A 230,686-nucleotide genomic window follows, 5' to 3' on the forward strand; every position below is an offset into this window, starting at 1 on the left:
CACCGAACTCCACGATGCCTTCGTCTCCCTGGCCTGCAGCCTGATCTGCTGGAGACGTCTCAAGAAAGCCCGATCATGATCGTGTTACGAGCTCTTATGGCCGCGGGGGTCGGATCGGGCATCTCTCACTTCTCCTGACGGATTTTTCCGGTGCCCCGAAGAACGGAGGTGGTCGTGGCGGGGACGGGGCCCAGGCCCTGCCAGAGCTCGTAACACGATCATGGCCGGTGCTTCTTGAGGCGCCTCCAGCAGATCAGGCTGCAGGCCAGGGAGACGAAGGCGTCGTAGAGTTCGGTGCGGTGTTCCCGACGGACGGCCAGTCGTTTGAACCGGTGGAGCAGGGCGAAGGTCTGCTCCACCACGTACCGGAGCTTGCCCGGGCCCTTGACGGCCGGGGCGCCCTTGCGGGAGATGACCGCAGGTACACCCGACGAAAGAGGTTCAACATGCGCGAATTTTGTGGAGCATCTCCTCCTGAATTTTGGGTGGGCACAGCAACACGGCCTGGAAGGTGATCTTTTCCTGGCCCGGGAGCTCGGGTTTCCCCGCCCAGAAGTTCGCGGCGTCTTTCAGGGCGCGAAAGAGGATGTCGCGTTCTTCGGGGTTCTCGGAGAGTACGACGTGGGCGTCATCGATGGTGACGAGGAAATTCTTGGCGCTGATCCAGTGGAGATCAGTCAGGCAGTCCCGCAGCGCGTTCCAGTTCCAGCCGAAGTAGTCCGGGAGGCGCAGCGCCTCGTAGAACTGGGTGAACACTCCGTCGGAGTCGTGCATTTCCTGTCCTCGCATTCGGGCCGAGTAGATCAGCCCGGTGGGAGGCAGGGCACGCACAACGGAAAGCGTGGAGTCGGTCGGTACGACGTGGACTCCTGCCTCGTCCCGCGCCCACCAGGTGGCGTTGCTCATCTGCCGGTCTCCATCACGATGTATGTCTGATAATGGGTCGGAGTGTAGTAGGCCGATCCGTCCGACCCGGTCACGATCCTCTCGCCACCCCATTTCGGGTTGTCGACCGACTGCACTGTGCCCCATTCCGTATATCGGATCGGATTTCCCTGGCTGTCGAACTCGGGGAGTCTGTAGGCACCGTTCTTCCCACTGTTATTGAATGGTTTGGGGATGGACGGTCCCATGAGCTGAGGGCCCGCGCCCTGAGCCTCCACACCGAACTCGCGAATGTCACGGAGGACCGCCTCGGACTCCGTCGGAACCTTGGTGGGAATCCACCCGCTCAGGTTTGATGTGTCGCCCAGTGTCCGGCCCGTTTGGTAGCTCGGAGCGAGCCCCAGCGGGTCCGTCCAGGTGTGCGGGTTGTCGACGTAGGCGACGGGGTTGGGTGCGGGGGCGAGCCCGAGCGGGTCCGGGGAGGTGTAGCGGCCGGTCTCGGGGTCGTAGTGGCGGAAGTAGTTGTAGTGGAGGCCGGTTTCGGGGTCGTAGTACTGACCGGGGAAACGGAGTGGGGTGTAGGCGGTGCTGGTGCGGGTCCAGGCGGTGGTACCCCACAAGGTGGTGCGGGTGCGCCAGGCGATGTCGCCGGTCTCGTCGACGAGTTCGGTGGGGGCGCCGATGAGGTCGGTGGCGATGGCGAAGAAGCGCCGGTCGATCTCCTCCTGGCGGGCGTCCGCGGTGAGGATGCGTTCCGTCTGGGACAGAGGGGTCAAGCCGCGGTGGTCCCAGGTGAGCGCCACAGGATGAGGTGTGGCCTGCGACACCGTGGTCTGTTCGCACAGGGTGGTGCCGTCCCAGGTGAAGCGGACCTCCTCGACGACCGTCTCGCCGTCGGAAGCGAGGCGTTGCTTGGCGGCGCGGCGGCCCAAGGGGTCATAGAGGTAACGCCAGCGGGTGCCGTCGGGAGTGATGACGGAGGTGAGGCGGTCCTCGGCGTCCCACTCGTAGCGCCAGGTGTCGGGTTTGCGGGAGAGCCGGGTCTTCCGGCGCAGGATGACGCGGCCGAGGGCGTCGTGCTCGTAGCGCACACCGCCGGCGCGGGTGAGGGAGGTGCCGTGGTACGTCCGGGGGCCGGTGGCTTCGTAGCCGGGATGGGAGGCAGGCCAGGAGGCGGAGGTCTGGTTGCCGCTCGCGTCGTAGGCGTACCGTTCGCTCCAGCCGTCGGCGGTCACGGTGGTGACGCGGCCGACCCGGTCGAGGTCGAAGGTGCGGGTGCCTGACAACTGGTCGGAGACCGCGGAGAGGTGGCCGTCGGCGCGATAGGTGTAGGTGCGGCTGTTGAGAGTGCGTCCGCCGGCGGTCAGGTGCTCGGCGGACAGGCGTCCCGCCTCGTCCCAGGCCGAGGCGACGGTGAGGGAGTCGCCGAAGACACGGGACAGTTCACGGCCTGCCGCGTCGTGGGTGAAGGTGACCCGGTGGCCGCCGGTGGTCAGGTGATCGGGGCGGCCTGCCGTGTCATAGGCGTAGGTGGTGACATGGCCGGTGGGGGTGACCCGGCCCACCCGGCGGCCCACGGCGTCGTAGCGACAGGTGGTGGCGTGGCCGTTGACGAGTTCGGTCTTGAGCAGGCCGCGTCGGTCGTACTGGCGGATCAGGTCGCCGTCCGGTCCGGCTGCCTGCAGGAGGCGTCCGGCCGGGTCGTAGGCATAGGTGGTGGTTCGGCCGGCGGCATCCTTGCGAGTAATACGGCCCAACTCGTCGTGAGTGAGGGAGATGACGTCGCCGAGCGCGTCGGTCCGTGCGGTCAACTGCCCCGCCGGATCCAGGCGGTAGCCGATGGCGCGGCCGTCGAAGTCCGTCTCCGAGACCAGGCGGCCGGCCGCGTCGTACGCGTAGTTCCAGCTGAGCCCTTGTGGACCGGTGACGCGGGTGAGGCGCAGGTCGGTGTCGTGCTCGAACGCGTAGCGGGCGCCGTCCGGGTAGGTACGGGCAGCGAGGAGGTCGAAGTGGGTGTACTCGAACCGGGCCACTCCCCCGGCCGGGTCGGTGTGGGTGAGGCAGTTGCCCTCGCCGTCGTAGGTCCATGACTCGGTGGCGCCGTCCGGGGCGGTACGGCGGGCGAGTTGTCCGTCGGCGTTCCAGGCGAGGTGGGTGACTCTGCCCATCGGGTCGATGACGCGAACGGGTCTGCCGAGGGCGTCGCGTTCCAGGCGGGTGGTGCCCCCGGCCGGGTCAGTGACCTCCACCGGCAGGCCCGCGGCATCGCAGCGGACCGTGGTGGTGGCGCCGAGGGCGTCGGTGACGGAGGTGAGGCGGCCGGCGTCGTCGTAGGTGTAACGGGTGGCGTGGCCGGCCGGGTCGGTGACCGCGATCGGGTTGCCGCGCTCGTCGAACTCCTGTGTACGGCGGGCGCCGTCCGGCTCATGGAACTCCACCGGCAGCCCAAGCGGGCCGCGCACGACGTGCGATTCGGAGCCGTCCGGACGCACGACCGAAGCTGGTCTGCCCTCCGCGTCGTAGGTGTAGACGGTGGTGCGGCCCAGCGGGTCGATGCGGGTGAGCAGGTTGCCGTGGGTGTCGTAGGTGGAGCGGGTGGTGTGGCCGAGCGGGTCGGTGGTGGCGATCACCCGGCAGCGGTGGTCGATCCGGTGGCGGGTGGTGCGGCCGTCGGCGGTGGTCAGGGTGGTGGTGCGGTGGCCGGTCTCCGGGTCAGGTTCGGTGTAGGCGAGGGTGATCTGGACGTGGCCGGCCTCGCCGCCCTCGGCGATGACGCGGTCGCGGTCGTCGTAGGCGTAGTCGTAGCGGCTGTGGTTGGAGTCGATCCAGGCGGTGACCCGGCGGCGGTCGTCGTAGACGAAGGTGGTGGTGGCGCCGGAGGGCTTGGTGACGGTGGTGAGGTCGCCGTCCTGGTAGCCGTACGCCATCAGCGGCAGGCTGGTGCCGTCCTCGCCCGCGCCCGCCAGGGAAAGGGCGGTGATCCGGCCCTCGGCGGTGGTCAGCCTCACCCGGGGGCCGGCCGAGTGGACCAGGGCCAGCGGCAGGCCGTCGTCGGCGCGGTCGACGGTGACAGTGTGGCCGTTGCGTTCGGTGACGGACATCAGCCAGGCGTCGCCGTCACCGCCGGGTTCGCCGCCGGGCGGGGCGGCGAAGTGGCGGACCAGGCCGGTGTCGGGGTCGGTGAGCGTGTAGTTGCCGTCCGCGTCGCGGGCCAGCAGGGTGCGGGCGGTGCCGGACTCGGGGCGGGTGGGGATGCCGGGCACGGGGTGCGGGTAGGGGATCAGCAGGCCGTCGGCGGTGACGTGGACGACGCCGACCGGGTCGATCTGCAGGCGTTCGTCGACGGTGGAGGTCCAGGCCGGCCCCAGGAAGCGGCCGGTGGTGTTGCCGGACTCGGTGCGCCGGGTGAAGACCAGCGGCAGGATGCCGGGGATCTCCACGTCCGTCTGTGGCAGGAACATCCGGCCGGAGGCCAGGTCGACGGGGTCGGTGCCGTCGGTGGTGCGGGTGCCGTCGGGCCGGTTGTGGGTGCCGTCGGGGGCGTCGTCGACCAGTCTGCGGACCCGCGCGGCATCGGCCGCGTCCGCGGCGATGCGCACGCCCTTGACCGCGGCGCCGCCCCCGCCGGTGGCCGCGGTCAGCGCCAGATCGGGGATCAGCCGGCCGAACCCCTCGTAGGGGTCCTTCATGAAGTCGCTGATCATCTGCTTGCCGGTGCCGACCGGGTCGTTGGCGGCCAGTACCAGGCCGGAGGCCAGGCTGTTGAGGTTCGTGGCGTACTCGGCCGGGTGGGTGAGGTTGTACGGGTCGAGGAAGTTGACCGAGCGGACGAAGTTCACCAGCCCCGCCGTGCCCTTGATGAGCCCGCCGCCGACATGGTCCCCCATGATCTGAAACTCCTGCAGACCGTCGCCCACCTGCTGCGTGTACGACGGCTTCTCCGGAGCCATGTCGCGTGCCGCGCGCACCGCGCTGCGGGCGGTCTCCGCCGCGGTGTTCCGCTGCGTGCGGGCCTCGGCCAGGATCTCCTGCGCCTCCTGCATCAGCTTTCTGCCCGGGTCGTCGAACGTCGGCGCCGGACACGGCGGGAGCGTGGACGGGTCACGCTTGTCGGCGGGCTGGGCGTTGTAGCGGTCGACGGCCTTGTTGTAGGCGTCGACCCTCTTGCGGTGGGCCTCGGCGGCGTCCTCGGACGCCTTGACCCCTTCCTTCCACTTCTCGATCGCCGTCTGCGCCTGTCCCTGCGCCCAGGTCACGGTGGAGGCGAACGACTCCAGCGCGCTGGCCGCCTTCTCGCAGGCGTCCGCGCCGGTGAACCACTTGGGCGGCTGGGTGCTCACCGCCCTGCGCAGTGCCTCAGCGGCCTCGCCCTTGAGCTGTGAGGAGTCCAGGCCCTTCAGCCCCTCGCCGGCGTCGTCGAACGCTTTGTGGAAGGCGCGGAGTTTCTCGGCGGTGGCACGGATCTTCTCCGCACTGCCGTGGACCAGCTTGGTCTTGTCCTCACTCTGGCCGAGGTCCATCTCGTCGACCTCGGCGCCCATCCGGTTGGCGACCGAGCGCGACTGCTCGCGCACCCAGTCCGCACCGGACTGCCAGCCGGCCTCGTCCAGTCGGTCCGCGGTCCAGTTCCCGGCGCCCTCGACCCGGTCGCCGAGCCACTCGACACCGTCCTCGACCGCCTCCTCCACCGAGTCCGGCGTGATGTCCTTGATGAAGTCGCCGATGCCCACGCTCAGTTACCCCCGTCGCCGCCCTGACCGCCCTGCTGCTGCGCCTGCCGGGCGCGTTCCTCGGGCGACGGGCCGAACGTGTCGTCCAGCGCCCGGTTCCACTCGCCCTCGCCGACGCCCAGCCGCTCGTTGAGCCACTCCGACTGCCGGCCGCCCTGCCCCTCGGTGAGCAGCGTGCGGCCGGTGTCCTTCCAGGTCTGCTCGATCTCCTCACCGGCCCGCTCGAACGACTCGCGGCTCCAGTCCGGGTCCAGGTAGTCCGGCGTGAACACCTCGCCCCAGCCCTGCTGGGTGATCTCCTCCTCGGAGGCGTGCGGGTTGCCGCCCATCAGGGCGTTGACCCCCACCTTCAGCGACCCCGCGACGTACTGGTCGTGCTCCCACAGGGTGCCCGCCGCCAGCCCGAGGCGGTTCGCGATCTGGCCGGCGTCGTTCACCAGGGCGCGCACGCCCCACTCCCAGCGTTCGCAGAAGTCCTCGAAGTCCACCGACAGGCCGTGGTGACCGGTCTCCATCCCGGTCATCGACAGCTGGGAGAAACCTTTGCCCATGATGGAGCCGGTGGCGCCGCCCAGGTCGCCCAGCTCGTCGATGGTGGCGCCCACCCCCTGGGTGAACTTCGCCACCGACGCCTCGTCGAAGTTCAGGTCCGTCCCGTCAGTGCCCACGGCCGCGTCCCTGCTCCGTCGTGTCGGTGTCGAGGGCGGCACCGTCGGGAACGATCCCGGTGACCGGCGGGAAGAACATCGACCCGCCTTCGTCGGCGATGTCCACCGCCAGGCCGGCGGGCTCGCCCAGGCCCGGCACGATCTCGTCCACGATGCGCGCACCCAGCAGCGCCGCGTAGTCCATCGGCCGGTCACCCGGACCGTGGTGAAGGGCGAAGCGGGCCAGCGCCGTCTCGTCCGTGAAGGCGCACACCCACCGCACCCCACCCGAATGCGCGCTCCACAGCCGCCCGTCGACGGACGGGACCAGAAGCACCGACCGCCGCATCTCACCCACCAGCGCCCGCGGATCACCAAGTCCCGCCCGCCGCTCGGCGATCCGCTCGGCCAACGCCGTCCTGGGCTGCTCCACAGAACCCTCCCTCGTCACGGTGCCAAAGGTGACTGATGGCACCGTAGATCACGACGCGCGTGAAGGGGGCGGTGGTTCTCGTGAAACCCAACCGGGCCTTGGGCGGGCTCCGTTGCGTTCCGCACCGGGCGCTCGACGGCCGGTGGGACACATCTGCGTCGTCCGGCCGGGGGGAGTGGGCCGGGCGGCGGCCGAACGCTCCGGCGGGCAGGGGCGGGACGTGCTCCCCGACGATCAAAGCGGCTTCGGCCCGGAAGGCCCGCCCCGCCACCGGGCCCGTACGGTTGCGATTTTCGCATCCGGTTCCTAGGGTGAGGGCATGAAGGAGACCGTGACCGATCGTGTACGAAGCGTCATGCTCAGGGCATCGGTCAAGCAGGTGGAGTTCGCCGAGAGGGTCGGGCTGACGCCGGACAAGCTGTCCAAGTCGCTCAGCGGAGTCCGCCGGTTCACCTCCCTGGACCTGGCGCGCATCGCGGAGTTCGGCGGCACGACGGTCGACTGGCTGCTGACCGGACGCGACCCGCTGCGTCCGGCCTTCGCCGCCCGTGCAGTGCCGTCGGCGATGAGCGGGGGCGACCGTGCCACACTCAAGGACCTCGTCGAACGCTTCACCAGCGCGCACGAGGTGCTCGTCCTCCTCGGCAGGGCGCCGCAGCAGCCGGAACTGCCCTCGGTCGGCCCGCCGCACCCCACCGCTCCCACGGATCACAAGGGGTGTGTGGACGAGGGCGTGGCGCTCGCGGAAGCCGCGCTCGCCCGACTGCGCGCCGAGGGGGCGCCACCGGTGGGCAGCATGGACAGCGCGGAACTCCTCCAGGCGCTGGAGCAGACCTTCGGGGTGGACGTGGCCAAGATCGGACTGCCGGAGGGGATCGACGGCGCCGCCTGGCAGGCGGACGGCTTCCGGCTCATCATGATCGCCCGGACCCGTGTGCCCACCCGGCAGCGCTTCACCCTCGCACACGAGCTCGGACACATCCTGGCCCGGGACGCACAGGACCTCCTGACGGAGACCCACCTGACCCCCGGTCACCAGAAGGACCTCACCGAGGTCCGCGCGAACGTGTTCGCCGCCCACCTCCTCATGCCCCGGTCGGAGATCGAGGCAGCGGTGACGGCAGGCGGTCTGTCGGACGAGCACCTCACCTCCCTGGTGGTCCACTTCCAGGTGTCACCCAGCGCTCTGGCGGCGCGCCTCTCCCAGTTGGGCCTCATCGACGAGCGGACCGCCGGCAGGCTGCGCGGACTCACCACCGAGGACTGCCACTGGCTGACCGGGCAGAGCGACCTCTTCCAGGCCCGTACGGCCTGGTCGCAGACCAAGCGGCTGCCCTTCCGCCCCGCCCAGACGCTGTACGAGGCGTACCTGGACGGAGAGACCACCCTGCGGCCGTTGGCGGCCTACACGGGATGGGAGGCCGACCGGCTCCGCGAGGTGCTCGAACCCGACCCCGTTCCTCCGGAAGCCCCCTCGACCACTGCCGCGGCCGACGAGGGGGACCTGGTCTTCCAGCCATGACGCGCCACTGCTGGTTTCCCGACAACACCGTGCTGTGCAACTTCGCGGCGGTCGACCGTCTCGCCCTGCTGGAGAAGGTCCTGGACGGCCGGGGACGCTGGACCCAGGCCGTCGCGGCCGAGGCCGATCGGTCGTCGCGCCACTGGCCGAGGCTGAGCGAGGTGACCGGTGGCGGATGGCTCGGCGCGCCCATCGAGATCGACGACCCCGCCGAGATCGCGTTAGTGGACCGCACCCGGCGCGTCGTCTTCGCGGGTGCTCCGTCCCGCCCACTGCAACACCTGGGCGAGGCGGAAACCCTGGTCCTGATCGAGCACCGCAGCGAGTTCGCCCATTCCGTGTGGATCACCGACGACGGCGAGGCGGGCCACTACGCACGCCGCAAAGGGATCCCCGTGAAGGACACCGTCGGCGTCATGCGCGAAGCCGTCGTCGACGGGCTGGTCATGGCCGAGACCGGCCACGGACTCCTCACCGCCATACAGCAGGCCGGCCGGCACATCCGGGGTGTCCCCCGCAGCCCCGAGGACCTGCTGCGCTGAACAGGCGGGCAGCGGGCGCGGACCTACGGGGCGCCCACGCCGACGACTGACCAGGCCCGCCCGGGGCCGTCCTACCCGTATCGAGCGAAAGAACAGGGTTGATGACGAAGGAAGACACCGACCGCCAGGGCCGGTGCGTGGTGCTCGAGGAGATCACGGACGAGAACTGGCGTGCCGTCGCCGACGTGGCCCCCGCCGACGACCAGCGCCGGTTCGTGGCCGCCCTCGGCGCACGCTATCTGCTGCTCTCCCTGCGGGACGGAACCTGGACCTCCCTCGCGGTCCGGGCCGGTGACGAGGTCGTGGGCCACGTCATGTGGGCGTACGACGAGGAGGAGGGCGCCCACTGGATCGGCGGCATGGTCGTCGACGTCGCCGAGCAGGGCAAGGGCGTGGGCCGCGCCACGATGCGCGTCCTGATACGACGCCTCGCCACGCTGCCGTCCTGCCGCGAGATCCGGCTCTCCTACCACCCGGAGAACGCCCCCGCCGCCCGCCTGTACGCGTCGCTGGGCTTCACGCCCACCGGAGAGTTCGAGGACGAGGAGATCGTGGCCGCGCTGAGCGGCGGGCCGGCCGCCGCCTGAAGACACCATCAGGCGGGACGTTCTCGCCGGCCCGGCCCGCGGGGCCTCCTCCCACGCGCCGGCCACCGCCGGGTGACGACGAGCAGCTCACCGGTGGGGAGCGGGCCGCGCCGCGCCTGGACCGCTCCCGGCCGGCGGCTCGCCGATCCGCCCCCGCTGGGTGGGCCGCAGGCCCGGACGGACGGTGCCGCTTACCACCGCGTGCCGGGCCGGAGCGCGGGGACTGGGCCATTCGGCTGTACCGCCGCGCGCGCACCGACGGGCCGCTGTGTGGTGGACCCGGACGCGCACCGCGGCCAGGGCGTCGGCGGCCCGGGGCGCTCAGCCACGGAGAACCCACGAACGGAGTATGCCCATGCCCCTCATACGCCGATTCACAACGGTCCGCAGACGCCGTACCGCGTTCGTCGCCGCGCTGGTGACCTGCTCGACCGTACTGGCCGGCCAGGACCTCGCCGTGGCCGGCGGCACCCCCGCACCCTCGGTGCCCGTCCCGCGACTGGACTGGAGCCCCTGCGTCCGCGGCAGCGAGTTCGACTGCGCGACCGCGAAGGTGCCGCTGGATCACGGCAGACCGGGTGGCCGCACCCTCGAGCTGGCGGTCGTCAGACGGAAGGCGACCGACCCCGGCCGGCGCATCGGCACCCTCTTCTTCAACCCCGGCGGCCCCGGCGGCCCCGGAACGGTGCAGATGCCGCAGAACTACGAGAAGTTCCCGCGCGAGGTGCGGGAACGGTTCGACATCGTCAGCTGGGACCCCCGGGGAGTCGGCAGCAGCACCGCGGTGAACTGCTTCGCCAGTCCCGAGGAGGCCGCCGAATGGAACGCGGGCAGACCGGCGGGCTTCCCGGTGGGCGAGAAGGAACGGGCGGCCTTCATCGCCGCGTCCCGGGACCTGGCCCGGCGCTGTGGACAGCGCGACCCCGAGTTGCTGCGCCATGTGTCGACCACCGACACCGCCCGCGACCTCGACCTGCTCCGCCGGGCGGTGGGGGAGCCGCACCTCACCTACCAGGGGATCTCCTACGGCACGATCCTGGGCGCCACCTACGCCAACCTCTTTCCCGGCAAGGTCCGCGCCATGGTCCTCGACAGCAACATCGACCCGCAGGCCTGGACGCATCACGCGTCCGACCACGACCCCCGGCTCACGACGTTCCTGCGCATGGGCTCGGACCGCAGCGCGGCGGCGACCCTGGACCGGTTCCTCGCCCTGTGCGGGTCCACCACCACCGCCCACTGCGCCTTCTCCGCCGGCGGCCCGAAGGCGACCCGGACCAAGTTCGACCAGCTGATGCAGCGGCTCCGGAAGCAGCCCGTGGGCGCGTGGACCTACGCCGGCACCGTCGCCGACGCGGTGAAAAGCCTCTACGTCGTCCACCCCGGTTGGACGGACCTCGCCGGCCGGCTGCAGGACCTGTGGCGGGGCCGCGCCCCGGAGCCGGCCTCGTCCCCGCTCCCACCGGCGGTCCCGGACCCGACCCCGTACCTGGGCGAGGAGCAGGGCGCCGCGGTGTTCTGCGGTGACAGCCCCAACCCGCGTGACCCCGGGGCCTACCACGCCATGGAGGAGGCTGCCGCCGCTCGTGCGGGCGACGCCGGGCGCTTCTGGACCTGGGCCGCCGAAGGGTGCGCCACCTGGCCCGCAATCGCCGCCGACCGCTACCGCGGCCCGTGGGACAAGCCGACGGCCCGCCCCGTCCTGGTGGTCGGCACCGCCTACGACCCCGCCACTCCCTACTCGAACGCGCAGGCCATGGCCGAGGAACTGGCCAACGCACGCCTGCTCACCAACGACGGCTACGGGCACACCGCGTTGATCAACCCCAGCAGCTGCGTCAAGGCGCACGAGAGCCGCTACCTCGTCGACGGCACCCTCCCGCCGGTCGGAACGACGTGCCGACAGGACACGCCTCCCTTCTCCGCGGCCAAGCCGGCCGGCGGCGTCACCACCGGCGGCGGCGGAACGGCCGGCACCACCGCCTGAACCGGCCGGGGGCCCCGGCCGCTCACCGCTCCCCGCTGAACCGCTCCCCGCCGCACCGCTCGGCACCAGGCCCCGGACCCGCCTCGGTCCGGGGCCGGTGCAGTCCTGCGACGAGAAGTGCGACCAGTCGGCGTGCATCGTGGTCGGGGTCACGGTCGGCGCCGACGCGGAGGTTCCCGATGCCGTGCATCAGCCGGCCGCACACCTCCAGCACCTCGCCGTGCCCGTCCGCTGACGGCCTGTCAGGCCGTTGAGCAGGGCAGATGCGGAGGTCCGGTGGGAGTGCCGGGTTCGCAGCGGCGGGGGTGATCTCCGCCACCACCGGCGGGGGTGCTCCAGCAAGCGCGCTAAGCTGCACCTGCCCCGCGGGGGAAGTCCGGTCGAATTCCGGCGCTGACCCGCAACGGTGGGCGGAGCCCCTCCAAGGCCCCGCAAGCCCGATTACCCGCGGTGTGAAGGCTCCTGTCATTCGCCGTGGACTGCGAGAGGTGCTGCGCAGGGCGCCCGCCGCCCGGGGCCGCTCCTTCTGTTGCGTAGGGGCACGGCCTGAGGCGAAAGCGACCCGTCCGTGGCCACCACCCTCGAAACCGAACCCGCCACGCCTGCGCGCACGCCCCGTACCGGAGCCGGGACCATGTCTTCCGGACGCGTACCGCTGCCCCTTCTCCTGATCGGCCTGGGCGCCGCTCTGCCCGTGTCCCTCGTCTGCGGGGTGGGGATCGGGGCGTCGGGGATCTCCTGGGGCGAGGTGCTGCACCATCTGTGGGCCGGGTCGACGGGCGGGTCCATCACTCCCGGTCAGGTACCGGCGTACACCATCGTCTGGGAGCTGCGCTTCCCCCGGGCCGTGCTGGCCGCGATCGTAGGGGCCGGGCTGTCGGCCATCGGCGTCGCGGTGCAGGCCATGGTCCGCAACGCGCTCGCCGACCCGTACGTGCTGGGCATCTCCTCGGGCGCGGCCGTGGGCGCCAACGCCGTGCTCATCTTCGGGGCCTTCGGCGCGCTCGGCGTCTGGGCCCTGTCCACGGCGGCGTTCCTCTCCGCGCTCCTGGCCATGGTGCTGGTGTACGCGATCGCCCGTACCCCGCGCGGCCTGAGCCCGCTGCGGCTCGTCCTGACGGGCACCGCGATGTTCTACGGCTTCTCGGCCGTCACCACGTTCATGGTGTTCGCGGCCGAGCGCGGTGAGGCGGCCCGGTCCGCGATGATGTGGCTGCTCGGCAGCCTCGGCGGCGCCAACTGGGCCTCCGTGCCGATCGCCGCGGGGGCGGTGCTCGGCGGCCTCGTCCACCTCGGATGGTCGGCGCGTCGCCTGAACGCCCTGGCCATGGGCGACGAGACGGCCGCCGCGCTGGGAGTGGGCCCGGAGAGGCTGCGCAAGGAGCTGTTCCTGGTCTCCGCGGCCGTCACGGGGGCGGTGGTGGCGGTGAGCGGGGCGATCGGCTTCGTCGGACTGATGGTTCCGCACGCCGTGCGGATGCTCGTCGGCGCCGACCACCGGCGGCTGCTGGCCGTCGCGCCACTCGCCGGAGCCGTCCTGCTGATCTGGGTGGACATCCTGTCCCGCGTGGTGCTCGCGCCGGTCGAACTGCCCGTGGGCGTACTGACCGCGGCCATCGGCGTGCCGTGCTTCGTCCTGCTGATGCGTCGCCGTTCCTACACCTTCGGAGGCGTGTGATGCGGGTCGACGTCGACGCACTGACCGTCGAGGCCGACGGCGCCCGGCTGGTGGAAGAGGTCACGCTGGGGGCGGACGAGGGGCAGCTCGTCGGACTGGTCGGGCCCAACGGCAGCGGGAAGTCGACCCTGTTGCGCTGCGTCTACCGGGCGCTGCGCCCCTCGGCCGGTACGGTCCGGCTCGACGGCGAGGACCTGTACGCCATGAGTGCGCGGGAAAGCGCCCGCCGGGTGGCCGCACTGCCCCAGGAGGCGGTCACCGAATTCGACTTCACGGTCGCCGAGGTCGTGGCGATGGGACGGCTGCCGCACCAGCGGTCGGCGGCCCGGACCACCGACGAGGACCGCGGGGCGTGCGAGGCCGCGCTGGCGGGGGTCGGCGCCGCCCACCTCGCCGACCGCGGCTTCCTCACCCTCTCCGGCGGCGAACGGCAACGGGTCCTGATCGCCCGGGCGCTCGCCCAGCGACCCCGGGTGCTGGTGCTCGACGAACCCACCAACCACCTGGACATTGCCCAGCAGTTGGAGGTGCTCGCCCTGGTGCGCGGCAGCGGGCTGACGGTGCTCACCGCGCTGCACGACCTCAACCTCGCCGCACTCCACTGCGACCTGCTCCACGTCATCCACGGCGGCCGGATCGTCGCCTCCGGCGCTCCGCACGACGTGCTCACAGCCGAGCTGCTGGCCGAGGTCTTCGGCGTGCGGGCGCACCGCGTCCCGCATCCGGAGACCGGCGCCGTACAGCTGCTCTTCGACCGTCTCCTGCCCGCCCGGTCCGTCCAGTCCGATCAGCCCGCCCAGTCCGCCACCTGAGGAGTCACCGTCACCATGCCGCACCCGGCACGCCCCGCCGCACTCGCGCTCGCCACGGCCCTGCTCCTCACCGGCTGCGGTGCGCAGGTCACCTCTCAGGAAGAGGAGAAGGACGGTTCCGCGGCCCGTGACGGCCACTATCCGGTGACCGTGGAGAACTGCGGAGAGAAGAAGACCTACGACAAGGCGCCCCGGCGCGTGGTCACCAACGACGTCGGCATCACCGAGATCATGTTCGCGCTCGGGCTCGAGGGGCACATGGCGGGCTACGTGATGCCCGACGACAAGGGCGACCTCACCTCCGTTCCCTGGAAGGACGCCTACCGGAAGACCGAGTGGCTCTCGAAGGAGAGGATCAACAAGGAACTGGTCCTCGACGCCCGCGCCGACCTGGTCTTCGCCGGCTGGAACTACGGCTTCAACGAGGGAACCGGCTTCACCCCCGCCGAGCTGGAAAAGGTGGGCGTCGACTCGTATCTGCTGAGCGAGTCGTGCCGCAACGGGAGAGGGAAGGCACGGGGCGTGATGTCGCCGCTCGACGCCCTCTACACCGACCTGCGGAACCTGGGCAGGATCTTCGACGTCGAGGACCGCGCCACCGCCCTCGTCACGGAGTTCCGGAAGCAGGTGGCCGAAGCGCAGGCGAAGGCGCCGAAGGGCGCGGACCGCCCGAGGGTCTTCCTCTACGACGACGGGCGGGACAAGCCGCTGACCTCGGGTGCGTACGCGGGTCCGCACGACATCATCACCAAGGCGGGCGGCGACCACATCATGAAGGACCTCGAGGACAGCTGGACGACGGTCGGCTGGGAGACCGTCGTCGAACGCGACCCGGAGGTGATCGTGATCAACGACTACGGGGACACCGGCGCCGACCAGAAGCGGAAGTTCCTGAAGTCCTACCCGCCGCTCGCCCGGGTCTCGGCCGTCAGGAACGACCGGATCGTCGTCCTCGACTACGTGGACCTGGTGGAGAGCCCGCGCAACCCCGCGGCCGTCAGCTCACTCGCCGCGGAGCTGAGGGACTTCGACCGGGGCGGATCCGCCCGGGAAGAGGGGTGAGGCCGCATGTCACGCGACGCGAACCCCGCCCCCTGCCGGGTCGTGGTGTGCCGGGACTGCTGCTGCGGCAGCTCCAAGGTGCCCGGCGTCGACCACGCGGCGCAGACGGCGCGTCTGCGGGCGGCGGTTCCGACACGGGTCTCCGCCTGTCTGGACCTGTGCGAACAGGCCAACGTCATCGTCGTCCAGCCCTCCGCGGCGGGCCGGGCGGCCGGCGGCCGGCCCGTCTGGCTGGGGCTGGTCAACGACCCCGACGCCATCGAGGACATCATCGCCTGGGCGCACGCCGGCGGCCCCGGCGTCGCACCCCTCCCGGACATCCTCGACCTCTACACCGTCAGGCCGCCACGGCGGGGCACGGCCCCCTGAAACCGCGCTCACCGGGCCGCCGCCCCCTCCGGGCCGGCGCCGCCGCCCGACGGAAAGGAACCGCCCCGGCATGACCGGATACGCTCAGGCTCAGGCGCCCGCCGAGGCCGTCACCGCGGCCCTGCACGAGGTGGCGGCCCTCGGCGGCTTCTTCGTCCTGCCCGTCGGCGGCCCGGACGAGGGCCGGCGCCTGCTCGACCCGGCCTCCGCGCGCGGCTTCACCGACCTGTCCGCAGCCGTCACCCGGCGGTACCGCACCGGCGAACCGCGGATCGGCGTGTCCATCGCCCACCTCGGACACGCGGCCCGCCTCTGGTCCCCCGCCCTGGCGTGCGTGCTGATGCACGGGATCGTCCCGGACCTGGCGGAGCTGCGGCGTGCCGACGACGGGCCGGCCCTCCGCCTGCCCCGGCCCGCCGGCTGGCACGCCGAGCGGCTCCCCGACCCCGCTCTCGCCCTGTACGAGCAGGTGATGCGGCAGCTGCGCGCGATCGAGGCCGGACTGCACGTCAAGATCGCCCCGCGCCTGCTGGACGGCAACGCCGCCTCCGCACTCGTCGGATCGGCCCAGGTCCTGCTGTCGGCCCACCCCGAGCTGCACGAGCCGCTCACGGGCCTCACCACCCGGCTGCTGGACACCGGACGACTCGTGGGCACCGGAGTGATCACCGGACCGGGTCTCACGTTCCGCCGCCGCAGCTGCTGCCTCTACTACCGCGTGCCGAACGGTTCGAAGTGCGGCGACTGCTGCCTGGCCGGCCGGGACGGACCACCGGCACCGGCCTGACGCAGGGGCGCCCGCCGCCGGGACGACACCCCGCGCGCCACCTCCGCACACGCCTCCCGCCCGGCTCGCCCGGCCCGGCCCGCTCGTCCCGCCCCGCCCGGCCCGCTCGTCCCGCCCCGCCCGGCTCGCTTGTCCCGCCCGGCCCGGCTCGCCCCATCCAGCTCGTCCCGCCCGGATCGTTCCGCCCGGCTCGGCTCGTTCCGCCCGGCTCGTCCCGCCCGGATTGTTTCGCCCGGCTCCGCCGGCCCTCCAGCCCCGGCCGTTCGTTAGCCCGCCCGGGGTACCCGGACCACCCGGTCGCGACGGTGGCCGTGCGCCTCGTGGCCGCCGACCGCACGATGACCGTGGTGCCGACCGGCAACCGATCGGTACCGGCCGGACGCGAAGGAGGCCCCGCGGTGGGCGAGCTGTACATCGACGGCGAGTGGACGAAGGCGGCGGCCGGCGGGCGGCGGGAGGTGGTCAACCCGTACGACGCCTCCGTCGTCACGACCGTCGACGAGGCGGACGCCACCGACGTGGACCGCGCGGTGCGCGCCGCCCGGCGTGCCTTCGACGAGGGGGACTGGGCGAACACCCCCACCCGCCGGCGCGCCGACCTCCTGATGCGCGTTCACGACCTGCTGCTGCGCGACAAGGAGGAGATCGCCCGCACCGAGACCGCCGACACCGGCAAGACGCTGACCGAGTCCCGCTTCGACGTGGAGGACGTGGCGAACGCCTTCCGCTACTTCGCGGAACTCGCGGGCAAGGACGGCGGCCGTGTCGTGGACGTCGGCCCGGACGTCCTCAGCCGCGTCGTCTACCAGCCGGTCGGGGTGTGCGCGCTCATCGCCCCCTGGAACTACCCGCTGCTGCAGGCCTCGTGGAAGGTGGCGCCGGCGCTGGCCGCCGGCAACACCTTCGTCCTCAAACCCAGCGAGACCACACCGCTCACCACGATCGCCATGATCCGGCTGATCGAGGAGGCCGGCGCCCCGCCCGGCGTCGCCAACCTGGTGCTCGGCTCCGGGGCGACCGTCGGCGCGGCCCTGACCGGTCACCCCGAGGTCGACCTGGTGTCCTTCACCGGAGGCCTGGCCACCGGACGCGCCATCATGGCCGCCGCCGCCGAGGGGCCGAAGACCGTCGCCCTGGAACTGGGCGGCAAGAACCCCAACATCGTCTTCGAGGACGCCGACTTCGCCGCCGCCGTGGACTACGCGCTGGACGCCGCCTTCCTGCACGCCGGGCAGGTCTGCTCCGCCGGCTCCCGCCTGCTGGTCCAGGACTCCCTGTACGACCGGTTCGTCGACTCCCTCGCCCGGCGCGCCCGGTCGATCCGCCTGGGCAACGGCATGGAGGAGGGCACCGAGAGCGGCCCGCTCAGCTCCGCCGAACACCGCGACAAGGTCGAACGCCACATCGCCGCCGCCCGGGAGGAGGGCGCCCGGCTCGTCACCGGCGGCACCCGCCCCGACGACCCGGCGCTCAGCCGCGGCTTCTTCCTGCTGCCGACGGTCTTCGCCGACTGCGACAAGTCCATGAGCATCGTGCAGGAGGAGGTCTTCGGACCGGTCGTCACCGTCGAGCGTTTCCACACCGAGGACGAGGCGGTGGAACTGGCCAACGACACCCGCTACGGCCTGGCCGGCGGCGTGTGGACCTCCGACGCGAGCCGCGCCCAGCGCGTCGCCCAGCGGCTGCGGCACGGCACCGTGTGGATCAACGACTTCCACCCCTACGTACCGCAGGCCGAGTGGGGCGGCTTCGGCCGCTCCGGCGTCGGACGCGAGCTGGGCCCCACGGGCCTGCGCGAGTACCAGGAGGCCAAGCACATCTACCAGAACCTCGCCCCGGCGCCCTCCGGCTGGTTCAAGGGCTGACCGGCCAGGCCCGGCAGCACGACGCGGCACACCACCCGCCCCCTCCCGACGGCCACCGAAGAAAGGCACCCCATGGCCTCCACCACCCCGCACGGCGCCGAGTCCTCCTACGACTACGTCATCGTCGGCGGCGGCACCGCCGGCTGTGTGCTCGCCGCCCGTCTGAGCGAGGACCCCGACTGCCGTGTCTGCGTCATCGAGGGCGGCCCCAGCGACGTCGGCGACGAACGCATCCTGCGTCTGCGCAACTGGATCAACCTGCTCGGCACGGAGTTCGACTACGGCTACACCACCGTCGAACAGCCGCGCGGCAACTCCCACATCCTGCACTCACGGGCCCGGGTGCTCGGCGGCTGCTCCTCCCACAACACGCTGATCAGCTTCCTGCCGCTGCCGCAGGACCTCGACGACTGGGTGGCCCACGGCTGCACCGGCTGGGACCCGGCGACGATCCTCCCCTACCGCGACCGGCTGCTCACCAAGATCGTCCCGGTGGCCGAGGCCGACCGCAACCCCATCGCCGAGGACTTCGTCACCGCGGCCTCCCGCGCCACCGGCGTCCCCGTCATCGACGACTTCAACGCCGAGCCCTTCGCCGACGGCACCGGCTTCTTCTCCCTGGCCTACGAGCCGGAGGGCAACCTGCGGTCCTCCGCCTCCGTGGCCTACCTCCACCCCGTCATGGACCGCCGCCCCAACCTCACCCTCCTCCTGGAGACCTGGGCCCACCGGCTGCTCACCGACGAGTCGGGGAGGCTGACCCGGGTCGCCGTCCGCGGCGCCGACGGCGAGCCCGCCACCGTGCGCGCCGAACGCGAACTCCTGCTGTGCGCCGGCGCCATCGACACCCCGCGCCTGCTGATGCTGTCCGGCATCGGCCCGGCCGAGGACCTGCGCCGCCTGGGCATCGAGGTACAGGTCGACCTGCCCGGCGTGGGGGAGAACCTGCTGGACCACCCCGAGTCCGTGATGGTCTGGGAGACCGCCCGCCCGCTGCCGCCCAACTCCGCGATGGACTCCGACGCCGGACTGTTCCTGCGCCTCGAGAAGGGGCAGCCGCGCCCGGACCTGATGTTCCACTTCTACCAGGTGCCGTTCACCGTCAACACCGAACGTCTGGGCTACCCCGTCCCGGAGCACGGGGTGTGCATGACGCCGAACGTGCCCCGGGCCCGCTCCATCGGCCGCATGTGGCTGCGCAGTTCCGACCCGGCCGAACACCCCGCCCTGGACTTCCGGTACTTCACCGACCCCGGCGGCCACGACGAGCGCACCATCGTCGAAGGGCTCAAACTGGCCCGGGAGGTCGCCGCGACCGATCCCCTGAGCGGCTGGCTCGTCCGCGAGGTCGCGCCCGGCCCGGACGTCACCTCCGACGCCGACCTGTCGGAGTACGGGCGCCGCGCGGCCCACACCGTCTACCACCCGGCGGGCACCTGCCGCATGGGCGCGGCGGACGACCCGATGGCCGTCTGCGACCCGGAGTTGAGGCTGCGCGGCATCGAGGGCGTACGCATCGTCGACGCGTCGGTGTTCCCGACGATGCCCACCATCAACCCCATGGTGACCGTCCTGCTCGCCGCCGAACGCGCCGCCGACCTGCTCACCGGCAAACCCGGGCCCACCGGCGGGGAGACGGCACGGTGACCGGCCCGCGGGCCCGCGGACACCGGCGAGAGGTCTTCCGCCCGCCGCGCGCCGCCGCGCACGCCGCCGGCCGCCGGGAGCCGGTGCCCTCGGCCCCGTTCCCGTCCCTGCCCTCGTCCCTGTCCACGTCTCTGTCCTCGTCCTGAGCGAAGGGGGAATCCGACCGTGTCGACCGATGGAGACAAGGGCACCGGAGCCGTGCCGGAGGAGATGGCGGCAGAAGAGGTGCCGATGGGCACGGCCCGGCTCAAACCCGCGGTCTTCTTCGGGTCGGCCGCCCTCATCCTCGCGATCTCGGTCTGGGCGATCATCACCCCCACCGGCGCGGAGACGGTCATCGGAGTGGTGGTCGGCAAGATCTCCAGCTGGTTCGGCTGGTACTACTTCCTCGCCGCGAGCCTGTACCTGCTGTTCGTCGTCTTCATCGCCTTGTCCAAGTACGGCACGGTCAAGCTGGGCCCCAAGCACTCCAAGCCCGACTACGGCATCTTCACCTGGGGATCGATGCTGTTCGCGGCGGGCATCGGCATCGACCTGATGTTCTTCTCGGTCTCCGGGCCCGTCAGCCACTACCTGGCGCCGCCGCAGGGCGACCCGGAGACACTCGAGGCCGCCCGGCAGGCCGTGGTGTGGACCCTGTTCCACTACGGCATCACCGGCTGGGGCATGTACGCGCTGATGGGCATGGCGCTCGCCTACTTCTCCTTCCGGTACCGGCTGCCGCTCGCGATCCGCTCCGCGCTCTACCCGATCATCGGCCGCCGGATCCACGGGCGGATCGGCGACACCGTCGACCTGGCGGCCATCATCGGCACCGTGTTCGGCATCGGGGTGACGCTCGGCATCGGCGTGGTGCAGCTGAACTACGGGCTGAAGGTCCTCTTCGGCGTTCCGGAGGGGCTTTCCGCGCAGATCGCCCTGATCGTCGTCGCGGTGGCGATGGCCACCGCGTCCGCGGCGTCCGGCGTGGACAAGGGCATCCGACGGCTGTCGCAGCTCAACGTCCTGCTCGCCCTCCTGCTGATGCTCTACATCCTCATCGTCGGCGAACCGTTCCGGCTGCTCAACGCCGTGGTCCAGAACGTCGGGGACTACATCAGCCGTTTCCCCTCGATGACCCTGAACACCTTCGCCTACGACCAGCCCGTCGAGTGGCTGGACGCGTGGACGCTCTTCTTCTGGGCCTGGTGGATCGCCTGGGCGCCGTTCGTCGGACTCTTCCTGGCCCGCATCTCCCGCGGCCGCACCCTGCGCGAGTTCGTCGCGGCGACCCTGATCATCCCGTTCCTCTTCACCGGCGTCTTCCTGTCGATCTTCGGCAACAGCGCCCTGTTCCTGGTGCGCGACGGGAACACCGCGTTCGGCGAAACGGCCATGAACGTCCCCGAGCAGGGCTTCTACAACCTGTTGGCGGAGTATCCGGGGTTCCTGTTCAGCGCCGGACTCGCGACGTTCGTCGGACTGCTGCTGTACGTCACCTCCGCGGACTCCGGGGCCCTGGTCATGGGCAACCTCAGCGCGGAGCTGCCCACCCCGGTGACCGACGCGCCCTCGTGGCTGCGCATCTTCTGGGCGGTGGCGACGGGGCTGCTCACCCTCGCCATGCTCATCGTGGGCGGAGTGCATGCCCTCACCAACGCCACCATCATCATGGGGCTGCCCTTCTCCTTCGTCATGTTCCTGATCATGGCCGGGCTCTATCTGGCGTTGCGCACCGAGCGGATGCGGGCGGAGGCGAGGATCACCACGCTGCCCGGGAGGCTCTCCGGACGCATGACGCAGCACGGTCTGCCGGGGGCGCCGAACTGGCGGCACCGGCTGGCGCGGACGATGGCGTTCCCCGGCAGGCGGGCGGCCGTGAGATTCGTCGACCACGTGTGCCGCCCCGCCTTCCAGGAGGTCGCCCAGGAACTGCGGGAACAAGGAGCGGAGGCGGAGGTCCTGGAGGGCGTCGACGAGCAGAACGGCCTCCCCCACGTCGGCCTGCGGGTACCGATCGGCCCCGGCGACGAGTTCCTCTACGAGGTCCGGCCCGTCGAGCTGCCGACCCCCGCGTTCGCCACCCGGTCGGTCAGCACGCACGACACCTACGTACGTTTCGAGGTCCGGATCGCCGAGGGCAACCAGGACTACGACGTGATGGGGTACACCAAGGAACAGCTCATCGCCGACGGTCTCGACCAGTACGAGCGGCACCTGGAGTTCCTGCGGATGCGCCACGAGGCGGCCACCCGCTCGAGCTTCCCCAGCCACCGCCTGGACGCACCGGACGCACACCTGCCGGAGGAGTAGGCCCCGCCACCGGTCCCTGCACGGGACCGGTGGCGGGGCGGTGGCCCGGACGCCTACTCCGAGTGGACCGACCGCACCAGCTCCGCCAGCGCCTCCGCCAGCACGCCGAGCCCCGGTCCCGCCGGACCGCCCGGCTCGTCCATGTACAGGTCCCTGCGGATCTCGATCATCAGCGCGCTGACCCGCGGGTCCTTCCCGTAGTACGCGAGCGGTACGTACGTCCCCGCGAAGGGGCTGTCGATCCCCGTGCCGCCGAAGCCCGCGAACGCCTTCTCCGCGCGGGCGAGCAGCCCGGCCGGAGTGTGGAAGGAGTCCGTGCCCAGGCAGACGGGCGGGCGGGGGCCGGAGCCGTGGAGCTCGTACGGCAGGGGCTCGGTCGGGTACGAGTGCACGTCGATGACGACCGCCCGCCCCACCGCGTCCAGCCGCCCGGCGACCGCGTCGGTCATGGCCTCGGCGTACGGGTGGAAGTACCGGTCGAGGAGCGGACGTCCGTCGTGGTCGCCCGGCCGCAGCTCACCCCGGTGCGACGTCCCCGTGTACACCGCCCCCATGCCGACGGCCAGCATCTCCTCCCGCTCGTCCGGGAACCGCTCGGGATCGACGACCAGACGGGAGAGCCGGTTCACGAACCGCCAGGGCGTACCGGAGGGCGCCCGGCCGGCGGCCAGCTCCGCGATCTCCGCCGTGTGCGAGTCCGTCATGTGGTCCAACTCCCGCTCCAGGGCGGCGTCGTCGAGCGTGATCCCGCTCCGCACATCCGCCGGCACGACGCGCGAGGAGTGCGGGACGTGCAGGATCACGGGGGAGTCGGGGGAGCCGGGCAGCAGCTGGAAGGACGGTGAGGTGTCGTGCATCGCGGATGGTGCTCCCTGCGTCGGATCCGTATGGGTCGTGCGTCGGGAAGCAAGCGCGCTTCCCGCCCTTGTCCGGGGAGGGGGTCGGGGGACCGGTGCTTCCGACGGCGTCCCCCCAGCCACCGCCGGAAGCGTGAACACCTAACCATGACGAGGAAAGCGCTGTCAATTTGTCACGTGCGAAAGTGGGGTGATTTCCCCTGGGGGTGGCCCGGGAATCCGGTCGTCGGCAGACCGCCATGGCGGCTCTGGAACGGCTGCGGGACCCGGCCGCCACCTCCGTCCTCGTTCCCAAGGCCCTCCAGGCATGGGTGAATTCGCCGACACCGCCGAACGGCAGGGGCGCCGGGTGCGGTGGTGTCCGACGGGCCCGCCGACTCTCCTGCCGGTACACGCCGCCGTACGGGCCGGAGCTGAACCCGCTGCCCGGCGCTCACCGAGAGGCGGAATCGCTGCGGCATCGGTCCCCCGGCCTGCACGCCGGGGAACTTCCGGCACGTCGTCCCCACCCCGTGGACGGTGGGCGACGACAGCACCCGGCCACTGTCAGGCGGGGATGATCCGCCCGTTCTCGATCCGGAAGTTCTCGGTCGGTGAACAGCCGATCGATGGCGTGATCAGCAGGCTGACGGCAACCGGTGCGGGCTCCGTGCCGGCGGTGGAGAACTCGCACACCGCGTGGCGGCCGGTCAGCGGAAACCAGAACCAGGCATCCGCCTCGCCGACCGGAGCACGGTCCGATTCCCTCCACGCACCCTTTTTGAAGGTGAAGACCTGGAGGTGCACGGATGCCGCGAGCGGATCGGTCTGCGACCGCAGAGCGATGAGTGTGAACCTGACGTCCCTGTCCAGGACCGATGTGGCGATCTGTCGGCGCTCTGTCGCCCGAGGCTCGGTCTGCGGTTCCTTCCCCTGACCGGCCGTCGGGCGGGTCTGCAGGTCGGTCGGCAGCGGGTTCGGCGGGCCACCGGTGGTTGCGCCGGTCGTGACGGTGACGGCCGTGGCGGTGGCCAGGGCGACGCCCCAGCTCATGAGTGTGCGGAAGTTCTTGCTCACGAGGTCTCCCTGTGCGGTGAGGGGTCCGGATCGGCGACCGCTGCTCTTGCCACCGCATCCGGGCGGCGTCGATACCGCCCGACGCGGTTACTTGCCGGGGGAGGGCGGAGGTGTGGGCGTCGGCGCCCCGGACGGACTGCGACCTTCCCCGGTCCGACGAGGCTGCACGTCGAGAACTTCGAAGGTGAGGTGCCAGGTCGCCGGTGTCAGCACCCGCTGTGTCACCTGGCCGTGCGCCTCGCGGAACTCCCCGGTACCTCCGGTGATCGCGTTGACGACCGGGCCCGGTACCGGAATTCCGGCCTGCTCGCCCTGGACGGTGATCTGTCCTTCCGGCAGCACCGCGGTCGACGAGCACTGTCCCGCGTTGCGTTCGAGGTCGGTGAGGACGCAGGACCCGCCGAAGCGTCCGGCGAAGCGTTCTTCCGGTCCCTCGGTCGACACCAGGTTCCCGCTGAAGAGGAACTGGTCGCCGACGCTGCGGCCCGTCGCACCCAGATCCAGCTCTTCGCCGACCTGCAGCCGGGCCTCCACGCGGAGGGTGCGGCTTTTCGCCGAGGAGCCGTCGACAGGGTGGGGTGCCGCGGTCTCGGCCGTCTTCTGCGGAACCACGTCGGCCGCCGTGGATCCGATGAGAGCGAGCCCGGCAGAGCCGCCGAGAACCGCAACGGCGAGGAATGTGAAGGGCCGGCCGGTGAAGCTCACGGTCGCCTCCGTGTCGGTGGGAAGGAACAGAGTCAGGGCCGTCCGGGCTTTGTCCGGCGCCGATGCCGCCGGACGGCGACGCGTGGGGTCGGTTCACAGAAGGCAAGGCGCCCGAGCAGATCCGGGGGTCTCGGACGAGAACGTACGGGAAGGCCCGTGAGGTCATCAGGAGGGCCCGTCATGATCCCTCTTGTGGTGATGAATGAGCCCGAACGTATTCATGACGGACCCTCCGTCTGGCGGAAACGTTAAGGGCGGTGACGGCGCCGTGCTCGACAGAGGGCCGAGCCGGAGGCCATTGGGGTGCATTTCCGGTGACAACGGGAAGAAGGTCACCCTGTCGCCCTCGTCGCCAGGCTCGCCCCGCCGACGAACGACACGAAGGCGAGATCCGATGGCACCGGTGTTCCAGGCGATGACTTCGCCGCACTCCGGCTGCGGAGTGGACCACTGTGCCGGGGCGCGTATCGAGTCGTGATCACTCTGCGGGGCACGGACGGACCGAAGGCCATCGTCATCGGGTGGACGGCTCCGACTCCTCGCCGGCGGCGGCTCCGGGAGGCAGCCGAACGGCCCAAGGGGATGCCCGGGGTCTGCCGGGAGTTCCACACGTTCCGCGGCGACCCGTACAACGGCCTGGTCAGGGCCGTCGACGAGCTGAAGGCGGACGTGGTGGTGGGCGCCTCCGGGCAGACCGGCCGTCGGGTCGTCTGCTCGGTCTGCTCGGTCGCGGTTCACCTGGCCGCAGCGGACGATGGCAGGTGACGGTGGTGCCGTAGGCCGGTGGGCCGGACCGACCGCCGCCCCGCCGCGGTCCGGCCGCGTGCACGGCGGTCTTCCCCGACCCGGCGGCGCTGAGCCGGCGTGTTCCGCCGCCAGCCGTTGCCGTAGGCGAAGAGGTGAGGCACATGGCCGGACTCCGGGCGGGCGAGGGCATTCTGCGCCGCAAGCCCATCGAACACATCGAGGAGACGGAAGCCGGCGAGGGCCCCCGGCTGGAGCGGACGCTGGGGCTGGGGCAGCTGACCGCGATCGGCGTGGGCGGCATCATCGGCGCGGGCATCTTCACCCTCGCCGGCACGGTGGCCAACGGCACGGCGGGCCCCGCGGTGCTGGTGTCCTTCCTCATCGCGGGCGTGGCCAGCGCGGCTGCCGCCCTGTCGTACGCCGAGTTCGCGGGCCTGATCCCGAAGGCGGGCTCGGCCTACACCTACGGCTACGCGGTGCTCGGCGAGTTCGCCGGCTGGTTCATCGGCTGGGACCTGCTGCTCGAGTACACGGCGATCGTGGCGGTGGTCGCGATCGGCATCTCCGGCTACTTCAGCTTCCTGATCGAGGACATGGGCGCGCAGCTGCCCGCCTGGATGCTGGGCGCGCCCGGCACCGGCGCCGGGCACAGGGTGGACCTGTTCGCGGCGCTCCTGTGCCTGCTCATCGCCTGGCTGCTGACCCTCGGCATCCGCAACGCGGCCCGCTTCGAGACGATCGTGGTGACGCTGAAGGTGCTGGTCGTGCTGGTGGTGATCGGGGTCGGCGTCTTCCACATCAACACCGCCAACTACCACCCGTTCTTCCCCTACGGGATCAGCGGGGCGTTCACCGGTGCGGCGACCGTGTTCTTCGCGGTCTTCGGCTACGACGCGATGTCGACGGCGGCCGAGGAGTCCAAGGACGCACGGCGGCACATGCCGAAGGCGATCATCTACTCGCTGGCGATCGCGATGGTGCTGTACGCGGCGGCCTGCCTGGTGCTGACCGGCATGCAGAACTACAAGGACATCGACAAGGAGAGCGGGTTCTCGACCGCCTTCCAGTCGGTGGGGCTGGACCGGCTGGCGGACGTGATCGCGGTGGGCGCGATCATCGGCATCCTCACCGTGATGTTCACGTTCATGCTGGGTGTGACCCGGGTGTGGTTCTCCATGTCCCGGGACGGGCTGCTGCCCAAGTGGTTCGCGAAGACGCACCCCACGCGGCACGTGCCGACGCGGGTGACGTGGATCGTCGGGGTGGCGTCGGCCGCCATCGCCGGCTTCCTGCCGATCCAGGAGGCGGCCGAACTGACCAACATCGGCATCCTGCTGGCGTTCGTGGTGGTGTGCACGGCGGTGATCGTGCTCCGCTACCGGCAGCCCGACCTGCCGCGCGGCTTCCGCACCCCGTGGATGCCGTTCGTGCCGGCGCTGGGTGTGGTCTTCTCGATCTGGCTGATCACGTTCCTGCAGTGGCAGACCTGGGTGCGGTTCGTCGTGTGGTTCCTGATCGGGTGCGTGGTCTACTTCTCGTACTCGTACAAGCGCTCGGAGCTGGCCAAGCACCAGGGCGGATCCCGCAGCCCGAGGGAGAAAGACCGATGAGCGAGAAGCGCTGGGTCACCTTCGACTGTTTCGGCACCCTCGTGGACTGGCGCCACGGCATCGCCACCGGCATCGAACTGGTCGTGCCCGGCAGGGGCTGGGAGCTGCTGGACGTCTACAACCGCCACGAGCCGCAGGTGCAGCGCGAGCACCCCGCCATGCGCTACGGCGACGTCCTGACGGAGGCCCTGAAGCGCACGGCCGCCGAGGCGGGGATCGACCTGCTGGAGGACGACGCCCGCGTCCTGACGGCCGGCATCCCGTTCTGGCCGGTCTTCCCCGATACGCGGCAGGCCCTGCGCGAGCTGCGGGAGGCGGGCTGGAACCTCGCCCTGCTCACCAACTGCGACCGCGTCATCATCGGCGAGACCCAGCGCCGCCTGCCGGTCCGGTTCGACGCGGTCGTCACCGCCGAGGACTCCGGCGCCTACAAGCCGGCCCACCACCACTTCGAGCATTTCGCGAAGTCCCTCGGCGTCACCCGTGACCGCTGGGTGCACGTGGCGCAGAGCTACTTCCACGACATGGTCCCGGCCGGTGAACTCGACATCACCCGCGTGTGGATCAACCGCCTCCACACGAGCGACGACCCCTCGATCGCGCACGCCGTCCACCCCGACCTGAACGGCCTGGCCGCCACCGTCGACGAGGTCCACCGGAAACTCCACGGCTGACCTGCGGCCGCCCCCGCCCCTCCGGCCCGCCGACAGCCGCTCCCCAGCACCCCGGGCACACCGGGGCGGCGGGCATCGGCCGGATGCCGATGCCCGCCGCCGGTTCTCGCCGGTTCAGCTGTAGGGGATCACCAGTACGGACTTGTCCGTGCCCGTCTGGAGCTTCGAGGTGCCGTTGCCGATGGCGCTCCACACCTCGAGGCGTACGGTGCCGCCGTTCAGGTTGCCCGGTGTGCCCGTGGACGCCTTGAGACCGCGTGCCTGGTTGTACTCCTCCCATCCGGCGACCGGGTCGGTCGCGAAGTAGTGGTACGTCTCGGTCCGGTCGAAGCTGCCGTCACCGGTGAAGTCGTAACTGATCCGCGCCTGTTGGCCGAGGCCGACCGTGGTGCCGGCGTCCACCTGGAGCCGGAAGGCGGTCTGCGCGCCCGGGGCGAGCGTGCCGTTGACGCCGCGGACCTCGTAGACCAGGGGCTGGTACGGGGTGCCGTCGCGGTTGGCGCCGCCGGCGGAGGCGATGGTGTCGCTGCCCGCCGTGCCGCCGGTCGCCGTGGTCAGGGTGCCACCGCTGCGCAGCTGGAAGGTGTTGCCGGTCGGCGGTTCCGGCTCGGGGTCGGGGTCCGTGGACCCGCTTCCGGTGCCGGTCGCGGTGGAACGGGCCGGCACGGAGAGGGTCTTGCCGTCGGAGAAGGTCACGGTGCGCGCCGTGGCTCCGTGGTTGTGGGCCGCGTAGGTGCGGGTCGTTCCCTTGGTGAAGACGGCGGAGGTGGGGATGTCACCGGTCACGGTGGCGTCCGGGGCGCCGAGGGCGGCGAGGGTGTTGATCCAGTGGTAGGTGTGCGCCTTGGACTCGCCCTGCTCCGGGGTGTAGCCGGCGTGGCCCGCGTCCCACTTCGCCTTGGCCGCGGCCGGGTCCGCGAAGGACTCGAACTCCCAGAGGAGGTCGCGCCATTCGACGGCCGGGCCGCCGTTCTCCCGCTCCATCTCGGCGATGTTGCGCCGGATCGCGGCCTTCTCACCGCCGAGGTGCAGCGAACCGCCGGTCACGGGCAGGACGTTGATGCCGTGGATCTCCTCGGGGTTGGCGGTCCACCAGGTGGCGTAGGCGGCGCCGCTGCCCCACACCATGCCGGCCGTGTCGTGCCCGAAGGAGGAGGGGAAGACCTGTTCGTCGGCGTCGAACCAGTACTGGGCGATCGACTCCGCCTCGGTGGTCAGCAGGAAGGTGCCGAGGTCACGCAGCGAGGTGTCGCCGGTGGCGGAGCCCCACAGGACGAGGGCCGCGCTGAGGTTGGTGGACTCGGAGGAGGACTCCTGGTTGTTGCCGGCGGCGAAGCCCTGGTGCCCGGAGGCCCAGCTGTGGCCCGCGTAGACGTCGAAGCCGCGCAGGAAGGGGAAGGCGGTGTCGGTGCGGCTGGGGTTGGCGGTGTCCCGTACGAGGGTCTTAACCATGCCGCCCCAGGCGGACTCGGCGGCCCAGCCCTGGTCGTACTGGGCGACGATCGCCGCCGCGTAGACGTAGTAGCTGTAGTGGAAGTGGTGGTCGTTGAGCTCGGTGTCGCTGCCGTAGGAGGCGGGGTAGCCGGTGAGCGTCTTCCAGTCCTTGTCGTAGCTGAACTCGTTCGCGCCTCCCACCGTGAACCAGTCCTGGAGCTTGCCCTTCATCAGGCCGAGCAGCCGGTCGCGGATGCCGGTCTCGCCGATCTGGTCGGCCACCGGGACGAGCTGGGCGAGGCGGCCGAGGGCCTTGCCGGTCCAGTAGGTGTCGGTGGCGCCGGAGAAGGGGTCGGAGGCGTTCACGACCTCGTTCAGGTATCCGCGCAGTCGGGCGGCGTCCACGCCGTTCGACTTGGGCAGCGCGGGCAGCACCGCCGCGGCCTTCTGGCTCGTGGTGAAGGAGGCCGACTCGCGGACCTTCATGGTGCCGCGCGGTGAGACGTAGGTGTGGGAGGTGAGGGCGTCCGTGGTGTTCAGCCACTGGTGGCGGTAGAGGGCCTGGAGCGTGCCGCGCTCGGTGCCTTCCTTCGCCTCGGTGGTGAGCGTGTAGGTGGCCCTGACGGTGCCCCCGGTGTAGTTCCAGGTGGCCTTGGAGTCGGTGACGAAGCTGTAGGCGTACTTCTTGAACGTCGCCAGCGCGCCGGTGGAGGGCAGCACGGCGACGGAGAAGTAGTCCTTGGAACCGAGTCCCGCGGTGACGGTGGAACCGGCGACGTTCCAGTCGCTGCCGGTCGGTGCGAAGAGGGCGTAGTGGTGCCCGGCGACCGTGATGCCGAGGACGTTGCCCTGGTCGGCGAAGACGGTGGGCGCGCCGGCGGTGGTGATCTGGGCGTTGCCGCCGGAGCCCTTGGCGTACACGAACGGGGAGCCGTGGCCGATGGTGGTGCGCAGGGTGCGGGTGCCGTCGGACCAGTAGGGGGTGACGGTCCAGTCGGACCAGTCGTCGGCCTTGGTGTCGGGGGAGTTGAGGCCGGTCAGTCCGATGGTGAGGTCGCGCTTGTGGGCGTACTCGTACTGGCGGCCGTCACCGACGATCGCGGGGCTCGTCGGGTAGCCGACGTCGAGCCCGCCGGATGTGGCCTGGTAGGTGAGGGGGTGCCCGTACATGGGGGTCGAGTACGGGTTGTCGCCGTAGCGCTGGAAGGCGAGGGAGGACCACCAGTCGTTGGTGGGCACGGGCCGGTTCCGGGCGGCCGCGGTCACCTTGGGCGTGACCGGGGCGCCGGTGTTGGTGGTGGGACCCGACGTACCGGCGGGCCGGGTGTCGGAGTAACCGCCGGAGCCCACGGGGACGGTGGCGGCGGCCGCCGGCGCGGCGGCCGGGCCCAGGCCGACGACGGCGAGGGCGGAGGACAGCAGCAGTACCACTGCCGGTCTGGTGCGGGCGCGGGGGGATGGCATGGGGCACCTCACGTCTGACAAGGGGGGAGTCTGAGAGCGCTCTCAGGTGGCCGGAACGTAAAGCCTCTGTAATGCACGTGTCAATAGTTTGAACACGGCGGACAGTCGGCGCCGAGCCCGGAGTCCGTCATGTCTTCGTGTCTTGACGGCACGGGCGCCCCCTCGGGCTGCCTTCCGACAGACCTCGGAGAGCCCTTGGCGTGCACGGCCCACCGGGCGGGCCGAACCGGTCGAGTTCCTCGCGCTGGCGGGCGGGACGGAACTCGACTTCCGGCCACCGAAGATCCGATTCGCCGGGCGCCCGATGGCTCACGCGCCTGTGTTCTGGAGTGCCGTCCGCCCAACTCGGTCAGTTTTCATGTCACTTGAGCGACCGGTCATCAACAGCAGCGTGCCGCACTCCGCCCGGATCTGGAACTACTGGCTCGGTGGCCAGGACCACTACATGGTGAGGCCCGCGCGAAGACCTGGGAGGGCCGTGATCATTGCGGGGTCGCGGCGACCGAGGTCGTCAGAAGGGACCGGCACGGTTCCTGCCGAACACCCTCGGCGGCGATCACGACCAGGACGCGCCGTTTCCGCAAGCAACCGGCCGATCGCGACCGGACCGGCTCAGCCGCAGACCGAACCGACGCCGTCTCAGGCCGGGCCGCCCGGTCCGCAGGGGTGACCGCATCCAAGGAACGGCCGATGGTGGGCACACGGTGGGGCAGCCATCCCTGCGACCAGGGCAGAACCCGGTTCGGGCTGGACATCGCCTTCCCCGTCGTACGGCAGCGACGGGCCGACGTTCACCCAGGGCGCCGCTCACCTCGATGCGTACGGTTCCGGTCGCGGCGTCGGGTGGTGCCCCGCCGGGCGGCGTGGGGGCTCTCCGCGGTCCGGCGCTGCGGGGCCGGGGGCGGAGGTCGTGCCGAAAACCGTGAACAGTCGGCGGGCATCTGTCACGTAAACGCTCAAACGAGCGACATAAGGACAATCATGGCCGAAGTGCTCACGACTTCGGGACGGTGTGTCCTCCCCGGGGCGTGGGCGCGTGTCCCGGCACCGCCCGCCGGGACACCGTTCCCCTGGGGTGCGACAAGGGACACCCGTGCCCGGCCGGTCGGCTGGCCCGAGGTCACAACAACCCCAGCCGAGCCCTCTCCATGAGATCGATCACGTAGTGGACCAGTTCGACCGGTGCCGTGGTGGCCGCGAAAACCCTTCGGCCGACGGCACGCTCGAGATCGGAGCTTCCCGTGTAGATCAGCACAGGCGCATCGATGTCGTACTGCTCCAGCAAGCGCAGCATCTTGATCCCCGCCTGCTGATCCCCGTCCCGGTCGATATCGCTGATGATGATGTCGTACGACCTGCGACGAAACAGGGGCGTGGCTTCCTCGGTCGTCAGGGCGATGTCGATGTGCATACCTGCGGCATGGAAGAGTTCCACCAGGGGGGCATTGCCCTCGGGGTGGTCGTCGACCCACAGCACCCTGCCGCCTTGCAGCACGTCAGCGGCATGTTCCAACCTGCCCAGTGCGGCGCGCCTGGCGGCTGCCGTGACAGTCGTCCGGCTTTCGTCCTGGGCGCGGTCGAGCAACTCGCCGGCGAGTTCAATCTCAACGCCCAGTGCTCGTACAGCGGTCAACCGGGGCACCAGGCGCTGGATGACCGTCCCGCGCAGAGTGAAGTACACGGTGGCGGCGAAGACCACCCAGAGTACGGCGGGGATCGTGCCGATGAGCTTGATCCAAACAGCTTCAGGCATATCGGCATCATCGAAGGCGAGGGACGTGCCGCGCAGCCACTTCACGGAACGCCGTCGGTGGGCATCTCCGGCTGACAGCAACGACCGTGCACACCGGCAGATCACGATGAGCGGCCAGGATCCCGTCGCGGTGGGAGCGGTGGAGCCGAAACGAGCAGCAGGACGGGGAACCTTTCGGTGATCTTCCATCATTCATGCGACATTTCCTCGCCACCCCCGCCTGTGACAGCCCTGTGACCGGATCTGTGACCCCCGTCGCACGCGCAGGAGTCACATCCTGATGGGATGACCGGATGCGCAGACCCACCGACCTCCGCCCGGCTCTCGCCGCCGCCACCCCCTTACTGTCGGCTCTCCTCGCGACCGCTCTGCTGCTCACGGCCTGTGGGACGGAGCGCGCGGGCGCCGGGAGCACCGGCGCCGACACGGCCGCGTCGCAGGAGGGCACGCAGGCCGACGATCCGGGCAAGGACGGCGTCCGGATCACCTCGCTGACCCTCCCCTCGGCCTCCCCCTCGCCCACCCGCAGCCACTCCGTCTCCGCCGAACGGCTCACCACGGGTGCGGACGCGGACTCGGGGGTCTCCGCCGGCTACGAGGTCACCAACGAGGGCACCGAGACCCTGACCTACTCGATCGTCTTCACCTTCATGAGCGGCGACGGCGGGGCCGTGACCAACCGGACCGAGACCGTGCGCGACGTCGGCCCCGGACGGACCGTGCGGGGCACGGTCCGGGCCGGGGAGCTGCCGCCCACCGCGCCGCGGGTGACGCAGGCCGAGGTGCTCGAGGTGACCAAGGTCCCCGCGGGCGAGGCGCCGGCCGAACCGGGCGCGTGCCCCGCCTCCGGGATCCGGGTCAGTGCCGACGAGGGCGACGCGGCCATGGGGCTGCGCGTCGTGGGCCTGCACCTCGACAACTGCGGCACGCGCGCCTACACCGTCGAGGGCTACCCGCTGCTGGAACTCCTGGACGAGGCCCTCGAGCCCGTCGGCGGTGTCGAGATCCTCGACGGCAGCGGCGAGATCACCACCGGCGCCGGACCCGACGAACCGCCCCGGCCCGTCACGCTCCAGCCCGGCGAGTCGGCCACCGCCGGCCTGGTCTGGCGCAACACCACCGAGTTCGGTACGCCGGTGAACGTGCCCCACGTGCGGGTCCGGGCGAAGGAGGGCGCCGACCCGGTGACGGTGACCCCGCACCTCGACCTCGGAACCACCGGAAAGCTCGGGGTCAGACCCTGGGAAAAGGCGGAACGCTAGACGATGCCCCTCACCTCGTCGACCACGCGGGCCGGGGCGATCCCGCGCCGCCCTCGTCGCGGCCGCACACGACGAACCCCTGGGGACGCGGCCGGCTGTCGTAGGAGCGGCCCCAGGAGTCCGGGTGGCACCCGCCACCGCGCACCTGAGTGAAGGCGTGGGGTGCGGAGCGGCCGGCGCGGGCACCGGCCGCTCCGGTGGAGCGGTGCCTACGCCTTCGGTCCGATGCCCGCCGTGTCCGCACCGGCGAAGTCCTGCGGCTCCGCGGACTCCACCGCCGTGACCGCGCCCGCGGCGGCCAGAACCGGCGGCGTGAGCACCGAGGCGTAGTCGTGCTGGGTGGAGTAGGTGAGGAAGCCCAGGTGCGCCTCGTAGCGGTCCAGGACGTCGTCGATCACCTGCTGGTGGGACAGGCCCATGAGGTCGTAGCCCTCGGAGCCGGTCTGGGTGAACACCTCGACCCGGTAGTAGAAGTCCGTCTGGCGGGACATGCGTCCGCCGAACATCGGCACCGGGGCCTCGACGGCCTGCACCTGGTAGTGGAAGTCGCGGTGCTCGGGGATCGTGACCACCAGCGCGTGGCCGGAGATGCCGGTGTGCTCGTTCGGGACCGGGTCCAGCGTGGCCTGGTGGCCCTGCTTCCCGAATTCGCGGACCACGTCGGCCAGCGCCGGCTGCACGGTGCGCTCCATGAACTGGGCCACCTGCTTCTTCGAGGGGTAGGAGCGCATCCGCTCCAGCCGCTGGCGCCAGGTGCGCTCGGGCACGTGGCCGCCGTGCGCCGCCGTCGACTGCCGGCGCAGGATGCGGCCCTCGCGCTCGGCCCGTTCCATGCGCAGGGCCTTGGAGAAGGAGGCCATCACCAGCCAGGCGATGACCGTCACCGGCAGGGCGAAGATGAGCGTCGCGTACTCCATGGTGGTGACCCCGCCGGCCACCAGCATCGCGATGGTCAGCACCGCGGTGAGCACCGCCCAGAAGACGCGCAGCCACTTGGCTCCGTCCTGGGACGGTTTGGGGATCGAGGAGGAGAAGTTGGACATCACCATGGCGCCGGAGTTGGCGCTGGTGAGGTAGAACAGCAATCCGGACAGCGTGCCGAGGCCGATCAGGAAGGCGGCGCCGGGGAACATCTCCAGCAGCGCGAACCAGCCCTTCTCCGGGCTGTCCATGGACTGCTGGGCGAACTCCGTGTTCCCGTTCAGGACCTGGTGCAGGGCGCTGTTGCCGAAGATGCTCACGAGCAGGAAGTCGCAGAGCACCGGGGCGGTGATGGCGGCGATGACGAACTCGCGCAGCGTCCGGCCGCGGGAGATACGGGCCAGGAACAGGCCCACGAACGGGCCCCAGGCCAGCCAGAACGCCCAGAAGAACAGGGTCCAGCCGGACATCCACTCGGAGCCCCCCTCCTGGTAGGCGAAGGTCTGCAGGGTCCGGTCCGGCAGCGAGAAGACGAACCGGCCGATGTTCTCCACCAGCGCGTTGAGCAGGAACGCCGTCTCTCCGGTCACCAGGATGTACAGCAGCATGGCCGCCGCACTCCAGATGTTCAGCTCGGAGATCAGCCGGATCCCCTTGTCCATGCCCGAGGTGCAGGCGGCGATGGTCATGATCACGGCCACGACCACCAGCGCGATCTGCAGGGCCAGGCCCTGCGGGAGGCCGAACAGCAGGGAGAAGCCGACGTTCAGCAGCACGACGCCGATGCCCATGGAGGTGGCGACGCCGAAGACGGTGCCGACCAGGGTGACGATGTCGATGGTGTCGCCGATCCCGCCGCGGACGCGCTTGCCGAGCAGGGGGTACAGGGCGGCCCGGATGGACAGCGGCATGCCCCAGCGGTAGGCGAAGTAGCCCATGGCCATGCCGAGCAGCGAGTACATGGCCCAGCCGGCCACGCCGTAGTGGAACATGGTCCAGACCACGGCGTCCTGGGCGGCCGCGCCCGTCTGCCCCTCGCCCGTCGGCGGAGCCATGTACTGGGTGATGGGCCCCGTGACGGAGTAGAAGAGCATGTTGATGCCCACACCGGCGGCGAACAGCATGGCCACCCAGGTGAAGAGCTTGTACTGCGGCCGGGAGTGGTCGGGGCCGAGTCGGACGGAGCCCTCCTTGGACAGCGCGACCCAGAGGACGAACACGATCACCACGGTGACGGTCAGGACGTAGAACCAGCCGAGGTTCTCCGCGATCCAGGCCACCATGGCCCGCATGGTGTCGGCGGCGTGCCCGGGCGCGAACATGGCCCAGAGGGAGAAGGCGACGATGACGGCCGAGGAGATGACGAAGACGCGCCAGTTGACCTTGGGGCCGGGCTCCTCGATGAGTTCCGCGGGGGCCTTGCTGAGCTCCTGACTGGAGACGGGAGGACGGTTCTCGGTCTCCGGGCCGTGGCGCCGCCGTTCGGTGCCGCCGAGGTGGCGGCGCTCGATCGGGGCCTTCGGCGGCTCGCCTCCGGGGCGGGGCGTGGGTACGGCTTCGGGCATGCGGTCCTCCTCCTGTCGGCGACGGGTTCAGGCGGGCGCCGGCGTGGGCGGACGTCCGCGGCCTCGGTCCGAAGGGATGGGGGAGGCCGTGCGCGGCGGGCACCCTGTTCATGGGGCCCGCCTGGCCAGGTTAGTACTCCTAACGAAATGATCTCCGTGGCCCGATCCGGGTCGGCAGGGAGCGCAGATGTCGGCTGTGAGCTGGGCTTTCGCGGTGCTCAGGCAGTGCTCTGAGGCTTTGTGTCCGGTGGGTGAAATGTGCCTTATCTCACCGCGGGTCGGATTTGGTTGCCCAGGGGTGCCGCCCGCCGGCCGGTCAGGCCTGATCTGCGGCGCGCAGGGCCCGCGCCAGCCACTCCAGCTCCTCGGTCGCGTCGGGCGCCGCCTCCTGCCCGCGCACGCGGGCGACAAGCCTGCGGTAGTGCTCGGCCCCTGCCTCGATCCCGGCCTCCAGACTGCGCAGCACGGCGGCCCGGTCGGCGTCGCCGAACAGCTCGGACAGCACCTCGGCCGCCTCCGGCGCCTCGGGAGCGACCCCGCGTCCTCTGACCTCCGCGACGGTCTGCACGGCCTGCTTGGCCCACCAGATGGACGCCCCGGGGGGACGGTGCCGCCCCGGGGTGGGCGTGTTGAGCTCCAGCCATGTGCGCAACCGGGCGCGAAAGCCGGGGTCCCGCACCAGTTCGGCCAGTTCGATCCAGGCGTCGACCTGCTCGGGTGTGGGATCGTCGGGCAGTTCGACGCCGAAGGCGAGGATGCGGTCGCGCAGGCGCGGCCCGACGTCGAGACCGCCGAACACCTCCTCCTTGAACTCGTCGATGATCTGCTTGCGTTCGGCGGCGGAAAGCCGCGCCAGCCTGTTCATCAGTGCTGTCTCCTCAGCGGTGGAACCACGTGTCGCCACGGTGGACAGGACGGCCCGGCTCACCCTGAGCGAGCGGATCTGCGCGTCGAGCGCGGCCACGTGCGCGTGGGCGACCTCGGCGACCGTGGTCCGGCCGCTCAGCACCCGGCGCACGTCGTCGAGCCCGAGGCCCAGCTCCCGCAGGGTGCGGACCAGTTCGACGCGGGCCACGGACCCGGCGTCGTAGAGCCGGTAACCGCTCGCGGAGCGGGCCACGGGCGGCACCGCTCCCTCGTCCGACCAGAAGCGCAGGGTGCGTACCGGAAGCCCGGTGCGATGCGCGAGCCGGCCGATGGTGAGCAGGTCGGGGCGTTCGTCGTCCATGGGCGAGATCCTGGACCCTCCAGCCGCTGGAGACTCAAGCGCCTTTTCGTCTTCGGTCAGGCCGCGGACCGATCGGACCGGATGAGAGGGCTTCAGGAATCCGACGTCACGTCACCAGCCGGCCGAACACGCGAACCCGTTGTGACATGACTGTGACAAGTAGAGTGGCTTCCGTCACAGACGGTCCGGTGCGGTGCTGATGAGGTGACCGCATGCCTGCCGCCCCTCTCGTCCCTCAGGCCCCGCTCCCGCTCGGACGGGGGTGACGGGTGTGCTGCTGGCAGGATTAGGTCTTTCCGTGGTCTGCGCCGTCGGCGCGCTCGTCGCCGCGGTGGGGGTCGTCGCGATGGCGTTACCCGGTCGGCCCGAGCCCTGGGCGGTGCACCTGCTGCGCCGTGCGGCGGCAGCGGCCGGGTGGGCGGCCGTGGCCGTCTACTCCCTGGGGCTCTCCGGCGTTCTGCTCTCGGAGCACGGGTTCAACAACGGCGCGGACTCCATCCCGGCTCCGGCCTGCCGCGACGGCTTCGACGCGGAGACGAGACAGGGCCTCTCCCACCACCGGTCCTCGTACCTGCCGCTCCGCTTCGACTGCGTCCGCGACGACGGCACCGTCTACCCCAGTGAGCCCGGCTACGTGTGGATGAACTGGGCGACCGCGTCCCTCGCCCTGGCCGCCGTCCTGTTCGTCATCGGCGCGGGCTACGTCACCGGGCTCCGTGCCCGGAAGGGTGCGGTGGCGCCATGACGCTGCTCCCGGTCTTCGTCGGGCTCGTGGTCGGCTGGGTCGCGCTGCGCGGGCTGCTGGCGCATCCGCTGCTGCCGCTGTGGGTGCGGACCTCGGTGTTCTGGACGGTGCCGCTCGGCGCCGTCACCTGGGTCATGATCATGGTGGCGGACGACCCCTTCCTGTTCCCGGATACCGACCCCTGCCCCTGGGAACCGCTGGAGGAGGGCGTCATCGGGGGCGGGAGGGTCTCGGGAGTCTCCACTCAGTTTCCGCCGCGGGCCTACTGCCAGTGGGAGGACGGCACCGTCCACGACCTCGCGCCCGGGGCCGTGTTCGTGTTCTGGGTCCTCTTCGCCATGACGGTGGTACCGCTCGCGGCGGGACTGTGGCACGTCCTGCGGGATCCGGAGTCGTTCCTGAGCCGGGCGCCTGTCGTCGAACGGCCCGTCGTCAGGGACAGGGATGCCGTGTGACGGCTGCGCAAGTGCGTCACATCGGTCCTGGTCTAGAGTGCGGGCACTGTCGCCTACCTGGACGATTTCATGCCTCGCGCTCCTTCGGACTTCACTTCCCTGTTCGCCGATCAGTACCGCTGCAACCTCCTGGGGGGCCGACCGGCCACCGTCTCCCTGAGTCGGCCCGTGGACCTGGCACTGCCCACGGGAAAGGTCGTCGTCTGTGACCCCTTCACCGGCCTCGGTCCGTTCGCGCCCATTCCCTTCACCGCCGCAGTCCGCCCGGGCAGGTATCCGGTCACCCTGGCGGTGGCGTCCTTCGACAACGGCGGTGTGCCGACTCAAGTGGCGGCTGCTGCCCGGTTGTCCGTCACGGATGCCCCCGTGACCGGATGGGAACTCGCACTCGTCGAGGACCAGGATGTCGCGGACCTCGGGGAGCGCGAGTTCTTCGGTTACGAGACGGGCCACGGGGACGTGTGTTTCGTGGACGCCTCTGCCGTCTCCGCACTGGCTGATCACGAGGACTGGCTCCTCGAGGCTCTGGCCGCCCATGCGGCGGCGGATTTCGGTCTGCCTCCCGTGAGGGCGGTCGGACCGGCCGGAGAGGAGATCGCGGCGTTCACCACGGGCCGCGGCTACGGGTTCTACCCCACGTGGGTCGGCCGTACCGGCGACGGTGACGTCGCTTCCTTCGTCACCGACTTCCTCGTGCTCGAGAAACCCGGCGCCACCAGCGGTGGGCCCTCGTGAGTCCCTGCTGTGGCCTGTCCGAGAGATCGCGCGGACAGGCGGCCGGCAGGGGCCAGTGGGCGGACGGGACGGGCAGAGGTTCCGTGATCATGGAGTTGCGACGCCCTGTGATCACCAGGGAGAACTCTGCCTGCGCTGCCGTCATGACTGACCGAACCGCTGTGGGTCCGATCCGCCCGCTGCCGCGGGCACCGAAGGGCCGTCATCGGGGCGTTCTTCGACCTTGCCCACACGGCCGTCACCGTGCGTAGCCTGATCCGCCGAGCGTGGACCACCTGTCGCCGGGATGTGCACCTCTGACGCCGGATCTGGCCGGCCACCCGCCCGCGCGACCTCCGAGGCGCCGCCTGTGGCGGCGGATGCGCTACGGAGTTCCGGTCAGGCGCAGGCGGGTGCGGGACGGGGCCGACGGGGGCAGGGCGGCGATGATCTCGGCGAGGGAGGTCGCGGCGAGGTTGTGCCGCCAGGCTTCGTGGGCTTCGGCCATCTTCTCGGCGAGGATGCAGGGGTTCCGGCACTCCTCGGCAGACAGTGCTCCTTGCCCCTGTTGGCGGATCTCGCGGCACTCGTACGGCGAGGACGTGCCGTCGACCGCCTCGACGATCTGCAGGAGCGTGATCTCGGAAGCGGGCCGGGCCAGCCGGAACCCGCCGCGCGGTCCCGTCGTCGCGGCCAGCACACCGGCCTTGACCAGCGCCTGCAGCTGCTTGGCGAGAGAGGCCGCCGGCAGGTCGAAGTACCGGGCGAGCTGGGCCGCCGACGCGGTGGCCCCCGTCTCGAGCTGCGCCAGCGACGTGGCGCAGTGCAACAGCCATTCCGTACTCACCGGCAGCTTCATGGCCTGATGCTATCCCGGAGATTGCAGACCTTTTTAGTCCGAGATAGCGTCCGGTGACAGCGCGAAAGACACGGAGGAGAGAGCACCATGCGGAGCATGCGGATCGCCGTCGCCGGAGCGACCGGGAACATCGGGGCCCTCACCGTCGCCGCCCTGGAACAGGCCGGACACCACGTCGTGCGCATCAGCCGCTCACTCGGCGTGGACCTGACCACCGGCGACGGCCTCGACGCCGCCCTGACCGGCGTCGAGGCCGTCGTGGACACCACCAACTGCACGGCGACCGACCGGGACGAAGCGGTGACGTACTTCGGCACCACCACCCGGACGCTGCTCGCCGCCGAGGAACGGGCCGGTGTCCGCCACCACGTGCTGCTCTCGATCGCCGCCCTCGACCGCGTCGAAGGCAGCGCGCACTACGCCGGCAAGCGCGAGCAGGAGCGTCTCGTGACCGAGGGGCCGGTGCCGTGGACGATCGTCCCGGCCACCCAGTTCCACGACTTCGCCGCGATGGTGACGAGCTGGACCGAGCGGGACGGCACCGCCACCGTCGCGCCCCTGCTCATCCAGCCGATCGCACCCGCGGACGTGGCCGACGTCCTCGCCGAGATCGCCACGGGCGCACCGCAGGGGCGTTACCGCGAGGTCGCCGGTCCCGAGCCGCAGGACCTGGTGGACATGGCCCGGCGCACCAACGACGCGCGCGGCCGTACGGTCAAGCTCGTACCGACGTGGTCGGCGCTGTTCGGCCCGGCGATGGCCGGTGAGGTGCTGCTGCCCCGTGCGGGCGCCCGCATCGCGCCGACCACCTTCGACGAGTGGCTCGCACAGCAGCGATAGCGTCCCCTTCCACAGCCTCCCCCCTCCGCAGCGCCCCACGCCGCCGCTGTCCTGATGAAGCTCATGTGAGCGCTCTGGTGGCACTTGCCCGCCGATTGCTCACGCTTTCCCGCACGGCATCCGCCCCCGTCCCCGGCACCGCAGACTCGGCACCGGGCAGATCCCCCTCCACCCATACCGGGATGCCATCCCGGTATGGGTGGAGGGGAGGGTGGAAGAGGCCGTCATGGCGGGTACAGCAGGGTGCCGTACGCGGCGAAAACGGACCGCAAGCGTGAACCGGCCCACCTGCTTCTTCGCAGGGGAGCGCATCCGCTTCAGCCGTCGGCGCCCGGTCCGCTCCCCGCGCAGGGCCTTGGAGGAGGAGGCCATCACGAGCCAGGCGATGACCGCCGCCGGCAGGAGGACGGCGCGGAGGGCTGACCGGGCGCCGGGTCAACTGCCGCAGGCGCAGCCGGTGGCGACCTTGGCCTCGGCCGGGGTCCGAGCCGGGTCCGCAGCCTGTTCGTCGGGGGTGCAGCAGGCGGTGGTGCCGCAGCAGGCTTCGGGGGTGGACGCGGCGCTCTTGCCGAGGGTGTCGGCGTCGGCCTTGACGACGTAGACCTCCCACGGCTCCTTGCCGGGGCCGGTGACCCACACCTTGTCCTGCAGGGCGTAGCAGCAGGAGGTGTCGTTCTCCTCGAAGGTGGCCAGACCCGTCTCCTTGAGCCGGGTGGTGGCCGCGGTGACCTCCTCGGTGGAGGCGACCTCGACGCCGAGGTGGTCCAGACGGGTGTCCTCACCCGCCTCGCCCTCGATGAGGACCAGCTTCAGCGGGGGCTCGGCGAGGGCGAAGTTGGCGTAGCCCTCGCGGCGCTTGGCGGGCTCGGCGCCGAAGAGCTTGGAGTAGAAGGCGATCGAGGCTTCGAGGTCGGCGACGCGCAGGGCGAGCTGAACACGGGACATGGCGGTCTCCCATCCGGAACCACTCTGTTTCGACGTTTGTCGATGCAGTCGAGGTTGCCACTCGATTAGATGACTGTCAACATAGAGGCATGTCGAAACAAGCTGGTCTGCCGGTGCCCGGACAGGGCGACGCGGAGTGCTGTGCGCCGATGGTCCGCGAGCCGCTGGGCGAACAGGACGCGGCCGAGCTGTCGCGGATGTTCAAGGCGCTGTCGGATCCGATCCGGCTGCGGCTGCTGTCGTTGATCGCCTCCCACGAGGGCGGTGAGGCGTGCGTGTGTGACCTCATCGGCCCGTTCGACGTCTCCCAGCCGACCATCTCCCACCACCTGAAGGTGCTGCGGGAGGCCGGACTGGTCGGCTCCGAGCGGCGCGGCACCTGGGTGTACTACTGGGTGCTGCCCGCGGCCCTGGCGAAGCTGTCCGCCCTGCTCGAGACCCCCTCCGTGTCCGCGCAGGCCCCCGCGTGACCGGCCCGGCACCGCTGGCGAGGCGGGCGGTCGTCGAGGGGCTCGGCACGGCCGGGCTGGTCGCGGTGGTGGTCGGCTCCGGCATCCAGGCCACCGAACTCACCCGCGACGTCGGGGTGCAGCTGCTGGCCAACTCCCTGGCCACCGTCCTCGGCCTCGGTGTGCTGATCGCCCTGCTCGGCCCGGTGTCCGGGGCGCACTTCAACCCGGCGGTCACCCTCGCGGCCTGGCTCACCGGCCGCCGCACCGGCGACGCCGCCGCTCTGCGCGACCTCGCGGTGTACGTGCCCGCCCAGATCGCCGGGGCGATCGGCGGCGCGGTGCTGGCCGACGCCGTGTTCGGAGAACCGCTGGTGCACTTCTCCACCCACGACCGGTTCGCCGGTCACCTGTGGCTGGGCGAGGTCGTGGCCACCGCCGGGCTGGTCTGGCTCGTCTTCGGCCTGGCCCGCGCGGGCCGCGCGCACCTCGCACCGGTCGCGGTCGCCTCCTACATCGGGGCGGCGTACTGGTTCACCTCCTCCACCAGCTTCGCCAACCCGGCGGTGACCATCGGCCGCGCGTTCACCGACACCTTCGCCGGCATCGCCCCCACCTCCGTGGCACCCTTCCTCGCCGCCCAGCTGGTCGGCACCGCCGTCGGCCTCGGCCTGGTCACCGCCTGCTTCGGCCGCCCGGCCCCCGGGAGCGGGGACGAGGCCGTCGTCCCCCACGGCGGTCAGCAGCCCGCAGCCCCCACCCGTTCCGCCGAAGAAAGCGCCCTGACCCGATGAGCACCCCCGCCGTCCCCTCCGTGCTGTTCGTCTGCGTGCACAACGCCGGCCGCTCCCAGATGGCCGCCGCCTTCCTCACCCGCCTCGGCGGTGACCGGGTCCAGGTCCGCTCGGCCGGATCCGCCCCCGCCGACGCCGTCAACCCCGCCGTGGTGGAGGCCATGCACGAGGCCGGCATCGACATCTCGGCCGAGAGTCCCAAGGTCCTCACCGTGGCGGCGGTGCGGTCCTCGGACGTGGTGATCACCATGGGCTGCGGCGACGCCTGCCCGTACTTCCCCGGAAAGCGGTACCTGGACTGGCAGCTCGACGACCCGGCCGGCCAGGGCGTCGCGGCGGTCCGGCCGATCCGCGACGAGATCGAGCGGCGCATCCGCGGCCTGCTCGCCGAACTCGGCATCGAGGCGGCGGCGTGACCGTCCCGCACATCGCGCCGATGGGGCCGGAGCACGCCGAACAGGTCCTGACGATCTACCAGTCGGGCGTCGACGAGGGCAACGCCACCTTCGAGACCACCGCCCCGACCTGGGAGGCGTTCGACACCGCCAAGCTGCCCCGACACCGCCTGGTCGCCCTGGACGAGGGCGGCCGGGTGCTGGGCTGGGCCGCCGTGGTGCCGGTCTCCGACCGGTGCGCGTACGCCGGCGTCGTCGAGCACTCCGTCTACGTCCACCCCGACGCCCGTGGCCGCGGAGTCGGCCGGGCGCTCCTCGACGCACTGCTGTCCTCCACCGACGCCGCGGGCATCTGGACGGTGCAGTCCGGCATCTTCCCGGAGAACACCGCCAGCCTGGCCCTGCACCGGCGAGCCGGGTTCCGCATCATCGGCACCCGCGAGCGCATCGGCCGCCACCACGGCACGTGGCGCGACGTCGTCCTCGTCGAGCGCCGCAGCCCCACCGTGAACTGAGAGCGACGCCACGGAAGTTCCCGACGCGCACAGAACTGGTCGATGCGGATGGTCCGGATCTGTCTGCCCTTCGCGTTCGTCAGGCTCTCCGGTTGCAGCCCCGGGTCCTTGAAGAGCTGGTCGAGGGAGCGCCGAGCCGCCCGAACTTCTCCCAGGCGTCCAGCACGCTCTTCCTCATCGGGAGCTGGAGCTTGGGGGTTCGGTGAAGAGACCGATGTCGAAGGCGAGCTGCGGCATGGAGCGATCCTGAGCCGTGACAGCGGGGCCGGGAGCGGCTCAGGCCGGACCGCACCGGGGCGTCAGTTTCTGGAATGAGTACCGGGTGTGTGGCCGAAGGTACGGCGGAACACGTCGATGAAGGCGCTGGCGGACGACCAGCCGCACCGGTGCGCGACCGTGGTGACCGGCATGTTCCCGGCCAGCAGCACCAGTGCGCGGTGAAGGCGCAGTTGGGTGCGCCACTGCGGGAACGTCATGCCGAGGTCGTTGCGGAACAGCCGGGACAGGGTCCGGTCGCTCGCTCCGACGGCACGGCCCAGTTCGGCCAGGGTGCGGCCGTCGGCCGGGTCGGCGCGCAGGATGTCGCACAGCGTCCGCAACAGGGGATCGGTGGGGGAGGGCAGGTGGAGCGGTTCCTGTGGCGAGGCCCGGAGCCGGTCGAGCAGCACGGCGCGCAGCCGGTCCCGTTCGGGAGTGCTGCCGCCCGGGGAACGGGTGTAGGCGATGATCAGTTCGCGGAGCAGCGGATCCACGGCGAGGACGGTCGGGGTGGCGAGGTCCAGCGGGTTCTCGTCGGCGGGCAGCCCCACCAGGTGCAACTGGATCTCGCCGTGCGCCTGGTGGGCGTGGACGGTGCCGGCGGGCACCCAGATGGCGCGGGTGGCGGGGGCGACCCAGGAGCCCGCGCCCGTGGTGACGGCCAGCACCCCGCGGCCGGCGTAGACGATCTGGTGGTCGTCGTGCCGGTGGGCTTCGATCGCGGCGCCGGGAGGCAGCCGCTGGGTACGGGTCGGGGCAACCGACGTGTGGCGGATTTCCGGCATCGCCTGGCAGTTTATCGGAAGTGCGACACCCGGCCGGGAACCCACCATGACGGGGTGCGAAGGAAACCCTCGATCCTCCTGCTGTCCGCCGGGCACGCCTGCGTGGACGTCTACCAGGGATCCGTGGCGTCCCTGGTGCCGTTCTTCGCGGCCGAGCGCGCCTACGGCTACGCCGCGGTCTCGGGCCTCGTGCTCGCCGCCTCCCTGCTCTCCTCGGTGGCGCAGCCCGTGTTCGGCGCGCTGACCGACCGCCGGCCCGCGCCCTGGCTGCTGCCGGCCGGCACGCTGCTGGGCGGTCTGGGCATCGCGCTGAGCGGACTCAGCGGCTCCTACGCGTCGACCCTCGCGTTCGTGGCCGTCTCCGGGGTGGGCGTGGCCGCCTACCATCCCGAGTCCGCCCGGGTGGCCCGGATCGTGAGCGGGGGCAGCCACAGCGCGATGGGCTGGTTCTCCCTGGGCGGCAACCTCGGCTTCGCGCTCGCCCCACTCATGATCACCGCGGTCGTCGCGACCGGGGGACTGCGTCTGACGCCGTTCCTGGTCCTGCCGGCGCTCGTCGGTGCGGTGCTGTGCCTTCCCGTGCTGCGGGCGCTGGAACGGAGCACCGGCTCCGGAGACGGAACCGCGGTGGCGGCCCGGGCAGACGACGTGGCGTCGTTCGTGAAGTTGTCGCTGGCCGTGGTGTGCCGGTCGGTCGTCTTCGTCGGACTGAGCACTTTCCTCTCCCTGTACGCCACCGCACGCATGGCGGGCGGCACGGCGGCGGGCGCCGCGGCGCTGTTCGTGCTCTACCTCGGCGGCGCGGTGGGTTCCGTACTGGGCGGAGCACTGGCCCACCGCTGGGACCGGGTCACCGTCTGCCGCTGGTCCTGTCTGCTCACCGCCGGATCCGTGGCGGGCCTGCTCCTCGCGCCCGGCCCGGCCCTGTACCCGTTCGTCGCGTTGACGTCGGTGGGCCTGTACGTGCCGTTCTCCCTGCAGATCACTCTCGGACAGGACTACCTGCCCTCCCGTATTGGCACCGCCGGCGGCGTCACACTCGGCCTGACCGTCAGCGTGGGCGGCCTGGCCAGTCCGCTGATCGGCGGCCTGGCCGACGCGACCTCGCTGCGCACCGCTCTGGCCCCGCTCGTGCTGATGCCCGTCCTCGGCTGGCTGTTCTTCCGCACGCTGCCCGAGCCGGCCCCGCAGTCAGGGGACGTGGCCCCGCCGAAGGGGGTGACACCGATGCCGCGCGCTCCCGCTCCGGACCCGGTCACCGCTGACCGGCCCGCCGAGGTGAACGGCCCACCGGAACCGGTGGGCCAGGACTCCTGCCCGCTGAAGGACTGGGGCTGTGCCGCCGGTCCGAGCCGGCCCTCCTGGCGCCTGCTGTCCAGCCACCGGACGTCCGACGGTGAGGTGGAGTACTGCAAGTGCAGTTGCGATGCCGTCGTGGTGCTCCACGGGGAACAGTTGGCCGCCTTCACAAGCCCTCCGGCCGGCTGACCTTCCCGCCCCGGCGGGGCGGTGACGCGCCGTGCCCCCGGAGAACGCCGCGGGCCCGGCCGGGTCGCGATGCGAGCGGAGGGGACGAGGTGCGCACGGGCTCGGCGTCGTGGCTGCTGCGGACGAGCCGGGGGCCGGCCCGGGCCGCATCGTGACGCGGTGAGGGGCCGCTCCTCGCCCACACCGCTTCCGGCCGTTCCCACCGCGTTGCCTCCACCCCCGCGTTGCCCCTGCTCAGGCCTTGTTTCCCGGGCGGCCGCCCGGCGGGCAACAGGAAACCCGTCGACCTCCGCCGGCGGCGGGGAGACTCTGGGTCCGTCGGCAAGCGGCAGCGAAGGGGGGTCGGTTCCATGAGACGTGCACTCGTGTCCTTGTGCGTGGTCGTGGCGGTCGTCACGACCGGATGCGGCGGCGACAGCGGCGACAGCGGCGACGGCCGGACACGACAGGATCCGCGTCCGTATCCCCGGGCACTGACCTGGCGGCAGGAACTGCGTGTCGCCGACGCGCAGCAACGCCTGACCAAGCAGTGCATGAGCCGCCAGGGCTTCACCTACCGGGAGGACCGCGGACTGACGCTCCGGGAGAGCCGCCCGGTGCGCTACGTGCAGGACGACGTGGACTGGGCCCGTACGTACGGGTACGGCGGCCGGATCGAAGCGAAGAGCCTGCGCGTCCACGAACGCAACCCCAACGGAACCTACCGCCAAAACCTCTCCCCGTCCCGGCGCGTCGCCTTCGACACCGCGCTCGACGGCGGCGACAGCGCCCGCATGCTCACGGCACCGCTGCCGGGCGGCGGGGAGACGCGCAAACGCGTCGGCGGCTGCACGGAGGAGGCCGAGCGCGCACTCTACGGCGACCCGGCCGAGTGGTACCGCACCGGCAAGATCGCCACCGGCCTCAACGCCCTCTACGGCAAGGAGCTGATGAAAGACCGCCACCTGACCGCGGCGGTACGGGCCTGGTCCCGGTGCATGAAGAGGGCGGGCCGGCCCTACGAGGACCCCCAGGCGGCCCGCGAAGCCGTCCGGGTCGACACCAGCCGGCTGGGTGCGGCCCGCGCCGACGAGGCGTTCGCCGCCGAGCGGGAGACCGCCGTCGCCGACGCGACCTGTGCCCGCGAGACCTCCCTGCGCACCGTGGCCACGGCGCGGGAGACGTACTACCTGGACCGCCTGCGCGACCGGTTCGGCAAGGACATCGACACCTACCGGCGCCTCGGTCAGAGGGCCTACGACCGGGCGGTGCGCATCGTTCCGGAGCGGGGCTGACCACTCCCGCTCCTGGGCGGACATCGCCCCCGGTGAGGGCACGCCGGGCCACCGGCCCGGTGCGCCGGCACCGACGCACCACGTGGTCAGAGGAACCGTCAGAGAAAACGAGGGGAAACAGCATGCGCAAGTTCACCGTCACGGCCGCCCTCCTCGGGCTCACCGCCCTGGGCGTCGTCGTACCCGCCACCACCTCGCAGGCGGCCGGGAACACCGTCGCCGGGCCGGGCTGCGACAGCAAGTGGGGGCCGCGCAACGGCAACATGTACGCCTGGGAGAACCTGGACTGCTCGGGCGCCGAACTGATCCGCTCCGCGGGCAACAGCGACTGGTGGGTCGGCGCGCAGGACAGGGCGACGTCCGTCATGAACCGCGGCTTCACCGGTGGCCTCGACCACGTCGCGTTCTACGAGAACTCCGGCTTCGGCGGCGGCCACGCCTGCCTCGCGCCGGGTGAGCTCTACGCCGACAACCTGACCGACAACCGGTTCACCAACGGGGTCAACGCGAACGACACCATCTCCTCGCACCGGTGGGTGGCCCGCAGCGCCTGCGGGGCCTTCCTGACCTGAGCCGACCTGACCCGTCAGCGTCCGCGTGCGCGTGCGTGCGACGGGGGACGAACGTCCGGAACCGCACCGCGGTTCCGGACGTTCGTGTTTACGCCACACGGGGGAAAGGTTTGGCTGCGCTCATCACCCCGGCAGTAACCTGGCCGTCCACCGTCTCACGGCCGTACTGCATGGGGGACACCGTGGGAGATCCGCAGCACGAGCATGAAGTCGACCAGCGGAACGGGCGGGATCGGAAGGCGCTGACCACGCACTCCTTTCCCGCGCAACTGAGACGCCTCAGACAGGCACGTGGCCTGTCGCTGACCGAGCTGGCACGGCGGACGCATTACAGCAAGGGCTACCTCAGCAAGATCGAGACCGGCACGAAGCGGGCGACCGCCGACGTCGCCCGTATCTGTGACCGAGTACTGGGCGCCGAGGGGGAGTTGCTCAGGCTCGTACAGGAGAGACCACCCGCCGACAGCGGGAGCGGCGCCGAGGCCGCCGCTTCCGAGCGGCAGTCCGACGGGATGTGTCCCTACCGCGGCTTGTCGGCGTTCACCCCGCAGGAGGCGGACTGGTTCTTCGGCCGGGAGCGCGCCACGGCCGCACTGGTGGAGCGGGTCTTCGAACGGGTGGGAAGCGGCCCTCTGATGCTCGTCGCCCCCTCGGGCGCGGGCAAGTCGTCCCTGCTCAACGCCGGCCTGGTGCCCGCCCTGCGGCGCGGCGACTTCCCGATGCCGGGCGCCGACCGGTGGCCGGTGGTGACGCTCACCCCCACCTCGCGGCCCCTGGACGAGCTCCTGGAACGCACCGCGAAAACGGTGGGCGGAGACCTCGCCGTCACCGTCGAGGAGGTGCGCGAGAACCCCGACGCGGTGCTGGACGCCATACGCGTGATGGTGGGCGATCCGCCGGAGCCGTCCGGGGAACGCCGGCCCCTGCCCTGCCGGTCGGTGCTGATCGTCGACCAGTTCGAGGAGCTCTTCACCCTCTGCGCGGACGAGGACGAGCGGCGCTCCTTCGTCCGGGTGCTCTGTGCGCTGGCGGCTCCCCGGCCGGAGCGGAGCGCACACGGCCCCACCGTCGTGGTGCTGGGCGTCCGGGCCGACTTCACCGGCAACTGTCTGGACCTTCCCGAACTGGCCCCGGTCCTCACCGACGGGCTGTTCGTGCTGCCGCCCATGTCCGTGGTGGAACTGCGGGAGTCCATCACCCGGCCGACGCAACTGGCCGGCCTGACGCTCCAACCGGGCCTGGTGCCCCTGCTCCTGCGCGACGCGGGGCTGCGCGACGAGCCGGGCGGCCCGCTGCCGGGCGGCACACCGCGGGGCAGCGGGAAGGACGCCGGTTCCGGAGCCGACGTGACGCCCTCCGGCGTACTCCCCCTCGTCTCCCACGCCCTGCTGGCCACCTGGCAGCGGCGCGAGGGGGCCGCGCTGACCGTCGCCGGGTACGAGCGGGCCGGCGGGATCCAGGGCGCGATCGCGCGGACCGCCGAGAACGTCTTCGCCCGGCTGCATCCGGCCGAGCAGAAGACGATCCGCCGCGTCCTGTCCCGTCTGGTGTACGTCGCGGACGGCGGCGGGGCGACCCGCCGCCGGACGAACAGGGCAGCCCTGATGGAGCAGTTCGCCGGCGCGGACGGCGCGGCCGCCGCGCTCGACGCCTTCGTACGGGCCCGGCTCGTCACCATGGACAGCGACACGGTCGAGATCACCCATGAGGCCCTGCTGCACGCCTGGCCACGGCTGCGGGACTGGATCCACGCCGACCGCGCCGGGCTGCTGCTCCACCAGCAACTCGCGCACGCCGCCGCCGAATGGGAGCGCGAAGGCCGTGATCCGTCCGCTCTGTACCGCGGCACCCGGCTGAGCACCGTGCGCTCCTGGGCCGACGAACTGGACGGCTGGAGCCGGCTCGGCCCCGGCGAGGAGGCGTTCCTCGGAGCGAGTCTGGCCGAGCAGGAAGGCCATGAGAGGCAGGCCAGACGCCAGGTCCGGCTCCGGCAGGCGATGCTCGCCACGCTCGTCGTCCTGCTGGGGCTCGCCCTGACCGCCGGAGGCCTCGCCCACCAGCAGCGCGAGAGCGCCCTCGACCAGGAACGCGTCGCACGGTCCCAGGCCCTCGCCGTGCGGTCCGCGTCGCTCGTCGGAGGCCGCCCGGAGGCGTCGATGCTGCTGGCCGGGGAGGCCTACCGGGCCCACGCCACCGCCGAGGCGCGCGGCGCGCTGCTGAGCACGCAGTCCCAGCCCTTCACCGGCCGGTTGGGCGGGCACCGGGGGCCGGTCAACGCGGTGGTCTTCGCGCCGGACAACCGGTCCCTGGCGACGGCCAGTTCCGACGGGACGGTGACCCTGCGCCGGGTCTCGGACCGCCGCACGACCGCCACGTTCGCCGTGTCCGGACCCGTCCGCTCGATCGCCTTCAGCCCCGACGGCCGCACCCTCGCGGCGACGTCGACGCGCGGGCCCGTGACTCTCTGGGACGTCGCCGAGCGGCGGAGGAAGGCCGTGCTCGCCGACAGCACCAAGGGCGCCCGGGCGCTGTCCTTCGACCCCCGTGGGCACCGGCTCGCCGTCGCGACCGCGCAGGGGCCGATCCAGTTGTGGGACACCGCGCGCACGCCCCGCGTCACCGCCTCCCTCAGCGGGCACGAGGGAACGGTCAACGCCCTGGACCACGCCCGCGACGGCCGGACCCTGGTCTCCGCCGGGGCCGACCGGATCGTGCGGCTGTGGGACACCGGCCGGGCCCGGCCCCTCGCCGCACTCGAGGGGCACACCGACGAAGTGCTGGGCGCGGTGTTCTCCCCGGACGGCCGGAAGGTGGCCTCCGGGGGCATCGACCGGACCGTACGGCTGTGGGACGTGCGCGCCAGCCGGCTCAGGGCAACGTTGTCCGGGAGCAGCGACGACATCAACGCCGTCGCGTACACGCACGGCGGCGCCACGGTCGTCGGCGCGGTCGGCGACGGGACGACCAGGCTGTGGGACGTCCGCAGCGGCCGGCAGACCGCCGTGCTCGCCGGTCACACCGACTACGTGATGGGGGCGGCCGTGACCTCCGCCGGCACCCTGCTCGCCACGGCCGGCTTCGACCGGTCCGTGGTCCTGTGGAACCTCGGCGGCCCGGCGCTGACGGCCCGTCCGTTCACGGAGGTCTGGCAGGCCCGGTACAGCCCCGACGGGAGACTGCTGGCCACCGCCGACGCCGACCACACGGTACGTCTGTGGGAGGTGGCCGGGCGCCGGCTCCTGGCGACGCTCCGGGGACACACCGAGGCGGTCTTCTCGGTGTCCTTCGCCCCGGACGGGCGGACCCTGGCATCGGCGGGCTCCGACGGCACGATCCGGCTGTGGGACGTGGCCGCACGCGCGGCGCTGGCGACCCTGACCGGCCACACCGGGCAGGTCTACTCCCTGGCCTTCGCCCCCGACGGCCAAAGCCTCGCCTCGGCCGGCGCCGACCGCACGGTGCGCCTGTGGGACGTGACGAAGCGCGCGCCGCTGGCGACGCTGACCGGCCACCGGGACTTCGTCAACGGCGTCGCCTTCAGCCCCGACGGGCGGGTTCTGGCGAGCGCCGCCGACGACCTGACCGTACGGCTCTGGGACGTCTCCTCACGCCGCCCGCTCGGCACGCTGAACGGCCACACCGGCGCAGTGCGGAGCGTGACCTTCACCCCCGACGGGCGGACGCTGGCCAGCAGCGGCAACGACGGCACCGTACGGCTGTGGAACGTCCGTGAACGCCGTTCCGAGGCCGTCCTGACCGGTCACATCGGCTCCACCCGGGGCATCGCCTTCGCTCCCGACGGGCGGACGCTGGCCAGCAGCGGCAACGACCGCACGGTGCGGCTGTGGGACGTCGCCGGCCGGCGCCCGTGGGCGACGCTGGCGGGTCACACCGATGCGGTGTGGAGCGTGACCTTCGCTCCCGACGGACGCACGGTGGCCAGCGCCGGCACGGACGGCACCGCACGGCTGTGGGACCTCGATCCCGGGGGCCGGTTGGCGGAGATCTGCCGACTGCGCGCGGGCATCGGTGCGGACGAGCGCGCGAAGCTCCTGCCCGGCATCCCCCTCTCCGACGGGGGGCCCTGCGACGGCCGGGGGTGAGGGCGACCCGCCTGCCCGAAGGGGGTTTCCCAGGTGTTTCCCGTTGCCCGTCGGCGGGAGGCGACACCCGGACCTCGACAACCGCGAGGCACGGCCAGCAGGCTCCTGTACGACTACTTCCTTCACCACCCACAGGAAACGGGGGTCCTGGCATGGTCCGCCGGACCGGTTCCATCCGCACACTGATCGCGTTACCGGCCTTCCTCCTCTGGGCGCCGGTGACCGCCGCCACCGCCAACACCGCGGCGTCCGCGCAGCGTTCGGCCGCCGACGCGTGCGGCGTCCTCGCACCCGGCGCCTCCGCGGCGGCCGAACGCGCGATCGCCGCCGCCTGCGCCGAGGTCGCGGCCGGCACCTGGTACACGTGGGGCGGCGGGCACGGCGACCGGCCGGGCGCCACGTACGGACAGGTCGACCCGACCGACCCGGACAGCGAACACGACCCCGAACGGCTCGGCTTCGACTGCTCGGGCCTGGTCCGCCACGCGTACGCCCGGGCGGCGGGCTCCGACATCCTCAACGGTGTCGCCGGCCAGCAGTACTACACGCACCGCGCCGCCGACCGCTTCACCGCCGCCCAGGGCCTGGCCCCGCTGCTCCCGGGCGACCTGCTGGCCTGGGGCACCTCGCAGGACCTGCACCACATCGCCATCTACCTGGGCGCGGGCAAGATGGTCGAGGCCAAGGAATCCGGCACCAGGCTCATGGTCAGCGACGTCCGCCTGAACGGCGACTACTTCGGCGCCGTCCGCGTCAACACCGGGCCCGTCACCGGTCACGTCCACCAGACCTGGGGCACCGGCGTGTGGACCAAGGCCGAACCCTCCGTCAGGGCCGCCCGCGTCTACGCCTTCCCGTACTCCACCACCATCCGCGTCCAGTGCCAGAAGCACGCCGAACCGGTCACCTCCGAGGGCTACACCAACGACGTGTGGTCGTACCTGCCGGACTACAGGGCGTGGGTGACCAACATCTACATCAAGGGACCGGCGTGGCTCGACGGCGTGCCCGACTGCGGGACGACGCCACCGACACCGTGACGCGCCGGCGCCGGGGCGCGCTCTGAGACGGATGGTGCCCAGAGCACGGACGACACGAGTGTGACCGCTGCCTCGCAGGAGGTGGCGGTCTTCTCGTACCGGGGGCGACGCGTGCGCCCCTACGGAACGACCGCCGTCGACGAGGCGCGTACCAGGGCGCCGGATCCCGTCACCGTCCGGCCGACCACGATCACGGCCTGAGACATCGAGTGCGTGGGCGGGCACAGCCGTCCCGGACCCCCGAACCAGCCGTCGCGCGCTCGTGGGCCGTCCGTCCGATGGTCGGTCGAGCTGGTGGGCTCCGACGGACAAGCCCGCCATCGCCTACCGGAGCGCACTCCACCTCGCAGCCGCCTTGCTCTGGACGCGACCACGGAAAGCTGGGGTTCCCCTCGTGCCGGGCAATGTCCGGCTTAGGGCCTGGGCGTGGCGTCGACAGCCCGCACCCGGCAGTCCGAGCACCTGCCGGACCTCTTCGCGACGAACAGGTGCCGATAGATCGTCACCTGACGCCGAGGGATGCCGCAGAGGGTCGCCTCACCCGCCAAGGCGTGCTCCAGAGCCGGGTCACCCGTCTCCCGGCATGCCGTGAAGCACGTCGGGGCAAACCCGAACGTGAACCTGAGGGATCGGAGGTGGTGACCAGGACGCGACATGGCCGCTACCCTCGCACGTGGCCCGATCGACGTGAAGTGAAAGAGACAGGCCCCAGCGGGTGTGGTGAACCGGCGATGTGCTGCTTGAGCACCGCGAACTCGTTCGCCCTCTTCACGAGTCGACACTCCAGTGGGCTCGGTACCGCGCAGGCTTTTGCCGCCCACGGCCAGCCCGCGAAGTCCGTGCGCCTGGGGGCGGCGGTCGGCGATCCAGTCGCCGACCGCCCGGTCCAGCGCGTCGCCGTCGATGCGGGCCGGCAGTCGGCGGGCCGTGGTCTCCGATCCCCGGAGGACACGGTCTGGTGCCGCAGGTCGCCGGCCCGCCGTGGACACCGGGGAGGTCACCCCGGACGGGCCGTCTGGCTGCCGGGACCGCGGGCAGGGCCTTGAGCGGCCGCCCGCTCGCAGTGATGCGTGGCGCCCGCGCTCCCCTCCTCCGGGCGGGCGCCCGCCCGCGCGCTTGGCAGCGGCCTCAGGACTCCGGGTCCGGGCGCCCCCGGCGCAGGACGCCGGTGCACCAGCTGATGACCGCGGCGTTGACCGCGGCCCCCAGGACGAGCGAGGCGAAGAACATCGAGCCGTGTTCCGGCAGGACAAGGACGACGAGGCTGCCGGGGGCCGTGACGAGGAGCGGGAGGACGAGCGCCATCGCCTCGCCGGAGTCGTCGGTCGCGATCGTCACCACCGCCCACACGAGCACGGCCGCGCAGAGCACGAGGTAGGCGAGCGCGCCGAGGCCCACGCGGGCGCGCAGCCGGCGGGGGAGGGACGGGCGGGAGTTCCCGACGGTACCGGTCATGGGCGCACTCCTGGAGCGTGTCGAGCGGTCAGAGACGGGTGCCGGGCGGGTTCGGGCGGGCGAGGCGGGAGCAATGCGCTCGGACATGGGAAATCCCCCTGGAATCGTGTGTGGTGGAGCATCGGACGCGCCCGCTCACCCGGGTACGGCGTGTACGGCGGGCAAGGACCGCTGAACGCGGCGAAGGCGCTGGTGGGACGTTCTCGGGGAGGCGGTGGTCGGCCGCCTTCTCGATGTGATCGAGCCTAGGCCCGGACACCCGGCCCGGTCGTCGCCCTGCGGGACGACCTGTGGATGCAACCGCGGGCAGAGCATCTGCAACCCGGGTAAGAGACGGGAATCCGCCTTCAGCGGGAGCCGGGCCCCTCGTCCGCGGTCATAGCCTTGTCCAGCCATGAACCGAACCGACGACCGGCTTCTCCCGGTCCTGCTGATCTGCGCCCAGGCCCTGGTGTGGCCGGGGGCGGCGCTGGTGCGCGGGGCGGTCCCGTCCGCGGGCGCCCTCCTGGTGGCGGTGCTCGTCGCCGTGGTGGTGACGGCCGCGCTCGTCCTGCGTCGCAACCGTCCGGTGGTCGCCCTCCTCGTGGTCGTCGCCGCCTGCGCGCTGGGCGCCGGCCCGCTGCCCGCCGGGGCGACGGCGGTGCTCGGCACGGCCGGGGTGGGGCTGGCCCTGTTCACGGTGGCGGCCCGGCGGGACGCCTTCACCGCGGTGCTGTGCGTCCTGACACTCACCGTCTGGCAGCCGCTGTACAACGTCAGCCTGCACGGGACCAGCAGCCGCGACAGCCTCCACCTCGCCCTGACGGCGCTGCTGTACGCCGCCGCGTGCGGCGCCGGCGTCCGCGTACGACGGATCCGCCGTGCGCGCCGCGCCGCCGAGCGGTTGCGGCAGCGTACGGAGGCCGAGCGCCACCGCCTGCCGGCGGTCGAACGGCGGCGCATGGAACGGGAGTTGCACGACGTCAGTGCCCACCGTCTGACCGCCGTGGTCGTCACGGCGGGAGCCGCGCTCGGGCTGCGCGACCGCTGCCCCGAACTCGTGGAGGAGGCACTGGACTTCGCCGTCGGCACCGGTCGCGAGGTCACCCGCGCGCTCAGTGCCGTACGGGCCCCGGCGCCCTCCCGCGAGGACGGTCCCTCACCGGAGGAGCGGCTGCAGGATCTGGTCGCGGGCTTCCGGCGCCTGGACCAGCGGGTCGACTGTGAGATCGACCCGCTGCCGGACGGCGCCGTCGCGGACGCGGCGTACGGCATCGTGCGCGAGGCGCTGACCAACGTGGCGCGGCACGCCCCCGGCGCGCGGACGACGGTGCGCGTCCGGTACGGCGACACCGGCACCGACGTCGTGGTCACCAGCTCGGCGCCGCCGGCCGGTGCGGCGGCGCACGGCGCGGGACTCGGCGGTGGACGCGGCCAGGGCTTCTTGCGGTCGCGGGCCCGTGAGGCGGGCGGCATCCTCGTCACCGGCCCCACGGTGGAGGGCGGTTGGGAGGTGCGCGCGGCTCTGCCGGGCCGGACCGGAGCCCCGGTGGAACGTTCCGTCCCGCGCGATTACCGCCTGGCGCAGCTGACGGCCGCGTTCGGCCTGGTCGTCCAGCCGATGCTGCCGATGCTGGTGCTCCACCGGGAGGAGGCGCTGCAGCCCGGTGCGACGGTGCCCGCGGGCGTGTTCTTCGGGCTGCTCGCCGTGGCCCAGGCGGTCGCCCTGCTGTGGCTGCGCAGGTCGCCCCGCGCGGCCCGGGGTGCCCTGCTCGCCCTGGTCCCGCTCTGGCCGGTGGCGATGTCCGCGGGCCACTACACCGGCCCGGTGCTGCTCCCTCTCGCACTGAGCCTGCCGGCCACCTGCGCGGCGCTCGTGGCGGACGCCGCCCGGAGGGCTGCCGCCCCGTCCCGCGCCGGAGCCCGCCCCCCGCACACGGACGCGCGGATCGTCGAGCGGCTGCGCGACCGGTTCGCCGAGATCCGCCCCCCGCACGCGCGGGCAGCGGACACCGCCGGTCCGTCCGCCGTGGGCACCGGCACCCGCTCGCGCCTGACTCCGCCCGCCACCTGGCGGATGAGGCGCCCGGTCCTCCCGGTCGCCGCCGTGGCCGTGCACACGGGGGCCGCCACGGCGGCGGTCCTGGACCGGGGCACCGCACTCCCCGTCGTGGCGGTCGTCGCCGGGACGACGGCCGCGACGGCTCTGGTGGCCGGCGCGAGCCGCTGGGCCGGGACCCGGCACGGCCGGCGCGAGCGGGCCGCTCGGGGCGCCCACCAGGACCGGCTCGTCACGTGGACCGAGGAGGCCGTCCGGGACGCGTGGGCCGAGCGTCGCAGGATCGCCGCCGGACTGGAGACCACCGTCCTCTCCCGCACCGCCGACATGGTCGCGGAGGCGGAGGCGGGCCGCCTCGACGCGACCGCCGACCGCGCCCGCGAGGCCCTGGCCGCGATGCGCGCCCTGCTCGACGCGGTCCGCGACGGGCAGGCGGAGACCGCCCTGCGGCCCCAGCCCACCCTGCAGGCGCTCGACCTGCTCGCCCATCAGCTCCGCGCCACCGGACGCGACATCGAGATACGGCTGACCGACCGCGTACCGGCACGTCTTCCCACCGCCGTCGACCTGGCCGCCTACCACGCCGCCGAGACGGTTCTGGCCATCGGCGGGGACGAACCCGCCGTCGTCGAACTGGACGCGGAGGCGGATACGTTGACGCTCACCGCCACCGGAGTGCCCGACACCGCGGACACGGCCGCCGCCGAGCGGCTGGCCACTCGGGTGACCGCACTCGGCGGCACGCTGACCACCGGCCCCCGGGGCACCGTACGGATCCGGCTGCCCCTCGCGGGCGCGCCGGACATCGAGGAGGGACAACGATGAGCCTCGACGTGCTGGTCGTCGACGACCAGGGCATCGTGCGGGCGGGATTCGCCGCCGTGATCGACGCCGAGGAGGACATGACGGTCGTCGGTGAGGCCGCCGACGGCGCCGCCGCGGTACGGCTCGCCCGGGAACTGTCGCCCGACGTGGTCGTCATGGACGTCCGCATGCCCGAACTGGACGGCATCGCCGCCACCCGCATCATCACCGGCCGCGAGGATGCGCCCAAGGTCCTGGTCCTGACCACCTTCGACCTCGACGCCTACGTCTTCGACGCGCTGCGCGCCGGCGCGTCGGGCTTCCTCCTCAAGGACGTCCACCCCGCCGAACTGCTGCGGGGAATCCGGGTGGTGGCGACGGGGGAGAGCGTCCTCGCGCCGTCCGCGACCCGCCGCCTCATCGGCCACTACGCGTCAGGACGGGGCCCCGAGATCCCGGCGGGCAGCTCTCCCGGGCTGGACAGCCTGACCGCCAGCCAGCGCACCGTCCTCACCCTGGTCGCCTCCGGCCTCACCAACGGGGAGATCGCCGAGCGGCTCGGCATCACCGTCGGCACCGTGAAGTCCCACGTCAACGCGCTGCTGCGGAAGCTCGGCCTGCGGGACCGCGTCCAGGCGACGATCCTCGCCTACGATCTCGGCCTCGCCCGCCCGAATCCGCCCGGCACCCGTCTGTGACCGCTCGACCCGCTCCAGGAGTGCGCCCATGACCGGTACCGTCGGGAACTCCCACGCGTCCCTCCCGCGCCGGCTGCGCGACCGCGTGGGCCTCGGCGCGCTCGCCTCTGCGGTGACTTCCTCTTCTCCCGCGGAGAACTTGCCGAACGTGACCCCGACCGGCCCGTACAGGTTCTTCAGGGCCCAGTGTGGCCATGTGTGGCTGTGACCAGCACGGCCACACCACGCCTCCCCGTCGAGCTCGGTGAAGAGGGTCAACGGAAGAGCGCCCGGTGCCTCGAGCCGGGAGTTCGGTGAGTTCCACGGAGTGCGCGTCGGCTCGGAGACCACCTGGGCTCCGGCGGCGGCCGGCTTCGAGGTGGTGGCGACGGAGTCGTCGACCTGGAAGGCGACCCGAATGTGGCCGGCTACTCGCCGCCCGACCTCGACTTCGTCGATGAAGGCAGCGTGGTTGCCCCCGGCGCGCTTCACACTTCGGGCCAGAACTGTGTGATGTACCGCTCCACACCGTGGACGACACAGTGTCGGCTCCGGGCGGACACTGCCTCCCGCCCGGCGCACACCACTCGTACCGCCCACTTTCCCGGCCCGTCCGACAGTTCGCTCAGCTCCGACATCGGTCCGCCCGCCACCCCCCCCTGGCGCGCAGCTTGCCCGAAGAACAGATGATGCGTGCCCGGCCTGTCTCGTCCCATTCTCCGTCCGGCACCGCGGGCTCCCGGTCCCGGACCTCGACTTCCAGGGACGCGGTATGGGTATGTCCGGCGCTGCGGAAGTCAAGGCGACCCGGGTGAGCGGTGAGGAACGCGTCACCCTCGAAACCCTCGGGGAACAGCACGGGGACCTGCGTATCGTCGAAGTCTTGCAAGGCCCACCCGCCGTAGTCCACGTTCACGGGATACGCCTGGCGCCTCATCAGGCCGGCCACGTCCTCACCTCTTGTCGCTCTTCCTCGTGCGGGTCCCCCACGGCATCGTGGATCTTCGCCGTCGATGGTGCCGACTTCGCATCGCAGACGGAACTCGGCCGAGAACGGAAAGCCGGTCCGCGAGTTCGCGCGGGAGCAGGCCGGAGGTGTCAGTCGCGTTCTCGCTCACGTCCCCGTCGACCGTCCGTACGGCCTCCAGTACGCCGTTCAGCCCGACCGGCGCCTCCTCGCTGTTCGGCCCGCTGACACGTCCACAGGCATCGGCCAGGGCCTCGAACTCCGGCAACGCGGACCGGTGATCCCCCGCGAGCCGGCGGCCGAACGCCCTGCGCCTGTGGAGTGCGAGGACCGGCCTGCTCTCCGCGCCGAGCACTCGGGCGGCCGAATCGATCATCTCACCGACCACTTCGGCCGCTTGCCGGCCTTCGCCCCCGCCCACCCGTCTCCGTCAGGAACGGGCCGGGCTCGTCCGGCCAGGAGACCTACAGGCTGTCGCGGGCCAGGTGTGTGCGAGGCTGGTTGACTTCTTCTGCACGGGCGGTCGACGGCGGGCTTAGGCCAGGCGGTTCGTGCACAGGCATGCCGCTGGGGCTCACCGAAGGAAGTGGACGTGGAGCAGTTCGCTGCGGGCAAGGTTCTGCGCGGCAGGTACCGGCTGGACCGGATCCTGGGCAGAGGGGCGATGGGGCACGTCTGGCAGGGGACGGACGTGTATCTGGACCGCCCTGTCGCGGTCAAGACCGTCGCCGCGGACCTGCTCGCCCTGCCCGACTGGCGCCGCACCGCCCTGGCGCGCTTCGAGAGGGAGGCCAAGGCCGCCGCTCGTCTGGACCACGCCAACATCACCACCGTGTACGACGCGGCCGTCACCGAGGATGTCTGCTGCCTGGTGATGCAGCTCGTCGACGGGACGACCCTCGACAACGTCGTCGACGGCGCCGACGACGGACGCCTGCCCGTGTCCGCCGCGGTCTCCGTGGCCGCGCAACTGTGCTCGGGGCTGTCCGCCGCGCACGCGGCCGGCCTGGTGCACCGCGACCTCAAGCCGCAGAACGTCATGGTCCGCACCAGCGGTCTGGTGAAGATCCTCGACTTCGGCCTCGTGAAGGTGCTCTCGGACACCGATCCACAGCTCACCATGACGGGCGAGACACTCGGCAACATCGCCTACGCCTCGCCCGAACTCCTGGCCGGCGAACAGCCGCTGGACGGTCGCAGCGACCTGTACGCGGTGGGCTGCCTGCTGCACCACATGCTCACCGGCCGACCCCCCTTCCACGGTGAGGGCCCCGCCGAGCTGGCGACCCAGCACCTCACCGCGCCCCCGCCCCGGCTGGCCGGATGCGGGGTCGACGCCCCGGCCGCGCTCCAGGACCTGCTGCACGCACTGCTCGCCAAACGTCCCGAGGACCGTCCCGGCGGGGCGGCGGAGGCGTACGCCGCCCTCGCCCCGTACCTGCCGGCCCCGGATCCGGCACGCGCGACCCGCAGGATGCCGCCGGAGGACCCCCGGCGGCCGTTCCTCGTGCCCCAAGGGCCGGTCATGTCCCGACCGGCGGCCGGACCTTGATCAGTTCCTCGAGGAACGGGCTCGGCTCCCCGTGCCAGAAGACGTCCAGGCTGTCCCGGGCGCGCGTGGTCGCCACGAAGAGCAGGGACCGGGCGCGCTGCATCTCCGTCCGGTAGCGCGCCGGGTCCGTGGTCCGCCGCTGCTGGACGCTCGCATGCGGCACCAGCCCGTCGGCCACCCCGGCGATGATCATGCGCTGGTACTCGAGCCCCTTGAACCGGAACATCGTGCCGATGTGGACGCCGCTGTCGCCGCGGGGCCCGTCCGGGCCTATCTCCAGCGCCTGGATACCGTGCTGAAGCAACGTGTTCGCGGCTTCGCTCGCCATCAGGTTGGTCGGCACGGCGATGGCGATCTGCTCGTGCGGCACCTCACCCCAGGACTCGATCAGCGCGGCGATCGCCTCGCGCTCGTCCTCCCAGTCGTCCAGCCGGTGCAGGTCCGGGACGGCGCCGCTGAGCACGGACCGGTACCCGGCCAGCGTCTCGGTGCTGCCGTCGAGGTCGTCGTACATCTCGTCGCCGAGCACGTTCAGCGCGGAGCGCAGGATCTGCCGGGTGGTGCGGTAGCTCAGCGACAGCTTCGACGACCGGCCGCGGATGTTGATGCCGAGGCTGCCGAGGGTCACCTGGTTCTTGTAGATGCGCTGGTGGGTGTCACCGACCAGGAAGAGGTCGTTGCGGTCCGGAGCGGTCATCGCCCGCAGCATCTTCCAGTGCGCGGGCCGCAGGTCCTGCGCCTCGTCGACCACGATGTGCCGGTACCGGTAGCGCAGCCAGCCCCCCGAACCGTCGGCCACGTGGATGTTGTCCAGGCCGCCTGCTTCCTCCCGCCGGCGGTCGACGGCCTGGATACGCCGGGCGCGCGCCGCCTCCAACTGCGCGGCCCGCTCCGCGACCTGGTCCCACGTCTGGGCTCCGAGCCGGTCCAGGCGCTGGGTGAACCGCTCGGCGAGCTGCCAGATCTCGGCGCGCTGGGCACGGGTGACGGTGCCGCCCCGGCCGGCGCGGCGCACCCGGAAGTACTCCGCGCGGGAGGTGACGGCCTGGCCGAGGATCACCTGCGTCCACTCGTCGTTCAGGAACTCCGCGTCCCAGCCGTCCTCGCCGAGCTCGTCCAGGAGCGAGCGCCATTCACGGACCGCCTGCGCCTCGTCGATGATCCGCTTGCGGTTGCCGGGCTCCGCCTCCCGGACGGTCCGCAGCGCGAGCTGGTCGACGTGGCTGATCTCGACGCGCGACAGCAGCGCCTCGCCGCCCAGGGCGAGCAGCCGTGAACGCAGGTCCGCCGCGAGGTTCTTGTTGTACGTGGTCAGCAGGACCGGCTTGTTCCGGCCGGCCGGGAGCCGTTCGACCAGGTGCCTGACCCGGTGCAGCGCCACGATCGTCTTGCCGGTGCCGGGCCCGCCCCCCACACGGGCGGGACCGCTGTAGTCCCGCGAGACGAGCTTGGCCTGCGTGGGGTGCAGGAACACCTTCCAGCGCCCGAAGTCCTCGCCCTCCAGCGCCTCGCGCAGCGCGTCGTCGGTGGTGGTGACGATGGTGGCGGGACGTTCGGCGGCGGCCCGGAAGTCCTCGGGGTCCACGGGTTCCGGCGCCGCGACGGGGGCGGTCACCTGCTCCAGGACGTCGTCGTACTCCTTGCCGTCGTGCAGCGCCAGCAGCACCTCGCCGGTGAGCTGGGGCGCGTACTCGGCGAGTCCGAGGAGCTGGTCCTCGGTGGTCAGTGCGGCGACGACCGGGAGCAGGGACGGGGCCACACCCAGATCGGTGAGCTGCTGCTGCGACCACTTCGCGAACAGCGGCTCGGGAGCGGCCGGCCCGGCGGGCTCGGCGGTCGGTGCGGCGGTCGGTGCGGTGGGCCGCGGGGCCGGGGGAGTGAGCACTTCCGCCTGCACGACCTGCAGGTCCACGTACTCGATGCCGCCGGTGACGCGGTTGACCGAGTACGTGAGCCGGTCCAGGTGCGCGTACACGTCCTTGCGGTGCTTGACCGAGACGATCAGCCAGTCGTCGTCCGCCAGGCGCAGCAGCAGCGCGCGGTACTCGTCGTTGACGCGTGCCGAGTACAGCTTGTCGTGACCCTGCAGTTGCTTGAGACGCAGCCCCGCGGAGTCGGGGTTGGTCTTGAACTTGTGCTGGAAGTCGTAGATCGCGCCCTTGACCGGGCGGGGGAGCTTGAGGATCTCCCGGTCCGCCTTGTCGAGCAGGCGCAGCGTCACGTTCTTGCCGGTCACGTCTGTTCGTTCTCCCCGTTCTCCGTGGTGGTGCCGTCGGGCCGGTCAGGATGGTTCCGGTCGCCGGACGGCGGCGCCGGTGGTGCCGGTGGTGCGCCGTCGAGGCGGTCCGCGAGGTCGTCCGCGGTCCAGTCGGCGGCGGGCCGCACCTCCCAGCCGGCCGCGGCGAACGCGCGGTCGCGGTCGACGGCCTCCGGATCCTCGTCCTCGCCCTCCGGCGGGCGCGGGGCGAGGACCACACCGACGCGTGCGGCGGGCCAGGCCAACTCGGCCAGCCAGCCGTTCTCGTCGAGCTCGTGGCCGTCCTCGGGGACCGGGACACCGCGTGCGGCGAGGGCCTCGGCGAGCGCGAGCAGACCGGGCTCGTCCGCGTCGAGATATTCGACGACCCGGTCCCACGCCGCGTCCCGCACGGGCGCGGCGGCGCCCGCCCGGGACACCTCCGCGACGGCCGGGACCTGCGGCGACGGTACGGCGGTCCCGGCCGGCACGGACGTTCCGCCGACGGTCGCGGTCGCGGTGGTTGCGGCGAGGGTGACGCGGACACTCTCCAGGACACCGCTGCCGCCCGTGACCGCCAGGATCTCGACCGGGAACCCGTCGAGACGGCCGGTCGTGAGCTGGACGGCGTCACCGCCGCCGGTGTCCAGGAACTGCAGCAGGTTGGACCAGTACAGCCAGGCCCGCCAGCGGCGCTTGTGCGCCTCCTCCTGGGCGTGGACGCCCGGCGCGTCGTCGAGGAGGGCGATGCCGGTCCACGCGGGGGGCTTCGCCCGGCCGTCCGCGGCGAACACCAGCGGCAGCCCCGACCGGTCGGTGACCGTGAACAGATGCACCGGGCCGGGCGGCCCGGTGGGCGTCCCCCGCGCAGCGCCGCCGTGATCTGCTCGCCGAGCACGTCCGGCGGCAGCGCGACGGGGTGGGCCCCGGCGCCCCTGAAGCCCGCCAGGGCGGCCTCCGCCCGCCCCTGCCAGAGCTTCGCGTCCGGCCGGCGCAGGTACTCCATGAGCTGGACGGCCGGATTGACCCACACCGTCTCCGCGAGCTCACCGGGCAGGGCGCCCCACACCTTGGCGTAGTAGCCGCGGGCCGTGCCGCGGGCCCGATCGTCGTACGGCTCCCACACCGGGTCGGCCGGGCCCGCGCCCGTGTGACCGGTGTCCCGGACGTGGCGCTGCCACCCCGCCACGTCGCCGTAGGTGAGCTGGAAGACCCTGAGCCCTTCCGCGCGCAGCCGGGCGCGCTTGTCGGCGTCGTCGCCGACCCGGTTGTGCTCCCGGCTGGCGTGGAACTCGTAGCCGTCCAGGTAGACCGCCACGCGCGGGCCGGGCGCGTCGACCCGTTCGAAGAGGACGTCGGGGCGGGTGCCGTCGAGGACGCGCTGCTGCGACACCCGCCAGCTCAGCGTGGTGCCGTCGGCCGCGGTCAGCCGCAGGTCCAGCGCGTGGGTGCCGGCCGGAGTGATGTAGGCGTCACCGCTCGCACGGCTCTCCGGGAGTTCGGCCCACTCGCGCAGCGTGTCGATGAACAGGACTTCGAGGTCGCTCTCGGCCTGCTGGTGCATCGGGATGTGCTGGGTGGTGGCGACGGGCGAGGTGCGCCAGCGCTCGCCGTCCGCACCGAGCAGCTCGTCGAGCATCTGCCGGACCTCGTTGCGGCTGACCTTGTCGTAGTCGGCCGGCGGTACACGGCGCAGCAGGCAGCGGTGGCAGCCGTCGAGCCCCTTCCTCAGACAGTCGCAGCTCTCGATCGCCTCACGGGCCTTCAGCAGGACCTCGCGGAAGCCCTCGGAGGTCGCCAGGCGGTGCAGGTAACCGGTGCCGCCGGGCAGCCGGTCGTACACCACGAGGAACCGGCGCGGCCAGTCGCGGTCCTCGCCGTCCGGCATGGACGCGGCGGTGATGTCGATGTGGTCGGGGTCGCCGCCGTAGCGGGCCGCTATGCCCGTGAACAGCGCGGCGGTGAACGAGGCGAGCCGCTCCCCGGCCCGCGCCACGGACGCCGGCAGCAGGATGCGGACGGCCTCCGTCGTCAGCTCGTGCGCCAGCAGCAGCGGCACGTCCAGCCCGGCGCCCTGCTCCTCCCCGCTGCCGCGCAGCCGTCGGCGCGGGCACCACAACTGGTGGTGGGCGCTCGCCCGGGTGGAACGGGCGAGCGACGCCGTGAGCGCGTGCTGCGACTGGTCGACGACCGGCAGGCCGTCGGCCGTCGCACCGCCGCAACTCGCACACACGTAGAACGGGTTCAGGCGTACGTCGTCCCCGGCCAGCGGAACCGTGCTGCTGCCGTCCTGCCGGTCGACCCCCAGGTTCAGGGTGCGCACGACGGCCCTGCGGGTGAAGTCGGCGCCGAAGACCGCGGTCTCGTGCCGCCACGATCCGGCCGCCAGGTGCGCCGGGTCGATGTCGACGGTGGTGAGGACCGCGTACCGCCTCCGGTCCCGCTCGTCGCGGTCGTCCCGGACCCGGGCGTCGTCCCGCTTGTCCCGGGACAGCACCCGCCGGGGCTCCAGGACGTGGTGCACGCAGCCCGCGTCGGCGATCTCCCGGGAACCGCACCGCGGGCACGGCGAGGTGTCGTTCTTCGGATCGCCGTGCGTGCGCGCGTACCCGCAGGCCGGGCAGAGGCGCCACACCGCCCAGGCGCGTCGCTCCGGGCTGCCGATGTCCAGGGCGCGCACGACGTGCCGGTAGCCGTTGACGTAGAAGCTGTTGCCGGGCGCGAGTTCGGTCAGGGCCAGCTTGCGGGAGCGCTCGTAGTCGCGCATCTCGCTGCGGTACACCTGGTTCCGGCGGTCGTCGTCGCCCTCCGGGGCTTCGGTGTCCCCGCCGTCCCCGCCGTCCCCGTCCTCCCCGGGCGCCTCCTTCCAGTAGAGCGTGGCCTCCAGCGACGTCGTCGTGTCGGTGAGGCTGTAGTTCGGCAGCAGCCCCAGTTCGACGAGGGCGCCGTGGGCGCTGGTCTGGCTCAGCTGGCGCAGCAACTCGCCCGTGGCGCGTCGTTCCGCGAGCAACTCGCGCCGCTCCGCGCCCTGTTCACGGTCCTCGGCGAGTAGTCCGTCCACGGCGGTGTCGATGGCGGCGATACGGCGGCGCAGCTCCTCGCGGCGCGCCGTCCACTCCTCCTCGGCCTCCTGCAGGGCGCGCGCGATGCCGCCGGTGGCGTAGGCGCGCAGCTCGCCCGCGGTGTGCGCGGACACCCCCCGGTCGTCGTCCGGGCCGCCGGGCGCCTGCGGGAACAGCGCCAGGAACTCCTCCACCAGCCGCGCCCCGTGGGTGAGCGCCGCCTCCGACAGGTCCTGGCACCAGCTCTCGGTGCCGAACAGCGCCGACGACAGGCGCGGCACCGGCATGAGCGGCTCGCCGTCCGCGGTGGTCAGCTCGCCGCGCGCCGCCCGGTCCAGCAGGTGCGCCGTGTACTGGCGGCGCAGGATCTCCACGGCCGACAGGTAGCAGCCCGGCGGCACGATGTCACCGGCGATCATCTCCGTCGGGTCGTCCAGGTAGTACCGGTCGCGGGCCCGGCGCCCGCCGAAGGCGACCACCAGCGCGTTGCCGGTCCTGCGTCCGGCCCGCCCGGCCCGCTGCACGTAGTTCGCCGGGCCGCCCGGCAGCGAACCGAGCAGCACCGCCGACAGGTCGCCGATGTCGATGCCCAGTTCCAGGGTGGGCGTGCAGGACAGCACGTTGGGGTCGGTGTAGTGGCTGCCCTGCCGGAACGTGCGCTCCACGCGCTCCCGTTCGGGCCGGGTCAGCATGCCGGTGTGCTCGGCCGTGACGACCCGGTAGGTGCCGCCGGTCAGGTACAGGCGGCGGTAGTAGTCGTCCCGGTAGTCACGCTCCAGCTTCCCGCCGAAACCGCCGCTGCCCGCCCCGGTCGACGACACGCCGTGCTGCGGCGGGGTGAGCAGGCCGGTGCAGCGCCAGCGCGGGCAGGGGTGCCCGTACCAGCGGGTGCGCCGCTCGGGCACCACCACCTGCTGCCAGCCGCACTCCTCGCAGGACACGAACGCCTTGTTGACCAGGTCGTCCGTCAGGAGCCGCACCTGGATGTGGCCCGGCTGCAGCCCGTAGACGCGGGTCGTGCGGTCCTTGGCGGTGCGCACCGACAGCACGCCCTCGTCCGCGAGGACGGGCAGCAGCCTGCGCAGGTACTCGGTCGCCTGGACCGCGTCCAGGCCGAGGCAGCGCCGCGTCCAGTCCTGGTACCAGGTGCCCCGGCCGGTGATCGTGTCGAACTTCGACTTCTCCTTCGGGCCGTCGAGCAGGAACCTCGGCGGCGCCACGTACCCCTCGGGGAAGGCGGGCATCCCCTCCGGCCGCCGGCCGGAGATCAGGTACTGGTTGACCCCCGCTTCCTTGATCCAGGTCTCCAACCACCGGTGCCGCACGCCACCGCGCAACCGCACCCGCTCCAGCAGCCCCCGCACGTACGCCAGGTACCGCTCGGGCGTGGGCAGGGCGCCGTCCAGCCCCAACTGCCCCGGCAGCGTGAGGTGCAGGTCGCGGGCGAGCGCGACGATCCGGTCCGGATCGGCGACCACCACCTCCGCGGCCGTGGTCCGGGTCAGCTCCAGGGTGCGCCCGAGCCGGGAGCGCAGCCCGAACTCCATGACGGTCGCGAACGCGAGCCGTTCCCCGACGAGCTTCCAGGTCCGCGCGTCCCCGGTGCCGCGCCCCGACAGGAGCCGGTCCACCCCCGGTTCGTCGTGCAGGTCCGGCGGGACGACGGCGGCCAGCGCCTGCGGATCGTCCACGGAGTCCAGGACGTCGCCGATCAGGTCGTTGAGCGGGAGCGGCGCACCGGTGTCGTCGAGCTGGTGCGCGAGGAGCGAGCGCAGCGAGAACTTGTACGAGGCGTTGGCGACGTACCCGGCCCGGTGCGCCGCGTCCTGCGTGGAGTCGTTGAACAGCAGCGTCTTGCGCTCCTCCGGCGCCAACGCGATCTCCTGGCCGCCGGTGAACAGCTGGGTGACCGTCGCGGAGGCCAGCGCGGCGAGCGCGGTACCGAGGAACCGGATGCCGTTGTCGGTGTTGCAGGCCGGGCAGGTGTCGTCCCGGGCGGCCTGGTCGGCGGTCTTCTTGTCCAGGAGGGCCCGCGCGAACCAGGCGTCCTGCAGCCCCTCCCCGTCCCCGGCGACCGGCATGCGGTAGGTGCTCTGCGCCCCGTCCAGCACCACGACGGAGTGCGGATCGACGCCGCCCGCCTGCTGGGGCGCGGTGCCGGTGAGCGCCGCGAGGGCGTCCCGCGCCTCGGCCGGGGTCGCCGCGATGAAGTACCGCAGCCGCCGCTTGTCCCGACCGACGGCGGCCTGCCAGATCTTCGGCGGACCGGTCTCCAGCTTCTGCGGATCGGCCTCCGGGGACAGCGCCGCCCAGCCCGAACGGCCGCACACACGGCAGTAGATCGCGGGCAGATGGGCCTGGGCCGGCCGCTGCACGGTGTCCGAACCCGGCAGCGCCCGGGGCCGCCGCGAGTCCGCCGTCGGCCAGTCGTCGCTCTCGGAGGCGTCCTCGGACGCGGACGCCGCGGTGAGCGCGGAGCGCCGCGCGACGGTCCGCTCGTCCTCGTACCAGCGGAACTCCGGCCGGCCGCTCACCCCGCTCAGCACCCGCCCCACCGGACGGACCCACAGGTGCGCCTCGATGTGCAGCAGCGGACGCGGCCGGTGCGCGTCGGACTCCGGGTCCCGCGCGGACGACAGCAGCGCCACGAACCGCGACAGCGCCTCCAGCGCGAGCCGCGGTTTCTCCCGCGCGGTGCGCGCCCACGCGTACCCGAAGCGGGCCATGCGGTCCCGCAGCCCCCACTCGTCGAGCGGGTCGCCGTTCAGCAGCGCGAGCACCCCGTGGGTGAAGTCGTGCTTCTTCAGCAGCCGCCCGATCTGGAAGGCGTCCAGGCCGCGCCGCCCCAGCAGCCGCTCGGCGAGCCCGTCCAGATCGAGCCGGTCCGGGTCGGACTCCACGCCCGGCCCGCCCGAGACCTCGATGACCTCCTTGGGGCCGGGAGGCTCGGGCAGCTCGTAGTCGATGTCGCCGACGAAGTCGTCGGCGCTCAGCCGCTCCTCCCCGATCACCGCGTCCACACCGAACGGCACGCCGAACACCTGCTCGGCGACGGTGAGGATGCCGCCGGTGTCGCCCCCGCCCTCACCGAGGGTCGCCGAGGTCGCCACCGGGCAGATCGACCCGAGCGGCCGCTCCGGCTTCGAGGCGCCCACGGCGGACGCCAGCCGCCGCAGCAGCATCGCCACGTCGGTGCCCTGCGCGCCGTCGTAGGTGTGGAACTCGTCCAGCACCACGTACGCCGGGTCGGCCCCCTCCCACAGCGGCCGGTCCTCGGCCCGCTGCAGCAGCAGGTCCAGCATCTTGTAGTTGGTGATCAGCACGTCCGGCGGCGAGACGCGCATCTCCTCGCGCCGCGTCAGCACCCGCCGGAAGTCCGTGTCCGGCTTGTCGCCGATGTAGAGGCCGGCCGTCACCTGCGCCAGCTCCGGCTGCGCCAGGTAGTCGCCGATGCGGCCGGCCTGGTCGGTGGCGAGCGCGTTCATCGGGTACAGCAGCACGGCCTTCACCCCGCGCCGGCCCAGCGCCTTCTGCCGCCGGCAGTGGTCCAGCACCGGGATCAGGAACGACTCGGTCTTGCCGGACCCGGTGCCGGTCGTCACGAGCGTCGGCTCGGCCGCACCCCGGTACGTGCTCAGCCGCTGCCACGCCTTCGCCTGGTGCCGCCACGGCGTGAACGACGGCTGCCACTCCAGCGCGGACCGCCACCCGTCGTCGGCGGGGTGGAACGGCGTCCTGATCCGCAGGTACGGCCCCCGGAAGATGCCCGTCTCCGGATCCTCGAGGAACCGCTCCAGCGCGCGCCGCGTGTCCTCGTCGGCCAGGGCGTACGTCGTCGTGAGGTACTGCGTCAGACTGCCGCGGAGCTGCGCGGCGGCCAGGGTGGGCTTCACGAGGACCTTTCGGGCAGGACGGGTGCCACGACCGCGGGGTGCGCGACGCCGTGACAGCCGGGCGCCGGCACCGTGACGATCAGCCCCCAACATATCGGCCACCTCGGACAACGACACCCACCTGGTCGAATCCCGGACCCCGGCCGTGCGGCGCGGACGGGACGCGGGCGCCCGGTGGTGCCCCTGGCCGGAGGGCACCTGCCCCCGGCCGCCCTCCCCAGGCCCGCCGCCGGGCACCGGACTTGGGGAGCGCGAGGTCGGAATCACCGCGCACACGCGGTTCGCCATGCCGGGGTCAGGCGGCGAGGTACGCAGCGTGACTCCACCCACGTGTGAACGTGCGGTGGGGTTCCCCGGGATGCGGGGAAAGGTGCCGGCGGACACGAAGTCCTCACCACTCCACGGCCCGTCGAGGCGGTCACGCGCCCACATGGCCGTGGTCCCACGAGGATTGCTCGCCCGGGCCGTCCGGGCAGTGAACTCCGGCACGACCACACAGGGCCGAGGACGAACGGACACCGATTGCCGCGACAGGATCTCCGGCCCGGGCGCCGGGCCCGGGCCGGAGACCGGGCGGGTCCTACGAGGCGCTCCGCCGTTCGAAGGCCTTGACGTCGGCCAGGCGTTCTGGCTCGAACGCGTCGACGGTCCCCGCTCCCAGGCCCGGAGTGTCCCTCCAGGCCCGGAGCTTGCGGGCCACGCCCCGTACCTTTGGGTGGGTCGGCCCGAGAGCGATCTCGAAGTGCGACTCCTGGGGCGAGACGAAGTCGCCGCCCCAGGCGACGACACCGTCCAACTCGGCCAGGATGTCCCGCACCACCACCAGTTCCTGCGAGTACAGCCCTCCTCGTGCACCCAGCGGGTAGGCATGCGGCCGGATCGCTATCGCCGTGCCCGACAAGTAGTTCGACTCGTGGGGCTGACGGACCCTGCGGGACGTGGTGTGGCCCGTCACGTCCTTCTCGCGCAGCTGGTCGATCTCGTAGTGGAACCGGCGGGCGACGTGCAGCAGGAGCGTCGCGGCGTCACCGCCCGCCAGGCGTACGGACCGGCCGCTGCCCTCGATGGTGTGGGACGCGGCCTCGCCGAGGATCTTCCAGCCGTTGGCTGAGAGGCTGCCGCTCCAGGTGGTTGCCGCCTGGTCCGTCCGGACCGGGGCGGCGGCTGCCGGGGCGATCTCCAGGAGACCGAGGGCGGCGGCTCCGGCCAGGCTGCCGGCGGCGCCGAGCACACGGCGTCTGCTCAGATCGTTCATGACGTGCCCTTCTTCTTGGTACGGCGTGGGATGACGACCAGGCGCACGGCGTAGGCCAGGCAGAGGAGCGCCAAGACGGGGAGCACGACCAGGGCCGGGTTCACCCAGACCGGGACCAGGTCGTACCCCGCGTGGCACTTTTTGTACAGCGGGAACCACCGCGTGTGTTTCTCGAAGTTCGCGTCGAGGTACGCCTCGTCGTAGGTCTGCCCCGCGCTGTGGCATGCCTCCTCAGGGTCCAGAGAGGCCCCGGCGAGGGAACCGATGAGGTAGGTGACACCGGTTCCCAGCATGAGGAGCACCGCGCTCCAGGTGAACCAGGCGGGACTGCGCCGCCACGTGCCCGAGAGCAGCGGACGGCTCCAGAACCACAGTCCGACCAGGAGGGGGAGGAAAATGATGGCCATGGGCTAACTCTGCCGGTTCTTCCTGTCCTACCTGGCCGCTGCCCGCTGCGCGGCCTGCTTGCGGTAGGTGGCCAGGTTTTCCTTGTACTTGGAGGCCAGGCTGTTCTCCAGGCCGATGAGGGCGAGCTGACGGTCGGAGAACCCTTGACAGAACTGGGAGAGCTTCTCTGCATTGCCCGGCACGAGGACGTAGTCCGCTGGCAGGGCGACGCCCGCGCCCGCGATGAGCGCGAGCCGGGCCATGGCGACGGTGACGCCGGCGGGGCCGGCGAGGGCGTCCCAGCAGGACGCGCGCGCGTTGGTGGCGTTCTCCCAGCGCCGGTCGAAGTGGCTGCGGAAGCGGTTCAGGCCGCCTCCGTTGTTGTAGTGCGCCTTCATCCAGCCGACGATGTTCCCGTCGTCGGCGACGTGCTTGGCCAGCAGGTATCCGTCGATGTCCTCGATCATGTCCGTGTAGCCGAAGCTGGAGACGGTGCCGGGGACGGCCAGCTTGGCCTGGCAGAACGTGAGCGGCGAGGCGTACTCGTCCACCGAGTTCCGCCAGTTCGCCCAGAAGGTCATGATGTCCCCGCCCCAGCCGGCGACGTCGCCACCGGTGGCCTTCTGCTTGTCGGACGGGTCGGAGTTCTCCAGGAAGCCGTTGGCGGTGGCCATCAGGTGGGTGGCGTCGAGCTGGTACCCCGTGATGGTGTCGGTGAAGGATTTCTCGACCGACATGCCACGGCTGTTGCAGTACTCGACGAAGCCCTCGTCGTAGCTGTTCGCCAGCCACCACCACTGCAGGCCGTAGTACTTCTTGTGACGGATGTACTCCATCACCAGCCGGCTGGCGTTGGTGCCGACGTTGTTGGACGACTTGTACGCGAGGGCGTGGTCGTAGAGCCGCTGCACGTAGGCGATGTAACTGTCGGCGGGGCCGCCCGTGTCGTTCACCGAACCGACGCCGGGTTCGCCTTTGAGCCGCCAGACGTTCCGGTCCAGGTCGAAGGTGTCCGTGCCGTTGGTGACCTTGAACTCCTTGATCTGGTTGATCGCCCAGTTGGAGGGCAACGGGTAGCCGAGGTTCCCGGAGAAGCCCCAGGACATGCCGGAGACGAAGGAGAAGCGCGCGCTGGTCTTGGCGGTGACGTTGATGCAGACGTTGCGGGAGCCGTAGACCCCGTGGAAGTACTTCTTGCCCCTGCTGGCGAGGCCGGCCACCACGCCGTTGAAGTAGGTGACGATGCCCTGCGGGTGATTGTCGATCTCCCACTGCTGGGCGTCGTAGTCGACTGCGAAGTAGATTGTGGTGCCCCGGTTGAAGCCGTACTCACTGGCCAGGTCGTGCGCGTTGAGGGCGTGCTGGTAGCCCTGGCCGTAGGTGAAGTCGGAGAGCTGGCGCGCGTTGTCCTGGTAGATAGGGAAAACTCGCAGGTTGGCGTCGAAGATGGTCTGCAGCTCGCCGGGCTTGATCTCCTTGTCGAGCGTGGACCCCGGCGGGTCGTAGAGGTAGCGGCCGACTATGCGGTACTCGTTGTCGTACAGCCAGCGGGCGCGGGAGGCGGTGATCTCGAACCTCGTGTCCGAACCGGTCGCCGCACGGTCCGCGTTGCCCATGGACACCAGCAGCTGAGACCAGGTGTCGTACTCGCCCACGCCGTAGTTGGCGTGTTTCGCCGTGTACAGCTGGGAGAACTCCTGGAAGATCTCGACGAACTCCCGGGTTTTTGAATCGAAGGTGCTCTTGAAGGTCGTCCGGACCTCCGAGTCGTCTTGGCCGTGCAGAATCACCGGCTCGTTGAAGACGCAGGCCGCGGTGAACAGCTGTACGAAGATGCCGGAGTTACCCTCCCGCACGGGATGCTCCCGCAGGCCGGCCTGGGTGCCGGGGCCGAAGTTGCCGTTGGGGCTGAGCCCCAGTTCGTACTGGATGGCGATCACCAGGGACTTCTGCACGTCCCGGGAATAGATGCCGTCGCACGGGCCGATCGAGTAGGCGTCCCGCTGCCAGTAGCGGTTGTTGAGCCACTGCTGGATGGACCGGATCTTCTCCGTTCCGCCGGCCACGACGACGTACGCGTCCATGTTGAGGATGCACTTGAAGATCTTCGGAGTGGTGACGCCGCCGCTCGTACCAGTTCCGCCGTCGGGCAGGCCCATGTCGACGAGGAGGTTCTTGACGGCCTCCGTGGTCACGGCACCGTACTCGCCGTAGCCGTTGGCTCCCCAATAGCCCTTGCAGAACAGGCCGTGCTGGAGGATGCGGACGATGTTCGAGTTCTTGTTCCAGCCGAAGCCGATATCGCCGAGGGCCTGGAGCCTGGAGATGGTGGTCGGGCCGAAGCTGGCCACCAGAGGGCTGATACCCAACTCGTGCTGGAGCCCCATGGTCAGCGCGTACATGGTGGACCAGCCGGTGCGCCCGTCCTCGGGGCATTTGACATATCCGGCGACAGAGCCGTAGGTGGCGTTCACCCATTGCTGAGCCTCAAGAACCTTCGAGTCAGCCAATTCCATAACTCCTTCTGTTGCGAGAACCGCAGCAATGGCGGCTTGCACGAATCGAGTGGGGATGAGCAGGGGTGTGCCCATGTCGTCAATGGTTGAGCCGATCGGAAATGTGGGGGAAACCGAACTCCGCGGGCGCCGGCGCGTTGAAGAAGCGACTTCGTGCGCTGCGCGACACGAGGCGACAAGGAGCTCGGGAGGAAGGGGAGGCCGCTGACGTGACGAGAACCGACGTATTTTGTCGCTGCGAAACCCCGGGATGCCGACGGCGACGATCAGTTTCGGTCCATTCCGTGAAACGGCGGCATGGACCTGTCGTATCGGTGCTGCACGGGGTGTGACTTCTATGAGTTCGTCTGCTCGAACGCAACGATTTCCACCGTCGGGTCAGCCGGTACCGGGGCTTCGTCCTCGTCGATGAGGAGTCCCGCTTCCCGCCCCGTGTCTCCGGGCAGCACGTGGGGGAAGGAGCGCTTCATCATCACCTCGTAGCCCTGCGGTCCCGTCACGCGCACCGTGAAGGAGAAGGACATGGGCCTCTGCGACGGGTTGGGGATGTGGACGGCGGTGTAGACGCCGAGTTCGTTCGGGGTCAGCCGGATCTGGACGTCGCCGAATGTGTAGGCCTTGGTGTCCCCTTCTCTCGTCGGTGCGGCGGCAGGCGCCGTCGCCACGGCGGGAGGAAGGGCGGAAGATGTCGGGGAGGCGGCCGGCGTCTCCTCGGGCGACGAGTCTTCCGTCACGCTGGTCTCCGGGACAGAGGGCCTGGTCGCGGTGGCCGGGGCCGCCGACGCGTCGGCGGCCCCCTGTTCTCCGCTGCATCCTGAGACGGCCAGAACCGCCACCAGGGTGGTGACGGCTGCCGGAACACGTCGTGTTCGGGTTCGAACCACGGTTAGTTGCAGCTCCCGACAGTCTGGACACGGTCCACGAGGATCTTGCCGTTGGAGTCCTGCATGTAGGAGTAGACCGTCCCGCAGTAACCACGCTTCTGGTAGACCGGGCCGGCATAGGACCCGAAGGCGCCGAAGTCCTCGGCAGGGGCGTCGGAGGTGTAGTTGGATTTCAGACGCACACCCATGTACCTGGTGTAGCCGCTGTCATTGAAGAACACGGCGCAGATCGGCTTGTCGTAGTACCCACTACCGCTCGTGCCGTTGGTCCACGTGTACGTGGTGCCGTAGGTGTCGTAGCGCCAGGCTCCGGTGGAGATGGTGTAGCCGGAGCCGCACACGTTGGCAGCTGCGACGGCTGCGGGTGCGTTGGACTCGATGATCTGTCTCGTCTCGTTCGGCGCCTCCTTGTCGACCTCGACCCCCTTGATGTCGACGGTCTCCATGGGCTTGTTCGCCTTCGGGGCGGCGTGCTCGGCCGCCGATGCGGCGGGTGTGGCCGTCATGAGGCCCAGAACGGCGGTGGCGGCAATGCCGACGTGTATCGCTTTCCTCATGTGCGCTCCTTGAGCTCTTTCCAACCTGCCGGGTCGATCGGCCGGTTGGGCTGACGGACAGGTGAAGCCCCTGGTAGATGGGTTTTCGACCAAGAAATCCGTCTCCACCAGAGGCTTCGTGTGCTTGTCTACCCATCCGGCATCGACGTGTCCAGCTCTGCCCTGCGCTTCCTGTCCGCCAAGCTCCGCGAACACCGCCGGGACCTCGGTACCCGCTGGCGGCGCCTGAGCCCGGGCAGGCAGGCCCTGCTCGCCCTCGCCCACCTTCGCAACGGCCACCCGTATGCCCAGCTCGCGGCCGGGTTCGGCATCGGGACCACCACCGCCTACCGGTACATCACCGAGGCCGTGGAGCTCCTGGCTACTCTCGCCCCGACCCTCGTGGAGGCGGCCCGGACGGCATCGACGAAGGCGTTCGTGTTGCTGGATGGGACCCTGCTGCCGATCGACCGGATCGCCGCGGACCGGCCCTTCTACTCCGGAAAGCACAGGAAGCACGGGATGAACGTGCAGGTCCTGGCCGATCCGTCCGGCCGGCTGCTGTGGGCCTCGCCGGCTCTGCCCGGTGCCGTCCACGACGTCCGGGCCGCCCGTGAGCACGGCATCATCGGCGCTCTTGCGGACGCTGACGTCAAGTGCTGGGCGGACAAGGGGTACCGGGGTGCCGGGGGCACGGTCCGTGTCCCGTGCTGGGGCCGCTGGGAGACCCTTTCCACAGGGCAGAAGGCGATCAACCGGTCCCACGCGAAGATCCGCGCCCTGGTCGAGCAGGCCGTCGCCACCCTCAAGTCCTGGCGGCTCCTCCGCAGACTGCGGTGCTCGACCACCCGCATCACGAGCCTCGTTCAGGCCGTCCTCTGCCTGCATCTGGCCAGCTCAGACTGAGGATGGAAAACCCTCCTTGTGAGAGTTTTTCAGGTCGGGTGTTCGGCCCGCGTAACTACAACCCTTGATTTCGTTGACTTCCCTACGTCATGAGGATGTTCAGTAGGGAGATCATCCCTCCGGAGGTGAGGTCGCTCGACCTGTGATTCGGAAGCCTGCAAGCGCCGAAGTGTGCCTGGTCGTTCCTTTGGGGCGCGGGCGCTTCCAGGAATTGGATCTGCAATGCGAGGAAATTGAGGGAACTCCGGCTGGACGCACGCTGTGGCGGTGCCTCCTGAATTCCGATGCTCGTCCGCCCCCTCCGGCGAGTGCTTGTTTTCCGCAACCGCAAGGAATGTCCGGGTCAGGAGAACCCGGACTGCCCCACGCCTTGCGGTCGCCATGACAATAGATCGATCTCGGCGGTTGCGTGAAGGGTTAAAAGTCGCAAGGTCGAGCAGCGGAAGAGCGTCGCTGCTGAGGGTTTCTCTGAATGTCCGAATTTTCTCTTTTTGTAGTTTCATCATGCAGTTTTCTGACTTTCGCACGGATCGGGTCGGCTGCTTTTGGCCATTCGCCCGTACGGCTGCGGCGGTGTCTGCGGCGTCCACATGCCTGGTTCGGGCGCAGGAAAACCAGTCGGTCGAACGGGAGTGAGTTCGTCATTGGTGCAGTCCACGCCTGCGGCAGGGTAGCGACTTTCGGCCACGCTGCGTGATGGGGCGGTGCGCGGTAGAGGGCTGCGCGGCGTGAGCGGAGAGTGGAAACTTTCAGGTGTGACCTTCTTCACATCTGCCGGGGCTCGTTGGGTTCTCGTCCAGGGTGTGGCGGTCGTGCAGCCGCCGAAGGAGCCGTACGCGAGCGGTTGGTGTCGCGCGGGGAGGGGGGTCGACCGGTGGTTACGGGCCCGGGGGCAGGGTGGTCTGGTGATCTCCTCGGCCGAGAGTCCCAAGGTCCTCGCGCGGTCCGAACGGCGGCGGGAGTGCGGTCCGGAGCGAGGTGGCCGGGCACGTCGAGCAGATCAGGCCGGGCCACTGACATCACGCCCGTGGCTCGCGGCATTCGGTGCGTCGCTGGTTCGGTGAGGTGCCTCCGGCCGCGTGGAGCCGGTGGGCACGGGCTCGGCGGCAGGTCGGCAAGGTGATCCGCTGGGCGCCTGCCGACGGGCGCCGGGCCGGCTGCTCGACGGGGTGCTCACCGTCGCCCACACCGTCTTGCCGGGCCTGGAGCAGCGGTCGGTGACGCCCCAGTCGTCGGCCAGGGCGGTGACGAGGAGGAGGCCGCGGCCGGACTCGGCGTCGGGGTCGGCGGGCGCGGTGACGGCGGGTCGGCGTTCCGCGCGGGTGTCGGAGACCTCCAGGCGCAGCCGCCCGCCGTCCGCCTCGGTGGTCAGCCGGACATGGAAGTCCCGGCCGGGGACGCGTCCGTGGCGTACGGCGTTGGCGCACAGCTCGGCGGTGATGAGGGCCAGTGTTCCGTTGACGTCGCTGTCGTAGGGGTGGCCCCAGGAGTCCAGGCAGTGTGCGACGAACAGCCGGGCGAGGCGGGCGCCTCGCGGGGTCGAGGTGAAGGCCATGGCGAATTCGGTGGGGGCCGCGGGGCCGGAGGGCCGGTGCCGCTGTGAGGAAGGGCTGTGCATGCGGTCAGCGTGGCGGCCGGGATGGGCGCGCCACCAGGAGCGACGCTTGTACGGGAGTGCGCTGTACACGGGACGGCGGGCCGCTGTGCCTGCACGAGCGCGCCCTCCGACTCAGGACCTGGACATGGCGTCGACTGCCTGCACCCGGCAGTCCGAGCACCTTCCGGACCTCTTCGCGACGAACAGACAGCGGTAGACCGTCACCCGACGCCGAGGGATGCCGCAGAGCGTCGCCTCGTCCGCCAAGGCGTGCTGCAGAGCCGGGACATCTGTCTCCCGGCATGCCGTGAAGCACGTCGAGGCGAACCCGAACGTGAACCTGAGGGATCGGAGGTGGTGACCAAGGCGCGGCATGGCCGCCACTCTCGCACGTGGCTCGACCAGCATGAAGTCGAAGGGGCAGGCCCGGAGGGTGGTGCGAACCGGCGATGCGCTGCTTGAGCGCCGCGAACTCGTTCACTCCCTCCACGAGTCGACAGGCGCCGGTGTCCAGGTCGACGAGGACGGGCCGGTCACCGCCGGCGCGGACCTGACGCGCGTCCTCGTCCCTTACGGTGAGGCGTCAGGTGAAGCCGGCCAGGCCCCCGCCTCCGGCCGACGGTCGCCCTCACGTCGCTCACGGCGCCCGGACTCACAGCGCGCCACCCGGCGCGGGGCGAGTTCCGCGACCCACTTGCCCGGATCCCGGATGGTGGCGCGACAGCCCGCAGAAGGCAGGAGGGGCACGGCCGCGCGGGCCTGTTCGATCGTCACACACCGGACAGCTCGCGCGGGTGTCTCTGTCCCCGCCCCCACCGACCGAGAGCGATCGCAGGTCGGCCCGTTAGGGTCCGGGGCATGACGACACCCCTTGCCGGCAGTGCCTTCGACTCGCTTCGCCTCGACGCCGTGCCCGACCGGGAGGCGCTGCGCCGGGTCTACGCACTCCCCGGCGACGCGGCCGTGCGCAAGCAGATGACCGAACTCACGGAACAGACCCGGCGGTTGATCGGATGCTCATCGCTGGTCCTGGTCGCCAGCGCGGACGTTGAGGGCAACTGCGACGTCTCCCCGCGCGGCGGCCCCGCCGGGTTCGTCGCGGTCCTGGACGCACGGACGGTGGCGATACCGGACGCGACCGGCAACAAGCGCCTGGACACCCTGCAGAACGTCATCGCCACCGGGCGGGCCGGGCTGCTGTTCGTCGTCCCGGGGCGCACCACGACGCTCAGGGTGAACGGCCGGGCCTGCGTCTCCACCCGCCCGGAGCTGCTGTCGCGGCTGACCGCCGTGGGCAAGCCGCCGGCCAGTGCGCTGGTGCTGGGGATCGAGGAGGTCTACCCGCACTGCCCCAAGTCGCTCCTGCGCAGCGGGGCCTGGCAGCCGGAGCAGTGGCTGCCGGCGGACGCCCAGCCGACCTCGGCCGAGGTGACGCTGGCCCAGCTGCGGATGCCGGGGCTGACGATCGCCGACATCGAACAGGCGGAGGCGGACTCGCTGAAGTACCGGTACGAGTGACGGGCCGACCGGCGAGTGCCGGACCACCAGTCCGCCGAACCCCCAGTGTCTGCGACGGACTTCGGTGGCCCCACCGGGACGGGTTCCGTCGGCCCCACCAGGTGTTCGACCGGCGGCCCGACGAGGGCGGGCGCACAAGCTGAGAGTACCCTGCCGGTCGTGTAGCGGGTCGAGGCTCCGCTGTGGACGCGATGGAGAGCCCGGTCGTCGTCGAGGACCGGGTCTCGCAGAGTCACCATGAGGCGGCCGGTTCCTCGGTGGTGGGACGGGCGGCGGGGCCTGCGGACAGGCAGGCGGTGAGAGTTTCCTCGAAGGGGGCGAGCGGCACGGCCGGACGTCACGACGGCCGTGGTACTGCCCCTGGCGATGGCGCGCAGCTTTTCCGTCCGGTCGACGTCATCGGGACAGGGGAGGGGGGCGGTGGCCGGTCCAGCACCAGAACAGGGGGGGTGCCCAGGCTCCAGACGTCGGCGGCCGGATGTGCCGGGATGTGGGTTGTCGGCGGGGGCGGTGAGGATCGCGGTGGCGGTCTCGAGGCGGTGGTGCGGGTGAGAGCACCCGGTACGGGACGCGGCGGCCGTCGTGGGGACCGCAGGCGAGGGCGTGGTCGATGACCGCGGTGCGGCCGTCCGGCGCGACAAGTTCGATGACCACGACACGGCTACCGCACGACCGCCCACTCAGAGGGCGCCGAAGTCGGGCAGGGTGAGAGAGCCGTCCTCGGCGAGCGGAAAGCCCGGGTTGTGAGCGACCTCCCACGGATGACCGTCCGGGTCGGTGAAGACCCCCGAGTAGAAGCCGTGGAGGGACTCGACTGCCGCCTTGGTGACCCTGCCGCCGGCCCGCTCGGCCTCGGACAGGAGCGCATCGACCTCGCTCCGGGACCGCACATTGTGTGCGAGAGCGATCCCTCCGAAACCGGTCGAGGGACCCTCCTCGAATCCGCTGTCGCGGGCGAGCTTGTCACGCCCCCACAGCACCAGACCGAGACCGCCCGCCTGAAAGAAGACGGTCTCCTCGACCTCCTGGCCCCGCCAGCCCAGTGCTTCGTAGAAACGTCGGGCACGGGCCAGATCCGCAACTCCCAGGGTGACCAGACTGATGCGCTGTTCCATGGCCTCAAGCTACCTTCCGGCCTCCTGCGACACATGGTCTGCAGCACTCCGGCTGCCCACTGCTGGAAGAGGTGGGCGGTGCCGGCCACCGCGTCGTCGATCTCGTCGACGGTGACCTCGCGCACCTCCACCGTGCAGGAGACGCCGTCGATCCGGTACAGCGGCGTGGACAGCGGCTTGTAGATCACCGGCCCGTGGGTCTCGGTGAAGGCGCGTGCGGCGAACGGGCAGGAGGCGATCGTCGTGGGTGGCAGACGGAATCCGCACGCGGCTGCGACGGCGAACCCGGAGGGCCTGCGGTAGTACAGGGAACGGACGCAGGACAGGTCCGCCGTGCGCGTGGGCGTGGTCAGCGTGCCCTCGATCCCGTTCGACGTGAGGGTGGCCGCGAACGACAGGGTGGTGGGGAAGTCCCCGGAGTCGAACCGCACCACCGGGACGCCCCGGCCGTGCAGTTCGTCGATCACCAGGTCGGTCGTGGGGTCGTCCAGGTTGGTGACGACCAGAACCGGACTCGTGTCGGTCACTGGTCGGTGTCGTTCCCGCTGTCCTGGTCGCCGCCACCGCTGCCGCCGGGCCTCGACCTGTCGGAGGGGTTGCCGGTGTTGGTGGCGGGCCGGGTGCCGGTGCTGGTCCCGTGGCCGGGTCCAGCTCGACGCGTGCGTACGGCGGCGACGATGTCCCCGATCCGCCCGTCCGGGGCCGGCAACTGCCGCTGCCCGGCGGCCCCCTCCGGCATCACGTCACCGAACGGGCCGAACGGCTTCTTCGGCCGGTGCCCCAGGACCACCCGCGTCCCGGACGAGGGCCCGGCAGCGGCGATCCGCCCCGGAACCGCAGGGTGTTCCCCGGCGCCCCGTTCCTCCAGGGTGTCCGGGGGGCTGGGCCGGGACGCCCGCGGACACCCCCGTCGGTCGGCTCGTGAGGAGATTTGACTGAAACCGAAGCGTTGAAACAAAGCCGATTGACGGTTGATGGTTCATCTAAAGCTCCGTCCCACCGGAGCTCCGACCGGAAGGAACCACGACACTGTGAAGAGCCGACCGAAGAAACTGACGCTGGCTGCCATGGCGGCCGTCGCGATGAGCATCGCGCTCCCGGCAGCCCCCGCTTTAGCCACCGAGGAGATCGACTGCGGCGCCGGCACGGATGCCGTGCGGGTGACGTACCTGGAGAACGGCACGGAGCACAGCCGGTGCTGGACCGGACCCGGTGACGTCCCGCTCGAACAGGGCGGGGTCACTTCCTTCTCCTCGGGCGCCCACGAGGTGGTCGTCTTCTGGAGGACGAACCGGGGATGGGACGTCGCAGTCCTCCCGCCCCACACGCTGGCCCCCTTCACCGGCGCCGACACCCACCACGTCTACGGTTTCCACGTCAGGTAACCGCTGACGGCGGTCGGCGCGGCCCGGTCCGTCCGGGCCGGGCCGACCGTTCGCGACGCACACGGTGATGAGGGGTGCTCGCCCCCCGTTGCTCCAGGACGACCGATTCCCACCAGGCAACCGTCACCCTCGCCTTCCTGCCGATGTGGCCGTGCCATGTGACGACGACTCCTAGAAGGGGGGCCAGGAGGAGCCAGGGGGAGGGGGAGGGCTGACGCGGTTCCCGTCGCGCATCTCCGGCGGCCAACGCCGGTCGATGACGACGGCGGTCTCCTTGCAGGCGGCGCAGGCGTTGTCCCGCTCGGGCATCCAGAAGTACGGGGAGAGGGAGAGGCCGCCGTGCACCAGGCCGCACAGGGTCGCGCCGGAATCCGTGGAGGCGTAGGCCGTGTCGTAGGCGTGGGCCACGTCCTCGGGCAGCTCGGGTGAGTCCGCCCGTTCCCAACGCTCGTGCACGGGCTGGTACTGGGGTCGTGAGACCTCACGGGGATCGTGTCCCAGCTCGGTCCACGCATAGCACCAGGGGCAGAACCACCTCTCCTTCACCGGCAGGTCCCATGCCGCTCGCGGCTCGGCCACCGGTACCTGCCGCATCTCGTGTCCACACACGTCGCACGTCACGGCCGGATCCTGTCACGGCACGGCGGCGGCCCGCCGACGGGACCGCCGTGCGGCGGGGAGACCCGGAGCGGAGGAGCGACTGGGGTACGGGCGGCTCGACGCCCTCGCCGCTGGACAGGCGAGCCCTGTAGGGGAGGGGTCTGTACACGAGGACGGGCCGAGCCGGGTACGAAGCCCGGTCACGCCCGCTGTCACCCTCATCCGGGCCCGGACGTGGGGGCGTCGGGCCGCGTACTTCGGAGAGGCACCTCCTCAGGCCGGCGTGGCAGCATGCGGCCATGGTCTTTCGGCACCCCGACGGCGACTACGCGATCACTGTGATGTACTCGGTGCCCGATGACGCCTGGTATCTGGAACTGGATCTCGTGGCCGGACAACGGGCTCTCGTGACCGCAATCGTCCCCGACGAGGATCCGGCACGGGAGCCGACGGTGTGCTTCAACCCGCACGCAGGGCACGCTGACGTACCGTACGAGGTCATGCGCTGGTTCATGCACCAGGTCGATGAAGAGATCCGTACCTCTCGTGCCTGGATGCGGCTGAGACCGGAGCTCGTCGAGATCATCCACCGACTCCGTCAGGAGCACCTGGGCGTCATCGACGATGACGACTTCCCCCGGGTTCTGGCCGACGTGCGCACCACGGTCCCCGAGGAAGACCTCCCCGCCGTTCTGGAGGCCGCCTTCGGGCGGAATCCTGACGGCACCACCATGGACCACTCGCGAACGCCCCAGCCTGTAGACGGCCAAGGAGACAGGGCTAGGAGCGTGTCTCAGTAACGAGCAAGTGCCTGCTGGCCGTGAGCGATGGGATCGGTCGGGGTCGTCCTGTGGGCATCTGTGAGGCCGTGGTGGGGTGCTGCCCGGCAGGTGTTCGGCTGGTAGGGCTCGCGGCGGGGGCCGGGGTGGCCTGGCTGGTCAGCCGGCCAGCAGCCGCCATTCGGCGCGGGCTCCCTCCTTGCCGCGCAGGAGGAGCTGGTGGCCGTTCCGGCAGTTCATGACCTGTCAGAAAACGGGTTCGACGATGGCCTTGCGGCGGCTGCAGGCGGCCTTGCCGGGCTTGGTCCGCAGCTTGCGGGCCAAGCGCTCCTTGACGGCTTGGGCGTTGCATGCCTGGATGTAGGCGCCGCCGCTGTTCTTCATGATCCGCGACTCGGGGTCGGTGAGGCTGGCCTGGGCCTTCGGCTTCGGCCGCGCCTTCGCGGCGGCCCTCCCGCCGGCGTCAACGACGGCCTGCTCGCCGCTGGTGCCGACGCGCTGCTGGCGGCGGCGTTCGATGTCCTCAGCATGCCGGCGGGCCTTGTCGGCGGCCTCGGCCTCGATCTGGGCGCGTGCGGCCTGCAACCTGACGAGGCGCTTCTCGCGGCGGTCCAGCTCGGTGTCCTTGCCGCGGGTGCCGAACTGCTCATCCTCGGCGGTGTCGGTCGCCTCGGCGTCGGCCAGCAGTGCTCGGGCCTTGGTCTCCAGGGCGGCGATCTCGGCCTCGATGCGCTCTTCCTTTGGCCGAGCCTGCGACCGCTTCTTCTCGACCGGATCGGTCTCGAACAGACCATTCCCATCACACATAGCGGGAGCATCCCGCATGAATGATCACCGGACCCACGCGGGGTTGTCGCGTACTGACCCACGCTTCTAGCCTGACGGCATGTTGGACACCGGGCACTTCTGGGCTTTCCTCGCCGTGGTCGCTGTGCTGATCGCTGTTCCGGGGCCGAGCGTGGTGTTCGTGGTCGGGCGCGGGGTGGCGCTCGGGCGTCGGGCGGCGCTGGCCACGGCAGTGGGCAACAACGGCGGGGTGCTGATCCAGGCCGTGTTGGTGGCCTTCGGGCTGGGAGCCGTGGTCGCGCGGTCGATCGTGGTGTTCTCGGTGCTGAAGTTCGCAGGCGCGCTGTATCTGATCTATCTCGGCGTCCAGACGTGGCGGCATCGCGGGGAACTGGCCGTCACGGACGCGCAGCAGCGGCCACCCACGAACGTGTGGCGCATCGTCCGGCAGGGTTTCGTTGTCGGAGTGAGCAATCCGAAGGGCTTCCTGATCTTCTCGGCCGTGCTGCCCCAGTTCGTCAACCGCTCGGCAGGGCACGTGACGCTGCAACTCCTGCTCCTCGGCATCGTCTGCGCTGCTGTCGCTCTGGTTTCCGACTCGGCCTGGGGACTTCTCGCAGGGACGGCGCGTGGCTGGTTCCGCAGGTCGCCCCGCCGCCTGTCCGCGATTGGTGCGGTGTCCGGGACGGTGATGGTCGGCCTCGGCGTCCGTCTGGCTCTCACCAGGAATGACGTGTGACAACACAGCGGATACTCGAAACGTTGCGCATGTCGCTGGTTACTGAGACACGCTCCCAGCCGAAGATGAGCTCGACGTCCGTGCCCGCGCAGACGCGCAAGACGGTCACCAACGCGCTGACGTCTTCGGTCTCAGGCTGTCGGTCTCAGGCTGTCGGTGTCGGTGTCGGCGCGGCGTAGGCGTCGGCGATGGCCCGTGTATCCCAGTAGAACGGGCGGACCTCGGTGATCCGCCTGTCCTTGACCGTGATCGTCTGCAGGATCGGGAAGCTGAGTTCACGTCCGGTCGCGCGAGCGCGGGCACGGACCTGGGTGAGCACGACCGCGGTCTCACCGGTGGCGAGGAACTCCTGCTCCATCATGTCGAACGATTCCCACACCTCTCCCATCATGAGGAAGAACCGCGCCATGCCGTCGTGCCCGTGCCACGTGCCTCCGTAGGGCAGAGCGTCTGCCTGGTGCAGTGCGACGTCCTCCGCGAAGAAGGGGGCGAGCAGATCGAACGAGGCCTCGCCGGGGCCTCCCGCCGTCAGGTACTCCGCTTCAGCCGCGTACATGCCGGTGAGAACCGTCGCTGACTCTGTGGTGGAGGGCATCGTCATGGCACCAGCCTGCGCACCGCGACAGAAGGGTGCCGGCGGTGATCGGACGCCGTTGTGCGGCGGCGGTCGGCACTTCCGCGATACGCCCCACGTGCCGGTTCAGTGGAGGGCGGTCGGTGCCGCCGACGGGAAGGCGGTGACTTCGCTCCGGGGCCTCCTCCAGAGGCCGCGAGTCCGTTGTCAGCGGGCGGTGTTACTTTCCGTGACATGACCGATCACGCGCTACGGCTGCTGAGGCAGGACCGCCGCCTGGCCGAACTGGCCGCCTTCCCCTTCGACTTCGACCTCGAACGCGCCGCCCACGGCCCCGTCGAGGAGGTCCGCCTCGCCTCGGGCGGACCGCTGGAGACGGTGGCCGGGGACGACACCGGCGGCATGTACTTCGTGTGCGCGGACGGCTCGGTGCTCTACGCCGACTCGGAGGGCGCTGCGGGGATCATCGGCTCCAGTGTCGACGAGGCCCTGGAGCTCGTGATCGGCCTGCCCGGCTGGCGCGGCTGCACACGTCTGTCGCCGGACGAGGGCGAGGAGAGGATCCTGGCGTGCGTCGCGGAGACCGAGGACGAGTTCCGTGAGCACTACGGAATCGACGAGGAGCGAGCCGAGCTCCGGGCGGCGCTGGGCTTCCAGGAACGCTCCCCGGTCGAGCTGGTGGGCAGACTGCGTGCGGCACTGCTGCGCACCGAGCCGGACTTCGTCCTGATCAACGCGGATGAGGGATGCGCGTACGACCTGCTGGGCCCGGCCGGTCCACCGCTGTGGGAGCCCGTGCTCGCGGCGGGCCGCGCCGATCTCGCCCGCCTGCGGGAGGGCGACCACACGGCATGGCGTGAAGTCGCCGAGGACCCGGTCCGGCGCCGGATCACCCTGCGGGCCGCGCAGTTCGACCGCGCCGAGGGCGATCTGGAGCTGCTGCGGCATCTGCTGCGGCACGAGACACGGTCATCGATGACGGACGAACTGCGGCTCGCAGCCGTGCTGGTGGGGCTTCACGGAGACACCGGGGATCTGCCGCTGCTGCTCGAAGTCCGGGAGACGGACTTCGACACGGCGTGCGGCCTGGGCGGTATGCCGGAACCGGGCGCGAGCGCGGACGAGTTGCGACAGTGGGCGCGGGAGCTCGACGAGTCGATGTTCGGGACCGACCTGTCGGACGAGCCGGTCTCCACATGGACCGACCTGGCGCGGGACCAAGGCATGACGGACCTCGCGCGGGTGACGCTGATCCGCGAACTCGACAGCATCTTCATGGACCAGAGCAGCCTCCGCCGCCCCGATGCGCCCCGCACCCTGGCCACGGCTCCGCTCAGCGGGCTCGCCCGGGACTTCGAGGAACTCGGCGACCTTCCCCAGGCGCTCCGCGCCCAGCGCCTGTACGCCGCCCTTCAGGAGAGGGCATGGGACCGGGCCTCGGCCCGGCACACCCTGGCCCGCCTGGAGCGGGAGGCTGGCCGGCTGCCGCAGGCGGCGGACAGCCTGGCCGCCGTGCGCGACGCCCTGGCCACCCCGGGCGACGACTCACTGCGCTATTGGCAGCAGGCCAACCTCGGCCGCTACATCGCCGAGGAGCACTACCGGCTCACCCTCGCCCTGGCCGACGCGGGCCGCTCTGAGGAGGCCCGTGTCCTCCTCACTGCCGCCGACGCCGTACTCGGCGAACTCTCGGACAACGCCGCCAAGGGCGTCCGCGAGCTCGCCGAGCGGACCGCTGCACGAGTGCGGGAGGTCGACTGAGGGCGGGCACGGCGGGCGGCCGGCCCGCCAGGAAGCAGTGGCTGCCGAAGCAGTTTCCTCGCCCGCTGCCACGAGCGACGCACCACCGTCAACGACGGTGGCTGCAGCGTGTACTTCATGGACCCGGCAGGCCACGCCATGGAACTCATCACCGTGCCGTACGGCGGCTGGACCTCGTGACCACATGCACCGGGGGCCGCACCCCAGCGCGGGATGCGGCCCCCGACCGTTGCTTTTCCCCATGTGATCGCAGCCGGCGCCCTGCGATGCCGGCCCCGTCGCCCGGGGCTTCCCGTAAATGATCTCCGAGCGGCTTCGGTCGGGACAGCCCGGGGAAGCTCGCGGTCGTTGTCGCTCGGTTCTCAGGGCTCCACGCCACAGCGTCGCGCGATTGCTGTGAGGCGTTCGAGTTCCCGTCGCGCTGCTGTCGGGTGGGCGAGGTCGAGGGCCATGCCGGCGCGGGCCGTGATGTAGAGGATGTCCTGGTGGGTGGCGGTGTCCAGGCCGGGGGCGGCCCGGAGGCGGCGGCCCGTGACGCTCAGGGAGATCGCGATGCTGTCGAGTTCGTCGCGCAGGTGCAGAGGCAGCACCTCCCGCAGGTCGTCCTTGGCGTAGTCGCGCGCCTGCCGGTCCGCCGTGCAGGGACCAGGTTGCACGGGAGCCCGGGGAAGGCCGGCTTCTCGCGCGTCGTCGTACATGTCCGCCACCAGGGCGCGTGCGGACTCGAGATCGCCCGCGGCAGCCGCCTCGCGGGCCGATCGCAAGGTGGAACGCAGTCGTGCACGGGTCTGGGGGTCTTCGCCGGTCCGGGCGTTCAGATAGCCGGACCACACGTCGAACGCTTTGCTCAGTTCGGCGTCCAGCATGATCTTGTACACGTCCGGCACTCCGCCGCCCCTCTGTCGAGCCCGTCCTGGCATGGACGGCAGCGGTCAGAATAGGACAGGCGCGGGGCGGGATGCCTGCGCATTACCCGGTGGCAGCGTGCAGGCCTCCGCCTCAACTGAGATGCGTGCGGCCGATGAGCCAGGTGCCCGGTGTCAACTGAGCCGCGCGGGCTCATTCCACCCGTGGCCGACAGGTGCGAGACAGCCCGTAGCGGGGACCATCAGCACCAACGGGAACGAGGTCTCAGGGGAGAGCGGCACGCGTTCCCCGATGTACAGACGGGAGTCTGGGGATGATCACCGTTGAGGAAATGGTCGGGCACGCCGGTCCGTGATGACGTGGCTGCCCGTCTTGACTACCGGGTTTCCGTCGAGACCGGGTCGAGGTAGAAGAGGCACTGGACCGCGTTGAACTCGCCCACCTCGGCGACGAAGCGGAACTTGTCGCCTGCGGCGACGGTGGCGGGGATCTTCTCGCCGGTCAGTTTCAGGTCGGAGACGGTGACGTCCGCGTACTTGAAGCCCGGGCCGACCGTCGTCTGCGGTCCCTCGTCGCCTGGGCCGAGGAGGAAGTGGTAGCCGGTGGAGTAGCGCGCCATGTGCCGGATCGAGCCGTCGAATGCGACCGTCCGGCCCGCATACTTGGTCGCGAAGTCCAGGTTCGTGCCGTCGCACGTGTCCGCCGTCAGCAGCAGCGCCGCGAACTCCGGGTTGTTCTCAGGCGTGATCACCTCAGTGGCAGCCGACTCGGCCGCGGTCGGAGTCGGTGTGGCGGAAGGCTTCTCGTTCGCAGCGGCCGTCGGCTTGTCCGACTCGGCCTTCTTCTCGTCTCCGTCGCTGAGCGCAGACGCAACGCCGATGACGATGGCCAGGACCACGAGGACGGCGGCCCCCGCACCGATCAGGAGCCACGGCTGCGGCTTCTTCGGCCGGCGGAAGTCGAGGGTGGAGCGAAGCGTGCCCGGGACCTGTTCCACGAGCTCCCAGCCATCCTTCTGCATCTTCGAGATCACCAAGCCGTCGGTGCCGCGAACCGTCCGCACGGTCTTGTACTCGTACTTGATCTCGTCGGCCATGCGGCTCCGCTCCCCCTGAATGAACTGTTCATATCAACTGCTTCGCGAGCATAAGGGACTCCGCGAGGAACTCGGCATCATCAACGTCACCCTCGGCCCCGAGTTCGCGATGCGGACCGAGGAGCGCTTGGCCGGAGGCAAGCCGGCCCGCCAGGTCGAACGCTGCTTGGGGTGCCGGCAAGAACCGTGTCACCAGCCGCAAACGGCAGTCCGTGAACAACAGCACCGCAGTTCAGGGGCCGTTCGCCGCGCCGGGCCCGTCGGTGGTCGTCCTCCCGGCACTGCTGCGGAGGTTCGCGCCGACGCATCTCGGTTAAGCTTCCAAGCTCAGAAATGATCAAGTGCTCGAGGCTCTGACCAGGTCGTCGGACGTGACATCGGGGGATGGGCAAGCACGTGTTCAACGCCGTCTTCGGGGACGACATATGGTTCCTGGCCGAGCTCACAGCCGTGGCCGCCGTCCTGGGGCTCCTCGCGTGGAACGTGGCGCGCCGGCGCCGTATCGCCCACGCGGGCTGGTGGGCGCCGCTGGTGTTCTGTCTCACCGGAGTCCTCGGGGTCACGCTGGCGCTGCGCGGCGGCTCGACCGGACGTGCCGAGTGCGTGGTCAACCACGACCTCACCGAGCCGCTGTACACCACGCAGGGCCTGTGGAACCTGGCGATGTTCGTGCCGCTCGGCCTCTTCGGCGTGCTCGCCCTGCGCCGACCGCTGCCCGCGCTGGCCGGCGTCCTGGCACTGCCGGTCCTCATCGAACTCACCCAGGCACTGGCCCCGTTCGTGAGCGGCATCTGCGACAGCGCCGACGTGGGGATGAACGCCGGTGGTGGTGTGTTGGGCGTGGCCGCGGGGCTCGTGCTGCTGCGCGGACGCGTCGCCTGGCGGGCCTGGGCCGCGCCCACCGCGGCCGTGACCGCCGTCCTCGCCGTGCTCGGGGCGGTCGTCTGCCGGACCGCCGTCACCCTGAACCACATGGACGGCTCCACCGTGCGGGACGCCCGCGGTGACGAGCGCGTGGCCGCCGAGCGGGCCGTGCACCAGGCCTTCGGCGACCGCTACCAGGTCGGCGCCGTCAGGATCAGCCCCGGCCTCGACGGCTACAACGGCTGGATGAACATCCAGTTCGCGGGTGGGTTCCCCGCGGAGCTGATGTGGCCCGGAGGACGCCGACTGAACGTGGACTTCGGGAACACCGCGGATATGGGAAGCATGGAGAAGGTCGGTTACCTGGTGCCGGGCGCCGGCACGCCCCACGGCACCGCCGACGCCTACCGCATCGCCCGCACCTACATGCGCGCCCACTACGCCTGGGCCGAGTCGGCGTCCTGGCACACCACCCGAGCGGTCCGCGACAGCGCCGGCTCCGGCTGGGTGACCTCCTGGCGGTTCAAGGAGCGGGGCGTGGAGATGCCCCGCAGCCTCGACGTACGGATCAACCCCGCCGGGCGCGTGTACGGGATGCAGGTCGACCTCGGCCCCACGCATGTGCCCCTCCCCGCCAAGCTGATCTCGGCACGGCGGGCCGAGGAGATCGTCCGCGAGGAGCGGAGGAAGATGCGTGCCGACACGGCCGGGCTGCGGATTGAGGTCGGTCCGCTCACCACCGAGCGGACCATGGGCCATACGGGTCCGTGGCGCGCGGTGTGGTCGGTGGTCGTCGCCGACACCCGGTGCACACCCGACGCGGACGGATACGGCTGCGAACCGATGACGGTGTCGTTGGACGCGGCCACGGGCGAAAGCGCGGACTGAGGGGGAGCGCAAGCGCGCCAGTGCACTCTTGGCCCCTGGCACGCTGTGTGGACGTCTGCCTCAGCTCACGTCCGCCGGGTCCAGCCGGTAGATCGTGGACCGGCTGCTCTGCGGCGACGTCTCGCCGGTCGACTCGGCAGAGCCGGCGTGTGACTCCACGGCGCACCTGCGGCACCAGGACCGCGAGGCTGTCGACGTCCAGGACGTGCCGGCCAGCACCCGGACCGAGGACTCGGCGATGCCCTCCACCGCGCCCTCCGCGGCGGTGTGCAACCCGACGGCCAGGGCGACCGCCTCATCGTCGTCGATCACCAGTGGCGGCAGCGCGGCGCCCGCGGCGAGCTGGTAGCCGCCGTCGACGCCGCGCTGCGCCTCCACCGGGTAGCCGAGCTCGCGCAGCCGGTCGACGTCTCGGCGCAGAGTGCGGACCGAGACACCGAGCCGGTCGGCCAGTTCGGTGCCTGGCCAGTGGCGATGGGTCTGCAGTGGGGACAGCAGTCGCAGCGTCCGGGTGCTGGTGTTCGCCATGTCTCCGATTCTCCCGGAATTCAGGACAGGAACTGTCCGCTATGGCTCCTACCGTCGTTGTTGACCGAGGAACACGGGACCAACCGAAGGCGGAGATCATGACCGAGACCCTGAGCGAGTCGGCGACCCTCACCGGCGAGCGCGCCGACCTGCTGCGGACGCTGGGCAAGCACCGGCACTTCCTGCGCTTCACCACCCGCGACCTCACCGACGAGCAGGCCGGGCTGCGAACCACCGTCAGCGCACTGTGCCTGGGCGGCCTGGTCAAGCACGTCGCCGCGATGGAGCGGATCTGGGCGGACTTCATCCTGGACGGCCCGTCGGCCATGCCCGACTTCACCGCCATGGCCGAGGCCGACTTCGCCGAGCGGGCTGACGAGTTCCGGTTGCTGCCCGGCGAGACGCTGGCCGGCGTGCTGGCTGAGTACACGGCGGTGGCCCACCGGACCGACGAGCTGATCGCCGCCCTGCCCGACCTGGACGCGACCCAGCCGCTGCCGAAGGCGCCGTGGTTCGAGTCCGGCGTACGCTGGTCGGCCCGTCAGGCGCTGCTGCACATCATCGCCGAGACCGCGCAGCACGCCGGGCACGCCGACATCATTCGCGAGTCCCTGGACGGCGCCAAGACCATGGGCTGAACGGGAAGTCGGAGGGGGCCACCATGAACGCCGCTGCGCCGATCTCGCTGGTCACGGAAGCCAACCGCGGGATCGGCCGGGCGGCTGTCCGCCAACTCGCCGGTCTCAGGCACATGGCGCTGCTGTACGCCCGCCGGCCCGAGGACGCCGGGTCCGCCGCCGCAAGCCTGGCCGGCCGGCCGGCACGTCGGCCTCGAACCTTTCCGGTTCGCCTCCTCGTCTTCGACCAGACCGCAGATCGGTCGCACACACTGAGAACACTTCAAGAATCCAGAAGTCATGTCACACCCTGGTAGAGCACCCGAAGGAGGAAGAAGCCCCTGGCCACGGCCTCGGGCACTCAGCGGGCCTCAGGAGAACTCACGGGATGTCGCACACTTCGTGACGGCTGTGGCGCCGGACACCGTCGGTCCCGCACGTGCCACCCCACCGGATGCGATCCGTGCCCGGCACTGGTGGTCCATCACTCGCCCACCTGCGAGTGGGACACACTCTCCCAGCCTCCGGCCGGGGGCACCCCCAATGCTCGGCCCGCTGCCGGATTCGGCGTCGGAACCACGATCGCCTACCGCTACGCCACCGGGGCCGTCGACCTCCTGGCCGGGGTCTGTACGGTGGCCGCCGCTCCCGTGGTGACGCGGGGCCAAGGAGGCGGACGCTTCGCGCGTCAGACAGTCACTTGTAGATCTTGCCGGGCTCGGCCTTGGCCGGAGCGAGCAGCTGGGAGACGGTCACGAAGGTGTAGCCCTGCTTGCTGAGCGCCTTCAGGATGGAAGGCATGGCCGGCACGGTGCCCTTGTGCAGCGGGTGGAGCAGGATGATCCCGTCGCGGTCGGCGCCCGCGAGCACGCGCTTGGTGATCAGCGCGGTGTCGTCCGTCTCGTAGTCCTTCGCGGTCACCGTCCACAGCACCTGCGCCATCCTCAGTTCTTTCGATACCTTGGAGACGCGGTCGTCGGTGCGGCCCTGGGGCGGGCGCATCAGCGTCGGCTCGCTGCCGGTGATGCTTGCGATGGCCCGTGCCGTGCGGCGCAGCTCGTCGCGGATCTGCGCATCAGAGACATCGGTCAGCACCGCGTGCGTCCAGGTGTGGTCCCCGATCTCGTGGCCCTCCTTGGCGATCCGCCGCACCACATCCGGGAACTTGCGGATGCGCCGGCCCTCGAGGAAGAACGTCGACGGCGCCTTGTACTCCTTCAGGAGGTCCATCAGCCGGTCGGTGGGTTCGCCCGGGTTGCCATCGAAGGTGAGCGCGATGCACTTGACCTTCCGGCAGTCCACCTGCCCTGACGGTACGCCTGCTCCAGACGTGGCCCGGTCACGTTCCTCGCGCGGAGAGAGCGTCTCCATCTTGTTCGCCTGGATGACCATGCCGACGGTCACCGTCACGGCCGCCACCACGGTCAGGGTCAGGAGTATGAGTAGACGAGGCCGCCTCTTCAGGATCTTCATCCCAAGGAGAAGATTTCAGGGCCGGAAGGGTTGCCCAGCGGCCTCGATAGTGAGGCAGGACACGTGTGTTCAGCGCGTTTCCAGTGAGCTGCGGCGCCACCTCGGCTGCGATCCGCTCCAGCGTCTCTCCGACGTGCTTGGCCGCTGAGGGTGGCATGGTGCGCCTCGCGCCTGGCAACGGCCCACTACTGCGGGCGCCGCCAGGCGGGCCACCTCGGCTTCCGCCTCCGCGCATTGCTTGCGCAGCTGCTCGACCCGCCGCTGAATCATCCACGTCAGCACCGCGGCCGCCCTCCGCCCCCCCCTCTCCCGTACCGTGAACTCCCTTATTCCGTGGACAGTAGACGGTACGGACACCCCGCAGCCCCAGTTCCGGCGAATCACCCCATGACCAGACGATCACCTGCTACCGATCACGCCACCGACCAGCATGAGCACCCCCATGACCGGCCACACCAGCCTCATGACCTGCAACTTCAGGATGAAACGATCTCAATGGCAGAACCCGCTGACGTCGCCATGGCAGACGACAAGTGCTGTGACACCGCCACCGCCTGGTGCCGCATCAGGCAACGTTCGCCCTGTAGTGAGGCCCCGCCTGTCGACGGCTTCGGCCGCTGGCGATAATCGACCGATGAGCGCCATCGATCGCCCTATGCCGCCCCTGAACGCCGACGAGCGCACGACGCTTGAAAGCTGGCTCGACTTTCACCGCACCACACTGGCCATGAAGTGCGAGGGTCTGAACGATGAGCAGGCCGCCGTTGCGTCCGTGCCGCCGTCCGGCTTCACGTTGACCGGCCTGGTCCAGCACATGGCGGAGGTGGAGCGGAACTGGTTCCGCCGCGTGCTCGCCGGAGAACAGGCCCCTCCCATCTACGACCCGCAGGCCGACCCGGACGGCCCCGACGGCGGCTTCGACCTTGCTGCGGGCGCCGCCCTGAGTGACGCCCTCGCCACCTGGCACGCGGAGATCGCCCGCGCCCGCGAGCACTGCGCCGACCGTGCTCTGACCGATACGGGCCGCTTCATGGATCAGGACGTCAACCTTCGCTGGATCTACGTCCACATGATCGAGGAGTACGCCCGCCACAACGGCCACGCCGACCTGGTCCGGGAACGCATCGATGGCGCCACCGGCGTTTAGCGCCGGACCAGGCAGCGTTGGCCCTGCCGACGGCAGCGCGTAGGCGCTGGTCGTCGGCGTGGCGGTTTCGCCAGATGATGTAGCGGCGGATCATGCTGCCCTGTTCCTTGTGGCCGGCGTGGTCGGTGCCGTCGAGGGTGAAGTAGCGCAGCGCGGTGAACTGGGCCTCGATGCGGTTGAGCCAGGAGCTGTTGGTGGGGGTACAGGCGATTTCGACGTTGTTCGCCGCGGCCCAGGTGCCGACGCGTTGGCATCTCTTGGTGGTCAGGTGCGGGGAGAAGTTGTCGCAGACGATCGCGATACGGATTTGGGGCGGGTAGAGGCTGCGCAGGTAGCGGCAGAATTCCAGGAACTGGGTGCGCTTCTTGACCGGCTTGATGTGGCCGTAGAGCTTGTCCTTGGCCAGGTCCAGGGCGGCGAACAGGTGCCGTACTCCGCCGTAGCGGTTGTAGGTCGCCCGGCGCCGTCGGCGTGGTTCGCGGTCGGGGTCCTTGTGCTTGCCGCCGCGTTCGGCTCACTGCCGGCCCGGGTGGGGCATCAGGTTGAGCGGCCCGAACTCGTCCATGCAGAAGACGACTTCGGGCTCGCCCTCCTCGGGTATGACCTCGGCGTCGGCGATCGCGTAGAGGTGCTCGACGCGGGCCTTCTTCGCCGCGTAGTCGGGGTCGCGGGAGGCCTTCCAGGTCTTCAGGTGTTGAAAGGAGACGCCCTCCTCGCGGAGCAGGATGCGCAGGCCCTCGTGGCTGATGTCGTAGACTCAGCCCCCGCTACGAGCGCGATCCCTGCAACTACCTGGCCTTTCTCGGACTCGCCGCAGCCCTGTGCTGCTACAAACGCCTCGTCCGCCTCACCACGTAGGACACGGTCATAGGCCGGCCGCCCTTGTACTTCGGATACAGGGAGTCGAAACTGTCGGCGTTGAAATTGTGGATCACGTCCCGGACTCGGTCGTCGCTGGTGAACGTCACCTCGGCAATCTTCGCCACGGGCATGCCCTGCGCGGACAGCAGCACCATCTGGGCGCGCCGCCAGGTCACCACCGACCCCGTGCCTCTGCGGATGGTCCGCAACAGGCGTTGCCCCTTGTCGTCATCGATCTCGCGGATACGTACTCGTTCTGCCACCCGGGCAGCCTGGCGACACCGTGCCGTCCGGGCCAGCATCCGAACGGCGCGTCACGTCACTACGAGGCAAAGGTTGTCTGATGCGGCACTAGCACCTCGAACTGGGGGGTGCAAAACCATGGTTGTTCAAGTGGATGAAGGAGGAGCCGAGTGGTGAGGCCGGGGCGGCAGCGCCGGGCCACGCGTTCGGGGGATCATTTAGCTGAAGGGCAAGTCACGTTCACGGACGCCCACACCGTCTTGCTGGGGCCGGAACTGCGGGCGGTGACGCCCCAGTCGTCGGCCAAGACGGCGACGAGGAGGAGGCCGCAGCCGGACTCGGCGTCGGGGTCCGTGGGGGAGGGGGGAGGGCGGGTCGGCGTTCCGCGTGGGTGTCGGAGGCCTCTACGCGCAGCCGACCGTCGTCCGCCTCGCTGGTCAGCCGGACGTGGAAGTCCCGGCCGGGGAGCCGCTCGTGCTGTACAGCGTTGGCGCACAGCTCGGCGGTGATGAGGCCTGGTGTCTCCCCCAAGGCGGGCAGAGAAGGGCCCGCCCGCCCCCGTCTACTCGTCGACCTTCGGGCCGTCGTCGTTCCTCGTCCCGAATCGGTCGCGCCAACGGGTGGCTCGGTTTTTCCGGCTGCTCAGTCCTCACCGATTGCTTGCAGAGCTTCGTCCCAGACATTGCCTCCGTCTGCCCAAGTCCAGAGCCAGTGGCGCAGCGACGACGCCGCGTAACGCAGGCCGTCGTGAGGTTCCTGTCCCCAGTCCGGCTCCCAGCCGTCGGCGTCGTAGAGCAGCACCGGGTGGTCGACCGCTATCAGCGAGACGTACCACTCCATGGTGCAGCCGCCACCCGTCAGATAGAGCCAAGATCTCGGCGGTGCCCATCCTGGGCGCTGGTCGTGGATGGTCAGCGCGCAATGCCAGTCCGCTAGATATCCGGGCTGCCGACGGCCCTTCGTCAGCGATGCAAGGCCGCCTTCTGGTCCAAATCCTCCGTCACCGATCTCGGTGTAGATGCGCCGGAGCAGGTCGGGCAGCCGATACCCAATCTTCCGTTCCGCGCGCTCGACCTCGGCTGCAGAGAGCGGGGGGAAGGGCTCCGTCGGCATGACGGTGCGGTAGGGGACCACGCCTCCGGCACCCCATGCGAGGGCGTGAAGCTTCTCCAGCAGTGCGTCGTCATCCGCGGCAGTGCGGCGGGCAGGATGGGGCACGCGGCGGGAGTCTAGTTTCTGAGGAGCCGCCAGCACAGCGGCGGTGAGCCTATTCGAGGACAGTGGGCGTCCTCCGCATCAGAAGCAGGGCCAGGTTCAAACACCTACTGAAGGATCGGAGATGGTGACCCGGGGCGAGCCACTGAGGTCTGAGGATGACAGGCGGAGGCTCTCCCGCCCGACCGTCGTTCAGGCAGGGCGGATCCCCGTCGGCAGGCTGTCGGGGAAGGCGCCGTGCTCCTCGGAGGTGAGCGGCGGCCGCGACGCCGGCTGTCGCGCCGGCTCCACCGGCTGCACCCGCCGCTGCCGCTTTGCCGACGGGCATGAACGTCGCACCGGCGACGATGCCGCCCCTCGAGTTCACGAGCGGGCCGCGGATGCCACCGGCCACCGCCTTCGACGCCATCGGGCGAACGAGGCCCTGACCCAACTGGGCGGCGACCTTCGCCGGAACCACCATGTGGTACAGGCCTTCGCCGGCAGCGGTCGCCTTGGCGGCCGTGGAGGAACTGTGCGCCGACTGCGTGATGAGCTGCGACAGGTGCTGTGCCAACGGGCTCACGGCATCGAGCGAGATGCCCTGGCTGCGGTCGAGCCCGTCGGGCAGCGGATGCACCTCGAGTGTGGCGATGGGCTGGTCGGCCAGGGCGGCCAGCACGCTGCGCAGTTCGGCCAGGCGCTCAGCCGTCATCGGCTTGTCCCCGGTCACCGCGGGCACCCGGACGTCACCGGTCGCCAGCGTCCAGACCGGAATTGTTCCCTTGCGGTCGGCAGTCGTCGTCTCCCCTTTTCCTCCAGCGACAGCCTGTGGTCGGCGGCCGTCGGGAACGGCGTGAACCTCGTGTATGCGTGCTACGCACCGGGCGTCGGCCGTCCTGCCAGGGCCCGCACGTTCTCCAGCAACGCGTGGAGCAGTCGTGGTTCACCGCCTGCGGTGCGTGCGGCCTCGGCATAGGTCGGTACGTGCTTGCCCTCGATGTAGCCGGCTTCCTGCCGCGCCAGCTCCCGGCAGCGGGCGCTCCAGGAGGGCCACTCGTCTTGGAGACAGGCCTCGAGGTCGTCCTCGAAGACGGTGTATTCGGCCTCCGACACCGTCGCCGGCCGGGGCAGGACAGGTGCTCGCAGGTAGCCGAGGATCTTCATGTTGACGGTCTCCGAGTGCAGCGCCTTGTTTCCGCCCTGCGCCTTCCTCGGACCGGTGTCCGCGTCGAACACGAGGTAGCAGCGCACGCCGAAGCCCGTCAGGATCGCGTGGCAGAGCATCATGTTGTCCTTGCCCTCGGTACTCAGCACACACACGCTCTCGGCCCCGAGGTTGTACCCCTGACGCTCGGCGAAGGCCATCAGGACGGCCTCGTCCGTGACGCCTTCCACAAGGACGGCGACGTCGGAGAACAGGGCTTCGGCGAGGTCCTTCACATAACGCGTGGTGCCTCGGCGTGCGATCGACCGCTCCTCGACGTGCCCGTCGAGCGCTGTCCGCAACTGTTCCTCGCTGAGGGTCTTCAGACCTACGTCGGGGTGCTCGCCGCCGGTGGCCCGGTACAGCCTGCGGACCTGCTGGTAGTTGGAGGGGTCGATGAACACCGGACTGTGCGTCGCGTACATCACCTGGGTCTGGCCCTCGGCCGACGAGACGAGGCTGCGCAGCACCTGCGCGAAGACCCGCGTCTGCGCGGGATGCTGGAACAGTTCGGGTTCCTCGATCGCCAGGCACAGGGATCGGGTGCCGTTCTCGGGGCGGCGGCACTCCGAGAGGTACTTGAGCGCAGCGATGATCAGCGCGCGCTGGAAACCGTGCCCCTGGCGGCGGACCGGGGTCAGAGCCGCCCCGTCACGGACACTGACCGCGAACGCGGTCTTCGTGCGCTTGGGCACCTGGGCCGTGGGAGTGACGACGACGTCCCGACCGGTGGTGAACCGGCAGATCTCCGAGGAAAGGGCGCCGGACAGCCTCGCGAGCACCGGCTCGTAGATGTCCCTGTGTACCTTCTCGCGGGCCGCCTGGGCGTCCTCGTCGATGGCCGTGAACTGGGCTTCCGCCTCCGAGCGGTCGACCGCGTGCTCGAGGATCCGCCCCACCACGGACGTCTTGTTGTCGTCCGTCTCCTCGTAGGCCCGCAGATCCGCCGAGACGAAGACGAAGTCGATCAGCTTGCCGAGCAGCCCCTGGCCGGCGAAGCCGAAGAAGTGCGTGCCCTCCACCTCAGCCTCGGCGAGCCGGTCCCGGTTCCTTGCCTCCCAGGACCGCATCTCCGCTTCGGCGGCGTCCCAGCTGCGGACGGCGGGCAGGCCGAGTGCCGGGTCCTGCTCGCGTAATGCCTTGTACGCGGCCGTCTTCTCCCGGCTGCCGGCGCCCTCCCGGATCCGCTCGAAGGGAGGATAGGCCAGGGCCTTGCCCGTGATCCGGTCCTCTCCGTTCTCCCAGGTGCGCCAGATGCTCAGCGTTTCCAGTCCGTCGGGTGCGTAGTGGCCGAGCGCGGACCGGTCGGAAGGGGTGAGGCCGTCGAACTCGACCTCCACACGGATCCGCTGGGTCTCCGCCGCCGAGTGGACGTCCTCCTCGCTGAGGGTGTAGCCCTTCTCGCCGTTGAAGAACCAGTCCAGGGCGCGCAGGACGGTGGACTTGCCGACGCCCGTCGGGCCGATGAGCGAGGTGATGGAGTCGAAGGAGACATCGAGACTGCGAAGGCAGCAGAAGTTCTCGATGCGGACGCGCTTGATCTTCACGGTTCTTCCTGACGTGTGGGGACGGAATGCCCGGCTCTGGGTCGTGAGGACCGCATCCGAGGCCGTGGCTCCGGCGACGGGGCGCCGGGCAGGGCGGCGCGTTGGCGCTCAGATGCCCATAGGGCATCGGGGGTACTGGTGCTTTCGGTGGCACCCCCAGTCACCGCCAGAAGCATAGATACCTAACCATGGCCGCGAAAGCGCTGTCAATCTGCAATGCTTAAGGGGGTGTGTTCGAGCGTCGGCAAGGGCGCGATGGCTGCAGGCTCGCGGCCGTTGTCCCTGTTCGCCTGGTCGTCGCAGGGTGCCGTGCGACGGCTGACGGGGTGCGGGCGCCGCGAGGAGTCGGATGGCCTTCAGTGGCCGGCGTTGCGGAATGGTGCGTCCAGGGGCTGTCGATGAAGTGACGTGTCAATTGCATGCGCTCGGCGAGGTGCGTCAAGGGTCGTCTACGGCTTATCGATTGACAGTGCTTTCAATATTTGCTTGTCTGGGAGTGGCTTTCTGCAGGCCGGTGAAGTTGCCCCGTGAATGGGGTCCGGTCCTGTCGGGCGCGCGAACTGGAGTGTGAGCGGGGGTATGCCGTGGTGGCGCGCGCCCCTTGTCGAGTGCATACGCCATCGGGAAGGCCGTTCGGAGGGCTGACGCACCGCCATGTCCTGGTCGGGATGGACGCGGTGGGGGCCCGGGGGTCATGCGTCGGCGTCAGTGATCGTGTCCTTGGGGGGACCATGGGTGGGGATCAGTACGGGTGGCTTCGTGCTGCCGTGTCGCAGTTCGGTGGGATGTGCAAGGACAAGCTGTCCGGGGGCGGCGGCCAGGAGGCCGCGATTCGCGGACCGCTGGAGGTCCTGCTCCGAGCAGTGAGCGAGCACCACGAACAGCACCGGGTGAGCTGGCACGACGAGTACCCGCTGCCGGATCTCGGTGTCCGGCCCGACTACGCGGTGAGCGTGGCCGGGGAGATCAGCGGTTACGTCGAACTCAAGCGGCCAGGACTGTCCGTTGATCCGGACACCTTCGGCCGCGGCAACCGGGAGCAGTGGCACAAACTCCGGGACCTGCCCAACCTGCTGTACTCGAACGGCACGGAGTGGCGGCTCTTCCGTGGCGGTCGGCAGGTCGGCGAGACGGTGTTCTTCGCCGGCTCGCTGCGGAGCGCGGGCGAGAAACTCGCCGTCCCCGACCCACTGGCCTTCGACGCGCTGCTCCAGCAGTTCCTGGGGTGGAAACCCGAGCCGATCAGACACGTCGCCCGCCTCGTGCAGGAGATCGCCCGCCTGTGCAGGCTGCTGCGGGCTGCCGTTCAGGAGCAGCTGGTGGCCGAGGCCAGGTCGTCCGCGCCCGACGACGACGTGCGCGCACGACCCTTCACCGGCCTCAGGAACGACTGGCGCCGCTACCTCTTCCCGTCCGCCGACGACGCCACCTTCGCTGACGGTTTCGCCCAGACCGTCACCTTCTCGCTCCTGCTGGCCCACACGGAAGGCATCCCGCTCGCGCCCGACTCCTTCCACGAGATCGGCCGCCGCCTGGACGACGGCCACGCCCTCATGGGCAAGGCGCTCCAGCTCCTGACGGACAACGTCAACGCGCGCTTCACCGTCACGCTCGACCTGCTGACGCGCACCGTCGCGCAGGTGGACTGGCCGGCCGTCCGCAGTGGGAACCGGGATGCCTACCTCCACCTCTACGAACACTTCCTCACCGCCTACGATCCGGCGCTGCGTCAGCGGAGCGGCTCGTACTACACGCCCCGCGAAGTGGTCGAGGAGATGATCCGTCTCACCGAGGACGTCCTGCGCACCCGACTCGGCCGGAAACACGGTTTCGCCGACGACGACGTACGGATCGTCGACCCCGCCATGGGCACCGGCACCTTCCTGCACACCGTCATCGAGCGCGTCGCCGAACAGGCCGCCGAGCGTCACGGGCCGGCGATGACCCGCGACGCCGTACAGCGGCTCGCCTCCCGGCTCTACGGCTTCGAACTGCAGATGGGGTCCTTCGCCGTCGCCGAACTACGCGCCTCGGACCTGCTCAAGAAGTACGGCGTCCCGGTGCCCGAGGGCGGTCTCAACCTCTTCGTCACGGACACCCTGGACAACCCGTACGCCGAGGAGGAGTACCTGGCATCCACGTACGAGGCGCTCGCCCAGTCGCGCAGACGCGCCAACAAGGTCAAGGCGGACACCCCGATCACCGTCGTCGCCGGCAACCCGCCGTACGACGACAAGGCCGAGGGGCGCGGTGGCTGGGTGGAGAAGCGCGCGGACGGCAGGGAGACGCCGCTGCTCGACGACTTCCGCCACGCGGGCAACGGCCGCTACGAGCACATCCTCAAGAACATGTACGTGTACTTCTGGCGGTGGGCGACCTGGAAGGTGTTCGACGCCCATGCCGAGGACCGGCACGGAGTGGTCTGCTTCATCACCCCGTCCGGGTGGGCCACCGGTCCCGGCGGACGCGGCATGCGGGACTATCTCCGGCGGACCTGCGACGAGGGCTGGATCGTCAACCTCTCCCCGGAGGGCCAGCGTTCCGATGCCGCCACCCGCGTCTTTCCAGGGGTCGCCCAGCCGCTCGCCATCTTCGTCTTCGTCCGCCGGGCGGGGACGGAACGAGGCCCGGAGCACCGGGCGCGCGTGCACTACCGGGCCGTGTCGGGGAAGCGCGCGGACAAGTTCCGCCAGTTGCGGGCGATCCGGGTGGACGACGACGGATGGCGGGACACGCACACGCACCCGACACGGCCGCTGACGCCGGTGACGGAGTCGGGCTGGGAGGAGTTTCCCGAGCTCAACGACCTCTTCCCCTGGGGCAGTCCGGGCTCGAAGGCGAACCGTTCATGGGTGAGCGCACCCTCGGCGGAGATCCTGCGCCGCCGATGGGCGACGCTGATACGCGAGTCCGACCCGGCCCACCGGGCGGAACTCTTCAAGGAGACGCGTGACCGGACCCTGACCGGCAAGCGAGACCCGTTACCCGGCCAGTCCACTCCCAGGCATCCGCTCGCCGAGGAACGCGACACCACCCCGCACCTCGTACGCATGGCCCTGCGCAGCTTCGACCGCCAACACCTCATCGCCGACAACCGCGTACTCGACTATCCGCGCCCCGACCTGTGGGCGGCGGCCCGGCGCGGCGGACAGCTCTTCCTCAACCAGCAGTCGTCGCATCCGATCGACTCGGGCCCCGCACTGGTCGCGACTCACCTGATCCCCGACACCGACCACTTCAACGGCCGCGGTGGCCGCACCATGCCGCTGCTGCACCCCGACGGCTCCGCCAACACCGCGGCCGGCCTCCTGCCCCACCTCGCACGGACGCTCGGCCGCACCCGGATCGAGGCCGAGGACCTGGCGGCGTACGCCGTCGCCGTCGCGGGGCACTCCGCCTTCACCCGGCGGTTCACCGAGGAACTGCTGACTCCGGGCGTACGGCTCCCGCTCACCCGTGACGGCGCCCTCTGGGACGAGGCCGTCGCCCTCGGCCGTCAGATCCTGTGGGCGTCCACCTTCGGAGCCCGGTACGCCGACCCCGCACAGGACCGCCCGGCCGGCAGCGCGGAGTTCCCACCCGGAGACCCGCGCAGGGTGCGGTACGTCACCCACATCGGCGACACGCTTCCCGAACGGATACGACACAACGCCGAGTCGGGGACGCTGCACGTCGGTGAGGGGGAGTTCACCCCCGTGCCGGAAGCGGTGTGGACGTACGACGTCGGCGGAATGCCGGTCGTCAAGAAGTGGTTCGGCTACCGGAAGGCCTCACCCAACAGCAAGAAGACCAGTCCCCTCGACGACATCCACGCCGACGCTTGGCCTTCCGAGTGGACGACTGAACTCATCGAACTGCTCTCGGTCCTGCGCCGCCTTACCGATCTCGCCCCAGCTCAGGACGTCCTGCTCGCCGCGGTCCTGGCCGGCCCGGTGGTGACGGAGGACGAACTGAGAGCGGTGGGGGTGCTGCCCGTACCCCCCTCGGCACGCAGGTCCCGGCACCCGGCGGTCGACGGGCTCTTCCCCGATGCCTGAACGGTGATCGAGTCGTGCGGGCCGCGCGTCAGCCGCACTGCTCCGGAGGGGCCGCGGCGGTGACCGCTGCTCGTAGAGTGATCTCGCCCTGCGCCAGCAGACGGAGTGTCGGGGCGAGGCGGGGACACGTCCTCTCCACCGCATCGGCGAAGCGCACCACGTCACCGAGGCGAGCGTGTGCGGCACCGAGCTGAGCCTCGTAGTGAACGGCCATGCCGAGATCGGTGACCCGCGCGCAACCTGCCTCCGGCACGACGAGCCCGAGGAGGACGAGCCGACGCAGGTCCGCCGACGTCACCTCGTGATCCAGCCCCCGCGCCGCCACCTCTTCCTCGTCGGTCCCCACGGCGACGTCACCGCCCTCCCGGACCGGGAGGGGCGCGAGTACCAGCTCCGCCAGCAGGCGGGCCTGTGAGTCCGTGAGCACCACGTGGGGCAGCGACATGGAGACATCCCAGCACACCCGGGCGGGCACCGCGGGGCCGCCACGGCACTCAGGAGAAGCCGGAGGCTGCCACGTGGGCCCGCTGCCGGAGGCCGACCCGGCCGAGGCGGCTCAGGCGGCGTCGGTGACGCCCGCCTCGGCCAGGAACGGGCTCGGTTCGCCCGACCAGGAGACGTACAGGCTGTCGCGGGCCCGGGTGCAGGCGACGAAGAGCAGGCAGCGTTCGGACATCAGGTCCGTCTCGTGCTGCTTGGCATCCACGTCGGGCGGGGTGACCGCCTTCACGAACGGCAGTGCCTCGTCATTGACGCCGATGACCGCGACGCAGCGGAACTCCAGCCCCTTGAACGAGTGCATGGTCCCGATCCGTACGGCCGTCTCCTCGCCGCCCGCGGAGTCGCCGGAGGCGTTGCGCAGGGTCACCGCGGGGATGCCCGCGTCCTTCAGGTGCGCCACCGCCTTCGCGCACGTCTTGTTGAACCGCGCGCTGACCCCGATCTCCCCGGCGCCGACACCCGCGTCCAGCCACGCCCGCACCTGGGCTACCAGAGCGTCCAGCTCGGCCTCCTCGGTCGTCGCGGCGTGCACCGCCGGCCCGTCGCCGTGCAGGGCGGAGCGGTAGCCGAGCAGGGTCTCGTTGCGGCCCTCGTCCTCCAGCTGGGCGATCGGCCGGCCGATGAGCAGGGAAGTGGACCAGCGCAGGATCTCCTGCGTACTGCGGTAGTTCTTGCGCAGCTTCACCGACCGCCCGGTCACCTTGATGCCGAGCGACTTCAGCGACACCTTCGAGTCGTAGATCCGCTGGTGCGGGTCGCCCGCGATGAACAGGTCGTCCGGGCGGGCCGGGACGGCCGCGCGCAGCAGGCGCCACTGCGCCGGGTGCAGGTCCTGTGCCTCGTCCACCACCACGTGCCGGTACTGCGGTCCCTTCGCCTCCAGCAGCCGCGCCGCCTCCGCGCACGTCTGCAGCCAGGTGCGGCACCCGTCCGCGGCGAGGTCGGCCGTGAACCGTTCCACCGTCTCCCACACCAGCGGCCGTTCGGACGCCGTCAGCCGACTGCCGCGTCCCCGCCGGTCCGCCGCCTCGTACTCGGCCAGGGTTCCGACGCCCTGGGCCAGGACGACGTGCCGGTACTCCTGGGCGAGGAACTGCGCGCTGCCGGTGAAGCCCGTCGCCTTGGCGGCCTTGCCCCAGCGGCTCACCTCCTCGTTGCTTATCAGCGGTCGCAGGGGCACCGCGCCCGGCGCCTCCGCGACGACACGGCTGGCGAAGCCGTCCACCGTCGAGATGTCCACGCGCTCGCGCAGCTCCGGGTCGTCCACCAGGGACTCCAGGCCCGAACGCAGCGCGTTGACGAGCGCGTTGGTGTACGTCGTGAGCAGGATGCGGTCGCCGTCGCGCAGGTGCCCGAGCAGGTGTTTGACCCGGTGCAGCGCGACGACGGTCTTGCCGGTGCCCGGCCCGCCGGTGACCTGCGCGGGTCCCGAGTACGACGCCCGGTAGGCCACCTTCCGCTGCGAGGGGTGCAGGAACACCCGCCAGGCCGCGAAGGGCTTCTCGAGGATGTCCCGCAGCTCCTCGGGAGCCGAAACCAACGCGATACGGGCCCGGGTGTGCTGGATCGCCGTCTCGTAGTCCCGCGTGTCCACCGGCTGAGTGGACGCCTGCAGGGCGGGCGCGACGATGTCCTGCCAGACCTCCTCCACCGTGCAGCCCGCCGCCAGGTACTGCAGCACCTCCCGCTGGTCCTGCGGCAGCAGCGGAGCGAAGACCTCCAGCTGATCCTGGTCGACCAGCGACCGGGCCTGCCGCAGCGTCTCGGCGTCGATGCCCAGCGCGGTCAGGTCCCCGTCGGAGAACTTCTCGAACAGCCGCGCCTTCGGCGAGGTCTCGGCCACCCGCTCGTACGCCGGCGTGATCTCGTCCAGGGTCGCCGCGTCCCGGATCTCGACCGCTCGCGTCACCGCGTTGATGCTGGACTTCTGCTTCATCGCCCAGGCGATGGCCTTGTCGTGCTGCATGACCCGCAGCAGGACGAAGGTGTCCCCGGACGGTGGTGCGAGGACCACACCGCGCCAGAACTGGTCGATGCGGATCGTCCGGATCTGCTTGTCCTTCGCCTTCGTCAGGCTCTCCAGTTTCAGCCCCTGGTCCTTGAAGAGCTGGTCGAGGGAGAGCCGGTCGAACTTCTCCCAGGCGTCCAGCACGCCCTTCCTGACCGGCGGCTGGAGCTTGGGGAGTTCGGCGAAGAAGCCGATGTCGAAGGCGAGTCGCGGCATAAGTGGATCCTAGTGTCCGTGCGGGCGGGGACAGCAGACGAAGATCAGTTCAGGGAGAGGAACCGGAAGCACCGCCGTCCAGGTCCAGGCGGATCACCGCCAGCGTCTCCGCCACCTCGGTGGTCAGCTCGTCGTCCGGGCCGTACACCACGCACAGGTCCGCGTGCAGCGGCTCCAGGACCTCGTACGCCTCCGCCGCCCGCTGCTGCGCCAGCAGCAGCATGCCGATGTCGCGCCGCAGCTCCACCGCGTTCTCGCTCACGTCCCCGTCGACGGCCCGTACGGCGTCCAGTACGCCGTTCAGCCCGGCCAACGCCTCGGTGACCTGGCCGAGTTCGCCACGGCAGCGGGCGGCCTGGGCGCGGCTGTCCAGGGCCTCCCGGCTGCCCGCGCCGCCGACGCGTGCGTAGGCGTCCGCGAGCGCCTCGAACTCCGGCAGCGCGGCCCGGTGGTCCCCGGCCAGCTGCCGTCCGACCGCCCGCCACATACGCAACCTGAGGACCGCCTTGCTCTCCGAGCCCAGGGCGCGGGCGGCCGGCGCGATCATCTCGTCCACCACCTCGGTGGCCTGCGCGTACCGCTCCTCCTCCATGAGGGCGACATAGTGCGCGTACACCTCGCGGATCTGCTCCCGCAGCGCCTCCCGCTCGGCCGCGGGCACGGCGGGCGGCGCGTCCGGCGCCGCGGCGGCCCCGGCGGACCGCGCACCCATGGTGCCGGTGCGCGACCGGGGTGCGTACGGACGCCGGAAGATCCCCGTCGGGTCGGGCGCCCCGGCGGGACCCGCCTCCTTGGGCGCGCACTCCTCCCCGGGTACCGGCAGGAACGGCCGCAGCCGCTCGTACACCTCCTGCACGTCCACCGGACGCGCTTCGGGCGCCTTGCGGAGCAGGTGCAGGACGAGTTCCTCCAGGGCCTCCGGCACGTCCGCGCGCAGCTGCCGCAGGGGCGGCGGGGCCGCGTTGACGTGCTGCGTCATCAGCTGCCACTCGCTGTCCCCGGCGAACAGCGGCCGCCCGCAGAGCAGTTCGTGCAGGACGCAGCCCAGCGCGTACAGGTCGGTGCGGGGTGTGACCCGGGCGCCCCGCACCTGCTCCGGTGCCATGTACTGGTACGTGCCGAGGGGACTGCCCGTCGCCGTCAGCTTGGTGACGTCCGTGCCCATGATCGCCGCGATGCCGAAGTCCAGCACCTTCACCGTGCCGTCCCGGGCCACCAGGATGTTGCTCGGCTTGAGGTCCCGGTGCACCACCGGCACCTCGTGCGCGTGCGACAGCACCGTGGCGACCTGCGCCGCCACGGCCACCGCCCAGCTGACCGGCAGGAGTTCGCCCGGGTGCGCGTACGCGGTCAGCGGGACGCCGTCGACCAGCTCCATCACCAGGAACAGCTGGTCGTAGGACTCGTCCAGCACCGCGTCGTACACCTGCGGCACGCCCGGGTGCTGGATCCGCGCGGTGACCCGCGCCTCCCGCCGGAACCGCTTCTCGAACTCCTCCGCCAGATGCGGGGACGTCACCGCCTGCGGGCGTACGAGCTTCACGGCGACGGGCCGGTCCAGCACGGCGTCGAAACCACGCCACACGTCGCCCATACCGCCGTGATTGAGGGGTTCGAGCAGGTCGTACCGATCCGCGATCCGTCGTGTGTCGTCCGGCACGTGGCCCCGCCCCGCCCCTTGTCCTCGCCCGTCGAGCGCCCGATGTGATGCAGGGGCATCTTGGCCGGTAAGCGACGGAAGAGTCCAGTGGGGGCGGGCGCGGGAGCGGTCTACGGGAGCAGGGGAGGTGAGATCAGGCCAGGCGCCGCGCACTGAGCCCAGACCGTCTTGCCGGGGCCGCCCGAACGGCGCGGGCAGCACCCCCACCGGTCGGCCAACGCCGCGACGAGCAGCAGCCCGCGCCCGTCCTCGCCGTCGGCCGAGGGCGAGGACGGAGGCGCCGGCAGTCGTTCCCCCCGGGTGTCGCTCACCTCGATGCGCACGGTCCCGGTAGCGGCGTCGGCCGTCAGCAGCAGGTGGAAGTCACGGCCGGCCACGTGCCCGTGCCGTACGGCATTGGCGCACAGCTCGGCCGCGACGAGCGTGACGACGTCGTGCGCGTCACTGCCGTACGGCACGCCCCAGGCGTCCAGCCGGTGCCCGCACATGCGCCGGGCCAGCCGGGCACCTCGCGGAGTCGAGCTGAAGCACATCGCGAACCGGTGCGCGGTGAGAGAGGGTTGTGTTGCGGTCATGCACTCACGGTGGCGCTCCGTCGACCGGCGTGCCCAGGAGTGACGCGCCGACGTGGGCCCTTCGTACGCGGCGGAATCAGGCGGTGTACGGCGCGGTACGAACGAGGTGGCTCCGGCCGGTTCGTGCACTGTGGCCGGCCACGAACCACCCGCACCCACCCGGCTCGGCTCCACCCCGTGGCGCACCCCGGAGGACCCGACGGCACAATGACGGTCATGGCCTCGTCCCACACCTTCCAGCCGATTCTGCGCCGCATCGCCGCCGAGATCGAGAGCATGCCGGGACGTGGTCGGCCCGCCGACTACATCCCGGCGCTCGCGGCATGCGACCCGCACCGGTTCGGCATGGCCGTCGCGGAGCTGGACGGCACGGTGTACGGAGTCGGGGAGTGGCGGCAGCCGTTCTCCATACAGTCCATCTCCAAGGTCTTCACCCTCGCCCTCGACCTGGCCCGCGAGGGCGACGCGCTGTGGGAGCACGTCGGCCGCGAGCCCTCCGGCAACCCCTTCAACTCGCTGGTGCAGCTGGAGTACGAGAACGGCATCCCGCGTAATCCGTTCATCAACGCCGGCGCACTGGTCGTCACCGACCGCCTCCACACCCGGACCGGCGACGCGACGGGCACCCTGCTGGAGTTCCTGCGCGCGGAGAGCGGCAACGCGGAGCTCGCCGTCGACAAAGGCGTCGCCGCCTCCGAGTCCGCCCACGGCGACCGCAACGCCGCGCTCGGCCACTTCATGGCGTCGTACGGGAACATCGGGAACCCGGTCCCGGTCCTCCTCGACCAGTACTTCCGCCAGTGCTCCATCGAGGCATCCTGCGCCGACCTCGCCCTGGCCACCGGCTTCCTCGCCCGGCACGGCATCCGCGCCGACGGCACCCGTCTGCTGGCCCGGAGTCAGGCCAAACAGGTCAATGCGATCATGCTCACCTGCGGAACGTACGATGCCGCGGGCGACTTCGCCTACCGCGTGGGTCTGCCCGGCAAGAGCGGCGTCGGCGGTGGCATCATCGCCGTCGTCCCCGGCCGCTGCACGCTCTGCGTATGGGGGCCCGGCCTGGACGAGCGGGGCAACTCGGTGACGGGAGTGGCGGCCCTGGACCGCTTCACGACCCTCACGGGACTGTCGGTGTTCTAGTCTTCCGAGTCAGGAGTTCTGTCCAGACGAGCGGCGTTGCGGGGTGGCGCGCACCGGCGGCCGAAGGCCGAGTTGATCATGGCGGATGAGGAACGTGCCGCACTCGGGGAATGGGCGCGGCGACGTTCCACGCCACACAGGCATGGGCATTGCGGTGCCGGATCGTCCTGGCGTGCGCCGAGAGCACGTCGGACGAGGACGTGGCTGCTCAACTCGGTTCCACACCGCATGCGGTGGGCCGCCGACGGGCCCGGTTCGCGCGGTACCGGATCGCCGGTCCGGATGACAGGCCGCGTCCGGGCGGCCCCAGGACGGTGACGGACGAGATCCTCGAACGCCTCGCGGGCTGTCTGAACGGAATTCCTGATTCAGGACACCAGGGGCCGCGTGATGTGGTGATCGGTCTTCGGGCTCTCGTCGGAGCGAAGCGCTCCGCCCCGTGCTGCCGGTGAGGCGGAGCGCCTGCGTGAGCCACAGGTCAGTGGCTCGGCCAGGTGATGGACGGCTGTTCGGAGGTGAGGGTGATCTCGAACCGCTCCAACGGCGGGGCTCCGGCGCCGCGCCAGCGGGTGATGTGCGCCTCGACGGCGTCCCAGATGCGGGACGGCCCGTTCTGCCGGACCGTCCACCGGCCGTCGTGCTCCCAAAGCACCGCCCAGGCACCGGTGTCGGCGTCGAGGAACAGGTGCTCCGTGCGGCCCTCGCGGGTGAGGCCGACGTGCTGAGCGCGGGGCGCGGCGAGCTGGGCGACGAACCGGGTGGTCCAGTCGTCGAGCACGTCGGTACCGAAGACCGCCTGCCGTTCGTCGCCCGCGTCGAGGCCGGGGAGCATGCCCAGCGGCGGCGGCAGGTGCGGCCTGGCGAGCATGAAGGAGACCTGCCCGCCGAGGAAGCGGCCGGATGCCGTGCCGTCCCCGTGGACGGTGAGCCGGGCCAGTTCGGAGGAGTACAGCCAGCCGCAGAGGGTGACGAGGACGATCCCGCCGGGGCGGGTCTGCTCGATCAGCGCGCGGGGGACGGTGAGGAGCCCGCAGGTGGCGATCACCCGGTCGTAGGGAGCTCCGTCCTTGTACCCGGCGAGGCCGTCGCCGACGATCAGGTCCGGGGCGAACCCGCAGTGGCCCAGCGCGGCGCGGGCGCGGGTTGACACGTCCTCGTCGACCTCGACGGAGGTGACCGCCCCGTCGCCGAGCCGGTGACACATCAGGGCGGTGGAGTATCCGGTGCCCGTGCCGATCTCCAGGACGCGGTGGCCGGCGTCGGCCCGGAGGTCCTCGAGCATGCGCACGACCAGGCCGGGCATGGTGCTGGACGAGGTGGGGGCGCGCATGATCTCCCCGCGGACGTCCCCGGGCACGACAGTTCCGGCGACCTGTGTCACCAGGGAGGCATCGTCGTAACAGGCCTCCAGCCACCGCGGATCGTCCGACATGACCGGGCTCCAGGCGGTGGGAGTCGAACCGTCGACCTCTTGGAAGAAGCCTCCGCGCAGGAACTCGTGGCGCGGGACCGCGGACACGGCCTCCCGCCAGGGCCCGGTACGCAGATGTCCGCTGTCGGTCAGCCGCTCGACGAGCCGTGCCCTCAGCTCCTCGTCGTTCATGTCGTTTTCTTCCTCTCCAGGAGATCCGCCATCGCCGCCACCATCGGCAGCCCGGTCTCCGGTTCCAACCACGCCCATTGCCCGGAGGGGTTGCACTCCAGGAACCACCATTGCCCCTGGCGGTCCACGGCGAAGTCGAAAGCGCCGAAGACGAGCCGGAAGTGGTTGAGATAGGTGCGCAGGGACTCGGAGACACCTGGCGGCGGCTGGACCACGCTGTACCGGAGCCGTGCGTAGTCGGTGCGCCAGTCCAGCAGGTCCGAGTCGATGCGGACGCAGAAGACCTGGTCGCCGATGACGGTCACGCGCACGTCACCGGTCTTGTCGATCCGTTGCTGGAAGAGGTGGGCGGTGCCGGTCACCGCGTCGTCGATCTCGCTGGCGGTGACCTCCCGCACCTCGACCGTGCAGGAGACGCCGTCGACGCGGTACAGCGGCGTGGACAACGGCTTGTAGATCACCGGCCCGTGGGTCTTGACGAAGGCGCGCGCGGCGACCGGGCAAGAGGTGATCACCGTGGGAGGCAGACGGAATCCGCACGCGGCTGCGACGGCAAGACCGGAGGGCTTGAACTCGGCGTCGCCGATGCGATGCGGGTGATTGACGTACCGGCACCCGGGCAGCGAGGCCATGACTCCGCCGAGGCCGTAACGGGCCTGAGTGAGGGCGAAGCGCGCGGTCTGACCATCGAGGTGGGGGAAGGCGAACCCGGAGGGCCTGCGGTAGTACAGGGAACGGACGCAGGACAGGTCCGCCGTGCGCGTGGGCGTGGTCAGCGTGCCCTCGATCCCGTTCGACGTGAGGGTGGCCGCGATCGACAGGGTGGTGGGGAAGTCCCCGGAGTCGAACCGCACCACCGGGACGCCCCGGCGGTGCAGTTCGTCGATCACCAGGTCGGTCGTGGGGTCGTCCAGGTTGGTGACGACCAGAACCGGACTCGTGTCGGTCACTGGTCGGTGTCGTTTCCGCTGTCCTGGTCGCCGCCACCGCTGCCGCCGGGCCTCGAACCGTCGGAGGGGTTGCCGGTGTTGGTCGCGGGTTTGGTGCCGGTGCTGGTCCCGTGGCCGGGCATCTCCACGACCTGTCCGGCGGCGTCGAAGTAGCGGCCGGTCTGGGTGGCCGGGTCCAGCTCGACGCGTGCGTAGGAGGGAGCGAGGGCGGGGTACGGCGCCATGCGGCGCAGCCCCCACGGCGTGGGTGTGCTGATGCCGTCGGGCAACGGCGTCCCGGTGGGGAGCCGGTCGGAGTGGGCGAACATCGGTGCCTCCTGGTGGGCGGGAATGTCGTGGTGTCGTGGGTTCTTCCGGGTGCCGGCTGACGGCCTGCGGCGCGGCTCCGGTTCAGCCGCAGCGTGAACCGTTCACCGTCAGGGGTGGTTGTGCTGCGGTCGTGTACTCACGGTGGCGCGTCGTGGCCTAGCGTGACCAGTGGTGACGCGCCGACGCGAACCCTTCGTACGCGGCGGCACACGACGGTGTACGGAGCGGTACGGAACGGCCAGGGAGGGCGCGGGGAGAGGCGCTAGGCATGACGACGGTGCGGGACAAGAGGCTGGTGAGGGGCGGGCAGCGGTGCCGGTCCAGGGGGGTGGGGGCAGACGATCGAACAGCATGTGACTGAACGCCTGTCTCGCCGGACGAAGTGCCGTGGCTTTTTCGGATGATCTCCGTACCTCCCGCAGCCCGTGTGTGGCGACGAGGAGAAGGCCGTGGCCGGACTCGGCGCCGGTCTGGGCAGGGGCGGTGACGGCGGACCGGCGTTTCGCGCGGGTGTCGCAGGCCTCCACGCGCAGTCTCCTCCGTCCGCCTCGGCGGACGGCCGGACGGACACGGAGGTCCCGGCCGGGCACCCACCCGTGGCGTACGGCGTTGGGGCAGAGCCCGGCGGTGATCGGTTCCGGTGTCGCGTTGACGTCACTGTCGCAGAGTGGCCCCAGAGGTCCGGACAGTGCTTCGTATGGCTGGTTTCCTCAGGCCTCCTTGTTCCCGCCCGGTCACCCTTGGATCATGTTCACCGTTGTTTCCGCGTGCCCTGCCCGTGGGCTCGGTGCGGGTCGGGTACACGGAGGGGACTCGGGGCGGTATGGCGGACGGACAGGACGGGGGCGTCGCGGTGCTGCGCGGGTGTCGAGCCGGTCTGCAGAGGGCCGGTGTCTTGTGAGGCATCGTCTGCAAGTGGTGCTTCAGATCCTGCTGGCGCTGGTCGCCTGTCTGCTGGGGATCGCCACCAACTACGCCACCAGCACGGATGACGCGCCCTGGATGCTGGAGGTCATCCGGCGGGGGTCCGTGCCGGCCATCGGGCTGCTGATCGTCGCGATGGTGATCGGGCAGGTCGTCGTGTACCGGCTGGAGAATCCGGTGCCCGAACAGGCGGAGTGGCCCCGTGACCGGATTCCGTACCCGGGGCTGGACGCGTACAGCGAGGAGGAGGCGGCCGTCTACTTCGGCCGGGAGGCGCAGGCCGCCGAGCTGACGCGCAGGCTGCACGCCTCCGCGCCCGGTCCTGCCGACCGGTTCCTGTTGCTGACCGGGGCGTCCGGCAGCGGCAAGTCCTCGCTCGTACGGGCCGGGGTGCTGCCCCGGCTGCGTCGGCGTCGGTGGACGATCGTGCCGACGTTCTCGCCGGGGTCGAACCCGCTGCACGCCCTGGCGGCCTCCCTGGCCGTAGCCGGTGGCGGCCGGGAGTCGGCCGGTGCGGTGCTGCGACGGTTGCGGCACGGTCCGGAGAGTCTCGGGAGCGAGCTGTCGCGGCTGCGCGGCGGGCAGTTCCAGCGGGTGCTGCTGGTCATCGACCAGTTCGAGGAACTCGTCACCCTCGCGAGTGAGCGGGAACAGGACCGGTTCCTGGAGACGCTGCACGCATGCCTGCGGCAGGAGCCCTCCGTCCGGGTCCTGGCCACGTGCCGGGTCGACCTGCTGGGACGGCTGCTCGGCACCGATCACGCGCAGCTTCTCCAACACCCGGTTGCCCTCGGTACGTTGAACAGGGCGCAGCTCGCGCAGGTGGTCGAGCGTCCGGCCGCTCTGGTGGGCATGTCGTTCGCTCCCGGTCTCGTCGAGACCATTGTGGACGACACCGGCACGGACGACGCACTGCCCCTGCTCGCCTACCTCCTCCAGGAGTTGTATTTCGCCTGCGGTCCGGGCGGCACGGTGACCGAGGAGACGTACCGGCAGCTCGGGGGTGTGGCGGGGGCGCTCGCGCGGCAGGCCGACAGTACCGTGGCGGCGCTCAGCACCCCGGACGGCATCGACTTCGCGCTGCGGGTGCTGCTGAGATTCGTCACGCTGGAAGAGCGGGAACTCGCCCGCCGTCCTGTACGGCTGTCGGAACTGACCGGCCGGGAACGGTACGTGGTGGACGCGTTCATCGACGCGCGCCTCATCCGCTCCGACACCGTGGAAGGAGCGGCGGGAGACGCGTACGCCGAGGTCACGCACGAGGCGTTGTTCCGCCAGTGGGCGCCCCTGCGTCAGGAGGTGGAAGCGAGGGCGGAACGGCTGCGGGAGCGGGCCGAGCTGGAGCGGTGGGCCGCGGACTGGGAGCGGTCCGGACACAGCGTGGACTACCTCCTCACCGGAGAACGGCTCGCCGTCGCGCAGAGGTGGCTGGTGGCGCTGGAGGAGGCAGGGCAGGCGTCGGCGCCCGCCCGTGCGCTCGTCGACGCCTCTCAGCGCCGGGACCTGGCCTTCCTCAGCCGTGTCTCGGACAGCATCGGTCATCAGGTGCTCACCGGCGCGGAGACGGAGCCCGAGCAGGCACTGCTCCTCTCCTTGGCCGCGCTCGGCGAGTGCGCGCCGACACCGGCGGCACGGCGCGGACTGATGGCGGCGCTGGCCGCGGGGCACGCCCGGATCCGGCTGGATGGGCATGCGGACACGGTCCGGGACATCGCCTGGTCCGCCGACGGGCGGCTGCTGGCGACCGCGTCCCGGGACGGTACCGCCCGCGTGTACGAGGCGGAGTCGGGGCGCCGGCTGTGTGTGCTGCCGTGCGACGGTGCCATGGTCGAGTCGGTCTCCTTCTCTCCGGACGGGTCCCGGCTGGCCACCGCCGGCCGCGACCAGATCGTACGCGTCTGGGACGTCGCGTCCGGCGAACCGGTCCGGCAGCTCACCGGCGCCGGGGACATCGGCCGACAGGTGGCCTGGTCGCCGGACGGGTCACGGATCGCCGCCACGTTCAAGGACCAGGCCGTACGGGTGTGGGAGGCCGGCACCGGACGGCTCGTACACGAACTGCGCGGCCACACCGGCGACGTCTGGGGTGTGGCCTGGGCGCCGGACGGCTCGCGGCTGGCCACCGCGTCGCACGACCGGACGGTGATCGTCTGGGACGCGGCGACGGGAGCGGCCACGACGACCCTGACCGGGCACACCGAGTTCGTCGAGGGCATCGCGTGGTCACCGGACGGTGAGTGCCTGGCCACCGGGTCCGGTGACCACACCGCCCGGATCTGGGACGCCCGCACGGGGGCACTGCGGCTGTTGCTGCGCGGCCACACCGACTACGTGTGGAACCCGGCCTTCTCGCCGGACGGCCGGCTGCTCGCCACCCCGTCCTCCGACCGCACCGTCCGCGTCGTCAGCACCGAGGACGCGAAGGAGGTCGCGGTGCTGCGCGGGCACACCGACACGGTGTGGACCGTCGTGTGGTCGCCGTCGGGCACCCAGCTCGCCACCGCGTCCACGGACGGTACCGGCCGGGTGTGGGACCTCCAGCCGCAGGGAGCCGAGTCCGTCCTGGTCCAGGGGCACGACGGGCCGGTGCACCAGGCCGTGTGGTCCGGCGACGGCACCCGTCTCGCCACCGCCTCGGACGACGGGACCATGCGGGTGTGGAGCGCGCAGTCCGGTGCGCCCGCGGGTCCGGTGACGACGCCCGGCGAACGGGTGTGGAGCCTGGCCTGGGCGCCGCACGGCGACCGTCTCGCCCTCAGTACGGCGGACGGCCTGTTCCGCGTTCTGGACGGCACCGGCGGTACGGTGTTCGACCTGCACGGTGCACCCGTCGAGGGCTGCTCGTGGTCCCCGGACGCCCGGCGGATCGCGACCGGCGGGCACGACGGCACCGTACGCGTCCTGTCCGCCGTCGACGGTACGGAGCTACGGAAGCTGACCGGGCACCAGGACTGGGTGGGACGTGTGGCCTGGTCTCCGAGTGGCGGGAAGCTGGCCAGTTGCTCCGACGACCGCACCTGCCGCCTGTGGGACACCTCCGACGGTACCCAGCTGACCGTGCTCCGGGGCCACGGCAACTACGTGGAGGACGTGGCCTGGTCGCCCGACGAGACGCGGGTGGCCACGGCGTCCGGTGACTGGACGGCCGCCGTGTGGGACGCGGCGACCGGTCGCCGCGTCGATGTGCTGAAGGGCCACGAGGGACGGGTCCGGGCCGTCGCCTGGTCGCCGGACGGCCGCCGCATCGCGACCGGATCGGACGACCGGACGGTACGGCTCTGGTCGGCGACCACCCTCGAGGAACTCGCCGTCATCGGCGTCCACCGGGACAAGGTGATGTCGGTGGCGTGGTCCCGGGACGGCACGCTGCTGCTCACCGCGTCCGCCGACGGGACCGCACGGGTGTGGCCGGCGGACCCGGACTACGACCGGCTGGAAGCGCGGGCGCGTGGGCGGGTCTTCCGCACCCTGGACGCGGAGGAGCGGCGGCAGCACCTGCTGCCGCCGGACCCGGCGAGCGGTCAGTAACGCTGCTCGACCGTACGATCGTCGGTGTGCAGGAGGTAGTCGCCCGGGTCGAGGCCCATCGCCTTGCGCTCGGGCGACGCCCAGTACAGCGCGTTGCGCTCCGCGAAAGTCTCCGGGCCCTCGTAAGAGATCAGCCAGACGAACTGGTTGCGCTCCCGGTCCACCCAGGCCCCGCCGATCTCGAAACCCAGCTTCAGTCGCAGCGGCACGATGTCGCTGCGCCAGCGCTCCACCCACTCGTCGAGCAGCCCGTCCCGGACGGTGTACGTACGCAACTGCGTGGTCCTGGGCATCGAGCGCGCTCCCGCTGTCGGGTCGAGGCAACCGGCAGGCCGACCGCAGGTCTGCTCGGGCTTGCCGGGCGACCGCTTCGAACGGCCGGTCCAACGGTATGCCATGGGGTGTGTGCTCAACCAGCGCATCCAACCGAGCTGAGTAGAACCATGATTGCTCACATGGATGAAGAGGGAGTCGAGGCGCGAGGCCGGGGTGGCAGCGCCGGGCCTCACGCTCAGAGGGAATCATTTCGTTGTGGTGTCGACCTCGGGGGGAGGGGAGGCGACCCGCATCGTCCATGAGTCCCTAACCGGCGGCACGGTGTTCCTGGAGTGGCGGGAAACCGTGCGCGGCGCTCCGGCTCGGGTGCGGGTACAGGCGGGTGCTGTGCGGGGGAGGGTGGACGCTCGTGCGCGGTACGGGAGGAAGCGGCCTCAAGGGAACCGTCCGGCAGAGGACGCAGCGCCCCGCCGAGGCGGCGTGACGAGCGGTTACCCGATGAGGAGGAGCACGCTGATCCCGAGCATCACCGCCGCGGTGGCGCCGTGGATGCCGTAGACGGCCGCCCTGGGCCCGTTGCTGCGCAGCACGATCAACGCGTCGCCCACGGGTATGACGGTCGCGGCCAGCATGAACCAGCCCAGCAGGTGGGACGGCCCGCCGACCAGCAGGACGAAGACGAAGAGCCCGGAGGCTATGTCCCGTACGGCCTTGACGGCCAGCCATGCCCGGAAGCTGCGGTCTTCGGTCGGTGTGTCGGGGATGCCGAAGCCGACCGCGGCCTGCGGTGCCCAGAAGGCACGTGCGCCCATGAAGATGATGCCTGCGCCGATCAGTCCGGCGAGCACGGTGGCGACGTTGGTGAGCATGGTTGCTTCCTCTCGGTAGCAGCGCCCGCTGTCATCTAGCAGCGCTAGTTGTTGTATCGACGATAGGGCTGCCTCCGGCAGGATGTCTAGCGTTGCTAGGATGTCGTCATGTCCGTCATCAAGGAGCGCCGTGAACGTGAACGCGCTCAACGCCATCAGCTGATCATCACGGCGGCCCGAGAACTCGCCGAGGCCGAAGGCTGGGAGGCGGTGACGACGCGGAGGCTCGCCGAGCGCGTCGAGTACAGCCAGCCCGTGCTCTACAGCCACTTCAGCGGCAAGGACGCCATCATGCGTGCCGTCGCGATCGACGGCTTCGGCGAACTCGCCGCCCACCTGCGCCGCGCCCGGTCAGCCGGCCCCGAGCCACGGCAGGCCCTGCACGCCGTCTGCCGCGCCTACCTGGAGTTCGCCACCGAGCGGCCCGCCCTCTACCAGGCCATGTTCGTCATGCCGACCGACGTGAAGTTCGCGCACGCCGAGACGCCGCCCCCGCTGCGTGCCGCCTTCGACGAGTTCGTCAGCTGCTTCCGCCCGGACAACGCGCGCCGCGAACTGTTCGCCGAGGTCATCTGGAGCGCGTTGCACGGCATGGCCGTCCTGTCGGACAGCGGCCGTATCCCCTCGGACAGCCAGGAGGAGCGCCTCGACTTCCTTGTCACCCGGCTCGCCGACACCCCGAGCTGACCTGCCCCACCAGGGTCTGGAAGAGTGGGCGAACACCGGTGCCCCCTGCCTGCGGCACGGCTCCGGTTCGGCCGCAGCGTAAGCCGTTCACCGTCAAGGGTGGTTGTGCTGCGGTCACGTACTCACGGTGGCGTGTCGTGGCCTAGCGTGACCAGTGGTGACGCGCCGACGCGAACCCTTCGTACGCGGCGGCACACGGCGGCGTACGGAACGGCCGGGAACGGTACGGGGAGACGTGAGACATGGCGACGGTGCGGGACGAAGAGGCTGGCCAGGGACAGGCGGCGGTGCCGGTACAGGGCGGTCAGGGGCAGGGGAGCCGGAGGCCCGGGGACGAGCCGGGAGCGGGGGTGGTGACCGCGTTCGGACGGCAGTTGAAGCTGCTGCGCATCCGGGCGGGCCTGGAACGACCGGAGTTCGGCAAGCGGATGGGCTACTCGGCCGACACGGTGGCGTCCTTCGAGCAGGGGCGGCGGATTCCGCAGGCGGGGTTCATCGAGAAGGCGGATGAGGTGTTGGGGGCTGGGGGGTTGCTCAACGCCCTGAAGGAGGAGGTGGCTCGGGCTCAGTACCCGAGGTTCTTCCGGGACATGGCACGGCTCGAGGCTGAGGCGGTGGAGCTCTGCGCGTACGACACCATCGTGGTGAACGGTCTCTTGCAGACCGAGGAGTGCATGCGGGCCATCCTGGCCATGCGTCGTCCCTTGCTCGACCAAGAGACCATCGAGCAGCGCGTGGCCGCACGTCTGGCACGGCATGAGATCTTCAACCGCTGGCCCGCTCCACTGCTGAGTTTCGTCATGGAAGAGGCTGCGCTGCGCCGACCGCATGGCGGAAAGGCGGTGCTACGAGGTCAACTTGAGCATCTGCTTTTGGTCGGGGGGATGCGTAACGTGGAACTGCAAGTGATGCCAACGGACCGCGAGGACAGTGCCGGTATCGACGGGCCTTTCACTGTGATCAACCGCAAGGGAGGGGAGCAGTTCGTGTACGCGGAGGTTCAGGGGAACAGCAGCCTTGAGACCAAGCGAGACGAGACGAACCTTGCGGCAGCCCGTTATGGAATTATCCGTAGCCAGGCGCTCCCCCCACGGGAGAGTCTGGACTACATCGCGAAGCTGCTGGGAGAGCTATGAACGCCGCTGAGAGCAGGACGCTGGCGCCCGAACTGGACTGGTTCAAGAGCAGTTACAGCACAGGCAACGGTGGTGAATGCGTAGAAGTCGCTTGGGTCAGGAGCAGCTACAGCGGTGCTGAGGGTGGCCAGTGCGTAGAGGTCGCCGCAGTACCCGGAGCGGTTCTCGTACGGGACTCCAAGTGCCCTACTGACGCCAGGCTGGCCTTCGGGCCGGAAGCATGGGCCGGATTCGTAGACACGACCGCTGGGCGCTGACCGGCGGCGGAGCACGAATGGAGGGGCCCACGTGAGCCGGGCCCCTCCATCTGTCTCAGAAGTCGTCCAGACCTTCCTCGCTGCGGATCATCCGCCAGGCCGCGCGGCGAGCGCTGCGGTCCAAGTTGGATTTGAACTCGCGGTCGGCACCGAAGTAGCGCTTACCGAGGGTGTCGATGGTGGACACGTGATCCATCATGTTCTCCTCGAACTTCTTGTCGAAGACGATGCCGAAGTTGGCCTCGTCGTTGACGACGGCGGCGGCGCGGACCTTCGGGTCCTCCTTGGTCGCATTGAAGGCGGGGAGGACGTCCTCCTTCGTGAACTCCGTGCCGAACTTGGCGTTGAACTTGTCGATCAGTTCGGACAGCAGGGACTTCTCGTCGTCCTTGGCTCCGCCCACGCCGTCGCCGAAGCCCTTGAGTTCGGCGGCGCCCTCGGGCGTGAGGGCCACGTCGTGCTCGCCGGTCTTCTCGACGCGCAGGTGGCTCAGGTCGACCTCGCCTATGTCCACGCCGCCGTCGGCCCGGCGGGGAAGACGGTTGAGCAGGTAGCGGCCGTAGAGGTGCAGCCGCTCCAACTCGGGGTCGTGATACGGCACGATCTGCGCGAGGAAGCCGTACTTGCGGACGTAGTCGTTGAGGTGGGCGCGGAACTCCTCCGCCGTCTCGACGTCGTCCTCCTCCTCGCTGTCCATGAGCACAGTGAAGCGGGTGACGGCAGGGGAGAGGAGCCGGTACAACTCGGCGTGCAGCTTCTCCCACTTGGCCTGGGAGCCGCCCGCCTTCTCCTTCGCCTCGAAGTAGGCCTTGGCGAACTCGTCCATGTCCTGCTCCGAGATGATCGGCGCGGACATGACCCGGCTCTGGGCCGTGTAGAGGAGGTTGGGGTCGGAGGGGAGGGTGTGCGCCTCCTCGAAGTACGGGCGGAACGCCTCCTGGATGTCCTCGGCCTCGTTGACGAAGTCCAGGACGGCGAGGTCGGCCTGCGACTTGCGGTCGGCGGTGCGGTTGAGGCGGGAGAGGGTCTGCACGGCCGCGATGCCGGTCAGCGACTTATTGACGTACATGGTGGTGAGCAGCGGCTGGTCGAAGCCGGTCTGGTACTTCTCGGCGACGACCAGGATCCGGTACTCCTGCTGCCCCTTGCCGCCGGCCTTCGCGGCCTTGTCGTCGGCACGGGTGTACGCGAACGCCTTCGGCAGGCCTGCCTCCGACAGTCCGCCGTTCTCCTTGCTCTCAGTCGTCTCCTCACCGTCGATGGTGAGGGAGCCGGAGAAGGCGACGAGCACGCCGAGGTCCGGGTACTTGGTGTCGTACGCGCGGTCAGCGATGTAGCTGCGGATGGCGCGGGCCATCTGTACCGCGGAGTGCCGGGAGGCCGTAACCACCATCGACTTGGCCCGTCCACCGAGCCGGCCGCGGGTGTGGGCGACGAAGTGCTCCACGATCACCTGGGCATGCTGGGACACCGTGTGCTCGTGCATGAGCGCGAATCGGGCGAGCAGGCTGTTCGCCTTGGAGGGGTCGACCTCCTTCTCGTCGCGGTTCAGGTTCGCGAGCTTCCAGTAGGTGTTGTAGGTGACGTAATTGCGCAGTGGGTCGAGGATGAAGCCTTCCTCGATGGCCTGGCGCATGGAGTACGTGTGGAAGGGGCGGTAGACGGACTCACCGTTCTCCGTGCCCTCTGAGCCGAAGAGTTCGAGGGTCTTGGCCTTCGGGGTGGCGGTGAAGGCGAAGTAGGACAGGTTCGCGGCCTGCGAGCGCTCTACCGCCTTCGCCTTCAGCTTGGCGTCCACGGTGAGCGTGGTCGCGCCCTCGTCGTCCGTGTCGGCGTCCAGGCCGAGGTCCCGCAGTGCGGACTTCACGGCGGTGGCGGCGTCACCGGACTGCGAGGAGTGAGCCTCGTCGACGACGATCGCGAAGCGACTGCCCTTGATCTCGGTGGGGTTACGCTTGACGTAGTCGAGTAGGGCGGGGAACGAGTGCAGGGTGACCGTGACGATCTTGCCGGTGTCCCGGGAGAGGGCACGGGCGAGTTGTTCGCTCTTCGCGCCGTGCTTCTCGTCGACCTTCACGACCAGGCCGTCGGTCTGCGAGAAGTTTCCTACTGTCTCCCGGAGTTGGGCGTCCAGGTTGCGGCGGTCGGTGATGACGATGACCTTGTCGAAGACCGGTTCGCCGGGCGTGATGCGGCCGTCCGCGAGTGCCTCGGTGTCTAGGACGCGCGGGTCCGTATCGGCGTGCAGGTCGCTCAGGCGGTGGGTCAGCCAGCCGATGGTGTTCGACTTGCCGGAGCCGGCGGAGGCCATGACGAGGTAGTTCTGACCGGCGCCGTGCGTGGCCGCGTGCGTGGTCAGCTTCTTGACCACGTCCCACTGGTGGAAGCGCGGGAAGATCGTCGACTTGGTGGTGCCGCCGCCGGGCGTCTTGCGCTTCTGCTGGTGCACGAAACGCTGGAGGAGGTCCAGCCAGTTGTCCCGCTGCCAGACGTGTTCCCAGAGGTACGACGTGGCGTACGTGCCGTGGAGGGTCGGCGCGGGGTTGCCAGCGCCGCCTGGCTGACCGGGGCCGTTCGAGCCCGTGTTGAACGGGAGAAACTGGGTGCTCTTTCCGCGCAGTTGCGTCGTGACGAACACCAGGTCCGGATCGACGGCGAAGTTCGCGATGACCCGACGGGTGAAGATCAGCTCGGTCGGGTCGCGGTCGGTCCGGTACTGCTCCTTGGCCTGATCGACGCCCTGCCCGGTGAGTGGATTCTTCAACTCGGCCGTGGCGACCGGGATGCCGTTGAGGAACAGGGTCAGGTCGAGCCGGTGGCCCCAGTCGGCCTGCTTGGTGGCGTAGGGGAGTTCCCGGACGACGGTGAGGCGGTTGGCCCGGTAGCCGTCGAGGACGGAATCCGCGGAGATCAGGTTCGGCTTGAAGTAGGCGACGTGGAGCCGGACTCCGCGATCCTTGACACCGTTCCGGAGGACGTGCAGGAGGCCGTCGTCGGCGATGGCCCGGTCGAGCCGCTGGGTGAACCCTCGCTGGGCCTCGTTGGGGTCGCCGCCGTAGACGGTTAGGAGGTCGTCCCACTCGTCGGGCTGGGTCGCCCCGATGAAGGTGAACAACTCGTTGGTGTCGAGACCGAGATCGACCTGGTAGTCGCCGGGGCTCGCCTCCCGCCACCCGCGCTCGCAGAGTGCGGTAACGATGGCAGACCCGAAGGACGACTCGTCATGCACGGGGCTCATACGGTAACTCCTTCGGTTACGTTACGGCCGCTGGCGGTGGACACGTCGAACTGGCCGGTTACGGCGGCGGTGATGAGGGCTTGGCGGCGTTCCAACAAAAGACGTGACTGCGCGTGGAAGACGCGAGTGAGATCACGGTAGTGCTGTTGAGATGCTTTGGTGACATGCAACAGTCTGGCGAGGTCCGCTGCCGAATTAGGCCAGGACAGCTCGAAATTCGAGAGGTCTTCCATGCCCAACGTGGGCTGCGCTGTGTCGGAACTTGTGGCGTCGGTAGCCTGCCGCATGAAATCCGGCGTGGTGAGCCAAATGGAAATGAGCTCAGCTGGTACATCGAGGTTGGGCCTGAGAGAAGCCACAGCTCGGGCTACGTTCGCGCCTTTCAGCTCTGGCGGAACGATGGCAGAGCGCCCCATAGTTCCTACAACACTCAAGAGAATGTCGCCAGGTTGAGTGATAGTGCGTGAGTATTTCGCTGACAGTTCCGTCGGGATCTGCCGCAACGAGTTGGCTCGCCCAGGAAGGTCGAGAAGGTCATTCACCCGGATGAAGCGGATTCCCTGATCGGCGAATTGTGGAACCAGCACGCCGTAGCGAGGCCGCGAGCGCAACAGATACTTGAGCCGGGTCGGTTGATGTTCAGGTTGCTTGAATGCGGCATCCAGTGTAGAACCGCGTTTTTCCTCCGCTAGTTGCAGTTGGTGGTTACGCAGTGACACTAGGCGGTCGATGCGGGCGGTCTCGGCGTCGAGGAAGTCGGCGATGCGGCGCTGCTCCTCATGCGACGGTGCTACGACGTTGAAGGACGCGAGTCTTTCCGAAGAGAGCTCCAGAAAGGTTGTCCCGAGCCCTTCCGCTTGTAGATCGAGGCGACGCGCCTCCAGTTGGTAACCGAAGAATCTGACGTCGACTGTTTCTGTCGGAACCAGGGCCCGGCAGCCCTGGTTGAATGCCATATCTGTGCTGGCGATGCCGACGTAGCCAATTGGGGCGCGGGTAGAGATCAGAAGTGATCCACGTGGCACGACGACGGAGCCAGAGCGGGCGCCGGCAGGCGTTAGAGTTCGGCGGGTCATCTTGATCTGAGTCAAGTAGCTGCCGAAGTCCACTGGCGTGGCCCAAGGGACTTCCCCATCCCAGTTGTCGGGTTCCGAAGTCGGTGTCCCGCCGTTGACCACGTTGAAGATTCGACGAAGAGGCAGTACACGGTAGTTCATTCGGTGACATCCCCCAACAGCCTCTGAATCTCAGCCTCCAGCGCCTTCAACTCCGCGTCGATCTCCGCCAGCGGCCGAGGCGGCTCGTACACGTAGAAGTGTCGAGTGAACGGAATCTCGTACCCGATCTTCGACTTGCTGCCGTCGATCCACGCATCCGGCACATGCGGGTGAACCTCTCGCTCCAAGTACTCCTCGACGTCCTCACCCAACGGCACGTTCTCGTAGTCCCGCAGCTCTGTATCCGGCTCTGGTTTGCCCTTGACGAGTTGGACCTCGCCATCTGCATCCCGCACCCCTACCGCGTCCCGCAGTGCCTTCAGGAACGGCGCGCTCGACGGCCAGGTGGAGCCGGCCTGGATCACCGCGTCCTTCAGGGCCAGCCAGGCGTCCGCCTTCTTGGCCCAGCTGCTGCCCTTCAGGTCGTGGAACGCTTCCAGTATCACCGGCGCCTGCGGAGCCTTCTGGAAGGCCTTCGACGCCTCCAGTGCCGCGAGCGTCTCCTCCGTCAGCTCGAACCGCAGCTTCAGTGGGCGCTCGACGGTGATGCGCTGGTATCCGAAGGCGGTGTTGTCGAAGATCTTCACCTTGCCGTGCAGCGGGTGCTCCGCGTCCGCCGCCGCGTGCAGCGCCTCGCCGTACAGCTTGACCACCGTGGCGATGTGGTCGTCGCTCAGCTGCTTGCGCTTGTCGCCCAGCGACTTGCGCATCTTCTGCCACTGGTCGCGCGCGTCCAGCAGGACGACCTTGCCCTTGTGGTCCGGGCTCTTGCGGTTGGTGAGGATCCAGAAGTACGTGGAGATGCCGGTGTTGTAGAAGAGCTGGTCCGGCAGGGCGACGATGCCCTCGAGCCAGTCGTTCTCCAGGATCCAGCGGCGGATCTCCGACTCGCCCGAGCCCGCCGCGCCCGTGAAGAGCGGGGAGCCGTTGAAGACGATCGCGATACGCGAGCCGCCCCCGCCGTTCACGCCCACCGGCTTCATCTTGGAGATCATGTGCTGGAGGAACAGCAGCGAGCCGTCGTTGATGCGCGGCAGCCCCGCGCCGAAGCGGCCGGCGTCGCCGAGCGTCGCGTGCTCGCGCTCCACGTCCTCCTTGACCTTCTTCCACTCCACGCCGAACGGCGGGTTGGCGAGCAGGTAGTCGAAGGTCGAGCGGGCGTGGCCGTCGTCGGAGAAGGAGTTGCCGAAGGCGATGTTCTCCGGGTCCTGGCCCTTGATCATGAGGTCGGACCGGCAGATGGCCCAGGACTCGGGGTTGAGCTCCTGCCCGTACACCTCCACCGTGGCGTCGGGGTTCAGCTCCTTGATCAGGTCTTCCGTCGCCGAGAGCATGCCGCCGGTGCCGCAGGCCGGGTCCATGACCGTGCGGACGACACCGGGGAGCTGGAGGGCGTCGCCGTCGGGGGCGACCAGGAGCCGCACCATGAGCTGGATGACCTCGCGGGGCGTGAAGTGCTCACCGGCCGTCTCGTTGGACTGCTCCGCGAAGCGGCGGATCAGTTCCTCGAAGATGTAGCCCATGTTGTGGTTGGGCACGACCTCGGGGCGCAGGTCCAGGTCCGTGAACTTGCCGATGACCTGGTAGAGCAGCCCCGAGCTGTCGAGCCGCTTGATCTGCTGGGCGAATTCGAAGCGGTCGAGCACGCCGCGGGCGTTGTCGGAGAACGAGCCCACGTACACCGTGAGGTTCTTCGCCGCGCTCTGCGGGTCCGCCGCGATCTTCTTCAGGGTGAGGCCGGACTTGTTGTAGAAGGAGTGGCCCGCGGCCCGGCGCAGGAAGCGGTCCGGGTCGATGTCGCCGTCCTTGTACTGGTCCGCCAGCGCCGTGACCTTCTCGCGCGTCGGCTCCAGTACGCACTCCAGGCGTCGCAGCACCGTGAACGGCAGGATGACCTTGCCGTAGTCGGACTGCTTGTAGTCCCCCCGCAGGAGGTCGGCGACGGACCACGCGTGGTTCGCCAACTCCGTGTGCTTGCTGCTGTTCAAGTGGATCCCCGGGTTCCTTCCGAAATATCCCAACCCCACCGCCCGAGCCGAGCCTGGTCGACCGGCAGGCCGGGGCGGTCCGACAAGTGTGGTCTATGTATGAAGCGCTGTGTGCCTAATGGGGCGAATCGTCGCCCCGGCCGCGTGCGTCCGGCGCCTGCCCCGAGGGCAGCAACTGCCCACCCGTGAGCCCGCCCGCCAGCAGCCGTGCCGTCTCCTCCGCCAGCCGGGTCGCCCGTTGTGCCTCCGCCCGCAGTTCGTGGACACGGCGGAACGCCTCCCCGTACCGGCGCTGCTCCTCCAGCGGCAGGAGCGGCACGCGCAGCCGGCCGGGGCTGACGTGCAGCACCGTACTGCCGGTGGACGCGCCCGCGATGTTGTCCTCGGCTCCCAGGAACCCGGCCAGGAACCAGGCGTCCAGGCGGGCCGGGTCCGGCCGGAAGAGGTGGACGTGGGGGCCGAGCAGCGCGCCCGCCTCCGCGTCGCCCGCGACCCGGGACATCGGGCCGTCCTTGCTCGCGACCGCCCGTACGAGGACGTCCCCGACGGCGATCACGGGCGCCGTGCCGCTGCGCAGCTCCGCCGGGTCGCCCGTGGGGCCCGAGCCGCGTGAGATGTCCGAGCCGGTGAGGACCGCGCGGGCACCCGGCTGCTCCGAGGTGCCGGCTCCTTCTTCCGTGCGGCTCCGGGCCCCCTCCGGCAGGGTCCGCAGCACCGTGAGCGCGCCGCCGCGCGCGAGGTCGGACGCGGTCGCCGTACGCCACTGCCGGGCCGAGTTGCCCGCCGGGTCCCAGTCGTCGTAACCGGCGGCCCGGACGAGGGATTCGGCGGCCTCGACCAGGTTCCGGCGCGTCGCGTCGGCCTCCGCCGCCAGCTTCGCCGGGTCCACGTCGGCGCGTGAGGCGCGGACGAGACGGGTCGGCGTCAGGTCCACGGTCTCGTCCAGCAGGTCGACGACGTCGACCGCCCGTGCGACGCCGGGCTCGCCCTCGAAGGCGTCCGGGTCCCGGGTGAAGGCGTGCCACGCGTCCAGTGCCTGTGCGGTGATCCGCTCCCAGTCCAGCGAGGCGGACCGGCTGCCGCCGCGGGTGCGCGGGCCCGTCCGGGCATCCGTCTTCGCACCGGCCGCGGTCTCGGCCGTGTCGACGAAGAGCACCGACTTGCCCGCCGCGCCGCCCGGTTCGGGCCGTCGCAGGACCCAGATCTGCAGGCCCACGTGGAACGGCACCGACGCGCCGACCGGCAGCGCCACCACCGCGCGCAGGGCGCCGCTGCGGACCAGTTCGGCCCGCACCCGGCGGCCCGAGGCGCGGCCGGCCGACGCGGGCGGCATGACCAGGACCGCGTGACCGCCGGGGGTCAGGTGGGCGAGGGCGTGCTGCACCCAGGCCAGCTCCGACTCGGCGCGGGCCGGTACGCCGTACGCCCAGCGCGGGTCGTACGCCAGCTCGTCGTGCCCCCAGTCCCGGACGCCGAACGGCGGGGTGCACAGCACCGCGTCGACGTCCAGGCCGGGGAAGGCGTCCGCGCGGAGGCTGTCGGCGGCGCGCACGGTGACCGTGGCCTCCGGCGCCGCGAGCATCAGGCCCACCGCGCTGCGCCGCGCCTGCACGGGGAGCACGTCCTGGCCGTACAGCTCGGTCGCGCCCCGGCGGGCGGCGGCCTCCAGCAGGGTGCCGCTGCCGCAGGCCGGGTCGAGGACGCGGGTGGGGGTGCCGGGGACGAGGCGCGCGAGGAGGTCGGCGAGCGGGTCCGGCGTGCCGTACGCGCCGCTCGCCGCGCTCTCCTCCAGCTCCCGCTCCGCGAGCACGCCCAGCGTGGCCGGGCCGCCCTCGTCCCGTACGCACACGTACAGCGCGCGGAGCACGGCGGCGTCGGTGCCGGCGAAGCGCACGGCGCCCGCGCTCGGTACGGCGTCGGCGACGCTTGCCGCGTCGCGCTCCGCGCGGACGGCGAGTTCCTCGTCCGGGAGCTGTGCCGCGGCCGTGAGCTGGTCCGGGGTGCGGCGGGCCGCCGCCAGGACGAGGAGCAGCAGGTCCGCCGTACCGCCGTCGTCGCCGCCCGTGCTCGGGGGGTTGAGGCGGAGGGTCGTGCGCAGTTCCTCGGCCGGGCTGGCCGCCGAGGCGTGGCCGCGCGAGGCGAGCCAGGCCCTGACCGTCTCCAGGTCGTACAGAGGGCTGCTCTCCGTGCCGCCGGACGGGTCGGGGAAGTCGTCGTACCGGCGACGCCAGTTGCTGACGGTGGCGCGCGTGACCCCGGCGATGCGGGAGATCTCGGCGGCGGTCACCTGCGCGGACGGCTGCTGGGGCATGACGGAAGACCTGGACCTCTCGATAGCGGACGTCAACAACCTACAGCACCCGTCAAGCCAGGCGTCATGGTTGACAATGCTTTCTCGGCTCTGCTTCTCTGGTGTTGCTGCCGGAGGTGCGGAGTCGGGTGCCGGGCGGTGTCACCGCTCGGACCGGCACCTCGGGGCGCCTCGACCTCGGCGACGGGACGAGGGGCGCGGGCGAGCGTCCGCGCACCCCTCGATCCCTCCCATGTCGCAGTTCCCTCATCGCAGTTCACGTGCCGCGTCGCACGGAAACGGAGCACGACCATGTCCTTCCAGCAGCCCTCCTCCTTCCCGCAGCCCGACCCCGGCGCGCAGGGCCCCTTCGGCCTCGGCGCACCCACCGGCCCGGCGCGGCCCCCGAAGCAGCGCGGCCCCTGGCTGAAGTACGGGGCGGTCGCCCTGGTGTCCCTGTTCATCGGGGTCGGCATCGGAAGCGGCGGCGAGGGCTCGGCGGCCTCGGAGAACGCGGCCGCCGACACCAAGTCCGCGCCCAGGCCGACGGCCACCGTCACCGAGACCGCCAAGGCCGACGGCGGCGGTGGCGCCAAGCCCGCGCCCACCGTCACCGAGACCGAGACGGTGACCGCCAAGCCGAAGAAGACCAAGGAGCCGGGCCCGGCGACCAGCTTCTCGGGAGAGGGCGAGTACGTCGTCGGCGAGGACATCAAGGCCGGCACGTACAAGACGGCCGGGGCGGACGGCGATTTCGGCTGTTACTGGGAGCGGGCCAAGGACGCCAGCGGCGAGTTCGGCTCCATCATCGCCAACAACAACCTCAACGGCCCGGGCCGGGTGACCCTCAACACCGGCGAGTACTTCAAGACCAACCGGTGCCAGGAGTGGAAGAGGGTGGGCTGAGCCGGGGTCCGTCCATCGCCCCCGTGGCCCGGCACCGGACCGCTCCGAACCCGGTGCACGCCCGGATACGGCACTTCGGCACGAGTGACCTCGAGGCGGCGTTGCCGTACATCAGGGGCTTGGGGCGCGCGACAAGGAGACGGCCTTCGACGACTGCGGCCTTCTTCGAAGGCGACGAGGAGGACACCCGCACGGTGCGGACCGCCGTGCGGGGCGGTCCCGACAGCGGGGTCCCGAAGGTTCTCCCCTACGGGAAACAAGCCGCGCACCAACTCCGTACTGATCGAGCAATGTCGCCTCGGCCGGTACAACCGGGAGCTTGGCAACGGGATTCTCAGCTACCGGGGAGAAAACCCAGCATCTTCTGGAGGTCGGCAGGCCCCTGGTAGTGCACACCGGTCATCCCGAGCGCGATGGCGGCCTCGACGTTCTCCAACAGGTCGTCCACGAACAGGCACCGGTGAGCGGCGACTCCGGCCCGCTCGGCTGCGATTTCATAGATCTCCCGGTCGGGCTTGGCCACCCCCACCCGGGCACTGCTGACGACGTGGTCGGCGAGATCCGCCAGCCCCATCGCCTCAAGGTCACGCTCCAGTTCCAGGGTCGCGTTGGTCACCAGGACCAGGGGCATGTGCCCTCGCAGCCGGCGCAGCAGGGCCACCACCACGTCGTCGGCCCGGAACGGCGCCTCGGCGAGCGCCACCCCCAACTCACGGGCCTGCGCCCGCGTCACCCGGTCGGAGAGCGCCGACGCGATGGAGTCCACCCACTCCTCTTCGGTGATCCTGCCGAGGAGCAGCGGCAGGTCCACCTCAGGCGCGTAGGCCACCCTGGTGGTGGTGCCTCGGGGCACTCCCACGGCACGTTCCAACTCGGCAAGCGGAGCCATGTCGTAGAAGCGGATCACGTTGTCGAGGTCGCACAGCACCGCGTCAAAGGGTCTGCCGGACATCCCGGAAGCCGTCACCGCCCATCAGTACCACAGCCTCAAAATGCTTCCAGATCACGACTCCGCACAGGCTTTGGAAGCTGTGTCGGAACCGGTGATCTGTGACGTTCCGTAACAGGTGCTGATGCGTATCGAGTCATGAGCAGTTGATGGTCCGGTGAGATGTCCTTGAACTGGATCATCGGGGCGTGCACATGGAGGCCGGCGAGGCAACTGTCGGGGGTCTTGTTGTATGGGTGCCGATACTGCGATGTCTCGACGACCTGCTTGAGGGAGGTCATCGAGACTCGCCCGGCCGCTCGGGCACTCCCGCCCGGGCGGGAGTACCCGAGGACCTCGAAGGGCGCTGATGATCGCTCGGTCAGAACATCGCGATGGGGTTGACCGGTACGCCGGTCAGGCCGTGGATGCGGGGCGGGGCGACGGTGAGCAGGAAGCTGTAGCGCTTCAGCCGCGCGCACAACGCCGCGAGGTCGTCCAGTTGGGGCACGTCGATCAGAGGCATCGCCATCCGGCCCAGCGCTACCCCGTGCAGCGGGGAGGGTTCGTCCGGGTTCAGGGGAGGATGCGCGTCACCCCTGTCCGGTGCGACGACGGCGACCCCTCGGCGGTGCATCCACCGCACCGCGTCCATGCTGATTCCCGGGCTCGGTGTGTCGTGGGGCCCGCGGCCCGTCCAGCCGAGTCGGACCACGAGTGCGTCACCGGAGCCGACCTCGACTCCCTGACGCTTCTCGGCCTGTTCCAAGTCGTGTGACGTCACCGCGTAGGCGGGGGGAAGAGGCCCTTCGACGGCCAGATCGAGCAGGACCCCACGTGTCACTATTCCGGCGGCGAAAGCAGTCGTCGATGCGTGCGTGATGCCGACGGGGGTGACGACCTGTTCCCTCGGGCGGCCCGGATAGACCTGGCCGTCGGTCGACCAGTGCGCGAGCGCGTCGAGGTGCGTCGACTTGAAGTGGTGGTTGTAGATCAGCGAAAGATCGGCTGCCACTGGTCCACCGGTGTGGGACACCATCTGCTGCACCGGGGATGCATTGACCGTCTCGGGTAAGAACGGACTGAAGAACATCGCGCTCGGCGTGATCGGCTGTGCCAGTGACACCCACTGGCCGGTCCGTGCCTCCGCGGCGGCCCTGGCGCGTACTTCGTCGGTGATCAGGTTGAGGGTGCCGAGTTCGTCGTCCGCTCCCCATCGGCCCCAGTTGTCCGGCAGGTCCGTCTCACTCGTGTCGGCCATGTCGATGGCCCCTTTCGTCATGATGTGCTCAGACCGCAATGGCCCGCGCAGAAGCTGCGTATTGGTGGTGGATGTGCGATCTCAGGGTAACGAGAGAGCGTAGGCGTCGGTGAGCCGGTCGGTCTCAACTCAGCTGCCCAAAAGGCAAGTTGACCGACGTCCACCGGGGGCGGTAACGCCGGGGAGCGAAGCGGGAGAATCGCTCCGAAGGGTGCGGGCGGGATGCGGTGGAGGCGGCACGGTCATCGAAGGGCCGCTCCCTCACGGACATCTCCTTGGCCGGCCTCGTCCGCCTCGTCCGCGGCCGGTCCCGGGTGGGTGTGTGGTCAGCGTGGTCTCACCTCGTCCGTCAGCTTGCCCTTGCGCAGGGTGAGGACGCGGTCGGACTGGGCCGCCAGTCGCTGGGAGTGGGTGACGACGACCACGCACTTGTCCTGGTCGTGGGCCAGTTCGCGGAAGGTGTCGATGATGCCCTGGGCGGTGTCCTCGTCGAGGTTTCCGGTGGGTTCGTCGGCGAAGAGGATGTCGACGTCGCAGGCCAGGGCGCGGGCGATGGCGACCCGCTGCTGCTGGCCGCCGGAGAGCCGCATGACGTTGCGCGCGGCCATGTCCTTGTCCAGGCCGAGCCGTTCCAGGAGTGCCAGGGCGCGGGCCCTGCGGCTGCCGCGGTCCGGCTGCACGCCGGTGATCTCCATGGCGGTGGTGACGTTCTGGAGGGCGGTCATGTAGGTGAGCAGGTTGTAGTGCTGGAAGATCGTGGCGGCGTGTTTGTTGCGGTAGTGGCCGAGGCCGAGCTTCGTCAGGTCCTGGCCGCGGAAGCTGATGGTGCCCCGGGTGGGTGCGTCGAGGCCGCTGGCGAGGCTGAGCAGGGTGGTCCTGCCGCTGCCCGAGGGCCCCAGGACGGTGTAGAAGGTGCCGCGCGGAATTGCTCGTCCGAGTGACCGTCGACCAGAACTCCGTCCTGGTCGACGGTCACCTGCCTGTTGGCGTGTGGAGCACGCTCGTCGGCCAATTCTCGTACGCGGTTGCGGACTTCGAGTACTGGAAGCCGGTCCGCTGAGCGGTCGGGCCCTCGTCCCCCAAGGAAGGGACGAGGGCCCGACCGGCTCGCCCTGGTCAGGGCTTGGTCATCTCACTGCAGGGACAGGCCCTTGGGTGAGGTGAGCCCCTTGGCGGGGTCGGCGCGGAAGGTCGCCGTCCATGCCTCGGGCGAACACGAAGTGCCGTTGGGGTGTTGCTCCGTCAACCGTGCGCGGCGGCTGTCGTCCACGACGACCCGGCCGTCCCGCGCCGCCGTCACCTTCAGCCGCACCGGGACGGTGACGGCGCCGATGTCGTCCGGAAGCCGGACCGACACCCCTGCGATCGGGTTGTTTGCGTCGCCGGACTTCTGTTCCTTGCACTTGTCCTCCACACACACGCGGATCACCGCCGCGTCCGTGCCGCCGAAGTCGGCGGGCCGCCACATCACGGAGACCTCCGAGTCCATGTCCGTCTGGGTGCAGGAGGCGTCCTGGCCGAAGACCGAGCAGCCGGTCAGGGCCGCAGTGGCGAGGATGAGCAGGAGGCGTCGCATGTCAGGACCTCGCCACGGTGCCGGGGAGGGCGCTGTTGGCCAACCCGATGTCGGTGAAATAGAGGCGGCACGGGTCGAAGAACCCACCACTGTTGTCGCTTCCGCCGCCTCCGCCACCGGAGATGATCCCCTTGGCGATGGCGCGTCCGTTGCTGTCGACAGTGTACGTCGGCCCTCCGGAGTCGCCCCCTGTGGTGCAGGCGCCCGAGTCCTTCTCGGCCACGACCATGTTCTTGGCGACCAATCCGGTGCTGTACTTCACGGTGGCCTGGGTGGCGGTCACCTTCCAGCCGCACTTCTCACCGGTCATCATGCCTCCCGTGCAGAGCTTGTCACCGCGTTGTGCCCAGCGGCGCCAGTAGTCGCGGACCGCGCGCGAGGACGTGGACTTCTGGCCGCCCTTGTAGATCCGGGGCGTCGCGGACAGGCCGCTGTTGATCCGGTACAGGGCCAGGTCCCCCGAGTAGTACTTCTGGCCGGACAGGCGCACCGAGCCGTGCCCGTTGCGCCAGTTGTCCCGGACCACCGGGCCGATGTAGACGGACTCGCTCGGGTTCACGATGGCGCCGTTACCCGTGGTGCAGTGGCCCGCGGTCACCATGTACCACTTGCCGTTGTACCGCCAGGGGAAGCCCGCGGTGCACCAGGTCTTCTTGGTGGTGGTCAGATACGACTTGATCCGTGCGCCACCGTAGTAGGGCGAGGTGTCGTTGTACCGGCTCGCCTGCGGTTCGACCGACTCGGTGCCGGGAGTGAGGTGCACGGCGATGGCATCGGTGCCGTAGCGCTCGCCCAGGGCCGACACGAGGGCGCTGTCGGCCTCCGCGGTCTGTACGACGACGCGGTTGCTCTCGGCGTCGACGAACGCGCTGTACAACCCCGTCACACCGGGCAGTTCTTCCTCCGTCAGCTGGAGGACCTCGTCGCGCACGGACTCCAGCGCGATGACGCTGTGCTCCACCACCTCGGAACGCGGCGCGATCTGCTCGGTGACCGTCGGGCCGTCCGGTGCGGGGTCCGACGTCGTGGTGTCGTCCTCCGGCATGTCGTACGACTCCTCGCCGGTGCTCTCCTCGGATCCGTCGGCGGGCGGTGCGGGAACCTCGTCGGAGGGGTCCGGATCCTCGTCCGGCTTGGTGCCCTCCTCTCCGTCGTCGGCGGGCAGACCGCTGCCTTCGTCGGCCGGGGCCTGCGTCACCTGGATCGGGGCGGCCGCCTCGTCGGCGGCTCCCGGCACGGTGACCGGGGCGACCAACTCGCCCGTCCTCCCGTCGATGTAGGGCGGGCCGAAGGTGTCGGGGCGCTCGGCCGCGCGGGCGACTGCCTCTTGGAGGGCGTAGGCCTGGACGGGTGGGGCCTCTTCGGCTCCGTCGCTGAACCCGCCCTCGACGATCTCGACGCGGTCGACGACCACCGAGACCGGCTCCGCCGGAGGCGGGGAGTACGTGCCGCCGAAGCGGGCTCCGATCTGCCGGCCGCCGCTGCCGGACAGGGAAGAGGTGTCCCACACCAGCTTCGGCGCGCTGCCGCCGGTGAGGGGCACCGGCCAGGTCACGGGTGTGCCGTCCGCGGCCCGGGTGACCTGCGAGGCAGGGATGACCTGCCACTCGTCCGCGGCCGATGCCCGCTGGAGGAAGGTGACGTCCTTGAGGCCCCCGGGGCCGCTGACCGCGAGATCGACCGAGCCGACGAGGACCTCGCCGTTGGCGGGCGCCGTGACGACGGCCCTGCCGGCGTGGAAGGTCCGCTTGGTCTCGGACGACACGTTCCCTGCCCGGTCGGTGGCGGTGACGGTGAGCTGGTGGCTGCCCTCCGCGGCCGGGGCCAGACGGAGTTCGACGGGGCCACCGGTCGTGGTGACATCCTGCGGGGCGCCGCCGTCGACACGGTAGGTCAGCTTCCGGGTGTCCGTGCCGTCGGGGGTCAGCGTGAAGGTTCCGGTCACGCCCGCGCCGCCGGCCCATGCCTGCGACGGGTAGTCCGCCGAGTCCACGGCGGGGGCTCCCGGCGCGGTGGTGTCGACAGTGAAACGGAAGTGCGCGGTCGTGCCGCCCGTGCCGTCACCGTCGATCCCGCGGACGTGCAAATACCAGGTGCCTTCGGCGCGGGTCGTACGGTATGTCGTCCCGGTCGTGTCGACCATGGCGTCCGGCACGGTGTCGCTCGTGCGGTCCACGGTGATGCTGTACCCGGCGAAGGCGCCCGCCGGGGCCGTCCACGAGGCGGAGAAGTCGCCGCTGTTGTAGGCGCCGGTCTGGTCCGGGTGGGAGGCGGAGCTGATCATCGGACCGGGCGGCAGGGTCGTGTCGACCCTGAACGGCAGGTGGGCGGCGGTGGGCGACCAGTTGCCCGCCCGGTCCTTGGCGCGGATGTGGATGTACCAGGTGCCATCCGCTCCGACCGTCGTGGCGAAGGTCGTCGCCGTCTGCACGGTGCCCGTCGTGGCGGGCAGCGTGTCCGCGGTGCGGTCGACGGTGACCGCGTAGCCCGCCACACCGGACAGGTCGGCGGGTGCCGACCAGCTGAACGAGGCCGTCCGGCTCGCGTAGGCACTGGTGGACAGCGGGTGCGTGGTCGATGCCGGATTGCCGGGCGCGCCCGGCGCGGTGGTGTCGACGTTGAAGGCGACGTGCCGGGTGGCGGACCACAGCCCGGCCTTGTCACGGGCGGTCGCGTGCACCCACCAGGTGCCGTCGGTGCGTCCCGTCCAAGTGACGGCGGTGTCGGTCTGCGTCACGGTGGTACCGGCGGCGGTCGTGGGGCTCTGGTCGAGCTTGACGGCGTAGCCGGTGATTCCGGAGGCGTCCGTCGCGGCGAGCGTACCGGCGAACGTGGTGGCGTTGTACCAGGCCGAGGTGGAGGGGTGGCTGGTGGAGGTGAGGGTCGGGGTGCCGGGCGCCGTGGTGTCGACGGTGAACGTCCGCCACGCCGACCAGGCTCCGGTGTCCGTGCCGTCCGAGGCCCTCGCCCGCCACTTGTAGGCGCCGGGGGAGAGTGTCGCGACCGTATGGGTGGCGACCGCCCCAGAGGCGACCGAGGCGGAGGTCCCGGAGCGCAGTGCCGCGGTGCCGTCCGTCGCCCAGACCTCGAAGCGCAGCGTGAGCTGCTGGCCGTCGGCGTCCGTGGCCTTGGCCGACAGGGTGGGCGTGGTGTCCGAGGTGTATGTGCCGGACGCCGGCGAGACGGCGGTGGCCGTACCGGGCTCGGTGTTGTACGTGACAGTCAGGGAAGGCTCGTACGCGGCGTTGTGCGCGCCGGCGGTCTGGTTCGCGGAGTGGTAGCGACGCCAGGTCAGCGGATCCTTCTCGTCGACGGCCGCGAGCCGCACGCCATAGTTGGGCTGGCCGTCGGCCCAGGCCTGGACGATCGTGTCGATGTCCCAGGAGACATGGCCGGCCGGGCAGGTGCTGTTGTACCCCTTGGCCGCGGTGGACGTCACCGCGCCGGTCGTCGTGGTGGTCGGCTGCTGGGACCAGGAGACGGCCGACGGGTCCCAGTCGGAGGTGATGCGCCGCACCTGGTTGCCGGAGCCGGCGGTGCTGCAGGTGGAGGAGTAGTACGAGTAGAGCCGCAGGTCGGTGTCGACGATGTGCTTGCCCGCGTACTTCGACACGTTGAACTTCAGGAAGGAACGGGCTTTCTCGGAGCCGTTGTACGTGCCTGCCTTGAGCTCGGTCGAGCCGCGCTGCGAGGTGAGGTAGTCGTCGTACTGGATCCAGGTGTCGGTCACCGGGCCGAGGAGCGAATCGGTCGGGTCGATGGTGACGGGGTACTCGAGGTCCGGGTCGGCGAGGAAGTCCGGATCGGGCTTCAGGATCAGGACCTGGCCGGTGCCGTCGGTGTCCCGCTCGACGGCGACGTCGATGGCGGCAAGCTGCTCGGGCTCCCCGGATCCGCGCCGTTCGCCCGCACCCCACATCACGGGCAGCGGGGCGGTGGCGACGGTCCGGTCGTCGGCGTCCTTCCAGCGCAGGCGGCGCTCGGGGGTCTCCTGCAGTGTCAGTCCGTCGGCCGCGACGGGGAGCCGGTAGGTGACGGGCCCGTCGGGGCGCTCGTGCAGGATGACGGAGTGGGAGAAGCCCTCCTTGAGGGCGGTGACCACCAGGTCCCCGCCGTCGACAGCATCGCGGTAGACGGCCGTGGCGCCCTTCAGGTCCGGTTCGGGCAGCTTGCCGGTCCAGTCGAGTCCGAAGGACTTGCCGCCGCGGGAGACCTCGGCCAGGCGCTCGTCCTCGCCGCCGCCGGAGAAGGTGATGTCAGCGGCGGCCGTGCGCGGCCGGACGATCCCGCCGTCCGCGACAAGCGTCGTGTCGATGGGACTCCAGCCGCCGTCCTCGTTCTTCACGCGGATCGGGCCGGTGTACGACTCGACGGTGGTCGTGCCGTCGGCGTTGAGCCAGGTCGTGGTGGACTCGGTCCGCTCCTCGACCGCTTCGACGCGGTCGCCGGGCTTCTGCCGGGCCAAAGGAGCCGACACCGCCTCCCGGCCGTCCGCGGTGTCCGCAGACGCGGACGGGGGCGGCAGGGGGAACGGGGCGCAGATGAGCGCGGTCAGCAGGGCGGCCGTCAGGGCTCGCCGCTTCCGCGGGGTTCTTCGCCCGCCCCGGTCGGGGTCTGCGGCGATGGGGTTGTGCACGCGGTTCCTTCCACCGGTCCGGATGAGATCGGCAGATCTTATGGGTATTCATGACATGAACATAATGGGATTCGGATCTTCCGCTTACTGCTCCAGCAGCGATTCAGTTCCTGAACTGCTGCTTGTCGTTACCCTGGTATGGGCAGAATCATTGAAGTCGCTTGCTGGGCTGCTGAGTTGGAGTCGGTGTTCGCTCGGGTGGCGGGCCGGTTCGCTCGGGCGGATCTGCGGTGGCGGATGCGGGACTACGTCCGCGGCCTGCTGGGGCGGGCGACACGCAAGAACGGTCGGCAGCTCGCGGAACGGGCCGGGCGCCGCACTCCGAACGGCTTCCAGCGACTTCGGAGAGCCAGGACATGCTGCGTTCGACGACCCGTCTTCAGCACCCCGACCGTTCGCTGGACTCGGCTGCCTTACGGGCGATGACACTTGCTGTCCGAGCCTGTTCCGCCATACTGCGCGTCAGGGACGCCGCCCATCGGTTGCGTTTTCTCCCGAGTGCCGCCGCGGTGGCCTCGACCTGCTGCCGGGCTGTCACCGGCTCCGGGCCGGTCAGGGCATACGTCCGCCCCCGGTGGCCCGGCTCGGGCAGCGCGCCCCGCGCCACCGCCGCGATGTCCGAGGGGTGGACCATGGGCAGCCCGGTGTCCGCGTACGGTGCGCGGACCGCCTCACGGTCGCGGATCGACGCCACCCGCATCACAGCGTTCGAGGCGAACTGCGTCGGCCGCAGGATCGTCCAGTCCATCCCGTTGTCTTCGAGCAGCTGCTCGACCGTCAGGTTCTCGTCGGCGGGCATCAGGTGCGGATGGGTCTGGAGGGTGATGGACGACGCCGGCACCACATGCCCCACACCCGCCCGCCGGGCAACTGCGCACCCGGCCGAGGAGGGGGAAGCGATCAAGGGAGCGAAGCGGGAGAATCGCTCCGAAGGGCGCGGGCGGGATGCGGTGGAGGCGGCACGGTCATCGAAGGGCCGCTCCCTTACGGACATCGCCTTGGCCGGCCTCATCCGCCTCGTCCGCAGCCGGTCCCGGGTGGGTGTGTGGTCAGCGTGGTCTCGCCTCGTCCGTCAGCTTGCCCCTGCGCAGGGTGAGGACGCGGTCGGACTGTGCCGCCAGTCGCTGGGAGTGGGTGACGACGACCACGCACTTGTCCTGGTCGTGGGCCAGCGGCCGACCGCACGCGGAGGGTGTCGCCGACCGTGAGCCCGTTCTTCTCGGCCAGCCGTCGCTCCACCACGACGACCTTGCGGCCGGCGTCCTCAGGGGTGATCCCGCGCCCCGCCGTGATCTTGTTCGAGCCATAGGAGAAAGGCAGCAGCAGGCCCGAGTCACGCACGCCGTTCAGTGCCAGGGGAGGCGGGGCCTTCGCCCCGGTGCGGTCGCCGCCCGGCCTCGGGAGGTCGGACTCCAGCGGCTCGATGCCGCGGACCCCGGCCCCGAGCGGGAGCCGCGGGTTGTACCGGTGCACCTGCGGGGACGCACCGAGCCGGTCCGCCAGCGCCGGAGTGAGGCCCTCGCCCTTCAGCGTCACATCGACGCCGATGGTCCGCTGCGCGTCCGCCTCCTGGCGGGCGGTGGTGCCCTGCAGCAGGAAGCCGCCCAGCAGCAGGACACAGATGACGACGAAGATCCCCAGCAGAGCGGCGGTCCTGGTTTTCCTGGCACGCAGGCTCATCCCCGCGCGCTTGACGAAGTTCATGGCCACGACAGAAGCAGGGCGCCGCTTGCAGCGGGATAAGAGCGTTACAGCGGCGTAAGGACGCTGTCCCCGCGACGGCTGGGAACGTGCCTGCCGCTCCGCTGTCCTTATCCCCCTGCAATGCCGTGCCGGGTTTCATGGGGCTCATGAGAGTTCTGTTGGCCGAGGACCACCGCGTTCTCGCCCGTACGATCGCCACCGGTCTGCGCCGGCAGGCGATGGCCGTCGATCTCGCGGTCTCCGGGGACGAGGCCGAGCGGATGTGCCTGCTCACCGACTACGACGTGCTGATCCTCGACCGTGACCTGCCGGTCATGACCGGCGACGAGGTGTGCTGGCGGCTGCGCGAACTCACCGACCTGCCGCGGATCCTGATGCTGACCGCGGCCGGCGAGATCACGGACAAGGTCTACGGGCTCACCGCACTGCTGCTGCTCGCCCGCAGCGACCGCGGCCTGGAGGAGACCGAGACCGTGGACCTGTCGGCCGCGGCCCGGCTCGTGGCGGCCGAACTCGCCGCCCAGGCCGAGGAAGGCCAGGTGGACGTAGCCGTGACGTCGGACCGGCCGCTGACCGTCCTCGGTGATCCGCTGCTGTTGCGCCACCTGCTGACCAACCTCATCCGCAACGCCATTCAGTACAACCACTCCGGCGGCCGGGTCCGGGTACGGCTCGAAGACCACACGCTGACCGTGGCCAACACCGGGCCCACCGTGCCCGCCGACCGGGTACCGGACCTCTTCGAGCCCTTCCGCCGCCTCGACCAGGACCGCGTCGGCACCACCGGCCACGGGCTCGGTCTCGCCATCGTCCGTTCCATCGCCGAGGCCCACGGGACCGAGGCGACGGCCGAACCCGGCCGGCCGGGCGGCCTCACCGTCACAGTCCGCTTCCCCTGACGCATGACGCATGACGCGTTACGCGGCCCCGTGTCGAGGACGTACGGCAGCAGCCCGGCGCCCCGAGCCGTGCGGTTGCCCGGTGGGGGGCACCGGCCGGGTACGGGCCAGTTTTTTCTAACGTTGCACAGACTCTTCAGCCGTGGGCCCGACTCATGGCAGTCTGAGCCGGCAACCTCTGGCGGACAACGCTGTCAGGCACGGTTCGTCGGACGCACGGGCAGCCCTGTTCACTCGTTCTCGCAGAAGGAGCACTCGCATGGCCCTCGATCGTCGGCGGCTTCTCCACAGTGGTGCAGCGGCCCTGGGCGCGGTGGCCCTGAGCGGTGCGGTGCCGCCCGGCACGGCCGCGCGGGCGAGTGCGGCCGGCAGTCCTCCAGGCGCGGCGCCCGCAGCCGACAAGGGGGCGGGCGCGTCCCCGTTGTATCCGGCGGTGGGCCCCGGAACGGCCTTCCTGGACCACCGGTCACTGCTGGGGGACCTGCCGGAGGCCGAGTGGTACGAGGCGAACATCCCCTTCGTCGACCTGCCCGACGCCGCCATCCGGGACACCTACTACTACCGGTGGCGCGTGATCAAGCACGCCCTGAAGTACACCGGGCCCCGGGAGGGGTGGATCCTCTCGGAGTTCCTGGGCCCGGTCGGCTACTCCGCGCCGTACGGCGGGATCAACGCCGCCGCCGCCCACCACGTCCGCGAGGCGCGCTGGCTGCGCGACCACCGCTACCTCGACGACTACATCGGCTACTGGCTGCGCGGCAGCGGCTCAGGACCCAAGCCGGCCACGGACTTCCTCAACAAGAACACCACCGACTGGGCGCACCAGTACTCCTTCTGGATCGCCGACGCCGTGGTCGCCAGGGCGTCGACCGACGGCAGATGGGAGCACGCCCTGGGTCTGCTCGACGAGTTGGAGCGCCAGTGGAGGAGATGGGCCCCGCAGTTCGACGACGAAGTCGGCCTCTACTGGCAGACACCGGTGTGGGACGCGATGGAGTACACCGCGAGCTCCTACCAGAGCGACGACCCGTACCACGGTGGTGAGGGGTTCCGCCCCACTCTCAACGCCTACCAGTACGGCGACGCCAAGGCGATCGCCGCACTCCTGCGGCGCCGCGGCCGCCGGGGCGACGAGGCGAAGGCCGACCGTTACGACGAGCGGGCCCGTGCCCTGCGGGTGCAGCAGGAGCGCTGGCTGTGGGACGAGGAGGACCAGTTCTACAAGCACGTCATGCGGGACGGGAACCCCGAGCGGCGCAGGCTCGCCGACCGCGAGCAGATCGGCTACCTGCCCTGGTACTTCCACATGGCTCCGGCGGACAACGCCGCGGCATGGGCCCAACTGCGCGATCCCGAGGGGTTCTCCGCGCCCTTCGGTCCCACCACGGTGGAGCGCCGCAGCCCGTGGTTCATGCACCAGGCGCTCGAGGGCTGCTGCCGCTGGAACGGTCCGAGCTGGCCGTTCGCCACCAGCCAGACGCTCACCGCCCTGGCCAACCTCCTCATCGACTACCCCGCCCAGCCCCACGTCGACCGCACCGACTACTACGCCGTGCTCCGCGCCTACGCCCTGACCCACCGCAAGGACGGCGAGCCGTATGTCGCCGAGGCGCACCACCCCGACGAGGACCGCTGGATCTACGACGGCCGCGGGCACAGCGAGGACTACAACCACTCCACCTTCAACGACCTGGTCCTGTCGGGGCTGTTGGGGATCCGCTGCCGACCCGACGCCACTGTTTCCCTCGCGCCGCTGGCGCCGCGCGAGTGGGATCACTTCGCCGTGGAGAACCTCCCCTACCACGGCCACAACCTCAGCGTGCTCTTCGACCGCAGCGGTCGGCACTACGGACACGGAACCGGCCTGAGCGTCTGGCTGGACGGCCGGCGCATCCACCGGCAGGACGGCCTGGAGCCGGTGACGCTCACCATCGGCAGGGCCGGGCAGCACACCCTGCCCCGCGAGGTCGACGACCTGGCCAACGTCGAGCAGAAGGGCCACCCCCTCGCGAGTGCCTCGTACACGTTCCACCTCGACAGCCCGGCCAAGGCCATCGACGGACAGGACCTCCACATCGACACACCGTCATCGCGGTGGACCAACTACGGCAGCCCCAATGCCGCCGACGACTGGCTCGCCGTGGACTTCGGCGTCCCCACGCCCGTGTCGGACCTGCGGATCTCCTTCTACGACGACGGCGGCGGAGTCCGCACCCCCGACTCCTACGAACTCCACCACCTGGGCCAGGACGGCAGATGGCATCCCCTGCCCGGTCAACGCCGCACCCCGCAGACGCCCCGGCCGGGAACTCTCAACCGGATCCTCCTGGAGCGGCCCGTCACCACCACCGCCCTCAGACTCACCGCCACACGCACCTCGGGCGGCGCCGTGGGAGTCGCCGCCTGGCAGTCATGGCGGACGGAGGACCCCCGGCTCGCCCTCACCGTCGAGACACCGTCGAACGGCCTCGTCCCCGTGGAGCCGGGCAGGGCCGTGAAGGTCACCACCACCGTCACGGCGACAGCCACCACAGTCGTCAGCCCGCACCTGCTCGTCCCCGACAACTGGAAAGTCCTTCCCCAGCACACGATCCGCCCCACCGCCCTCCGGGCGGGAAAGACGCTGCACACGCACTGGCTGGTGACGGCTCCCACCGACCTGCCCCACCAACCGCCGCGGCCCCTGCGCCTGCTGGTCCGTTCCCGGGGCGAGAAGGCGGAGCAGTTCGTCACCAGCGTCGTCGCCCGGGCGCAGGCCGACTGACACGACCACCGCAGTACCGTCGCCGTACGGCACGGTGCACGCAGCCTTCCGACGCCACTTGGCGGGGGTGCCCGATCGAGGGCTCGTCAGGTCCGCCCATGGACGATGAGCCGGTTCTGCTCTCCGTCGAAGATGCCGGCCAGGACGTTGGCCTCCTGCCGGTGCCCGTCGAAGAGACCCTGCTGGTCGACGTGCACGATCAGGATGTCGTGGCTGTCGATCACCTCAGAGATGCCACGGGTCTCAATCGTGTCCGACCACGCGTCCAGGTTCCGGCCGAACCAGCCCGGCGGCCCGCACGGCTCGCTCACCGCGTCCCAGAAGTCGTTGGGTGTCTCGATCAGCCGACCGCGCAGGTCAACAATCAGCTCGCTGTCCGTCATCGCGGCAGACTGACCAGCCCCACCATGAGCCGCCGGCCGGTCAAAGAGACAGGCTCTGGCCGGAGCTTTTCGTCGGTGGCTCCTGGAGCGCGTCGTCCCCTGTGTGTGCGGGGCGCCGTTGCCCTGTCGTCAGCTTGCACCTCGTGCTCACACGATCGGGTGGTGGTTCGGGGAGCGGGCACGGGTGGGGGGTGCGGTCCGTTTGGTCCTGTGACGAGGGCTTCTCGTCGTTCTCATCGCAGACCACGGGGGTACACAGTGGGTCTCTGTTTTCATCGCAACCCCGACGGGACGACGACCGGGCGCAATGACGCCAGCGGGTTCAGCGTGACGCATGCCGACGAGGAGGAGGTGAAGAGGCTGTTGTACGAGGACGCGGGGTGGCAGTACACGCCGCCACCGCCGCCGGTGCCGGCGGGGTTTCACCGGTTCGCGCTGGTGCACGAGGAGTTCGGCGTGGCCGGGTTCGGGGACGAGCGGTATGCGGGAGTGCGGGAGCGGCCGCCGGAGGGCTGTGTGCCGGTCGACTGGGGGTGTTTCGCGCTGGAGTGCGAGCGGCCGGGGAAGACGCTGCTGGACGCGGTCGCCGGCACCGTCGCGGAGGTCCGGCGCGAGCACGGGCTGGTGCTCAACAGCCTGGGGGTGGAGAAGCCGCAGGAGTGGCTCGGTGATGACAGGGACGGGTGCGCGGCGGTGATCGCCGCGCACCTGTTGCTGGTGGGCACCCATCGTGCCCGGCTGCTCGGATACGGGCGCAAGGAGCTGGTCCGGCTGCTCGACTCGACGGGCATCGAGTAGCCGACCAGGAGCAAGGAGCAAGGAGCAAGGAGCAAGGTCAGGGGCAAGAGGGCAGGAGGGCTGCCGGGCCGGGGGCGAAGTCCGGGTCGATCTGGGAGGCCAGGTTCTCGCCGGTGCGGGCGTCGGCCCAGGAGCGGGCGTTGCGGAGGTGGAACTCCACGGCGTGGCGGTGGAGGCGGTCCCAGTCGCGGGGGTGGGCGTCGACGGCCTCGCGCAGGACGGTCAGGGCGTGGCGGTTGTGGGGTTCCAGGGTGCTCAGGGGGTCCGAGGCGTCGGGGGCGTCCGGGGTGGCGGGGCTTGGGGGTGGGGTTCTGCCTTGTTCCGCCGCTCGTACCCAGTCCGAGTGCACGAGGTGGGTCAGGAGGTCGTCGCCCACCTGGTCCTTGAGGAAGAGGAGATCGTCCTCGCAGGTCACCTTGTTGCCGACGACCGCGATGCGGATGCCGAACTCGCGGGCGTGGTCCCGGTACTGGCGGTAGACGGAGACGCCCTTGCGGGTGGGTTCGGCGACCAGGAAGGTGAGGTCGAAGCGGGTGAACAGGCCGGAGGCGAAGGCGTCGGCGCCCGCGGTCATGTCGACCACCACGTATTCGCCGGGGCCGTCGACCAGGTGGCCCAGGTACAGCTCCACCGCGCCGAGCTTGGAGTGGTAGCACGCCACGCCCAGGTCGCTGTCGTCGAACTGACCCGTCGCCATCAGCGGGACACCGCCGGCCCGGACCACGTGCCGCGCGTGCAGTTCGTCGTCGCCCAGCAGGCGCAGGAGACGTGAACCGCGGCCGGGCGGGGTCGTCTTGATCATCGACTCGGTGGAGGTGATGCGGGGGTTGGTGCCGCGCAGGTAGGTCTTGATGTCGTGCAGGCGCGGGCCCAGGGGAGGGGGCGTCACCGAGGTGCTCTCGGCGGGGGCGAGGGCCTCGGCCAGGTGCTGGTTGATGTCGCCGTCGACGGCGAGGACCGGAGCGCCGGTGCTCGCCAGGTGGCGGGAGAAGAGGGCGGACAGCGTCGTCTTGCCGCTGCCGCCCTTGCCGACGAACGCGATCCTCATCGGCACCCCGCCTTGCTGAAAACGAATGTCATGTTGCTAGGTTCTAGGGGTGTGCTCGAGGTGGTGTCAAATTCCCGGGCGCGTGTCACGTCGTTCCGTCGTGCGTTTCACCCGGATGATCGAACTTGGAGGCTTAATGCATAAGGTGTGCAAGTGCGTGAGTACATCATCAGGACCGCCGGCCCAGCCGACCTCGACCGTGCGCGAGCCGTGATGCTCGACACCGTCTACCACGACTTCGGCACCGGTTACGTGCCCCGGTGGCACGGGGACATCATCGACCCGGCCGCCGCCTACCTCGCCTCCCCGCGGCACACCCTGCTCGTCGCGATCGACCCCGACGGCGGGGGCGACGAGGGCGGTGGCGCCGGCGACGTCGTCGCCACCGCGGCGCTCGACTCCCGGGGCCCCGCCCATCCGCCGAACCCGGCGGAACTCGCCGGGCGTTACCCCTCCGGCGAGACCGCCCAGCTGCGGCGGGTGTACGTGCGGCCCGACCACCGCAGGAACGGGCTGGCCCGCCGCATGGTCGGGGAGCTGTTGGCGTTCGCCGCCGCCGACGGCGGCTACCGCTCCGTCTACCTGCACACGGACCCGTCGGTGCCCGGCGCCGAGCCCTTCTGGCGGTCCCTGGGCAAGGTCGTGTACGACGAACGAGAGGACGCGGGCGGCAGCGGCGTCGTCCACTTCGAGGTGCCGTTCGAGATCGCGACGGGGGCGGGGGAGAAGTGACAGGGACAGGGGCAGGGACGGTGATGCGACCGACGCGCTCCCGGGTCCTCGCCGGGTTCTTGCTCGTACCGCTGCTGACCGGCTGCTTCGCCTCCGGCGGGGCCTCCGGGAAGGACGGCGACGGGAGCGGGTCCCGGCTGCGCGTCGCGCTCGCCTTCCCGCCCGCCGAGCAGTTCTCCCCGTACGGTGCCGACGCCACCCTGCTCAGCCGCCTCGGCGTCTCCGAGGGGCTGACCGTGCTGGACGCCAACGGCTCCGCCGCGCCCGCGCTCGCCCGGTCATGGCGTCAGGACGGCGACAAGAGCTGGGTGTTCACGCTGCGCGAGGCCCGCTTCCAGGACGGCGGTGACGTCACCCCGGCCGCCGTCGCCGCCGCCCTCACCCGCGCCACCGAGGCCGAACCGGTCCCCGGCGCCCTCTCCGGCGTCACCCTGACCGCCGAGCCCGAGGGCGAGCAGACCGTCCGGGTCAGCACCACCGAGCCCGACCCCGTCCTGCCGCTGCGGCTGTCCAGCCCCGCCCTCGCCGTGTTCTCCGAGAAGGCGTACGCCGAGGCGGACGCCGGGAACGGAGGCCGCGTCGACCCCGTCGGCACCGCCACCGGGCCCTTCCGACTCACCGAGGTCGACGGGACCACGTCGGCCGCCCTCGACCGTTTCGACGACTACTGGGGCGGCCGCGCCCAGTCCTCCGGCATCGACGCCCGGTTCGTCGCCGACGGGACCGCCCGCGCCAACGCCCTGCGGACCGGCGAGATCGACCTCGCCGAGGCCGTGCCCGTCTCCCAGGCGGCCACCCTCGACCAGGAGACGCGCAAGGACACCGCCACCACCCGCACCACCAGCCTGCTGCTCAACTCCGCCTCCGGCCCCTTCAAGGAACCGGAGTTGCGGGCCGCCGCCCGCGAGGCCGTCGACACCTCCGCGCTCGCCGAGGGCGTGTACGAGGGGTACGGCGATCCGGGCGCCGGAATCTACGGGCCCGCGGTGACCTGGGCCGACGGCAAGCGAGTCGCGCCCCGCGGACGGGCGGCGGCCGGCCGCGCCAAGGGCACCGCCGTCACCCTCGCCACCTACGACAACCGGCCCGAACTCCCCGAGGTCGCCCAGGTGCTGAAGCAGCAGCTGGAGCGGGCCGGGTTCACCGTGAAACTGGAGGTGCGGGAGTACTCGCGGCTCGAACCCGACGCACTGGAGGGGAAGTTCGACGCGTTCGTCCTCGCCCGCAACACCCTCCTCGACACCGGCGACCCCGTCGCCGTGCTCGCCGGCGACTACACCTGCGACGGCGGCTACAACATCGCCCAGCTGTGCGACCCGGAGGTCGACCGGGCCGTCGACCGGGCGGAGCGGATCGCCGACCCCTCAAAGCGGCAGGACGCGGCCATGGCGGCCGAGGCCGCCGTCCTCGGCAGCGACGCGGTGCTGCCGCTGGTGCACCAGCGCATCATCACCGGCGTCGGTGCCCCGGTGCGCGGCGTGCTGCTCGACCCGTACGAGCGCACCCTCGTCGGTACGGGAACACGGCGCTGACCCGTGCGACGGCACATGGCCACACTCCTGTGGCGCATCGCGCTCGCAGCCGCCCTCGTGTGCGGCATCGGCCTGCTGCCCTGGCTCTCCCGCACCGACCCCGCGCTCACCGTGCTCAAGGCACGGTCGGCCGACCGCGACCCCACCCCCGAGGTGCTCGCGGACATCCGGGACCGACTCGGGCTCGACGCGGGGCCGGTGCGGCTGCTGGGGCAGTGGCTGCGCGGCCTGTGGCACGGGGACGCCGGACGGTCGTGGATCTCCGGCAGTGAGGTCATGCCCGGTGTGCTCCAGGCCCTGGGCGCCTCCCTGCTGCTGATGGCGGCGGCGCTCCTCGTCGCCGCCATCACCGCCGCGCTGGTGTGCGCCCGCACCCTTCGGCGGGGCGCGCGCGGAAGGACCGGGGAGCGGCGGCGGGCCGCGGGCAGCGGGTCCGCCGTGCTCGCCGCCCTGCCCGAGTTCCTCCTCGCGTCGGTGCTCGCCACCGTCGTCGGGGTGCAGTGGGGATGGCTGCCCGCCCTCGGCTGGTACGGGCCCCGGTGGACGGTGCTGCCCGCGCTCGCGCTCGGCCTGCCCGCGGGAGCCGTCCTCGGCCGGCTCCTCGACGACCTGCTGCCCGGCGCCTTCGGCGAACCCTGGGCCCGGAGCGCCGCCGCCCGGGGCATCCCCGGCGGACGCGTGGCCCGCCAGGCGGTACGCCGCTGTCTGCCCGCTCTGCTGCCGAACATCGGGCTGTTCGTCGTCGGGCTGACCGGCGGGGCCGTCGCCGTCGAGCAGGTCTTCGACATCCCCGGACTCGGCCGCACCACCCTGCAGGCGGCCCTCGCGCAGGATCTGCCCGTGCTCCAGGCGGGCACCCTCGCACTCGTCCTGCTCGCGGCCCTCGTCACCGGCGCCTGCCGGCTCGCCACCCGGCTGCTCACCGGGCCCGCCCTGCGCGACGGCGCCCTGCCGACCCTGCACCGTCCGCTGCCGCCGGCCCGTCGGGGCCTGCCCCTCGCCTACGGTGCCGTCCTGGCGGCAGTCGTCGTGGCCGGACTGCCCCGGGATCCGCTCGCCCTGAACACCGGGGAGCGGCTCCGACCCCCCTCTCCGGCCCACCCGTTCGGTACCGACGCCCTCGGCCGGGACATGCTCGCCCGGGTCGGGCACGGCGCCCTCGACACCCTGCTGCTCGCCCTCGCGATCAGCTCCGCCGCGCTCGTCATCGGCGTGCTGCTGGGGCTGGTGCCGCGCCTGTCCGGGGCACTCGTCGACACGACGAACGCCGTACCGCCGGTGCTCGTCGCGCTGCTCGTCACCGCCGTCGCGGGCGGCGGCGTCGCCACACCCGCACTCGCCGTGACCGCCGTGGCCTGGGCGCCGCTCGCCGCGCACACCTCCGCGCTGCTGCTCCAGGAACGCGCCACCGCGCACCTCGCGGCCACCAGAAGCCTGGGCGCCGGCCGCCGGCACCTGCTGCGCCGCGTCCTGCTGCCCGCCGTCCTGCCGCCCGTGCTGCGGCACGCCCTGCTGAGGCTGCCCGGGATCGCGCTCGCCCTCGCCTCCCTCGGCTTCCTCGGGCTCGGCGCCCAGCCGCCGTCCCCGGAATGGGGCCTGCTCCTCGCCGAGAACCAGCCCTACGCCGAGCGAGCCCCCTGGGCCGTCCTCGCCCCGGCCGCCGTGCTCTGCCTGCTCGGCGCGCTGGCGGTCACCGCGGCGGGCGGGCTGCGTCGGCGTGGGCCGGGCCGGAGCGTCCGCGGCGGCCCGGGGAGCATGACCCCGGGTGAGGTGAAGTGTCCCGGAAGTCCGGACACCGAACGGAAGTTGGCGGAGGCACGATGACGTACCTGTCCCCATGGCTCGGGTCGCGCACGGCGCCCGGCCGCCGCCGCACACGGCTCTCCCCGCTGCTGCGGCTGCTCATCCTCACCCAACTCGCCTTCAACATCGGCTTCTACGCCGTCCTGCCCTTCCTCGCCACCCACCTGGGACAGACCGTGGGCATGGCGGGCTGGCTGGTCGGGCTGGTGCTGGGACTCAGGACGTTCAGCCAGCAGGGGCTGTTCGTGGTGGGCGGGGCACTGGCCGACCGGTACGGCATCCGGCCCGTGGTCCTCGCGGGCTGCGCCCTCAGGATCGCCGGGTTCGTGTGGCTCGGGTACGCCGGACGGACCTGGGCGGTGATCGGCGCGGTGCTGCTGATCGGGTTCGCCGCCGCCCTGTTCTCCCCGGCCGTCGAGTCCGAGGTGGCCCGGCAGGCCGTCGTGTGGGAGGAGGAGAGCGGCCAGGCCCGTACCCGCGTCCTCGCGCTGTTCACCGTGGCGGGGCAGGCGGGGGCGTTCGTCGGTCCGCTGCTCGGGGCGCTGCTGCTGGCCGTGGGCTTCCGCACCGCGTGCCTCGCGGGCGCCGGGGTCTTCGTCCTGGTCCTCGCCGGGCACGCCCGGCTGCTGCCCCAGCGCATACCGGGACGGACGCGGGTGCCGGTGAGGGGCGGGCCGTGGTTGGTGCTGCGCAACCGGCCCTTCCTCGCCCTGTGTTGCGCGTACGGCGCCTTCCTGCTCGCGTACAACCAGATGTATCTCGCGCTGCCCGCCGAGGTGGAGCGCGTCACCGGTTCGCAGGCGTCGCCGGCCTGGCTGTTCGCGCTGTCCTCGCTGCTGGTGGTGACCGTCCAACTGCCCGTGACCCGCTGGGCGGGAAAGCGGCTGACGATGCGCCGGTCCATGGCGACCGGGCTGCTGCTGATCGCGGCGGGGTTCGCCGTGGTGGCGGGGGCGGCCGCGGCGGCACGCCCCACCGGGTGGCCGGCCCTCGCTCCGGCGGCCGGGTTCGTCGTCCTGCTCACCTTCGGCCAGATGCTGGTCGCGCCCGTGGCCCGCGCCTGGGTCCCCGACCTCGCCGAGGACGGCCGGCTCGGCCTCTACACCGGAGCGCTGTCCTCCGTGTCCGGTCTGATCGTGCTGGTCGGCAGTTCGGCGACCGGCACCCTACTGGACGCCGGCCTGCCTCCGGCGATCCCCTGGCTGGTCCTGGCCCTCGTCACGGCGGTGGCGGTGGGACTGCTGCCCCGGCGCGGCTGACGGGACCGGCGGGTGCGCGCCGGGCAGTGCGACGGGCCGGGCACTCACCCGGTCGCGCACTGCCGCCCGGGTTTTCGTTCGCCCGTTGCCCCGGGGCACTCGCTAAGCTCCCACCCGTCCGATCTCCCAGATGCGTTTCGCGTTGAAGACGGACCAGAGGCGGACCAGGCGGCAGGCCGGCTCCACGGCACTCTGCGGATCATGGCCCCGGAGAACACGCCCCCGTGCCGCTGGGACTCGCGGCAGCCGAGCCCCGGGCAACCGAACTCCGAGCAGCCGAGCCCCGGTCGGCCCCCGACGGGGCGTCACCCCGCGACGAGTTCGCGCACCGGCTGTTCGGCGCGGGCGGCGGGCCGCAGCCGCGAGGTGCGCCACAGCCACAGGACGTCACGGCCGAACGACCACAGCAGCAGGCCCAGGGACAGCGCCACCACCCCGACGTTGACCAGGTGCGGCAGCAGGTCCGCGCCCGCCACCAGCAGGAGGACGCCCTGCAGCGCGGCCACCGTCTTGCGGGCCGTGCTCGGCGGGAGGGCGGCGTTCAGCCACGGCCACACCCGGGCCGCGGCGACGAAGACGTACCGCATGACGCCGATCAGCAGCACCCAGGGGCCCATCGCCATCGACACGTACACGCTGAGCACCAGGATGAGGAACGCGTCGACCTCCATGTCGAAACGGGCGCCCAGCGCGGTCGACGTGCCGGTCCTGCGGGCCACCTTGCCGTCCACCCCGTCGAGGACGAGGGCCACGGCGGTCAGGCCGACGAGGAGGGAGACGGGCGGAGTGTCCTGGAAGGAGTCGGCGACCAGCGCGGTCACCCCGCCCACCAGGATCGCCCGGCCGAGCGTCACCCGGTTGGCCGGACCGAACGAGCGCGGCCGGGAGCGGTGCAGGGCCCGGGAGAGCACCGCCCAGGTGGCGACCGCGAACGCGAGGCCGGTCAGCCAGCCCGCCGGTCCCATACCGATCGCCGTACCGAGAAGCGCCAGCAGCAGAACCTGTACGCCCGCCCCCACAGCGGTCTCCTGCTGTACGAGCCTCGCGTCGTAACTGTTGTTCAGGGCCACCGAACACCCTCCGGCCGTGTGACAGAGTCGATCAACGCCGCTACCTTGTGCGCGGCCTGTGCACCACTCGGTACGGGTGCAACTTGCCGTTCGTTCAGGAGGAATTCGATGAACCACACCGCGCGTGCCTTCTGGCTCGACTCACCCGGACGGGGTGAGATCCGCGAGATCGCCCTGCCGACTCCCGGCCAGGACGAGGTGCTGGTGCGCTCGCTGTACTCCGGGGTGAGCCGCGGCACGGAGACCCTCGTCTTCCGCGGCGGGGTGCCCGAGAGCCAGCACACGGCGATGCGCGCGCCGTTCCAGGAGGGCGACTTCCCGGGGCCGGTGAAGTACGGCTACCTCAACGTGGGCGTGGTGGAGGAGGGGCCGGCGGCACTCGTCGGGCGCACGGTCTTCTGCCTCTACCCGCACCAGACCCGCTACGTCGTCCCGGCGAGCGCCGTGACCCCCGTGCCCGACCAGGTGCCCGCCGGCCGGGCCGTGCTGGCCGGCACCGTGGAGACCGCCGTCAACGCCCTGTGGGACGCGGCGCCGTTGATCGGCGACCGGATCGCCGTCGTCGGCGGCGGCATGGTCGGCAGCTCGGTGGCCGCGCTGCTGGCCCGTTTCCCCGGCGTACGCGTCCAGCTCGTCGACGCCGACCCCGCGCGCGCAGAGACCGCCGAGGCCCTCGGCGTCGGCTTCGCCCTGCCCGAGGACGCCCTGGGCGACTGCGACCTGGTCGTGCACGCCAGCGCCACCGAGCAGGGACTCACCCGGGCGCTCGAACTGCTCGGCGCCGAGGGCACGGTGATCGAACTGAGCTGGTACGGCGACCGGAAGGTGAGCCTCCCGCTGGGCGAGGCCTTCCACTCCCGGCGGCTCACCGTCCGCAGCAGCCAGGTCGGCACGGTCTCCCCGGCCCGCCCCGGCCGCAGCTACGCCGACCGGCTCGCCCTCGCCCTCGACCTGCTGGCCGACCCCGCGCTCGACGCGCTGATCACCGGCGAGTCCGCGTTCGAGGAGCTGCCCGGCGTCATGCCCCGCCTCGCCTCCGGCGAGATCCCGGCCCTGTGCCACCTCGTCCGCTACGACCACGTCACGCCCTGATCGAAGGGCCACCGTCTGACCTGAGAAAAGACGGACCGAAGGCTGAACGCCGCACGGCGAACAGCCGTACTACACGGCATCCCCGGCGGCGATCGGCCGGGGAGCAGACGCGCCGCACCTGGAGGGTCGTCCGTTGTTCAGCATCACCGTCCGCGATCACATCATGATCGCCCACAGCTTCCATGGCGAGGTCTTCGGACCGGCCCAGCGCCTGCACGGGGCCACGTTCCTGGTGGACGCCACGTTCCGGCGCGAACAGTTGGACGAGGACAACCTCGTCGTCGACATCGGTCTCGCGACGCAGGAACTCGGGGCCGTCGTCGGCGAGCTGAACTACCGCAACCTCGACAACGAACCCGACTTCGCGGGGATCAACACCTCCACGGAGTTCCTGGCCAAGGTCATCGCCGACCGGATGGCCGAGCGCATCCACAAGGGCGCGCTGGGCGAGGGAGCCAAGGGCATCAAGGGGCTCACGGTCACCCTGCACGAGTCGCACATCGCCTGGGCGAGTTACGAGCGTGAGCTGTGAACGACACCACCGCCACCGCCACCGCCACGGTGACCGCGCCCGTGACCGACCCGGCCGCCCAGCGGGCCCGCCTGGACTACGTCCCCCAGCAGGCCTCCCACCCGGGCAACGGAGGGATCATCCCCATGTCCCTGCGCTCCGTGCACTTCCTGATGCCGGGCGGCGTCGACGACCCGGCCGCACCCAGCGGCGGCAACGCCTACGACCGGCGGGTCTGCCTGGACCTGCCCGGATTCGGCTGGCAGGTGCAGCGGCACGCCGTGGCCGGCGACTGGCCCCGCCCGGACGCCGCCGCCCGCACCGCGCTCGCTCGCACCCTGCGCGAACTGCCCGACGGCGCCGTCGTCCTGCTGGACGGACTGGTCGCCTGCGGGGTCCCCGAGATCGTCGTCCCGGAGGCGGAACGGCTGCGGATGGCCGTCCTCGTCCACCTCCCGCTCGGCGACGAGACCGGGCTCGACCCGGCGGTCGCCGCCGACCTGGACGCCCGTGAGCGTACGGTGCTGCGCGCGGTGCCGGCCGTCATCGGCACCAGCGACTGGGCGGTACGCCGCCTGGTCTCCCACCACGGCCTCGCACCCGACCGGGTCCACGTCGCCGCTCCCGGTGCCGACATCGCGCCCCTGGCCTCCGGCACCGACGGCGTCTCCCGGCTGCTGTGCGTCGCCGCGGTGACTCCGCGCAAGGGCCAGCACCGGCTGGTCGAGGCGCTGGCGGCGGTGTCCGACCTGCCGTGGAGCTGCGCGCTGGTCGGCGGGCTCGGCCACGACCCCGAGTACGTCGCCCATCTGCGGTCCCTGATCGGAAAGTACGGCCTCCAGGACCGGCTGGAGCTGGCGGGACCGAAATCCGGCGCCGAACTCGACGCCAGTTACGCCGCCGCCGACCTGATGGTCCTCACCTCGTACGCCGAGACGTACGGCATGGCGGTCACCGAGGCGCTGGCGCGCGGCATCCCGGTCCTGGCCACCGACGTCGGCGGCCTGCCCGAGGCGGTCGGCCGCGCCCCCGACGGCGGGGTGCCCGGCATCCTCGTACCGCCGGAGGACCCCGCCGCCATCGCCGTCGAGCTCCGCGGCTGGTTCGGCGAGGCGGACGTCCGCCGCCGGCTGAAGGCGGCCGCACGCGGCCGGCGTGCCGCGCTCGGCGGCTGGGCGAGCACCGCACAGAGCCTGGCGGCGGTACTGCGCCGGCTTCCGACCGAGCCCCGGAGGGCCGCATGACCAGCCCGTCACCAGTGCAGACCACGCAGATCACGCAGACCACGCAGACGGCCCAGGGGGCGCGGCCGACGGCACCGGACGGCCCCGCCGCCCGGCAGTCCGTCATCCCCGGGGCCGGTCCCGCGCTCCGTCCCGGCGAGCGGGACACCCTCCGGCTGCGGGAGGCCGCCACCGCCGACACCGCCGACACCGAGGAACCTCCCCGGTACGCGCCCGAGTGGCTCCAACTGCGGGAGCCCGCCGACGCCTACGCGCGCGCCCACGACCTGCTCGACCCGCTGCGCATCCGGCTCGCCAACCTGCCGCGGCGGGCCGGCGGTTTCGTCGTCCACGACATCGGCTGCGGCACCGGCTCCATGGGCCGCTGGCTCGCACCCCGGCTGGACGGCGCCCAGCACTGGATCCTGCACGACCGGGACCCCTACCTCCTGCACTTCGCCGCCGTCGCCTCCCCGCGGTCCGCCGCCGACGGCAGCCGGGTCAGCGTGGAGACCCGGCGCGGCGACGTCGCCCGGCTCACCCCGGAGGCCCTGTCCGGCGCCTCCCTGGTCACCGCGTCCGCACTGCTCGACGTCCTCACCCGCGAGGACGTCGACGCCCTCGCCGCCGCCTGCGCCGGAGCCGGCTGTCCGGCCCTGCTCACGCTCTCAGTGGCCGGACGCGTCGAACTGACCGCGCCGCACCCGCTGGACCAGGAGATCACCGAGGCGTTCAACGCCCACCAGCGCCGGGACGGACTGCTCGGCCCGGACGCGGCCACCGTCGCCGCGGAGGCCTTCGCCGAACACGGCGCGACCGTACGGCTCGACCCGAGCCCCTGGCGGCTCGGCCCCGAACAGGCCGAACTGACCGCGCAGTGGCTGCGGGGCTGGGTCGGCGCGGCGGTCGAGGAACGCCCCGAACTGGCGGAGCCCGCGGACCGTTACCTGACCGAGCGCCTGGAGGCCTGCGCGGCGGGCGAACTGCGGGTCGTCGTCCACCACCACGACCTGCTCGCCCTGTGCCGGCCCTCGGGCGCCGCCGCGTGAGTGCCCGGACGGTGGGAACACCGGCCCCGGACCCCCCGGTACCACGCCCCGGCGGCGCCCCGCGCGCCCTCCTCGCCCGGCTGGGCACCCCCGCCGCGCGCACCCGCCTCGGCAGCATCGCCGGTGTCCTCATCCTCGCCGTGCTGCTGTGGCGCCTGGGCACCGGTGTCCTCCTCGACGGGCTGAGCAGGATCGACGGGCCCGCCGTGCTGGCGGCGCTCGGGATCGGGCTGGTGACCACCGTGTTCAGCGCCTGGCGCTGGGCCCTGGTGGCCCGGGGCCTGAGGATCCGGCTGCCGCTCGCTCCGGCCGTCGCCGACTACTACCGCGCCCTGTTCCTGAACGCGGCCCTGCCCGGGGGCGTCCTCGGCGACGTCCACCGCGCGGTGCGGCACGGGCAGAGCACCGGCGACCTGGGCCGCGGGGTGCGGTCCGTGGTGCTGGAGCGGGCCGCGGGACAGCTGGCGCTGTTCGCCGCCGGGGCCGTGATGCTGCTGACCATGCCGTCCCCGGTCCGGGACGACATGCGCCAGGCCGTCCCCCTGGTGGGCCTGGCCGCACTCGGCGCCTGCGCCGTCGCCCTCGCCCTGCGGATGAACCGGTCGGCGTCCGCACGCCGGGACCGGGCGCCGCGGCGGCTGCTCGCCGAGGTCCGCGAGGGGCTGCTGTCCCGGCGCAACGGGCCGGGCGTGCTGTTCTCCTCCCTCGTGGTGCTCGCCGGATACCTGGCGATGTTCGTCCTCGCTGCCCGCGTCGCCGGAGTCGGCGCGGCGGTCACCGAGCTGCTGCCGCTGGGCGTGCTGGCGCTGCTCGCCATGGCGCTGCCGCTGAACGTCGGCGGCTGGGGCCCCCGGGAGGGCGTCGCCGCCTGGGCGTTCGGCGCCGCGGGACTGGGTGCGGGCCGGGGGCTGGCCGTCGCCGTGGTCTACGGGGTGCTCAGCCTCGTGGCGAGCCTGCCCGGGGTGATCGTGCTCCTCGCCCGCTGGTACGCGGGACTGCGCTCCGGGCGCCGGACGGCCACCACCACTGCCGCCGTCCCCGGCGCCCGGAAGCACACGGCCTACGCGTCGTCACCCACCGCGCCGGCCGCACCGGTGGCGTCCGCCGCACCGGCCGGGGCCGCCGCCTCCGTCGCGGTGCTGTCGGAGGTGAGCATCGAGAAATACGCGCCGAAGGAATCCACGAGGCTCGCCAGAAGCTCCCTGCCCTTTTCCGCGGAACCCAGTGAAGGGCGTCCGATGACACCGGAATCGGTATAGGCGGCCATTCCCAGGGTGAGCAACCTGCGCCGGTCGTCGGCGATGTGATCGGAGGTCTCATAACCGGTACGGAGCAATTCGGGATGAGTGTGCAGAAGGACGGAGGTCTCGATTTCCCCCGCGTGCATGTCGGTGAGCAGCGAGGTGACCACGCCGGCGTGCCGGCGCGCGGTCTCCCAGTCCTCCGGCGCCGGGAACAGCGCCATGCGCTCGCCGCGGGCGGAGGATTCCTGAACGACGTTGCCCAGTACGTAGTTCCCACCGTGCCCGTTGACCAGCACCAGGGTCTCCACACCGGACCGGCGCAGCGAGTCGGCGATGTCCCGCACCACCGCGTGAAGGGTCACGGAGGAGATGGAGACGGTACCCGGCCAAGCAGCGTGCTCGTGCGAGCACGAGATCGTCACCGGAGGGAGGAGGTGCACCGGGTACGCGCCGGCGATCTCCCCGGCGACGGCGCACGCCACCAGGGTGTCGGTCGCCAGCGGCAGGAACGGGCCGTGCTGCTCGAAACTCCCGACGGGAAGGACCGCGATCTGCCGTGAGACGCCGGCGCCCCGATTCCGTACATCTTCTGTAGTATCCGCCGGCAACAGACCGTGGACCGGGCCGTATGCCGCCGACCGCTTTTGTGAACCACTCATGCCCTCACGGCCTTTCGTCTCTGCTTAGGAACTCGAGAATCATGACAGAAAACATAGGCGTACTCGCCAAGAAGCCGCCCCAGCGGACCGGCGTGGAACGTGTCGTGAATGCGCCGTTGCCCACCGTGTACGGGAAGTTCCAGGCGGTCGGCTACCTCGACCACGACCGCGGTGACGAACAAGTCGCCCTGGTCCACGGCGACATCGGCACGGACCGGGTCCTGACCCGGCTGCACTCGGAGTGCCTGACCGGCGACGCGTTCGGCTCCCAGCACTGCGAGTGCGGCGACCAGCTCGCCGCCGCACTGCGCGCGGTGGCCGCCGAAGGGGCCGGTGTCGTCCTCTACTTGAGAGGACACGAGGGCCGCGGCATCGGCCTGCTGGCGAAGCTGCGCGCGATGGCCCTGCAGGCGGAGGGGCTGGACACCGTCGAGGCGAACCTCGCCCTCGGCCTGCCGGTGGACGCCCGCGACTACGGTGTCGCCGCCGGCATGCTCCAGGACCTGGGCGTACGGTCGGTACGGCTGATGTCCAACAACCCCCGCAAGCACGAGGCGTTGGTACGGCACGGTGTCCAGGTCGCCGAGCAGGTGCCGCTGTTGATACCGCCGTGCGAGAGCAACATCACCTACCTGCGGACCAAGCGGGAACGCCTCGACCACGACCTGCCCCACCTGGACGCGGTGGCGCACCGGTTCTGACGGCCCGCGTTCAGCCGGTCACGGCCTCGTGCACCAGCCGCCTGAGGTCCGGGAAGACCGAGTGGGAGGACCGGGGCCGCACCTGCGTGTAGAACTGCACGGTCAGGTCGCGGCCCGGGTCGACCCAGAACGCGGTGGTGGCGACCCCGGTCCAGCCGTACGTGCCGAGGCCGGACGGGGCCCGCGTACGGGACGGGTCGACGACGACGGAGACGCCGAGGCCGAAGCCGACGCCCTCGTTGCCGGGCTCGTCGTGGGCCGGACGGCTGCCGAAGGAACGCAGATCGGCGCCGCCGGGAAGGTGGTTGCGGGTCATCAGGTCCACCGTCTTCGGGGCGAGCAGCCGGACACCGTCCAGATCGCCCCGCCGGCGCAGCAGTTCCATGAAGCGGTGCATGTCGTGGGCGGAGGCCGCCAGCCCCCCGCTGCCGGACAGGAACCGGGGACGGCCCCGCAGCGGCAGCCCCTCGACGGGCTCGATGCCGCCGGCCTCCGTCTCGCCGTACAACTCGGCGAGCCGCCCCGCTTGTTCGTCACCGACCTGGAAACCAGCGTCCGTCATCCCGAGCGGGCCGAAGATCCGCTCGGCGAAGAAGACGTCGAGCGGCCGACCGGACACCACCTCGATGATCCGCCCCAGCACGTTGGAGGCGACCGAGTAGTTCCACTGCGTCCCCGGATCGAACTGCAGCGGCAGACCGGCGTACACGTCGACCGTTTCCGCGAGGTCCGCACCCGGCGCCACCGACGAGTCCAGCCCGGCCTCGCGGTACAGCGCGTCCACCGGATGGGCGTGGTAGAAGGCGAACGTCAGCCCGGCGGTGTGGGTCATCAGATGCCGTACGAGCAGGGGGCCGGCCGCGGGACGCGTGCGCATCCCGGCGCCGGAGCCGCTCTCGTACACCCGCGGTGCGGCGAACGCCGGCAGGTGACGGCCGACCGGATCGTCCAGCGACAGCCGGCCCTCCTCCACGAGGAGCAGCGCGGCGACGGCGGTCACCGGCTTGGTCATGGAGTAGATCCGCCACAGCGTGTCGCCCTCCACCGGCAGTCCGGCCGCGACGTCCCGCCGCCCGTACGCCGTCAGGTGCGCGACCCGCCCGCCCCGTGCGACGGCGACGAGGAAGCCGGGCAGCCGCCCCTCGTCGACCTCGTGCGCGAAGTGTCGGTCCAGCCGGTCCAGCGCCCTCGCGTCCAGTCCGCACTCCGCCGGGTCGGCCTCTTGCCGCAGCAGTCCCATCGCCCACTCCTTCGATCATGCTCCCGAGCTGAGTCCGGGATACCCCGTCCGGAGCACGTCAGACCTCGTCGGACCGGGTGAACACAGCGGCGAATCCCGGCGGACGGCGAGGGCGGACGGGAACGACGGGGCCGGTGCGGGCGTTGCACGGGTTATGACACAGGACACACTGCCCGCGCTGCTCGCACTGATCGGTGATCACAACGGTGGCGTGCTCGTCACGCTGAAACGGGACGGCCGTCCCCAGCTGTCGAACGTCAACCACGCCTACTACCCCGACGAGCGGCTGATCCGTGTCTCGCTCACCGACGACCGGGCCAAGACCCGCAACCTGCGGCGGGACCCCCGGGCGTCCTACCACGTGACCACCCCCGACCGTTGGGCGTACACGGTCGCCGAGGGCACCGCCGAACTGTCCCCCGTAGCCGCCGACCCGCACGACGAGACGGTGCAGGAGCTGATCCGGCTCTACCGCGACGTCAACGGCGAACACCCCGACTGGGACGACTACCGCGCCGCCATGGTCCGCGACCGCCGCCTGGTGCTGCGACTGCGGGTGGAACGGGCCTACGGGATCCCCCGGCGCGGCGAGTCGTAGGTCCTCGGGGCGGGGCGCAGGACCCCGGGGGGCGGGGCGTAGGGCCCGGGGCCCCCGCCGGACGGCCGATGGTCCGGTGACCAGGGGGTGTCTACGCTGCGGAACGGATCGGCGCCGGTTCCGGCGCGGAGGAGCACACCCCAGGGGGAGAGGTCACCATGTCCGTCGACGGCCGCAGGCACATCCGTATCGCCCGTCCGTCCCGGGACCTCGCCGCGGCCGAGCGGTTCTGGTGCGGCGGGCTCGGACTGAGCGTGGTGTGGCGGACCGGGGGCGGCGCCCCGCCCGGCGGGCACGACCTGCTGATGCTGGGGTGGCCGGACGCCGACTGGCACCTCGAACTCGTGCACGAGCCCGGGCGGCCCGTCGAGCCCCGGCCCACCGAGGAGGACCTGCTGGTGATCTACCTCGACGGCCCGGTCCCGGACGACCTGGTCGCCCGGCTCGAGCAGCACGGCGGCACGGCGGTCCCGTCCCCCGATCCGTACTGGAACGAGTGGGGCGTCACCGTCGAGGACCCCGACGGCTACCGGCTGGTGCTGTGCCGGCGCGGGTGGTCCAACCGGTAGGCGGGGCGGACGGGAGGCCGCGACGACGCGGGACCCCCGGGGCCGGGTGGCGGCTCCGGGGGTCGGGGCGAGTGGGGGTCAGGCCGTCACCTTCTCCGGCTGGGGTGTGCCGTCGGCCGTGCGTTCGCCGAGGAGTTCGGTCGGGATGCGGTGGGTCTCCCGGGCGGTGAGCGCCGCGATCACCGGCGGGACGCACAGGGCGGCCGTGAAGAGGGCCACCGCGGCCCAGTCGTCACCGTCCGGGCCGGCGATCTGCGCGGCGAAGGTCACCGCGAAGCCGGCCACGGCGAAGCCGATCTGGGTGCCGATCGCCATGCCCGAGAGCCGCACCCGGGTCGGGAACATCTCGCCGTAGAAGGACGGCCACACACCGTTCGCGGCGCTGTACACGACACCGAAGGCGAGGATGCCCAGCAGCATCGTCAGGGCGAAGTTGCCGGTGGAGACGACCCACAGGTACAGGAACATCGTCACCGCGCTGCCGACGGCACCGACCAGGAAGACCGGGCGGCGGCCGATGCGGTCGGAGAGCACGGCCCACAACGGGATCGCGGCGAGCGCGGCGACGTTCGCCAGCGCGGCCACCCACAGCATCGACGTGCGGGACATGCCGACCGCGTCACTGGTCGCGTACGCCAGCGCCCACACCGTGAAGATCGTGCTGACCGAGGCGATCAGCGCACCCGCGACCACCCGCAGGACGTCCGCCCAGTGCTCGCGCAGCAGCACGGCCAGCGGCAGCTTCACCACGCCCTCGGTGGAGGTCTGCTGCTCGAAGACCGGGGTCTCGTCCAGCTTGCGGCGGATGACGTACCCGACCACGGCGACCGCGACGCTCATCCAGAACGGCACCCGCCAGCCCCAGGAGAGCAACTGCTCCTCGGGCATCGCGGCCACCGGGATGAAGACCAGCGTGGCCAGCAGCTGGCCGCCCTGCGTGCCGCTCAGGGTGAAACTGCTGAAGAAGCCGCGCCGGTGGGGTGGCGCGTGTTCCAGGGTCATCGAGTTCGCACTGGCCTGCTCGCCGGCCGCCGAGATGCCCTGCAGGATGCGGCACAGCACCAGCAGGGCCGGGGCGAGGGTGCCGACCTGGTCACGGGTGGGCAGACAGCCGATGAGGAACGTCGACACGCCCATCAGCATCAGCGTGAAGACCATGATCTTCTTACGGCCGACCCGGTCCCCGTAGTGGCCGAGGAACAGCGCGCCGACGGGCCGGGCCGCGTACGCGACACCGAACGTGGCCAGCGACAGCAGGGTCGCGGTGGCCGGATCGGAGTCGTCGAAGAACACCTCCGGGAAGATCAGCGCCGCCGCGCTGCCGTAGATGAAGAAGTCGTAGTACTCCAGGGCGCTGCCGATCCAGGCGGCGGCGGCCGCCTTCTTCGGCTGTCCGGGCGGGGAGGCGTCGCGGGGCGGTGCGGGAACGGACACGGCGGGCTCCTTCGAGGGGACTCCACGACGGTACGCGGAGGATGAACTTGAGGGGAGAAGCCGGTGCGCTAATTAACCCACTGGATAGTTAGTCGCGGCTGGAAAGGGATGCTGCGCCCGACGGCCCCCGGTGTCAAGGGGTGAGGTCGTACGGAGTCGGCCCGGGATCCGCCGGGGCCGAGGGGCGAGGTCCCGCGCCGGTCAGCCCGCGGCCCGCTCCGCCGTCAGGTACGCGATCACCATGTCGCCCAGCATCGCCCGGTAGTGCTCGCGCCGGTCCGGGGCGACCAGGTCGCGGCCGAACAGCGCGCCGAAGGTGTGCCGGTTGGACACCCGGAAGAAGCAGAACGAGCTGATCATCGCGTGCAGGTCGACGGCGTCCACGTCGGCCGTGAACAGGCCCGACTCCTGCCCCGCGGCCAGGATCCGGCGGATCACGTCGAGCGCCGGCGAGCCCATGCGGCCGAGCTCCTCGGAGGCCGTGATGTGCTCCGCGCCGTGGATGTTCTCGATGCTCACCAGGCGGATGAAGTCCGGGTGCTGCTCATGGTGGTCGAAGGTCACCTCCGCCAGCCGCCGGATGGCCGCCACCGGGTCCAGGTGGTCGACGTCCAACTGCTGCTCGGCCTCGCGGATCACGCCGTACGCGCGCTCCAGCACGGCCGTGAACAGCTTTTCCTTGCCGCCGAAGTAGTAGTAGATCATCCGCTTGGTGGTGCTGGTGCGGGCGGCGATCTCGTCGACGCGGGCCCCGTCGTAGCCGGCCCGGGCGAACTCCCGCGTCGCCACGTCGAGGATCTCGGCCCTGGTGCGGGCGGCGTCACGGATGCGCTCGCCGGGCCGTGCCGGTTCTTCGACGCTGGTCATGGGGTTCCTTCGGGCGAGGGCGGGCAGTGCCGGTGATTGTAGAAGGGAGCCGTCACCGGCCGGCCGGGGCTTCCATGCGGCCCCGACCGGCTGATATAGCTAACGTACTGGTTCGTACATTAGTGAGTGGTCTTCTGGAGGCCCCGGTGCTCAAGGACTCGTATCTCGTCGGGCTGATCGGCTCCGGCATCGGCCCGTCGCTCAGCCCCGCGCTGCACGAGCGGGAGGCCGACCGGCAGGGCCTGCGCTGCCTGTACCGGCTCCTCGACCTCGACACGATCGGCGTACCGCCCGAGGCGGTGGGCGAGCTGCTGCGCGCCGCGCGGCTGCTCGGATTCGACGGGCTCAACATCACCCACCCGTGCAAACGGCTCGTCGTCGAGCACCTCGACGCACTCGATCCGCAGGCCCAGGCGCTCGGCGCGGTCAACACCGTCGTCTTCGAGGGCGGCCGGGCCGTCGGCCACAACACGGACGTCACCGGCTTCGCCGCCTCCTTCGCCCGCGGTCTGCCCGACGTGCCGCTGGAGCGGGTGGTGCAGCTCGGCGCGGGCGGCGCCGGCGCCGCCGTCGCGCACGCCGTGCTCACCCTCGGCGCCGGACGGGTCACCGTGGCCGACGCCCTGCCCGAGCGGGCCGACGAACTCGCCGACTCCCTGAACCGGACCTTCGGAGCGGACCGCGCCGCCGCCGCCCCCCTGGACCGGCTGCCGGAGCTGCTGGCCGCCGCCGACGGCAGCGGCGGACTGGTGCACGCGACCCCCACCGGCATGGCCGCCCACCCGGGACTGCCGCTGCCCGCGGAGCTGCTGCACCCCGGACTGTGGGTCGCCGAGGTCGTCTACCGCCCCCTGGAGACCGAGCTCCTGCGCACCGCCCGCGCGGCCGGCTGCGCCACCCTCGACGGCGGGGGCATGGCGGCCTTCCAGGCCGCGGACGCGTTCCGCCTGTTCACCGGGCGGGAACCCGACCGGGCCCGCATGCTCGCCGACCTCACCGAACTCACCGGCCCCGTCGCGGCACCCCGATAGCACCCTGAGCCCGCAGCCCCGCAGCCCCCCAGTCCCCGCACCCCCCCAGTCCCCGCACCCCTTCAGAGCACGGAAGCAGAGGTACCGACGTGCGCACGTCCATCGCCACCGTCTCCCTCAGCGGCACCCTCACCGAGAAACTCACGGCCGCCGCCCGCGCCGGCTTCGACGGCGTGGAGATCTTCGAGAACGACCTGCTCGCCAGCCCGCTCACGCCCCGGGAGATCCGCGCCCGCTGCCTCGACCTCGGACTCGGCATCGACCTCTACCAGCCGCTGCGGGACATCGAGGCCGTGCCCGCCGAGGTGTTCGCCCGCAACCTGCGCCGCGCCCGGCACAAGTTCGAGCTGATGGGCGAACTCGGCGCCGACACCGTGCTGGTCTGCTCCAGCGTCGATCCCGAGGCGATCGACGACGACGCCCTCGCCACCGCGCAGCTGAGCGAACTCGCCGACCTGGCCCAGGACTTCGGCATCCGCGTCGCGTACGAGGCACTGGCCTGGGGGCGGCACGTCAGCACGTACGACCATGCCTGGCGCATCGTCGAGGCGGCCGGGCACCCGGCGCTCGGCACCTGCCTGGACAGCTTCCACATCCTCTCCAGGGGATCCGACCCCAAGGGCATCGAGGACATCCCCGGCGAGAAGATCTTCTTCCTCCAGCTGGCCGACGCCCCGCTGCCCGCGATGGACGTCCTCCAGTGGAGCCGCCACCACCGCTGCTTCCCCGGACAGGGCGGCTTCGACGTCGCCGGACTCGTCCGGCACGTCCTGCGCACCGGCTACGACGGGCCGCTGTCCCTGGAGGTGTTCAACGACGTGTTCCGGCAGGCCGAGGCCGCCCCGACCGCCGTGGACGCCCGGCGCTCCCTGCTGGTCCTCCAGGAGGAGGTGGGCACGGCGCGGCCGCCCGCCCCCGTCGTCCCCACCGGCGTGGCCTTCGCCGAACTCGTCACCGCCGACGCCGAACCGCTCACCGCGCTGCTGGGCGCCCTCGGCTTCACCCGCACCGCCCGGCACCGGAGCAAACCCGTCGACCTCTGGCAGCAGGGCGAGGCCCGCCTCCTCGTCAACACCGGCACGGCCGTGCGCCGCGACGGCACCCGGCTCGCCGCCGTCGGCCTGGAGTCGCCCGACCCCGCCGGGGCCGCCGCCCGCGCCGAGGCCCTGCTGGCGCCCGTCCTGCCGCGCCGCCGCGCCCCGCAGGACGTCCCGCTGGACGCCGTCGCCGCCCCCGACGGCACGGAACTGTTCTTCTGCGACGCCCGGCCCGCCGGCTGGCGGGCCGACTTCGAGGACGTCGGGCAGCCTGCCGCGGTCGCCGCCCCGGGGGTCCGGGGCATCGACCACCTCGCGCTCACCCAGCCCTGGCACCACTTCGACGAGGCGGCCCTCTTCCACCGCGGCGTGCTCGGGCTGCGGGCCGAGGGCAGCGTCGACGTCGCCGACCCCTACGGGCTGCAGCGCAGCCGCGCGGTCAGCAACGCCGACGGCACCGTCCGGATCGTCCTCACCGTCCAGGCCGCGCCCGGCGACGACACCGTGCACGCCCAGCACATCGCGTTCGCCACCGACGACGTGGTCGCCGCGGCCCGCCGGCTGCGCGAGGCGGGCGTCCCGCTGCTGCCGATCCCGGCGAACTACTACGACGACCTCGCCGCCCGCCACGAGTTCGCCGACGGGGAACTGGAGACCTACCGCGAACTGGGCATCCTCCACGACCGCGACGAGCACGGCACCCTGCGGCACTGCTACACCCGCACCGTCGGCCGGGTGTTCTTCGAACTCCTCCAGCGCGACGGCGGCCACCGCGGCTACGGCGCCCGCAACGCACCGGTACGGCTGGCCGCCCAGCACGCCGTCCGGACACCGGCCGCCCACACCTCCCAGCCGTAGCGCAGGACGCCGGCGCCACGGCCTCAGGGGCGGGTGTTCCACTCCGCGAGCACCGGACTGCCGTGCTCCAGGGACAGCCGGCCCAGTGTTCCCGTCTCCAGCCGGAACAGCCGCCCGTCCGCGGGCGGCAGGCCCAGCCGCCGCGCGGTCAGCACCCGCAGAAGGTGGCCGTGGGCCACGAGCACCACATCACCCGTCCCGAGCGCCCCGGCCACCCGGGACAGCACCCGGTCGGCCCGCTCGCCGACCTGCGCCGCGGACTCGCCGGGAGAGCCCGCACCGGACGGCACCCCGTCGGTCCACAGGTCCCAGCCGGGCCGGGAGCGTCGGATGTCCGCGGTGGTGACGCCCTCGTAGCCGCCGTAGTCCCACTCCCGCAGGTCCGGCTCCGGCACCGCCCCCGCCAGCCCCGCGAGTTCGGCGGTGCGCCGGGCGCGGAGCAGCGGACTGGTGAGCACGAGCGCGAAGGCGCGGCCCGCGAGCAGCGGGGCCAGGGACCTGGCCTGGTCCTCGCCGCCCGGGGTCAGGGGCAGATCGGTACCACCGGTGTGCCGTCCCGCCCTGCTCCACTCCGTCTCACCGTGCCGGGCCAGCAGGAGATCTCCCACGACCGCTACGCCCAGTCCTCCTGCTCCTGCTCCTGTTCCCGGTCCAGGTCGTCCCGGTCCGCGGGCTCGACCGCGTGGCCGCCGAACTGGTTGCGCAGCGCCGCGACCATCTTCATCTGCGGCGAGTCCTCCTGCCGGGAGGCGAACCGCGCGAACAGGGAGGCGGTGATCGCCGGCAGCGGCACCGCGTGGTCGATCGCGGCCTCCACGGTCCAGCGGCCCTCGCCCGAGTCCTCGGCGTAGCCGCGCAGCTTCTCCAGGTGGGCGTCCTCGTCGAGCGCGTCGACCGCCAGGTCGAGCAGCCAGGAGCGGATGACGGTGCCCTGCTGCCAGGAGCGGAACACCTCGCGGACGTTGTCCACCGAGTGGACCTTCTCCAGGAGCTCCCAGCCCTCGGCGTAGGCCTGCATCATCGCGTACTCGATGCCGTTGTGGACCATCTTCGCGAAGTGCCCGGCGCCGACCCCGCCCGCGTGGACGTAGCCGTACGGGCCCTCCGGCTTGAGCGCGTCGAAGATCGGCTGCAGCCGCTCCACGTGCTCCTCCTCGCCGCCGACCATGAGGGCGTAGCCGTGCTCCAGTCCCCACACACCGCCCGAGACACCCGCGTCGACGAAGCCGATGCCCCGGGCGCCCAGCTGCTTGGCGTGCTTCTCGTCGTCCGTCCAGCGGGAGTTGCCGCCGTCGACGACGGTGTCACCGGGCTTGAGCAGGCTCCCCAGCTGGTCGATGACGTGCTGGGTGACCGTGCCGGCCGGGACCATCACCCAGACGACGCGCGGCAGGTCGAGCCGGTCGATGAGGTCGGACAGGTGGCCGACGTCGGAGCGGTCGGGGTTCGTGTCGTAGCCGACGACGGTGTGTCCGGCGGCACGGATGCGCTCACGCATGTTGCCGCCCATCTTGCCGAGACCAACAAGACCGATCTGCATGTCAGTTCACTTCCTGGGTTCGGACAGGGCGGCCCGCCGGGGGCGCCGGGTCGGTGCGGGGGGAGGGGGCGTCAGACATGGGCGGGGACCTCCTCGGTGGCCTCGCCGCGCAGGGCGACGGCGTACATCTCGTCCGCGTCGAGGCGCCTGAGCTCCTCCGCGATCAGTTCGGAGAGGGGACGTACCTTCAGCGCGAGCCGCCGCGACGGCTGCCCCGGCAGCGACAGCGTGGCCATCGGGCCCTCCGGGCGGTCGATGGCGATCTCGCCGTCCGCCGTGCCCAGGCGCACGCCGGTGACCACCGGGCCGGTCGTCTCCACCCGCTCGACCGGCACCTTCAGCCGGGCCTCCAGCCAGCGCGCCAGCAGCTCCGCGCTCGGATTGTCGGCCTCGCTCTCCACGGCCGCCGAGGTCACCGTCAGCGGGGCCTGGTCCAGGGCGGCGGCCAGCATGGACCGCCACGGCGTCAGCCTGGTCCATGCCAGGTCGGTGTCGCCGGGCGCGTAGCAGCGCCTCCGGGCGGCCAGCACCTTCAGGGGACGCTCGACCGTGTAAAGGTCGGTGATCCTGCGCTGGGCCAGCGCGCCCAGCGGGTCCCTCGACGGGTGCTCGGGCCCGTCCACCGGCCACCAGACCACCACCGGGGCGTCCGGCAGCAGCAGCGGCAGCACCACGGAGTCGGCGTGGTCGGACACCTCACCGTAGGTCCGCAGGACCACGGTCTCGCCGGTACCGGACTCCGCACCGACCCGCACCTCGGCGTCGAGGCGCGGACGGGTGCGCTCGCGCGGGCTGCGGGCCTGGCGCCGGATGACGACGAGCATGCGCGAGGGGTGCTCGTGCGAGGCCTCCCCGGCGGCCTTGATCGAGTCGTAGGCGTTCTCCTCGTCCGTGACGATCACCATCGTCAGGACCATGCCCACGGCGGGGGTGCCGCCGGCGCGGCGGCCCCGCACCAGCGCCTTGTTGACATCGCTTGCCGTGGTGTCGGTGAGGTCTGTCTTCATGGACTGTGCCGGCTCCGTCCGTCTCGTACGAGCATCTCGTCGGCTCCTGCGGGTCCCCTGCCGCCCGGGGTGTACCGCGCGGGTCTGCGGCGGGACGCCCGGCGCCCCTCGCTCCAGGATGAGCCGTCCGCACGCCTTGGGACCGGACTCGGTGGACGACTCGCCGTCGCGTCGTGCGCCGTCCGCGCGAAGTCCTGGCCCTGGCCCTGGTCCGCCCGGCCCCGGCGGACGGGCCGGCGGGCTCCGGCCCCGTTCTCGCCTCCGCCTTCGGCCTCGCCCGTCTCCTCGGTCATTGCGCGTCAGCTCCCTGGGTGTCGAGGGCCTCTCCACCTACAGGGTGTCCCGGGAAGCGGGAACCTTCACCTCCGAGACATCCCGGCGGGGCCCGTCCCCGTGCTTCTCGCCCGCTCGCCCCGGGGAATCCTTCGGTCCGAAGGAGTGAACGCCGCTTCACCCTCAGCGGTGAAAGTACGACGTTTCAGGCGGGGGACACGTCGAGGCGCCGGTCCCCGGCTGCCGAGCGCATGGGTGAGGGGGCCCCACGTGCGCGTGGGGCCCCCTCACCGGGGACGGTCAGCGGCCGAAGGTGAACCAGTTGACGTTCACGAAGTCCTGCGGCTGGCCGCTGGTGAAGGTCAGATACACGTCGTGCGTGCCCGTCACGGAGGTGATGTTCGCCGGGACGGTCCGCCACGACTGCCAGCCGCCCGTGTTGCCCACCGCGAAACTCCCGACGGGCGCGTTGCCGCGGCTGTCCAGACGCACCTCGACCAGGCCGCTGACCCCGGCCGGCGCGCCGCTCGCCACCCGGGCGGAGAACTGCCGGGCCGCGGAGGAGCCGAAATCGACCCCCTTGTACTGCAGCCAGTCACCGCTCGCCAGCGCACCCACGTTCTGGCCGCCGCCGGAGTCCGAGGTGGCCTCCGTCATCGTGCCGGACTGGGCGTCGAAGGACTCCGCCTGGATGGTGCCGTAGGCGTCCCGGTCGCCGGTCGGCGGGGGCGTGGTGCCGCCGCCGGAGCTCAGCACCTGGACGTAGTCGACGAGCATCGAGTGGCCGGGCTGGGTGCCGCCGTCCGGGCCGCCGCCGAAGGCGTCGGGGAAGCCGCCGCCCATCGCCACGTTGAGGATGATGAAGAAGCCGTGGTCGGTGGCGTTCCTCCAGGTCGTCGCGTCGACCTGGTTCTCCCGCACGGTGTGGAAGTTGTTCCCGTCGAGGTAGAAACGGATCTGCTCCACGCTCGAGGAGCGGTCCCACTCCAACCGGTAGGTGTGGAAGCCGGCCTGGCAGGTCGTGCCCTGACAGGTGGTCGAACCGCCGATGCCGCTGTTCTCGTTGCACGGCCCGCCGGGAGCGGTGCCGCAGTGCATCGTGGCGAAGACGGTGTTGTTGCCCTGGGTGTTCTCCATGATGTCGAGCTCGCCGACGGACGGCCAGTTCCAGTGGTTGCCCCGGTAGGGCGCGCCCAGCATCCAGAACGCCGGCCAGTAGCCCCTGGCGGCGGCGCCGGTCACGTTCGGCACCTGGATGCGGCTCTCGACGCGCAGCGTGCCCCCGGCGGGCGGCTGGAAGTCGGAACGGTTGGTCTCGACACGGCCCGAGGTCCAGTTGCCGGAGGCGTCCCGTCGCGGGGTGATACGGAGGTTGCCGTTGCCGTCGAGGGAGACGTTCTCCGGGTTCGACGTCATCGTCTCGATCTCGCCGGTACCCCAGTTGGCGGGGCCGCCCGGGTATCCCTTGCCGGTCGCGTACCGCCAGTCGGAGGTGTTGATCCCGCTGCCCGCAGCTCCGTTGAAGTCGTCGACGAAGACCTGGGTCCAGCCCGACGGCGGGGGCGGGGCGGCGGCACTCGCCGAGGGGACGGCGGCCGTGACGGCGGCCGCGGTGAGCCCGAGCGTGCCGACGACGGCGAGCAGCGCCCGCCGCAGCGGGCGGGGTCTGCGGAGGGGCCGGAGTCCGCGGGGGGTGCCGGAGGGATCACTCATGTGGGGGGCTGCCTCTCGGATGCGGGGGTGGATACGGATGGGGACACGGAGGCGAAAACGGATGCGGGTGCACAGGGGAGTGCTCGGAGAGCCCGGTCCGATCGTCCTGAGAGCGCTCTCAGAGTGTCGTCAATGTGCTCCGCGGCCCCGTGGCCGTCAATGAGGTGTGACCGGGAAAGTCCTTCCGGGCGAGGAGAGTTCACCCCGTGAATCGACGCGAACGGGTGCGACCGCGCCACGTCGACGGCGCGCGGACGGCTCGTACTCCGGTGTTCGCTCCGCACTCCTCGGCCGGACATGCTGGTGTCGGGGGCGTCGACGGCATCGGCGACGCCGAGGTGGGAAGGGTGCAGACGTGAAACTGACGATTCTGGGCGGCGGAGGATTCCGGGTACCGCTGGTGTACGGCGCGCTCCTCGAGGACCACGCCGAGGGGCGGGTGACCCGGGTCGTCCTCCACGACGTGGACGACCGCCGACTGTACGCGATCGCCCGGGTGCTGGCCGACCAGGCGGCCGGGGTGCCCGACGCCCCCGAGGTCACCACCACCACCGATCTGGACGAGGCCCTGCGCGGCGCCGACTTCGTCTTCTCCGCGATCCGCGTCGGCGGCCTCGAGGGCCGCGCGAACGACGAACGGGTCGCGCTCGCCGAGGGCGTCCTCGGACAGGAGACGGTCGGCGCGGGCGGCATCGCCTACGGACTGCGCACCGTCCCCGTCGCCCTCGACATCGCCCGCCGGGTGGCCCGCCTCGCCCCCGACGCCTGGGTCATCAACTTCACCAACCCGGCGGGCCTGGTCACCGAGGCCATGTCCCGCCACCTCGGCGACCGCGTCATCGGCATCTGCGACTCGCCGGTCGGCCTCGGCCGCCGCATCGCCCGGGTGCTCGGCGCGGACCCGCAGGAGGCGTGGATCGACTACGTCGGCCTCAACCACCTCGGCTGGGTGCGCGGCCTGCGGGTCGAGGGCCGCGACGAACTACCGCGCCTGCTCGCCGACCGCCGCCTGCTCGGCTCCTTCGAGGAGGGCAGGCTCTTCGGCGCCGACTGGCTCCAGTCCCTCGGCGCGATCCCCAACGAGTACCTGCACTACTACTACTTCAACCGGGAGACCGTACGCGCCTACCAGCAGGCGGAGAAGACCCGCGGCGCCTTCCTCCACGACCAGCAGGCCCGCTTCTACGCGCAGGTGGGCGACCCCGACGCCACCGGCGCCCCCGCTCTGGACACCTGGAACCGCACCCGCGCCGAACGCGAGGCCACCTACATGGCGGAGAACCGCGAGACCGCCGGCGCCGGGGACCGCGAAGAGGACGACCTGTCCGGCGGCTACGAGAAGGTGGCCCTCGCCCTGATGCGGGCCGTCGCCCGCGACGAACGGACCACCCTGATCCTCAACGTCCGCAACCGCAGCACCCTTTCGGCACTCGACGCGGAAGCCGTCATCGAGGTCCCGTGTCTCGTCGACGCCAACGGCGCGCACCCCGTCTCCGTCGACCCGCTGCCGGACCACGCCACCGGCCTGGTCTGCGCGGTCAAGGCGGTCGAACGCGAGGTGCTCCGGGCCACCGAGTCCGGCTCCCGCGCCCGGGCGGTCAAGGCCTTCGCCCTCCACCCGCTCGTCGACTCCGTGAACGTGGCCCGCCGCCTCGTCGAGGGCTACACCGCTGTCCATCCCGGCCTCGCCCACCTCGAGTAGCCCCGTGAGGAGAGCACCTCATGCATGACGAACGCCATCGGATCGAGGGGCGCGTCGAACGCGTCCACACCCAGCGCGTCAAGCCCGCGGTCTACGCTGCCGCCGTCCCGCTCACCGTCGAGGCCTGGCACGCGCCGGGCGAGCCGGTCCCCTTCGCACAGGCCGCGGCCGCCCCCTACGAGCCCTTCGCCGAGAACACCCCGTGGGGCCCGCCCTGGGGCACCACCTGGTTCCGGATGCGCGGGCGGGTCCCCGCCGCATGGGCCGGCCGGCGCGTCGAGGCGGTCATCGACCTCGGCTTCACCGGCGCCGGACCGGGCTTCCAGGCCGAAGCCCTGGTGCACCTGACCGACGGCACCCCGCTGAAGGCGGTCAACCCGCTCAACCGGTACGTCCCGGTCGCCCGCCGGGCCGCGGGCGGCGAGGAGGTCGACTACCTGGTCGAGGCGGCCTCCAACCCCGACATCCTCGCCGACGGCTTCGCCCGCCCGACCCCGCTCGGCGACCGGCGCACGGCGGGCGACACCCCGCTGTACGTGTTCCGCGGCGCCGACCTCGCCGTCCTCGACGAACCGGTCTGGCACCTCGACCTGGACCTGTGCGTGCTGCGCGAACTCATGGCCGAACTGGGCGAGCACGAGCCACGCCGGCACGAGATCGCGCACGCCCTGGACCGGGCCATGGACGCCCTCGACCTCGACGACGTCTCCGGCAGCGCCCCCGCCGCCCGCGCGGCCCTCGCCCCCGTCCTCGCCAGGCCCGCGCACGCCAGCGCGCACACCGTCTCCGGCGTCGGGCACGCCCACATCGACTCCGCCTGGCTGTGGCCGCTGCGCGAGACCCGGCGCAAGACCTCCCGCACCTTCTCCAACGTCACCGCGCTGGCCGACGAGTACGAGGACTTCGTCTTCGCCTGCTCGCAGGCCCAGCAGTACGCGTGGGTGCGCGACCACTACCCGCAGGTGTGGGAGGGGATCAGGAAGGCCGTCGACAAGGGCCAGTGGGCGCCGGTCGGCGGAATGTGGGTGGAGGCCGACGGCAACCTGCCCGGCGGAGAGGCCCTCGCCCGCCAACTGGTCCACGGCAAGCGGTTCTTCCTCGAGCACTTCGGCATCGAGACCAAGGGCGTCTGGCTGCCCGACTCCTTCGGCTACACCGCCGCCTACCCGCAACTCGCCAAGCTCGCCGGCAACGAGTGGTTCCTCACCCAGAAGATCTCCTGGAACCAGACCAACAGGTTCCCGCACCACACCTTCTGGTGGGAGGGCATCGACGGCACCCGCATCTTCACCCACTTCCCGCCGGTCGACACCTACAACGCCGCCCTCACCGGCGAGGAGATGGCCCGTGCCGTGCGCAACTACCGGGAGAAGGGCGGCGGTACCCGCTCGCTCGCACCGTTCGGCTGGGGCGACGGCGGCGGCGGCCCCACCCGCGAGCACATGGAACGGGCCCGCCGGCTGGCCGACCTGGAGGGCTCCCCGAAGGTCGTCGTCGAACACCCCGACGCCTTCTTCGCCAAGGCCCGCGAGGAGTACCCCGACGCCCCGGTCTGGAACGGCGAGCTCTACCTGGAACTGCACCGCGCCACCTACACCAGCCAGGCCCGCACCAAGCAGGGCAACCGGCGCAGCGAACACCTCCTGCGCGAGGCCGAGTTGTGGGCCACCACGGCGGCACTGCACGCACCGGACCACGCCTACCCCCACGAGGCACTCGACCGGCTGTGGAAGACGGTCCTGCTGCACCAGTTCCACGACATCCTGCCCGGCTCGTCCATCGCCTGGGTGCACCGGGAGGCGGAGGCCGAGTACGCCAGGGTCGCCCGGGAACTGGAGGAGCTGACCGGGGAGGCGATCGCCGCCCTGGGGGACGGCCCCGGCCTCCGGGTGTTCAACACCGGTCCGTACGACCGCGCCGAGGTGATCCGCCCGCCCGGGGGAACGCCGGTGTGGACGACCGTGCCCGCGAACGGCAGCGCACCCCTGGAGGCGCCGACCGGCTCCCCCCGCCCCCGGCCGGTGACCGTCACGGACCGGGTGCTCGACAACGGGATGGTGCGGGTGCGGCTGGCGGACGACGGCACGCTGTCGTCCGTCCACGACCTCCGCGCCGACCGCGAGGTGCTGGCCGGTCCGGGCAACCTGCTCCGGCTGCACACGGACCTCCCCAACCACTGGGACGCCTGGGACATCGACCAGCACTACCGGAACCGGTTCACCGAGCTGCCCGCCGCCGGGTCCGTCACCGTCGTCGCCCGGGACCCGCTGGTCGGCGCGGTGCGGGTGGAGCGGGCCTTCGGCAACGGCTCACGGATCACCCAGACGATCACCCTGCGCGCCGGCAGCCCCCGGATCGACTTCGAGACCGAGATCGACTGGCACGAGGCCGAGAAGATCCTCAAGGCCGGCTTCCCGCTGGACCTCCGGGCCCCGCACTCCTCCGCGGAGATCCAGTTCGGCCACGTCCAGCGCCCCACCCACACCAACACCAGCTGGGAGGCGGCCCGCTTCGAGGTCTCCGGCCACCGCTGGGTGCACCTCGGCGAACCCGGCTACGGCGTGGCCGTCCTCAACGACTCGACGTACGGCCACGACGTGACCCGCACGGTCCGCGACGACGGAGGCACGACCACGACGGTCCGCCTCAGCCTGGTGCGCGCCCCGCAGATCCCGGACCCCGAGGCCGACCGGGGCACACACCGCCTCACCTACGCACTGCTGCCCGGCGCGAGCATCGAGGACGCCGTCACGGAGGGCTACGCGCTCAACCTGCCGCTGCGCGTGGCCCGGGCGGCGGGCGCACCGGACCCGGTGGTCTCGGTGGACGGCGGGGGCGTGACCGTCGAGGCGGTCAAGCTCGCCGACGACGCCTCCGGCGACGTCGTGGTCCGCCTCTACGAATCCCGCGGCGGACGTGCCACCGGCACCCTGCGCACCGGCTTCCCCCTCGCCGGGGCCCGGGTGACCGACCTCCTGGAACGGCCGCTGGCACCGGCGGACACCGACGGCGACAGCGTGCCCGTGACCCTGCGTCCGTTCCAGGTGCTGACCCTGCGGCTGACGGTAGACCGGAACCGGAACCGGAACCGGGACTGACCGCCCGCGCACCGTGTGCACCGGGGCGGCCGACCGCCCCACCCGTGACGGCGGCCGGCCGGCCCTACCGGCGGCCCGGACCCCAGGCCGGGCCACCGGCCACGGCGTCCCCGGCCACCGCCGCGGCCGGCACGCCGCTCAGCGCGGGCGCGGGCAGGTCGGGGAACTGCCGCGGCGCCGACACGGGACGCAGCGGACGCGGGCCGGACACCACCGAGTAGTCCTGGCCCAGGAACGGCGGGGAGATCTCACCCGGGTCCTCGCCGAGCGCCAGCCGCACCGCGGCCCACGGCGCGTTCACCCCGCACAGCGACAGCTGGTGCAGGCCCCCGGCCGGACGGGTGTTGACGTCCATCAGCACCGGCTGTTCGCCCAGCATCCGGAACTGGATGTTGGACAGGTGGTGCAGGCCGAAGCCCTCCGCGATCCGCCGGGCCGGCTCCAGCCACCGCTCGTGCAGGGTGAACCCCCTGCGGCGGCCGTTCTTGGTGCGGCCGACGGACAACCGGACCCGGTTGTCCGGCCCGGTGAGGCAGTCCACCGACACCTCCGGCTGCTCGAGCACCGGCATCACCAGCCAGTCCACCGGCTCCTCCGCCCGCCGCACCGCCGCGACCACCAGATCGAGCGGCACCTGCGCGCTGGGGAAACCACTCAGCTGCCCGAGACCGAAGGGGGCACGGGTGATCACCCGGAAGCCCACACCGCCCGCGCCGGAGGCGGGTTTGAAGCACGCCCGGTGCCCCAGCGCCTCCAGCTCCTCCACGGCACGGACCAGTTCGTCCGCCGACCGCACCCGCCACCACGGCGGCACGGGCACCCCGATCGCCTGCACGGCCTCGTAGGCGATCACCTTGTCGCGGAAGACGGCCACGGCCTCGGGCGTCGGCGCCAGCAGCGCCGTACCGGCCGTCTCGAACTCCGCGCGGTGCGCGACGACGGCCTCCTGGTGCAGCCGGGGCACGAACACGTCGATGCCGCGCCGCGCGCACTGGGCGAGCGCGTACTCGACGTACGCCGCCGGGGACAGGTTCCCGGGCTCCAGCTCGGCGGTGTCGGCCGCGGCCAGTACGGGGGAGTCGGGGTCGCCGTGCGTGGCATGGATCTCGACGGCCCGGTTGTCGGGATTCCTTCTCACCTGATCGATGAAGAACACGTTCTCCGCGTACGTGCGGTTGAGCCATACTCGTACGCATGAGGCCATGCAGGCCGCCTTTCACGGTATGCGGGCAGGCCTCAGTGGCCCGTGCCCGGGCAAAGGGTGTGGAGGGTCACCGAACGGCCCTGCGCGAAGGGCTCATCGTTCCGGTGGTGTCGGGGCCGATGATACGGCTTCGGCACCCGGGACCGAACCACAGACGTGTCACGGGTTCCACGGACACCGGAGTCCCCCTGCCCGAAGAGCTCGGGCAGGGCATGCTGTCCTTACGGGCTGTCCGTTCATCCCCAGGAGGCGACGAGTGACGTCCACGGCCGGCGGCGACGGACAGATGTGGGCGATCAGCGACCTGCACGTCGGTTACGAGGAGAACCGCGCGCTGGTCGAGCGGATGCACCCCGAATCGGACGAGGACTGGCTCCTGGTGGCCGGGGACGTCGCGGAGACGGTGGACGACATCCGCTGGGCGCTCAAGACACTCGCCGGCCGGTTCCGGAAGGTCCTCTGGGCGCCCGGCAACCACGAACTGTGGACCCACCCGAAGGACACCGTCACCCTGCGCGGCGTCGCCCGCTACGACCACCTCGTCGCACAGTGCCGGGAACTCGGCGTGACCACCCCCGAGGACCCCTACCCCGTCTGGGACGGCCCCGGCGGCCCGGTGGCCGTGGCCCCGCTGTTCCTGCTGTACGACTACACCTTCCTGCCCGCCGGCTGCGCCACCAAGGACGAGGGACTGGCGTACGCGCACGGCACCGGCGTCGTCTGCACCGACGAACGCCTGCTGCACCCCGACCCGTACCCGAGCCGGGAGGCCTGGTGCCGGGCCCGGGTCGAGGAGACCGGACGCCGGCTCGCCGAACTGCCGGACGACCTGCACGTCGTCCTCGTCAACCACTACCCGCTGCACCGGCATCCCACGGACGTCCTGTGGTACCCCGAGTTCGCCATGTGGTGCGGCACCGAGCTGACCGCCGACTGGCACCGCAGGTTCAACGTCCACACGATGGTCTACGGACATCTCCACATCCCGCGCAGCACCCGCCGGGACGGGGTGCCCTTCGAGGAGGTGTCCGTGGGCTACCCCCGCGAATGGCGCAAGCGGGCGACGCCACCGGGACGGCTGCACCGGATCGTGCCGCGTGGGCACGCGGACGAGGGGGAGGGCGAGCCCGACGAACCCGGGGGAGCCGAGGAATCCGAGGAATCCGAGGAATCCGAGGAATCCGAGGAAGGGGCCCGATGATCGAGGAACTGCTGCCGGCCACGGTCGTCGTCATGGAGGCCCGCGGCGACGAGGGCGCCGACGCCCCGCTCTATCCGCAGGAGGCGGCGCTCATGGAGCGGGCGGTCGAGAAGCGCCGCCGGGAGTTCCGGGCGGTGCGCTCCTGCGCCCGCCGGGCCATGGAGAAGCTCGGAGTGCCCCCGCAGCCCGTGCTGCCCGGTGAGCGCGGCGCACCGGGCTGGCCGCCCGGACTGGCCGGCAGCATGACCCACTGCACCGGCTACTGCGCCGCCGCCCTGGTCCGGGCCGAGGACCTGGCCTCCCTCGGCATCGACGCGGAGGTCCAGGGGCCGCTGCCCGAGGGGGTGCTGTCCTCCGTCGCCCTGCCCGGGGAGGCGGAACGGATCGGCCGGCTGGCCGTGGAGCGGCCCGAGGTGCACTGGGACCGGTTGCTGTTCAGCGCCAAGGAGGCCGTCTACAAGGCGTGGTTCCCGCTCACCGGGAAGTGGCTGGACTTCATGGAGGCCGACATCGAGATGTTCACCGACCCGGGTGAACGGACGCGCGGCGGTTTCCGGGCGGAGTTGCTGGTCCCCGGCCCCTGGGTGGGCGGCCGCCGCCTCGACCACTTCACGGGCCGCTGGACCGCCGAGAGCGACCTGGTCGCGACGGCGGTCGCCGTCCCCCACGGCTGAGGGGGCGACGCGGCGCCCCGCTGCCGCGCGGCACGGGCACGGGCACAGCACGGTCAGGCTTTTTCGGTCACGGCTCCGGGTGTCTGGTCGCGGAGCACCCGGAAGAAGGCCTCCGCGGTGCCGGTCGGCCCGACCCGGCCCGACCCGGCCCGGGTCAGGGTGGTCTCCGCCTCCGTCTGGGACTCCGCGAGGACCGAGGGCACGACGACCGGGGGCCTGCGGGTCTCCGGCGGGCCGCTCTCCGCGTCGTGGGCGGCGCGCACCGTGTGCAGCAGCCGCAGACAGGCCTGGACGGCGGTGCGCTCGTGGTCGGCCGGTACGGCGGTGGGCGTCGCCCGGCTCTCCCCGGGGCGTGGTCCGGCAGCGGACGTCCCGCACGGCGCGGGCACGCCTCCAGCCCGCCGTCCGCCACGGACAACCTGGCCGCGCCGCCCGCGCGCTCCGGGTCAGGAGCGGGGCCGCTGGACGCTCTCCAGGAGCATGTCCAGCCACTCCGCGACCTTGTCGCGGTGCTGGTCGGTGGGGAGTTGCGCGGCCCGCCACGCGATTCCGCGCACGCCGTGGTCCCGCAGCAGCCGCTCCAGCGGGTCGTCGGCCGCCGCGGCGGCCCGCCGCTCACGGTCCGCGAGGGTCTGCAGCAGTTCCTGCTCGGTGTGCTGGAGGGCGATGGCGAGCGCCTCGGGGTCCTCGGCGGTGAGGAATCCGGCGTGCACCCGGAAGAACCGCTGGATGGCGTCGCAGTGTTCCATGGTGGGGCGCCGGTCGCCGTTGATCAGGGCGCCGGCCTGCTGGCGGGACATGCCCGCGCCGTCCGCGATCTCCTGCTGCGTGTACTTGCGGCCGTTCGGCTTGAGCCGGGTACGGCGCAACAGGTCCAGGCGCTGCACGAACCGGGTCTGCACGTCGGGCTCGCCCGCGGGCCGGCCGCTCAGGAGGGCTTTGACCACCGGTGCGGGAACGCCGGACGCCGCGGACAGCCGTCCGACGTCGAAGATCTCGGCCTGCGGCACCTCGAGCCGGTCGGCGAGTGCGGTGACGCGGGCGACGACGGCCGACAGCGCGGTCGTCGGCGCGGTGTCCGGACCCTCGTAGCCACCCGTCACCGACAGATCTCCTACGTCTCTCACAGGCTTCTCACGAGCGTTTGGCATGAACTTCACGGAGACTAGCCCGTGTCTCGAACTCACATCCAGGTCTCGCCACAACTGTGTCCCATTTCAGCCGTCAACGGGTGTGGAATGCCACGATAGTTGACACGCCGCGCGTCAGGGCAGCAGGATCGGGGCGCCGCGTCAAGGCCGCACAGGCAAGAGGGGTGACCTCCCGATGGCACATCAGGCAGGAGGGCAGCGGCCGGCACCGCGGCCGCCCGTCCTCGAGACTCCCGAGGCGCAGGCCTATCTGGAGGACTACGCCGTGTTCCTGAACGCGGTCCCCTTCCCCTCCCTGGTGGTCGACCACCGCTGGGACGTGCTGCTGGCGAACGCTGCTTTCCGGACACTTTTCCGGGATGTCGAACCGCATCCGACGGCCATGCCCGGCGACAACTTCCTCCGGTTCGTCCTCTTCCACCCGGACGCCCCCACGGTGCTGGGCGAACACGAGTCGAGCTGGTGCCTGCCGATGCTGGCCCACTTCGCCAAGACGGTGGAGCGGGACGGCCACGACCACGGGCTGCAGGCCATCCGCCGGGACATCGCCCAGGACCCCATCATGGAGGCGGCCTACCGGCAGGGGCTGCCGCACTGGATCCGCGCCGTCGGCGAGCAGGCCGCCGAACACGACGGCGCGGTACGGCCGTTGCACCATCCCGATCCACGCTGGGGGGCCACCGACTGCCGTCTCGTGGTGGAGACGACCAGGATCCTCGAGGGCATGGACTGCACCCGGCTCACGCTGGTCCTGCGCGAGACGCGCCGCGCCCCGTCCCGCCGCCGCGGGCACCGTCGCGCCGCCTCCCACCTCAGCGTCGTGTCGGCGGTCGACTGAATCCGGGTGCGCGGGGCCGCCGCGACCTGACGGCCCCTCGCCCTTCCGGTGATCGTCCACGCAACCCTCCACGCAAGAATTTGCGTTTCTTGCGCTATTCTTGCGTCCATGACGCGACGACTTGCCGTGGTGGCGAAGAAGGTCGGGGTCAGCGAGGCCACGGTCAGCCGGGTGCTCAACGGCAAGCCGGGAGTCTCCGAGGCCACCCGGCAGGCGGTGCTCTCCGCGCTGGACGTGCTCGGCTACGAGCGGCCCACCCAGCTGCGCGGTGAGCGCGCCCGGCTGGTCGGCCTGGTCCTGCCCGAGCTGCAGAACCCGATCTTCCCCGCCTTCGCGGAGGTCATCGGCGGCGCGCTGGCCCAGCTCGGGCTGACGCCGGTGCTGTGCACCCAGACCCGGGGCGGCGTCTCCGAGGCGGACTACGTGACGCTGCTGCTCCAGCAGCAGGTGTCCGGCGTCGTCTTCGCCGGCGGGCTCTACGCCCAGGCGGACGCCCCCCACGACCACTACCGGCAGCTCGCCGAGCGGAACATCCCCGTCGTCCTCGTCAACGCGGCCATAGGGCACCTGGGTTTTCCGGGTGTCTCCTGCGACGACACCGTGGCCGTGGAGCAGGCGTGGCGGCATCTGGCCTCGCTCGGCCACGAGCGGATCGGCCTGGTGCTCGGTCCCGCCGACCACGTGCCGTCGGCCCGCAAACTGGCCGCCGCCCGCGCGTTCGCCGCGGAGGTTCCCGACGCGCACGTCGCCCGCGCCATGTTCTCCATCGAGGGCGGGCACGCCGCCGCCGCCCGGCTCATCGACCGGGGCGTCACCGGCTTCATCTGCGCCAGCGACCCCCTCGCCCTCGGCGCCGTCCGGGCCGCCCGCCGCAAGGGGCTGGACGTCCCCTCGCAGATCTCGGTCGTGGGGTACGACGACTCGGCCCTGATGAACTGCACCGAGCCGCCGCTCACCACCGTCCGCCAGCCCATCAAGGCCATGGGCAAGGCCGTGGTGGAACTGCTGAACGCGCAGATCAACGGGCGCCCGGTGGCCGCCGAGGAGCTGTTGTTCGAGCCCGAGCTGGTGGTGCGGGGGTCGACGGCGCAGGCCCCACGTCCTTGAGAGCCGGTTCCTTCCGGACTGCTGTCCAATAATTTCAAAGCATGCGCGACATCTTGCGGACCCATGTCGTCGGTGCTTGAGTGTGCCCCGCCCACCGCTCCTGTCCGAGGGGTTCACCCGCTCCTGTCCCAGAGGGGTCCACCGATGAGAAGCACCGGGATCCGCCGTACCCTCGTCGCGCTAGGCGTCGGCGCCCTCACCCTCACCGCCTGCGGTGCGAACGACGACCAGGCGGCCGACGGCAAGACCCGCATCACGGTCAACTGCATGCCGCCCAAGAGCGCGGAGGTCGACCGCCGGTTCTTCGAGGAGGAGATCGCCGCCTTCGAGAAGGAGAACCCGGACATCGACGTCGTCCCGCACGACGCCTTCCCCTGCCAGGACCCGAAGACCTTCGACGCCAAGCTCGCCGGGGGGGCAGATGGAGGACGTGTTCTACACCTACTTCACCGACGCCGGGCATGTGGTCGACATCAACCAGGCAGCCGATCTCACCCCGTACATCAAGGAGTTGAAGAGCTACCGGACGATCCAGCAGCAGCTGCGGGACATCTACACCGTCGACGGCAAGGTCTACGGCGTACCCCGCACCGGCTACTCCATGGGGCTGGTCTACCACCGGGCGCTCTTCGAGAAGGCCGGCCTCGACCCCGACCGGCCGCCCACCACCTGGGCCGAGGTCCGCGCCGCCGCCCAGCGGATCGCCGCACTCGGCGACGGCACCGTCGGCTACGCCGACTACAGCGCCCAGAACCAGGGCGGCTGGCACTTCACCGCGGAGCTGTACTCCCGGGGCGGGGACGTCGTCACCCCCGACGGCCGGAAGGCGGCCGTCGACTCGCCCGAAGGCCGCGCCGTGCTGCGGACCCTGCACGACATGCGGTGGAAGGACGACTCCATGGGCAGCAAGCAACTGCTCGTGATCAACGACGTCCAGCAGATGATGGGCGCCGGCAAGCTCGGCATGTACCTCGCCGCCCCCGACAACATCCCGATCCTGGTGAAGGAGAAGGGAGCCGAGTACGAGGACCTCGCCCTCGCCCCCATGCCCGGCGGCAAGGCCACCCTCATCGGCGGCGACGGCTACATGGTCAACAAGAAGGCCTCACCGGAGCAGATCAGGGCCGGCCTCAAGTGGCTCGACCACATGTTCCTCACCCCCGGCGACGGCTTCCTCGGTGACTACGCCCGCGCCGGGAAGAACGACGCGCCGGTCGGCCTGCCCGAGCCCCGGCTGTTCACCGGCGCCGCCGACGCCGAGGACCAGCAGGTCAAGAAGGCCAACGCCAACGTCCCGGTGGAGAACTACCAGGCCTTCCTCGACGGCAACCAGAGCCTGGAGATGAAGATCGAGCCGCCGCGGGCACAGCAGCTCTACTCCGTCCTCGACGGCGTCGTCTCCGCGGTGCTCACCAAGGAGGACGCCGACATCGACCGGCTCCTGAAGGACGCCTCCGGCAAGATCGACGGCATCCTGGCCCGGGGCTGACCGGCGATGAAGACGGTCGCGCGCCGGCCCGCCGAGGCCGTCGAACTCCGCCCGGCGCCGGCCCGGCCACCGGCCGGGAGCCAAAGACGCCGCCGCCTCACCGACCAACTGCACGCCTACGGCTTCCTCCTCGGCGGCCTCGTCTGCTTCGCCCTGTTCTCCTGGTACCCGGCGATCCGCGCGGTCGTGATCGCGTTCCAGAAATACACGCCGGGCTCACCGCCCGAATGGGTCGGCACCGCCAACTTCACCCGCGTCCTGCACGACCCCGAGTTCGGCGCGGCCTGGCGCAACACCCTCGGCTTCACCCTGCTCGCCCTGCTCCTCGGCTTCGCCGTCCCGTTCGTCCTGGCCCTGGTGCTGAACGAACTCCGGCACGCCAAGGCGTTCTTCCGCGTCGTCGTCTACCTGCCGGTGATGATCCCGCCGGTGGTCAGCGCCCTGCTGTGGAAATGGTTCTACGACCCCGGCACCGGCCTCGCCAACGAGGCGCTGCGGTTCCTGCACCTGCCCACCTCGAACTGGTCCAACGGCGCCGACACCGCCCTGCTCTCCCTGGTCGTCGTCGCCACCTGGGCCAACATGGGCGGCACCGTCCTGATCTACCTGGCCGCCCTCCAGTCCGTCCCCGGCGAACTGTACGAGGCCGCCGAACTCGACGGCGCGAACCTGCTCCAGCGCATCCGGCACGTGACGGTGCCCCAGACCAGGTTCGTCATCCTCATGCTGATGCTGCTCCAGATCATCGCCACCATGCAGGTGTTCACCGAACCCTTCGTGATCACCGGCGGCGGACCGGAGAACTCCACCGTCACCGTCCTCTACCTCATTTACAAGTACGCCTTCCTCTACAACGACTTCGGCGGCGCCTGCGCGCTGAGCGTGATGCTCCTCGCCCTGCTCGGCCTGTTCTCCGCCCTCTACCTCCGACTCACCGGCTCCCCGAAGGAGACGACGTGAGCAGCACCCGCACCCTCGTCTCCCCGGCCGTCCTGGCCCGGCAGCCCGGCAGGACCGTCTACTGGGCCGTGTTCACCGGCTTCGTCGTCCTGTTCACGCTCGCCTTCCTCTTCCCCGTCCACTGGATGGTGAGCGGCGCGATGAAGTCGCCGGACGAGGTGGCGCGCACCCCGCCCACCCTCCTCCCGGAGCGATGGAGCACCAGCGGGTACACCGACGCCTGGAACCTGATGCAACTGCCGACCCACCTGTGGAACACGGTGGTGCAGGCAGCCGGCGCCTGGCTGTTCCAGCTGGTGTTCTGCACGGCCGCCGCCTACGCGCTGTCCAGGCTCCGGCCCGCCTTCGGCAAGGTGGTCCTCGGCGGCGTCCTCGCCACCCTGATGGTCCCCGCGCAGGCCCTCGTCGTACCGAAGTACCTCACCGTGGCGGACCTCGGCCTCCTCAACGACCCCCTCGCCATCTGGCTGCCGGCCGTCGCCAACGCCTTCAACCTCTACCTGCTCAAGCGGTTCTTCGACCAACTGCCCCGGGACGTGCTGGAGGCCGCCGCCCTCGACGGCGCCGGGAGACTGCGCACCCTGTGGTCGATCGTCCTGCCCCTGTCGCGCCCGGTGCTCGGCGTGGTGTCGATCTTCGCGCTGGTCGCCGTGTGGCAGGACTTCCTGTGGCCGCTGATGGTCTTCTCCGACACCGGGAAACAGCCGATCAGCGTGGCCCTCGTGCAGTTGTCGCAGAACGTCCAGCTGACCGTGCTCCTCGCCGCGATGGTGATCGCCAGCATCCCCGTGGTCGCGCTGTTCCTCGTCTTCCAGCGGCACATCATCGCCGGGATCAGCGCGGGCGGCGCCAAGGGCTGACACCGGATCCGTCCACCCAGAAGAAAGGCACCCGCCGTGGGACAGCCCACCCCCGCCCGAAACGACGACGAATGGTGGCGCTCCGCCGTCATCTACCAGGTGTACGTCCGCAGCTTCGCCGACGGCGACGGCGACGGCACCGGCGATCTCGCCGGAGTCCGCGCCAAACTGCCCTACCTCGCGGAACTCGGCGTGGACGCCCTGTGGTTCACCCCCTGGTACCTGTCCCCGATGAAGGACGGCGGCTACGACGTCGCCGACTACCGGGCGATCGACCCGGCCTTCGGCACCCTCGCCGAGGCGGAGAAACTCATCACCGAGGCGCGGGGGCTGGGCATCCGCACGATCGTCGACATCGTGCCGAACCACGTCTCCGACCAGCACCCCTGGTTCCGCGCCGCCCTCGCCGGCGGCCCCGAGCGCGAACTGTTCCACTTCCGCCCGGGCCGCGGGGAGCACGGCGAACTGCCGCCCAACGACTGGCGGTCGGAGTTCGGCGGCCCCGCCTGGACGAGGCTGGACGACGGGAACTGGTACCTCCACCTGTTCGCCCCCGAGCAGCCCGACCTCAACTGGGCGCATCCGGCGGTGCGCCAGGAGCACGAGGACATCCTGCGGTTCTGGTTCGAGCGGGGCGTGGCCGGCGTGCGCATCGACTCCGCCGCGCTGCCGGCGAAGGACCCCCTGCTGCCCGACCTCACCGAGGGCACCGACCCGCACCCGTACGTGGACCGCGACGAACTCCACGACATCTACCGCGGCTGGCGGGCCGTCGCCGACGAGTACGGGGGCGTCTTCGTCGGCGAGGTCTGGCTCCCGGACACCGAACGCTTCGCCCGCTATCTGCGCCCCGACGAACTGCACACCGCGTTCAACTTCTCCTTCATGACCTGCCCCTGGGACGCGGCACGGCTGCGCACCTCCATCGACGAGACCCTGGCCGAGCACGCCCCCGTCGGCGCGCCCGCCACCTGGGTGCTGTGCAACCACGACGTGACCCGTACGGTCACCCGCTACGGCCGCTCGGACACCGGCTTCGACTTCGCCACCAAGGCCTTCGGCACCCCGACCGACCTGCCCCTGGGCACCCGCCGGGCCCGCGCCGCCGCCCTGCTGTCACTGGCGCTTCCCGGCGCGGTCTACCTCTACCAGGGCGAGGAACTCGGCCTGCCCGAGGCCGACATCCCGCTCGACCGCATCGAGGACCCCATGCACGCCCGCTCCGGGGGCACCGACCCCGGACGGGACGGATGCAGGGTGCCGCTGCCGTGGACGGCCGACGCGCCGCACGCCGGTTTCGGCGGCGAACCGTGGCTGCCGCAACCCGCCGGCTGGGCCGCGTACGCCGCCGACCGGCAGGCCCGGGACCCCGGCTCCCTGCTCGCCCTGTACCGCGAGGCGATCCGGCTGCGCCCGGTCTTCGAAGACGGCCCGCTCACCTGGCTGCCCGCCACCGACGGCGTACTCGCCTTCGCCCGCGCGGACGGCGGCGCCCTCTGCGTGGTGAACCTCGCGGACACGCCCGCCGCCCTCCCGTCCCACACCGGACTGCTCCTCGGCAGCGGCCACCTCGACCCCGACGGACGCCTGCCGAAGGACACGGCGGTCTGGCTGCGCGCCTGAGACGCACCCGCTCGTTCCCGCACCCGCTCGTTCCCGCACCCCCCACCACGAAGGGACCAGCCATGCGCACCTCCAGATCGAACGTCAGGAGCACGTCGGTCATCGGCACGGTCGCCGTCGCCGCCGGCATGCTCGTCGCCCTCGCGCCCGCGCCCGCCCACGCCGCGCCCGCCCCCGCCGCCGCGGGCGCCACCCTCCCCTTCACCTCGGTCGAGGCCGAGTCCGCCCGCACCACGGGGGCGAGGATCGGCCCCGACCACACCCAGGGCACCCTCGCCTCCGAGGCCTCGGGCCGCCAGGCCGTCCGGCTCGACGCCGGTCAGCGGGTCGAGTTCACGGTGCCGCGCGCGGCCAACGCCGTGAACGTCGCCTACAGCGTCCCCGACGGGCAGTCCGGCTCGCTCGACGTTCACGTCAACGGCGAGAAGCTGGCCAAGACCCTGCCGGTGACCTCCAAGTACTCCCACGTCGACACCGGTTGGATCGCGGGCTCCCGGACCCATCACTTCTTCGACAACGCGCGCCTGCTGCTCGGCCGGGACATCCGGGCCGGTGACACGGTCGCCCTTCAGGCCACGGGTGTCCGGGTCACCGTCGACGTGGCCGACTTCGAGCAGGTGGCCGCACCCGCCGCCAGGCCGGCCGGTTCGGTCTCCGTCACCGACATGGGCGCCGACCCCAGCGGCCGGGGCGACTCCACGCAGGCCTTCCGGGAGGCCGTCTCCGCGGCCCGGGGCGGAGTGGTCTGGATACCGCAGGGCGAGTACCGGCTCACCTCCGCCCTGGGCGGCGTCCAGAACGTCACCCTCCAGGGCGCGGGCCACTGGCACTCCGTCGTGCGCTCCTCCCGCTTCATCGACCAGTCGAACTCCGCCGGCAACGTCCACATCAAGGACTTCGCCGTCATCGGCGAGGTCACCGAGCGGGTCGACTCGAACCCCGACAACTTCGTCAACGGCTCACTCGGCCCGAACTCGTCCGTCTCCGGCATGTGGCTCCAGCACCTCAAGGTGGGCCTCTGGCTGACCGGCAACAACGACAACCTGGTCGTGGAGAACAGCCGCTTCTACGACATGACGGCGGACGGCCTCAACCTCAACGGCAACGCACGCGGGGTGAGGGTCCGCGGCAACTTCCTGCGCAACCAGGGCGACGACTCGCTCGCCATGTGGTCGCTGTACGGGCCCAACAGCAACAGCAGTTTCGAGAACAACACCATCTCGCAGCCGAACCTCGCCAACGGCATCGCGATCTACGGCGGCACCGACATCACCGTCAGGGGCAACCTGATCGCCGACACCAACGCGCTGGGCAGCGGCATCGCGATCTCCAACCAGAAGTTCCTCGACCCGTTCCACCCGCTGGCCGGCACGATCACCGTCGACGGCAACACCCTGGTCCGCACCGGCGCCATGAACCCCAACTGGAACCACCCCATGGGCGCCCTGCGCGTCGACTCCTACGACAGCGCCATCGAGGCACAGGTCAGGATCACCGACACCACCATCACCGACAGCCCTTACAGCGCCTTCGAGTTCGTCTCCGGCAGCGGGCGCGGCCACGCCGCGAAGAACATCACCGTCGACGGCGCCACCGTCGCCGGGACCGGCACGGTCGTCGTCCAGGCCGAGACACCGGGCGCCGCCGCCTTCCGGAACGTCACCGCCACCGGCGTCGGCGCCGCCGGCGTCTACAACTGCCCCTACCCGGCCGGCTCGGGCACCTTCACCCTCACCGACCGCGGCGGCAACTCCGGCTGGGACAGCACCTGGTCGGACTGCTCCACCTGGCCGGAGCCCGGCGAGGGCAACCCCGGCCCCGACCCGGACCGCAACCTCGCCCGGGGCCGCACCGCGACCGCCACCGGCTCCCAGGACGTCTACACGCCGGCCAAGGCGGTCGACGGCGACGCGCACACCTACTGGGAGTCCGCCAACCACGCCTTCCCGCAGGCACTGACGGTGGACCTCGGCTCCCGCCTGGCCGTCCGGCGGCTGGTGCTGAAGCTGCCCCCGCAGCCCGCGTGGCAGACCCGCACCCAGACCCTTGCCGTCCAGGGCAGCACCGACGGCTCCGCGTACACGACGGTCCTCGCCGCGAGGGAGTACCGCTTCGACCCGGCCACCGGCAACACGGTCACCGTGACACTGCCGGACGGCACCGACCTGCGCCACCTCCGCCTGCACGTCACCGGCAACACCGGCTGGCCGGCGGCCCAGTTCAGCGAAGTGGAGGCATACCTCTCCTGACGTTCCCCCGCACGGCCCCGCCGCGGCTCAGGCCCGCCGTGCGGCGGCGGGGTCGGTCACCCCTCCCGGGCAGGCGTTCCGTTCGAGGTCCCAGCCCGCCGTCTCCGCGCCGGCCAGGTAGGCGCTCCGCAGGAAGGCGAGCACGTCGGCGCGTGGCGAGGGGGCGGTCCTGGCCTTCTCGTACTCGAGGACCGCCAGACGGCTGCCGGTGCCGCGTTCGACCCAGGAGGCGGCGGCGGGCCGCAGCGGACGGCGTTCCAGGCCGGCCGGTTCGGGCGCGGTGTAGGAGTAGAACGCGGCCTTCGGGAAGGTCGGGTCGCCGAACCAGAAACCCGCGCTGATCACCTCACGGGAGTACGCCTCCCTGGTGACCGGATCGACGGAGGCGGAGTGGGCGACGGCGGTGTCGGAGAACCTGGTCACCGCGATGTCGAAGGTGTGCCAGAAGTGGTGCACCGGACTCGTCTTTCCGGACCACTCGGCGGCGTACTCCTCCAGGACCAGGTTGACCTGGGACAGGATGACCCAGTAGCGGTACACCGAATCCTGGTCGTAGGCGCGGTGTTCCGTGTCCTGGTCGAAGGGGCGGTCGGAATCCGGGAGGTCGAAGGGGTGCGGTCGCCGGATGCGCACGGAGACGTCGAGTTCGGTGAGCGCCGACTGCAACCGGCGGTAGAAGTCGGCCACCGAGAGGCCGGGCAGCGGGAACGACACCTCGCGACCCGAACCGGTCGTGACGAGAAGCCTGTGGTCGACGAAGTCGAAGTCGATGCAGAAGAAGCGGCCCTGGTCGTCCAGTCCCATCGGGCGGGTGGTGATGCCGCGTCCGGTGAGATGGTAGGGGACGTTCCACCAGTGGTTGCGGCGGGACGAGGCCGCGAGCCGCACCTTTCCGACCACCTGCGCGAACCGGTGCAGTGTCTCCTTGGTCGCCTGCCATTCGGCGTAGGGCAGCGGGGGAAAGAGTTCCACAGCTCCTCCAGGATGCCGCGTATGCGCGCATGTCGGGACACGGGCCTGCTCGTCCTCGCAAGGTATCCCCGTCCAGGGGAGATCGAAAGCCGGGGGCGTCCGGTGTGCCCGCTCGCGGTGCGCCGGAGGGGCTTGCGCGATCGGCGCACCGCGGGACGCTTCGCTCTGCCGGTGAGCGCCGCGCGTCCTGGGCCGGGCCGCGATCGCGCTTCACCCTGCCACCGGAAGTCCCCATGCGTCTGCCCGTCGAACTCCGGCGCGTGGCGCCGCGTCCGGCCACGGGAGCGTTCATCCTCGAGTCGGGCCTGTCCAGGCGTGGGGTCGACGAGGAGACCGCGGCCCAGCTGCACGGAACGGCCAAGAACACCTACCCGGTCCTGGACCGGATGCAGCCCGCGGACTTCGCACGGCTGCTGTCTGCCGGAGAGATCGCGCCGGGAGCCGCCCCGCTCCTGCCGTTCGTGCCCGCGGTGGTGGCGGGCGCCGGGCTCACCGCCTTCTCGTCGGGGCTGCTGGAGCTGTACCCGCGCACCCCGGGGACGCGGCGGGAAGGCAGCCTGCGGCCGACCCAGGAGGGCGCCGCGCCGGCCGAGGACACCTGGATGCTCGGCATCGGTCTCGGATTCGTCGTGGACGAGATGGCGCGCGGCACGCGCTGACCGTCCGGCCGCTCCCGGGCGCCGCCTGTGGTGGAACGGTGCCGTGCAGCACTATTCTCACAGGTGGAATCAGTGAAAAATCGGGGAGGAGGACGTCATGACCTATGTGATCGCACAGCCCTGTGTCGACGTGAAGGACAAGGCGTGCGTCGACGAGTGCCCGGTCGACTGCATCTACGAGGGCCGGCGGTCCCTGTACATCCATCCGGACGAATGCGTCGACTGCGGCGCCTGCGAGCCGGTCTGCCCGGTCGAGGCCATCTTCTACGAGGACGACACCCCCGAGGAGTGGAAGGACTACTACAAGGCGAACGTCGAGTTCTTCGACGACCTCGGCTCGCCCGGCGGCGCCTCCAAACTGGGGCTGATCGAACGGGACCACCCGCTGATCGCCGCGCTGCCGCCGCAGGACGGCGCGACGTGACCTCCGGGGGAGGCGCCGGGGGAGGCGACCCGGTGACCCCGCGCCGCCGTACCGTGCTCGAGGTGCTGCGCGGCGCCGGCGGGCCGCTCGGCGTCAACGAGGTGGCCGAGCGGGTGGGGGTCCACGCCAACACGGCGCGCTTCCACCTGGATGCGCTGGTGACGCGCGGGGTGGTGGAGCGGAGCCTGGAGGCGCCGTCCGGGCGGGGGCGTCCCCGCGCGGTGTACGCGCCGCGGCGCGGAATGGACCGCGGAGGGCGGCGTGAGTACCGGCTGCTGGCCCGGATGCTGCTCAGCCGGCTCGCGACGGCCGGCGCCGACGCCGAGGCCGTGGAGGCCGGCCGGGCCTGGGGGCGGCATCTGGTCGACCCGGCGCCGCCCTTCCACACGGTGACCGGCCGCGAAGCGGTCGACCGGCTGGTCGGACTCCTCGCCGACCTCGGCTTCGATCCGGTGACCCCGGCGGACGACGAGACGGACGAGATGCCCGACGTCATCCGTCTGCGGCACTGTCCGTTCCTCGAACTCGCCGAGGAGTACCGGCAGATCGTCTGCCCGCTCCATCTGGGCCTGATGAAGGGCGCGTTGGCCGCACTGGACGCGCCCGTCGCCGCCGACCGGCTGGAGCCGTTCGCCGAACCCGACGTCTGTCACGCCCATGTCGTCCCTGCGCGCACCGCGTAGAGGAAGGACGGTCCGGCAGTGAACTCCGTACCGGCCGCCACAGCGGGGCCGCCGTCTTCGTCCGGCTCGGCACGGTGCCGGCGATCTCCTTCTTGGAGGCGCCGTTGAAGTTCCGGGTGCCGGGTGTGACCGATCCCGATCGGCCTCGGTATCGGCCGCGTCGTCTTCCGGGCGCTCGATCTCGTCTGGTTCGTCCTCGCCGCCCTAGTCCTCGCCGCCCTCGCCCTCGTCGCCGTGGCGGCCGGCGGACCCGGCGCCCGGTGGTGGCGCTCACCGTCGTGGTGGCCGTGGTGCCGGCAGCCCGGCTCGGTGCGACCCGGCCCCGGCTCGACCGCCGGTCCGACCGGGTGCTCGCCGGAGAGCGACTGCCCCGCTCCCACGCGCACGGCCCTACGGGGCGTTCGAGGCAGTCAAGGCAGTGGCGCTCCTGGCTCTCGGCGTCCTGCCCCTCGCCGCTCGAGCGCCACCCGGCCGTCGCCTCGGCGGGTCAGATGTCCTGGCCGTTGCCGCCGCGGCCCTCCGCCTTCTCGATGCCCTCGATGATGTCGTCGAGGAGCGACTGCTTCTGGTCGGTGTCCAGACCGAAGCGGATCACGACGATCTGCTTCGGCCGTACGGGGGAGGGGAGGGCCAGCGACTGGACGTACCCGTCGGAGCCCTTGCTGGTGACCGCCTTCCAGCGCACCAGGTAGCCCTTCTGCCCGGCGACCTCCACCGCCTTCGACTCGAGGACCTCGTGCGAGGTGATCCTTCCGTAGGAATCGCCGCCGTACGACTCCTCGGCATTGGCGGCGATGTCCGCCTTGGCGACCTCCTCGGCGGTGGAACCGCGGATGCCGAGAGCCGGCGCCGGTGCCGAGTAGGCCCCGCCCTTGGTGCAGGTGCTGGAGGTGTCACCGGGGCATTCGTAGGTGTCCTCCGACATGATCTGGGCGCCCACCTGGCCCTCCTGGCCGTACCAGCCCTCCGGGATGGGCAGGCTGATGCCGCTCAGCCCGTCGGTCACCGACCCGCTCTCCACCCGTGGCGGCCGCGAGGCGTCCGGGCCGGACTCCTCCCCGTCGGGACCGCCCTCCGGACCGCCGGGGCCGCCGTCCCGTCCGCCCGGCCCCTGTGAGGCCGCGGAGCCGCCGCCCCCGCCGTCGTCGGTCAGCGCGTACACGCCGACCCCGATGCTCGCCAGCACCGCCACGGCCGCCGCCACGGCGATTCCTGTCCGCAGCCCGCGCCCCCGGCGGGAACCCGAGCCGGACTGCACGACCCCGGGATATCCGGGGTGCACCGGGTACGCCGGAGGGGTCGGGTGGGCCGGGTACGCCGTCCCGGCCTCCGTGCCCGGTGCCGGAGGGCCCCAGGCGGGCGCCGAGCCCGTCGGCCGGACCCGGTCCGTCCAGGCGGTGCCGTCCCACCAGCGCTCGGTGGCCGGTCCGTCATTCGTCTGCCCGGGGTCGGGATACCACCCGGGAGGAGTCGCCTGCGTCATCCCCCCACCGTATGAGGCGTCGATGAAAGCCGGATGAGACCGGACGGGACCGGAGGGGAGAGGTCCGTCACCTCCGGTGACCGGCGACCCTCCGCGCGCCCCCGCGCGGCCGGTGTGCCGCCGCTTCGCCGCGGGCCTTCCCCTTCCCGGCGCGCCCCTGCGAAAATGATCTGATGGGCAGTCACCATCGCGCAGGTCGACAACTGTTGACTCCGAACCACCAGGTGGTCGGAGGGGCGCGTCGACCTCTGTACCGCGTGTCACCCGTCACGGCAAGAGCGGGCGCGGTACTGCTCCATCAGGACTGTCGGAGGACTACGCTCGACGCCTGTACGCCGGCGGGGCGACTTGGGGAGGCAGCGGGATGACGGAGCTACGGCCCACGGGCGAGGCCCCGCCCTCCCTCTGGGAGCGGGACGAGGAGGTCGCCGCCGTCACCGCGATGGTCGACACCCTGTGCGCGGACCGCTCCTCACCCGGCAACCTGCTGGTGCTCCGGGGCGAGGCGGGGCTCGGCAAGACCGCGCTGCTCGCCGAGACACGGCGCATCGCCGAACAGCGCGGCTGCACCGTCTGGTCGGCCCGCGGCGGCGAGACCCTGCGCTCCGTCCCCTTCAACGTCGTACGCCAACTCCTCCAGCCCGCACTGGTGCCGATGCTGCCGGAGGAGATCCGCGAGTACCTCGGCGACTGGTACGACATCGCCGGCCCCGCCCTCGGCGTCGCGGAACCAGGCGACCGGCACATCGACCCGCAGGGCGTCTGCGAGGGGCTGACCGCCGCGGTGCGCCGGCTGGCCCGCCGGGACTGGCCGCTGGTGCTGACCGTCGACGACGTCCACTGGGCCGACCAGGAGACCCTGCACTGGCTCGCCGTCCTCGCCGAACGCCTGGCGGAGGTGCCCGTCCTCGTCGTGGTCGCCCGCAGGCCGGGCGAGGTCTCCGGGGTGAGCGCCCGCCACCTGGACGCCGTCGCCGAGGCGGCCGATCGCCACGTCACCGTCCTCAGCGCCCTGAGCCCGCCCGCCACGGCCGGACTCACCCGCGCCACCCTGGGCGAGAACGCGGACGCCGCGTTCTGCCGCGAGGTGTGGGCCGTCACCGGCGGCAACCCGTACGAGACCGTCGAACTCCTCGCCAAGGTCCAGGACAGCGAACTCGAACCCGTCGAGACCCACGCGGGCGAACTGCGCGCGCTGAACCGCTCCGCCCGCGGCGGCGGACTCATGGCCCGCCTGGAACAACTCGGCATAGACGCGACCCGGTTCGCCTGGGCCGCCGCCATCATCGGCACCGACATCACCGTCGACCTGGTGGCCCGGCTCGCCACCCTGAACCGCGACGACGCCGCCCGCTGCGCCGAACTCCTGCGCGGCGCCCGCATCCTCACCGTCCCCGACCCCGGCACCGGCCGTACCGGAGTGGCCGACCTCGAGTTCGTCCACCCGCTCATCGCCACCGACGTCTACAAGTCCATCCCCGACGCCCTGCGCCGGGCCATGCACGGCATCGCCGCCCGGATCGTCACCGACTCCGGACGCGGCGCCGCGTCCGCCTCCCGGCACCTCCTCGAGGTGCACCCGGACGACGACGAGGAACTCGTGTGGCAACTGCGTGAGGCCGCCCGCGAACACCTCGCCACCGGCGCCCCGGACGCGGCCCGCCGCTGCCTGGAACGCGCACTGGAGGAACCGCCCCGCCCCGAGGTCCACGCGCACGTGCTCCACGAGCTGGGCCGCGCCACCTTCCTCACCGCACCCGCCCGGACCATCGGCCACCTGCGGACCGCGCTCGGCATGCCCGGCCTCGACGGCGACGCCCGGGTGGACGCCGTGGTCCGGCTCTCGCAGGCGCTGCTGCACAACGACCAGCCGGAGGAGGCGCTGCGCACCGTCGAGGCGGAGGCCGCCCGGCTGGAGCCGGGACCCGCCCGGATGCGGTTGCAGGCCGTGCAGTTCATGTGGGAGAGCATCCACGCCGGCGAGACCAGCACACCCGGCCGCAGCGAACGCCTGGCCGACCTCGCCGCCACCTGCACCGGCCGCGACAACTCCGAGCGCGCGCTGCTCGTCCTGCGCGGCTTCGACGCCATGATGCGCGGCGAGAACGCCGAGGAGGTCGCCGAGATCTGCGACCGCGCCCTCGTCAACGGCCGCCTCGCGCCCGGCCTCGGCTGGACCGACTCCGAATGGGGCGTCGAACTGCTGCTGATGCTGGCCGGGGTCTACGCCTACACCGACCGCCTCGACCGTGCCGAAAGCCTCTACAACGAGGCCCTGCGTGCCTACGAGACGGCAGGCTGGAGCGGCGGACACCTGGCCCTCGCCCACGCCTACGTCGGTCTCGGGCACCGCAGGCGGGGTCGCCTGGTGGCGGCGGAGAAATCGTTGCGCGAGTCCCTGCGCCTGGCCGAACGCGTCGGCCGCGGTCTGCCCCTGTACTGGACGGCGACCTGCAACCTGGTCGACACCCTGCTCGCCCGCGGGCACGTGGACGAGGCCCGGGCGGTCGCCGAACGGCACGGCTTCGCACCGCCCTACCCGTCCACCATCGTGCTTCCCGACCTCCGCTCGGTGCGCGGCAGACTGCTGCTCGCGGTCGGCCGCACCGAGGACGGCGTCAACGAACTGGAGGCCGCCGAGAAGGCGGCGGCCGCCCGCGGCCACCACAACCCCGTCCACGTCTTCTGGGCCGCCGACCTCGCCCGCGCCCTCGCCGGGACGGACCCGGCCCGTGCCGCCCGGCTCGCCGTGGAGTACCGCAGGCGGGCCGAACGCTTCGGCACGGACACCGCCATAGGGGAGGCCCTGCGCTGTGCCGCCGCTCTGGAGACCGGCCAGCGGGCGGTGCGGCTCGCCGCCCAGGCCGTCGCCTATCTGGAGTCCTCGCCCTGCCAGTACGAACACGCCACCGCCCGGGTCGAGTACGGCATCCTCGCCCGTTCGAAGACCGACCTGGAGCGCGGTCTGGCGCTCGCCCGGTCCTGCGGCGCGGACGGGCTGGCCGCGCGGGCCCGGGCCGAACTGGCCTCGGTCACCGGACCGGCGCCGGCCGCCACGTCGGCCGCGGTCGGCGGGCGGGGCCCGGACAGCCGGCCGTAGTGCCCCACCCTTCACAGCCCCGGGCCCTTGGCCTCGGGCCCCGGTCCTCTGGCCCTGGTCCCGGCTCCTGACCCTGGGGCCCCGCCCCCGCCCCCGCCCCCGGGCCCGGGCCCGGGCCCGGGCCCGGCTCCTGAATCTGGCTCCTGGCTCCGGGACCTCGGTCCCGGGCCTGGCACCGAGACTCCGGCCCTGGCCCTGGCTCCCGGCCCCGGGACTCTGGCGCCGGGACCCCCGGCCCCTGACTCCGGCCCTGGACGGCGAGCGGGGCCAGGACGACCGGCCGTAGCGCCCCGCCCCCGCACGACCGGCCGTAGCGCCCGGGCCCCGGGCCCGTCACGACGTGCCGTCGGCCTCCTCCGCCAGGACCCGCTGGGCCGTCGCGAAGGCCGAGTTGGCCGCCGGTACGCCGCAGTACACCGCCGTCTGCATCAGCACCGCTCCGATCTCCTCGGGGGTGAGCCCGTTGCGCCGTGCCGCGCGGACGTGCATGGCCAGCTCGTCGTAGTGGCCGTGTGCGACCAGCGCGGTGAGCGTGATCATGCTGCGTTCGCGGCGGGTGAGCGTCGGATCGGTCCAGATCTCACCCCAGGCGTAGCGCGAGATGAAGTCCTGGAACCGCGCGGTGAACGCCGTCTGCCGGGCCTGGGCCCGGTCCACGTGCGCGTCCCCGAGAACCTCGCGCCGTACCCGCATCCCGCTCGCCGCGTCCCCGCCGAAGTGCGCCCGCAGCGCCGTCAGCACCGCCTCGGGACGCTCCGCCGGCGCCAGATGAGAGGCGCCCGGGATCTCCACGAGTCCCGCGCCCGGCACCGCGTCGGCGATCTCGCGCAGATGCGCCGGGGGCGTCGCCGGGTCCTCCCGACCGGCCACCAGCAGGGTCGGCACCCGGATCTGTGCGAGGTGCTCCCGCAGATCGAACGCGGCCAGCGCGTCGCAGCAGGCGGCGTACGCCCCGGGATCGGCGTCCCGGTGGTCGCGGACCAGCTCCGGCACCGTGAAACCGGGGGTGAACCAGCGGGCGTCCGCACTCTCCGCGAGCCCCGAAAGGCCCTCGCTCCGCACCAGCGCCGCCCGCTCCTCCCACGCCTTCGCGCCGTTGAAGTGCGCCGAGGAGCAGATCACGGCCAGTGAGGACACCCGCTCCGGGTGACGCACGGCCAGTTCCAGGCCCACCGCTCCGCCCAGCGACACGCCCGCGTAGGCGAACCGCTCGATGCCGAGCGTGTCGGCGAGCGCGATCACCAGGTCCCCCAGCTCGCCGACGGTCGCGCCGGGACCGATCAGCCCGGCCGCCGAACCGCCGTGCCCCGGCAGGTCCCAGCGGACCACCCGGTGCGTGATCGACAGCTCGGGCGCCACCTTGTCCCACAGGGCGTACGACGTGCCCAACGAGGGACCGAGCAGCAGCGGGGGAGCGGAACTCGGCCCCTCGGCACGGTGGTTGAGGACGGTGTCGGTCACGAGCGCTCCAGTGCACGGTCGGTGAGAGGGCCGGCTGAGCCGGTGTAACGGGTGGGATCGGTCAGGGCGGCGATGCCGATGGCGTCGAGGTTCTCCAGTTCCGGCAGTTCGGCCGAGTCGAGCTGCTCGGCGAGGAGTTCCCCGAGGTCACGGCCCTCGGTGTGGGCGCGCCGCGCCAGACGGGTGAGCAGTTCCTTCGCCCGGCCGCGGCCGAGCACGGGCGCCAGCTCCGCGGACAGCCGCTCGGAGACGATCAACCCGTGGGTGAGGCCGAGGTGTTCACGCATCACGTCCGCGTGCACCCGCAGCCCGTTGGAGAGTTCGGCGGCGTCCCGGGCCGCGCCGCCGGCCAGGCGGAGCAGGTCCCGCAGCGGCTCCCACTCGGCGTGCCAGGCGCCGGCCGGCCGTTCGTCCTCGGCCACCAGCGAGCCGTACAGCGTGGCCGCGAGCTGCGGTGCGCGCCGGGCCGCCGCCGCGATCAGCGTCGAACGCACCGGGTTGGCCTTGTGCGGCATGGCCGAGGAGCCGCCGCCGCTGCCCTCGGAGAGCTCCGCGATCTCGGTGCGGGAGGAGGTGAGCACGTCCGCCGCGAGCTTGCCCAGCGCCCCCGTGGTGAAGGCGAGGGCGCCGGCGAGGTCGGCGACCGGAGTGCGCAGCGTGTGCCAGGGGAGGGCGGGCGGGCACAGCCCGAGCTCCCGGGCGTAGAGCGCCGGCAGCGCGGTCGCGTCCGTCGCCCCGTACGCCGTGAAGGCCGCCAGGGTCCCGGCGGCACCGCCGAGCTGGGCCGGCAGCGAGGCGCGTACGGCCCTCGCCCGGTCGCGGGCGTCGAGCACCAGCGAGCGCCACCCGGCGGCCTTCAGCCCGAAGGTCGTCGGCACCGCGTGCTGGGTCAGCGTCCGCCCCGGCAGCACCGTGTCGCGGTGCTCGGCGGCGAGAGCGGCCAGTGCCCGCTGGCAGCGGTCGAGGTCGTCGAGGAGCGGGTCCAGGGCGCGGTGGGCGACCAGCATCATCGCCGTGTCCATGATGTCCTGGCTGGTCGCACCCCGGTGCACGGAGGGGCCGTGCTCCTCGCCGACCGCCCGGGTCAGATCCGCGACCAGCGGGATCACCGGGTTCCCGCCCTCCCGCGCACGCTCGGCGAGGGACGCGGCATCGAAGCGCCCGGGGTCGGCGGCCACCTCCGTGACCGCCGCCGCGGCCCCGGCGGGAACGAGCCCCGCGGCCGCCTGCGCCCGGGTCAGCGCGGCCTCGGCGTCCAGCAGGGCACGCAGGAAGGCGCCGTCACCGGTCTCGGCGGCGGCCGGGGAACCGGCCCACCCGGGGGCGAGCAGGCCGGTACCGGTGTCGGGTGAGGTCACTGGAACTCCAGGAAGACCGTCTCGCCCTCGCCCTGGAGGCGGATGTCGAAACGGTACGTCCCGTGGCCCTCGTCCACCGCGATCAGCGTGGAGCGGCGGTCCGCGTCGAGCCGGGACAGCAGCGGGTCCGCCGCGAGCACGGCCTCGTCGCCGGGCAGGTGGATCCGGGTGAACAGATGCACCAGCAGGCCCCGTGCGAACACGCACACACTGAGGTACGGCGCGTGCTGTCCGCGCGCCCCCGGCCGCAGCGTGCGCACGTACCAGTGGCCGTCGGCATCGGTCTGGATCCGGCCGAAGCCGGTGAACTCCACCCCGTTGCGGCCCAGGTGATCGCCGCTCGCCGGGTCCCGCCGCATCGAGCCGTCGGCCGTCGGCAGATTGCCCTCCGGATCGGCGCCCCACACCTCCAGCAGCGCGTCCGGCAGCGGCTTGCCCTCGCCGTCGTACACGTACCCGTGCACGGTGACGGTGTCCGGGTGGCCGAGCGGCGCGATGTCCTCGCCGCCGCGGAAGGGCAGCGCGTAGCCGTAGAACGGGCCGACGGTGTGCGAGGGGGTGGGCAGCACGTTCTCCGGGCTGCTCGTGTCGATCTTCGTCATGGTGGTCAGCGCCCTTCTTCCATCCAGGTGGCCCGCGGTCCGTCGAGCACGATGTCCCAGTGGTAGCCGAGGGAGAACTCCGGCACCGACAGGCTGTGGTCGTAGGTCGCCACCAGGCGCTGCCGGGCCGCGTCGTCGGTCACCGACTGCAGGATCGGGTCGTAGGGGAAGAGCGGGTCGTTCGGGAAGTACATCTGCGTCACCAGCCGCTGGGTGAAAGCGGAGCCGAAGACGGAGAAGTGGATGTGCGCCGGGCGCCACGCGTTGACGTGGTTGCGCCACGGGTACGGGCCCGGCTGGACGGTCGTGAAGCGGTAGAAGCCCTCGGCGTCGGTCAGGGTGCGGCCGGCACCGGTGAAGTTGGGGTCCAGCGGGGCGTCGTGCTGCTCCCGCTGATGGGCGTACCGGCCGGCCGAGTTGGCCTGCCAGATCTCCACCAGCTGGCCGCGCACGGGACGCCCGTCCCGGTCCAGCAGCCGCCCGGAGACGGTGATGCGCTCACCGACGGGCTCGCCGTCGTGGTGGCGGGTGAGGTCGTTGTCGACCGCGGTGAGGTCCCGCTCGCCCCAGGCGGGGGAGGACAGCTCCACCAGCTCCGGGTCCTTGGACACGTCGACGGCGATCGCCGGCTGCCTGGGGTGGCGCAGCACCGAGGAGCGGTACGGGGCGTAGTCGCGGCGCGGATGGTGCTCGACGGGGGCGCCGCCCGCCACCCGCTTCTCGTACGCGGCGTGCTCGGCCGCGATCTCCTGGTCGATGTCGTGCTGGGTGAGTGCGTTCGTCACGACAGTCCCTCCGTGGCAGAGGTCCACACCTTGTCCATCGGGAAACCCCATCCCTTCCAGTCCGGCCGGCCGGATGCGCACCGGTCCGCCGCCGTGTGTCGTAGGTACCGAGATAGTCAGGGCACTGAGTATTTTGGTTGCAGTCCTTCACGCTGCCATCGTCGGGCAGAAGCGTCAATACCCTCTTCCATCCAGTGACAATGCCTTGCAGGAGTCGCAGACAGGTTCACTTCCGCGCGGGTATCGTTCAGTGCACCGACGAAAAGAGGAGAGTGCTGTGGGGGCGTACACGGCAGCGGTGGACCTCACCGGCCACCCCGGGCATCTGGCCCGGCGGCTCCAGCAGGCGCACCACCTGCTGTGGACCACGATGGTCTCCGAGGAGATCACCTCGCCGCAGTTCGCGGTCCTCAACGCGCTCGTCGCCGAGCCCGGCCTGGACCAGCGCACGGTGGGGGAGCGGGTGGGACTCGACCGGTCCACCATCGCCGAGGTGGTCGGCCGGCTCCTCCGGCGGGACCTGCTCGACAAGGTCCGTGATCCGCGGGACGGCCGCCGCTTCCTGCTCCGGCTCACGGACGACGGTCTGCGCGCCCACCGCAAGCTGGTGGTGCGCACCGCCCGGATGAACCAGGTCTTCCTGGCCCCGCTGGGCGACGACGAGCAGGCCGCCTTCTTCGAGCTGATCCGCCGGGTGGCGGACGCGGCCGAGGAACTGCGCCGGGTGGCGGCCCCGCGCTGATCAGGGGGCCTTCGCGTAGACCACCCACACCTGCCCCCGCGCGAAGTTCACCGGAGCGCCGCCGTCGGTCGTGAACGAGGTGCCGTCCGCGGCGTCCGGCCTGCTCCAGCGGACCTGGTGGGCGCGCCCGTCGCGCAGCACGGTGGCCTCCCCGGAGCCCACCGTCTCGGTGTACGGAGTGTTGTTGCCGAGGTAGTCGTGGTAGTCGGAGGCGCGGACGGTCACGTACTGCACGACGACGGTCTCGGGCGCCAGCCGCTCGCCCCGCGGGGTGACCGCGGGATCGCCGTCCATCGAGACCAGCCAGCGGTCGCGGGCCTCGGACCAGGTGAAGGCGAAGCGGGCCGCCGGATAGCGCACCGTGTGCGTGGCCTCGGGCGTGCCGCCCGGGGGCGGCGGACCGTGGTGGAAGCCGGTGGTCAGTGCGGACGGGCCGGGCGGGTCGTCCAGGAGCCGCCGGGGGTGGAGATAGAGGTTGTGCGGGGAGGAGCGGTCGGTGGCCCGGCTGTAGACGCCCGTCCTGGCGCCGGGCGTCCCCGGGGTCAGCGCCTCCAGCGGAGCCTCGCCGATCAGCGGCAGCAGTCTGCTCTGCGCCCCGGAGAACGCCAGGATCGGCCGGTCGAACTGGCGCAGCAGCTCCAGGTCGGCCTCCCGGGCGCTGCGCACCGGTCCCACGGACTCGGGCAGCCGGGTGGCGTAGACCGCCATCAGCCGGCTCAGTCCGCCCTCGACCTGCTCGACGTAGACCACGTCCGCCGCGTCCAGGCCCGTCTGTGGCCGGGCCGTGGGAGCGTTGTCGAGCTTCACGGCGAGCACCGGAGAGCCGCCGGCCCCGTCCGGCCGCGACTCGAGCGGCGACGGCCAGGACTCTCCGCGGCCGTCGTCGCCCGGGCTGCCGGAGGCCGTGCAGCCGGCCGCCGGACCGGCGGCCAGGAGCACCGCCAGCAGTGCTCTCGTCGTCGCCGCGCGCCGTGTGCGTGTCGTGCGCCGTGTACGTGCCGCACGTCGTGCGCGCGTCCCTCGTCCCATGCCCACCGTCGCCACCCTGCCTACCCCGAATCGTCAGTTGTCTTGATTGTGCGCTTTTCTGATCGTCGGTGGCCATAGCTGATCAGTGGCGGTCCCGCGCGGTGGCTTCCGCCGATCGGCCCAGTGGCGCACGGTTCGGCGCGGACCGCCCGGGTACCCGGGGCCCGCACGGAGAAGCCACGAAGAAGGCGTGCGGGAAGCCACGAAGGGAGCGGGCGGCGATGAGGGCAGTGACCTGGCAGGGAAAGCGGGACGTGAGGGTGGAGAACGTGCCCGATCCCCGGATCGAGGAACCCACGGACGCCGTCATCCGGATCACCTCCACCGGCCTGTGCGGTTCCGACCTGCACCTGTACGAGGTGCTCACCCCGTTCATGACCCCGGGCGACATCCTCGGCCACGAGCCGATGGGCATCGTCGAGGAGGTCGGCGCCGCCGTGCCGGACCTCCAGGCCGGCGACCGGGTCGTGGTGCCGTTCCAGATCGCCTGCGGCAACTGCTGGATGTGCCTCACCGGTCTGCCCACCCAGTGCGAGACCACTCAGGTCAGCGCCGAGGGCATGGGCGCGGCCCTGTTCGGCTACACCCGCCTCTACGGCGCGGTACCGGGCGGCCAGGCCGAGTACCTGCGGGTCCCGCAGGCCCAGTACGGCCCCATCAAGGTCCCCCAGGGGCCGCCCGACGACCGGTTCGTCTACCTCTCGGACGTGCTGCCCACCGCCTGGCAGGCGGTCGCCTACGCCGACGTCCCGAAGGGCGGCAGCATCGCCGTGCTCGGCCTCGGGCCCATCGGCGACATGGCCTGCAGGATCGCCCGGCTCAAGGGAGCCGACCGGGTCTTCGGCGTGGACCTGGTGCCGGAACGCCTGCGCCGGGCGCGCGACCGGGGCGTGGAGACCTTCGACCTGCGCTCCTTCGACGACGAGAAGGAACTCGTCACCGCCATCCGCGACCGGACCGACGGCCGCGGTCCCGACGCCGTGATCGACGCCGTCGGCACCGAGGCGCACGGCAGCGCGGCGGCCCGCATGGTGCAGAACGCCTCCGCGCTGCTGCCCCGCAAACTGAGCGGACCCATGGCGGAGCGCTTCAGCGTCGACCGCCTCGCCGCCCTCCACACCGCGATCGAACTCGTGCGGCGCGGCGGCACCATCTCGATCACCGGCGTCTACGGCGGCATGGCCGACCCGATGCCCATGCTCACCCTGTTCGACAAGCAGATCCAGATGCGCATGGGGCAGGCGAACGTACGCCACTGGAGCGACGAGATCATCCCCCACCTCACGGACGAGGACCCCCTCGGCGTCGAGGACTTCGCCACCCACCGGGTACCGCTGTCGGAGGCGCCCCGGGCCTACGAGATGTTCCAGCGCAAGCAGGACGGCGCGGTCAAGGTGCTCATGCAGCCGTGAGGTCCGGGCGGCAGGGCGGGGCCGGGAAACCGCGGGTCCGCGGCTTCCCGGCCCCCTGTCGGCCGGTTCCGGTCAGTGCCGTGTCACGGCAGTTCCTTGATCCGGACGTCCCGGTACGAGACCACGTCGGTGGTGCCGTGGACCTGGAGCCCGACGTAGCCGGAGGCGAACCGCCGCCCGTCCGTGCCCGGGTCGTCCGAGCGCGACGGGGTGAAGTCCTGACCGCCGTTGTTGTCGAACTCGTTGATCAGCACACCGTTGCGGTAGACCGAGTAGTGCTGGTCCACCACGCGGATCTCGTAGTCGTTCCAGGTGCCCTTCTGCGTCACGCCCGCACCGGCCAGGCCCACCCGGTCGAAGCCGTAGACCGAGCCCGTCTTGTACATGTCGCCGGTGGGGGAGTCGAACACCTGCACCTCGTGCCCGTACTTGATGGCGACCCACTCCGGCCGCGTCTCCTCCGGATGGTCGTGCACCTGCGGGAACCGCACGAACACACCGGAGTTGGCGTTGCCGGCGCCCGGCGCGTCGTCCCGCCACTGCAGCTTCAGCGAGAAGTCGCCGTACTTGCGCTCGGGGAACCACAGCATGCCGAGCCCGGCCCTGGTGGTGCCGGAGGTGATCGACCCGTCCGGGTTCAGGGCGAACGAACCCCCGCCCACCTGCTGCCACTTGGCGAACGACTCCGCACTGCCGTCGAGGATCGTGCGGTAGCCCTCGGTCCGGCCCGGCGTGCCGATCCCGGACCGGCCGGCCGCCCGGTCGATCGCCCGGTACTCCCGCCGGTCGACGACTCCTTCCTTCTCGAGCTTGTCCAGCACGCCCGTGACGTGCTTCAGGAACAGCGCGTGGGACGTCCACTCCTTCTCGTCCTCGATCAACTCGCCGATCCGGCACCGGTTGTTCGTGACCCGGTTGGTCACACCCGAGTCGACCTCGCCGACGAACACCGTCGGCCGCTCGTCGAACTCCGGGCAGGGCGGCGGGGGAACCTGGCCCGACACGACCGTGAAGCTCACCGCGAGCGGGGCGGAGGTGTTGCCCGCCTTGTCGCTCGCCCGGTACGCCAGGGTGTGCCTGCCCGCCCGGTCGACGAGCACGGGAGCCGTGTACGCCAGGTAGGGCCCGCCGTCGAGCGAGTACTCGATGCCGGCGACGCCGGAGCCGTGCCCGTCGGAGGCGCTGACGGTCACCTTCGCGCTGCCGACGTACGCCCCGGCGGAGTTCTTCGAACCCTCGACGGTCACACCGGTCACCGGCGGGGTGGTGTCCTGCGGGGGCGCGGAGACGACGGTGAACCCGACGCTCTTCTCGGCCGCCGCGTTGCCCGCCTTGTCCGTGGCGCGGTAGCGCACGGTGTGCGTGCCCACCTGGTGCACCATCACCGGGCCGGTGTACTCCCGCCAGGCGCCGGAACCGATCGCGTACTCGATGGTGTTGACGCCGGAGCCCGTGTCGGAGGCTGTGACGGTGACGGTCGCCATGTCGATGTACGCGCCGTCGGCGTTCTTCTGTCCGTCCACCGTCGCCGAGGTCTCCGGGGCGGTGGTGTCGTCCGTCGGCGGGGCGACGACGGTGAACCCGACGCTCCGCTCCGCCGAGACGTTGCCCGCCTTGTCCAGGGCGCGGTAGCGCACCGTGTGCGCGCCGACCTGGTCGACGACGACCGGCGCGGTGTACGGCTGCCAGGCGCCGTCGGCGCCGATCGCGTACTCGATCCGGTCCACGCCCGAGCCCTCGTCGGTCGCCGTGACGGCGACACTCGCCGAGCCGACGTAGGCGCCCTCGGCGTTCCGTACGCCGGTCACCTCCGCCCTCGCCTCGGGTGCCGTGGTGTCCTCGCCGCTGCCCTCGGTCACCACCAGGATGCCCTGCATCTGGCCGTGGCCGGGGATCGTGCAGTGGTAGAAGTAGCGGCCCGGGGTGAGCGTGACCTCGGCCGTGTACCGGCCCTTCTGGGCGTCGTTGGGGTTGGCCAGGATGTTGAGCTGGACGTCGTCGTTGAACTCGGGGTCCGAGGTGACGAACGTCAGCGTGTGCGGCATGCCGGTGGTGTTGCCGGTGGCCACGCTGTTCTCGAAGACGATCGTCGCCGGTCCGGCCACCGCGGTCGCCGGCGCCGAGAGGTACTTGTCGATGTCGTTGCCCGCGGTCCAGGTGAGCACCTGGGCCGCCTTGGCGTCGGGGGCACCGGTGTCGTCGGCCGCGGAGACGGTCTGCAGCCCGAGCGCCATGAGCAGGGCGGCCAACAGGGCTGCCCAGAATCCGTGGTGCCGTATCACTCGGTCCCCCTCGCCAGCTGACCGGCGGCCGGGGTCGGACCGCCGCCCTCGTAGGTGACCCGCCACAGCGCGGACTTGGCGTCCGAGGTGAAGAAGCCGCGGCCGTAGTCGAGGACGTACAGCGCGCCGTCCGGACCGAACTTCCAGTCCATCAGGTTCTTGATGCCGTCGTTCCCGATCGGCACGATCTTCTTCAGGGACTCCGAGTGCACCGGCAGTCCGCCGTCGCCCTGCGTCTTCGGGTTCATGAGCACCGCGTTGCGCGGCTGGTCGGCGTCGTAGAAGTCGCCGACGAACCACTTGCCGTCCCAGTAGGCCGGCCACTTGGTGTCACTGTCGCTCGCCTCGTCGAAGCGGTAGACGGGCCCGTTCATCGCGGCCTGCCCGCCGCCCTTGAGCCAGGGCAGCCGGTAGGTGGCCTCGTCCTGCTTGTACGACGGGACGCCGTCGGCGTTCCGGGGGAAGTCCGGGCCGCCGCCCTGCGGCGAGTACCAGATGTTGTTGCCGGTCACCGGCGGCAGGTTGACCAGGCCGTCGTTGTTCGGTGACTCGTTCTTCGGGCGGTCGCAGTCGTACCAGCCCAGCGGCTGGGACGGATCGGGCAGATTGCGGTCCCGGTAGGGCTGCTTGTTGCCCATGCAGTACGGCCAGCCGCGGTTGGACGCCTCGGTGATCACGGCGAAGGTGTCGTACTTGGCCGGGCCCCAGGTCGTCGACGGCTGCCCCGCGTCCGGGCCGACCCAGCCGGCGTAGAGCACGTCGGTGACCGGGTCGACGAAGATGCGCGCCGGGTTGCGCACCCCCATCACGTAGATCTCGCCGCGCGTCTTGCCGCCGCCCTCGGCGCTCTCCTTGCCGGTGAACAGATTGCCCGCGGGAAGCGTGTACGTCCCGTCCGGCTCCGGGTGGATGCGCAGGATCTTGCCGTTGAGGTTGTTGGTGTTGCCGGAGGTGCGGCGCGCGTCCGCGAAGGAGACGCCCTTGAAGTTCGGCTCGGGGTTGTTGCCCGAGTAACCGCCGCTGAATCCGCTGGAGTTGTTGTCCCCGGTGGCGATGTACAGGTTGCCCTTGGAGTCCCAGGCCAGCCCGCCGCCCGCATGGCAGCAGCTGTGGATCTGCACCGGCCAGTCGAGCAGCACCTTCTCGCTGTGCAGGTCCAGCTTGCCGGTGGACTCGTCGAACGTGAAGCGGGAGACCCGCCGGTCGGCCATGCGCGTGACGCGGTCGATCTCCGAGTGGGGGGTGTAGTGCAGGTACACCCACCCGTTCCGCTCGAACGCCGGGTCCAGCTCGATGCCGAGCAGCCCCTCCTCGACCTTGACCAGTTCGTCGCCGCCGCCCTTGTTGCCGAAGACGGTGAGCGCGCCGGCCAGGGTGACCTTCCCGGTCCTCGGGTCGTAGACGTGGATCTCGCCCTTGCCCTTGCCGATGTCGGGGTTGTTCCAGTCGGTGATCACCGGCCGGGAGGAGTCGGCGCCGCCGCGGCCGATGTAGAAGACGCGGCCGTCGGGGGCGGTGACCAGTCCGTGCGGCTCGCCGATCTGGTCGTTCTGGCCCGGCTGGTTGGGCCGGGTGAGCCGCTCCGCCTTGTAGTTGCCGTTGATGGTCGCCTTGCAGTCGGCCTGGACGAGCCGTGTGGTCCACAGCAGGGCGCCGCGCAGGTGCTCACGGAACTCGGTCTCGTCGTACGACGACACCGTGCCGCCCATCCCGGTGTAGAAGGACCGGCCGCCGTCGTAGTCGCGGCACCAGCTCACCGGGTGGTCCGCGCCGTTGGCGCCCGCTCCGGGCCGGTAGGTCGACTCGCGGACCCTGGCCACGGTGTGCACCTCGCCGGACGGGTTCTTCGTCCAGTTCAGCCACTTGTCGGGCCGTTTCCACTCCTGCGGCAGGCTCTTGGTCGCCGGGTGCCGCCGGTCGCCCACCTCGACGGTGGCGCGCTGGACGTCCGCCGGGCCGGACGCGGCCGGACGGGCGCCGATGAGGCCGGTGAACCAGTCCGAGTACGGCTCCGCGCGGGCCGCATCGTGAATGCCGACGAACCCGCCGCCGGCCTCCATGTAGGCCTCCAGGCCCGCCTCCTGGGCCGGGTCCAGGACGTCCCCGCCGCCGGTGAGGAACACGATCGCGTTGAAGCGGCCCAGCCTCCTGTCGTCGGTGAAGACCGAGGCGTCGTCCGTGGCGGTGACCTCGAACCGCTGGTTCGCCGGGCCGGACAGCCCGATCCTCTCGATCGCCTCGATCCCGGCGTTCACCACCGGTGACTCGTCACCGGCCGCGGCGGAACCGTGGAAGAGCAGCACCCGTACGTCCGCGCCGCCCGGAGGCGACTTGATCGACATCGTTGTCAGGGCCGGGTCGTCCGGGCGGGCGCTGGCGGCGGGACCCGACAGCAGTCCGGCGGCGACGACTCCCGCGGTGACGGTGGCCGCCCACGCCCTTCGTCCCGCTCCGGCCCTCCCCGCGCGTGCGGCGCTCCTGGTTCCTCTGGTGCTTCTTGTGCTCAACCCCTTCAAGCGCATGGGTTCTTGATGCGACGTGAACCGCATGTGGCCACCCACCCCTCCTCGGTCGCAGCGACAGCGTCAAGGAAGCTAGACCTCTTTGCGTCACACGCCAATACCTATGGCCGCAATGGAACGAACTTTGTCCTGAGTGTGGATAAACGAGAGGGTGGCCGCTACGGTTTCACAGGTTCATGACAGCAATATCACGGCCGTCGTGCTCACGTCTCTCAGGTATCCGCACCATCAAGTCCCTTACCAGTAGGGAGAGTTCGGCATGCAAAGACGCGACTTCAACCGGCGGGTGCTGCTGGGCGGCGCGGTCGTCGCGACATCGATGTCCCTGGGGCCCGAGGCGGTCGGCGCCGCCACGCCGGCGAAGACCGCGCCCGCCGGCGGCGAGGTGAGGCGCATCAAGCTGTACGCCGAGCGGCTGGACGGCGGTGGGATGGGCTACGGCCTGGAGAAGGGCGAGGCGTCCGTCCCCGGCCCCCTGATCGAGCTCAACGAAGGCGACACGCTGCACATCGAGTTCGAGAACACCATGGACGTGCCGGTGAGCCTGCACGTCCACGGCCTGGACTACGAGATCTCCAGCGACGGCACCAAGATGAACCGCAGCGACGTCGCACCCGGCGGCACCCGCACCTACACCTGGCGCACCCACAAGCCCGGACGGCGCCCGGACGGCACCTGGCGGTCCGGCAGCGCCGGCTACTGGCACTACCACGACCACGTCGTGGGCACGGAACACGGCACCGGCGGCATCCGCAACGGCCTGTACGGCGCGGTGATCGTGCGGCGCAAGGGGGACGTCCTGCCGGACCGGACGCACACGATCGTCTTCAACGACATGACGATCAACAACAGGCCCGCCCACACCGGCCCCGACTTCGAGGCCACCGTCGGCGACCGCGTCGAGATCGTCATGATCACGCACGGCGAGTACTACCACACCTTCCACATGCACGGTCACCGCTGGGCCGACAACCGGACCGGCATGCTCACCGGCCCCGACGACCCGAGCCAGGTCATCGACAACAAGATCGTGGGACCGGCGGACTCCTTCGGCTTCCAGATCATCGCGGGGGAGGGGGTGGGGGCGGGCGCCTGGATGTACCACTGCCACGTCCAGAGCCACTCCGACATGGGGATGACCGGGATGTTCCTGGTGAAGAAGCCGGACGGCACGATTCCCGGTCACGACCCGCACGAGCACGGCCACAGGCCCGCGGGGGAGGGCGAGGCGCACGAGCACTGACGGGCGGCGCCCACGAGAGCGCTCTCACCTCCGCCGCGACCGGGGCTATCCTGATCCGCAACCGCAGGTGAGGAGCCGCCGACGTGACCGAGACAGTGCCGCGCCCCACGCTGGAGGCCGTGGCCGCGCGGGCCGGGGTCTCCCGGGCCACCGTCTCCCGCGTGGTCAACGGCGCCGACGGCGTCACCGAGCCCCTGGCCGAACGAGTGCGGCAGGCGGTGGACGAACTCGGCTACGTGCCCAACCGGGCGGCCCGCAGCCTGGTGACCAACCGCCACGACGCCATCGCCGTCATCGTCGCCGAACCGGAGAGCCGGGTCTTCGCCGATCCCTTCTTCGCCCGCCAGCTGCGCGGCATCAGCAAGGAGCTGACGGCACACGACAACCAGCTCGTGCTGCTGCTCACCGAGGGCCGTGCCGACCACGCCCGGGTCGCCCGCTACCTGGCCGGCGGCCATGTCGACGGCGCGCTGGTGTTCTCGCTCCACCTGGACGACCCGCTGCCCGAATTGATCCAGCGCGCGGGCGTCCCGACGGTGTTCGGCGGCCGGCCCGGCTGGTCCGGCGGCAGGGACGGCGTCGTGTACGTCGACAGCGACAACCGGGGCGGCGCCCGCGACGCCGTACGGCACCTGCTCGGCCTCGGCCGCAGCCGGGTCGCGCACATCACCGGAGCCCTGGACCAGACCTCGGCGGTGGACCGGCTGGACGGCTTCAGGGACGCCGTGGCCGACACCGACCCGCGGCTGGTGGCGGAGGGCGACTTCACCGTGGCCGGCGGCGAGCGGGCGATGCGGGAACTCCTGGAGCGCTGCCCCGGCCTGGACGCGGTGTTCGCCGCCAACGACCTCACGGCGGCGGGTGCGCTGCGGGTGCTGCGCGAGCACGGGCGGCGGGTGCCGGACGACGTGGCGGTGGTCGGTTTCGACGACATGCTGCCGCTCGCCGAGCAGACCGACCCCCCGTTGACCACGGTCCGCCAGGACATCCTGGAGATGGGCCGGCTGATGGCCCGGCTCCTCCTGCGTGGTCTCGACCGCACCGCCCGCACGCCCGACACCGCGGGAGGCGACCCGGCCGGGGTGGTCCTCCCGACGACACTGGTGCGCCGCGCCTCCGCGTGACGTCTCTCCGCGCGCCGCCGTGCGTTCCGGCGTCCGCGCGGGCATCGTCCGTGCGGTGCCCGGTGGAGGCAGGCGGCGGCCGACGGTGGCCGGCGGTCCTCGGCGTGGCGCGTTGATCCGGCGTTGAGCGAACGTTTTTCGACGGTCGGCACGCTTCCGGGCATGCACATCGACACCATCGCGTCGCCCGAACTCGCCTGGCAACAAGAGGCCCTGTGCGCGCAGACCGGAGGCGACCTCTTCTTCCCCGAGCCCGGCAGTTCGGTGCGTGAGGCCAAACGGATCTGCGGCCTGTGCCCCATCCGCGCCACCTGCCTCGACTACGCCCTGACCCACGACATGCGCTTCGGCGTCTGGGGCGGACTGTCGGAGAGGGAACGGCTGGAGCTGCGGCGTACGCCGCACTAGACGGAACGGCGGGCCGCCCGGTCTGCCCGGGGCGGCCCGCCGGTGCCTGCGGGCGGGGGCGGCGTCAGCCGGCCGCGCGCGCCGCCATCCGGGCCTTGCGGGCGGCGAGCTTCTCGTCGAACTTCGACGCCTCGGAGTTCAGGCCGCCGAGGAACATCCCGAGCTCCTCCTGGGCCTGACGGCCCTCGGCGCCCAGTCCGTCGATGTCCATGACCTTCAGGTGGCGGATCACCGGCAGGAGCACGTCGTCGTGGTGGATGCGCAGGTTGTAGACCTCGCCGATCGCCATCTGCGCCGCCGCCCGCTCGAAGCCGGGAATGCCGTGACCCGGCATCCGGAAGTTCACGACGACGTCCCGCACCGCCTGCATCGTGAGGTCGGGGGCGAGCTCGAAGGCCGCCTTGAGCAGGTTGCGGTAGAAGACCATGTGCAGGTTCTCGTCGGTCGCGATGCGGGCCAGCATCCGGTCGCAGACCGGGTCACCGGACTGGCGGCCGGTGTTGCGGTGCGAGATGCGGGTGGCCAGCTCCTGGAACGCGACGTAGGCGATCGAGTGCAGCATCGAGTGGCGGTTGTCCGACTCGAAGCCCTCGCTCATGTGGGCCATGCGGAACTGCTCGAGCTTGTCCGGGTCCACCGCCCGCGAGGCGAGCAGGTAGTCCCGCATCACGATGCCGTGCCGGCCCTCCTCCGCGGTCCAGCGGTGTACCCAGGTGCCCCAGGCGCCCTCCCTGCCGAAGAGCGTGGCGATCTCGTGGTGGTAGCTCGGGAGGTTGTCCTCGGTCAGAAGGTTCACCACCAGGGCGATCCGGCCGACCTCGGTGACCTTGGACTGCTCCTTCTCCCATGCCTCGCCGTCCTCGAAGAAGCCGGGGAAGTTACGGGCGTCGCTGAACGGCACGTACTCGTGCGGCATCCAGTCCTTGGTGACCTTCAGGTGCCGGTTGAGCTCCTTCTCGACCACTTCCTCCAGCGCGTACAACAGCCGGGCGTCGGTCCACACGGCCGGACTGCCGAGGTGGGGAGAAGTGAGCGACATGGGGTACTCCAGGGGGACGGGACAGACAAGGGGCGCCGGCGAGCGGCGCCGGCAACTTACGGGATCGTAGGCTACGAAAGCGTAGGTTACGAAACCGTAGGTTAAGGGTGTCGTAAAGATCGCAGATCAGGGGATCCTGCGTGTCGTCCGGGGGCTTACGGGGCCCTATGGGAGAAGGTGCACCCGTCAGGCGTACAGGTCCCGGAGCCGGACCGAGAGGCAGGTGACGCAGCCCTCGAGCTTCTCGAACTCCCCGATGTCCACCGGCACCGGCGTGTGGCCGAGGTCCGCGAACAGCTCCGCGGACCTCGGCGCGCTCGCCGCCATCAGCAGCCGGCCCCCGCCGAGCAGCACCACGTGCGCACCGGACTCCTCCGGCACCGGCAGGAGACGGGGGAACAGCGACGGCGCGTCCAGGTTCGGGAGGTGGCCGACGACCGTCCCGTCCGGCAGCGCCGTCACCGCCGACTTCAGATGCAGCACCTTGCTCACCGGCACGGCGACGACCCGGGCGCCCAGCGGTTCGAACGTGGCCCGGAGCTGCCGGATCCCGGACGCGTCGGTCCTCCCGCTCCGGCCCACGTACACGGTGTCGCCGATCTTGAGCACGTCCCCGCCGTCCAGGGTGCCCGGCTCCCGGATCCGGCTCACCGGACAGCCCAGCGCGGCCACGGCCTCCTCGACCCCGGCGGTCTCCGCGCGCCGGCGCCCGGCGCCGGACCGGGCGATCAGGGCCACGTTCCGGTACATGACGACCGTGTCCTCGACGAACACGGAGTCGGGGCAGTCGTCGGCCGGCTCCACCTCGGCCGTCTCCCAGCCGTGCTCGCGCAGCGCCTCGGTGTACGCCTCCCACTGCTCCGTCGCGCGGTCGACGTCGACGTGCTCCCGCCCGATGCGGGTCACCAGCCCTTCGGCCAGTCGGGGGCCGGGACGGCGTACCAGGGCCTTCTTGCCGGACATGAGCGTGACTCCGGATCGGACGGGGCGGCCATCATGCAGGGAGAAGCCGGTCGGGGCCACCCCTGGCGGCGATGAGACCCACCGCCGGTGACCGCGGCCGGGCCGGTCAGCCGACGGCGTCCGGGGTGGTCTCCCTCAGTTCTCCCTCCTCCAGCAGCAGCCAGCGCGTGATCCCGACCGACTCCAGGAACGGCAGGTCGTGACTGGCCACGATCAGCGCCCCCTCGTAGGACTCCAGGGCCGTGGTGAGCTGACGGACGCTGGCGATGTCGAGGTTGTTGGTCGGCTCGTCCAGCATCAGCAGCTGGGGTGCGGGCTCGGCCAGCATCAGCGCGGCCAGCGCCGCCCGGAAACGCTCGCCGCCGGAGAGCGTCAGCGCCTTCCGGTCGGCACGGGCGCCCCGGAACAGGAAGCGGGCGAGCCTCGCCCGGATCCGGTTGTCGGTGGCGCCCGGCGCGAAGCGGGCCACGTTCTCGGCGACGCTGAGCTCGCCGTCGAGGACGTCGAGCCGTTGCGGCAGGAACCGCAGCGGGACCTGCGCCGTCGCCTCGCCGGACACCGGCGGGAGCTCGCCCGCGACGGTGCGCAGCAGCGTCGTCTTGCCCGCGCCGTTGCGCCCGATCAGCGCGACCCGCTCGGGGCCCCGCAGCTCGAGGTGGCCCTCCACCCGGGCGCCGTAGGCGAGTTCCAGACCCTTGAGGGTGAGGACGGTGCGTCCCGGTGGTACGGCGGTGTGCGGCAGGTCGACACGGATCTCGTCGTCGTCCCGTACGGCCTCCACCGCCTCGTCGAGCCGCTCCCTGGCCCCGGCGAGCTTCTCCTCGTGCATGACGCGGTGCTTGCCGGCGGACTCCTGTGCCGCGCGCTTGCGGGCGCCCATCACGATCTTCGGTTCGCGCTTGCTGTCCCACATCTTCTGCCCGTACCGCTTGCGGCGGGCCAATTTGACCTGGGCGTCCGCCAGTTCGCGCTTCTGTTTGCGCAGATCCGACTCGGCGACCCGCACCATGCGTTCGGCCGCCTCCTGTTCGATGGCGAGTGCCTCCTCGTAGGCCGAGTAGCTGCCGCCGTACCAGGTGACCTCTCCGGAGCGCAGATCGGCGATCTGGTCGACCAGCTCCAGGAGTTCGCGGTCGTGGCTGACCACGACCAGGAGGCCCGGCCAGTCCTCGACGGCCGTGTACAGCCGTCTGCGTGCGTACAGGTCGAGATTGTTGGTGGGTTCGTCGAGCAGCAGTACGTCGGGTCGGCCCAGCAGCAGCGCGGCCAGCCGCAGCAGCACCGACTCGCCGCCCGAGACCTCGCCGATGGTGCGGTCCAAACCGATGTGTCCGAGGCCGAGTTCGCCGAGGGTGGCCAGGGCGCGCTCCTCCACGTCCCAGTCGTCGCCGACGGTCTCGAAGTGCGCCTCGGCCACGTCGCCCGCCTCGATGGCGTGCAGTGCGGCGCGCTGCGCGGCGATGCCGAGCGCCTCGTCGACCCTCAGCGCGGTGTCGAGCGTCACGTTCTGCGGCAGGTAGCCCACCTCGCCGGTGACGCGCACGGCGCCGTCGGTCGGCCGGAGCTCACCGGCGATGAGCTTCAACAGGGTTGATTTTCCGGATCCGTTGACGCCGATGAGTCCGGTCCGGCCGGGACCGAATGCGGCGTCGAGGCCCTCGAAGACGGGTGTGCCGTCGGACCAGGTGAAGGACAGGGAGGTACAGGTGATGGATGCGGGCATACGGGCCTCCGCGCGGTTGCGTGATGCGGTCGGGTGCGAACACGTATCGAGACACCGCGGGACGACAGGCCGGGCGGGAGGGTCCGGGCATGAGAAAAGCCCTGTTCCGCAAGGACGGCTCGTACGCCGAGGTCGCACGCGACGTGCACACCACACGGGTGTGACGCGGTGTCTCAGGACCTCAGACGAGCAACGTCCTTCTCCGATCGACGGCAACAGAAGCGCTGACAACGCTACGAGGGGCCGGATTCGCTGTCAACGCGATTGAGGAGCGGCGGAGCGGCGGACAGGAGGAGAGGCGGGGAGGGAGCCGGCGGCTCAGCCGGCGAACGGTCCGCCGTCGCCGAAGGCCAGCTTCGCGAAGCGCTCGCCGATGCGCCGGTGCGTGGCGGCGTCCGGGTGCAGCGCGTCGGGCAGCGGCAGCTCGGCGTGGTCCGCCTCGCCGTAGAGCTCGCGACCGTCCAGGTAGTACAGGTTCGGGTCGTCGGCGGCCCGCTGCTCCACCAGCCGGGCCAGCTCCTCCCGGATGACGTTGAGGGTGAGCTTTCCGGCGGCCCGTTCCTCCGGCTTCCCCATGGCCGCGAACCGGAGCCGGCCCTCGCCGATGGCGCTGAGGTCGGGGACGCTCGGGCCCGGGGTGTCCTCGTGGAGGGGGCACAGGATCGGTGAGACGACCAGCAGAGGCGTCGTCGGACGGCCGTCGCGGATGGTGTCGAGGAAGCCGTGCACCGCCGGTACGAAGGCGCGCAGCCGCAGCAGATCGGCGTTGACCAGATTGATCCCGATCTTGACACTGATCAGGTCCGCGAGGGTGTCCCGCATCGCCCGCGCGGTGAACGGGTCGAGCAGCGCGCTGCCGGCCAGCCCCAGATTGACCAGGTCCACCCCGCCGTGGGAGGCGGCCAGCGCCGGCCAGGTGGTGGTCGGGCTCGCGGCGTCGGACCCGTGGCTGATCGAGCTGCCGTGGTGCAGCCACACCCTGCGGTCCCCACCGGCCACCGGCTCCACGGGGGCGTCGGTGCGCAGGGCGACCAACTGGGTCATCTCGTTGTGCGGGAGCCAGATCTCGACGCGCTTGTCGCGGTCCGGCAGCCCGGTGAAGCGGACGGTGCCGACGGGGCCCGGACGCAGGTCGGCGGAGCCCGTGGCCATGTCCATCAGCATGACGTTCCCGCCGGTGACCTGGGCCTGCCCGGCCGGTTCGCCGTCGATCAGCAGGTCGTAGCGGCCGTCCGGACGGGGCGGGGCGCCCTCGTAGGCCATCTTGGTGCGGAGCGCGTCCAGTTCGACGGCGGTGGCCCGGGTGCGGAAGACCAGCCGGACGCCGGACGGCTGCGCCTCCGCCATGTTCAGCTGACCGTCGGCACCCTGCGCGCGGGCCCGCGCGGGCAAGCGGTGCGGCTGCACCCCCTGCGCGGTCCGCTCCAGTTCGAGCGCGCCGCGCAGCAGCTCCTCGGTGAGCGGGGTGGTGACCCAGCCCTCCGCCGAAGGCGTCGGCGTGGTCTCGGGTGCGGGGTCGCGGGGGCCGTGGGGGACTGAGGTGCTCATGGCCGCAGGCTGTCAACCGGTAGGGCGGTCCGCAAACGCTTTTCCGGGCACGGGCGCCCGCCGGGTGCCCGGCTCGCCCCACGCCGTGGTTCAGCAGGCGTCGCGGATCAGTTCCGCGAGGTCGTGGTCCAGGTCGAGCTGGAGGTGCTCCAGACCGACCGGCACGAGTTCGTCCGCGGCCTCGAGGAATCTGCGGATCTCGCCCGAGCGGACATGGACGACGGCGGTTCCCTCGGGCGCGTGGAACTCCAGCACCGTCCGGTCGTAGCCGTAGGGCCGCACCCGTACGTCGCCGTGGCCCTCGGGTTCGTGCAGCCCCGCGGAGAGCAGTTCGCGGGCGAAGGTCCAGCAGACCTCGACGCCCTCCAGGGTGGCGGGGGCGGGGAAGGTCATGCGCACGGCGAACGGGTCGCTCCGGTCGTAGTGCAACGTGGCGGGAATGCTCGGCATCCGCGGCGCGGCGGCGACGAGCCGGGCTTCGACGGGCTGCTCGATGACGGTGGACAACGCCTTGCTCCCTCGTGACGGCTGAACGACGGCTGAACGGCTTCCGGGCGGATGGGGCGGCCTACACAAAGAGACGACGGAATCAGCCAATCCGTGCCCCTCAGAACAGAGTGACCTCTGTCACCGCCTTCATGCGTCCGAGTGGCCGGAGTCTCCCGACGGGTGGTATAAGCGGCTTGCGCGGTGCCCCGCCCGCCGCGACAGGACCCGGGGCCCGTAGGCTCGTCGACACCATGACGAGCGTACGCGTCCCGGCGGACTGGCCGACGACCGAGGAGCAGGCCCGCGCGGTCCAGGACGGACTGCGCGGGCGGGTGGTGCTCGACGAGCCCGGCCCGCCGCCCGGAACGGGCCGGGTCACCGGGGTGGACGTGGCGTACGACGACGAACGGGACCTCGTCGCGGCGGCGGCCGTGGTCCTGGACGCGGGCAGCCTGGAGGTCGTCGCCGAGGCCACGGCCGTCGGCCGGATCTCCTTCCCTTACGTTCCGGGCCTGCTGGCCTTCCGGGAGATCCCCACCGTCCTGGCCGCCCTCGACGCCCTGCCGTGCCCGCCGGGACTGGTCGTCTGCGACGGTTACGGACTCGCCCACCCCCGCCGCTTCGGTCTCGCCAGTCACCTCGGGGTGCTCACCGGACTGCCGACGATCGGCGTCGCCAAGAACCCCTTCACCTTCACCTTCACGACCCCGGCGCTCCCGCGCGGCAGCACGGCTCCGCTGCTCGCCGGGGCCGAGGAGGTCGGCCTGGCGCTGCGCACCCGGGACGCCGTCAAGCCGGTCTTCGTCTCGGTCGGCCACCGCGTGACCCTCGCCACCGCCCGCGCCCACACCCTCGCGCTGACCCCCGCGTACCGCCTCCCGGAGACCACCCGCAGAGCGGACGCCCTGTGCCGCCGGGCCCTGCGGGAGGCGGGGGACGCGGGGGACACCGGCGCCTAGACGGCTCCCCGCCGTTCTTCCTGTCCGTCCTGTCCGTCCCGCTCGATGCGCCAGCGCCCCACCTCGCGGTACTCCGAGTCGTAGATCTCCGCCCCGTCCCCGGGCTCCATCGGGTAGTGGCGCAGGTTCCCGCCCCAGTACCGCAGGATCCGCCCCAGCTCACCCGCGGGGTCCTCGGCCAACGCCTCGTCGTCCATGCTCACTTCGAGAAGAAATCGCATGCCCTCGATTCTTTCATTGAACTTCCCTTTGAGGCTTGGGTGAAAGGGGCGGCTGGAATGCCGGGGAAGGGCGTCGAGAAGTCTCCACCCGGGCTCAGGACGGGCGGAACGCGGCGACGCGGAAGCGGATGCCCGCGGCCCGCAGCCGCTCGATCAGCGCGTCGCCCATCGACACCGCGGTGGTGACCTGTCCCGAGGCCGGCGGGAGGTCGTCGAAGGCCAGGCAGAGCGCCGCCTCGGCGAGCATCTTCGCCGTCTCGTCGTAGCCGGGGTCGCCGCCCGCGACCTCCGTGCAGACCCGCCGTCCGCCGCCCTCGCCCACGAAGCGGACGGTGAACCAGCTCCTGGCGCGCTTCTCGGCACTCGGCCCGTCACCGGGCGCCAGCCGGTCGGACAGACGGCGCCGCAGGGGCGGCAGTTGGGCCGCCGCGACCAGCGCGGCCACGGCCGCGGCCCCGCCCACCGCGGACGGCAGGTGCCGGACGGCCGCGTAGTGCCGGTAGCGGAAGTCGGGCCCGTACCGGTCGAGCGCCTTCGCCGACCGGCGCACGATCCGCGCGTCGATGGTCGGCAGGGGCAGCGCCCAGGCGCCGACCTCGGGGGCGTAGCGCGGCCCGCCCGACGGCGTCGACACCCGGCGTCCCAGCAGCCGCGGCTCGTGCCGCCGCCGGTCCCGGGCCGCCGCGCGGAGCTGCCGGGGCCGGGCGAACTGGCCCAGCGCCGAGGCGAAGGTCCCGCCCGAGAAGGCGGCGTCGGCGGTCACGAAGCCGTCCACCGTCAGCGGTACCCCCTCCGGCAACTGCCGCACGGTGAAGTACGCGCCCAGGTCGTGCGGAACCGAGTCGAAGCCGCAGGCGTGCACCAGGCGCGCGCCGGTCTCCCGCGCGCGTGCGTCGTGGCGGACGTACATCAGGTCCACGAACTCCGGCTCGCCGGTGAGGTCGAGGTAGTCGGTGCCGGTGTCCGCGCAGGCGGCGACGAGTCCCTCGCCGTAGGCCACGTAGGGGCCCACGGTCGTGGCCACCACGCGCGCGTGCTCGGCGAGCGCGCGCAACGAGGCCGGATCGGACACGTCCGCCCGCAGCACCCCGATCCCCGGGGTGCCGGAGGGCCGTTCCAGCTGCTCCCGCAGCCGCTCCAGCTTCTCGGGGGAGCGGCCCGCGATCGCCCAGCGCAGACCGGAGGGCGCGTGGGCGGCGAGGTATTCGGCGGTGAGCGTTCCGACGAAGCCGGTGGCCCCGAAGAGCACGATGTCGTAGGGACGGTCGTCCGCTCTGTTCAGCCTGTTCATGACACCCCTTGTCGTGGCGCCCCGGTGTCCGTGACGCCCCTGGCTCCGCGGTCGTGCCGCCGTCGGTGGTCGAGGCTAGCGTGAGGGGCGCGGAACTCCGCTGACGGGCCGAGCCCGGCCGAGCCCGGAGGCAGCCGACGGCCGTGCCCGGGAGCGCCCCGAAGAAGCGGGAAGAGGGCGCGTCCACGCCCCGGGCCCGCGGCGGGATCCGACGACCCCGGAGGAACGCCGAGCCGGGCGGGGGAGCGGGGTACGCCGTAGAGTGGCCGAAAGGCATGACCAAGCGCTTGCTCGGCACTCTTGTGCCGGAGGGAACGCGTTCTTAGCATCGCTGGTGTTACATCAGTTCTGTCACAGCTGGGGGTGCGATGACGGAGGTACCGACGCAGGGGCCGCTCACCGGCGTGCGCGTGGTCGAGCTGGCCGGGATCGGCCCCGGCCCGTTCGCCGCCATGCTCCTCGCCGACCTGGGCGCCGATGTCGTCCGCGTGGACCGTCCGGGCCCCCCGGTGCTGGCGATCGACGCCGCGTACGACGTCACCAACCGCAACAAGCGCTCCGTGGTCGTCGACCTGAAGGCTCCCGACGGCGCCGACCGCGTCCTCGACCTGGCCGAGCGCGCCGACATCCTCCTCGAGGGCTACCGTCCCGGCGTCGCCGAGCGCCTCGGTGTCGGTCCCGGGGACTGCCACGCCCGCAACCCGCGCCTCGTCTACGGCCGGATGACCGGCTGGGGCCAGCAGGGCCCGCTCGCCGACCGCGCGGGCCACGACATCGCGTACATCGCCCGTACCGGCGCCCTCGGCATGATCGGCAGCCCCGACCGGCCACCGGCCGTTCCGGCCAACCTGCTCGGCGACTACGCGGGCGGGTCCCTCTACCTCGTCGTCGGCGTCCTCGCCGCGCTGCACCATGTGCGCGCGGGCGGCACCGGGCAGGTCGTCGACGCCGCCGTCGTGGACGGCACCGCCCACCTGTCCGCGATGATCCACGGCATGCTCGCCGCCGGCGGCTGGCAGGACCGGCGCGGCGGCAACCTCCTCGACGGCGGCTGCCCGTACTACGGCACCTACGAGACGGCCGACGGCGGGTCCATGGCGGTCGGCGCGCTGGAGCCGCAGTTCTACGCCGAGTTCCTGCGACTCCTCGGCATCGAGGACCAGGCGGACGCCCACACGGACGTCACCCGGTGGCCCGCGCTCCGCGAGCACGTCGCCGCCCGCTTCAAGGCCCGTACCCGAGACGAGTGGGCCGCCGTCTTCGACGGTTCCGACGCGTGCGTGGCCCCCGTCCTGTCGCTGCGCGAAGCCCCGCACGACCCGCACCTCGCCGCCCGCGGCACCTTCACCGACCACGACGGCATCACCCAGCCCGCACCGGCCCCGCGGTTCTCCGCCACCCCCACCGCCGTGCGCACCGGGCCCGCCCGGCCGGGAGCCGACGCCGACGACGTGGCCCGCGACTGGGACGTCCCCCGACTGCTGTCCGCGCCCCGAGACCCTCAGCGATCCGCGCCCCGAACCCCTCAGTGAAAGGCCATCCCGTGAGCACCGAAGCGTATGTGTACGACGCGATCCGCACCCCGCGCGGTCGCGGCAAGGCCAACGGCGCCCTGCACGGCACCAAGCCCGTCGACCTGGTCGTCGGCCTCATCCACGAGATCCGCGACCGCTTCCCGGGCCTGGACCCGGCAGCCGTCGACGACATCGTGCTCGGGGTGGTGGGCCCGGTCGGCGACCAGGGTTCCGACATCGCCCGGATCGCCGCCCTCGCCGCCGGGCTGCCCGACACGGTGGCGGGTGTGCAGGAGAACCGCTTCTGCGCGTCCGGCCTGGAGGCGGTCAACCTGGCCGCCGCCAAGGTCCGTTCCGGCTGGGAGGACCTCGTGCTGGCCGGCGGCGTGGAGTCGATGTCCCGGGTGCCGATGGCCTCCGACGGCGGGGCCTGGTTCAACGACCCGATGACCAACCTCGCCACGAACTTCGTCCCCCAGGGCATCGGCGCCGACCTGATCGCCACCATCGAGGGCTTCTCGCGCCGCGACGTCGACGAGTACGCCGCCCTCTCCCAGGAGCGGGCGGCCACCGCGTGGAAGGAGAACCGCTTCGCGCGGTCCGTCGTCCCCGTGAGGGACCGCAGCGGACTGGTCGTCCTGGACCACGACGAGCATCTGCGCCCCGGCACCACCGCCGACTCCCTGGCGGGACTCAAGCCCTCCTTCGCCGACATCGGCGAGCTGGGCGGCTTCGACGCGGTGGCGCTGCAGAAGTACCACTGGGTGGAGAGGATCGACCACGTCCACCACGCGGGCAACTCCTCCGGCATCGTGGACGGCGCCGCCCTGGTCGCCATCGGCTCCCGGCAGGTCGGGGAGCGGTACGGGCTCACCCCGCGCGCCCGGATCGTCTCCGCCGCGGTGTCCGGCTCCGAGCCCACCATCATGCTCACCGGCCCGGCCCCCGCCACCCGCAAGGCGCTGGCCAAGGCCGGGCTGACCATCGACGACATCGACCTGGTCGAGATCAACGAGGCGTTCGCGGCGGTCGTGCTGCGCTTCGTCAAGGACATGGGCCTGCCGCTGGAGAAGGTCAACGTGAACGGCGGCGCCATCGCGCTCGGCCACCCGCTCGGTGCCACCGGCGCGATGATCCTGGGCACCCTCGTCGACGAACTGGAGCGGCAGGACAAGCGCTACGGCCTGGCCACGCTGTGCGTGGGCGGCGGGATGGGCATCGCCACCGTCGTCGAACGCCTCTGAACCCCCAGCGACCTCACGCCACCCCTCACGCAGACCCGGAGACCCCTCATGACCGAGAGCACCACCATCCGCTGGGAACAGGACGACACCGGCGTCGTCACCCTCGTCCTCGACGATCCGAACCAGTCCGCGAACACCATGAACCAGGCGTTCCGCGACTCCCTCGCCGTGATCACCGACCGCCTGGAGGCGCAACTCCAGGCCGACCCGGACTCCCTCCGCGGCATCATCCTCACCTCCGCCAAGAAGACCTTCTTCGCGGGCGGAGACCTGCGCGACCTGATCCGGGTCACCCCCGACACGGCGCAGAACCTGTTCGACGGCGGTCTGGCGATCAAGCGGCAGCTGCGCCGCATCGAGACGCTCGGCAAACCGGTCGTCGCGGCGATCAACGGCGCCGCCCTGGGCGGCGGTTACGAACTGGCCCTGGCCTGCCACCACCGCGTCGCCCTCGACGCCCCCGGCTCCAGGATCGGCCTGCCCGAGGTCACCCTCGGCCTGCTCCCCGGGGGCGGCGGCGTCGTCCGCACCGTCCGCCTGCTCGGCATCGCCGACGCCCTGCTGAAGGTGCTGCTCCAGGGCACCCGGTACAGCCCGCGACGCGCCCTGGAGAACGGCCTCGTCGACGAGGTGGCCGACACCCACGAGGAGCTGCTGGCCAAGGCCCGCGCCTTCATCGACGCCCACCCCGAGTCCGCCCAGCCCTGGGACCGGCCCGGCCACCGCATCCCCGGCGGCACCCCGTCCCACCCCAAGTTCGCCGCCAACCTGCCCGCCTTCCCGGCCAACCTGCGCAAGCAGACGAACGGCGCCCCCTACCCGGCGCCGCGCAACATCCTCGCCGCCGCCGTCGAGGGCGCCCAGGTCGACTTCGAGACCGCCCAGGTCATCGAGGCCCGCTACTTCGTCGAGCTGGCCGCCGGACAGACGTCGAAGAACATGATCCAGGCGTTCTTCTTCGACCTCCAGGCCGTCAACGCCGGAGCCAACCGCCCCCAGGGCGTCGAGTCCCGGCAGGTCCGAAAGGTCGCCGTGCTCGGCGCCGGGATGATGGGCGCCGGCATCGCCTACTCGTGCGCCCGCGCGGGGATCGACGTCGTCCTGAAGGACGTCTCCCTGGAAGCGGCCGTCAAGGGCAAGGGCCACTCCGAGAAGCTGTGCGCCAAGGCCGTCGCCAGGGGCCGGACGACCCAGGAGAAGGCCGACGCGCTGCTCGCCCGGATCACGCCCACCGCCGAGGCGCAGGACCTGGCAGGCTGCGACGCGGTCATCGAGGCCGTCTTCGAGGACACCGCCCTCAAGCACAAGGTGTTCCAGGAGATCGAGAACGTCGTCGCCCCCGACGCGCTCCTGTGCTCCAACACCTCCACCCTGCCCATCACCGCCCTCGCCGAAGGCGTCGAACGCCAGGACGACTTCATCGGGCTGCACTTCTTCTCACCCGTCGACAAGATGCCGCTCGTCGAGATCATCAAGGGCGAGCGGACGGGGGATGAGGCGCTCGCCCGCGCCTTCGACCTGGTCCGGCAGATCGAGAAGACGCCGATCGTCGTCAACGACTCGCGCGGCTTCTTCACCTCGCGCGTCATCGGGCAGTTCATCAACGAGGGCATCGCCATGGTCGGCGAGGGCATCGAGCCCGCCTCCGTCGAACAGGCGGCCGCCCAGGCGGGCTACCCCGCCAAGGTGCTGTCCCTGGTGGACGAGCTGAACCTCACCCTGCTGCGCAAGATCCGGACCGAGTCCAGGCGGGCCGTCGAGGAGGCCGGCGGCACCTGGACCGGGCACCCCGCCGACGCCGTCGTCGACCGCATGGTCGACGAGTACGACCGCCCCGGCCGCGCCGCCGGCGCCGGCTTCTACACGTACCGGGAGGACGGCGGGCGCGACGTCCTGTGGCCCGGCCTGCGGGAGCACTTCACCGAGCCCGGCCACGAGATCCCGTTCCGGGACATGCAGGAGCGGATGCTGTTCTCCGAGGCGCTGGACACGGTCCGGCTGCTGGAGGAGGGCGTGCTGACCTCGGTCGCCGACGCCAACATCGGCTCCCTCCTCGGCATCGGCTTCCCCGGCTGGACCGGCGGCGTCCTGCAGTACATCAACGGCTACGAGGGGGAGGCCGGGGAAGAGACGGGTCTGCCCGGATTCGTGGCACGCGCGCGTGAACTCGCCGAGCGCTACGGCGAGCGCTTCGCGCCGCCGGCGCTGCTGGTGGCCAAGGCGGAGCGGGGAGAGCGTTTCACGGACGCCGGCTGAGGCGCCCGAGGAGCCCCGGCGGGAGGACGGGAAAGCGGCCCCGTCCCCCAGCCGGCCCGTCCCCCAGCCGGCCCGTCCCCCAGCCGGCCCGTCCCCCGGCCGGCCCGTCTCCCCGCTCCCGGTCTCCCGGCCCGTCTCCCCGCTCCCGGCTCGGCCCGGTCTCCCCGCTCCCGGTCCGGTCTCCCGGCCGTGTTCTGGCCCGCCCCGTCCCCCGCCCGTCTTCCGGCCCGTCACCTCGTCCGGCCTGCCTCCCCCGTTCACTCCCCGCCGTCGAGCCACTCCCGTAGCTCCTCGCGCAGCGACCGCTGGAACGACGTCAGCAGCGCCTGCACCACGAGCGGATGCATAGGGGCGGACAGCGACCTCACGTCCCGCGTGTCCCGCTCCGCCACCGCGTCCCGCAACAGACGCGACAGGTCCTGGGCGGCCGCGCGCGCATGCCCGGTGAGCGCCGCGCGGGCGGCGAGGATCGTCTCGTGCGCCAGCGGCACGTCCAGCAGTTCGAGGCCGAGCCGCAGCAGACCCGTGTCGACCCGGAAGTCCTCGCCGTCCCGCTCGACGACGTCCAGCGCGGCCAGCCGCCGCAGATCCTCCTCGTCCAGCGCCCGCCCCGCGCACCGCTCCAGCTCCTCGCGCGACATCCGCTCCGCCGTGTCGGGCGCCCAGGAGGCCACCACCGCACGCTGGATCGCCAGGTCCCGCACGCTCAGATCCGCCGGCAACCGCCCCAGATACCGTTCGATGGCCGCCAGCGTCATGCCCTGCCGCTGCAACTCCTCGATCAGCGCCAGCCGGGCCAGGTGCTCCGGCCCGTAGCGACCGACCCGACGCGGCCCGATCACCGGGGGCGGCAGCAGCCCTCTGCTGCCGTAGAACCGGACCGTCCGCACCGTGACCCCGGCCTTCGCCGCCAGCTCGTCGATGGTGAGGGCCGGCTCCTCGATGTCGGTCGTCATGTACAGCAGTATCACTGTCCCACCAGCCGTGCGACACCTCGGCCGCCCCGCCCGCCGGTCATGATCCGGTCGCCGATCGGCAGGACGACGACCGCCGGGAGGTGAATTTCACGCCATATGTGGTAGGGGCTTGTCTGGGGGAGTGGAGCTCCCCCATCGGCTCGAGGAAAGGTGCCGCCTGTGACGCAGGACCAACCCGGCGACAAGGACCGTACGGGAGGCCAGGAGCCGGCTTCGGGAACAGAAATCACCGGACGTGGGAACCCTCGCACCGACCGGGTGGTGTTCGGCGTCACGGCCGTGCTCACCGTCGCGTTCGTCGTGTGGGGCGCCACAGCGACCGAATCGCTCGAGAAGGTCTCGAGCAGCGCGCTCACCGGTCTGATGCACAACGGCGGCTGGGCGTTCATGCTGGCCGCCTCCGGCTTCGTCGTCTTCGCCCTCTGGCTCGCGATCAGCCGCTACGGAAAGATCCACCTGGGAGCCGAGGGTGAGGAACCCGAGTTCCGCACGGTCTCGTGGGTCGCGATGATGTTCAGCGCGGGCATGGGCATCGGCCTGATGTTCTACGGCGTCAGTGAGCCCCTGGCGCACTACATCACCGCGCCGCCGGGCACCGCCCCGGCCGACTCGGGCGAACGCATGGAACTGGCCATGGCGACCACCCTCTTCCACTGGACGCTGCACCCGTGGGGGATCTACGCCGTGGTCGGCCTGGCCATCGCCTACAGCACCTTCCGCAGGCGGCGCCGGCAGACCATCAGCGCGGTCTTCACCCCGCTCATCGGGGAGAAGCACGCCAACGGCGCCCCCGGCCGGGTCATCGACATCCTCGCGATCGTGGCGACCGTCTTCGGTTCGGCGGCCTCCCTGGGCCTCGGCGCGCTGCAGATCGGCTCCGGCATGCAGGAACTGAACTGGATGGACAAGGTCAGCACGGGGCTGCTGGTCGGCGTCATCGCGGTGCTCACGGTCGCGTTCATCGCCTCCGCCGTGTCGGGCGTGGAGCGGGGCATCCAGTGGCTGTCCAACACCAACATGGTGCTGGCACTGGTGCTCGCCGTGTTCGTGTTCGTGGCCGGCCCGACGATCCTCGTCCTCGACCTGCTGCCCACCTCCGTCTTCGGCTACCTGGGCGAGCTGCCCCGGCTGGCCGGCCGCACGGAGATCAGCGCCGGCGAGGGGGTGGCGGAATGGCTGGGCAGCTGGACCGTCTTCTACTGGGCCTGGTGGATCTCCTGGACGCCGTTCGTCGGCATGTTCATCGCCCGCATCAGCCGGGGCCGTACGATCCGCCAGTTCATCGGCGGAGTCATCCTCGTCCCCAGCACGGTCAGCCTGCTCTGGTTCGCGGTCTTCGGCGGTACCGCGATGCGGCTCCAGGAGCAGGGCCGGCTCGGTGCGGCGTCGACCCCGGAGGGCCGGCTGTTCGCGGTGCTCCAGGAGTATCCCGTCGCCACGGCCTCGAGCCTGCTGGTGATGATCCTCGTCGGCATCTTCTTCGTCTCGGGCGCGGACGCGGCCTCGGTCGTCATGGGGTCCCTCTCCCAGCACGGGACGCTGGAGCCGGGCCGCCTGGTGGTGGTGTTCTGGGGCGTGGTCACCGGCGCCGTCGCCGCGATCATGCTGCTGGTGGGCAGCGGCCAGGGCGACGCGCTGACCGGCCTGCAGAACCTCACGATCCTCGCGGCGGCCCCGTTCGTCCTCGTGATGATCGTGATGTGCGTGGCGCTCATGCGCGACCTGCGCCGCGACCCGCTCATCGTGCGGGGCGAGATGGCCTCCGAGGCGGTCGACATGGCCGTCATCGCGGGGCACGCCAAGTACGACGGCGAATTCGAACTCCGTATCGGCCCCGGTCCGGGGCCGGACGTGGAGGGAGACCCGATCGGCAGGCAATGACCGCCGACGCCGCTTCCGCCGCCCCGGCGGCAGCGGACGGGCCGGCCGCCCCGTTTCCACGGGGACGGCCGGCCCGTCCGCTGTCCGGCCCGCCCGTTCCGCCCGGGGCTCTTGGCGGAATATGTCATGCCGTACCCGTCTCCGCCCGACTGCGGTAATACTCACAGCATGTCTGCCGAGTACGCGACCTTCGGCCTGACACCGGCGATCCGTGCCGGTGGACTCCTCTCCGACGGTGACCACCAGGTCCACCGGGACTTCGTCGACTTCGTCATCGACGGACGCCCACTGCTGTTCCGCCTCTGCGACCTCGACGCCGTTTCCCCGCTCGCCTCCGACGTGCCGCCCGCCATCTTCACCGCCCAGGTCCGCAGTCTGCTGCTGGAGACCGAGGCCCCGCTGCCGTCCGGCCGGTACATCGTCTACGGCTGCCCCGACTGCGAGGACCTCGCCTGCGGTGCGGTGACCGCCGCCATCGAACGGGACGGCGAGGACTACATCTGGCGGGACTTCGCCTGGCAGACCGGGGAACACGCCGACCTGGAACGCAACGGCTACCACGGCCTGGGCCCGTTCCGCTTCCGCGGCACCGACTACCGCACGGCCCTCGCCGCCCTCCTGGACGGAGCTGACGGCGCCCGCCGCCGTGTCCTGCTGATCGGCGCCCGCGTCGCCCTGCTCGCCAGGCTCGCCGCGGCCCTGCGCACCATCGGGATCGGCGCCGACATCGCCCAGGACGCCGAGGGCGTCCCCGCCGACGAACTGCGCGGCTACAGCGCCGTGGTCTTCGGCCGGTCGGCCGACGCCGCCCGACGGGCCGCCGTGCGCGGCGCGTTCGCCGCCGCCGGCGTCGACGTGCCCTGCGTCGACGGCCTCGCCCCGGTCGTCCCCCTCCTCGTCGCCCAGACCGAACACGCCCTGGACCGCAGCGCGCCCGAACAGCGCCGCCTCACCGCTCTGAGCGCCCACGTCTCCGCGGCCGGCGCCGTGGCGGAGGTCGAGGTCACCTCGTCCTGCCGGGTACGGCTCACCGCGTACCGCGTCGACCGCCTCTCCCGCACCCACACCCACGAACTCTTCGACGGCGTCCTGGAACCGGGACTCCACCGCATCTCCCTGGACGCGAAAGCGGTGAAGGGCGAGTCCTACCTGGTGGCCCGCACCGCCGGGGCGGTCCGCACGACGCCCGTGCGCCGACCGGACCGGCACGCCGACGGATGAGCCCGAGGGCTAGGATCGGCGGTCTGATGACTGCCACCCTCGTCGCCAAGAACCTCTCCGCCGGCCATGGCGACCGCTCCCTGTTCAGCGGACTCGACCTCGTCGTCGCCCCCGGCGACGTGATCGGCCTGGTCGGCGCCAACGGCGCCGGCAAGTCCACCCTGCTGCGCCTGCTCGCCGGCCTCACCACGCCGGAGCAGGGCGAGCTGCGCCTCTCCCCGCCCACGGCGACCGTCGGGCACCTCCCACAGGAGCCGGAGCGCCGGCCCGGGGAGACCGTCGGTGAGTTCCTGGCCCGGCGCACCGGTGTCGCCGAGGCCCAGCGGACCATGGACGAGACGACCCAGGCCCTGGTCGACGGGGCGCCCGGCGCCGACGACGCGTACGCCGACGCCCTGGAGCGGTGGCTGGCCCTGGGCGGCGCCGACCTCGAGGAGCGCGCCGAGGAGGTCACCGCCTCCCTCGGCCTGACCGTCGGCTCCGACCACCTCATGACCGCCCTGTCCGGAGGCCAGGCGGCCCGGGTCGGTCTCGCCTCCCTCCTCCTGTCCCGCTACGACGTCTTCCTGCTCGACGAACCGACCAACGACCTCGACCTGGACGGCCTGGAGCGCCTCGAACGCTTCGTGAGCGGGCTGCGCGCCGGGACGGTCGTGGTCAGCCACGACCGCGAGTTCCTCACCCGCACCGTCACCAAGGTCCTCGAACTCGACCTCGCCCAGCGGCAGATCAACCTCTACGGCGGCGGCTACACGGCCTACCTGGAGGAACGGGAGGTGGCCCGCCGGCACGCCCGCGACGAGTACGAGGAGTACGCCGACAAGAGGTCCGCGCTGCAGGACCGCGCCCAGATGCAGCGGTCCTGGATGGACAAGGGCGTGAAGAACGCGCGCCGCAAGGCGGGCGGCGACAACGACAAGATCGGCCGCAAGTTCCGCAGCGAGGCGAGCGAGAAGCAGGCCGCCAAGGCCCGCCAGACCCAGCGCATGATCGAGCGCCTGGAGGTGGTCGAGGAGCCGCGCAAGGAGTGGGAGCTGCGCATGGAGATCGCGGCGGCCCCGCGCTCCGGAGCGGTGGTGGCCACGCTGCGGGACGCCGAGGTGCGCCGCGGCGACTTCGTGCTCGGGCCGGTCTCGCTGCAGATCGACTGGGCGGACCGGGTGGCCGTCACCGGCGCCAACGGCGCCGGCAAGTCCACCCTGCTGGCCGCCCTGCTGGGCCGCCTCCCGCTCGACGCCGGGCACGCCGCCCTCGGCTCGGGCGTCCTGCTCGGCGAGGTCGACCAGGCCCGCGCCCTGTTCCACGGCACCGACACCCTGCTCGACGCCTTCCGCGCCGGGGTGCCGGAGACCGAACCGGCAGAGATCCGCACCCTGCTGGCCAAGTTCGGCCTCAAGGCGGACCAGGTGATGCGGCCGGCCGTCACCCTCTCCCCGGGCGAACGCACCCGCGCCGCCCTCGCCCTCCTCCAGGGCCGGGGCGTCAACCTCCTCGTCCTCGACGAGCCGACCAACCACCTCGACCTGCCCGCCATCGAGCAGCTGGAGGCGGCCCTGGACTCCTACGAGGGCACCCTCCTGCTCGTCACCCACGACCGGCGCATGCTCGACGCGGTGCACGTCACCCGCCGCCTGGAAGTGGCCGACGGCAAGGTG

174 protein-coding genes, 18 pseudogenes and 1 riboswitch (1 of these 193 cut by a window edge) are annotated in these 230,686 nt (G+C 71.5%); of the genes and pseudogenes, 100 read left to right on the forward strand and 92 right to left on the reverse strand.

Translation table 11 applies throughout. From position 1 onward, the window contains the following. Positions 1-218: 218 nt before the first annotated feature. From ACWEQO_RS10495 to ACWEQO_RS10515, 5 genes are all read right to left on the reverse strand, one after another. A complete protein-coding gene (locus ACWEQO_RS10495; protein ID WP_452981163.1) occupies positions 219-362 on the reverse strand; it encodes a hypothetical protein in 144 nt (47 codons plus the stop codon). 79 nt (positions 363-441) lie between these two features. Continuing rightward, the gene (locus tag ACWEQO_RS10500) at positions 442-906 is read right to left on the reverse strand and encodes a barstar family protein (RefSeq protein WP_452981166.1); all 465 of its coding nucleotides are present in this window, start codon (positions 904-906) and stop codon (positions 442-444) included. Beyond that, complete coding sequence (locus ACWEQO_RS10505; protein WP_452981168.1) at positions 903-5,615, reverse strand: putative T7SS-secreted protein; 4,713 nt, start codon at positions 5,613-5,615, stop codon at positions 903-905. The genes ACWEQO_RS10500 and ACWEQO_RS10505 overlap by 4 nt, the downstream gene beginning before the upstream one ends. 2 nt (positions 5,616-5,617) lie before the next feature. Next, on the reverse strand, positions 5,618-6,283 hold the full coding sequence (locus ACWEQO_RS10510) for a hypothetical protein (protein ID WP_452981170.1): 666 nt from the start codon (positions 6,281-6,283) through the stop codon (positions 5,618-5,620). After that, positions 6,273-6,695, reverse strand: a complete 423-nt coding sequence (locus tag ACWEQO_RS10515) for a hypothetical protein (protein WP_452981173.1) — start codon at positions 6,693-6,695, stop codon at positions 6,273-6,275. The genes ACWEQO_RS10510 and ACWEQO_RS10515 overlap by 11 nt, the downstream gene beginning before the upstream one ends. A 319-nt stretch (positions 6,696-7,014) precedes the next feature. Here ACWEQO_RS10515 and ACWEQO_RS10520 point away from each other — a divergent pair, with 319 nt between their 5' ends. The 13 genes from ACWEQO_RS10520 (at position 7,015) to betT (ACWEQO_RS10580) (ending at position 21,845) form a co-directional block, all read left to right on the forward strand. Next, entirely contained in the window at positions 7,015-8,217 is a 1,203-nt protein-coding gene (locus ACWEQO_RS10520; RefSeq protein ID WP_452981176.1) for a helix-turn-helix domain-containing protein, read from the forward strand. Next, positions 8,214-8,759, forward strand: a complete 546-nt coding sequence (locus ACWEQO_RS10525) for a hypothetical protein (RefSeq protein ID WP_452981179.1) — start codon at positions 8,214-8,216, stop codon at positions 8,757-8,759. The genes ACWEQO_RS10520 and ACWEQO_RS10525 overlap by 4 nt, the downstream gene beginning before the upstream one ends. Before the next feature lie 101 nt (positions 8,760-8,860). Continuing rightward, the gene (locus tag ACWEQO_RS10530; RefSeq protein WP_452981182.1) at positions 8,861-9,346 is read left to right on the forward strand and encodes a GNAT family N-acetyltransferase; all 486 of its coding nucleotides are present in this window, start codon (positions 8,861-8,863) and stop codon (positions 9,344-9,346) included. A 355-nt stretch (positions 9,347-9,701) separates the two neighbouring features. After that, positions 9,702-11,333 (forward strand): alpha/beta hydrolase, encoded by a 1,632-nt coding sequence (locus ACWEQO_RS10535; RefSeq protein ID WP_452981185.1) that lies wholly within the window; start codon positions 9,702-9,704, stop codon positions 11,331-11,333. 97 nt (positions 11,334-11,430) lie between these two features. Then, a complete protein-coding gene (locus ACWEQO_RS10540) occupies positions 11,431-11,568 on the forward strand; it encodes a hypothetical protein (protein WP_452981188.1) in 138 nt (45 codons plus the stop codon). A gap of 111 nt (positions 11,569-11,679) precedes the next feature. Then, a riboswitch (cobalamin riboswitch) is annotated at positions 11,680-11,800 on the forward strand. A 167-nt stretch (positions 11,801-11,967) separates the two neighbouring features. Then, positions 11,968-13,011, forward strand: a complete 1,044-nt coding sequence (locus ACWEQO_RS10545; protein WP_452981191.1) for a FecCD family ABC transporter permease — start codon at positions 11,968-11,970, stop codon at positions 13,009-13,011. Further along, positions 13,011-13,823, forward strand: a complete 813-nt coding sequence (locus ACWEQO_RS10550; RefSeq protein ID WP_361452545.1) for an ABC transporter ATP-binding protein — start codon at positions 13,011-13,013, stop codon at positions 13,821-13,823. The genes ACWEQO_RS10545 and ACWEQO_RS10550 overlap by 1 nt, the downstream gene beginning before the upstream one ends. A 15-nt stretch (positions 13,824-13,838) precedes the next feature. Further along, positions 13,839-14,885, forward strand: coding sequence for an ABC transporter substrate-binding protein (locus ACWEQO_RS10555; RefSeq protein ID WP_361452548.1), 1,047 nt, complete (start codon positions 13,839-13,841; stop codon positions 14,883-14,885). 6 nt (positions 14,886-14,891) lie between these two features. After that, on the forward strand, positions 14,892-15,254 hold the full coding sequence (locus ACWEQO_RS10560; protein ID WP_452981196.1) for a (2Fe-2S) ferredoxin domain-containing protein: 363 nt from the start codon (positions 14,892-14,894) through the stop codon (positions 15,252-15,254). Between the two features lie 70 nt (positions 15,255-15,324). Continuing rightward, positions 15,325-16,041 carry a (2Fe-2S)-binding protein gene (locus ACWEQO_RS10565; RefSeq protein ID WP_452981199.1) on the forward strand — a complete coding sequence of 239 codons (717 nt, stop codon included), beginning with the start codon at positions 15,325-15,327 and terminating at the stop codon, positions 16,039-16,041. Positions 16,042-16,439: 398 nt separating this feature from the next. After that, positions 16,440-17,906 carry an aldehyde dehydrogenase family protein gene (locus ACWEQO_RS10570; protein ID WP_452981202.1) on the forward strand — a complete coding sequence of 489 codons (1,467 nt, stop codon included), beginning with the start codon at positions 16,440-16,442 and terminating at the stop codon, positions 17,904-17,906. 72 nt (positions 17,907-17,978) lie between these two features. Beyond that, positions 17,979-19,553, forward strand: a complete 1,575-nt coding sequence (locus tag ACWEQO_RS10575) for a GMC family oxidoreductase (protein ID WP_452981205.1) — start codon at positions 17,979-17,981, stop codon at positions 19,551-19,553. Between the two features lie 165 nt (positions 19,554-19,718). Further along, positions 19,719-21,845 (forward strand): choline BCCT transporter BetT, encoded by a 2,127-nt coding sequence (gene betT, locus ACWEQO_RS10580; RefSeq protein ID WP_452981208.1) that lies wholly within the window; start codon positions 19,719-19,721, stop codon positions 21,843-21,845. Positions 21,846-21,898: 53 nt separating this feature from the next. On the opposite strand, the gene ACWEQO_RS10585 is transcribed toward betT (ACWEQO_RS10580), so the two are convergent. The 3 genes from ACWEQO_RS10585 to ACWEQO_RS10595 all read right to left on the reverse strand — a co-directional run bounded on the left by ACWEQO_RS10585 (position 21,899) and on the right by ACWEQO_RS10595 (position 24,463). Next, complete coding sequence (locus ACWEQO_RS10585) at positions 21,899-22,702, reverse strand: N-formylglutamate amidohydrolase (protein WP_452981211.1); 804 nt, start codon at positions 22,700-22,702, stop codon at positions 21,899-21,901. Between the two features lie 546 nt (positions 22,703-23,248). Further along, positions 23,249-23,758, reverse strand: coding sequence for a hypothetical protein (locus tag ACWEQO_RS10590; RefSeq protein ID WP_452981214.1), 510 nt, complete (start codon positions 23,756-23,758; stop codon positions 23,249-23,251). 87 nt (positions 23,759-23,845) lie between these two features. Further along, the gene (locus tag ACWEQO_RS10595; protein ID WP_452981216.1) at positions 23,846-24,463 is read right to left on the reverse strand and encodes a hypothetical protein; all 618 of its coding nucleotides are present in this window, start codon (positions 24,461-24,463) and stop codon (positions 23,846-23,848) included. 549 nt (positions 24,464-25,012) lie between these two features. Between ACWEQO_RS10595 and ACWEQO_RS10600 the strand changes: the two are divergent. The 3 genes and pseudogenes from ACWEQO_RS10600 to ACWEQO_RS10610 all read left to right on the forward strand — a co-directional run. Then, positions 25,013-25,242 (forward strand): annotated as a pseudogene (locus ACWEQO_RS10600) (universal stress protein); the annotation flags it as partial. 129 nt (positions 25,243-25,371) lie between these two features. Further along, a complete protein-coding gene (locus ACWEQO_RS10605) occupies positions 25,372-26,820 on the forward strand; it encodes an amino acid permease (RefSeq protein WP_452981219.1) in 1,449 nt (482 codons plus the stop codon). Then, complete coding sequence (locus ACWEQO_RS10610) at positions 26,817-27,494, forward strand: HAD family hydrolase (protein ID WP_452981222.1); 678 nt, start codon at positions 26,817-26,819, stop codon at positions 27,492-27,494. Before ACWEQO_RS10605 ends, ACWEQO_RS10610 begins: the two co-directional genes overlap by 4 nt. A gap of 114 nt (positions 27,495-27,608) precedes the next feature. Here ACWEQO_RS10610 and ACWEQO_RS10615 read toward each other — a convergent pair whose 3' ends face one another. Then, positions 27,609-30,392, reverse strand: a complete 2,784-nt coding sequence (locus ACWEQO_RS10615) for a glycosyl hydrolase (protein WP_452981225.1) — start codon at positions 30,390-30,392, stop codon at positions 27,609-27,611. A 358-nt stretch (positions 30,393-30,750) separates the two neighbouring features. Between ACWEQO_RS10615 and ACWEQO_RS10620 the strand changes: the two genes are divergently transcribed. Then, complete coding sequence (locus ACWEQO_RS10620; RefSeq protein ID WP_452981228.1) at positions 30,751-31,062, forward strand: SAM-dependent methyltransferase; 312 nt, start codon at positions 30,751-30,753, stop codon at positions 31,060-31,062. A gap of 450 nt (positions 31,063-31,512) precedes the next feature. On the opposite strand, the gene ACWEQO_RS10625 is transcribed toward ACWEQO_RS10620, so the two are convergent. After that, positions 31,513-32,190: a response regulator gene (locus tag ACWEQO_RS10625; RefSeq protein WP_452981231.1), complete on the reverse strand. Its 678-nt coding sequence runs from the start codon at positions 32,188-32,190 to the stop codon at positions 31,513-31,515. A gap of 248 nt (positions 32,191-32,438) precedes the next feature. On the opposite strand from ACWEQO_RS10625, the gene ACWEQO_RS10630 reads away from it, so the two are divergent. After that, the gene (locus tag ACWEQO_RS10630; protein ID WP_452981234.1) at positions 32,439-33,407 is read left to right on the forward strand and encodes a DUF4232 domain-containing protein; all 969 of its coding nucleotides are present in this window, start codon (positions 32,439-32,441) and stop codon (positions 33,405-33,407) included. A gap of 209 nt (positions 33,408-33,616) precedes the next feature. On the opposite strand, the gene betT (ACWEQO_RS10635) is transcribed toward ACWEQO_RS10630, so the two are convergent. Together betT (ACWEQO_RS10635) and ACWEQO_RS10640 are read right to left on the reverse strand one after the other, a co-directional pair. After that, positions 33,617-35,893: a choline BCCT transporter BetT gene (gene betT, locus ACWEQO_RS10635; RefSeq protein ID WP_452981237.1), complete on the reverse strand. Its 2,277-nt coding sequence runs from the start codon at positions 35,891-35,893 to the stop codon at positions 33,617-33,619. A gap of 316 nt (positions 35,894-36,209) precedes the next feature. Continuing rightward, complete coding sequence (locus ACWEQO_RS10640) at positions 36,210-37,121, reverse strand: MerR family transcriptional regulator (RefSeq protein ID WP_452981240.1); 912 nt, start codon at positions 37,119-37,121, stop codon at positions 36,210-36,212. 298 nt (positions 37,122-37,419) lie between these two features. Between ACWEQO_RS10640 and ACWEQO_RS10645 the strand changes: the two genes are divergently transcribed. The 4 genes and pseudogenes from ACWEQO_RS10645 to ACWEQO_RS10660 form a co-directional block, all read left to right on the forward strand. After that, positions 37,420-37,866, forward strand: coding sequence for a hypothetical protein (locus ACWEQO_RS10645; RefSeq protein ID WP_452981243.1), 447 nt, complete (start codon positions 37,420-37,422; stop codon positions 37,864-37,866). Next, entirely contained in the window at positions 37,863-38,321 is a 459-nt protein-coding gene (locus ACWEQO_RS10650) for a hypothetical protein (protein WP_452981246.1), read from the forward strand. Before ACWEQO_RS10645 ends, ACWEQO_RS10650 begins: the two co-directional genes overlap by 4 nt. 69 nt (positions 38,322-38,390) lie before the next feature. Beyond that, positions 38,391-39,056, forward strand: coding sequence for a DUF4241 domain-containing protein (locus ACWEQO_RS10655; protein WP_452981249.1), 666 nt, complete (start codon positions 38,391-38,393; stop codon positions 39,054-39,056). Between the two features lie 168 nt (positions 39,057-39,224). After that, positions 39,225-39,356, forward strand: a pseudogene (locus ACWEQO_RS10660) (IS5/IS1182 family transposase); the annotation flags it as partial. A 64-nt stretch (positions 39,357-39,420) separates the two neighbouring features. Here the strand turns inward: ACWEQO_RS10660 and ACWEQO_RS10665 are convergent. Then, entirely contained in the window at positions 39,421-39,894 is a 474-nt protein-coding gene (locus ACWEQO_RS10665; RefSeq protein WP_452981252.1) for an RrF2 family transcriptional regulator, read from the reverse strand. 87 nt (positions 39,895-39,981) lie between these two features. On the opposite strand from ACWEQO_RS10665, the gene ACWEQO_RS10670 reads away from it, so the two are divergent. Beyond that, positions 39,982-40,734, forward strand: coding sequence for an SDR family oxidoreductase (locus tag ACWEQO_RS10670; protein ID WP_452981254.1), 753 nt, complete (start codon positions 39,982-39,984; stop codon positions 40,732-40,734). A gap of 435 nt (positions 40,735-41,169) precedes the next feature. Here the strand turns inward: ACWEQO_RS10670 and ACWEQO_RS10675 are convergent, their stop codons facing one another. Beyond that, on the reverse strand, positions 41,170-41,679 hold the full coding sequence (locus ACWEQO_RS10675) for an ArsI/CadI family heavy metal resistance metalloenzyme (protein WP_452981257.1): 510 nt from the start codon (positions 41,677-41,679) through the stop codon (positions 41,170-41,172). 89 nt (positions 41,680-41,768) lie between these two features. On the opposite strand from ACWEQO_RS10675, the gene ACWEQO_RS10680 reads away from it, so the two are divergent. Genes ACWEQO_RS10680 through ACWEQO_RS10695 form a run of 4 tightly spaced genes read left to right on the forward strand, consistent with a single transcriptional unit; the run spans position 41,769 to position 43,832 of the window. Beyond that, positions 41,769-42,149 (forward strand): ArsR/SmtB family transcription factor, encoded by a 381-nt coding sequence (locus ACWEQO_RS10680; protein ID WP_452981260.1) that lies wholly within the window; start codon positions 41,769-41,771, stop codon positions 42,147-42,149. Continuing rightward, positions 42,146-42,922 (forward strand): aquaporin, encoded by a 777-nt coding sequence (locus ACWEQO_RS10685; RefSeq protein WP_452981263.1) that lies wholly within the window; start codon positions 42,146-42,148, stop codon positions 42,920-42,922. Before ACWEQO_RS10680 ends, ACWEQO_RS10685 begins: the two co-directional genes overlap by 4 nt. After that, positions 42,919-43,338 carry an arsenate reductase ArsC gene (locus ACWEQO_RS10690; protein ID WP_452981266.1) on the forward strand — a complete coding sequence of 140 codons (420 nt, stop codon included), beginning with the start codon at positions 42,919-42,921 and terminating at the stop codon, positions 43,336-43,338. The genes ACWEQO_RS10685 and ACWEQO_RS10690 overlap by 4 nt, the downstream gene beginning before the upstream one ends. A 20-nt stretch (positions 43,339-43,358) precedes the next feature. After that, on the forward strand, positions 43,359-43,832 hold the full coding sequence (locus tag ACWEQO_RS10695; RefSeq protein ID WP_452981581.1) for an N-acetyltransferase family protein: 474 nt from the start codon (positions 43,359-43,361) through the stop codon (positions 43,830-43,832). A gap of 32 nt (positions 43,833-43,864) precedes the next feature. Here the strand turns inward: ACWEQO_RS10695 and ACWEQO_RS10700 are convergent. After that, positions 43,865-44,069: pseudogene (locus ACWEQO_RS10700) on the reverse strand (hypothetical protein); the annotation flags it as partial. A 62-nt stretch (positions 44,070-44,131) separates the two neighbouring features. Beyond that, the gene (locus ACWEQO_RS10705; protein WP_452981269.1) at positions 44,132-44,875 is read right to left on the reverse strand and encodes an AraC family transcriptional regulator; all 744 of its coding nucleotides are present in this window, start codon (positions 44,873-44,875) and stop codon (positions 44,132-44,134) included. 54 nt (positions 44,876-44,929) lie between these two features. Here ACWEQO_RS10705 and ACWEQO_RS10710 point away from each other — a divergent pair. The 6 genes and pseudogenes from ACWEQO_RS10710 to ACWEQO_RS10735 form a co-directional block, all read left to right on the forward strand. Beyond that, a pseudogene (locus tag ACWEQO_RS10710) lies at positions 44,930-46,102 on the forward strand (MFS transporter); the annotation flags it as partial. Between the two features lie 611 nt (positions 46,103-46,713). Beyond that, complete coding sequence (locus ACWEQO_RS10715; RefSeq protein ID WP_452981272.1) at positions 46,714-47,637, forward strand: hypothetical protein; 924 nt, start codon at positions 46,714-46,716, stop codon at positions 47,635-47,637. 122 nt (positions 47,638-47,759) lie between these two features. Next, positions 47,760-48,209, forward strand: a complete 450-nt coding sequence (locus tag ACWEQO_RS10720; protein WP_361452632.1) for a peptidase inhibitor family I36 protein — start codon at positions 47,760-47,762, stop codon at positions 48,207-48,209. A gap of 182 nt (positions 48,210-48,391) precedes the next feature. Further along, a complete protein-coding gene (locus tag ACWEQO_RS10725; protein WP_452981275.1) occupies positions 48,392-52,312 on the forward strand; it encodes an nSTAND1 domain-containing NTPase in 3,921 nt (1,306 codons plus the stop codon). Positions 52,313-52,464: 152 nt separating this feature from the next. Beyond that, positions 52,465-53,352, forward strand: coding sequence for a C40 family peptidase (locus tag ACWEQO_RS10730; protein WP_452981278.1), 888 nt, complete (start codon positions 52,465-52,467; stop codon positions 53,350-53,352). Between the two features lie 60 nt (positions 53,353-53,412). After that, on the forward strand, positions 53,413-53,553 hold the full coding sequence (locus ACWEQO_RS10735) for a hypothetical protein (RefSeq protein ID WP_452981281.1): 141 nt from the start codon (positions 53,413-53,415) through the stop codon (positions 53,551-53,553). A 927-nt stretch (positions 53,554-54,480) separates the two neighbouring features. Here ACWEQO_RS10735 and ACWEQO_RS10740 read toward each other — a convergent pair. Then, positions 54,481-54,807: an SCO4225 family membrane protein gene (locus tag ACWEQO_RS10740; protein WP_452981284.1), complete on the reverse strand. Its 327-nt coding sequence runs from the start codon at positions 54,805-54,807 to the stop codon at positions 54,481-54,483. Between the two features lie 394 nt (positions 54,808-55,201). Here ACWEQO_RS10740 and ACWEQO_RS10745 point away from each other — a divergent pair, with 394 nt between their 5' ends. Both ACWEQO_RS10745 and ACWEQO_RS10750 read left to right on the forward strand, forming a co-directional pair. After that, entirely contained in the window at positions 55,202-57,670 is a 2,469-nt protein-coding gene (locus tag ACWEQO_RS10745) for a histidine kinase (protein ID WP_452981287.1), read from the forward strand. Beyond that, entirely contained in the window at positions 57,667-58,347 is a 681-nt protein-coding gene (locus ACWEQO_RS10750) for a response regulator (protein WP_452981290.1), read from the forward strand. Before ACWEQO_RS10745 ends, ACWEQO_RS10750 begins: the two co-directional genes overlap by 4 nt. Positions 58,348-58,581: 234 nt before the next feature. Here the strand turns inward: ACWEQO_RS10750 and ACWEQO_RS10755 are convergent. Further along, a pseudogene (locus ACWEQO_RS10755) lies at positions 58,582-58,800 on the reverse strand (VOC family protein); the annotation flags it as partial. 1,085 nt (positions 58,801-59,885) lie between these two features. On the opposite strand from ACWEQO_RS10755, the gene ACWEQO_RS10760 reads away from it, so the two are divergent. After that, positions 59,886-60,845, forward strand: coding sequence for a serine/threonine-protein kinase (locus ACWEQO_RS10760; RefSeq protein ID WP_452981293.1), 960 nt, complete (start codon positions 59,886-59,888; stop codon positions 60,843-60,845). Here ACWEQO_RS10760 and ACWEQO_RS10765 read toward each other — a convergent pair. The 7 genes and pseudogenes from ACWEQO_RS10765 to ACWEQO_RS10795 all read right to left on the reverse strand — a co-directional run bounded on the left by ACWEQO_RS10765 (position 60,817) and on the right by ACWEQO_RS10795 (position 75,635). Next, complete coding sequence (locus ACWEQO_RS10765; protein WP_452981296.1) at positions 60,817-63,081, reverse strand: UvrD-helicase domain-containing protein; 2,265 nt, start codon at positions 63,079-63,081, stop codon at positions 60,817-60,819. The genes ACWEQO_RS10760 and ACWEQO_RS10765 overlap by 29 nt on opposite strands. After that, positions 63,078-70,036 (reverse strand): annotated as a pseudogene (locus ACWEQO_RS10770) (DEAD/DEAH box helicase). The gene ACWEQO_RS10765 and the pseudogene ACWEQO_RS10770 overlap by 4 nt, the downstream one beginning before the upstream one ends. A 580-nt stretch (positions 70,037-70,616) precedes the next feature. Further along, complete coding sequence (locus ACWEQO_RS10775) at positions 70,617-71,291, reverse strand: hypothetical protein (protein ID WP_452981299.1); 675 nt, start codon at positions 71,289-71,291, stop codon at positions 70,617-70,619. Next, a complete protein-coding gene (locus tag ACWEQO_RS10780; protein WP_452981302.1) occupies positions 71,288-71,698 on the reverse strand; it encodes a hypothetical protein in 411 nt (136 codons plus the stop codon). Before ACWEQO_RS10780 ends, ACWEQO_RS10775 begins: the two co-directional genes overlap by 4 nt. A 27-nt stretch (positions 71,699-71,725) precedes the next feature. Continuing rightward, the gene (locus ACWEQO_RS10785; RefSeq protein ID WP_452981305.1) at positions 71,726-74,194 is read right to left on the reverse strand and encodes a glycoside hydrolase domain-containing protein; all 2,469 of its coding nucleotides are present in this window, start codon (positions 74,192-74,194) and stop codon (positions 71,726-71,728) included. Between the two features lie 335 nt (positions 74,195-74,529). Next, positions 74,530-74,859 (reverse strand): hypothetical protein, encoded by a 330-nt coding sequence (locus ACWEQO_RS10790; protein WP_452981308.1) that lies wholly within the window; start codon positions 74,857-74,859, stop codon positions 74,530-74,532. A 221-nt stretch (positions 74,860-75,080) separates the two neighbouring features. Beyond that, positions 75,081-75,635, reverse strand: coding sequence for a hypothetical protein (locus ACWEQO_RS10795; RefSeq protein ID WP_452981311.1), 555 nt, complete (start codon positions 75,633-75,635; stop codon positions 75,081-75,083). A 120-nt stretch (positions 75,636-75,755) separates the two neighbouring features. On the opposite strand from ACWEQO_RS10795, the gene ACWEQO_RS10800 reads away from it, so the two are divergent. After that, positions 75,756-76,520 carry an IS5 family transposase gene (locus ACWEQO_RS10800; RefSeq protein WP_452981314.1) on the forward strand — a complete coding sequence of 255 codons (765 nt, stop codon included), beginning with the start codon at positions 75,756-75,758 and terminating at the stop codon, positions 76,518-76,520. A 1,000-nt stretch (positions 76,521-77,520) separates the two neighbouring features. Here the strand turns inward: ACWEQO_RS10800 and ACWEQO_RS10805 are convergent. Further along, the gene (locus ACWEQO_RS10805; RefSeq protein ID WP_452981317.1) at positions 77,521-78,138 is read right to left on the reverse strand and encodes an ATP-binding protein; all 618 of its coding nucleotides are present in this window, start codon (positions 78,136-78,138) and stop codon (positions 77,521-77,523) included. A gap of 837 nt (positions 78,139-78,975) precedes the next feature. On the opposite strand from ACWEQO_RS10805, the gene ACWEQO_RS10810 reads away from it, so the two are divergent. After that, complete coding sequence (locus tag ACWEQO_RS10810) at positions 78,976-79,635, forward strand: MSMEG_1061 family FMN-dependent PPOX-type flavoprotein (RefSeq protein WP_452981320.1); 660 nt, start codon at positions 78,976-78,978, stop codon at positions 79,633-79,635. Positions 79,636-80,315: 680 nt separating this feature from the next. Here the strand turns inward: ACWEQO_RS10810 and ACWEQO_RS10815 are convergent. The 3 genes and pseudogenes from ACWEQO_RS10815 to ACWEQO_RS10825 form a co-directional block, all read right to left on the reverse strand. Continuing rightward, the gene (locus tag ACWEQO_RS10815) at positions 80,316-80,750 is read right to left on the reverse strand and encodes a VOC family protein (RefSeq protein WP_452981323.1); all 435 of its coding nucleotides are present in this window, start codon (positions 80,748-80,750) and stop codon (positions 80,316-80,318) included. Between the two features lie 59 nt (positions 80,751-80,809). Beyond that, positions 80,810-81,277 (reverse strand): annotated as a pseudogene (locus ACWEQO_RS10820) (MvdC/MvdD family ATP grasp protein); the annotation flags it as partial. After that, on the reverse strand, positions 81,274-81,489 hold the full coding sequence (locus tag ACWEQO_RS10825; protein ID WP_452981326.1) for a hypothetical protein: 216 nt from the start codon (positions 81,487-81,489) through the stop codon (positions 81,274-81,276). The gene ACWEQO_RS10825 and the pseudogene ACWEQO_RS10820, both read right to left, overlap by 4 nt. A 292-nt stretch (positions 81,490-81,781) precedes the next feature. Here ACWEQO_RS10825 and ACWEQO_RS10830 point away from each other — a divergent pair, with 292 nt between their 5' ends. Next, complete coding sequence (locus tag ACWEQO_RS10830) at positions 81,782-82,135, forward strand: hypothetical protein (RefSeq protein ID WP_452981329.1); 354 nt, start codon at positions 81,782-81,784, stop codon at positions 82,133-82,135. Between the two features lie 171 nt (positions 82,136-82,306). Here the strand turns inward: ACWEQO_RS10830 and ACWEQO_RS10835 are convergent, their stop codons facing one another. Beyond that, positions 82,307-82,729, reverse strand: coding sequence for a hypothetical protein (locus tag ACWEQO_RS10835; protein ID WP_452981332.1), 423 nt, complete (start codon positions 82,727-82,729; stop codon positions 82,307-82,309). A 305-nt stretch (positions 82,730-83,034) separates the two neighbouring features. On the opposite strand from ACWEQO_RS10835, the gene ACWEQO_RS10840 reads away from it, so the two are divergent. Beyond that, complete coding sequence (locus ACWEQO_RS10840; protein WP_452981335.1) at positions 83,035-83,535, forward strand: hypothetical protein; 501 nt, start codon at positions 83,035-83,037, stop codon at positions 83,533-83,535. 144 nt (positions 83,536-83,679) lie between these two features. Here ACWEQO_RS10840 and ACWEQO_RS10845 read toward each other — a convergent pair. Further along, positions 83,680-84,315, reverse strand: a pseudogene (locus ACWEQO_RS10845) (hypothetical protein); the annotation flags it as partial. Positions 84,316-84,400: 85 nt separating this feature from the next. Between ACWEQO_RS10845 and ACWEQO_RS10850 the strand changes: the two are divergent. Further along, positions 84,401-85,039, forward strand: coding sequence for a LysE family translocator (locus tag ACWEQO_RS10850; RefSeq protein WP_452981338.1), 639 nt, complete (start codon positions 84,401-84,403; stop codon positions 85,037-85,039). 145 nt (positions 85,040-85,184) lie between these two features. Here ACWEQO_RS10850 and ACWEQO_RS10855 read toward each other — a convergent pair whose 3' ends face one another. Next, the gene (locus tag ACWEQO_RS10855; RefSeq protein ID WP_452981341.1) at positions 85,185-85,640 is read right to left on the reverse strand and encodes a nuclear transport factor 2 family protein; all 456 of its coding nucleotides are present in this window, start codon (positions 85,638-85,640) and stop codon (positions 85,185-85,187) included. Between the two features lie 207 nt (positions 85,641-85,847). On the opposite strand from ACWEQO_RS10855, the gene ACWEQO_RS10860 reads away from it, so the two are divergent. Next, entirely contained in the window at positions 85,848-87,374 is a 1,527-nt protein-coding gene (locus ACWEQO_RS10860) for a hypothetical protein (RefSeq protein WP_452981344.1), read from the forward strand. A 90-nt stretch (positions 87,375-87,464) separates the two neighbouring features. Next, a pseudogene (locus ACWEQO_RS10865) lies at positions 87,465-87,554 on the forward strand (VOC family protein); the annotation flags it as partial. 182 nt (positions 87,555-87,736) lie between these two features. Here the strand turns inward: ACWEQO_RS10865 and ACWEQO_RS10870 are convergent. Further along, positions 87,737-88,252 carry a hypothetical protein gene (locus ACWEQO_RS10870; protein WP_452981347.1) on the reverse strand — a complete coding sequence of 172 codons (516 nt, stop codon included), beginning with the start codon at positions 88,250-88,252 and terminating at the stop codon, positions 87,737-87,739. A gap of 365 nt (positions 88,253-88,617) precedes the next feature. Further along, on the reverse strand, positions 88,618-89,337 hold the full coding sequence (locus ACWEQO_RS10875; RefSeq protein ID WP_452981350.1) for a DUF4839 domain-containing protein: 720 nt from the start codon (positions 89,335-89,337) through the stop codon (positions 88,618-88,620). 384 nt (positions 89,338-89,721) lie between these two features. Between ACWEQO_RS10875 and ACWEQO_RS10880 the strand changes: the two genes are divergently transcribed. After that, positions 89,722-91,089 carry a VanZ family protein gene (locus ACWEQO_RS10880; protein WP_452981353.1) on the forward strand — a complete coding sequence of 456 codons (1,368 nt, stop codon included), beginning with the start codon at positions 89,722-89,724 and terminating at the stop codon, positions 91,087-91,089. Positions 91,090-91,299: 210 nt separating this feature from the next. On the opposite strand, the pseudogene ACWEQO_RS10885 reads toward ACWEQO_RS10880, so the two are convergent. After that, a pseudogene (locus ACWEQO_RS10885) lies at positions 91,300-91,617 on the reverse strand (helix-turn-helix transcriptional regulator); the annotation flags it as partial. Positions 91,618-91,715: 98 nt separating this feature from the next. On the opposite strand from ACWEQO_RS10885, the gene ACWEQO_RS10890 reads away from it, so the two are divergent. Next, the gene (locus ACWEQO_RS10890) at positions 91,716-92,255 is read left to right on the forward strand and encodes a DinB family protein (RefSeq protein ID WP_452981356.1); all 540 of its coding nucleotides are present in this window, start codon (positions 91,716-91,718) and stop codon (positions 92,253-92,255) included. 675 nt (positions 92,256-92,930) lie between these two features. Here the strand turns inward: ACWEQO_RS10890 and ACWEQO_RS10895 are convergent. Beyond that, positions 92,931-93,707 (reverse strand): polysaccharide deacetylase family protein, encoded by a 777-nt coding sequence (locus ACWEQO_RS10895; protein ID WP_452981359.1) that lies wholly within the window; start codon positions 93,705-93,707, stop codon positions 92,931-92,933. A 634-nt stretch (positions 93,708-94,341) separates the two neighbouring features. On the opposite strand from ACWEQO_RS10895, the gene ACWEQO_RS10900 reads away from it, so the two are divergent. After that, a complete protein-coding gene (locus ACWEQO_RS10900) occupies positions 94,342-94,854 on the forward strand; it encodes a DinB family protein (RefSeq protein WP_452981362.1) in 513 nt (170 codons plus the stop codon). Positions 94,855-94,864: 10 nt separating this feature from the next. On the opposite strand, the pseudogene ACWEQO_RS10905 reads toward ACWEQO_RS10900, so the two are convergent. Beyond that, a pseudogene (locus tag ACWEQO_RS10905) lies at positions 94,865-95,611 on the reverse strand (transposase); the annotation flags it as partial. On the opposite strand from ACWEQO_RS10905, the pseudogene ACWEQO_RS10910 reads away from it, so the two are divergent. Then, positions 95,605-95,712, forward strand: a pseudogene (locus ACWEQO_RS10910) (IS5/IS1182 family transposase); the annotation flags it as partial. The pseudogenes ACWEQO_RS10905 and ACWEQO_RS10910 sit on opposite strands and share 7 nt — an antisense overlap. Before the next feature lie 4 nt (positions 95,713-95,716). On the opposite strand, the pseudogene ACWEQO_RS10915 reads toward ACWEQO_RS10910, so the two are convergent. From ACWEQO_RS10915 to ACWEQO_RS10930, 4 genes and pseudogenes are all read right to left on the reverse strand, one after another. After that, a pseudogene (locus ACWEQO_RS10915) lies at positions 95,717-95,978 on the reverse strand (helix-turn-helix domain-containing protein); the annotation flags it as partial. Between the two features lie 622 nt (positions 95,979-96,600). Continuing rightward, positions 96,601-97,176, reverse strand: a complete 576-nt coding sequence (locus ACWEQO_RS10920; protein WP_452981364.1) for an SMI1/KNR4 family protein — start codon at positions 97,174-97,176, stop codon at positions 96,601-96,603. A 256-nt stretch (positions 97,177-97,432) separates the two neighbouring features. Next, positions 97,433-97,867, reverse strand: a pseudogene (locus ACWEQO_RS10925) (hypothetical protein); the annotation flags it as partial. A gap of 161 nt (positions 97,868-98,028) precedes the next feature. Next, positions 98,029-99,906, reverse strand: a complete 1,878-nt coding sequence (locus ACWEQO_RS10930) for an ATP-dependent nuclease (RefSeq protein WP_452981367.1) — start codon at positions 99,904-99,906, stop codon at positions 98,029-98,031. Positions 99,907-100,673: 767 nt separating this feature from the next. On the opposite strand from ACWEQO_RS10930, the gene ACWEQO_RS10935 reads away from it, so the two are divergent. Then, a complete protein-coding gene (locus tag ACWEQO_RS10935) occupies positions 100,674-103,943 on the forward strand; it encodes a type ISP restriction/modification enzyme (RefSeq protein ID WP_452981370.1) in 3,270 nt (1,089 codons plus the stop codon). 28 nt (positions 103,944-103,971) lie between these two features. On the opposite strand, the gene ACWEQO_RS10940 is transcribed toward ACWEQO_RS10935, so the two are convergent. From ACWEQO_RS10940 to ACWEQO_RS10955, 4 genes are all read right to left on the reverse strand, one after another. Further along, entirely contained in the window at positions 103,972-104,388 is a 417-nt protein-coding gene (locus ACWEQO_RS10940) for a hypothetical protein (protein ID WP_452981373.1), read from the reverse strand. Positions 104,389-104,499: 111 nt separating this feature from the next. After that, complete coding sequence (locus ACWEQO_RS10945; RefSeq protein WP_452981376.1) at positions 104,500-106,668, reverse strand: UvrD-helicase domain-containing protein; 2,169 nt, start codon at positions 106,666-106,668, stop codon at positions 104,500-104,502. Positions 106,669-106,717: 49 nt separating this feature from the next. Next, entirely contained in the window at positions 106,718-108,262 is a 1,545-nt protein-coding gene (locus ACWEQO_RS10950; RefSeq protein WP_452981584.1) for a protein kinase domain-containing protein, read from the reverse strand. A 176-nt stretch (positions 108,263-108,438) separates the two neighbouring features. Then, positions 108,439-108,903, reverse strand: a complete 465-nt coding sequence (locus ACWEQO_RS10955) for an ATP-binding protein (protein WP_452981379.1) — start codon at positions 108,901-108,903, stop codon at positions 108,439-108,441. Between the two features lie 216 nt (positions 108,904-109,119). Between ACWEQO_RS10955 and ACWEQO_RS10960 the strand changes: the two genes are divergently transcribed. After that, complete coding sequence (locus ACWEQO_RS10960) at positions 109,120-110,043, forward strand: glutaminase (RefSeq protein WP_452981382.1); 924 nt, start codon at positions 109,120-109,122, stop codon at positions 110,041-110,043. A gap of 478 nt (positions 110,044-110,521) precedes the next feature. Here ACWEQO_RS10960 and tgmC read toward each other — a convergent pair whose 3' ends face one another. From tgmC to tgmA, 3 genes are read right to left on the reverse strand one after another with little or no spacing between them, the layout of a single operon-like run. Next, the gene (tgmC, locus tag ACWEQO_RS10965) at positions 110,522-111,646 is read right to left on the reverse strand and encodes an ATP-grasp peptide maturase system methyltransferase (RefSeq protein WP_452981385.1); all 1,125 of its coding nucleotides are present in this window, start codon (positions 111,644-111,646) and stop codon (positions 110,522-110,524) included. Further along, complete coding sequence (tgmB, locus tag ACWEQO_RS10970; RefSeq protein WP_452981388.1) at positions 111,643-112,596, reverse strand: ATP-grasp ribosomal peptide maturase; 954 nt, start codon at positions 112,594-112,596, stop codon at positions 111,643-111,645. Before tgmB ends, tgmC begins: the two co-directional genes overlap by 4 nt. Beyond that, positions 112,593-112,904 carry a putative ATP-grasp-modified RiPP gene (tgmA, locus tag ACWEQO_RS10975; RefSeq protein WP_452981391.1) on the reverse strand — a complete coding sequence of 104 codons (312 nt, stop codon included), beginning with the start codon at positions 112,902-112,904 and terminating at the stop codon, positions 112,593-112,595. The genes tgmB and tgmA overlap by 4 nt, the downstream gene beginning before the upstream one ends. Before the next feature lie 916 nt (positions 112,905-113,820). On the opposite strand from tgmA, the gene ACWEQO_RS10980 reads away from it, so the two are divergent. Next, positions 113,821-117,357, forward strand: coding sequence for an nSTAND1 domain-containing NTPase (locus ACWEQO_RS10980; RefSeq protein WP_452981394.1), 3,537 nt, complete (start codon positions 113,821-113,823; stop codon positions 117,355-117,357). Here the strand turns inward: ACWEQO_RS10980 and ACWEQO_RS10985 are convergent. Next, positions 117,351-117,650: an NIPSNAP family protein gene (locus tag ACWEQO_RS10985; protein WP_452981397.1), complete on the reverse strand. Its 300-nt coding sequence runs from the start codon at positions 117,648-117,650 to the stop codon at positions 117,351-117,353. The two genes, ACWEQO_RS10980 and ACWEQO_RS10985, sit on opposite strands and share 7 nt — an antisense overlap. A 474-nt stretch (positions 117,651-118,124) precedes the next feature. Beyond that, positions 118,125-118,502 (reverse strand): DUF4267 domain-containing protein, encoded by a 378-nt coding sequence (locus tag ACWEQO_RS10990; protein WP_452981400.1) that lies wholly within the window; start codon positions 118,500-118,502, stop codon positions 118,125-118,127. Between the two features lie 108 nt (positions 118,503-118,610). Between ACWEQO_RS10990 and ACWEQO_RS10995 the strand changes: the two genes are divergently transcribed. The 3 genes from ACWEQO_RS10995 (at position 118,611) to ACWEQO_RS11005 (ending at position 120,582) form a co-directional block, all read left to right on the forward strand. Then, on the forward strand, positions 118,611-119,189 hold the full coding sequence (locus ACWEQO_RS10995) for a TetR/AcrR family transcriptional regulator (protein WP_452981403.1): 579 nt from the start codon (positions 118,611-118,613) through the stop codon (positions 119,187-119,189). 242 nt (positions 119,190-119,431) lie between these two features. Then, positions 119,432-120,325: a helix-turn-helix domain-containing protein gene (locus ACWEQO_RS11000; protein ID WP_452981406.1), complete on the forward strand. Its 894-nt coding sequence runs from the start codon at positions 119,432-119,434 to the stop codon at positions 120,323-120,325. Further along, a complete protein-coding gene (locus ACWEQO_RS11005; protein WP_452981409.1) occupies positions 120,322-120,582 on the forward strand; it encodes a DUF397 domain-containing protein in 261 nt (86 codons plus the stop codon). Before ACWEQO_RS11000 ends, ACWEQO_RS11005 begins: the two co-directional genes overlap by 4 nt. Before the next feature lie 55 nt (positions 120,583-120,637). On the opposite strand, the gene ACWEQO_RS11010 is transcribed toward ACWEQO_RS11005, so the two are convergent. From ACWEQO_RS11010 to ACWEQO_RS11025, 4 genes are all read right to left on the reverse strand, one after another. Then, entirely contained in the window at positions 120,638-123,820 is a 3,183-nt protein-coding gene (locus ACWEQO_RS11010) for a type I restriction endonuclease subunit R (protein ID WP_452981412.1), read from the reverse strand. Then, on the reverse strand, positions 123,817-125,037 hold the full coding sequence (locus ACWEQO_RS11015; protein ID WP_452981415.1) for a restriction endonuclease subunit S: 1,221 nt from the start codon (positions 125,035-125,037) through the stop codon (positions 123,817-123,819). The genes ACWEQO_RS11010 and ACWEQO_RS11015 overlap by 4 nt, the downstream gene beginning before the upstream one ends. Next, on the reverse strand, positions 125,034-127,025 hold the full coding sequence (locus tag ACWEQO_RS11020; protein WP_452981418.1) for a type I restriction-modification system subunit M: 1,992 nt from the start codon (positions 127,023-127,025) through the stop codon (positions 125,034-125,036). Before ACWEQO_RS11020 ends, ACWEQO_RS11015 begins: the two co-directional genes overlap by 4 nt. Positions 127,026-127,140: 115 nt before the next feature. Further along, a complete protein-coding gene (locus ACWEQO_RS11025; RefSeq protein ID WP_452981421.1) occupies positions 127,141-129,336 on the reverse strand; it encodes an N-6 DNA methylase in 2,196 nt (731 codons plus the stop codon). Between the two features lie 291 nt (positions 129,337-129,627). Here ACWEQO_RS11025 and ACWEQO_RS11030 point away from each other — a divergent pair, with 291 nt between their 5' ends. After that, positions 129,628-130,221 carry a hypothetical protein gene (locus tag ACWEQO_RS11030; RefSeq protein WP_361456216.1) on the forward strand — a complete coding sequence of 198 codons (594 nt, stop codon included), beginning with the start codon at positions 129,628-129,630 and terminating at the stop codon, positions 130,219-130,221. A 334-nt stretch (positions 130,222-130,555) separates the two neighbouring features. On the opposite strand, the gene ACWEQO_RS11035 is transcribed toward ACWEQO_RS11030, so the two are convergent. The 3 genes from ACWEQO_RS11035 to ACWEQO_RS11045 form a co-directional block, all read right to left on the reverse strand. Next, positions 130,556-131,173 (reverse strand): HAD family hydrolase, encoded by a 618-nt coding sequence (locus ACWEQO_RS11035; RefSeq protein WP_452981424.1) that lies wholly within the window; start codon positions 131,171-131,173, stop codon positions 130,556-130,558. A 358-nt stretch (positions 131,174-131,531) separates the two neighbouring features. Beyond that, complete coding sequence (locus ACWEQO_RS11040) at positions 131,532-132,410, reverse strand: cyclase family protein (RefSeq protein ID WP_361456222.1); 879 nt, start codon at positions 132,408-132,410, stop codon at positions 131,532-131,534. 326 nt (positions 132,411-132,736) lie between these two features. Further along, entirely contained in the window at positions 132,737-133,336 is a 600-nt protein-coding gene (locus ACWEQO_RS11045; protein ID WP_452981587.1) for an ABC transporter ATP-binding protein, read from the reverse strand. Here ACWEQO_RS11045 and ACWEQO_RS11050 point away from each other — a divergent pair. Then, positions 133,336-133,470, forward strand: coding sequence for a hypothetical protein (locus ACWEQO_RS11050; protein ID WP_361456228.1), 135 nt, complete (start codon positions 133,336-133,338; stop codon positions 133,468-133,470). The genes ACWEQO_RS11045 and ACWEQO_RS11050 overlap by 1 nt on opposite strands. 72 nt (positions 133,471-133,542) lie before the next feature. Here the strand turns inward: ACWEQO_RS11050 and ACWEQO_RS11055 are convergent, their stop codons facing one another. Then, a complete protein-coding gene (locus ACWEQO_RS11055; protein ID WP_361456231.1) occupies positions 133,543-133,986 on the reverse strand; it encodes a hypothetical protein in 444 nt (147 codons plus the stop codon). A gap of 1 nt (position 133,987) precedes the next feature. Then, a complete protein-coding gene (locus tag ACWEQO_RS11060) occupies positions 133,988-138,622 on the reverse strand; it encodes a DNRLRE domain-containing protein (RefSeq protein WP_452981429.1) in 4,635 nt (1,544 codons plus the stop codon). A gap of 64 nt (positions 138,623-138,686) precedes the next feature. Here ACWEQO_RS11060 and ACWEQO_RS11065 point away from each other — a divergent pair. Next, positions 138,687-138,964, forward strand: a pseudogene (locus tag ACWEQO_RS11065) (hypothetical protein); the annotation flags it as partial. A gap of 145 nt (positions 138,965-139,109) precedes the next feature. Here ACWEQO_RS11065 and ACWEQO_RS11070 read toward each other — a convergent pair. After that, positions 139,110-139,490, reverse strand: a pseudogene (locus ACWEQO_RS11070) (SDR family oxidoreductase); the annotation flags it as partial. 140 nt (positions 139,491-139,630) lie between these two features. Continuing rightward, positions 139,631-140,326, reverse strand: coding sequence for an ABC transporter permease (locus ACWEQO_RS11075; protein WP_361456237.1), 696 nt, complete (start codon positions 140,324-140,326; stop codon positions 139,631-139,633). Between the two features lie 146 nt (positions 140,327-140,472). On the opposite strand from ACWEQO_RS11075, the gene ACWEQO_RS11080 reads away from it, so the two are divergent. Both ACWEQO_RS11080 and ACWEQO_RS11085 read left to right on the forward strand, forming a co-directional pair. Then, on the forward strand, positions 140,473-141,225 hold the full coding sequence (locus ACWEQO_RS11080) for a hybrid sensor histidine kinase/response regulator (RefSeq protein ID WP_452981432.1): 753 nt from the start codon (positions 140,473-140,475) through the stop codon (positions 141,223-141,225). Between the two features lie 259 nt (positions 141,226-141,484). Then, positions 141,485-143,989 (forward strand): discoidin domain-containing protein, encoded by a 2,505-nt coding sequence (locus tag ACWEQO_RS11085; RefSeq protein ID WP_452981435.1) that lies wholly within the window; start codon positions 141,485-141,487, stop codon positions 143,987-143,989. Positions 143,990-144,075: 86 nt separating this feature from the next. Here the strand turns inward: ACWEQO_RS11085 and ACWEQO_RS11090 are convergent, their stop codons facing one another. Beyond that, positions 144,076-144,372 (reverse strand): barstar family protein, encoded by a 297-nt coding sequence (locus ACWEQO_RS11090; RefSeq protein ID WP_361456246.1) that lies wholly within the window; start codon positions 144,370-144,372, stop codon positions 144,076-144,078. A 258-nt stretch (positions 144,373-144,630) separates the two neighbouring features. Here ACWEQO_RS11090 and ACWEQO_RS11095 point away from each other — a divergent pair, with 258 nt between their 5' ends. Further along, positions 144,631-145,170, forward strand: a complete 540-nt coding sequence (locus tag ACWEQO_RS11095) for a hypothetical protein (protein WP_452981438.1) — start codon at positions 144,631-144,633, stop codon at positions 145,168-145,170. 37 nt (positions 145,171-145,207) lie between these two features. On the opposite strand, the gene ACWEQO_RS11100 is transcribed toward ACWEQO_RS11095, so the two are convergent. Continuing rightward, complete coding sequence (locus ACWEQO_RS11100; RefSeq protein ID WP_452981441.1) at positions 145,208-146,218, reverse strand: ATP-binding protein; 1,011 nt, start codon at positions 146,216-146,218, stop codon at positions 145,208-145,210. 153 nt (positions 146,219-146,371) lie between these two features. Here ACWEQO_RS11100 and ACWEQO_RS11105 point away from each other — a divergent pair, with 153 nt between their 5' ends. The 4 genes from ACWEQO_RS11105 to ACWEQO_RS11120 are packed head-to-tail and all read left to right on the forward strand — an operon-like array spanning position 146,372 to position 151,544. Then, entirely contained in the window at positions 146,372-146,950 is a 579-nt protein-coding gene (locus ACWEQO_RS11105; protein ID WP_361456255.1) for a GNAT family N-acetyltransferase, read from the forward strand. A gap of 23 nt (positions 146,951-146,973) precedes the next feature. Continuing rightward, positions 146,974-148,482: an ABC transporter substrate-binding protein gene (locus tag ACWEQO_RS11110; protein ID WP_452981444.1), complete on the forward strand. Its 1,509-nt coding sequence runs from the start codon at positions 146,974-146,976 to the stop codon at positions 148,480-148,482. 15 nt (positions 148,483-148,497) lie between these two features. Beyond that, positions 148,498-150,306 carry an ABC transporter permease subunit gene (locus tag ACWEQO_RS11115; RefSeq protein ID WP_452981447.1) on the forward strand — a complete coding sequence of 603 codons (1,809 nt, stop codon included), beginning with the start codon at positions 148,498-148,500 and terminating at the stop codon, positions 150,304-150,306. Continuing rightward, on the forward strand, positions 150,303-151,544 hold the full coding sequence (locus ACWEQO_RS11120; RefSeq protein WP_452981450.1) for an MDR family MFS transporter: 1,242 nt from the start codon (positions 150,303-150,305) through the stop codon (positions 151,542-151,544). The genes ACWEQO_RS11115 and ACWEQO_RS11120 overlap by 4 nt, the downstream gene beginning before the upstream one ends. Before the next feature lie 305 nt (positions 151,545-151,849). Here the strand turns inward: ACWEQO_RS11120 and ACWEQO_RS11125 are convergent, their stop codons facing one another. Continuing rightward, positions 151,850-152,614: a CDP-alcohol phosphatidyltransferase family protein gene (locus tag ACWEQO_RS11125; RefSeq protein WP_452981453.1), complete on the reverse strand. Its 765-nt coding sequence runs from the start codon at positions 152,612-152,614 to the stop codon at positions 151,850-151,852. Between the two features lie 108 nt (positions 152,615-152,722). Between ACWEQO_RS11125 and ACWEQO_RS11130 the strand changes: the two genes are divergently transcribed. The 5 genes and pseudogenes from ACWEQO_RS11130 to ACWEQO_RS11150 form a co-directional block, all read left to right on the forward strand. Continuing rightward, positions 152,723-153,706 carry a zinc-dependent alcohol dehydrogenase gene (locus ACWEQO_RS11130; RefSeq protein ID WP_361456270.1) on the forward strand — a complete coding sequence of 328 codons (984 nt, stop codon included), beginning with the start codon at positions 152,723-152,725 and terminating at the stop codon, positions 153,704-153,706. Between the two features lie 133 nt (positions 153,707-153,839). After that, positions 153,840-154,238, forward strand: coding sequence for a 6-pyruvoyl trahydropterin synthase family protein (locus ACWEQO_RS11135; RefSeq protein ID WP_361456273.1), 399 nt, complete (start codon positions 153,840-153,842; stop codon positions 154,236-154,238). Beyond that, positions 154,235-155,461 (forward strand): glycosyltransferase family 4 protein, encoded by a 1,227-nt coding sequence (locus ACWEQO_RS11140; protein WP_452981458.1) that lies wholly within the window; start codon positions 154,235-154,237, stop codon positions 155,459-155,461. The genes ACWEQO_RS11135 and ACWEQO_RS11140 overlap by 4 nt, the downstream gene beginning before the upstream one ends. Then, on the forward strand, positions 155,458-156,489 hold the full coding sequence (locus ACWEQO_RS11145) for a class I SAM-dependent methyltransferase (protein WP_452981461.1): 1,032 nt from the start codon (positions 155,458-155,460) through the stop codon (positions 156,487-156,489). The genes ACWEQO_RS11140 and ACWEQO_RS11145 overlap by 4 nt, the downstream gene beginning before the upstream one ends. 140 nt (positions 156,490-156,629) lie before the next feature. Next, positions 156,630-157,391 (forward strand): annotated as a pseudogene (locus ACWEQO_RS11150) (lysylphosphatidylglycerol synthase transmembrane domain-containing protein); the annotation flags it as partial. Positions 157,392-157,549: 158 nt separating this feature from the next. Here the strand turns inward: ACWEQO_RS11150 and ACWEQO_RS11155 are convergent. Beyond that, positions 157,550-158,392, reverse strand: coding sequence for a creatininase family protein (locus ACWEQO_RS11155; protein WP_361456279.1), 843 nt, complete (start codon positions 158,390-158,392; stop codon positions 157,550-157,552). Between the two features lie 41 nt (positions 158,393-158,433). Between ACWEQO_RS11155 and ribA the strand changes: the two genes are divergently transcribed. Further along, positions 158,434-159,093 (forward strand): GTP cyclohydrolase II, encoded by a 660-nt coding sequence (gene ribA, locus ACWEQO_RS11160; RefSeq protein WP_361456282.1) that lies wholly within the window; start codon positions 158,434-158,436, stop codon positions 159,091-159,093. A 10-nt stretch (positions 159,094-159,103) separates the two neighbouring features. Here the strand turns inward: ribA and ACWEQO_RS11165 are convergent, their stop codons facing one another. Continuing rightward, the gene (locus ACWEQO_RS11165) at positions 159,104-160,333 is read right to left on the reverse strand and encodes a serine hydrolase domain-containing protein (RefSeq protein ID WP_452981466.1); all 1,230 of its coding nucleotides are present in this window, start codon (positions 160,331-160,333) and stop codon (positions 159,104-159,106) included. 154 nt (positions 160,334-160,487) lie between these two features. On the opposite strand from ACWEQO_RS11165, the gene ACWEQO_RS11170 reads away from it, so the two are divergent. Both ACWEQO_RS11170 and ACWEQO_RS11175 read left to right on the forward strand, forming a co-directional pair. Continuing rightward, complete coding sequence (locus tag ACWEQO_RS11170; RefSeq protein ID WP_361456288.1) at positions 160,488-160,931, forward strand: PPOX class F420-dependent oxidoreductase; 444 nt, start codon at positions 160,488-160,490, stop codon at positions 160,929-160,931. A gap of 158 nt (positions 160,932-161,089) precedes the next feature. Then, the gene (locus ACWEQO_RS11175) at positions 161,090-161,500 is read left to right on the forward strand and encodes a VOC family protein (RefSeq protein ID WP_452981470.1); all 411 of its coding nucleotides are present in this window, start codon (positions 161,090-161,092) and stop codon (positions 161,498-161,500) included. A 78-nt stretch (positions 161,501-161,578) separates the two neighbouring features. Here ACWEQO_RS11175 and ACWEQO_RS11180 read toward each other — a convergent pair whose 3' ends face one another. Both ACWEQO_RS11180 and ACWEQO_RS11185 read right to left on the reverse strand, forming a co-directional pair. After that, positions 161,579-162,934: an MFS transporter gene (locus ACWEQO_RS11180; RefSeq protein WP_361456294.1), complete on the reverse strand. Its 1,356-nt coding sequence runs from the start codon at positions 162,932-162,934 to the stop codon at positions 161,579-161,581. A gap of 201 nt (positions 162,935-163,135) precedes the next feature. Continuing rightward, on the reverse strand, positions 163,136-163,801 hold the full coding sequence (locus ACWEQO_RS11185; RefSeq protein WP_361456297.1) for a TetR/AcrR family transcriptional regulator: 666 nt from the start codon (positions 163,799-163,801) through the stop codon (positions 163,136-163,138). Positions 163,802-163,947: 146 nt separating this feature from the next. Here ACWEQO_RS11185 and ACWEQO_RS11190 point away from each other — a divergent pair, with 146 nt between their 5' ends. Continuing rightward, positions 163,948-164,832, forward strand: a complete 885-nt coding sequence (locus ACWEQO_RS11190; protein WP_361456455.1) for a shikimate dehydrogenase — start codon at positions 163,948-163,950, stop codon at positions 164,830-164,832. Positions 164,833-164,921: 89 nt separating this feature from the next. Further along, positions 164,922-166,727 (forward strand): bifunctional sugar phosphate isomerase/epimerase/4-hydroxyphenylpyruvate dioxygenase family protein, encoded by a 1,806-nt coding sequence (locus ACWEQO_RS11195; RefSeq protein ID WP_452981474.1) that lies wholly within the window; start codon positions 164,922-164,924, stop codon positions 166,725-166,727. A 23-nt stretch (positions 166,728-166,750) separates the two neighbouring features. Here the strand turns inward: ACWEQO_RS11195 and ACWEQO_RS11200 are convergent, their stop codons facing one another. From ACWEQO_RS11200 to ACWEQO_RS11215, 4 genes are all read right to left on the reverse strand, one after another. Beyond that, a complete protein-coding gene (locus ACWEQO_RS11200) occupies positions 166,751-167,335 on the reverse strand; it encodes a histidine phosphatase family protein (protein WP_361456303.1) in 585 nt (194 codons plus the stop codon). 5 nt (positions 167,336-167,340) lie between these two features. Continuing rightward, the gene (gnd, locus tag ACWEQO_RS11205; RefSeq protein WP_452981477.1) at positions 167,341-168,267 is read right to left on the reverse strand and encodes a phosphogluconate dehydrogenase (NAD(+)-dependent, decarboxylating); all 927 of its coding nucleotides are present in this window, start codon (positions 168,265-168,267) and stop codon (positions 167,341-167,343) included. A 71-nt stretch (positions 168,268-168,338) separates the two neighbouring features. Next, positions 168,339-169,274: a glucose-6-phosphate dehydrogenase assembly protein OpcA gene (gene opcA, locus ACWEQO_RS11210; protein ID WP_452981480.1), complete on the reverse strand. Its 936-nt coding sequence runs from the start codon at positions 169,272-169,274 to the stop codon at positions 168,339-168,341. A gap of 573 nt (positions 169,275-169,847) precedes the next feature. Further along, complete coding sequence (locus tag ACWEQO_RS11215) at positions 169,848-171,260, reverse strand: glycoside hydrolase family 16 protein (RefSeq protein ID WP_452981483.1); 1,413 nt, start codon at positions 171,258-171,260, stop codon at positions 169,848-169,850. Between the two features lie 355 nt (positions 171,261-171,615). Here ACWEQO_RS11215 and ACWEQO_RS11220 point away from each other — a divergent pair, with 355 nt between their 5' ends. After that, positions 171,616-172,962 (forward strand): 6-phospho-beta-glucosidase, encoded by a 1,347-nt coding sequence (locus ACWEQO_RS11220; RefSeq protein ID WP_452981486.1) that lies wholly within the window; start codon positions 171,616-171,618, stop codon positions 172,960-172,962. A gap of 20 nt (positions 172,963-172,982) precedes the next feature. Then, on the forward strand, positions 172,983-176,060 hold the full coding sequence (locus ACWEQO_RS11225; protein WP_452981489.1) for an alpha-mannosidase: 3,078 nt from the start codon (positions 172,983-172,985) through the stop codon (positions 176,058-176,060). 64 nt (positions 176,061-176,124) lie between these two features. Here the strand turns inward: ACWEQO_RS11225 and ACWEQO_RS11230 are convergent, their stop codons facing one another. Further along, on the reverse strand, positions 176,125-177,264 hold the full coding sequence (locus ACWEQO_RS11230) for an ATP-grasp domain-containing protein (RefSeq protein ID WP_452981492.1): 1,140 nt from the start codon (positions 177,262-177,264) through the stop codon (positions 176,125-176,127). Positions 177,265-177,520: 256 nt separating this feature from the next. Here ACWEQO_RS11230 and ACWEQO_RS11235 point away from each other — a divergent pair, with 256 nt between their 5' ends. Both ACWEQO_RS11235 and ACWEQO_RS11240 read left to right on the forward strand, forming a co-directional pair. Next, positions 177,521-178,465 carry a metallophosphoesterase family protein gene (locus ACWEQO_RS11235; protein ID WP_452981495.1) on the forward strand — a complete coding sequence of 315 codons (945 nt, stop codon included), beginning with the start codon at positions 177,521-177,523 and terminating at the stop codon, positions 178,463-178,465. Next, positions 178,462-179,139: a 4'-phosphopantetheinyl transferase family protein gene (locus ACWEQO_RS11240; RefSeq protein WP_361456328.1), complete on the forward strand. Its 678-nt coding sequence runs from the start codon at positions 178,462-178,464 to the stop codon at positions 179,137-179,139. The genes ACWEQO_RS11235 and ACWEQO_RS11240 overlap by 4 nt, the downstream gene beginning before the upstream one ends. Before the next feature lie 53 nt (positions 179,140-179,192). Here the strand turns inward: ACWEQO_RS11240 and ACWEQO_RS11245 are convergent, their stop codons facing one another. Both ACWEQO_RS11245 and ACWEQO_RS11250 read right to left on the reverse strand, forming a co-directional pair. Next, positions 179,193-179,528: a hypothetical protein gene (locus tag ACWEQO_RS11245; RefSeq protein ID WP_452981498.1), complete on the reverse strand. Its 336-nt coding sequence runs from the start codon at positions 179,526-179,528 to the stop codon at positions 179,193-179,195. Between the two features lie 57 nt (positions 179,529-179,585). After that, positions 179,586-180,242, reverse strand: a complete 657-nt coding sequence (locus ACWEQO_RS11250; protein ID WP_361456334.1) for a helix-turn-helix domain-containing protein — start codon at positions 180,240-180,242, stop codon at positions 179,586-179,588. Between the two features lie 223 nt (positions 180,243-180,465). On the opposite strand from ACWEQO_RS11250, the gene ACWEQO_RS11255 reads away from it, so the two are divergent. The 7 genes and pseudogenes from ACWEQO_RS11255 (at position 180,466) to ACWEQO_RS11285 (ending at position 189,416) form a co-directional block, all read left to right on the forward strand. Beyond that, positions 180,466-181,128: an MmyB family transcriptional regulator gene (locus tag ACWEQO_RS11255; protein WP_361456337.1), complete on the forward strand. Its 663-nt coding sequence runs from the start codon at positions 180,466-180,468 to the stop codon at positions 181,126-181,128. 108 nt (positions 181,129-181,236) lie between these two features. Further along, the gene (locus tag ACWEQO_RS11260) at positions 181,237-182,235 is read left to right on the forward strand and encodes a LacI family DNA-binding transcriptional regulator (protein WP_452981503.1); all 999 of its coding nucleotides are present in this window, start codon (positions 181,237-181,239) and stop codon (positions 182,233-182,235) included. 144 nt (positions 182,236-182,379) lie between these two features. Beyond that, positions 182,380-183,724, forward strand: a pseudogene (locus tag ACWEQO_RS11265) (ABC transporter substrate-binding protein). 6 nt (positions 183,725-183,730) lie between these two features. Beyond that, positions 183,731-184,684, forward strand: coding sequence for a carbohydrate ABC transporter permease (locus tag ACWEQO_RS11270; protein ID WP_361456346.1), 954 nt, complete (start codon positions 183,731-183,733; stop codon positions 184,682-184,684). Continuing rightward, on the forward strand, positions 184,681-185,544 hold the full coding sequence (locus ACWEQO_RS11275; RefSeq protein ID WP_452981506.1) for a carbohydrate ABC transporter permease: 864 nt from the start codon (positions 184,681-184,683) through the stop codon (positions 185,542-185,544). The genes ACWEQO_RS11270 and ACWEQO_RS11275 overlap by 4 nt, the downstream gene beginning before the upstream one ends. A 36-nt stretch (positions 185,545-185,580) precedes the next feature. Next, positions 185,581-187,167, forward strand: a complete 1,587-nt coding sequence (locus tag ACWEQO_RS11280) for a glycoside hydrolase family 13 protein (protein WP_452981509.1) — start codon at positions 185,581-185,583, stop codon at positions 187,165-187,167. Positions 187,168-187,229: 62 nt separating this feature from the next. Then, entirely contained in the window at positions 187,230-189,416 is a 2,187-nt protein-coding gene (locus ACWEQO_RS11285; protein WP_452981512.1) for a discoidin domain-containing protein, read from the forward strand. A gap of 27 nt (positions 189,417-189,443) precedes the next feature. Here ACWEQO_RS11285 and ACWEQO_RS11290 read toward each other — a convergent pair whose 3' ends face one another. Next, positions 189,444-190,388, reverse strand: a complete 945-nt coding sequence (locus tag ACWEQO_RS11290) for a DUF5996 family protein (protein ID WP_452981515.1) — start codon at positions 190,386-190,388, stop codon at positions 189,444-189,446. 233 nt (positions 190,389-190,621) lie between these two features. Between ACWEQO_RS11290 and ACWEQO_RS11295 the strand changes: the two genes are divergently transcribed. From ACWEQO_RS11295 to ACWEQO_RS11305, 3 genes are all read left to right on the forward strand, one after another. Continuing rightward, positions 190,622-191,047, forward strand: coding sequence for a hypothetical protein (locus ACWEQO_RS11295; protein WP_452981519.1), 426 nt, complete (start codon positions 190,622-190,624; stop codon positions 191,045-191,047). 97 nt (positions 191,048-191,144) lie between these two features. Beyond that, positions 191,145-191,471 carry a ferredoxin gene (gene fdxA / locus ACWEQO_RS11300; RefSeq protein ID WP_109380233.1) on the forward strand — a complete coding sequence of 109 codons (327 nt, stop codon included), beginning with the start codon at positions 191,145-191,147 and terminating at the stop codon, positions 191,469-191,471. Next, positions 191,468-192,154 (forward strand): helix-turn-helix transcriptional regulator, encoded by a 687-nt coding sequence (locus ACWEQO_RS11305; protein WP_452981523.1) that lies wholly within the window; start codon positions 191,468-191,470, stop codon positions 192,152-192,154. Before fdxA ends, ACWEQO_RS11305 begins: the two co-directional genes overlap by 4 nt. A 487-nt stretch (positions 192,155-192,641) precedes the next feature. On the opposite strand, the gene ACWEQO_RS11310 is transcribed toward ACWEQO_RS11305, so the two are convergent. Beyond that, the gene (locus ACWEQO_RS11310; RefSeq protein WP_361456370.1) at positions 192,642-193,637 is read right to left on the reverse strand and encodes a DUF2510 domain-containing protein; all 996 of its coding nucleotides are present in this window, start codon (positions 193,635-193,637) and stop codon (positions 192,642-192,644) included. 364 nt (positions 193,638-194,001) lie between these two features. On the opposite strand from ACWEQO_RS11310, the gene ACWEQO_RS11315 reads away from it, so the two are divergent. Further along, positions 194,002-196,737, forward strand: coding sequence for an ATP-binding protein (locus ACWEQO_RS11315; RefSeq protein ID WP_361456373.1), 2,736 nt, complete (start codon positions 194,002-194,004; stop codon positions 196,735-196,737). 333 nt (positions 196,738-197,070) lie between these two features. Here the strand turns inward: ACWEQO_RS11315 and pcaDC are convergent, their stop codons facing one another. From pcaDC to pcaH, 4 genes are read right to left on the reverse strand one after another with little or no spacing between them, the layout of a single operon-like run. Continuing rightward, positions 197,071-198,198, reverse strand: coding sequence for a bifunctional 3-oxoadipate enol-lactonase/4-carboxymuconolactone decarboxylase PcaDC (gene pcaDC / locus ACWEQO_RS11320; protein WP_361456376.1), 1,128 nt, complete (start codon positions 198,196-198,198; stop codon positions 197,071-197,073). After that, positions 198,195-199,556, reverse strand: coding sequence for a 3-carboxy-cis,cis-muconate cycloisomerase (gene pcaB / locus ACWEQO_RS11325; RefSeq protein ID WP_452981528.1), 1,362 nt, complete (start codon positions 199,554-199,556; stop codon positions 198,195-198,197). Before pcaB ends, pcaDC begins: the two co-directional genes overlap by 4 nt. After that, positions 199,553-200,158, reverse strand: a complete 606-nt coding sequence (gene pcaG / locus ACWEQO_RS11330) for a protocatechuate 3,4-dioxygenase subunit alpha (protein ID WP_361456382.1) — start codon at positions 200,156-200,158, stop codon at positions 199,553-199,555. The genes pcaB and pcaG overlap by 4 nt, the downstream gene beginning before the upstream one ends. Before the next feature lie 5 nt (positions 200,159-200,163). Continuing rightward, entirely contained in the window at positions 200,164-200,943 is a 780-nt protein-coding gene (pcaH, locus tag ACWEQO_RS11335) for a protocatechuate 3,4-dioxygenase subunit beta (RefSeq protein WP_452981531.1), read from the reverse strand. Positions 200,944-201,220: 277 nt separating this feature from the next. On the opposite strand from pcaH, the gene ACWEQO_RS11340 reads away from it, so the two are divergent. Further along, on the forward strand, positions 201,221-201,685 hold the full coding sequence (locus ACWEQO_RS11340) for a MarR family winged helix-turn-helix transcriptional regulator (RefSeq protein WP_361456388.1): 465 nt from the start codon (positions 201,221-201,223) through the stop codon (positions 201,683-201,685). Here the strand turns inward: ACWEQO_RS11340 and ACWEQO_RS11345 are convergent, their stop codons facing one another. Continuing rightward, positions 201,686-202,714, reverse strand: a complete 1,029-nt coding sequence (locus ACWEQO_RS11345; protein WP_452981535.1) for a DUF3048 domain-containing protein — start codon at positions 202,712-202,714, stop codon at positions 201,686-201,688. Between the two features lie 221 nt (positions 202,715-202,935). On the opposite strand from ACWEQO_RS11345, the gene ACWEQO_RS11350 reads away from it, so the two are divergent. After that, positions 202,936-204,126: a zinc-dependent alcohol dehydrogenase gene (locus tag ACWEQO_RS11350; RefSeq protein WP_361456394.1), complete on the forward strand. Its 1,191-nt coding sequence runs from the start codon at positions 202,936-202,938 to the stop codon at positions 204,124-204,126. Positions 204,127-204,209: 83 nt separating this feature from the next. Here ACWEQO_RS11350 and ACWEQO_RS11355 read toward each other — a convergent pair whose 3' ends face one another. Further along, positions 204,210-206,360 carry an OmpL47-type beta-barrel domain-containing protein gene (locus ACWEQO_RS11355; RefSeq protein WP_452981590.1) on the reverse strand — a complete coding sequence of 717 codons (2,151 nt, stop codon included), beginning with the start codon at positions 206,358-206,360 and terminating at the stop codon, positions 204,210-204,212. Positions 206,361-206,404: 44 nt separating this feature from the next. Further along, a complete protein-coding gene (locus ACWEQO_RS11360) occupies positions 206,405-208,930 on the reverse strand; it encodes a ThuA domain-containing protein (RefSeq protein WP_452981538.1) in 2,526 nt (841 codons plus the stop codon). Between the two features lie 259 nt (positions 208,931-209,189). On the opposite strand from ACWEQO_RS11360, the gene ACWEQO_RS11365 reads away from it, so the two are divergent. The 3 genes from ACWEQO_RS11365 (at position 209,190) to ACWEQO_RS11375 (ending at position 211,705) form a co-directional block, all read left to right on the forward strand. After that, entirely contained in the window at positions 209,190-210,173 is a 984-nt protein-coding gene (locus ACWEQO_RS11365) for a multicopper oxidase domain-containing protein (RefSeq protein WP_452981541.1), read from the forward strand. Between the two features lie 83 nt (positions 210,174-210,256). Next, positions 210,257-211,297, forward strand: coding sequence for a LacI family DNA-binding transcriptional regulator (locus ACWEQO_RS11370; protein WP_361456403.1), 1,041 nt, complete (start codon positions 210,257-210,259; stop codon positions 211,295-211,297). Positions 211,298-211,459: 162 nt separating this feature from the next. Then, positions 211,460-211,705, forward strand: a complete 246-nt coding sequence (locus tag ACWEQO_RS11375) for a WhiB family transcriptional regulator (protein ID WP_361456406.1) — start codon at positions 211,460-211,462, stop codon at positions 211,703-211,705. Between the two features lie 64 nt (positions 211,706-211,769). On the opposite strand, the gene ACWEQO_RS11380 is transcribed toward ACWEQO_RS11375, so the two are convergent. The 5 genes from ACWEQO_RS11380 to ACWEQO_RS11400 form a co-directional block, all read right to left on the reverse strand. Beyond that, complete coding sequence (locus ACWEQO_RS11380) at positions 211,770-212,744, reverse strand: acyl-ACP desaturase (RefSeq protein ID WP_452981545.1); 975 nt, start codon at positions 212,742-212,744, stop codon at positions 211,770-211,772. Positions 212,745-212,930: 186 nt separating this feature from the next. Continuing rightward, the gene (gene ddaH / locus ACWEQO_RS11385; protein ID WP_361456412.1) at positions 212,931-213,707 is read right to left on the reverse strand and encodes a dimethylargininase; all 777 of its coding nucleotides are present in this window, start codon (positions 213,705-213,707) and stop codon (positions 212,931-212,933) included. Positions 213,708-213,813: 106 nt separating this feature from the next. Beyond that, a complete protein-coding gene (locus ACWEQO_RS11390) occupies positions 213,814-215,430 on the reverse strand; it encodes an ABC-F family ATP-binding cassette domain-containing protein (protein WP_361456415.1) in 1,617 nt (538 codons plus the stop codon). A 318-nt stretch (positions 215,431-215,748) separates the two neighbouring features. Further along, on the reverse strand, positions 215,749-216,978 hold the full coding sequence (locus tag ACWEQO_RS11395; RefSeq protein ID WP_452981549.1) for a GDSL-type esterase/lipase family protein: 1,230 nt from the start codon (positions 216,976-216,978) through the stop codon (positions 215,749-215,751). 90 nt (positions 216,979-217,068) lie between these two features. Further along, positions 217,069-217,485 carry a spore wall synthesis regulator SsgD gene (locus ACWEQO_RS11400; protein ID WP_361456421.1) on the reverse strand — a complete coding sequence of 139 codons (417 nt, stop codon included), beginning with the start codon at positions 217,483-217,485 and terminating at the stop codon, positions 217,069-217,071. A 233-nt stretch (positions 217,486-217,718) separates the two neighbouring features. Between ACWEQO_RS11400 and ACWEQO_RS11405 the strand changes: the two genes are divergently transcribed. Beyond that, positions 217,719-218,426, forward strand: coding sequence for an endonuclease V (locus tag ACWEQO_RS11405; protein WP_361456423.1), 708 nt, complete (start codon positions 217,719-217,721; stop codon positions 218,424-218,426). Here ACWEQO_RS11405 and ACWEQO_RS11410 read toward each other — a convergent pair. Together ACWEQO_RS11410 and ACWEQO_RS11415 are read right to left on the reverse strand one after the other, a co-directional pair. After that, the gene (locus tag ACWEQO_RS11410; protein ID WP_452981553.1) at positions 218,423-218,647 is read right to left on the reverse strand and encodes a hypothetical protein; all 225 of its coding nucleotides are present in this window, start codon (positions 218,645-218,647) and stop codon (positions 218,423-218,425) included. The genes ACWEQO_RS11405 and ACWEQO_RS11410 overlap by 4 nt on opposite strands. A 94-nt stretch (positions 218,648-218,741) precedes the next feature. Then, positions 218,742-219,938 carry a saccharopine dehydrogenase family protein gene (locus ACWEQO_RS11415; RefSeq protein WP_452981556.1) on the reverse strand — a complete coding sequence of 399 codons (1,197 nt, stop codon included), beginning with the start codon at positions 219,936-219,938 and terminating at the stop codon, positions 218,742-218,744. A gap of 368 nt (positions 219,939-220,306) precedes the next feature. On the opposite strand from ACWEQO_RS11415, the gene ACWEQO_RS11420 reads away from it, so the two are divergent. From ACWEQO_RS11420 to ACWEQO_RS11430, 3 genes are read left to right on the forward strand one after another with little or no spacing between them, the layout of a single operon-like run. After that, positions 220,307-221,470, forward strand: a complete 1,164-nt coding sequence (locus tag ACWEQO_RS11420; protein ID WP_452981559.1) for a CaiB/BaiF CoA transferase family protein — start codon at positions 220,307-220,309, stop codon at positions 221,468-221,470. A gap of 11 nt (positions 221,471-221,481) precedes the next feature. Beyond that, positions 221,482-222,696 (forward strand): acetyl-CoA C-acetyltransferase, encoded by a 1,215-nt coding sequence (locus tag ACWEQO_RS11425; protein ID WP_452981562.1) that lies wholly within the window; start codon positions 221,482-221,484, stop codon positions 222,694-222,696. Positions 222,697-222,744: 48 nt separating this feature from the next. Next, the gene (locus ACWEQO_RS11430) at positions 222,745-224,952 is read left to right on the forward strand and encodes a 3-hydroxyacyl-CoA dehydrogenase NAD-binding domain-containing protein (protein WP_452981566.1); all 2,208 of its coding nucleotides are present in this window, start codon (positions 222,745-222,747) and stop codon (positions 224,950-224,952) included. A 257-nt stretch (positions 224,953-225,209) separates the two neighbouring features. Here ACWEQO_RS11430 and ACWEQO_RS11435 read toward each other — a convergent pair whose 3' ends face one another. Then, entirely contained in the window at positions 225,210-225,908 is a 699-nt protein-coding gene (locus ACWEQO_RS11435) for a MerR family transcriptional regulator (RefSeq protein WP_452981569.1), read from the reverse strand. A 180-nt stretch (positions 225,909-226,088) separates the two neighbouring features. Here ACWEQO_RS11435 and ACWEQO_RS11440 point away from each other — a divergent pair, with 180 nt between their 5' ends. The 3 genes from ACWEQO_RS11440 to ACWEQO_RS11450 all read left to right on the forward strand — a co-directional run. After that, positions 226,089-227,810 (forward strand): BCCT family transporter, encoded by a 1,722-nt coding sequence (locus ACWEQO_RS11440; protein ID WP_452981572.1) that lies wholly within the window; start codon positions 226,089-226,091, stop codon positions 227,808-227,810. A gap of 168 nt (positions 227,811-227,978) precedes the next feature. Beyond that, entirely contained in the window at positions 227,979-229,031 is a 1,053-nt protein-coding gene (locus ACWEQO_RS11445; RefSeq protein ID WP_452981575.1) for an oxidoreductase, read from the forward strand. Positions 229,032-229,057: 26 nt separating this feature from the next. After that, a protein-coding gene (locus ACWEQO_RS11450; RefSeq protein ID WP_452981578.1) for an ABC-F family ATP-binding cassette domain-containing protein crosses the window boundary here: on the forward strand, positions 229,058-230,686 show its 5' portion. Its footprint extends 12 nt past the window's final position; only the first 1,629 of its 1,641 coding nucleotides appear in the window; the start codon lies at positions 229,058-229,060; its stop codon lies off the right edge, out of view.

The sequence above is a fragment of the Streptomyces sp. NPDC004051 genome (genome assembly GCF_053604275.1).

What these genes read in the sequence shown, in the direction of transcription:
- ACWEQO_RS10860 (WP_452981344.1), top strand. Translation starts at nt 85,848, where the DNA reads ATGACCGATCACGCGCTACGGCTGCTGAGGCAGGACCGCCGCCTGGCC.
- pcaG (WP_361456382.1), bottom strand. Translation starts at nt 200,158, where the DNA reads ATGACGAAGATCGACACGAGCAGCCCGGAGAACGTGCTGCCCACCCCC.
- ACWEQO_RS11380 (WP_452981545.1), bottom strand. Translation starts at nt 212,744, where the DNA reads ATGTCGCTCACTTCTCCCCACCTCGGCAGTCCGGCCGTGTGGACCGAC.
- ACWEQO_RS10835 (WP_452981332.1), bottom strand. Translation starts at nt 82,729, where the DNA reads ATGCGGCAGGTACCGGTGGCCGAGCCGCGAGCGGCATGGGACCTGCCG.
- ACWEQO_RS10680 (WP_452981260.1), top strand. Translation starts at nt 41,769, where the DNA reads ATGTCGAAACAAGCTGGTCTGCCGGTGCCCGGACAGGGCGACGCGGAG.
- ACWEQO_RS11295 (WP_452981519.1), top strand. Translation starts at nt 190,622, where the DNA reads ATGCGTCTGCCCGTCGAACTCCGGCGCGTGGCGCCGCGTCCGGCCACG.
- ACWEQO_RS10740 (WP_452981284.1), bottom strand. Translation starts at nt 54,807, where the DNA reads ATGACCGGTACCGTCGGGAACTCCCGCCCGTCCCTCCCCCGCCGGCTG.
- ACWEQO_RS10875 (WP_452981350.1), bottom strand. Translation starts at nt 89,337, where the DNA reads ATGGCCGACGAGATCAAGTACGAGTACAAGACCGTGCGGACGGTTCGC.
- ACWEQO_RS10705 (WP_452981269.1), bottom strand. Translation starts at nt 44,875, where the DNA reads ATGCCGGAAATCCGCCACACGTCGGTTGCCCCGACCCGTACCCAGCGG.
- ACWEQO_RS11240 (WP_361456328.1), top strand. Translation starts at nt 178,462, where the DNA reads ATGATCGAGGAACTGCTGCCGGCCACGGTCGTCGTCATGGAGGCCCGC.
- ACWEQO_RS10670 (WP_452981254.1), top strand. Translation starts at nt 39,982, where the DNA reads ATGCGGAGCATGCGGATCGCCGTCGCCGGAGCGACCGGGAACATCGGG.
- ACWEQO_RS11435 (WP_452981569.1), bottom strand. Translation starts at nt 225,908, where the DNA reads ATGACGACCGACATCGAGGAGCCGGCCCTCACCATCGACGAGCTGGCG.
- ACWEQO_RS10560 (WP_452981196.1), top strand. Translation starts at nt 14,892, where the DNA reads ATGTCACGCGACGCGAACCCCGCCCCCTGCCGGGTCGTGGTGTGCCGG.
- ACWEQO_RS10955 (WP_452981379.1), bottom strand. Translation starts at nt 108,903, where the DNA reads ATGACCGCAACACAACCCTCTCTCACCGCGCACCGGTTCGCGATGTGC.
- ACWEQO_RS11030 (WP_361456216.1), top strand. Translation starts at nt 129,628, where the DNA reads ATGTCCTTCCAGCAGCCCTCCTCCTTCCCGCAGCCCGACCCCGGCGCG.
- ACWEQO_RS10650 (WP_452981246.1), top strand. Translation starts at nt 37,863, where the DNA reads ATGACGCTGCTCCCGGTCTTCGTCGGGCTCGTGGTCGGCTGGGTCGCG.
- ACWEQO_RS11075 (WP_361456237.1), bottom strand. Translation starts at nt 140,326, where the DNA reads ATGAACTTCGTCAAGCGCGCGGGGATGAGCCTGCGTGCCAGGAAAACC.
- ACWEQO_RS10610 (WP_452981222.1), top strand. Translation starts at nt 26,817, where the DNA reads ATGAGCGAGAAGCGCTGGGTCACCTTCGACTGTTTCGGCACCCTCGTG.
- ACWEQO_RS10810 (WP_452981320.1), top strand. Translation starts at nt 78,976, where the DNA reads ATGACGACACCCCTTGCCGGCAGTGCCTTCGACTCGCTTCGCCTCGAC.
- ACWEQO_RS10555 (WP_361452548.1), top strand. Translation starts at nt 13,839, where the DNA reads ATGCCGCACCCGGCACGCCCCGCCGCACTCGCGCTCGCCACGGCCCTG.
- ACWEQO_RS11100 (WP_452981441.1), bottom strand. Translation starts at nt 146,218, where the DNA reads ATGAGGATCGCGTTCGTCGGCAAGGGCGGCAGCGGCAAGACGACGCTG.
- ACWEQO_RS10840 (WP_452981335.1), top strand. Translation starts at nt 83,035, where the DNA reads ATGGTCTTTCGGCACCCCGACGGCGACTACGCGATCACTGTGATGTAC.
- ACWEQO_RS10720 (WP_361452632.1), top strand. Translation starts at nt 47,760, where the DNA reads ATGCGCAAGTTCACCGTCACGGCCGCCCTCCTCGGGCTCACCGCCCTG.
- ACWEQO_RS11415 (WP_452981556.1), bottom strand. Translation starts at nt 219,938, where the DNA reads ATGAACAGGCTGAACAGAGCGGACGACCGTCCCTACGACATCGTGCTC.
- ACWEQO_RS11015 (WP_452981415.1), bottom strand. Translation starts at nt 125,037, where the DNA reads ATGAACTACCGTGTACTGCCTCTTCGTCGAATCTTCAACGTGGTCAAC.
- ACWEQO_RS10730 (WP_452981278.1), top strand. Translation starts at nt 52,465, where the DNA reads ATGGTCCGCCGGACCGGTTCCATCCGCACACTGATCGCGTTACCGGCC.
- ACWEQO_RS11285 (WP_452981512.1), top strand. Translation starts at nt 187,230, where the DNA reads ATGCGCACCTCCAGATCGAACGTCAGGAGCACGTCGGTCATCGGCACG.
- ACWEQO_RS11055 (WP_361456231.1), bottom strand. Translation starts at nt 133,986, where the DNA reads ATGCGACGCCTCCTGCTCATCCTCGCCACTGCGGCCCTGACCGGCTGC.
- ACWEQO_RS10805 (WP_452981317.1), bottom strand. Translation starts at nt 78,138, where the DNA reads ATGCACAGCCCTTCCTCACAGCGGCACCGGCCCTCCGGCCCCGCGGCC.
- ACWEQO_RS11155 (WP_361456279.1), bottom strand. Translation starts at nt 158,392, where the DNA reads ATGAGTGGTTCACAAAAGCGGTCGGCGGCATACGGCCCGGTCCACGGT.
- ACWEQO_RS10665 (WP_452981252.1), bottom strand. Translation starts at nt 39,894, where the DNA reads ATGAAGCTGCCGGTGAGTACGGAATGGCTGTTGCACTGCGCCACGTCG.
- ACWEQO_RS11040 (WP_361456222.1), bottom strand. Translation starts at nt 132,410, where the DNA reads ATGGCCGACACGAGTGAGACGGACCTGCCGGACAACTGGGGCCGATGG.
- ACWEQO_RS11270 (WP_361456346.1), top strand. Translation starts at nt 183,731, where the DNA reads ATGAAGACGGTCGCGCGCCGGCCCGCCGAGGCCGTCGAACTCCGCCCG.
- ACWEQO_RS10795 (WP_452981311.1), bottom strand. Translation starts at nt 75,635, where the DNA reads ATGAGGAAAGCGATACACGTCGGCATTGCCGCCACCGCCGTTCTGGGC.
- ACWEQO_RS11260 (WP_452981503.1), top strand. Translation starts at nt 181,237, where the DNA reads ATGACGCGACGACTTGCCGTGGTGGCGAAGAAGGTCGGGGTCAGCGAG.
- ACWEQO_RS11345 (WP_452981535.1), bottom strand. Translation starts at nt 202,714, where the DNA reads ATGGGACGAGGGACGCGCGCACGACGTGCGGCACGTACACGGCGCACG.
- ACWEQO_RS11185 (WP_361456297.1), bottom strand. Translation starts at nt 163,801, where the DNA reads ATGACCAGCGTCGAAGAACCGGCACGGCCCGGCGAGCGCATCCGTGAC.
- ACWEQO_RS11395 (WP_452981549.1), bottom strand. Translation starts at nt 216,978, where the DNA reads ATGAGCACCTCAGTCCCCCACGGCCCCCGCGACCCCGCACCCGAGACC.
- ACWEQO_RS10785 (WP_452981305.1), bottom strand. Translation starts at nt 74,194, where the DNA reads ATGGAATTGGCTGACTCGAAGGTTCTTGAGGCTCAGCAATGGGTGAAC.
- tgmA (WP_452981391.1), bottom strand. Translation starts at nt 112,904, where the DNA reads ATGTTCGCCCACTCCGACCGGCTCCCCACCGGGACGCCGTTGCCCGAC.
- ACWEQO_RS11010 (WP_452981412.1), bottom strand. Translation starts at nt 123,820, where the DNA reads ATGAGCCCCGTGCATGACGAGTCGTCCTTCGGGTCTGCCATCGTTACC.
- ACWEQO_RS10620 (WP_452981228.1), top strand. Translation starts at nt 30,751, where the DNA reads ATGTCACTTGAGCGACCGGTCATCAACAGCAGCGTGCCGCACTCCGCC.
- ACWEQO_RS10815 (WP_452981323.1), bottom strand. Translation starts at nt 80,750, where the DNA reads ATGGAACAGCGCATCAGTCTGGTCACCCTGGGAGTTGCGGATCTGGCC.
- ACWEQO_RS11430 (WP_452981566.1), top strand. Translation starts at nt 222,745, where the DNA reads ATGACCGAGAGCACCACCATCCGCTGGGAACAGGACGACACCGGCGTC.
- ACWEQO_RS10690 (WP_452981266.1), top strand. Translation starts at nt 42,919, where the DNA reads ATGAGCACCCCCGCCGTCCCCTCCGTGCTGTTCGTCTGCGTGCACAAC.
- ACWEQO_RS11410 (WP_452981553.1), bottom strand. Translation starts at nt 218,647, where the DNA reads ATGCGATTTCTTCTCGAAGTGAGCATGGACGACGAGGCGTTGGCCGAG.
- ACWEQO_RS11350 (WP_361456394.1), top strand. Translation starts at nt 202,936, where the DNA reads ATGAGGGCAGTGACCTGGCAGGGAAAGCGGGACGTGAGGGTGGAGAAC.
- ACWEQO_RS10960 (WP_452981382.1), top strand. Translation starts at nt 109,120, where the DNA reads ATGGCCTCGTCCCACACCTTCCAGCCGATTCTGCGCCGCATCGCCGCC.
- ddaH (WP_361456412.1), bottom strand. Translation starts at nt 213,707, where the DNA reads ATGTCCGGCAAGAAGGCCCTGGTACGCCGTCCCGGCCCCCGACTGGCC.
- ACWEQO_RS10500 (WP_452981166.1), bottom strand. Translation starts at nt 906, where the DNA reads ATGAGCAACGCCACCTGGTGGGCGCGGGACGAGGCAGGAGTCCACGTC.
- ACWEQO_RS11080 (WP_452981432.1), top strand. Translation starts at nt 140,473, where the DNA reads ATGAGAGTTCTGTTGGCCGAGGACCACCGCGTTCTCGCCCGTACGATC.
- ACWEQO_RS11085 (WP_452981435.1), top strand. Translation starts at nt 141,485, where the DNA reads ATGGCCCTCGATCGTCGGCGGCTTCTCCACAGTGGTGCAGCGGCCCTG.
- ACWEQO_RS11120 (WP_452981450.1), top strand. Translation starts at nt 150,303, where the DNA reads ATGACGTACCTGTCCCCATGGCTCGGGTCGCGCACGGCGCCCGGCCGC.
- ACWEQO_RS11145 (WP_452981461.1), top strand. Translation starts at nt 155,458, where the DNA reads ATGACCAGCCCGTCACCAGTGCAGACCACGCAGATCACGCAGACCACG.
- ACWEQO_RS10605 (WP_452981219.1), top strand. Translation starts at nt 25,372, where the DNA reads ATGGCCGGACTCCGGGCGGGCGAGGGCATTCTGCGCCGCAAGCCCATC.
- ACWEQO_RS11355 (WP_452981590.1), bottom strand. Translation starts at nt 206,360, where the DNA reads ATGGCGCTCGGGCTGCAGACCGTCTCCGCGGCCGACGACACCGGTGCC.
- ACWEQO_RS10530 (WP_452981182.1), top strand. Translation starts at nt 8,861, where the DNA reads ATGACGAAGGAAGACACCGACCGCCAGGGCCGGTGCGTGGTGCTCGAG.
- ACWEQO_RS10750 (WP_452981290.1), top strand. Translation starts at nt 57,667, where the DNA reads ATGAGCCTCGACGTGCTGGTCGTCGACGACCAGGGCATCGTGCGGGCG.
- ACWEQO_RS10615 (WP_452981225.1), bottom strand. Translation starts at nt 30,392, where the DNA reads ATGCCATCCCCCCGCGCCCGCACCAGACCGGCAGTGGTACTGCTGCTG.
- ACWEQO_RS11255 (WP_361456337.1), top strand. Translation starts at nt 180,466, where the DNA reads ATGGCACATCAGGCAGGAGGGCAGCGGCCGGCACCGCGGCCGCCCGTC.
- betT (WP_452981237.1), bottom strand. Translation starts at nt 35,893, where the DNA reads ATGCCCGAAGCCGTACCCACGCCCCGCCCCGGAGGCGAGCCGCCGAAG.
- ACWEQO_RS11310 (WP_361456370.1), bottom strand. Translation starts at nt 193,637, where the DNA reads ATGACGCAGGCGACTCCTCCCGGGTGGTATCCCGACCCCGGGCAGACG.
- ACWEQO_RS10990 (WP_452981400.1), bottom strand. Translation starts at nt 118,502, where the DNA reads ATGCTCACCAACGTCGCCACCGTGCTCGCCGGACTGATCGGCGCAGGC.
- ACWEQO_RS10640 (WP_452981240.1), bottom strand. Translation starts at nt 37,121, where the DNA reads ATGGACGACGAACGCCCCGACCTGCTCACCATCGGCCGGCTCGCGCAT.
- ACWEQO_RS10850 (WP_452981338.1), top strand. Translation starts at nt 84,401, where the DNA reads ATGTTGGACACCGGGCACTTCTGGGCTTTCCTCGCCGTGGTCGCTGTG.
- ACWEQO_RS11110 (WP_452981444.1), top strand. Translation starts at nt 146,974, where the DNA reads ATGCGACCGACGCGCTCCCGGGTCCTCGCCGGGTTCTTGCTCGTACCG.
- ACWEQO_RS11375 (WP_361456406.1), top strand. Translation starts at nt 211,460, where the DNA reads ATGCACATCGACACCATCGCGTCGCCCGAACTCGCCTGGCAACAAGAG.
- ACWEQO_RS11360 (WP_452981538.1), bottom strand. Translation starts at nt 208,930, where the DNA reads ATGCGCTTGAAGGGGTTGAGCACAAGAAGCACCAGAGGAACCAGGAGC.
- ACWEQO_RS10780 (WP_452981302.1), bottom strand. Translation starts at nt 71,698, where the DNA reads ATGGCCATCATTTTCCTCCCCCTCCTGGTCGGACTGTGGTTCTGGAGC.
- ACWEQO_RS11090 (WP_361456246.1), bottom strand. Translation starts at nt 144,372, where the DNA reads ATGACGGACAGCGAGCTGATTGTTGACCTGCGCGGTCGGCTGATCGAG.
- ACWEQO_RS11230 (WP_452981492.1), bottom strand. Translation starts at nt 177,264, where the DNA reads ATGGCCTCATGCGTACGAGTATGGCTCAACCGCACGTACGCGGAGAAC.
- ACWEQO_RS10525 (WP_452981179.1), top strand. Translation starts at nt 8,214, where the DNA reads ATGACGCGCCACTGCTGGTTTCCCGACAACACCGTGCTGTGCAACTTC.
- ACWEQO_RS10545 (WP_452981191.1), top strand. Translation starts at nt 11,968, where the DNA reads ATGTCTTCCGGACGCGTACCGCTGCCCCTTCTCCTGATCGGCCTGGGC.
- ACWEQO_RS10655 (WP_452981249.1), top strand. Translation starts at nt 38,391, where the DNA reads ATGCCTCGCGCTCCTTCGGACTTCACTTCCCTGTTCGCCGATCAGTAC.
- ACWEQO_RS11005 (WP_452981409.1), top strand. Translation starts at nt 120,322, where the DNA reads ATGAACGCCGCTGAGAGCAGGACGCTGGCGCCCGAACTGGACTGGTTC.
- ACWEQO_RS11025 (WP_452981421.1), bottom strand. Translation starts at nt 129,336, where the DNA reads ATGCCCCAGCAGCCGTCCGCGCAGGTGACCGCCGCCGAGATCTCCCGC.
- gnd (WP_452981477.1), bottom strand. Translation starts at nt 168,267, where the DNA reads ATGCAGATCGGTCTTGTTGGTCTCGGCAAGATGGGCGGCAACATGCGT.
- ACWEQO_RS10775 (WP_452981299.1), bottom strand. Translation starts at nt 71,291, where the DNA reads ATGAACGATCTGAGCAGACGCCGTGTGCTCGGCGCCGCCGGCAGCCTG.
- ACWEQO_RS10940 (WP_452981373.1), bottom strand. Translation starts at nt 104,388, where the DNA reads ATGTCGCTGCCCCACGTGGTGCTCACGGACTCACAGGCCCGCCTGCTG.
- ACWEQO_RS11215 (WP_452981483.1), bottom strand. Translation starts at nt 171,260, where the DNA reads ATGAGTGATCCCTCCGGCACCCCCCGCGGACTCCGGCCCCTCCGCAGA.
- ACWEQO_RS10520 (WP_452981176.1), top strand. Translation starts at nt 7,015, where the DNA reads ATGAAGGAGACCGTGACCGATCGTGTACGAAGCGTCATGCTCAGGGCA.
- ACWEQO_RS11405 (WP_361456423.1), top strand. Translation starts at nt 217,719, where the DNA reads ATGACGAGCGTACGCGTCCCGGCGGACTGGCCGACGACCGAGGAGCAG.
- ACWEQO_RS11170 (WP_361456288.1), top strand. Translation starts at nt 160,488, where the DNA reads ATGACACAGGACACACTGCCCGCGCTGCTCGCACTGATCGGTGATCAC.
- ACWEQO_RS10945 (WP_452981376.1), bottom strand. Translation starts at nt 106,668, where the DNA reads ATGCCGCGACTCGCCTTCGACATCGGCTTCTTCGCCGAACTCCCCAAG.
- ribA (WP_361456282.1), top strand. Translation starts at nt 158,434, where the DNA reads ATGACAGAAAACATAGGCGTACTCGCCAAGAAGCCGCCCCAGCGGACC.
- ACWEQO_RS11390 (WP_361456415.1), bottom strand. Translation starts at nt 215,430, where the DNA reads ATGCCCGCATCCATCACCTGTACCTCCCTGTCCTTCACCTGGTCCGAC.
- ACWEQO_RS10535 (WP_452981185.1), top strand. Translation starts at nt 9,702, where the DNA reads ATGCCCCTCATACGCCGATTCACAACGGTCCGCAGACGCCGTACCGCG.
- ACWEQO_RS11445 (WP_452981575.1), top strand. Translation starts at nt 227,979, where the DNA reads ATGTCTGCCGAGTACGCGACCTTCGGCCTGACACCGGCGATCCGTGCC.
- ACWEQO_RS10995 (WP_452981403.1), top strand. Translation starts at nt 118,611, where the DNA reads ATGTCCGTCATCAAGGAGCGCCGTGAACGTGAACGCGCTCAACGCCAT.
- ACWEQO_RS11175 (WP_452981470.1), top strand. Translation starts at nt 161,090, where the DNA reads ATGTCCGTCGACGGCCGCAGGCACATCCGTATCGCCCGTCCGTCCCGG.
- ACWEQO_RS10950 (WP_452981584.1), bottom strand. Translation starts at nt 108,262, where the DNA reads ATGGGCGACGTGTGGCGTGGTTTCGACGCCGTGCTGGACCGGCCCGTC.
- ACWEQO_RS11035 (WP_452981424.1), bottom strand. Translation starts at nt 131,173, where the DNA reads ATGTCCGGCAGACCCTTTGACGCGGTGCTGTGCGACCTCGACAACGTG.
- ACWEQO_RS10895 (WP_452981359.1), bottom strand. Translation starts at nt 93,707, where the DNA reads ATGAAGATCCTGAAGAGGCGGCCTCGTCTACTCATACTCCTGACCCTG.
- ACWEQO_RS10985 (WP_452981397.1), bottom strand. Translation starts at nt 117,650, where the DNA reads ATGCCCAGGACCACGCAGTTGCGTACGTACACCGTCCGGGACGGGCTG.
- ACWEQO_RS10890 (WP_452981356.1), top strand. Translation starts at nt 91,716, where the DNA reads ATGACCGAGACCCTGAGCGAGTCGGCGACCCTCACCGGCGAGCGCGCC.
- ACWEQO_RS10715 (WP_452981272.1), top strand. Translation starts at nt 46,714, where the DNA reads ATGAGACGTGCACTCGTGTCCTTGTGCGTGGTCGTGGCGGTCGTCACG.
- ACWEQO_RS11000 (WP_452981406.1), top strand. Translation starts at nt 119,432, where the DNA reads ATGGCGACGGTGCGGGACGAAGAGGCTGGCCAGGGACAGGCGGCGGTG.
- ACWEQO_RS11315 (WP_361456373.1), top strand. Translation starts at nt 194,002, where the DNA reads ATGACGGAGCTACGGCCCACGGGCGAGGCCCCGCCCTCCCTCTGGGAG.
- ACWEQO_RS10630 (WP_452981234.1), top strand. Translation starts at nt 32,439, where the DNA reads ATGCGCAGACCCACCGACCTCCGCCCGGCTCTCGCCGCCGCCACCCCC.
- tgmC (WP_452981385.1), bottom strand. Translation starts at nt 111,646, where the DNA reads ATGAACGACGAGGAGCTGAGGGCACGGCTCGTCGAGCGGCTGACCGAC.
- ACWEQO_RS10855 (WP_452981341.1), bottom strand. Translation starts at nt 85,640, where the DNA reads ATGACGATGCCCTCCACCACAGAGTCAGCGACGGTTCTCACCGGCATG.
- ACWEQO_RS11130 (WP_361456270.1), top strand. Translation starts at nt 152,723, where the DNA reads ATGAACCACACCGCGCGTGCCTTCTGGCTCGACTCACCCGGACGGGGT.
- ACWEQO_RS10695 (WP_452981581.1), top strand. Translation starts at nt 43,359, where the DNA reads ATGGGGCCGGAGCACGCCGAACAGGTCCTGACGATCTACCAGTCGGGC.
- ACWEQO_RS11225 (WP_452981489.1), top strand. Translation starts at nt 172,983, where the DNA reads ATGCATGACGAACGCCATCGGATCGAGGGGCGCGTCGAACGCGTCCAC.
- ACWEQO_RS10585 (WP_452981211.1), bottom strand. Translation starts at nt 22,702, where the DNA reads ATGCACGACACCTCACCGTCCTTCCAGCTGCTGCCCGGCTCCCCCGAC.
- ACWEQO_RS11165 (WP_452981466.1), bottom strand. Translation starts at nt 160,333, where the DNA reads ATGGGACTGCTGCGGCAAGAGGCCGACCCGGCGGAGTGCGGACTGGAC.
- ACWEQO_RS10575 (WP_452981205.1), top strand. Translation starts at nt 17,979, where the DNA reads ATGGCCTCCACCACCCCGCACGGCGCCGAGTCCTCCTACGACTACGTC.
- ACWEQO_RS10550 (WP_361452545.1), top strand. Translation starts at nt 13,011, where the DNA reads ATGCGGGTCGACGTCGACGCACTGACCGTCGAGGCCGACGGCGCCCGG.
- ACWEQO_RS10880 (WP_452981353.1), top strand. Translation starts at nt 89,722, where the DNA reads ATGGGCAAGCACGTGTTCAACGCCGTCTTCGGGGACGACATATGGTTC.
- ACWEQO_RS11420 (WP_452981559.1), top strand. Translation starts at nt 220,307, where the DNA reads ATGACGGAGGTACCGACGCAGGGGCCGCTCACCGGCGTGCGCGTGGTC.
- ACWEQO_RS10565 (WP_452981199.1), top strand. Translation starts at nt 15,325, where the DNA reads ATGACCGGATACGCTCAGGCTCAGGCGCCCGCCGAGGCCGTCACCGCG.
- ACWEQO_RS11365 (WP_452981541.1), top strand. Translation starts at nt 209,190, where the DNA reads ATGCAAAGACGCGACTTCAACCGGCGGGTGCTGCTGGGCGGCGCGGTC.
- fdxA (WP_109380233.1), top strand. Translation starts at nt 191,145, where the DNA reads ATGACCTATGTGATCGCACAGCCCTGTGTCGACGTGAAGGACAAGGCG.
- opcA (WP_452981480.1), bottom strand. Translation starts at nt 169,274, where the DNA reads ATGAAGACAGACCTCACCGACACCACGGCAAGCGATGTCAACAAGGCG.
- ACWEQO_RS10825 (WP_452981326.1), bottom strand. Translation starts at nt 81,489, where the DNA reads ATGCCGGAGGGGGCCGCCGGGCAGCGGCAGTTGCCGGCCCCGGACGGG.
- ACWEQO_RS10745 (WP_452981287.1), top strand. Translation starts at nt 55,202, where the DNA reads ATGAACCGAACCGACGACCGGCTTCTCCCGGTCCTGCTGATCTGCGCC.
- ACWEQO_RS10900 (WP_452981362.1), top strand. Translation starts at nt 94,342, where the DNA reads ATGAGCGCCATCGATCGCCCTATGCCGCCCCTGAACGCCGACGAGCGC.
- ACWEQO_RS10675 (WP_452981257.1), bottom strand. Translation starts at nt 41,679, where the DNA reads ATGTCCCGTGTTCAGCTCGCCCTGCGCGTCGCCGACCTCGAAGCCTCG.
- ACWEQO_RS11115 (WP_452981447.1), top strand. Translation starts at nt 148,498, where the DNA reads ATGGCCACACTCCTGTGGCGCATCGCGCTCGCAGCCGCCCTCGTGTGC.